The organism is Rhodoferax sp. P2_H8_2 (assembly GCF_056403235.1).
Genome location: NZ_JBFUFW010000001.1, coordinates 167,378 through 393,217, shown reverse-complemented (window position 1 = coordinate 393,217; position 225,840 = coordinate 167,378). Strand labels below are relative to the sequence as shown.

Annotated in this window: 209 protein-coding genes, 5 tRNA genes, 1 other RNA gene and 1 pseudogene (1 of these 216 running past the window's edge); 130 read left to right on the top strand and 86 right to left on the bottom strand. The window is 59.9% G+C overall.

Annotation, left to right across the window (positions count from 1 at the left end):
• The 10 genes from AC1DV6_RS01915 to AC1DV6_RS01870 all read left to right on the top strand — a co-directional run.
• On the top strand, nucleotides 1-223 hold the 3' portion of the coding sequence (locus tag AC1DV6_RS01915) for an acyl-CoA dehydrogenase C-terminal domain-containing protein (protein ID WP_477974590.1). It extends 1,574 nt beyond the left edge of the window; only the last 223 of its 1,797 coding nucleotides appear in the window; the start codon falls outside the window, past its left edge; the stop codon is at nucleotides 221-223.
• Nucleotides 224-255: 32 nt separating this feature from the next.
• Complete coding sequence (locus tag AC1DV6_RS01910; protein ID WP_477974589.1) at nucleotides 256-696, top strand: DUF2147 domain-containing protein; 441 nt, start codon at nucleotides 256-258, stop codon at nucleotides 694-696.
• Nucleotides 697-711: 15 nt separating this feature from the next.
• Nucleotides 712-3,111 carry a 3-hydroxyacyl-CoA dehydrogenase/enoyl-CoA hydratase family protein gene (locus AC1DV6_RS01905; RefSeq protein ID WP_477974587.1) on the top strand — a complete coding sequence of 800 codons (2,400 nt, stop codon included), beginning with the start codon at nucleotides 712-714 and terminating at the stop codon, nucleotides 3,109-3,111.
• A 1-nt stretch (nucleotide 3,112) separates the two neighbouring features.
• Nucleotides 3,113-3,652 carry a DUF4442 domain-containing protein gene (locus tag AC1DV6_RS01900; RefSeq protein WP_477974585.1) on the top strand — a complete coding sequence of 180 codons (540 nt, stop codon included), beginning with the start codon at nucleotides 3,113-3,115 and terminating at the stop codon, nucleotides 3,650-3,652.
• 4 nt (nucleotides 3,653-3,656) lie between these two features.
• Nucleotides 3,657-4,850: an acetyl-CoA C-acyltransferase gene (locus AC1DV6_RS01895; RefSeq protein WP_477974583.1), complete on the top strand. Its 1,194-nt coding sequence runs from the start codon at nucleotides 3,657-3,659 to the stop codon at nucleotides 4,848-4,850.
• A 69-nt stretch (nucleotides 4,851-4,919) separates the two neighbouring features.
• Nucleotides 4,920-5,801, top strand: coding sequence for an alpha/beta hydrolase family protein (locus AC1DV6_RS01890; RefSeq protein ID WP_477974581.1), 882 nt, complete (start codon nucleotides 4,920-4,922; stop codon nucleotides 5,799-5,801).
• Entirely contained in the window at nucleotides 5,798-6,604 is an 807-nt protein-coding gene (locus AC1DV6_RS01885) for an acyl-CoA thioesterase (RefSeq protein WP_477974579.1), read from the top strand. The genes AC1DV6_RS01890 and AC1DV6_RS01885 overlap by 4 nt, the downstream gene beginning before the upstream one ends.
• A gap of 9 nt (nucleotides 6,605-6,613) precedes the next feature.
• Nucleotides 6,614-7,378 (top strand): enoyl-CoA hydratase, encoded by a 765-nt coding sequence (locus AC1DV6_RS01880; protein ID WP_477974577.1) that lies wholly within the window; start codon nucleotides 6,614-6,616, stop codon nucleotides 7,376-7,378.
• A 90-nt stretch (nucleotides 7,379-7,468) separates the two neighbouring features.
• A complete protein-coding gene (locus AC1DV6_RS01875; RefSeq protein ID WP_477974575.1) occupies nucleotides 7,469-8,296 on the top strand; it encodes an SDR family oxidoreductase in 828 nt (275 codons plus the stop codon).
• 70 nt (nucleotides 8,297-8,366) lie between these two features.
• A complete protein-coding gene (locus AC1DV6_RS01870) occupies nucleotides 8,367-9,419 on the top strand; it encodes an MBL fold metallo-hydrolase (protein WP_477974573.1) in 1,053 nt (350 codons plus the stop codon).
• Between the two features lie 79 nt (nucleotides 9,420-9,498).
• Here the strand turns inward: AC1DV6_RS01870 and AC1DV6_RS01865 are convergent, their stop codons facing one another.
• Together AC1DV6_RS01865 and AC1DV6_RS01860 are read right to left on the bottom strand one after the other, a co-directional pair.
• Nucleotides 9,499-11,733, bottom strand: a complete 2,235-nt coding sequence (locus AC1DV6_RS01865; RefSeq protein WP_477974571.1) for a KAP family P-loop NTPase fold protein — start codon at nucleotides 11,731-11,733, stop codon at nucleotides 9,499-9,501.
• Between the two features lie 72 nt (nucleotides 11,734-11,805).
• The gene (locus AC1DV6_RS01860) at nucleotides 11,806-12,834 is read right to left on the bottom strand and encodes a LysR family transcriptional regulator (RefSeq protein ID WP_477974569.1); all 1,029 of its coding nucleotides are present in this window, start codon (nucleotides 12,832-12,834) and stop codon (nucleotides 11,806-11,808) included.
• A gap of 126 nt (nucleotides 12,835-12,960) precedes the next feature.
• Between AC1DV6_RS01860 and AC1DV6_RS01855 the strand changes: the two genes are divergently transcribed.
• From AC1DV6_RS01855 to AC1DV6_RS01815, 9 genes are all read left to right on the top strand, one after another.
• A complete protein-coding gene (locus AC1DV6_RS01855; RefSeq protein WP_477974567.1) occupies nucleotides 12,961-13,908 on the top strand; it encodes an alpha/beta hydrolase in 948 nt (315 codons plus the stop codon).
• A gap of 21 nt (nucleotides 13,909-13,929) precedes the next feature.
• Nucleotides 13,930-15,153, top strand: a complete 1,224-nt coding sequence (locus AC1DV6_RS01850) for an efflux RND transporter periplasmic adaptor subunit (protein ID WP_477974565.1) — start codon at nucleotides 13,930-13,932, stop codon at nucleotides 15,151-15,153.
• 15 nt (nucleotides 15,154-15,168) lie between these two features.
• Entirely contained in the window at nucleotides 15,169-18,411 is a 3,243-nt protein-coding gene (locus tag AC1DV6_RS01845; RefSeq protein ID WP_477974563.1) for an efflux RND transporter permease subunit, read from the top strand.
• 28 nt (nucleotides 18,412-18,439) lie between these two features.
• A complete protein-coding gene (locus AC1DV6_RS01840) occupies nucleotides 18,440-19,840 on the top strand; it encodes an efflux transporter outer membrane subunit (protein WP_477974561.1) in 1,401 nt (466 codons plus the stop codon).
• A gap of 73 nt (nucleotides 19,841-19,913) precedes the next feature.
• On the top strand, nucleotides 19,914-20,567 hold the full coding sequence (locus AC1DV6_RS01835) for a TetR/AcrR family transcriptional regulator (RefSeq protein WP_477974559.1): 654 nt from the start codon (nucleotides 19,914-19,916) through the stop codon (nucleotides 20,565-20,567).
• 2 nt (nucleotides 20,568-20,569) lie between these two features.
• Nucleotides 20,570-21,454: an SDR family oxidoreductase gene (locus AC1DV6_RS01830; RefSeq protein WP_477974557.1), complete on the top strand. Its 885-nt coding sequence runs from the start codon at nucleotides 20,570-20,572 to the stop codon at nucleotides 21,452-21,454.
• A 42-nt stretch (nucleotides 21,455-21,496) separates the two neighbouring features.
• Nucleotides 21,497-22,669 carry an acyl-CoA dehydrogenase family protein gene (locus tag AC1DV6_RS01825; protein ID WP_477974555.1) on the top strand — a complete coding sequence of 391 codons (1,173 nt, stop codon included), beginning with the start codon at nucleotides 21,497-21,499 and terminating at the stop codon, nucleotides 22,667-22,669.
• A gap of 2 nt (nucleotides 22,670-22,671) precedes the next feature.
• Nucleotides 22,672-23,838 (top strand): acyl-CoA dehydrogenase family protein, encoded by a 1,167-nt coding sequence (locus AC1DV6_RS01820; protein ID WP_477974553.1) that lies wholly within the window; start codon nucleotides 22,672-22,674, stop codon nucleotides 23,836-23,838.
• A gap of 9 nt (nucleotides 23,839-23,847) precedes the next feature.
• A complete protein-coding gene (locus AC1DV6_RS01815) occupies nucleotides 23,848-24,345 on the top strand; it encodes a thioesterase family protein (protein ID WP_477974551.1) in 498 nt (165 codons plus the stop codon).
• Here the strand turns inward: AC1DV6_RS01815 and AC1DV6_RS01810 are convergent.
• Nucleotides 24,330-24,752, bottom strand: coding sequence for a PaaI family thioesterase (locus AC1DV6_RS01810; protein ID WP_477974549.1), 423 nt, complete (start codon nucleotides 24,750-24,752; stop codon nucleotides 24,330-24,332). The genes AC1DV6_RS01815 and AC1DV6_RS01810 overlap by 16 nt on opposite strands.
• 143 nt (nucleotides 24,753-24,895) lie before the next feature.
• Here AC1DV6_RS01810 and bla point away from each other — a divergent pair, with 143 nt between their 5' ends.
• On the top strand, nucleotides 24,896-25,816 hold the full coding sequence (gene bla, locus AC1DV6_RS01805; protein ID WP_477974547.1) for a class A beta-lactamase: 921 nt from the start codon (nucleotides 24,896-24,898) through the stop codon (nucleotides 25,814-25,816).
• A 121-nt stretch (nucleotides 25,817-25,937) separates the two neighbouring features.
• Nucleotides 25,938-26,462 (top strand): DUF1566 domain-containing protein, encoded by a 525-nt coding sequence (locus AC1DV6_RS01800; protein WP_477974545.1) that lies wholly within the window; start codon nucleotides 25,938-25,940, stop codon nucleotides 26,460-26,462.
• Nucleotide 26,463: 1 nt separating this feature from the next.
• Here AC1DV6_RS01800 and AC1DV6_RS01795 read toward each other — a convergent pair whose 3' ends face one another.
• Nucleotides 26,464-26,898 carry a hypothetical protein gene (locus AC1DV6_RS01795; RefSeq protein ID WP_477974543.1) on the bottom strand — a complete coding sequence of 145 codons (435 nt, stop codon included), beginning with the start codon at nucleotides 26,896-26,898 and terminating at the stop codon, nucleotides 26,464-26,466.
• 2 nt (nucleotides 26,899-26,900) lie between these two features.
• Nucleotides 26,901-27,500 (bottom strand): DUF4337 domain-containing protein, encoded by a 600-nt coding sequence (locus AC1DV6_RS01790; RefSeq protein WP_477974541.1) that lies wholly within the window; start codon nucleotides 27,498-27,500, stop codon nucleotides 26,901-26,903.
• Nucleotides 27,501-27,639: 139 nt separating this feature from the next.
• Here AC1DV6_RS01790 and pepF (AC1DV6_RS01785) point away from each other — a divergent pair, with 139 nt between their 5' ends.
• Entirely contained in the window at nucleotides 27,640-29,535 is a 1,896-nt protein-coding gene (pepF, locus tag AC1DV6_RS01785) for an oligoendopeptidase F (RefSeq protein ID WP_477974539.1), read from the top strand.
• Here pepF (AC1DV6_RS01785) and AC1DV6_RS01780 read toward each other — a convergent pair.
• The 7 genes from AC1DV6_RS01780 to AC1DV6_RS01750 all read right to left on the bottom strand — a co-directional run bounded on the left by AC1DV6_RS01780 (nucleotide 29,528) and on the right by AC1DV6_RS01750 (nucleotide 37,442).
• Nucleotides 29,528-30,664 carry an acyltransferase family protein gene (locus AC1DV6_RS01780; protein WP_477974537.1) on the bottom strand — a complete coding sequence of 379 codons (1,137 nt, stop codon included), beginning with the start codon at nucleotides 30,662-30,664 and terminating at the stop codon, nucleotides 29,528-29,530. The genes pepF (AC1DV6_RS01785) and AC1DV6_RS01780 overlap by 8 nt on opposite strands.
• Before the next feature lie 114 nt (nucleotides 30,665-30,778).
• Nucleotides 30,779-31,975 carry an ABC transporter substrate-binding protein gene (locus AC1DV6_RS01775; protein WP_477974535.1) on the bottom strand — a complete coding sequence of 399 codons (1,197 nt, stop codon included), beginning with the start codon at nucleotides 31,973-31,975 and terminating at the stop codon, nucleotides 30,779-30,781.
• A 27-nt stretch (nucleotides 31,976-32,002) separates the two neighbouring features.
• On the bottom strand, nucleotides 32,003-33,859 hold the full coding sequence (locus AC1DV6_RS01770; protein ID WP_477974533.1) for an AMP-dependent synthetase/ligase: 1,857 nt from the start codon (nucleotides 33,857-33,859) through the stop codon (nucleotides 32,003-32,005).
• Between the two features lie 5 nt (nucleotides 33,860-33,864).
• Complete coding sequence (locus AC1DV6_RS01765) at nucleotides 33,865-34,662, bottom strand: ABC transporter ATP-binding protein (RefSeq protein WP_477974532.1); 798 nt, start codon at nucleotides 34,660-34,662, stop codon at nucleotides 33,865-33,867.
• Nucleotides 34,659-35,471, bottom strand: a complete 813-nt coding sequence (locus AC1DV6_RS01760; protein WP_477974530.1) for an ABC transporter ATP-binding protein — start codon at nucleotides 35,469-35,471, stop codon at nucleotides 34,659-34,661. Before AC1DV6_RS01760 ends, AC1DV6_RS01765 begins: the two co-directional genes overlap by 4 nt.
• Nucleotides 35,468-36,544 carry a branched-chain amino acid ABC transporter permease gene (locus tag AC1DV6_RS01755; protein WP_477974528.1) on the bottom strand — a complete coding sequence of 359 codons (1,077 nt, stop codon included), beginning with the start codon at nucleotides 36,542-36,544 and terminating at the stop codon, nucleotides 35,468-35,470. Before AC1DV6_RS01755 ends, AC1DV6_RS01760 begins: the two co-directional genes overlap by 4 nt.
• Before the next feature lies 1 nt (nucleotide 36,545).
• Nucleotides 36,546-37,442, bottom strand: a complete 897-nt coding sequence (locus AC1DV6_RS01750; protein WP_477974526.1) for a branched-chain amino acid ABC transporter permease — start codon at nucleotides 37,440-37,442, stop codon at nucleotides 36,546-36,548.
• Nucleotides 37,443-37,548: 106 nt separating this feature from the next.
• Between AC1DV6_RS01750 and AC1DV6_RS01745 the strand changes: the two genes are divergently transcribed.
• From AC1DV6_RS01745 to AC1DV6_RS01735, 3 genes are all read left to right on the top strand, one after another.
• Nucleotides 37,549-38,364 carry a crotonase/enoyl-CoA hydratase family protein gene (locus AC1DV6_RS01745; protein ID WP_477974524.1) on the top strand — a complete coding sequence of 272 codons (816 nt, stop codon included), beginning with the start codon at nucleotides 37,549-37,551 and terminating at the stop codon, nucleotides 38,362-38,364.
• Nucleotides 38,365-38,477: 113 nt separating this feature from the next.
• The gene (locus tag AC1DV6_RS01740; protein WP_477974522.1) at nucleotides 38,478-39,320 is read left to right on the top strand and encodes an MOSC domain-containing protein; all 843 of its coding nucleotides are present in this window, start codon (nucleotides 38,478-38,480) and stop codon (nucleotides 39,318-39,320) included.
• A gap of 68 nt (nucleotides 39,321-39,388) precedes the next feature.
• On the top strand, nucleotides 39,389-40,177 hold the full coding sequence (locus AC1DV6_RS01735) for a substrate-binding periplasmic protein (RefSeq protein WP_477974520.1): 789 nt from the start codon (nucleotides 39,389-39,391) through the stop codon (nucleotides 40,175-40,177).
• A 12-nt stretch (nucleotides 40,178-40,189) separates the two neighbouring features.
• On the opposite strand, the gene AC1DV6_RS01730 is transcribed toward AC1DV6_RS01735, so the two are convergent.
• From AC1DV6_RS01730 to AC1DV6_RS01720, 3 genes are all read right to left on the bottom strand, one after another.
• Nucleotides 40,190-40,660, bottom strand: a complete 471-nt coding sequence (locus AC1DV6_RS01730) for an SRPBCC family protein (protein WP_477974519.1) — start codon at nucleotides 40,658-40,660, stop codon at nucleotides 40,190-40,192.
• Between the two features lie 27 nt (nucleotides 40,661-40,687).
• A complete protein-coding gene (locus tag AC1DV6_RS01725) occupies nucleotides 40,688-41,041 on the bottom strand; it encodes a DUF1428 domain-containing protein (RefSeq protein WP_477974517.1) in 354 nt (117 codons plus the stop codon).
• 146 nt (nucleotides 41,042-41,187) lie between these two features.
• A complete protein-coding gene (locus tag AC1DV6_RS01720) occupies nucleotides 41,188-41,604 on the bottom strand; it encodes an acyl-CoA thioesterase (RefSeq protein ID WP_477974515.1) in 417 nt (138 codons plus the stop codon).
• 37 nt (nucleotides 41,605-41,641) lie between these two features.
• On the opposite strand from AC1DV6_RS01720, the gene AC1DV6_RS01715 reads away from it, so the two are divergent.
• The 4 genes from AC1DV6_RS01715 to AC1DV6_RS01700 all read left to right on the top strand — a co-directional run bounded on the left by AC1DV6_RS01715 (nucleotide 41,642) and on the right by AC1DV6_RS01700 (nucleotide 45,568).
• Complete coding sequence (locus tag AC1DV6_RS01715; RefSeq protein ID WP_477974937.1) at nucleotides 41,642-43,465, top strand: ABCB family ABC transporter ATP-binding protein/permease; 1,824 nt, start codon at nucleotides 41,642-41,644, stop codon at nucleotides 43,463-43,465.
• Between the two features lie 114 nt (nucleotides 43,466-43,579).
• Nucleotides 43,580-44,686, top strand: coding sequence for a patatin-like phospholipase family protein (locus tag AC1DV6_RS01710; protein WP_477974513.1), 1,107 nt, complete (start codon nucleotides 43,580-43,582; stop codon nucleotides 44,684-44,686).
• 77 nt (nucleotides 44,687-44,763) lie between these two features.
• Nucleotides 44,764-45,216 carry a D-Ala-D-Ala carboxypeptidase family metallohydrolase gene (locus tag AC1DV6_RS01705; RefSeq protein WP_477974511.1) on the top strand — a complete coding sequence of 151 codons (453 nt, stop codon included), beginning with the start codon at nucleotides 44,764-44,766 and terminating at the stop codon, nucleotides 45,214-45,216.
• Between the two features lie 49 nt (nucleotides 45,217-45,265).
• Nucleotides 45,266-45,568: a helix-turn-helix domain-containing protein gene (locus tag AC1DV6_RS01700; protein ID WP_477974509.1), complete on the top strand. Its 303-nt coding sequence runs from the start codon at nucleotides 45,266-45,268 to the stop codon at nucleotides 45,566-45,568.
• 2 nt (nucleotides 45,569-45,570) lie between these two features.
• Here the strand turns inward: AC1DV6_RS01700 and AC1DV6_RS01695 are convergent, their stop codons facing one another.
• Both AC1DV6_RS01695 and AC1DV6_RS01690 read right to left on the bottom strand, forming a co-directional pair.
• A complete protein-coding gene (locus AC1DV6_RS01695) occupies nucleotides 45,571-46,263 on the bottom strand; it encodes a crotonase/enoyl-CoA hydratase family protein (RefSeq protein ID WP_477974507.1) in 693 nt (230 codons plus the stop codon).
• Between the two features lie 23 nt (nucleotides 46,264-46,286).
• Nucleotides 46,287-48,488: a TonB-dependent receptor plug domain-containing protein gene (locus AC1DV6_RS01690; protein WP_477974505.1), complete on the bottom strand. Its 2,202-nt coding sequence runs from the start codon at nucleotides 48,486-48,488 to the stop codon at nucleotides 46,287-46,289.
• A gap of 137 nt (nucleotides 48,489-48,625) precedes the next feature.
• Between AC1DV6_RS01690 and AC1DV6_RS01685 the strand changes: the two genes are divergently transcribed.
• The 8 genes from AC1DV6_RS01685 to htpX all read left to right on the top strand — a co-directional run bounded on the left by AC1DV6_RS01685 (nucleotide 48,626) and on the right by htpX (nucleotide 55,378).
• Nucleotides 48,626-49,513, top strand: a complete 888-nt coding sequence (locus tag AC1DV6_RS01685) for a hypothetical protein (protein WP_477974503.1) — start codon at nucleotides 48,626-48,628, stop codon at nucleotides 49,511-49,513.
• A gap of 25 nt (nucleotides 49,514-49,538) precedes the next feature.
• On the top strand, nucleotides 49,539-50,153 hold the full coding sequence (locus AC1DV6_RS01680; protein ID WP_477974501.1) for a thioredoxin family protein: 615 nt from the start codon (nucleotides 49,539-49,541) through the stop codon (nucleotides 50,151-50,153).
• 3 nt (nucleotides 50,154-50,156) lie between these two features.
• Entirely contained in the window at nucleotides 50,157-50,774 is a 618-nt protein-coding gene (locus tag AC1DV6_RS01675) for a hypothetical protein (RefSeq protein WP_477974499.1), read from the top strand.
• 35 nt (nucleotides 50,775-50,809) lie between these two features.
• Nucleotides 50,810-51,796 (top strand): LysR substrate-binding domain-containing protein, encoded by a 987-nt coding sequence (locus tag AC1DV6_RS01670; protein ID WP_477974497.1) that lies wholly within the window; start codon nucleotides 50,810-50,812, stop codon nucleotides 51,794-51,796.
• Nucleotides 51,797-51,816: 20 nt separating this feature from the next.
• Nucleotides 51,817-52,620: an SPFH domain-containing protein gene (locus tag AC1DV6_RS01665; RefSeq protein ID WP_477974495.1), complete on the top strand. Its 804-nt coding sequence runs from the start codon at nucleotides 51,817-51,819 to the stop codon at nucleotides 52,618-52,620.
• Nucleotides 52,617-53,648, top strand: a complete 1,032-nt coding sequence (gene pyrC / locus AC1DV6_RS01660) for a dihydroorotase (protein WP_477974493.1) — start codon at nucleotides 52,617-52,619, stop codon at nucleotides 53,646-53,648. The genes AC1DV6_RS01665 and pyrC overlap by 4 nt, the downstream gene beginning before the upstream one ends.
• On the top strand, nucleotides 53,633-54,385 hold the full coding sequence (locus AC1DV6_RS01655) for a DUF3025 domain-containing protein (protein WP_477974491.1): 753 nt from the start codon (nucleotides 53,633-53,635) through the stop codon (nucleotides 54,383-54,385). The genes pyrC and AC1DV6_RS01655 overlap by 16 nt, the downstream gene beginning before the upstream one ends.
• A 117-nt stretch (nucleotides 54,386-54,502) precedes the next feature.
• Complete coding sequence (gene htpX / locus AC1DV6_RS01650) at nucleotides 54,503-55,378, top strand: protease HtpX (protein WP_477974489.1); 876 nt, start codon at nucleotides 54,503-54,505, stop codon at nucleotides 55,376-55,378.
• A 108-nt stretch (nucleotides 55,379-55,486) separates the two neighbouring features.
• Here the strand turns inward: htpX and AC1DV6_RS01645 are convergent, their stop codons facing one another.
• Nucleotides 55,487-56,224, bottom strand: a complete 738-nt coding sequence (locus AC1DV6_RS01645; RefSeq protein WP_477974487.1) for a substrate-binding periplasmic protein — start codon at nucleotides 56,222-56,224, stop codon at nucleotides 55,487-55,489.
• 114 nt (nucleotides 56,225-56,338) lie between these two features.
• On the opposite strand from AC1DV6_RS01645, the gene AC1DV6_RS01640 reads away from it, so the two are divergent.
• Nucleotides 56,339-57,247 (top strand): DMT family transporter, encoded by a 909-nt coding sequence (locus AC1DV6_RS01640; RefSeq protein ID WP_477974485.1) that lies wholly within the window; start codon nucleotides 56,339-56,341, stop codon nucleotides 57,245-57,247.
• Here the strand turns inward: AC1DV6_RS01640 and AC1DV6_RS01635 are convergent.
• Nucleotides 57,244-59,037 (bottom strand): NAD(P)/FAD-dependent oxidoreductase, encoded by a 1,794-nt coding sequence (locus tag AC1DV6_RS01635; RefSeq protein WP_477974483.1) that lies wholly within the window; start codon nucleotides 59,035-59,037, stop codon nucleotides 57,244-57,246. The genes AC1DV6_RS01640 and AC1DV6_RS01635 overlap by 4 nt on opposite strands.
• 77 nt (nucleotides 59,038-59,114) lie before the next feature.
• Here AC1DV6_RS01635 and AC1DV6_RS01630 point away from each other — a divergent pair, with 77 nt between their 5' ends.
• Nucleotides 59,115-59,414, top strand: coding sequence for a flagellar basal body protein (locus tag AC1DV6_RS01630; protein WP_477974481.1), 300 nt, complete (start codon nucleotides 59,115-59,117; stop codon nucleotides 59,412-59,414).
• A gap of 72 nt (nucleotides 59,415-59,486) precedes the next feature.
• Here AC1DV6_RS01630 and AC1DV6_RS01625 read toward each other — a convergent pair whose 3' ends face one another.
• Complete coding sequence (locus AC1DV6_RS01625; protein WP_477974479.1) at nucleotides 59,487-60,467, bottom strand: potassium channel beta subunit family protein; 981 nt, start codon at nucleotides 60,465-60,467, stop codon at nucleotides 59,487-59,489.
• Nucleotides 60,468-60,643: 176 nt separating this feature from the next.
• On the opposite strand from AC1DV6_RS01625, the gene rnpB reads away from it, so the two are divergent.
• The 3 genes from rnpB (at nucleotide 60,644) to AC1DV6_RS01610 (ending at nucleotide 62,723) form a co-directional block, all read left to right on the top strand.
• Nucleotides 60,644-60,990: RNase P RNA component class A (gene rnpB, locus AC1DV6_RS01620), an RNA gene on the top strand.
• Nucleotides 60,991-61,047: 57 nt separating this feature from the next.
• Complete coding sequence (locus tag AC1DV6_RS01615; protein WP_477974477.1) at nucleotides 61,048-61,476, top strand: CBS domain-containing protein; 429 nt, start codon at nucleotides 61,048-61,050, stop codon at nucleotides 61,474-61,476.
• The gene (locus AC1DV6_RS01610; RefSeq protein ID WP_477974475.1) at nucleotides 61,473-62,723 is read left to right on the top strand and encodes an NADH:flavin oxidoreductase/NADH oxidase family protein; all 1,251 of its coding nucleotides are present in this window, start codon (nucleotides 61,473-61,475) and stop codon (nucleotides 62,721-62,723) included. The genes AC1DV6_RS01615 and AC1DV6_RS01610 overlap by 4 nt, the downstream gene beginning before the upstream one ends.
• On the opposite strand, the gene AC1DV6_RS01605 is transcribed toward AC1DV6_RS01610, so the two are convergent.
• Nucleotides 62,708-63,508, bottom strand: coding sequence for an RNA pseudouridine synthase (locus tag AC1DV6_RS01605; protein WP_477974473.1), 801 nt, complete (start codon nucleotides 63,506-63,508; stop codon nucleotides 62,708-62,710). The genes AC1DV6_RS01610 and AC1DV6_RS01605 overlap by 16 nt on opposite strands.
• A gap of 120 nt (nucleotides 63,509-63,628) precedes the next feature.
• A complete protein-coding gene (locus AC1DV6_RS01600; protein WP_477974471.1) occupies nucleotides 63,629-64,450 on the bottom strand; it encodes a M90 family metallopeptidase in 822 nt (273 codons plus the stop codon).
• A gap of 365 nt (nucleotides 64,451-64,815) precedes the next feature.
• On the opposite strand from AC1DV6_RS01600, the gene AC1DV6_RS01595 reads away from it, so the two are divergent.
• A complete protein-coding gene (locus AC1DV6_RS01595) occupies nucleotides 64,816-65,841 on the top strand; it encodes a porin (RefSeq protein WP_477974469.1) in 1,026 nt (341 codons plus the stop codon).
• 98 nt (nucleotides 65,842-65,939) lie between these two features.
• Here AC1DV6_RS01595 and AC1DV6_RS01590 read toward each other — a convergent pair.
• Nucleotides 65,940-66,824: pseudogene (locus AC1DV6_RS01590) on the bottom strand (MBL fold metallo-hydrolase); the annotation flags it as partial.
• Between the two features lie 65 nt (nucleotides 66,825-66,889).
• Between AC1DV6_RS01590 and dapF the strand changes: the two are divergent.
• The 3 genes from dapF to AC1DV6_RS01575 are packed head-to-tail and all read left to right on the top strand — an operon-like array spanning nucleotide 66,890 to nucleotide 69,423.
• The gene (gene dapF / locus AC1DV6_RS01585) at nucleotides 66,890-67,765 is read left to right on the top strand and encodes a diaminopimelate epimerase (RefSeq protein WP_477974467.1); all 876 of its coding nucleotides are present in this window, start codon (nucleotides 66,890-66,892) and stop codon (nucleotides 67,763-67,765) included.
• Between the two features lie 34 nt (nucleotides 67,766-67,799).
• Nucleotides 67,800-68,486 (top strand): DUF484 family protein, encoded by a 687-nt coding sequence (locus tag AC1DV6_RS01580; protein ID WP_477974465.1) that lies wholly within the window; start codon nucleotides 67,800-67,802, stop codon nucleotides 68,484-68,486.
• A 13-nt stretch (nucleotides 68,487-68,499) separates the two neighbouring features.
• Nucleotides 68,500-69,423 carry a tyrosine recombinase XerC gene (locus AC1DV6_RS01575; RefSeq protein WP_477974463.1) on the top strand — a complete coding sequence of 308 codons (924 nt, stop codon included), beginning with the start codon at nucleotides 68,500-68,502 and terminating at the stop codon, nucleotides 69,421-69,423.
• Nucleotides 69,424-69,431: 8 nt separating this feature from the next.
• Here AC1DV6_RS01575 and AC1DV6_RS01570 read toward each other — a convergent pair whose 3' ends face one another.
• The gene (locus AC1DV6_RS01570) at nucleotides 69,432-70,991 is read right to left on the bottom strand and encodes a methyl-accepting chemotaxis protein (RefSeq protein WP_477974461.1); all 1,560 of its coding nucleotides are present in this window, start codon (nucleotides 70,989-70,991) and stop codon (nucleotides 69,432-69,434) included.
• 100 nt (nucleotides 70,992-71,091) lie between these two features.
• Here AC1DV6_RS01570 and AC1DV6_RS01565 point away from each other — a divergent pair, with 100 nt between their 5' ends.
• Both AC1DV6_RS01565 and AC1DV6_RS01560 read left to right on the top strand, forming a co-directional pair.
• A complete protein-coding gene (locus tag AC1DV6_RS01565; protein ID WP_477974459.1) occupies nucleotides 71,092-72,273 on the top strand; it encodes a class I SAM-dependent rRNA methyltransferase in 1,182 nt (393 codons plus the stop codon).
• 142 nt (nucleotides 72,274-72,415) lie between these two features.
• Complete coding sequence (locus AC1DV6_RS01560) at nucleotides 72,416-73,486, top strand: CobW family GTP-binding protein (protein WP_477974457.1); 1,071 nt, start codon at nucleotides 72,416-72,418, stop codon at nucleotides 73,484-73,486.
• Between the two features lie 13 nt (nucleotides 73,487-73,499).
• On the opposite strand, the gene AC1DV6_RS01555 is transcribed toward AC1DV6_RS01560, so the two are convergent.
• Nucleotides 73,500-74,054, bottom strand: a complete 555-nt coding sequence (locus AC1DV6_RS01555) for a hypothetical protein (RefSeq protein ID WP_477974455.1) — start codon at nucleotides 74,052-74,054, stop codon at nucleotides 73,500-73,502.
• Between AC1DV6_RS01555 and dksA the strand changes: the two genes are divergently transcribed.
• The 17 genes from dksA (at nucleotide 74,011) to ftsZ (ending at nucleotide 94,453) form a co-directional block, all read left to right on the top strand.
• Nucleotides 74,011-74,781: an RNA polymerase-binding protein DksA gene (gene dksA, locus AC1DV6_RS01550; RefSeq protein WP_477974453.1), complete on the top strand. Its 771-nt coding sequence runs from the start codon at nucleotides 74,011-74,013 to the stop codon at nucleotides 74,779-74,781. The two genes, AC1DV6_RS01555 and dksA, sit on opposite strands and share 44 nt — an antisense overlap.
• A 44-nt stretch (nucleotides 74,782-74,825) precedes the next feature.
• A complete protein-coding gene (locus tag AC1DV6_RS01545; RefSeq protein WP_477974451.1) occupies nucleotides 74,826-76,583 on the top strand; it encodes an STAS domain-containing protein in 1,758 nt (585 codons plus the stop codon).
• A gap of 335 nt (nucleotides 76,584-76,918) precedes the next feature.
• On the top strand, nucleotides 76,919-77,347 hold the full coding sequence (gene mraZ / locus AC1DV6_RS01540; protein ID WP_477974450.1) for a division/cell wall cluster transcriptional repressor MraZ: 429 nt from the start codon (nucleotides 76,919-76,921) through the stop codon (nucleotides 77,345-77,347).
• A gap of 9 nt (nucleotides 77,348-77,356) precedes the next feature.
• Nucleotides 77,357-78,292, top strand: coding sequence for a 16S rRNA (cytosine(1402)-N(4))-methyltransferase RsmH (gene rsmH / locus AC1DV6_RS01535; RefSeq protein ID WP_477974448.1), 936 nt, complete (start codon nucleotides 77,357-77,359; stop codon nucleotides 78,290-78,292).
• A complete protein-coding gene (ftsL, locus tag AC1DV6_RS01530; protein WP_477974446.1) occupies nucleotides 78,289-78,615 on the top strand; it encodes a cell division protein FtsL in 327 nt (108 codons plus the stop codon). The genes rsmH and ftsL overlap by 4 nt, the downstream gene beginning before the upstream one ends.
• Nucleotides 78,612-80,354, top strand: coding sequence for a peptidoglycan D,D-transpeptidase FtsI family protein (locus tag AC1DV6_RS01525; RefSeq protein ID WP_477974444.1), 1,743 nt, complete (start codon nucleotides 78,612-78,614; stop codon nucleotides 80,352-80,354). The genes ftsL and AC1DV6_RS01525 overlap by 4 nt, the downstream gene beginning before the upstream one ends.
• Nucleotides 80,354-81,850, top strand: a complete 1,497-nt coding sequence (locus tag AC1DV6_RS01520) for a UDP-N-acetylmuramoyl-L-alanyl-D-glutamate--2,6-diaminopimelate ligase (RefSeq protein ID WP_477974442.1) — start codon at nucleotides 80,354-80,356, stop codon at nucleotides 81,848-81,850. The genes AC1DV6_RS01525 and AC1DV6_RS01520 overlap by 1 nt, the downstream gene beginning before the upstream one ends.
• Before the next feature lie 2 nt (nucleotides 81,851-81,852).
• Nucleotides 81,853-83,235: a UDP-N-acetylmuramoyl-tripeptide--D-alanyl-D-alanine ligase gene (locus AC1DV6_RS01515; protein ID WP_477974935.1), complete on the top strand. Its 1,383-nt coding sequence runs from the start codon at nucleotides 81,853-81,855 to the stop codon at nucleotides 83,233-83,235.
• Nucleotides 83,226-84,404, top strand: a complete 1,179-nt coding sequence (gene mraY / locus AC1DV6_RS01510; protein ID WP_477974440.1) for a phospho-N-acetylmuramoyl-pentapeptide-transferase — start codon at nucleotides 83,226-83,228, stop codon at nucleotides 84,402-84,404. The genes AC1DV6_RS01515 and mraY overlap by 10 nt, the downstream gene beginning before the upstream one ends.
• Nucleotides 84,401-86,323 (top strand): UDP-N-acetylmuramoyl-L-alanine--D-glutamate ligase, encoded by a 1,923-nt coding sequence (gene murD, locus AC1DV6_RS01505; RefSeq protein ID WP_477974437.1) that lies wholly within the window; start codon nucleotides 84,401-84,403, stop codon nucleotides 86,321-86,323. Before mraY ends, murD begins: the two co-directional genes overlap by 4 nt.
• A complete protein-coding gene (gene ftsW / locus AC1DV6_RS01500; RefSeq protein ID WP_477974435.1) occupies nucleotides 86,320-87,576 on the top strand; it encodes a putative lipid II flippase FtsW in 1,257 nt (418 codons plus the stop codon). The genes murD and ftsW overlap by 4 nt, the downstream gene beginning before the upstream one ends.
• Complete coding sequence (murG, locus tag AC1DV6_RS01495; RefSeq protein ID WP_477974434.1) at nucleotides 87,573-88,637, top strand: undecaprenyldiphospho-muramoylpentapeptide beta-N-acetylglucosaminyltransferase; 1,065 nt, start codon at nucleotides 87,573-87,575, stop codon at nucleotides 88,635-88,637. The genes ftsW and murG overlap by 4 nt, the downstream gene beginning before the upstream one ends.
• Complete coding sequence (murC, locus tag AC1DV6_RS01490) at nucleotides 88,634-90,067, top strand: UDP-N-acetylmuramate--L-alanine ligase (RefSeq protein WP_477974433.1); 1,434 nt, start codon at nucleotides 88,634-88,636, stop codon at nucleotides 90,065-90,067. Before murG ends, murC begins: the two co-directional genes overlap by 4 nt.
• Nucleotides 90,064-91,029: a D-alanine--D-alanine ligase gene (locus AC1DV6_RS01485; protein WP_477974432.1), complete on the top strand. Its 966-nt coding sequence runs from the start codon at nucleotides 90,064-90,066 to the stop codon at nucleotides 91,027-91,029. Before murC ends, AC1DV6_RS01485 begins: the two co-directional genes overlap by 4 nt.
• Complete coding sequence (locus AC1DV6_RS01480; RefSeq protein ID WP_477974431.1) at nucleotides 91,026-91,823, top strand: cell division protein FtsQ/DivIB; 798 nt, start codon at nucleotides 91,026-91,028, stop codon at nucleotides 91,821-91,823. Before AC1DV6_RS01485 ends, AC1DV6_RS01480 begins: the two co-directional genes overlap by 4 nt.
• Nucleotides 91,824-91,842: 19 nt before the next feature.
• Complete coding sequence (gene ftsA, locus AC1DV6_RS01475) at nucleotides 91,843-93,072, top strand: cell division protein FtsA (protein WP_477974429.1); 1,230 nt, start codon at nucleotides 91,843-91,845, stop codon at nucleotides 93,070-93,072.
• 145 nt (nucleotides 93,073-93,217) lie between these two features.
• Nucleotides 93,218-94,453 carry a cell division protein FtsZ gene (gene ftsZ / locus AC1DV6_RS01470; protein ID WP_477974428.1) on the top strand — a complete coding sequence of 412 codons (1,236 nt, stop codon included), beginning with the start codon at nucleotides 93,218-93,220 and terminating at the stop codon, nucleotides 94,451-94,453.
• Between the two features lie 448 nt (nucleotides 94,454-94,901).
• On the opposite strand, the gene AC1DV6_RS01465 is transcribed toward ftsZ, so the two are convergent.
• Complete coding sequence (locus AC1DV6_RS01465) at nucleotides 94,902-95,807, bottom strand: bile acid:sodium symporter family protein (protein ID WP_477974427.1); 906 nt, start codon at nucleotides 95,805-95,807, stop codon at nucleotides 94,902-94,904.
• Nucleotides 95,808-95,926: 119 nt separating this feature from the next.
• Here AC1DV6_RS01465 and lpxC point away from each other — a divergent pair, with 119 nt between their 5' ends.
• Together lpxC and AC1DV6_RS01455 are read left to right on the top strand one after the other, a co-directional pair.
• Nucleotides 95,927-96,850, top strand: a complete 924-nt coding sequence (lpxC, locus tag AC1DV6_RS01460; protein WP_477974426.1) for a UDP-3-O-acyl-N-acetylglucosamine deacetylase — start codon at nucleotides 95,927-95,929, stop codon at nucleotides 96,848-96,850.
• A gap of 87 nt (nucleotides 96,851-96,937) precedes the next feature.
• Nucleotides 96,938-97,114 (top strand): hypothetical protein, encoded by a 177-nt coding sequence (locus tag AC1DV6_RS01455; RefSeq protein WP_477974425.1) that lies wholly within the window; start codon nucleotides 96,938-96,940, stop codon nucleotides 97,112-97,114.
• Nucleotides 97,115-97,206: 92 nt separating this feature from the next.
• On the opposite strand, the gene pepF (AC1DV6_RS01450) is transcribed toward AC1DV6_RS01455, so the two are convergent.
• The gene (gene pepF / locus AC1DV6_RS01450) at nucleotides 97,207-99,069 is read right to left on the bottom strand and encodes an oligoendopeptidase F (protein ID WP_477974424.1); all 1,863 of its coding nucleotides are present in this window, start codon (nucleotides 99,067-99,069) and stop codon (nucleotides 97,207-97,209) included.
• 125 nt (nucleotides 99,070-99,194) lie between these two features.
• Here pepF (AC1DV6_RS01450) and AC1DV6_RS01445 point away from each other — a divergent pair, with 125 nt between their 5' ends.
• The gene (locus tag AC1DV6_RS01445; RefSeq protein ID WP_477974422.1) at nucleotides 99,195-99,791 is read left to right on the top strand and encodes a hypothetical protein; all 597 of its coding nucleotides are present in this window, start codon (nucleotides 99,195-99,197) and stop codon (nucleotides 99,789-99,791) included.
• 7 nt (nucleotides 99,792-99,798) lie between these two features.
• Here AC1DV6_RS01445 and AC1DV6_RS01440 read toward each other — a convergent pair whose 3' ends face one another.
• Nucleotides 99,799-100,704, bottom strand: coding sequence for a DUF2785 domain-containing protein (locus tag AC1DV6_RS01440; RefSeq protein ID WP_477974420.1), 906 nt, complete (start codon nucleotides 100,702-100,704; stop codon nucleotides 99,799-99,801).
• Nucleotides 100,705-100,793: 89 nt separating this feature from the next.
• Between AC1DV6_RS01440 and AC1DV6_RS01435 the strand changes: the two genes are divergently transcribed.
• Both AC1DV6_RS01435 and AC1DV6_RS01430 read left to right on the top strand, forming a co-directional pair.
• Entirely contained in the window at nucleotides 100,794-101,735 is a 942-nt protein-coding gene (locus AC1DV6_RS01435; RefSeq protein WP_477974418.1) for a peptidylprolyl isomerase, read from the top strand.
• 27 nt (nucleotides 101,736-101,762) lie between these two features.
• Entirely contained in the window at nucleotides 101,763-102,374 is a 612-nt protein-coding gene (locus tag AC1DV6_RS01430) for a hypothetical protein (RefSeq protein WP_477974416.1), read from the top strand.
• A 24-nt stretch (nucleotides 102,375-102,398) separates the two neighbouring features.
• Here the strand turns inward: AC1DV6_RS01430 and AC1DV6_RS01425 are convergent, their stop codons facing one another.
• From AC1DV6_RS01425 to AC1DV6_RS01380, 10 genes are all read right to left on the bottom strand, one after another.
• Nucleotides 102,399-102,902: a cupin domain-containing protein gene (locus AC1DV6_RS01425; RefSeq protein ID WP_477974414.1), complete on the bottom strand. Its 504-nt coding sequence runs from the start codon at nucleotides 102,900-102,902 to the stop codon at nucleotides 102,399-102,401.
• A 10-nt stretch (nucleotides 102,903-102,912) separates the two neighbouring features.
• Nucleotides 102,913-103,575 (bottom strand): CatA-like O-acetyltransferase, encoded by a 663-nt coding sequence (locus AC1DV6_RS01420; protein WP_477974412.1) that lies wholly within the window; start codon nucleotides 103,573-103,575, stop codon nucleotides 102,913-102,915.
• 11 nt (nucleotides 103,576-103,586) lie between these two features.
• Nucleotides 103,587-104,144 carry a crossover junction endodeoxyribonuclease RuvC gene (ruvC, locus tag AC1DV6_RS01415; protein ID WP_477974410.1) on the bottom strand — a complete coding sequence of 186 codons (558 nt, stop codon included), beginning with the start codon at nucleotides 104,142-104,144 and terminating at the stop codon, nucleotides 103,587-103,589.
• A 52-nt stretch (nucleotides 104,145-104,196) separates the two neighbouring features.
• Nucleotides 104,197-105,186, bottom strand: a complete 990-nt coding sequence (locus AC1DV6_RS01410) for a phosphatidate cytidylyltransferase (protein WP_477974409.1) — start codon at nucleotides 105,184-105,186, stop codon at nucleotides 104,197-104,199.
• An 11-nt stretch (nucleotides 105,187-105,197) separates the two neighbouring features.
• A complete protein-coding gene (locus tag AC1DV6_RS01405; RefSeq protein ID WP_477974408.1) occupies nucleotides 105,198-105,809 on the bottom strand; it encodes a lysophospholipid acyltransferase family protein in 612 nt (203 codons plus the stop codon).
• 39 nt (nucleotides 105,810-105,848) lie between these two features.
• Nucleotides 105,849-106,172 carry a hypothetical protein gene (locus tag AC1DV6_RS01400; protein ID WP_477974407.1) on the bottom strand — a complete coding sequence of 108 codons (324 nt, stop codon included), beginning with the start codon at nucleotides 106,170-106,172 and terminating at the stop codon, nucleotides 105,849-105,851.
• 67 nt (nucleotides 106,173-106,239) lie between these two features.
• Nucleotides 106,240-106,956, bottom strand: a complete 717-nt coding sequence (mtgA, locus tag AC1DV6_RS01395) for a monofunctional biosynthetic peptidoglycan transglycosylase (RefSeq protein WP_477974406.1) — start codon at nucleotides 106,954-106,956, stop codon at nucleotides 106,240-106,242.
• A complete protein-coding gene (locus tag AC1DV6_RS01390) occupies nucleotides 106,953-107,807 on the bottom strand; it encodes a TonB family protein (protein WP_477974933.1) in 855 nt (284 codons plus the stop codon). Before AC1DV6_RS01390 ends, mtgA begins: the two co-directional genes overlap by 4 nt.
• Before the next feature lie 2 nt (nucleotides 107,808-107,809).
• Nucleotides 107,810-109,879 carry a ribonuclease catalytic domain-containing protein gene (locus AC1DV6_RS01385; RefSeq protein ID WP_477974405.1) on the bottom strand — a complete coding sequence of 690 codons (2,070 nt, stop codon included), beginning with the start codon at nucleotides 109,877-109,879 and terminating at the stop codon, nucleotides 107,810-107,812.
• 44 nt (nucleotides 109,880-109,923) lie between these two features.
• Nucleotides 109,924-110,499 (bottom strand): YqiA/YcfP family alpha/beta fold hydrolase, encoded by a 576-nt coding sequence (locus AC1DV6_RS01380; protein WP_477974404.1) that lies wholly within the window; start codon nucleotides 110,497-110,499, stop codon nucleotides 109,924-109,926.
• Nucleotides 110,500-110,997: 498 nt separating this feature from the next.
• On the opposite strand from AC1DV6_RS01380, the gene AC1DV6_RS01375 reads away from it, so the two are divergent.
• From AC1DV6_RS01375 to AC1DV6_RS01355, 5 genes are all read left to right on the top strand, one after another.
• Complete coding sequence (locus AC1DV6_RS01375; protein WP_477974403.1) at nucleotides 110,998-111,678, top strand: response regulator; 681 nt, start codon at nucleotides 110,998-111,000, stop codon at nucleotides 111,676-111,678.
• A 38-nt stretch (nucleotides 111,679-111,716) separates the two neighbouring features.
• On the top strand, nucleotides 111,717-113,528 hold the full coding sequence (locus tag AC1DV6_RS01370) for a sensor histidine kinase (protein WP_477974402.1): 1,812 nt from the start codon (nucleotides 111,717-111,719) through the stop codon (nucleotides 113,526-113,528).
• Nucleotides 113,529-113,577: 49 nt separating this feature from the next.
• Complete coding sequence (gene rodA / locus AC1DV6_RS01365) at nucleotides 113,578-114,732, top strand: rod shape-determining protein RodA (protein ID WP_477974401.1); 1,155 nt, start codon at nucleotides 113,578-113,580, stop codon at nucleotides 114,730-114,732.
• A gap of 302 nt (nucleotides 114,733-115,034) precedes the next feature.
• Nucleotides 115,035-116,495, top strand: coding sequence for a metalloprotease TldD (gene tldD, locus AC1DV6_RS01360; protein WP_477974400.1), 1,461 nt, complete (start codon nucleotides 115,035-115,037; stop codon nucleotides 116,493-116,495).
• A gap of 201 nt (nucleotides 116,496-116,696) precedes the next feature.
• Nucleotides 116,697-117,830 (top strand): 3-deoxy-7-phosphoheptulonate synthase, encoded by a 1,134-nt coding sequence (locus AC1DV6_RS01355; protein ID WP_477974399.1) that lies wholly within the window; start codon nucleotides 116,697-116,699, stop codon nucleotides 117,828-117,830.
• A 37-nt stretch (nucleotides 117,831-117,867) separates the two neighbouring features.
• On the opposite strand, the gene mpl is transcribed toward AC1DV6_RS01355, so the two are convergent.
• Nucleotides 117,868-119,265: a UDP-N-acetylmuramate:L-alanyl-gamma-D-glutamyl-meso-diaminopimelate ligase gene (mpl, locus tag AC1DV6_RS01350; protein ID WP_477974398.1), complete on the bottom strand. Its 1,398-nt coding sequence runs from the start codon at nucleotides 119,263-119,265 to the stop codon at nucleotides 117,868-117,870.
• Between the two features lie 38 nt (nucleotides 119,266-119,303).
• On the opposite strand from mpl, the gene AC1DV6_RS01345 reads away from it, so the two are divergent.
• The 6 genes from AC1DV6_RS01345 (at nucleotide 119,304) to AC1DV6_RS01320 (ending at nucleotide 124,408) form a co-directional block, all read left to right on the top strand.
• Nucleotides 119,304-119,897, top strand: a complete 594-nt coding sequence (locus AC1DV6_RS01345; protein ID WP_477974397.1) for a hypothetical protein — start codon at nucleotides 119,304-119,306, stop codon at nucleotides 119,895-119,897.
• On the top strand, nucleotides 119,894-120,487 hold the full coding sequence (locus tag AC1DV6_RS01340; RefSeq protein WP_477974396.1) for a TlpA family protein disulfide reductase: 594 nt from the start codon (nucleotides 119,894-119,896) through the stop codon (nucleotides 120,485-120,487). The genes AC1DV6_RS01345 and AC1DV6_RS01340 overlap by 4 nt, the downstream gene beginning before the upstream one ends.
• A 170-nt stretch (nucleotides 120,488-120,657) precedes the next feature.
• Nucleotides 120,658-121,116, top strand: a complete 459-nt coding sequence (gene accB, locus AC1DV6_RS01335; protein WP_477974395.1) for an acetyl-CoA carboxylase biotin carboxyl carrier protein — start codon at nucleotides 120,658-120,660, stop codon at nucleotides 121,114-121,116.
• An 18-nt stretch (nucleotides 121,117-121,134) separates the two neighbouring features.
• Entirely contained in the window at nucleotides 121,135-122,484 is a 1,350-nt protein-coding gene (gene accC / locus AC1DV6_RS01330) for an acetyl-CoA carboxylase biotin carboxylase subunit (RefSeq protein ID WP_477974394.1), read from the top strand.
• A gap of 8 nt (nucleotides 122,485-122,492) precedes the next feature.
• Nucleotides 122,493-123,371, top strand: coding sequence for a 50S ribosomal protein L11 methyltransferase (prmA, locus tag AC1DV6_RS01325; protein WP_477974393.1), 879 nt, complete (start codon nucleotides 122,493-122,495; stop codon nucleotides 123,369-123,371).
• Between the two features lie 32 nt (nucleotides 123,372-123,403).
• Nucleotides 123,404-124,408, top strand: coding sequence for a zinc-ribbon and DUF3426 domain-containing protein (locus tag AC1DV6_RS01320; RefSeq protein ID WP_477974392.1), 1,005 nt, complete (start codon nucleotides 123,404-123,406; stop codon nucleotides 124,406-124,408).
• A gap of 54 nt (nucleotides 124,409-124,462) precedes the next feature.
• Here the strand turns inward: AC1DV6_RS01320 and AC1DV6_RS01315 are convergent, their stop codons facing one another.
• The 8 genes from AC1DV6_RS01315 to AC1DV6_RS01280 all read right to left on the bottom strand — a co-directional run bounded on the left by AC1DV6_RS01315 (nucleotide 124,463) and on the right by AC1DV6_RS01280 (nucleotide 134,538).
• Nucleotides 124,463-124,957: a histone H1-like DNA-binding protein gene (locus AC1DV6_RS01315; protein ID WP_477974391.1), complete on the bottom strand. Its 495-nt coding sequence runs from the start codon at nucleotides 124,955-124,957 to the stop codon at nucleotides 124,463-124,465.
• Between the two features lie 170 nt (nucleotides 124,958-125,127).
• Nucleotides 125,128-126,267, bottom strand: coding sequence for a ribonucleotide-diphosphate reductase subunit beta (locus AC1DV6_RS01310; RefSeq protein WP_477974390.1), 1,140 nt, complete (start codon nucleotides 126,265-126,267; stop codon nucleotides 125,128-125,130).
• Between the two features lie 119 nt (nucleotides 126,268-126,386).
• Entirely contained in the window at nucleotides 126,387-129,308 is a 2,922-nt protein-coding gene (locus AC1DV6_RS01305; protein WP_477974389.1) for a ribonucleoside-diphosphate reductase subunit alpha, read from the bottom strand.
• 365 nt (nucleotides 129,309-129,673) lie between these two features.
• The gene (ampD, locus tag AC1DV6_RS01300) at nucleotides 129,674-130,321 is read right to left on the bottom strand and encodes a 1,6-anhydro-N-acetylmuramyl-L-alanine amidase AmpD (protein ID WP_477974388.1); all 648 of its coding nucleotides are present in this window, start codon (nucleotides 130,319-130,321) and stop codon (nucleotides 129,674-129,676) included.
• Entirely contained in the window at nucleotides 130,314-131,789 is a 1,476-nt protein-coding gene (locus tag AC1DV6_RS01295) for a sigma-54-dependent transcriptional regulator (protein ID WP_477974387.1), read from the bottom strand. The genes ampD and AC1DV6_RS01295 overlap by 8 nt, the downstream gene beginning before the upstream one ends.
• On the bottom strand, nucleotides 131,765-133,504 hold the full coding sequence (locus AC1DV6_RS01290; RefSeq protein ID WP_477974386.1) for an ATP-binding protein: 1,740 nt from the start codon (nucleotides 133,502-133,504) through the stop codon (nucleotides 131,765-131,767). Before AC1DV6_RS01290 ends, AC1DV6_RS01295 begins: the two co-directional genes overlap by 25 nt.
• Nucleotides 133,505-133,732: a PP0621 family protein gene (locus AC1DV6_RS01285; RefSeq protein WP_477974385.1), complete on the bottom strand. Its 228-nt coding sequence runs from the start codon at nucleotides 133,730-133,732 to the stop codon at nucleotides 133,505-133,507.
• On the bottom strand, nucleotides 133,729-134,538 hold the full coding sequence (locus tag AC1DV6_RS01280) for a cytochrome C assembly family protein (protein ID WP_477974384.1): 810 nt from the start codon (nucleotides 134,536-134,538) through the stop codon (nucleotides 133,729-133,731). The genes AC1DV6_RS01285 and AC1DV6_RS01280 overlap by 4 nt, the downstream gene beginning before the upstream one ends.
• Nucleotides 134,539-134,568: 30 nt before the next feature.
• Here AC1DV6_RS01280 and ffh point away from each other — a divergent pair, with 30 nt between their 5' ends.
• On the top strand, nucleotides 134,569-135,933 hold the full coding sequence (gene ffh / locus AC1DV6_RS01275) for a signal recognition particle protein (RefSeq protein ID WP_477974383.1): 1,365 nt from the start codon (nucleotides 134,569-134,571) through the stop codon (nucleotides 135,931-135,933).
• A 75-nt stretch (nucleotides 135,934-136,008) separates the two neighbouring features.
• On the opposite strand, the gene miaB is transcribed toward ffh, so the two are convergent.
• Nucleotides 136,009-137,349 carry a tRNA (N6-isopentenyl adenosine(37)-C2)-methylthiotransferase MiaB gene (gene miaB / locus AC1DV6_RS01270; protein ID WP_477974382.1) on the bottom strand — a complete coding sequence of 447 codons (1,341 nt, stop codon included), beginning with the start codon at nucleotides 137,347-137,349 and terminating at the stop codon, nucleotides 136,009-136,011.
• A 153-nt stretch (nucleotides 137,350-137,502) separates the two neighbouring features.
• On the opposite strand from miaB, the gene AC1DV6_RS01265 reads away from it, so the two are divergent.
• Entirely contained in the window at nucleotides 137,503-138,606 is a 1,104-nt protein-coding gene (locus AC1DV6_RS01265) for a nucleotidyltransferase family protein (RefSeq protein ID WP_477974381.1), read from the top strand.
• A gap of 43 nt (nucleotides 138,607-138,649) precedes the next feature.
• Nucleotides 138,650-139,315 (top strand): ProQ/FINO family protein, encoded by a 666-nt coding sequence (locus AC1DV6_RS01260; protein ID WP_477974380.1) that lies wholly within the window; start codon nucleotides 138,650-138,652, stop codon nucleotides 139,313-139,315.
• A gap of 87 nt (nucleotides 139,316-139,402) precedes the next feature.
• On the opposite strand, the gene AC1DV6_RS01255 is transcribed toward AC1DV6_RS01260, so the two are convergent.
• Together AC1DV6_RS01255 and AC1DV6_RS01250 are read right to left on the bottom strand one after the other, a co-directional pair.
• A tRNA-Met gene (locus AC1DV6_RS01255) sits at nucleotides 139,403-139,479 on the bottom strand.
• A gap of 125 nt (nucleotides 139,480-139,604) precedes the next feature.
• Nucleotides 139,605-140,384 carry an enoyl-CoA hydratase gene (locus AC1DV6_RS01250; RefSeq protein WP_477974379.1) on the bottom strand — a complete coding sequence of 260 codons (780 nt, stop codon included), beginning with the start codon at nucleotides 140,382-140,384 and terminating at the stop codon, nucleotides 139,605-139,607.
• 57 nt (nucleotides 140,385-140,441) lie between these two features.
• On the opposite strand from AC1DV6_RS01250, the gene AC1DV6_RS01245 reads away from it, so the two are divergent.
• On the top strand, nucleotides 140,442-141,236 hold the full coding sequence (locus tag AC1DV6_RS01245) for an enoyl-CoA hydratase-related protein (protein ID WP_477974378.1): 795 nt from the start codon (nucleotides 140,442-140,444) through the stop codon (nucleotides 141,234-141,236).
• On the opposite strand, the gene AC1DV6_RS01240 is transcribed toward AC1DV6_RS01245, so the two are convergent.
• The 4 genes from AC1DV6_RS01240 to AC1DV6_RS01225 are packed head-to-tail and all read right to left on the bottom strand — an operon-like array spanning nucleotide 141,233 to nucleotide 146,734.
• Nucleotides 141,233-143,038 carry a M61 family metallopeptidase gene (locus AC1DV6_RS01240; protein ID WP_477974377.1) on the bottom strand — a complete coding sequence of 602 codons (1,806 nt, stop codon included), beginning with the start codon at nucleotides 143,036-143,038 and terminating at the stop codon, nucleotides 141,233-141,235. The two genes, AC1DV6_RS01245 and AC1DV6_RS01240, sit on opposite strands and share 4 nt — an antisense overlap.
• A gap of 57 nt (nucleotides 143,039-143,095) precedes the next feature.
• On the bottom strand, nucleotides 143,096-143,815 hold the full coding sequence (locus AC1DV6_RS01235; RefSeq protein ID WP_477974376.1) for a DsbC family protein: 720 nt from the start codon (nucleotides 143,813-143,815) through the stop codon (nucleotides 143,096-143,098).
• A gap of 4 nt (nucleotides 143,816-143,819) precedes the next feature.
• Nucleotides 143,820-144,974: an FAD-dependent monooxygenase gene (locus AC1DV6_RS01230; RefSeq protein WP_477974375.1), complete on the bottom strand. Its 1,155-nt coding sequence runs from the start codon at nucleotides 144,972-144,974 to the stop codon at nucleotides 143,820-143,822.
• A gap of 26 nt (nucleotides 144,975-145,000) precedes the next feature.
• A complete protein-coding gene (locus AC1DV6_RS01225) occupies nucleotides 145,001-146,734 on the bottom strand; it encodes a sensor domain-containing diguanylate cyclase (protein WP_477974374.1) in 1,734 nt (577 codons plus the stop codon).
• 267 nt (nucleotides 146,735-147,001) lie between these two features.
• On the opposite strand from AC1DV6_RS01225, the gene ychF reads away from it, so the two are divergent.
• The 3 genes from ychF to AC1DV6_RS01210 are packed head-to-tail and all read left to right on the top strand — an operon-like array spanning nucleotide 147,002 to nucleotide 150,097.
• Entirely contained in the window at nucleotides 147,002-148,093 is a 1,092-nt protein-coding gene (ychF, locus tag AC1DV6_RS01220) for a redox-regulated ATPase YchF (protein ID WP_477974373.1), read from the top strand.
• A gap of 16 nt (nucleotides 148,094-148,109) precedes the next feature.
• The gene (locus AC1DV6_RS01215) at nucleotides 148,110-149,009 is read left to right on the top strand and encodes a DMT family transporter (protein WP_477974931.1); all 900 of its coding nucleotides are present in this window, start codon (nucleotides 148,110-148,112) and stop codon (nucleotides 149,007-149,009) included.
• 41 nt (nucleotides 149,010-149,050) lie between these two features.
• The gene (locus AC1DV6_RS01210; protein ID WP_477974372.1) at nucleotides 149,051-150,097 is read left to right on the top strand and encodes a Gfo/Idh/MocA family protein; all 1,047 of its coding nucleotides are present in this window, start codon (nucleotides 149,051-149,053) and stop codon (nucleotides 150,095-150,097) included.
• Nucleotides 150,098-150,102: 5 nt separating this feature from the next.
• Here the strand turns inward: AC1DV6_RS01210 and AC1DV6_RS01205 are convergent, their stop codons facing one another.
• Complete coding sequence (locus AC1DV6_RS01205; RefSeq protein ID WP_477974371.1) at nucleotides 150,103-150,573, bottom strand: YqaA family protein; 471 nt, start codon at nucleotides 150,571-150,573, stop codon at nucleotides 150,103-150,105.
• 182 nt (nucleotides 150,574-150,755) lie between these two features.
• On the opposite strand from AC1DV6_RS01205, the gene dusB reads away from it, so the two are divergent.
• From dusB to AC1DV6_RS01180, 5 genes are all read left to right on the top strand, one after another.
• The gene (dusB, locus tag AC1DV6_RS01200; RefSeq protein WP_477974370.1) at nucleotides 150,756-151,805 is read left to right on the top strand and encodes a tRNA dihydrouridine synthase DusB; all 1,050 of its coding nucleotides are present in this window, start codon (nucleotides 150,756-150,758) and stop codon (nucleotides 151,803-151,805) included.
• Entirely contained in the window at nucleotides 151,802-152,035 is a 234-nt protein-coding gene (locus AC1DV6_RS01195) for a Fis family transcriptional regulator (RefSeq protein WP_477974369.1), read from the top strand. The genes dusB and AC1DV6_RS01195 overlap by 4 nt, the downstream gene beginning before the upstream one ends.
• Before the next feature lie 47 nt (nucleotides 152,036-152,082).
• The gene (gene purH / locus AC1DV6_RS01190; RefSeq protein ID WP_477974368.1) at nucleotides 152,083-153,693 is read left to right on the top strand and encodes a bifunctional phosphoribosylaminoimidazolecarboxamide formyltransferase/IMP cyclohydrolase; all 1,611 of its coding nucleotides are present in this window, start codon (nucleotides 152,083-152,085) and stop codon (nucleotides 153,691-153,693) included.
• A gap of 167 nt (nucleotides 153,694-153,860) precedes the next feature.
• The gene (locus AC1DV6_RS01185; RefSeq protein ID WP_477974367.1) at nucleotides 153,861-154,301 is read left to right on the top strand and encodes a hypothetical protein; all 441 of its coding nucleotides are present in this window, start codon (nucleotides 153,861-153,863) and stop codon (nucleotides 154,299-154,301) included.
• 43 nt (nucleotides 154,302-154,344) lie between these two features.
• Complete coding sequence (locus tag AC1DV6_RS01180) at nucleotides 154,345-154,935, top strand: SIS domain-containing protein (protein WP_477974366.1); 591 nt, start codon at nucleotides 154,345-154,347, stop codon at nucleotides 154,933-154,935.
• 8 nt (nucleotides 154,936-154,943) lie between these two features.
• Here AC1DV6_RS01180 and AC1DV6_RS01175 read toward each other — a convergent pair whose 3' ends face one another.
• From AC1DV6_RS01175 to thiD, 3 genes are read right to left on the bottom strand one after another with little or no spacing between them, the layout of a single operon-like run.
• Nucleotides 154,944-155,522 carry a hypothetical protein gene (locus tag AC1DV6_RS01175; protein ID WP_477974365.1) on the bottom strand — a complete coding sequence of 193 codons (579 nt, stop codon included), beginning with the start codon at nucleotides 155,520-155,522 and terminating at the stop codon, nucleotides 154,944-154,946.
• Between the two features lie 6 nt (nucleotides 155,523-155,528).
• Nucleotides 155,529-156,824 (bottom strand): glutamate-1-semialdehyde 2,1-aminomutase, encoded by a 1,296-nt coding sequence (gene hemL / locus AC1DV6_RS01170; RefSeq protein WP_477974364.1) that lies wholly within the window; start codon nucleotides 156,822-156,824, stop codon nucleotides 155,529-155,531.
• A gap of 42 nt (nucleotides 156,825-156,866) precedes the next feature.
• Nucleotides 156,867-157,790 (bottom strand): bifunctional hydroxymethylpyrimidine kinase/phosphomethylpyrimidine kinase, encoded by a 924-nt coding sequence (gene thiD, locus AC1DV6_RS01165; protein ID WP_477974363.1) that lies wholly within the window; start codon nucleotides 157,788-157,790, stop codon nucleotides 156,867-156,869.
• Between the two features lie 142 nt (nucleotides 157,791-157,932).
• Here thiD and AC1DV6_RS01160 point away from each other — a divergent pair, with 142 nt between their 5' ends.
• The 6 genes from AC1DV6_RS01160 to AC1DV6_RS01135 all read left to right on the top strand — a co-directional run bounded on the left by AC1DV6_RS01160 (nucleotide 157,933) and on the right by AC1DV6_RS01135 (nucleotide 167,695).
• On the top strand, nucleotides 157,933-158,085 hold the full coding sequence (locus AC1DV6_RS01160) for a rubredoxin (protein ID WP_477974929.1): 153 nt from the start codon (nucleotides 157,933-157,935) through the stop codon (nucleotides 158,083-158,085).
• A 64-nt stretch (nucleotides 158,086-158,149) separates the two neighbouring features.
• The gene (locus AC1DV6_RS01155; protein ID WP_477974362.1) at nucleotides 158,150-158,548 is read left to right on the top strand and encodes a response regulator; all 399 of its coding nucleotides are present in this window, start codon (nucleotides 158,150-158,152) and stop codon (nucleotides 158,546-158,548) included.
• Nucleotides 158,548-158,913, top strand: coding sequence for a response regulator (locus AC1DV6_RS01150; protein WP_477974361.1), 366 nt, complete (start codon nucleotides 158,548-158,550; stop codon nucleotides 158,911-158,913). The genes AC1DV6_RS01155 and AC1DV6_RS01150 overlap by 1 nt, the downstream gene beginning before the upstream one ends.
• 12 nt (nucleotides 158,914-158,925) lie before the next feature.
• Nucleotides 158,926-159,456 carry a chemotaxis protein CheW gene (locus tag AC1DV6_RS01145; RefSeq protein ID WP_477974360.1) on the top strand — a complete coding sequence of 177 codons (531 nt, stop codon included), beginning with the start codon at nucleotides 158,926-158,928 and terminating at the stop codon, nucleotides 159,454-159,456.
• A gap of 19 nt (nucleotides 159,457-159,475) precedes the next feature.
• Entirely contained in the window at nucleotides 159,476-161,722 is a 2,247-nt protein-coding gene (locus tag AC1DV6_RS01140) for a methyl-accepting chemotaxis protein (protein ID WP_477974359.1), read from the top strand.
• A gap of 39 nt (nucleotides 161,723-161,761) precedes the next feature.
• Nucleotides 161,762-167,695: a hybrid sensor histidine kinase/response regulator gene (locus tag AC1DV6_RS01135; protein ID WP_477974358.1), complete on the top strand. Its 5,934-nt coding sequence runs from the start codon at nucleotides 161,762-161,764 to the stop codon at nucleotides 167,693-167,695.
• Here AC1DV6_RS01135 and AC1DV6_RS01130 read toward each other — a convergent pair.
• Nucleotides 167,692-169,161: a cryptochrome/photolyase family protein gene (locus tag AC1DV6_RS01130; protein ID WP_477974357.1), complete on the bottom strand. Its 1,470-nt coding sequence runs from the start codon at nucleotides 169,159-169,161 to the stop codon at nucleotides 167,692-167,694. The genes AC1DV6_RS01135 and AC1DV6_RS01130 overlap by 4 nt on opposite strands.
• Before the next feature lie 21 nt (nucleotides 169,162-169,182).
• Between AC1DV6_RS01130 and AC1DV6_RS01125 the strand changes: the two genes are divergently transcribed.
• The 6 genes from AC1DV6_RS01125 to AC1DV6_RS01100 are packed head-to-tail and all read left to right on the top strand — an operon-like array spanning nucleotide 169,183 to nucleotide 173,717.
• Nucleotides 169,183-169,782: a YqgE/AlgH family protein gene (locus AC1DV6_RS01125; protein ID WP_477974356.1), complete on the top strand. Its 600-nt coding sequence runs from the start codon at nucleotides 169,183-169,185 to the stop codon at nucleotides 169,780-169,782.
• Nucleotides 169,779-170,192: a Holliday junction resolvase RuvX gene (gene ruvX, locus AC1DV6_RS01120; RefSeq protein WP_477974355.1), complete on the top strand. Its 414-nt coding sequence runs from the start codon at nucleotides 169,779-169,781 to the stop codon at nucleotides 170,190-170,192. The genes AC1DV6_RS01125 and ruvX overlap by 4 nt, the downstream gene beginning before the upstream one ends.
• Nucleotides 170,189-170,686 (top strand): bifunctional pyr operon transcriptional regulator/uracil phosphoribosyltransferase PyrR, encoded by a 498-nt coding sequence (gene pyrR / locus AC1DV6_RS01115; protein WP_477974354.1) that lies wholly within the window; start codon nucleotides 170,189-170,191, stop codon nucleotides 170,684-170,686. Before ruvX ends, pyrR begins: the two co-directional genes overlap by 4 nt.
• Before the next feature lie 2 nt (nucleotides 170,687-170,688).
• Nucleotides 170,689-171,651, top strand: a complete 963-nt coding sequence (locus tag AC1DV6_RS01110) for an aspartate carbamoyltransferase catalytic subunit (protein ID WP_477974353.1) — start codon at nucleotides 170,689-170,691, stop codon at nucleotides 171,649-171,651.
• Entirely contained in the window at nucleotides 171,648-172,943 is a 1,296-nt protein-coding gene (locus AC1DV6_RS01105) for a dihydroorotase (protein WP_477974352.1), read from the top strand. The genes AC1DV6_RS01110 and AC1DV6_RS01105 overlap by 4 nt, the downstream gene beginning before the upstream one ends.
• 15 nt (nucleotides 172,944-172,958) lie before the next feature.
• The gene (locus tag AC1DV6_RS01100) at nucleotides 172,959-173,717 is read left to right on the top strand and encodes a lysophospholipid acyltransferase family protein (protein ID WP_477974351.1); all 759 of its coding nucleotides are present in this window, start codon (nucleotides 172,959-172,961) and stop codon (nucleotides 173,715-173,717) included.
• Here AC1DV6_RS01100 and AC1DV6_RS01095 read toward each other — a convergent pair.
• A complete protein-coding gene (locus AC1DV6_RS01095) occupies nucleotides 173,689-174,600 on the bottom strand; it encodes a YihY/virulence factor BrkB family protein (protein WP_477974350.1) in 912 nt (303 codons plus the stop codon). The two genes, AC1DV6_RS01100 and AC1DV6_RS01095, sit on opposite strands and share 29 nt — an antisense overlap.
• Before the next feature lie 178 nt (nucleotides 174,601-174,778).
• Nucleotides 174,779-175,090, bottom strand: a complete 312-nt coding sequence (locus AC1DV6_RS01090; protein WP_477974349.1) for a hypothetical protein — start codon at nucleotides 175,088-175,090, stop codon at nucleotides 174,779-174,781.
• 547 nt (nucleotides 175,091-175,637) lie between these two features.
• Between AC1DV6_RS01090 and AC1DV6_RS01085 the strand changes: the two genes are divergently transcribed.
• Together AC1DV6_RS01085 and AC1DV6_RS01080 are read left to right on the top strand one after the other, a co-directional pair.
• Nucleotides 175,638-176,027 carry a hypothetical protein gene (locus AC1DV6_RS01085; RefSeq protein WP_477974348.1) on the top strand — a complete coding sequence of 130 codons (390 nt, stop codon included), beginning with the start codon at nucleotides 175,638-175,640 and terminating at the stop codon, nucleotides 176,025-176,027.
• A gap of 30 nt (nucleotides 176,028-176,057) precedes the next feature.
• Nucleotides 176,058-176,636 carry a GNAT family N-acetyltransferase gene (locus AC1DV6_RS01080; RefSeq protein ID WP_477974347.1) on the top strand — a complete coding sequence of 193 codons (579 nt, stop codon included), beginning with the start codon at nucleotides 176,058-176,060 and terminating at the stop codon, nucleotides 176,634-176,636.
• Nucleotides 176,637-176,695: 59 nt separating this feature from the next.
• On the opposite strand, the gene AC1DV6_RS01075 is transcribed toward AC1DV6_RS01080, so the two are convergent.
• The 5 genes from AC1DV6_RS01075 to AC1DV6_RS01055 form a co-directional block, all read right to left on the bottom strand.
• Nucleotides 176,696-176,771: transfer RNA gene (locus AC1DV6_RS01075), tRNA-Thr, on the bottom strand.
• A gap of 51 nt (nucleotides 176,772-176,822) precedes the next feature.
• Nucleotides 176,823-177,833, bottom strand: a complete 1,011-nt coding sequence (locus AC1DV6_RS01070) for a class 1 fructose-bisphosphatase (protein ID WP_477974346.1) — start codon at nucleotides 177,831-177,833, stop codon at nucleotides 176,823-176,825.
• Nucleotides 177,834-177,841: 8 nt separating this feature from the next.
• Nucleotides 177,842-180,547 carry an aminopeptidase N gene (gene pepN, locus AC1DV6_RS01065; RefSeq protein ID WP_477974345.1) on the bottom strand — a complete coding sequence of 902 codons (2,706 nt, stop codon included), beginning with the start codon at nucleotides 180,545-180,547 and terminating at the stop codon, nucleotides 177,842-177,844.
• Nucleotides 180,548-180,565: 18 nt separating this feature from the next.
• Nucleotides 180,566-181,670 (bottom strand): peptide chain release factor 2 gene (gene prfB, locus AC1DV6_RS01060; RefSeq protein ID WP_477974344.1). Its coding sequence is split into 2 segments (ribosomal slippage): nucleotides 180,566-181,588 and nucleotides 181,590-181,670, totalling 1,104 coding nucleotides; the frame shifts between segments, so codons are not numbered across the junction.
• 351 nt (nucleotides 181,671-182,021) lie between these two features.
• The gene (locus AC1DV6_RS01055; RefSeq protein ID WP_477974343.1) at nucleotides 182,022-182,924 is read right to left on the bottom strand and encodes an alpha/beta fold hydrolase; all 903 of its coding nucleotides are present in this window, start codon (nucleotides 182,922-182,924) and stop codon (nucleotides 182,022-182,024) included.
• 25 nt (nucleotides 182,925-182,949) lie between these two features.
• On the opposite strand from AC1DV6_RS01055, the gene AC1DV6_RS01050 reads away from it, so the two are divergent.
• The gene (locus tag AC1DV6_RS01050; protein WP_477974342.1) at nucleotides 182,950-184,725 is read left to right on the top strand and encodes an acetate--CoA ligase; all 1,776 of its coding nucleotides are present in this window, start codon (nucleotides 182,950-182,952) and stop codon (nucleotides 184,723-184,725) included.
• Here the strand turns inward: AC1DV6_RS01050 and AC1DV6_RS01045 are convergent.
• Nucleotides 184,710-185,387: a cyclic nucleotide-binding domain-containing protein gene (locus AC1DV6_RS01045; RefSeq protein ID WP_477974341.1), complete on the bottom strand. Its 678-nt coding sequence runs from the start codon at nucleotides 185,385-185,387 to the stop codon at nucleotides 184,710-184,712. The two genes, AC1DV6_RS01050 and AC1DV6_RS01045, sit on opposite strands and share 16 nt — an antisense overlap.
• 52 nt (nucleotides 185,388-185,439) lie before the next feature.
• On the opposite strand from AC1DV6_RS01045, the gene AC1DV6_RS01040 reads away from it, so the two are divergent.
• Nucleotides 185,440-186,516 carry an aldo/keto reductase gene (locus tag AC1DV6_RS01040; RefSeq protein ID WP_477974340.1) on the top strand — a complete coding sequence of 359 codons (1,077 nt, stop codon included), beginning with the start codon at nucleotides 185,440-185,442 and terminating at the stop codon, nucleotides 186,514-186,516.
• Nucleotides 186,517-186,520: 4 nt separating this feature from the next.
• On the opposite strand, the gene AC1DV6_RS01035 is transcribed toward AC1DV6_RS01040, so the two are convergent.
• Entirely contained in the window at nucleotides 186,521-187,348 is an 828-nt protein-coding gene (locus tag AC1DV6_RS01035) for a hypothetical protein (RefSeq protein ID WP_477974339.1), read from the bottom strand.
• Nucleotides 187,349-187,496: 148 nt separating this feature from the next.
• Here AC1DV6_RS01035 and AC1DV6_RS01030 point away from each other — a divergent pair, with 148 nt between their 5' ends.
• Nucleotides 187,497-187,988, top strand: a complete 492-nt coding sequence (locus tag AC1DV6_RS01030) for an aminoacyl-tRNA deacylase (RefSeq protein ID WP_477974338.1) — start codon at nucleotides 187,497-187,499, stop codon at nucleotides 187,986-187,988.
• 27 nt (nucleotides 187,989-188,015) lie between these two features.
• Nucleotides 188,016-188,654 (top strand): glycerol-3-phosphate 1-O-acyltransferase PlsY, encoded by a 639-nt coding sequence (plsY, locus tag AC1DV6_RS01025; protein WP_477974337.1) that lies wholly within the window; start codon nucleotides 188,016-188,018, stop codon nucleotides 188,652-188,654.
• Nucleotides 188,655-188,764: 110 nt separating this feature from the next.
• Here the strand turns inward: plsY and AC1DV6_RS01020 are convergent, their stop codons facing one another.
• The 3 genes from AC1DV6_RS01020 to AC1DV6_RS01010 are packed head-to-tail and all read right to left on the bottom strand — an operon-like array spanning nucleotide 188,765 to nucleotide 190,874.
• The gene (locus tag AC1DV6_RS01020; protein WP_477974336.1) at nucleotides 188,765-189,724 is read right to left on the bottom strand and encodes an HD-GYP domain-containing protein; all 960 of its coding nucleotides are present in this window, start codon (nucleotides 189,722-189,724) and stop codon (nucleotides 188,765-188,767) included.
• Between the two features lie 17 nt (nucleotides 189,725-189,741).
• Nucleotides 189,742-190,389, bottom strand: coding sequence for a retropepsin-like aspartic protease family protein (locus AC1DV6_RS01015; RefSeq protein ID WP_477974335.1), 648 nt, complete (start codon nucleotides 190,387-190,389; stop codon nucleotides 189,742-189,744).
• Nucleotides 190,389-190,874: a YajQ family cyclic di-GMP-binding protein gene (locus AC1DV6_RS01010; RefSeq protein WP_477974334.1), complete on the bottom strand. Its 486-nt coding sequence runs from the start codon at nucleotides 190,872-190,874 to the stop codon at nucleotides 190,389-190,391. The genes AC1DV6_RS01015 and AC1DV6_RS01010 overlap by 1 nt, the downstream gene beginning before the upstream one ends.
• Before the next feature lie 46 nt (nucleotides 190,875-190,920).
• On the opposite strand from AC1DV6_RS01010, the gene murB reads away from it, so the two are divergent.
• From murB to AC1DV6_RS00990, 4 genes are all read left to right on the top strand, one after another.
• The gene (gene murB / locus AC1DV6_RS01005; RefSeq protein ID WP_477974333.1) at nucleotides 190,921-191,991 is read left to right on the top strand and encodes a UDP-N-acetylmuramate dehydrogenase; all 1,071 of its coding nucleotides are present in this window, start codon (nucleotides 190,921-190,923) and stop codon (nucleotides 191,989-191,991) included.
• A gap of 15 nt (nucleotides 191,992-192,006) precedes the next feature.
• A complete protein-coding gene (locus AC1DV6_RS01000) occupies nucleotides 192,007-192,816 on the top strand; it encodes a glycine-rich domain-containing protein (protein ID WP_477974332.1) in 810 nt (269 codons plus the stop codon).
• Nucleotides 192,809-193,378, top strand: coding sequence for an SEL1-like repeat protein (locus AC1DV6_RS00995; RefSeq protein ID WP_477974331.1), 570 nt, complete (start codon nucleotides 192,809-192,811; stop codon nucleotides 193,376-193,378). Before AC1DV6_RS01000 ends, AC1DV6_RS00995 begins: the two co-directional genes overlap by 8 nt.
• 121 nt (nucleotides 193,379-193,499) lie before the next feature.
• A complete protein-coding gene (locus tag AC1DV6_RS00990; protein ID WP_477974330.1) occupies nucleotides 193,500-194,306 on the top strand; it encodes an alpha/beta fold hydrolase in 807 nt (268 codons plus the stop codon).
• A 6-nt stretch (nucleotides 194,307-194,312) separates the two neighbouring features.
• Here the strand turns inward: AC1DV6_RS00990 and argG are convergent, their stop codons facing one another.
• The 5 genes from argG to AC1DV6_RS00965 form a co-directional block, all read right to left on the bottom strand.
• Nucleotides 194,313-195,644 (bottom strand): argininosuccinate synthase, encoded by a 1,332-nt coding sequence (gene argG / locus AC1DV6_RS00985; protein ID WP_477974329.1) that lies wholly within the window; start codon nucleotides 195,642-195,644, stop codon nucleotides 194,313-194,315.
• Nucleotides 195,645-195,734: 90 nt separating this feature from the next.
• Nucleotides 195,735-196,061 carry a pyrimidine/purine nucleoside phosphorylase gene (gene ppnP, locus AC1DV6_RS00980; protein WP_477974328.1) on the bottom strand — a complete coding sequence of 109 codons (327 nt, stop codon included), beginning with the start codon at nucleotides 196,059-196,061 and terminating at the stop codon, nucleotides 195,735-195,737.
• A gap of 90 nt (nucleotides 196,062-196,151) precedes the next feature.
• On the bottom strand, nucleotides 196,152-196,499 hold the full coding sequence (locus AC1DV6_RS00975; RefSeq protein ID WP_477974327.1) for an ArsC family reductase: 348 nt from the start codon (nucleotides 196,497-196,499) through the stop codon (nucleotides 196,152-196,154).
• Between the two features lie 90 nt (nucleotides 196,500-196,589).
• Nucleotides 196,590-198,635 carry an alpha/beta hydrolase domain-containing protein gene (locus AC1DV6_RS00970; RefSeq protein ID WP_477974326.1) on the bottom strand — a complete coding sequence of 682 codons (2,046 nt, stop codon included), beginning with the start codon at nucleotides 198,633-198,635 and terminating at the stop codon, nucleotides 196,590-196,592.
• 105 nt (nucleotides 198,636-198,740) lie between these two features.
• Complete coding sequence (locus AC1DV6_RS00965; protein WP_477974325.1) at nucleotides 198,741-199,892, bottom strand: PAS domain S-box protein; 1,152 nt, start codon at nucleotides 199,890-199,892, stop codon at nucleotides 198,741-198,743.
• 105 nt (nucleotides 199,893-199,997) lie between these two features.
• Here AC1DV6_RS00965 and AC1DV6_RS00960 point away from each other — a divergent pair, with 105 nt between their 5' ends.
• The 12 genes from AC1DV6_RS00960 (at nucleotide 199,998) to AC1DV6_RS00905 (ending at nucleotide 210,136) form a co-directional block, all read left to right on the top strand.
• The gene (locus AC1DV6_RS00960) at nucleotides 199,998-200,735 is read left to right on the top strand and encodes a transporter substrate-binding domain-containing protein (protein ID WP_477974324.1); all 738 of its coding nucleotides are present in this window, start codon (nucleotides 199,998-200,000) and stop codon (nucleotides 200,733-200,735) included.
• A gap of 208 nt (nucleotides 200,736-200,943) precedes the next feature.
• Nucleotides 200,944-202,155: a Yip1 family protein gene (locus AC1DV6_RS00955; protein ID WP_477974323.1), complete on the top strand. Its 1,212-nt coding sequence runs from the start codon at nucleotides 200,944-200,946 to the stop codon at nucleotides 202,153-202,155.
• 45 nt (nucleotides 202,156-202,200) lie between these two features.
• The gene (gene folC, locus AC1DV6_RS00950) at nucleotides 202,201-203,535 is read left to right on the top strand and encodes a bifunctional tetrahydrofolate synthase/dihydrofolate synthase (protein WP_477974322.1); all 1,335 of its coding nucleotides are present in this window, start codon (nucleotides 202,201-202,203) and stop codon (nucleotides 203,533-203,535) included.
• A gap of 24 nt (nucleotides 203,536-203,559) precedes the next feature.
• Complete coding sequence (locus tag AC1DV6_RS00945) at nucleotides 203,560-204,345, top strand: SPOR domain-containing protein (protein WP_477974321.1); 786 nt, start codon at nucleotides 203,560-203,562, stop codon at nucleotides 204,343-204,345.
• A 14-nt stretch (nucleotides 204,346-204,359) separates the two neighbouring features.
• Nucleotides 204,360-204,854: a CvpA family protein gene (locus tag AC1DV6_RS00940; protein WP_477974320.1), complete on the top strand. Its 495-nt coding sequence runs from the start codon at nucleotides 204,360-204,362 to the stop codon at nucleotides 204,852-204,854.
• Nucleotides 204,855-204,864: 10 nt separating this feature from the next.
• Complete coding sequence (gene purF, locus AC1DV6_RS00935) at nucleotides 204,865-206,364, top strand: amidophosphoribosyltransferase (protein ID WP_477974319.1); 1,500 nt, start codon at nucleotides 204,865-204,867, stop codon at nucleotides 206,362-206,364.
• Nucleotides 206,365-206,370: 6 nt separating this feature from the next.
• Entirely contained in the window at nucleotides 206,371-207,585 is a 1,215-nt protein-coding gene (locus tag AC1DV6_RS00930) for an O-succinylhomoserine sulfhydrylase (protein ID WP_477974318.1), read from the top strand.
• On the top strand, nucleotides 207,582-208,988 hold the full coding sequence (gltX, locus tag AC1DV6_RS00925) for a glutamate--tRNA ligase (RefSeq protein ID WP_477974317.1): 1,407 nt from the start codon (nucleotides 207,582-207,584) through the stop codon (nucleotides 208,986-208,988). The genes AC1DV6_RS00930 and gltX overlap by 4 nt, the downstream gene beginning before the upstream one ends.
• Nucleotides 208,989-209,048: 60 nt before the next feature.
• Nucleotides 209,049-209,124: transfer RNA gene (locus tag AC1DV6_RS00920), tRNA-Ala, on the top strand.
• Between the two features lie 34 nt (nucleotides 209,125-209,158).
• Nucleotides 209,159-209,234 (top strand) — tRNA-Glu (locus tag AC1DV6_RS00915).
• A 107-nt stretch (nucleotides 209,235-209,341) separates the two neighbouring features.
• Nucleotides 209,342-209,418 (top strand) — tRNA-Asp (locus tag AC1DV6_RS00910).
• A gap of 61 nt (nucleotides 209,419-209,479) precedes the next feature.
• Entirely contained in the window at nucleotides 209,480-210,136 is a 657-nt protein-coding gene (locus AC1DV6_RS00905; RefSeq protein WP_477974316.1) for a DUF1345 domain-containing protein, read from the top strand.
• A gap of 4 nt (nucleotides 210,137-210,140) precedes the next feature.
• Here the strand turns inward: AC1DV6_RS00905 and AC1DV6_RS00900 are convergent, their stop codons facing one another.
• Genes AC1DV6_RS00900 through AC1DV6_RS00890 form a run of 3 tightly spaced genes read right to left on the bottom strand, consistent with a single transcriptional unit; the run spans nucleotide 210,141 to nucleotide 213,094 of the window.
• Complete coding sequence (locus AC1DV6_RS00900; protein ID WP_477974927.1) at nucleotides 210,141-210,995, bottom strand: DMT family transporter; 855 nt, start codon at nucleotides 210,993-210,995, stop codon at nucleotides 210,141-210,143.
• Nucleotides 210,996-211,042: 47 nt separating this feature from the next.
• Nucleotides 211,043-211,543 carry a methylated-DNA--[protein]-cysteine S-methyltransferase gene (locus AC1DV6_RS00895; RefSeq protein WP_477974315.1) on the bottom strand — a complete coding sequence of 167 codons (501 nt, stop codon included), beginning with the start codon at nucleotides 211,541-211,543 and terminating at the stop codon, nucleotides 211,043-211,045.
• A gap of 42 nt (nucleotides 211,544-211,585) precedes the next feature.
• Nucleotides 211,586-213,094 (bottom strand): AlkA N-terminal domain-containing protein, encoded by a 1,509-nt coding sequence (locus AC1DV6_RS00890; RefSeq protein WP_477974314.1) that lies wholly within the window; start codon nucleotides 213,092-213,094, stop codon nucleotides 211,586-211,588.
• A gap of 353 nt (nucleotides 213,095-213,447) precedes the next feature.
• On the opposite strand from AC1DV6_RS00890, the gene AC1DV6_RS00885 reads away from it, so the two are divergent.
• The 3 genes from AC1DV6_RS00885 to AC1DV6_RS00875 are packed head-to-tail and all read left to right on the top strand — an operon-like array spanning nucleotide 213,448 to nucleotide 217,185.
• Nucleotides 213,448-214,830: a phosphomannomutase/phosphoglucomutase gene (locus tag AC1DV6_RS00885; protein WP_477974313.1), complete on the top strand. Its 1,383-nt coding sequence runs from the start codon at nucleotides 213,448-213,450 to the stop codon at nucleotides 214,828-214,830.
• Complete coding sequence (waaC, locus tag AC1DV6_RS00880; RefSeq protein WP_477974312.1) at nucleotides 214,787-215,875, top strand: lipopolysaccharide heptosyltransferase I; 1,089 nt, start codon at nucleotides 214,787-214,789, stop codon at nucleotides 215,873-215,875. The genes AC1DV6_RS00885 and waaC overlap by 44 nt, the downstream gene beginning before the upstream one ends.
• Complete coding sequence (locus AC1DV6_RS00875; RefSeq protein ID WP_477974311.1) at nucleotides 215,830-217,185, top strand: 3-deoxy-D-manno-octulosonic acid transferase; 1,356 nt, start codon at nucleotides 215,830-215,832, stop codon at nucleotides 217,183-217,185. Before waaC ends, AC1DV6_RS00875 begins: the two co-directional genes overlap by 46 nt.
• 20 nt (nucleotides 217,186-217,205) lie before the next feature.
• Here the strand turns inward: AC1DV6_RS00875 and AC1DV6_RS00870 are convergent, their stop codons facing one another.
• The 7 genes from AC1DV6_RS00870 to AC1DV6_RS00840 are packed head-to-tail and all read right to left on the bottom strand — an operon-like array spanning nucleotide 217,206 to nucleotide 225,684.
• Complete coding sequence (locus tag AC1DV6_RS00870) at nucleotides 217,206-218,222, bottom strand: cupin-like domain-containing protein (RefSeq protein ID WP_477974310.1); 1,017 nt, start codon at nucleotides 218,220-218,222, stop codon at nucleotides 217,206-217,208.
• A 12-nt stretch (nucleotides 218,223-218,234) separates the two neighbouring features.
• Nucleotides 218,235-219,566, bottom strand: a complete 1,332-nt coding sequence (locus AC1DV6_RS00865) for a TolC family outer membrane protein (RefSeq protein ID WP_477974309.1) — start codon at nucleotides 219,564-219,566, stop codon at nucleotides 218,235-218,237.
• Between the two features lie 52 nt (nucleotides 219,567-219,618).
• The gene (locus AC1DV6_RS00860; RefSeq protein ID WP_477974308.1) at nucleotides 219,619-219,960 is read right to left on the bottom strand and encodes a rhodanese-like domain-containing protein; all 342 of its coding nucleotides are present in this window, start codon (nucleotides 219,958-219,960) and stop codon (nucleotides 219,619-219,621) included.
• 14 nt (nucleotides 219,961-219,974) lie between these two features.
• Entirely contained in the window at nucleotides 219,975-220,652 is a 678-nt protein-coding gene (locus AC1DV6_RS00855; protein WP_477974307.1) for a protein-L-isoaspartate O-methyltransferase family protein, read from the bottom strand.
• Between the two features lie 19 nt (nucleotides 220,653-220,671).
• A complete protein-coding gene (locus AC1DV6_RS00850; RefSeq protein ID WP_477974306.1) occupies nucleotides 220,672-223,866 on the bottom strand; it encodes an efflux RND transporter permease subunit in 3,195 nt (1,064 codons plus the stop codon).
• Between the two features lie 4 nt (nucleotides 223,867-223,870).
• A complete protein-coding gene (locus AC1DV6_RS00845) occupies nucleotides 223,871-225,013 on the bottom strand; it encodes an efflux RND transporter periplasmic adaptor subunit (protein ID WP_477974305.1) in 1,143 nt (380 codons plus the stop codon).
• Between the two features lie 8 nt (nucleotides 225,014-225,021).
• Nucleotides 225,022-225,684: a TetR/AcrR family transcriptional regulator gene (locus tag AC1DV6_RS00840; protein WP_477974304.1), complete on the bottom strand. Its 663-nt coding sequence runs from the start codon at nucleotides 225,682-225,684 to the stop codon at nucleotides 225,022-225,024.
• Between the last annotated feature and the right edge of the window lie 156 nt (nucleotides 225,685-225,840).

The window sequence follows — 225,840 nt, the reverse complement described above, 5'->3', positions numbered from 1 at the left end:
CCTGCGCGTTGCCGGTCACCTGGTGTTCGGCTATTTCTTCGCCCGTATGGCACAAGTCGCGCTGCGCGAAATCGCTGCCGGCAACACCGACCAGTTCTACCTGGCCAAGCTGCAAACCGCGCGTTTCTACTTCGCCAAGCTGTTCCCTGAAACCGCTACATTGATGCGTACCGCGCGCGCCGGCAGCAAGGTGCTGATGGATACCGACGCGGTATTTGCTTAATTACTTCGATCACAAAATAAGAGGAGACACTCATGATTCGCACAGCTATCGCAACCGCTTTGACCCTGTTTGCCGCATCGGCTTTTGCCCAGATGACCCCCGTGGGTCTGTGGCAAACCATTAGCGATAAGGATGGCAAGGTCACATCCGAAGTTCGTATCTTCGAAAACGGTGGTGTGGTCAGCGGCAAGATTGAGCGTGTGCTGGACCCCAAGGCCCGGCCCGACGAGAAGTGCGACAAGTGCGAAGACGACCGCAAGAATCAACCCATCGTGGGCCTGGAGTTGCTGCGTGGCCTGAAAAAGGCTGACGGCAAGGACGTGTGGGAAGGCGGTACCGTCGTCGATCCCAACAACGGAACCATCTACAAGGCCAAGGTCACGCCCATCGATGGCGGCAAAAAACTGGAGATGCGCGGCTACGTCGGCGCACCTCTGTTCGGACGAACCCAGACTTGGATTCGCGTCCAGTAATTTTCAGGAAAACTTATGTCCCGTTTCAATGTTCGCAAAGTCGCCGTGCTCGGCGCAGGGGTCATGGGTGCGCAAATCGCCGCCCACCTCGTCAACGTCAAAGTGCCGGTCGTTTTGTTTGACCTCCCTGCCAAGGAAGGCCCGAAGAATGGCATCGTCACCAAGGCGGTCGAGGGCCTGAAGAAACTCAAGCCCGCGCCACTGGGCGTGGCAGACGATGCGGCATTGATCGGTCAAGCCAACTACGAAGAGCATCTGGAGCAGTTGCGTGACTGCGACCTGATCATCGAAGCCATCGCTGAGCGCATGGACTGGAAGCTCGATCTGTACAAGAAGATCGCGCCTTTCGTGGCTCCGCACACCATACTGGCTTCCAACACCTCGGGTCTGTCGATCACCAAGCTCTCCGAAGTGCTGCCCGAAGAGTTGCGTCACCGCTTCTGCGGTATTCACTTCTTCAACCCACCGCGCTACATGGCTCTGGTCGAGTTGATCAATACCCCCGCCACCGAACCGCAAGTTCTGGACGACCTGGAAGCCTTTGTGACCAGCAACCTGGGCAAGGGTGTGGTCCGCGCGAAAGACTCCCCGAACTTCATCGCCAACCGCGTCGGCATTGCCGGCATGTTGACCACGATGAAAGAAGTGGAAAACTTTGGCCTGACGTTTGACGTCGTCGATGACCTGACCGGTAAGAAGCTGGGTCGTGCATCGTCCGGTACCTTCCGCACTGCCGACGTCGTGGGCCTGGACACCATGGCCCACGTGATCAAGACATTGCAAGACACGCTGAGCATCGAAACAGATCCGTTCTACGAGAGCTTTGCCACCCCCGAAGTGCTGAAGACGCTGCTGGAGATGGGCAACCTGGGTCAGAAGACCAAGGCCGGTTTCTTCAAGAAGGTTGGCCGCGACGTGCTGCGTTTTGAACTCGACAGCAAGGATTACGTGCCCGCCGGTCAGAAGGCCGATGAGGTCTATGGCCGCATGCTCAAGAAGCCTGCCGCCGAGCGCCTCAAATTGCTGCGCAACGCCGAAGGCAAGGAAGGCCAGTTCCTGTGGGCCATTCTGCGTAACAGCTTCCATTACGCGGCCGTGCATCTGGCATCGATTGCCGACAACGCCCGCGATGTGGACTTCTGCATGCGCTGGGGCTTTGGCATGCAGCAAGGCCCGTTCGAGCTGTGGCAAGAAGCGGGTTGGTTGGAAGTCGCCAACATGATCAAGGAAGACATCGACTCCGGCAAAGCGCTGTGCAAAGCGCCGCTGCCGGATTGGGTGTTCAAAGGCCCGGTGGCCGACGCTGGTGGTGTGCACACGCCTGCTGGTTCGTGGAATCCGACCACTGGTACGTTTGCGCCTGTGCGCAAGCTGCCCGTGTACGAGCGCCAGCATTTCCCCGAGAGCGTGCTGGGCGCCAACGCACCTGCCGCAGCAACTGCAGGCAAGACGATCTCCGAAGACGAGTCGATCCGCCTGTGGACGCTGGACGACGACGTACTGATCGCCAGCATCAAGACCAAGATGCACGCCATTGGTGGCGGTGTGATCGAAGGCCTGCTGCAGGCGCAAGAGCTGGCCGAGAAAGATTACAAGGGCCTGGTGATCTGGTCGCCCGACGAGATGTTCTCTGTGGGTGCTGATCTGCAAGGCATGATGCCCGCCTTCATCATGGGCGGTGTCAAGGCAGTTGAAGGCGCGGAAGCCGAGCTGCAAAACGCGATGCTCAAACTGCGCTATTCCAACGTGCCGGTGATCTCCGCGGTGCGCGGCCTGGCGCTGGGTGGCGGTTGCGAGCTGGCCGTCTATTCCAGCAAGCGTGTTGTCGCAATGGAAAGCTACATCGGCCTGGTGGAAGTCGGCGTGGGCCTGGTGCCTGGCGCTGGCGGCCTGACCTATATCGCGCGCCGTGCTGCAGAGAATATGGCGCTGTCCACGTCCAAGGACGTGCTGCCCTTCCTGACCGAAGGCTTCACTGCCGCGGCCATGGCCAAGGTCGGCACCAGCGCGCTGGAATCGCGCAAGCTGGGCTACTTGTTGGACAGCGACATCGTTGTTGCACACAAGGACGAACTGCTGTTCGTTGCAATCAACGAAGCCCGTGCCATGTACACCGGCGGCTACCGCGCGCCGCACAAGCGCAGCTTCCCGGTGGCGGGCCGCAGCGGTATCGCCACGATCCGCGCGCAACTGGTCAACATGCGTGACGGCGGCTTCATCAGTGCGCACGATTTCCACATCGGCCTGCTGATTGCCGAAGTGGTCTGCGGTGGTCAGGTGGATGCGGGCACCTTGGTGACCGAGGAATACCTGCTGGCGATGGAGCGCAAGGCGTTCACCTCACTGCTGACGCACCCCAAGACGCAAGAACGCATCATGGGCATGATGTCCACCGGCAAGCCGGTGCGCAACTGACATGACTACCGTTGCTGCTTCTGCGGTGCAAGTCGAGTCTGCAGTTCGGCCGAATCGCCTAGCGCGCACGCTGGCCAAGCTCGAACGCGTCCCCGCGTTCCTGCGGCCTTGGGTGCGTAACAAGGTGATGGGTCGTGCGGTGCCGTTCACCGGCACCGCCGGGCTCAACTATGTGCAGATGACGCCCCAGCGTGTGGAGATTGCTGTGGCCAATGTGCGCCGCGTGCAAAACCATATCCAAGGCGTGCATGCTGCCGCGATGGCACTCTTGGCAGAAACGGCTACCGGCATGGTCGTCGGCATGAACGTGCGCGACGACTGCCTGCCGCTGGCCAAGACCCTGCACATCGATTTCAAACGCCGTGCCCAGGGCGGCCTGCGAGCGGTGGCTACCTTGTCCGATGCCCAGCGTGCGCTGATGCAGCAGAGCGACAAAGGCGAAGTCAACGTGACCGTGCAGGTCAGCGACGAATCGGGCGAGCAGCCCATCCAATGTGAATTCATCTGGGCGTGGATACCCACCCCAAAACCCAAGGATTGATCCCATGAAACAAGTGCAAGACGCCTACATCGTTGCCGCCACCCGCACGCCCATCGGGCGCTCCGGTCGCGGTTACTTCCGCAACACCCGCCCCGACGAGCTGCTGGTTGCCGCGCTGAAGAGCGCGATGCTGCAAGTGCCTACGTTGGACCCCAAGGCGATTGAAGACGCCATCATTGGTTGCTCCTTCCCCGAAGGCGAGCAGGGCATGAACATGGCGCGCATCGCGGTCGGCCTGGCGTTCGACCATCCCGTCGGCGGTATCACCGTCAACCGTTTCTGCGCCTCCGGTATCTCTGCGATCCAGATGGCTGCCGACCGTATTCGTGTGGGCGAAGCCGACGTGCTGATCGCCGGCGGTGCCGAGTCCATGAGCATGGTGCCCATGGGCGGCAATAAGCCGTCGTTCAACCCCGCGATCTTTGAGCGCGACGAAAACATCGGCATCGCCTACGGCATGGGCCTGACCGCAGAGAAGGTGGCCCAGCAGTGGAAGGTGACCCGCGAGATGCAGGACGCCTTTGCGCTGGAGTCGCACCTGCGCGCCGTCAAGGCCCAGCAGGCTGGCGAATTCACCAACGAAATCACGCCCATCGACGTGATCGAGCGCACGCCCAACCTCGCCACTGGCGAAGTCACCACCAAGACCCGCACCGTGAGCCTGGATGAAGGTCCGCGCCCCGACACCACGCTGGAAGCGCTGGGCAAGTTGAAGCCCGTGTTCGCTGCCCGTGGCAGCGTCACCGCCGGCAACAGCTCGCAAACCAGCGACGGCGCAGGCGCTCTGATTCTGGCCAGCGAAAAAGCAGTCAAGCAATTCGGCCTGACCCCTCTGGCGCGCTTTGTGTCATTCGCCGCGCGCGGTGTGCCGCCCGAGATCATGGGCATCGGTCCTATCGAAGCGATTCCTGCTGCGCTGCGCTATGCCAACCTCAAGCATGAAGACATCGGCTGGTTTGAACTGAACGAAGCCTTCGCGGCCCAGTCGCTGGCCGTCATCAACACGCTAGGCCTGGATGCGTCCAAGGTCAATCCCATGGGCGGCGCCATTGCGTTGGGCCACCCACTGGGCGCTACCGGTGCCATCCGCGCAGCTACCGTTATCCACGCGCTGCGTCGCCACAACCTCAAGTACGGCATGGTCACGATGTGCGTGGGCACCGGCCAAGGCGCCGCCGGCATCTTCGAACGCGTCTAAACCGCAAAGAAACGCCAAGGCCACCACACACTGACGAGGTTGTGGTGGCCTTTTACTTTTGGAGTTGATATGCAAACAGCAACACTCACGACATCCGATGGCGCGCAACTCGCAGTGCGTGTCTATGAAGACGCAGCCAACCCCGCGCAGCACAGCCTGGTCATCGGTGGCGCAATGGGCGTGCGCCAGGACTACTACGCGGCCTTCGCGCAATGGCTGGCCTCGCAAGGCTGGCGCGTCACCACATTTGACTATCGCGGCTCGGGAGAATCGTTGCCCAACACGGCACATGGTGGTTTGCGCGGATTCAAGGCCGATCTGTATGACTGGACGCGCGATTACGAGACGGTGATTGCGCAGGCGCATGCAGCTTTGCCGCAAGCACCTTTGTATTTGATGGGCCACAGTCTGGGCGCACAGTTGCCGGGTTTGATGAAGGACACCAGCAAGATCAGTGGTCTGCTCAGCGTGGCCGCTGGCAGTGGCTACTGGCGTGAGAACGCGCCGCAGCTCAAGCGCATCGTGCCGTACTTCTGGTTCTTCCTGGTGCCGCTGGCCACCAAGCTGTGCGGCTACTTTCCGGGCAAGCGCCTGAAGAAGGTCGGCGACTTGCCCAAGGGCGTGATTCTGCAGTGGCGCAGTTGGTGCCTGAACCCGCGATACAGCGTGGGTGTGGAGGGCGAGTCCGCACGGCAAAGTTATGCGAACGTCCAGTTCCCGGTGCTGGCGCTGTCCATCACCGATGACGAGCTGATGACACTGCGCGGCACCCACAGTCTGATCAACCTGTACACCAATGCGCCGCGCGAGATTCTCAGCGTTGCGCCCGCCGATGTGGCCGCTCGCCGCCTGGGCCACTTCGGTCCGTTCCGCCCCGCGATGGAGGCCAATCTGTGGCCCCGCATGGCAAGCTGGCTGACCGGCCTGACCCACACTCCCCAATCCACATGACCACACATACTTTCGACGAATCGATAGCGCTGACGCGCCAGGCCGACGGCAGCTTTGCCGGCAACACGCATCCGGCCTACGCCAACATGGTCGGCCCTTTTGGCGGCACGACTGCCGCGCAGGTGCTGAACGCCGTGCTGCAACACCCGGAGCTGTTGGGCGAGCCGTTGTCGCTGACCGTGAACTTCTGCGCTGGTGTTGCCGATGGTGCGTTTGTGGTCGTCGCAAAACCTGCGCGTACCAATCGCTCCACCCAGCACTGGACCATGGAAATGCTGCAAAACGGCGAGGTGGTGACGACTGCCACTGCGGTGACGGCGGTTCGGCGTGAGACCTGGGCCGATGACGAGATCGCCATGCCCGTTGCGCCCGCGCCCGGCGATGTCGCGATTCCCACCAGCAATGCGCCCATGGAATTCATCAAGCGCTACGACATGCGCCCCATTCTCGGCGGCATGCCTTCCGACTGGGACGGCAGTTTGCACAGCAGCCTGACCCAACTGTGGGTGCGCGACCAGCCACCGCGTCCGCTGGACTATGCGTCGCTGGCCGCCATGGCCGATGTTTTTTACCCGCGCGTCTTCGTACGCCGACGCTCGTTGACGCCCGCTGGCACTGTGTCCATCACCACCTACTTCCATGCCAACGCGGCGCTACTGGCGCAGACGGGTACCGGGTATTTGCTGGGCCAGGCGCGTGCGAGTGGCTTTCGCAATGGCTTCTTTGACCAGAGCGCGCAGATATGGAGCGAGGCCGGCGTACTCTTGGCCAGCAGCCACCAGATCGTTTATTTCAAGCAATAAGGAGACTCCATGTCCGACATCCTCATCCACACCGCCGACGGCGTCACCACCATCACGCTGAACCGCGTCGAGAAAAAGAACTCGTTCACCCAAGCCATGTATGCCGCATGCGCTGATGCATTGCAGGCCGCCAAAGACGATGCCGCCGTGCGCGTCGTCGTTTTCCAGGGCGACGTCGCCATCTTCAGCGCGGGCAATGACATTGGCGACTTCCTGAACAACCCGCCCGGCAAGACCGACGCACCGGTGTTCCGCTTTCTGCGTGGCATCGCCGCCTTTCCCAAGCCCATCCTTGCGGCCGTCTGCGGCCCGGCGGTGGGCATCGGCACCACGATGCTGTTCCATTGCGATCTGGTCTACGCTGGTGACAACGCCGCGTTCTCCATGCCCTTCGTCAACCTGGGCCTGTGCCCCGAGGCATCGTCCAGCCTGCTGGTGCCGCAGATGATGGGCTACCACCGCGCGGCAGAGGCGTTGCTGATGGGCGAACCCTTCATGGCCGAGGCCGCGCTGGAAGTGGGCCTGGTCAACCGTATCGTGCCACCCACGGAAGCCAACGGCATCGCCCAAACGCAAGCCCGCAAGCTGGCCGCCAAGCCGCTGGCCTCGCTGGTCGAAACCAAGCGCCTGATGAAGAAGGGCCAGATGGAACAAGTGCTGGAGCGCATCGACGAAGAAGCTGTTAGCTTTGGCCGCATGCTGAGCGAGCCGGCAGCCAAAGAAGCGTTTACTGCGTTCATGGAGAAACGCAAGCCTGACTTCAGCAAAGTCTGAATTTAGGAAGGAAAAGTGCCTGCAAGGCGCATAAAACGTGCGTGAGCAGCTACTAAAAACAGAGCATTCTAAAAACTCCAGGAGACAAACATGACACTCAAAGGCAAGACCCTTTTCATCACCGGCGCCTCGCGCGGCATTGGCCTGGCCATCGCCAAGCGCGCTGCGCAAGACGGCGCCAACATCGTCATCATCGCCAAGACGTCCGACCCGAACCCCAAGCTGCCCGGCACGATCTACAGCGCGGCCAAGGAAGTCGAAGCTGCCGGTGGCAATGCGCTGCCGCTGGCGGTGGACATCCGCGACGACGACGCAGTGTTGGCCGCTGTCGCCAAAGCGGTCGAGACTTTTGGCGGCATCGACATTCTGGTCAACAACGCCAGCGCGATCAGCCTGACGAACACCGAAGCCACGCCGATGAAGCGGTACGACCTGATGAACGGCATCAACGCGCGCGGCACCTACCTGTGCACCGCCAGCTGCCTGCCCGAGCTGAAGAAGTCCGCCGCCGCTGGCCGCAATCCGCATGTGTTGACCATGTCGCCGCCTTTGAGCATGAAGACGCACTGGTTTGCAGCCCACACCGCGTACAGCATGGCCAAGTACGGCATGAGTATGTGCACGTTGGGCCACGCGGGGGAGTTCAAAAAGTTCGGCATCGGCGTCAACAGCCTGTGGCCGCGTACCGCGATTGCCACAGCCGCGATGCAGATGATTCCCGGCGTCGATATCGCGCTGTGCCGCAAGCCCGAGATCCTGTCCGACGCTGCGTACCTGATCCTCACTGGCCCCAGCAGCGTGACCGGCAACTTCTTTATCGACGACAGCCTGCTGGCCGAACACGGCATCACCGATCTGGAGCAGTACTCGGTGACACCCGGCACCAAGAACTTTGTCCCCGACTTCTTCGTGGATTGAGCTTTCAGGTTTAAATAGGGTCATGACCGCCGTATTGAGAGCGCAAGCAGCTCTTCTTTTGATAGCAATCATGACCAACGCCACTGCCGCCGACAACCCGTACTACGACCCCTCCAAGCCGCACCACACGCCTGAGGGGTTTCGCAACAACTACATAGCCAAAGTCGAAAAGCCCATGGGCCACGTGTTGCGCTGGCAGTGGGAAGCCTACCGCGACGGCCTGCCCAAGCCCGCGCAAACGCCGACGCCCACAGTCGCTCCCGATCTGGCGCTGATCAAGGGCTACAAAGCCAACGCACAACCGTTAGTGACCTGGATAGGCCACGCCACGCTGCTGGTGCAGGCCGGTGGCTTGAACGTGTTGACCGACCCGGTATTCAGCGAGCGCGCATCGCCGCTGCAAATCATGGGGCCCAAACGCGCGCAACCGCCGGGCGTGGCGATGGACGATCTGCCACCTATCGACGTCGTCGTCGTGTCACACAACCACTACGACCATCTGGACCGCAGCAGCGTGTTGTTGTTGGCCGAACGCGGTGGCGGCAAGACGCTGTTCCTCGTGCCGTTGGGTTTGAAGCCGTGGATGGAGAAGCAGGGCATCACCAACGTCGTCGAGCTGGACTGGTGGCAACACCATGATGTGAATGGTGTCGAGTTCCACCTGACGCCGGTGCAACACTGGTCCGCCCGCGGCCTGGGTGACCGCAGCGAAACGCTCTGGGGCGGCTGGGCCGTGCTGAGCACCGACCTGCATTGGTACTTTGGCGGCGACACGGCTTACAGCAAAGACTTCATCGACACCCGCGCCCACTTCGCGCCGCGCCAGACGGCAGCGCTGGGCGGTGGCTTCGATCTAGCGTTGCTACCCATTGGCGCCTACGCGCCGCGCTGGTTCATGAAAGAGCAACACGCCAACCCGGAAGAGGCTGTGCAGATCCACCTAGACCTTGGCGCCAAACGCAGCATAGGCATGCACTGGGGCACGTTCAGCCTGACCGACGAGCCGCTGGACCAGCCGCCGATGGATTTGATCGAGGCGCGGGCCAAGCACCAGATGGACGAGGCGACGTTCTCGGTATTGAAGATCGGGGAAACGCGGCGGGTAGAGGTGCGGAGACCCTGAGTGAGAAGTGTCAAACTTGGGGCTCGATCAAACCCCTTAGCCGCCCATCAACTTCTTCTTGCGTTGTCTCAGTAAGCTGCTAGTGAACCACTTGGGCCTTGAGCCAGTCTGGCTGTTGGAGACTAGCTTCAGGGACTTCTATTTCAATAAGTAATGCCCTCTGGGCACGCATGTCTTGGAGCATCCTAAACTGACTCGGCTCTGAAACACTAAGGTTCCACAGGAGAGCCATCAGTTCGGGATATTTCTTGATGAAAGCCTTCCGATCATCTGCGGTACAAAACTCTTGATCTCCATGTGCGAGAGCGCGCAAGAGCAGACTCAAATAGTCGCCAGCGTCCTTGACCACCTCTTGAGTGTTCCTTCGCGCTTCCCAGGCTTCCATTAAGTCTGATATGTGGTCGCTGAACATCGAACTATCCGGCGATGTAAGTAGATACCTTGCGGCACGACGCTCGTCTCGGGAACGCAGTCTTTGCATTTCTCCGGGTAACTTCACATAGGACAGTGCTATGTCGCGTGCCTTTGGCTCGAAGACCGAACGTAGTGCATCGCTCATTTCATTTTTCAGTCTTGCGGTACGCTCTTCGAAGATCACGTCATGCAAGTGGCCGGGACGTAGCATTTCGTAGATCAGTATTGGATCACCCACAGCATCGCCAAGGTCCATCAATGTCTGCACCTCCTTTTTCCGCAGTTCAGGTTCGCCTTCATTTGCGGTGAAATGGCGCCACTGCAAAGCTAGGTCATGCAAACGACTCCACAGCGCCGATAGCTGATCTGGGGTCAGCGCACACAAAGGTGGATTGCCGCTCACACACTGCAAAAGCAGACTAAGGGCGTCGGCCGCGTGGTTTAGCTGAGTCTGGTGCTCTAGCTTAGAGTGAACGTGCGACGCGTCTTCCAAAATCGTCGCGTAATGAGAAAGGATAGTCGTGGCGAGCTCATGTTGAACTGTCTCGGGCCTCGCCTGTGATTCGTCAATTCGCTCATTGATGAAGTCTTCTGCAACCTTAGTCCTTTTATCTGACTGCCACTCTGTAAAGAACGTCCGAAACTCCGACCAAGTAATGCAATGTGGGGCAAGAGCAAAGCTGGCTTGATACCGGATACGTTCTCCTGGGTATCGAGGCATTTCTGCTCTCCACGCCCCGATAAGCTCTTTGATCCGTGGCGCACGTGGAACGAGCTCGGGAAACTCTTGCATCAACTTGTTAAATTCTTCTGTTCTTTTCGCCTCTCTATGCTCAGGTCCTTCAAACCCCTCAGCAAAGGCGTCTTCGAGGCTTCCGATAGTCCTCTCAAGTAGCCAGCTGGCCAACCCTTCACTCTCGGCTCTTACTAGCGCTAGTAGCAAGATTACTCCCCAGTCCAGCTCGGCATCTTCATGGCGTTCGACCTCCTGCTTCATGCTGGCAACCGCTCGTGTAAGCAACTTGAGCTTACGTGGATTCGAGGGCAAGAGTTTTACGATCGCTTCAACAGAATCACGCGGAACAAAGGGGCACAGTGCCCCAAACTGAAATAACCCTAAGCGTCGAACTTGGTCAGCAGTAGGCTTGGGTAGATCTACGCGGAAATCAATGACCTTGTCGAGAAAGCTGTCGCCGGACTTTCCCCAGCTCTGATTGCTCTTCTCCAGCGCCGTCGCAACGATCTTCCGGTCGAATGCCAGCACGAATGCGAATTGCTCGAAGTCTAAAAGCTCGCGGAGAACCAAGAGAAGCTTCGGAACAACTGATGCTTCGGTGCGGTCAAGATCGTCAATGAAGACTACTACGCGGCGCGTACCCAACTTTTCCATCAGTCGCTGTATGTCTTCGCTAGAGAACGCAAGTTTTTTCGTTATCAACATCGAGGCAATGTTGGACCCGGCTGAGGCGCCCGGAAGATGTCCGGATGCTTCGGCCATCTTGCCCGCAGTGGTGACAGCAGACTTGACTTTATCGGGACCAAAAGCTTTGATCCAATGCCATGCTTGCGCCCACCAATCCAACTTGACGCCATTTCGTTTTAGGCCAGCAATCAGCACTTTCCCAAAATCTCTCCACACCTCTTCAGGGGTAGACGCGCCCCACGGGGCATATCGGATGACGATATTCCCGGCTTCCAGTTGTTGTTGCTCAACAAAATTCAGTACAGATGTCTTGCCGTCGCCCCAGGGCGCGAAGAGCCCAATACGGGTGGACCATTTGGAGGGAGCGGTGGCAATGATTTCGGAAATGCTCTTGGCGACCGGCCAACGATCGTAAAAATCCTCTTCACGACCTGTTATTGGTGCGTCGTAACCGCTTTTTGAAATGACTTGCTTCACATTTGCCCCCTAGTAATTCTTTCTGACGTCGATCATCGTCACTTCAGGAACGAGCGCTTAAGCCTCGAAGCGTTAAGCGTCTGCAGTAGCCTCAAAGTCTTCGGCCACGGCTGCCTTCTCAACATCACCAACTACCCCCGGCACCGCCGACTCCGCCCAACCCTTGCACATCGCTTCCGGCAAAGTGCTCTTGCGTTGAATCAAATCGTGCTTGGCGAACAGCTCCGCAATCCAGTCCACAAACACGCGCACCTTGTTGCTCAGGTGGCGGTTGGGCGGGTAGACCACATACATGGGCTTGGCTTCTGTGCACCAGCCGGTGAACAGCGGCTCCAGCGTGCCGTTGCTGATGTGATCCTGGATCAGGAACGTCGCGGTGTACAGCACGCCCAAGCCCGCGAGCGCCGCCGTCACGCCGGCGTTGGAGTCGTTGACCGAGAGCTGGTGTTTGCCGTTGATCTCCACCGAACCGCCTTCGCTATGCAACGTAAATGCATACAGCTTGCCGTCGCGCGGCGAGGCGTAGCGGATCATCATGTGCTGCGTCTCCAGCTCGCTGGGGTGCTGCGGCGTACCGGCGCGCTTCAGGTAGGCCGGTGATGCGCAGGTCATCATGTAGAACTCGCCGATGCGGCGCGCCACCAGCGACTGGTCGGTGATCTCGCCGCCGCGCACCACGCAGTCCACGTTCTCGGCAATGATGTCTATGGGCCGGTCACTGACGCCCAGGTCGAGCTGGATGTCGGGGTAGCGCGCATAAAAGTCTGGCAGCGCGGGAATGATGATGGCCAGGCCCAATGACGAGGGAACGTCCACCTTCAGCTTGCCGCGCGGGCTGGCTTTGGCGCGCGACATGCTCGACTCCAGCTCCTGCACTTCGCCCAGCAACCGGCTGGCCTGCTCGTAATAGGCGGCGCCGTCCACGGTCACGGTGACCATTCGGGTCGTGCGGTTCAGCAGCTTGGTGTCCAGCTCCTTTTCCAGCTCTTGAATCAGCCGGGTGACCGCCGGTTTGGGCACGCCCATGGAGTCCGCAGCCTTGGTAAAGGTGCCAGCCTCAACGACCCGTACAAAGGCCTGCATTGCGGAAAACTTGTCCATAAGAACCCCGTTGATTGTTTCACTGGTGAAATAAAGTTTAACTAAAAACGCTATTTATTGCTTGGGCGATAAGTCCTACATTCTGCTGCATCGCAACAAATTGGGGCTGCTAAGCGGCTCGACAAGATGCACAGCCTTCCAAAACCCGCCGCCGCAACTGCCCCCGCAGGCCCGGCCTGGGTAGCCCAACAGATCCAAATCGGCAAGAAATCGCCCGCCAGCCCGCCGCTGAATGTGCGCTTTTACGGCCAGCATGACGTCGCAGCGGCCGGCGCCGTGCCGCTGGTCCTGCACTTCCACGCAGGGGCCTTTGTCGCCGGATCGCTGGAAGAGGGCGGTTGCGTGCCCCGTTTGCTGGCGGCTTCGGGCGCGGTCGTGATGTCGCTGGACTACCCGCTGGCGCCGGCCAATCCGTTTCCCCAAGCCATCGAAGCGGGTTATGCCGCGCTGGTCTGGGCTTTCAAGGCCCGGCAACGGTTGGCCGGCAAGGATGCGCCGGTGTTTGTGGCTGGCGAAGAGGCGGGCGGCAACCTAGCTGCGGCCGTGGCGCTGATGGCGCGCGACCGGCATGGCCCCGAGCTGGCCGGGCAGATTCTGCTGTCGCCGATGCTGGACCCGTGCATGGCGACCGCGTCATTGCGCAGTGCCGATGCCGGCCCGGTCGGCTGCATCTGGACGGATGGCTGGAACCAATACCTCTCGCGCGTGGACAACGCCGCCCACCCGTACGCCGCGCCTGGCAATGCGCTGCGCCTGACCAGCTTGCCCCCCACCTTGCTGCTGACGGCCCATGACGATCCGTTGCGGGATGAAGCACTGGCCTATGCCGATCGCCTGCGCGTGTTTGGCCGCCTGGTGCATGCGGCCGTGTTGCCTGGCCCCACCGGTTGGCCGGTGAGCTATCTGGAATCTGCCGATGCGGCCCAACAAAAAGCCGCGTGGTCGGCGGGCGTGCAACAGCAGTTCAGCGATTTCTTCCGCGAATTCAACAGCAACAACCAGACAACCGCACACGACATGCCCATGCGCCCGCCACCGCTCATTTCATCCCCCAACTCCATTTCATCTCTTTAACTTTTCAAGGACCAGACCATCATGACTTCCATTCGCCTTCACACACCCAACCGCCGCCTGCTCGCCATCGCTATTGCTGTACTCGCGCTGACCGGTGGCGCGGCCGCCATCTTTGGTGCGACCAGTTCGCGCGCACAACCCGCAGCGGCGGAAGCAGTCGGCACGCCTGTCTCTGTAGCCACAGTCGTGCAAAGCGACGTTGCCGCCTGGGAGGAGTTCTCTGGCCGGCTGGAAGCTGTCGAGCGCGTTGATATTCGCCCCCGTGTGGCTGGTACGTTGCAGGCCGTGCATTTCCGCGAAGGTGCCCTCGTCAAGAAGGGCGATCTGCTGATAACGATTGACCCGGCCCCTTACGCCGCCGACATGCAGCGCGCCGAAGCACAAGTGGCCGCCGCGCAAGCCAAAGCAGCGCAAGCCAAGGGCGAGCAAGATCGTGCACAGCGCCTGTGGGGCGAGCAGGCCATTTCCAAACGCGATTTTGAAGAACGCGGCAACGGCCAGCGCGAGGCCGATGCCAACCTTCGCGCCGCGCAAGCCGCACTGCAAACCGCACAGCTCAGCATGGACTACACGCAAGTGCGCGCGCCGGTGTCCGGCCGCGTCGGCAAGCTGGAGCTGACCGTGGGCAATCTGGTTGCTGCCGGCCCGGGCGCGCCGGTGTTGACCACGCTGGTTTCTGTCAGCCCGATCTACGCCAGCTTTGATGCGGATGAACAGGTCGTGGCCAAGGCGTTGCGCGACGTCAGCGCCGGTGGTGACCGCAAGCTGGAGCGCATCCCGGTGCAAATGGGTACCTCCGCCAGCAGCGATACGCCGTTTGCCGGCAAGCTTCAATTGGTGGACAACCAGGTCGATGCGAAGAGCGGCACCGTGCGCGCGCGCGCCGTGTTTGACAACAAGGACGGCCAGCTGATGCCCGGGCAGTTTGCGCGCATCCGCATGGGCCAGGCCACGAAGGCCACTGCGCTGCTGATCAACGAGCGGGCTGTGGGCACCGACCAAAACAAGAAATTTGTGATGGTCGTTGGCGCCGACAACAAAGTGGCCTACCGCGAAGTGACGTTGGGCGCATCGGTCAACGGTCTGCGCGTCATCAAGAGCGGGCTGGTTGCGAACGAACGCATCGTCGTCAACGGCCTGCAGCGCATCCGCCCCGGCGCGCTGATCGCGCCGCAAGTGGTCGAGATGACGGCCAAGGCCGAACTCAGCAACGGTGACAAGGCCGTCCTGCTGGCACAAAAGTAAATAAGAAGAACTTCCATGAATCTTTCCAAATTTTTTATTGACCGGCCGATCTTTGCCGGCGTGCTATCGCTACTGATGCTGATCGCCGGCCTCGTCGCGCTGCGCGGGCTACCGATTTCCGAATACCCGGAAGTCGCGCCGCCCACCATCGTTGTGCGCGCCCAGTACCCCGGTGCCAACCCCAAGGTGATTGCCGAAACGGTGGCTACGCCGCTGGAGGAATCCATCAACGGTGTCGAAGGCATGCTCTACATGAACAGCCAGGCCACCACCGATGGCGTGATGACATTGGCCGTGACCTTCAAGCTGGGCACCGACCCCGACAAGGCGCAGCAGATGGTGCAAAACCGCGTCTCGCAGGCCGAGCCGCGTTTGCCGGAAGAAGTGCGCCGGTTAGGTGTCAACACCGTCAAGAGCTCGCCCAACATCACGATGGTGGTGCACTTGGTCTCGCCCAATGACCGTTACGACATCAACTACCTGCGCAACTACGCGGTGTTGAACGTCAAAGACCGTCTGGCCCGCATTCAAGGCGTAGGCCAGGTCCAAATCTTTGGTGGCGGTGACTATTCGATGCGCGTTTGGCTGGATCCGCAAAAGGTCGCGCAGCGTGGCCTGTCGGCCAGCGATGTGGTGGCTGCGATCCGCGGGCAAAACGTGCAGGCTGCGGCCGGTGTGGTCGGCGCTTCGCCGGGCATGGCTGGTGTGGACATGCAGTTGTCCATCAACGCCCAAGGCCGCTTGCAAAACGAAGAAGAGTTTGGCGACATCATCGTCAAGACCGGTGCTGACGGCGCCATCACCCGGCTGCGCGACATTGCGCGGCTGGAGTTGGGTGCCGCTGATTACGCATTGCGCTCGCTGCTGAACAACAAGCAGGCGGTCGGCATGGGCGTGTTCCAGGCGCCGGGTTCCAACTCGCTGGAAATCTCCGACGCCGTGCGCAAGACGATGGACGAACTGTCGAAGAACATGCCCGAAGGCGTGGAGTACCGCATTGCCTATGACCCAACGCAATTCGTGCGCGCCTCCATCAGCTCGGTGATTCATACCTTGCTCGAAGCGATTGCATTGGTGGTGTTGGTTGTGATTCTGTTTTTGCAAACCTGGCGCGCTTCCATCATTCCGCTGTTGGCCGTGCCTGTCTCGGTGGTCGGTACGTTTGCGGTGTTGCACCTGCTTGGCTTCTCCATCAACGCGCTGAGCCTGTTTGGCTTGGTGCTGGCGATCGGTATCGTCGTTGATGACGCCATCGTCGTCGTCGAAAACGTAGAGCGCAATATCAGCGATGGCCTGAGCCCGCGTGAGGCGACCTACCGCGCGATGCGCGAAGTGTCTGGCCCCATCATCGCGATTGCGCTGGTGCTGGTCGCGGTGTTTGTGCCGCTGGCCTTTATCAGTGGCTTGACCGGCCAGTTCTACCGCCAGTTCGCGGTGACGATTGCGATCTCGACCGTGATCTCGGCGATCAACTCGCTGACGCTGTCGCCCGCATTGGCCGCGTTGCTGCTCAAGGGTCACGATGCGCCGAAAGATGCGCTGACACGTGGCATGGACAAGGTATTTGGTCGCTTCTTCGCCGCTTTTAACCGCATGTTCAGCCGCGGTGCCAATGGCTACAGCAATGGTGTCAAAACCGCCATCTCGCGCAAGACCGCGATGCTGGTCGTTTACCTGGTGTTGGCGGCTGCCACAGTCGGCGTGTTCAAACTCGTGCCCGGCGGCTTTGTGCCCTCGCAGGACAAGCAGTACCTGATTGGCTTTGCGCAGTTGCCTGACGGCGCTACGCTGGACCGCACCGAAGACGTGATCCAGCGGATGGGCGACATCATGAAGAAGAACCCGAACGTGGAAGATGCGATTGCCTTCCCCGGCCTGTCGATCAACGGCTTCACCAACAGCTCCAACTCCGGCATCGTGTTTGCCACGTTGAAGCCGTTTGCCGAACGCACACACAAAGACCAAAGCGGTGGTGCCGTCGCTGGCCAATTGAACCAGGCCTTCGGTGGTATCCAGGACGCCTTTATCGTGATGTTCCCGCCGCCACCGGTGGAAGGCTTGGGCACGACGGGCGGCTTCAAACTGCAATTGGAAGACCGCGCATCGCTGGGCTATGACGCCATGGACGGTGCTGTGAAAGCCTTCATGGGCAAGGTCTATCAGTCACCCGAACTGGCCGGTGCCTTCACCAGCTGGCAGGTCAATGTGCCGCAGCTGTATGCCGACATCGACCGCGCCAAGGCACGCCAGCTCAATGTACCGGTGACAGATATTTTCGACACCATGCAGATTTATCTCGGCAGCCTGTACGCCAACGACTTCAACAAGTTTGGACGTACCTACAGCGTGAAGGTGCAGGCTGATGCGGCCTACCGTGCGCGCGCCGAAGATGTGGGTCTGCTGAAGGTGCGCTCGACCACCGGCGAGATGGTTCCGTTGTCTGCGCTGATGAAGGTGCAGTCCAGCTTCGGCCCCGAACGTGCGATGCGCTACAACGGGTATCTGTCGGCAGACGTCAGCGGTGGCCCGGCTCCCGGCTATTCGTCGGGCCAGGCACAGGCTGCGATTGAACGCATCGCCGCAGAGACTTTACCCAAGGGCATCAGCTATGAATGGACCGAGCTGACCTACCAGGAAATCCTGGCGGGCAACTCTGCCGTGCTGGTGTTCCCGCTGGCGATCCTGCTGGTCTTCCTGGTGTTGGCCGCGCAGTACGAAAGCCTGACGCTGCCCATTGCGATCATTCTGATCGTGCCCATGGGCTTGCTCGCTGCGATGACCGGTGTGTGGATATCGGGTGGTGAGAACAACGTCTTCACGCAGATCGGGTTGATGGTGTTGGTCGGGCTGTCGGCGAAGAACGCGATTCTGATCGTCGAGTTTGCCCGCGAGCTGGAGTTCGCTGGTCGCACGCCGTTGCAAGCCGCGATTGAGGCCAGCCGCTTGCGTCTGCGCCCCATCCTGATGACATCGCTGGCGTTTGTGATGGGTGTGCTGCCACTGGTGCTGTCCACGGGCGCCGGTGCGGAGATGCGCTCGGCCATGGGCGTGGCGGTGTTCTCGGGAATGATTGGTGTGACGGCCTTTGGTTTGTTCTTGACGCCGGTGTTCTACGTTGCATTGCGCGCGATGGCGGGTAACCGCCCGCTCAAGCTGCACGGCGAAGTGCCGCATATTGCAGAAGCCATCGGATCAGGCTCTGGCGCGGGCGGTGCCTGGCACGCACAACCGGCCGCACCGCGCAAGCTGCATGAATAAACAAACTAAAAGATTCAAGGAGTTCACGATGAACCACAGTTATCCCAAACTGCGCACCACGCTTGCGCCCCTCGTCATGGCCCTGGTGCTGGCCGGTTGCGCCAGCACCGCCGTGATCGACACAACGCAAGTGCCCGCTGCGCCCCAGGCCTTCAAGGAAGGCGCCACTGCAGCGACGGCTACAACGAAGGCCCCACAACAGCAGGGCGCTTGGTGGACCGTCTTTGCCGACCCGGTGCTCGACGGTCTGATCGCCAAGGCCGATGCCAATAACAACAGCATCCAGGTCGCCGCCGCGCGTCTGGCGCAAGCGCGTGCGCTCGCGGGTCAGGTCGATGCCGACCGCTATCCGCAACTGGGCATTGGCCTCGGCGCCACGCGCCAAAGCAACCTGACGACTGGCAACGTCGCACAAACCGTGGTGACTGCGGGTGCCAACCTGTCGTATGAAGTGGACCTGTTCGGCAAGCTCTCTGGCAGCGCGAATGCCGCGACGCTGGACGCTGCTTCGCGTGAGGCTTTGTTGCGCAGCACGCAACTGCTGGTGCAGGCCGACGTGGCGCAGACTTACCTGAAGCTGCGCGCACTGGACACGGAGCGCGAACTGGTCCGCAGCACGCTGCAGGCTTACCAGAACACCTTGCGTTTGACGGAAGTGCGCTTCCGCGAAGGCGATGTGGCCGAGCTCGACGTGGCCCGCGTCCGCAGCGAAGCGGCGGCCACAGAATCCGACGCACTGGCGCTGGACCAGCGCCGTGCGGTGCTCGAACATGCGTTGGCCGTGATGGTGGGCGAGGTCGCCAGCCAATTCGCCATTGCGCCTGCCAACTGGTCCACGGCTTTGCCGGTCATCCCGGCCAGTGTGCCCAGCACGGTGCTGACGCGCCGGCCCGACATCGCTGCCGCGCAAAACACGATGCAGGCCGCGCAAGCCCGTGTCGGCGTGGCCAAGGTCGCCTGGTTTCCGACGTTCTCACTAACAAGCAACGGCGGTTATGCAGCGCCCGAAATCCAGGATTTGTTCAAGCTCTCCACGCAAGCCTGGGGTGTCAGCGCACTGCTGTCACTGCCTGTCTTCGACGGCGGCCGCCGCACTGCCGCTGTGCAGGGCGCGAATGCAGACCTGAGCCTGGCATTGAGCAACTACCGCGAGCAGGTGCTGGTCGCCTTCCGCGATGTAGAAGACCAGCTCGCCACTTTGCGCTTGCTGGCCGACCAATCCGAAGCGCAATCGCGCTCCGTCGCATCCAGCAGCCGTGCTACGGTGTTGTCCGGTTCGCGCTATCGCAACGGCTTGGTCAGTCAGTTGGAATTGCTGGACGCGCAGCGCAGCGAGCTGCGCAACCGCAGGCAGGCCTTGCAGGTCAAGGAAGCGCAATACCTGGCAACGGTCGGGCTGATACGCGCTTTGGGTGGAGGATGGGTTTAAGCCGAAAATCCGTGGCTTATTTTTACCAAGCATCCGCTTGCTAAAAATATAGAGCTTTGGTAAGGTCGGGGGCATGACTGTTGCCTCCGACCCTTCCACCGAACCCAAGCGCGCCCGGGGCCGCCCGCGCAAGACTGTTGACGAGCGTGACGATGGCAACCGTCGGCCGGAGTTGCTCAAGGCAGCTGCACAACTGTTTCGCCGCCAGGGCTTTTCGGCCACCACCACGCGCGACATCGCGGCCGCAGCAGGCATGCAAAGCGGCTCGCCGTTCTACCATTTCAAAAGCAAAGACGCACTGCTGTATGCCGTGATGGAAGAGGGCATGCACTCGGCCTTGGCGCGCCAGGCCTCGGCTGTCGAAGCCAGCGGAAAAGCCACGAAAGAGAATACGCCACAGGCGCAGTTTCGCCGCCTGATACGCGCGCACTTTGAAACCTTGCTCGGCCCTGGCAATGACTTTGTGCCGGTGATGCTGTACGAACACCGCTCCCTCAGCGCACGCCAGCGCACCACGCTGGCCCAACTGCAAGCCAATTACGAAGCCGCATGGACGCCGGTGCTGGAAGCCCTGCACCGCAGCGGCCATTTGCGTGCGCCGGTCAAGCTCGCGCGGCTGCTGATTCTGGGCGCGTTGAATTGGTCGGTGCAATGGTTTGATGTCAAAAAAAGCGCATCGCTGGATGACATGACCGCCGCCGCATACACCCTGTTTTTAAAGGAATGACGATGTCTTACGGTTCTGTATTCGCCCCGAATCTGTTCGCGGGCAAGGTGGTGGTAGTGACGGGCGGCGGCTCGGGCATTGGCCGATGCACTGCGCATGAGCTGGCCGCGCTCGGTGCCCATGTGGTGATCGTCGGACGCAAGCTGGAGAAGTTGCAAAAGGTGCTAGACGAGATTGCAGAAGACGGCGGTAGCGCTAGCCACCAGGTCTGTGACATTCGCCAGGAAGAGGCCGTGAAGCAGATGGTCGCGGCCATCGTCGCGCAGCATGGCAAGGTCGATGGTCTGGTCAACAACGCGGGCGGCCAGTACATTACGCCGCTGGAATCCATTGGCCAGAAAGGTTGGGAGGCTGTCATCAACACCAACCTGACCGGTGGCTTTTTGGTGGCGCGCGAATGCTTTGTGCAAAGCATGGCCAAGCGTGGCGGGTCCATCGTCAACATCGTTGCCGACATGTGGGGCTCGATGCCCGGCATGGGCCATAGCGGTGCGGCACGCGCGGGCATGGTCAGCTTCACCGAAACGGCTGCTGTCGAGTGGGCCAGCAAGGGAGTGCGTGTGAACGCAGTCGCGCCGGGCTACATCGCCTCCAGTGGCATGGACCACTACCCGCCCGAGATGGGCCCGATGTTCCGCGAGATGGCCAAGACCATTCCGCTAGGGCGCTTTGGCACCGAGGCCGAGACGTCTGCGGGCATCGTGTTCTTGCTGAGTCCGGCTGCGAACTTCATCAGCGGCAGCACGCTGCGCATTGACGGTGCGCGCCCGCAGGTGCGCATGGGCTGGCCAATGGGCTTGCCGGACAGCAAGGGTGGCCCGCGCGATGCGATTGCGCCGTTCGAAGGCTTCCATCGCGCCATAGTGCCCAAGGTATTCCAGGTCTAAGTACAAAAAAAGCACAGACAAAAAACACGAAGAGACAACGCCATGCAATTCACCCACGAACACAACGAAATCCAGAAGACGCTGAAACGCTTTATCGATTCGGAGATCAACCCGCATGTCGAGGAGTGGGAAGAGGCAGAGATGTTTCCGGCTCACGAAGTCTTCAAGAAGATGGGGAACCTGGGCCTCTTGGGTCTGACCAAACCCGAGGCCTATGGCGGCGCGGGGCTGGACTATTCCTACGGCATGGCGATGGCCGAATCGCTCGGTCATATCGACTGCGGCGGCGTGCCGATGGCGATTGGTGTGCAGACCGACATGTGCACACCAGCGCTGGCGCGCTTTGGCAGCGAAGAGTTGAAGAAGGAGTTTCTGGTTCCGGCGATCGCGGGCGATACCGTCGGTTGCATCGGCGTCAGCGAGCCCGCAGCGGGCAGCGATGTGTCGGCGATCAAATCCGTTGCGCGCAAGGACGGCGACGACTATGTGATCACCGGACAGAAGATGTGGATCACCAACAGCTTGCAAGCCGACTGGATGTGCATGCTGGTCAACACCGGCGACGGGCCTGCGCACAAGAACAAGAGCCTGGTGATGGTGCCGCTGCGCGAGAACGGCAAACTACGCAAAGGCATCGAAGTAGCGCGCAAGATCAAAAAAATCGGCATGCACAGCAGCGACACCGGTTTGCTGTACTTTGACGAAGTGCGCGTGCCGCAGCGCAATCTCATTGGGCAGGAGGGCGCGGGCTTTGTCTACCAGATGCAGCAGTTTCAGGAAGAGCGCTTGTGGTGCGCGGCCAGCAGCTTGCAGGCGCTGAACAACTGTATTGACTGGACCGTGGAGTGGGCGCAGGAGCGCAAGATGTTTGGCGCCACGCTGGCCGACCAGCAGTGGGTGCAGTTCCGCTTGGCGGAGATGAAGACCGAAGTGGAGAGCCTGCGCGCGCTCACTTACCGCGCCTGTGAGTTGTATGTCAGCGGAAAGGACGTGCTGGAACTGGCGTCCATGGCCAAGCTCAAGGCCGGGCGTCTGGGCCGACTGGTGCCCGATGGCTGCCTGCAGTTTTGGGGCGGTATGGGCTACACGTGGGAAAACAAGGTGGCGCGCATGTTCCGCGACAGCCGTTTGGGCTCTATCGGCGGTGGTGCTGACGAAGTGATGATGGGCATCATCGCCAAGACCATGGGCGTGGCCAAACGGCCGGCGCGTTGATCATGGAATTCACTACCGAAGATTTGCAGCAGGTCGAAGACGCTGCCCGCAGATTCATTCAAGCCGAAGTCGCTCCCCATCTGAACGACTGGGAGGAGGCGGGCGAATTTCCGCGCGCTCTCTATGGCCGCGCGGCCGAGTTGGGCTGGCTGGGCATGGGCTACCCGGAAGAACTGGGCGGCACGCCTGTTCCCTGGAGCGTGCGCCTGACACAAGCGATTGCATTGGCCCGCTACGGCGGCAGCGGCGGCCTGATGGCCAGCCTGTTCAGCCACAACATCGGTCTGCCGCCGGTGGTGCGCCACGGCTCGCCCGCCTTGCAGCAGGAAGTCATTCCTGATGTGTTGGCTGGCAAGAAGATTTCTTCGCTGTGCATCACCGAGCCCGGTGGTGGCACCGATGTGTCGGCGCTGAAGACGACCGCGCAACGCGACGGCGATGATTACGTCATTAATGGCGAAAAAATCTTCATCACATCGGGCACGCGGGCCGACTGGCTGACGGTGGCGGTACGCACCGACCTGAAAAACAAGGGGCCGATGGGCATCTCGATGGTGATGGTGCCGGGCGATGCGCCGGGCATCACGCGCACTGCTTTGAAGAAGATGGGTTGGCACTGTTCCGATACGGCGCAGATCCACTTTGACAATGTGCGCGTGCCTGCGCGTTACCTGGTGGGCGAAGAGGGCGCGGGCTTCAAGATGATCCTGACCAACTTCAACGGCGAGCGCCTGTCCATGGCTGCGATGGCGCTGGGCTTCTCCGAATGCTGTTACGACGAAGCGCTCTCATGGGCGCAGCAGCGCAAGACCTTCGGCATGGCGCTGGTGGACCACCAGGTGATTCGCCACAAGCTGATGGACATGAAGATGCGCATTGAGTCCACACGCGCATGGTTGAATGCCGTGTCGGCCCGCGCTGATGCAGGCGACCGCGGCGACAAGTCAGCCAAGGGTGCTGAGTGGGTGGCGCAGGTTTGCCTGTTGAAGAACCACGCCACGCAGACCATGCAGTTCTGCGCCGATCAGGGCGTGCAGATTCTGGGTGGCATGGGATTCATGCGCGGCACGGCCTGTGAGCGCATTTACCGCGAGGTCAAGGTGATGACGATTGGCGGCGGCACCGAAGAGATCATGAAAGAGTTGGCTTCGCGTCAGCTCGGTATCTGAGAATGCAGCATGCCCCATAAGTCCACTACCGAGCCCGTTGCCCAGCCCATAGTTTTCGAGCCGGAGTTTCTCGCGGGCTTGAAGAAAATCTTCGAAGAGTCCATCGCCTTCAATCAAGTGCTGGGGCTAAAGATTGCCAGCATTACGCCCGAGCGCGTGGTTGCGCATATCGCGATGAAACCCGAGCTGGTGGGCCACTACAGCTTCAACCGCATCCACGGCGGTGTCATCAGCGCGGGGCTGGACGCGATGGGTGGCCTGGCGGTGATGGCCGCGATCGGCGCGCGCCATATGGACGAGGCGCCGCTGCAGCGTTTGCACCGTTTCAGCAAGCTGGGCACTATCGATTTGCGTATTGACTACCTGCGCCCTGGCATTGGCGAGCGCTTTGAGTTGCGCGCCGAGGTGATGCGCCTGGGCTCGCGCGTAGCGTCCACGCGCATGGAGTTTCTGGGGGCCGATGGCAAGCTGCTGTCGACTGGCGCTGGCGCCTATATCGTCTCCTGAACCACGCTGAGCAGTGTCTCGCCGGTCGCGACCAGCTTCTCTGTCGTACCCGTCAGCGCATACAGCTCGCACGAGGTAAACACCTGGGATTTGCCGGGCTTGACCACTCTGGCCCGCGCAATGAATCGCTCGCCCACTGCGGGTCGCAGACAGTTGACTGAGAAGTGTGCTGCGAGCACCTTCCCTGAAAGTGTGGCCGCTGCAAAGCCGCAGGCTGTGTCTATCAGCGCGCCGACCACGCCCGCATGCATAAAGCCGGAGTACTGCCCCGCCTCGGGCCGCCATGGCATGCTGATCTCTACCTTGCCAGGCTCGGCACTGTCGACCGTGATGCCAAAGAACTGGTTGAAGGCAGCGGCTTTGCTGAAGGCCTGGATTTGCGTCAGTAGGTTGCTTGTGTCCGTCATGGTTGCTTCTCCTTCATGGATGTATCCACTGTAGGCAGCACGCCCGTTACATTCAGTCTCAGCAGAGACAGACTGTGCCGCGCGCGACTCCTGCTGAAACTGGCGAGAATGCGGTACTACAGTCTCTGGCGCATCCCCATTTCATGCACACAATCACTCCCCACATCAATCGTCGCCACGCCATCGGTCTGGGCGCCGCCTGTTTTCTGCCAACCAGTGTCTGGGCCGCTGGCGCAAGCCCCTTGGCAGATCATCCCGGCTTGGCCGCGTTGGAGAAAAGGGTTGGCGGACGACTCGGTGTCGCCATGCTCCACACTGGCACCGGCGCCATCGCGGGCCACCGCCTGCATGAGCGCTTCGGCATGTGCTCCACATTCAAGCTGCCGCTGGCCGGAGTTGTTCTTCGCAAGGTAGACGAAGGAAGTTTGCGGCTGGACCAATGGGTTCCCTATTCGCAAGCGGACATGGTGTCGCATGCGCCTGTGACGGGGCAGCACCTTGCCGAAGGCGGCATGACCGTTGGTGCGCTGGCGCGTGCCACGCAAACCACCAGTGACAACCCGGCCGCCAATCTGCTGATGCGCTTGCTGGGTGGACCGGCAGGGGTCACCGCCACGCTGCGCGCGTTGGGTGATACGGAGACGCGTCTGGACCGGCTGGAGCCGCAGATGAACCTGGTGCCGCAAGGCGAGGTGCGCGACACCACGACGCCGCTGGCGATGGCGCAGACCATGTCGCTGATGCTCACCAAGGGCTGGCTGTCACCTGCCTCGACAAAGTTGTTGATCGAATGGATGCAAGCGACGGACACCGGAAGCAAGCGGCTGCGCGCTGGCTTCCCTTCAGGATGGCGCTCGGGTGACAAGACCGGCACGGCGATGGCCGATGGCATGGTGGATAAGTACAACGACACAGCCATCGCGTGGGCTCCCGAAAAGGCGCCGTTGATCGTGACGGCGTATTACGACGCTGCCAAGGCGTACGGCAAGGGCATTCGCGATGAAGACCAGGCAGTGCTGGCCGAGGTGGGGCGAATCGCCGCGAATTGGTACATCACAGCCTAGCCCGGCTGCTATTGAATTAGTAGCTGCTTACGCAATATTTACGGGCATCGCAACCATGTTTAACGCTGCATCCTCGCTTGCTGATTTGGCCCATCGCTGTAGGCGGTGGTGCATCGCGGGAGTGCTGGCCGCTTTGGGCATTGCCGCGCAAGCGGCTGCGCCAGAGCCAACTTGGCAAGCATCGCCGGACGGTGCTGGCGTGGTGAGCCCGCGGGACAAACTGGTCTGGGATCGTTGTGTACATGGGCAACGATGGAATGGCAACGTCTGTGAAGGCGATGTGATGCTGCTCAGCCATAGTGAGGGCATGGCGCTGGCGGGCGAACGCAACCGCAGCGGCGGGAAAAGCTGCCGCCTTCCCGCTATGGTGGAACTGAAAGCCTTGGCTGCGCAGATTGCAGTCGCTGGCAAAAAGGCCGCGCTGTTTCCGCCCGTCTCCACCGGTTGGCGCTGGTCCGGCACCCGCATTGTGGACACTGCCTCGGTCAACCAATACAACTACGGCAATGCAATGAAGGGCCGCAATAACGAGAACGCTGTGCGCATCGATGTCTTGCACGCCTGGGCTGTGGATGTGGCGACGGGCGAAGCGCGCAAGGATGTCACCAAACGCAGCCGCTTGCCGGTGCAACTGGTTTGCTATTGAATTAGTAGCTGCTTACGCACGTTCTGCGGGCGTTACAAGCCATTTTGACCATCAATCTCGCCCCAGCGGCAGCGAGCAGGGAGCCGGCAATCACCTCAAACCAGATCGTCAAATTGGTGGCCAAGGTGTGCTCGGAGCACAGCGCCAGCGTGTAGTGCAGCAGCCCGTCCAGACCCATCGCACCATACGCCGTGAGCAGCAACGCACCGATGGCGGGCCAGCCCAGGCGAAACATGATTAACCCCGCCACACCCAGGCTGCAGACCGCCAGCCACGACAGATACACTATCTCCCGCGTGATCCACGCGGGCATGTTCGGGTAGAACGCAATGAACTCGGCGTTGTGCGCAAAGTGGGCCAGGCTGGCAACGAAGTAGACGGCCAGCAACGCCAAGAGGTGCCGAGGCAGAAGCGCGGACGTCAATGGTAGCTTCATGTTCAGCTCAGCAGCTTGATCAACGTGTCCGGGTGAATGCCCCATCCCGCTAAACCCGCCGCGCCCATCAGGAAGCCATACCCCGATGGCAGTAGCGCCAGCAGGTACAGCCATGGCAGGCCGGTCAGCGACGCGACCGCCAGCAGCGAGATCGCGATTGCAATCGCCGCGTCGGACAAATCAAACTGGTCGTCGCGGAAGTTCAGCGCGTCGTAAGCGGCCTGGTCGTGCTCGGCTTGCGCCTTGAGTTCATTTTTCTTCTGGTTCTGGTCGACGGCCAGCGATTCGTAGGCCTTGATCTGTTCAGCCAGCGCAGCTTTCTGCGCCGGGTTCGCGCCTAGCGCCTGGATGCGCAATTGCACCAGCGTGGACTTGGCAATCTCTTCGCGGATATTGCGCGCCTGGTAAAACTGCCAGTGGTCCAGCTTGTCGGCTTGCGCCTGTTGCATGGCCTGCACGATGTTGTCGTCCTTGACCTTGCAAATGCCCATGAAGGTGGCCAGCAGCGCGACCGTGATCGCAACGGCCGGGTTCAGCCAGCGGTGTTTGGTCGGCGCCTCCGGTTTGGCAGTCTCTACCACTTCGAGTGGGTCAATGTCCATGGGGTTCCTTTTTTATCCACGACTTTCCGCGTTTCGTCGCATTTCTTCTGACGCGGGATTGTGCACCAGCGCGGTCGCACGTATGCTGCACGCTCGGCCGATTTGCCGGCTCTTTACAGACTGTTCCTAAGGACCCTCCATGAAGCAATCCCTACTGGTATCGGCCATCGCCGCCGCCATCACGCTGGCCGCTGTCGGCAGTGCCCACGCGGCCAAGCCGCAAACCCGCAACCGCGCCGAAATCCCCGCCGAATACCGCTGGGACTTCACGCCCATTTACCCCAACTGGGAAGCCTTTGAAGACGGCATCAAAGACCTGGACGGCAAGATCGCCGCCTATGCCCAGCTGAAGGGCTCGCTGAAAAACGGCCCCGCCGCCGTGCTGAAGGCCTACCAGGACCAGGATGCGATGGGCAAGGTGGCCTACAAGCTGTATGGCTACACGCATTTGCAGCGCGACGTAGATACGCGCAACCAGGACATCTCCGGCAAGTCGCAACGCGTCTCCGCGTTGTTCGCCAAGCAGGGCACGGCAACGGCATGGTTTACGCCTGAGTTGCTGACGATCCCACAAGCGACTATGGAGCAGTGGATTGACGCAACCCCGGCGCTGGCGCCATACAAGTTCGGCATTCTGGACACTTACCGCCAGCAAAAGCACGTTCTGGACGAAAAGGGCGAAAAGCTGCTGTCGCTCTCTTCGCAGTTCCGCGGCACGCCGCGCAATGCCTACCAGGAGCTGTCGACCTCAGATATCAAGTTCCCCAAGGTCACGCTGTCTGATGGCAAGGAAATTACGCTGTCGCCCGGTGTCTACCAGGGCGTGCTGGCGACCAACCCCAACCAGGCCGACCGCGCCAAGGCGTTCGAGGCCTACCTGAAGACCTACGCCGCAACCACCAACACCTACGCGGCAATTTACAACGGCATCTTGCAGCGCAACTGGTTCACTGCCCAGGCGCGCAACTTCCCGACCACGCTGGATGCCGCACTGGACGGCAATGCCGTGCCACCCGCTGTGGTCACCACACTGGTCGACACCGTGCGCAACGGCACCGCGCCGCTGCAGCGCTACATGAAGCTGCGCAAGAAGCTGCTCGGGCTGGAGACCTACCACCTGTACGACGGCTCACAGCCGATCTACAAGACGGACAAGACGTATCCGTATGAGGAATCACGCGATCAGGTCTTGGCCTCCGTTGCACCTCTGGGTGCTGACTATGTTGCGAAGTACAAGAAGTTCATGTCCGGCAAGCAGGTCGACGTCTATGAGAACGACGGCAAGCGCAGCGGCGCCTACGTCAGCGGCATCTATGGCGTCGGCCCCTATATGCTGTTGAACCACAACGACACGCAGGACGCGCTGTTCACACTGGCGCACGAAGGCGGCCACGCGATGCACACCGTGCTGTCGCATGAGACCCAACCCTTCGCCACCGCGAGCTACACGATCTTCGTCGCCGAAGTAGCGTCCACCACCAACGAACGCTTCCTGCTGAACCGCCTGCTGGAAACCACGACCGATCCGAAAGAGCGCTTCTTGCTGCTGCAACACGCTGTCGACTCCATCGTCGGCACGTTCTACACGCAAGTGCTGTTTGCCGACTACGAGCTGCAGGCGCACAAGCTGGTCGAGCAGGGCCAGCCCATCACATCGGAAGTGTTGAACGGCATCTACCTGAAGCTGTTGAAGGATTACTACGGTGATGCGGTGGCAACCGACGAACTCTACAAATACACCTGGTCACGCATCCCGCACTTCTTCAACTCGCCGTACTACGTCTACCAGTACGCCACCTGTTTTGCGTCCAGCGCCAAGCTGTTCAAGGACATGACCAGCGGCACCGACGCATCACGCAAGGCTGCGACCGATCGTTACCTGACGCTGCTCAAGAGCGGCGGCAATGACCATCCGATGAAGCAGTTGCAAAAGGCTGGCGTAGACCTGTCACAGCGCGCCACGGTGCAAGCTGTTGTCGACCAGATGAATGAGCTGGTCGCGCAAATGGAAGTGGAAGCGGCGAAGATCAAGTAGACCTAGTGACCGCAATACCGGAGTTCTCGTTTTTTTGGATAATGCGACGGCCAAGTCTGATTCCGGGAACTTCGATGGCGCGATAACTTATTTCCGCCACACACAGCAACACCGCTGTAAGAGCCGCTGCGCAAACGAAGTATGCATAGTTGCCCAGCGTAGGTTGCAGCGTCTCGTTGAGCTGGATCAGATAGCGGCTGAAGACTGTGATCACCAGCGGGTGCAGCAAATAGACGCTGAAACTACGTTCTCCCAGGTACTCAAAGAATCGATTGGCGCTCCATCTGCCCGGATTTACACTCTGCCAAATGCACAGTGCGCCAAAGCCGCAGGCCCACAGTATCAAATCCAGTCTGCCACCGCCGGTAAGCGCTTCTGCCGCGCCGACGAACAGCAGGGCGAGAATCAGTATCGCCGCGGCAGGGAACAGCAGCGGAAGTGCTGCGCCGGTCTGCTTGTAATGTTGGACCATTTTGTAGGCCCATATACCGACTGCAAAGAAATACAGATTCGACAGAAAGTTGAAGTACGACCCATCCCAACGGGGCGGCGGAACGGTCTGCAAGTATTGCGCATGCAATACAGTTCTCGCGCCATACCCAATGGCGGTTGCTGCGATCAGGAGTATCGCTGCATCCCGCTTGCTCTTGACGGTTATCAGCAGTAACGGAAACATCGCGTAAAAAATCATTTCCACACCTATGGTCCATCCCGCCCACACCAGGCAGACGGCAGGGTCCAGCACGAAGCCGAACAGGAAGAAGAAGTTCAGAAAAATTGTCAGAAAGTCTGGAAATGTGCCACGCCAAAAATGACCCACCAGCATGCACAGAAGCACCAGATAAAACAAAGGAGCTATTCTGAAAAATCGCTTGATCAAGTACGCGTTAACCCAACCGCGGCGCTGCATGGTGTGCGAGGTCGAGTGCATCAATGAAAAAGCACTCAGTACAAAAAACAGATGCGCACCGTAGCCGAAATCGCGAGCGATGAACTGGAATATCGGTGGAACCGCAATGCCAGTCAGATGGCACAGATGAAATAAGACTACCGCAAGGGCGGCGATACCACGTAGGCCCAGAATCCCGCTGAGCAAGTTTGCGTCTGGAATGGTTTCAAAATGGCGCATGGTCATCTTCTGAGCGGGTGATGCCGGGGGATCTTACGGTAGCCGCTGCTGTGACTCGGCGAGCAATGAAAATAAAAAAGCCACCCGCAGGTGGCTTCATGTTGTCTGCCCTACTTATTTTTTAGCAGGCGCAGCCTTGGCCACGGCCGGGTCGCCCACATACTCGCCCACGACTTTCCACTTGCCATCTGTGATCTGCGATAGGCGCGATGCGCTGGAGCCCAGGCGTTTGGTCGCAGTGAACGACTGTGGTGCGCTGCCGAAGATGTCGGATGGAATGGTCAGCGAGTCCATGACCTTGATGAAGCTCTCGGTGGTCAGGTTCTTGCCAGCCTTGGTGGCAGCGGTGGCGAAGGTGTTGATCACGCTGTAGCCGTAGACCGAGAACACGGTTGGATCTTCGTTGAACTTGGTCTTGTACTTGTTGGCCCAGAAGCGGATCGCAGGGGACTGCTCATCCGTGTAGGGGTTTTGTACGGTGTGTGTCGCGTACAGGCCGTCCATGGGTTTGCCGCCGAGCTTGTGGATCAGGTCGGTGTAGGCCGCGCTGGAGCCGATGAAGGTGGGGCTGTAGCCCATCTTGCGTGCGGTTCCGATCGCGCCGATGGTTTCGCGGATGATGGTACCCAGCACAACGAAATCACAACCGCTGGATTGCATTTTCGAGATTTGCGAAGAGAAGTCAGTTGCGCCGCGCTTGTACGATGTCTTCTCGGCGAATTCCATGCCGATGGTCTTCAGACCGTCTTCGCCACCCTTCATGACTTCGCTGCCGAAGTCATCGTCCTGGTACATCGTGCAAACCTTCTTCGCACCCTTTTCCTTCACCAGCTTGGGCACCGCCAGACGCATCTGGTCGTAGTAGGGCGCGGCGTAGGAGTACTTCAGCTTGTGGAAGGGCTCGTACATTTCGCGTGCGGCAGTGATGGGGAAGAAGTTGATGACGTTCTTCTCAAACTGCACGGGCATCGCGGCCAGATTTTGCGCGGTACCGATGTGGCCCACCATCATGAAAATCTTGTCCTGGTTGACCAGCTTTTGCGCAGCCAGCACGGCCTTCTTGGGGTCATAGGCCGAGTCTTCAACCAGCAGGCGAATCTTGCGGCCGTTGATGCCGCCCTGTTCGTTGATTTCGTCAACGGCCAGCATCATGCCCAGCCGGTCCTGCTTGCCGAAACCGGCAATCGGGCCGCTCAAATCCTGGATGGAGCCGAGGACGATTTCGTCTTTGGTGACGCCCTGTTGCTGGGCCTGGGCCAATGTGGCCGTCATGGCCACCATTGCCAATAGTGCGGAAGTCTTCAGTTTCATGTTTGTCTCCTGTAAAAATTATGGGAACTAGCGGTACATGGCTTCAATCTGCGGTGCGTACTTCTTCTCCACCAGCTTGCGTTTGAGCTTCATGGTGGGGGTCAGCTCTTCATCTTCTGCTGTCAGCTGGGTCTCCAGCAGGAAGAATTTCTTGATTTGCTCCACGCGGGCAAACTTCTTGTTGACGCGATCCAGCTCGGCCTGGATCAGCGTCTGGATTTCGGGCGCGCGCGTCAGCGAGGCGTAGTTGCTGAACGGCACATCAGCGTCCTGCGCGTATTTCTCGACGTTCTCCTGGTCAATCATGATGATCACCGTCAGGTAGGCGCGCTTGTCGCCGATCACCACCGCATCGGTGATGTACGGCGAGAACTTCAAATCGTTTTCCAGCTCACTGGGCGTGATGTTCTTGCCGCCGGCGGTGATGATGATGTCCTTGAGGCGGTCGGTGATGGTGTAGTAGCCCTCACTGTCAACCGTGCCCACGTCGCCGGTGTGCAGCCAGCCTTCGGCATCAATCGTTTCCGCCGTTTTCTCCGGCAGGTTCAAATAGCCCGCAAACACATTGGGACCGCGCACCAGGATCTCGTTCGTGCCTTCGGCAAGGCGCATTTCGTTATACGGTGTAGCGGGGCCAATCGTGCCGGGCTTCACACGGTTGGGCTGCGCGCCGCTGGAGCCGCCGCAGGTTTCGGTCATGCCCCAGACCTCAACCATGGGCACGCCCAAAGCGAGATACCAGCGAACGAGATCGGCCGAGATCGGCGCCGCGCCAGTGAACAGCACGCGCGAACGGTGGATGCCGATCAGCTTGCGCACATTGTTCAGCACCAGCACGCTGGCGATGTGGAACTGCAACTTCAGCCAAGCGTTGACCGGCTTTTGCGCCAATACCAGATCGGCAATCTGCATGCCCACGCCGATGGCCCAGGCATAGGTGGCCTGCTGCACAGTGCCCGCTTCTTTCAACCCAATCATCACGCCGGAATAAAACTTTTCCCAGACGCGCGGCACGGCGACAAACACCGTGGGCGCAATCTCGCGTACGTTTTCGGGAATGGTCTCTGGGTTCTCGACGAAGTTGAGCTTGGCGCCGGTGTAGAGGCCGTAGTATTCGCCGCCCATGCGCTCCGCAATGTGGCACAGCGGCAGAAAGCACATGCGCTCGTCTTGATCGGTCTGCTGGATCAGCGTGTTGTAGCCGCGCATGGTGTAGACCAGCCCGCGGTGCAAATGCATGGCGCCTTTGGACTTGCCGGTGGTGCCGGAGGTGTAGACCAGAATCGCCAGATCGTCTGCTTTCGTGGCGCGTGTGCGTTCTTCGATGACGTTGGGGTGTTGTGCCAAATACTCGCGGCCCAGCGCGCGCAGGCCATCCAGGCTGATGACGCCGGGGTCTTGCAACTTTTGCAGCCCCTCCATATCGACCACGATGATTTTGCGCAACAGCGGCAACTGGCCGCGCACTTCCAGGGCCTTGTCGAGCTGCTCGTCGTCTTCAACAAACAGGAAACGCGTTTGCGAGTCTTCGCACAGGTATTGCACCTGGTTGGGCGCATCCGTCGGGTAGATGCCGTTGGATATACCGCTGCACGACAAAATGCCCAGATCCATCCAGACCCAGTCCACCGTGGTGTTGGACAGGATGGATGCGCATTCGCCTTTCTCGAAGCCCAGGCTGATTAGCCCTGCGGCGATCTCGCGCACGGCTTCTGCCGTCTGATTCCAAGTCCAGCTGCGCCAGATTCCCAGATGCTTTTGCCGCATCCACACATTCGGGCCGCGTGTCTTGACCGCGTTCCAGAAAATTTCGGGAATGGTCTCACCCGGAACCACGATGGTGTGGTCGGCTTGAACTTCTTTAACGTCCCAGAGTCCGGTCATTTTTCTTATCTCCAGGTCTTTTTCTTTTTCCAGCGCCGCTCGCCGCGCACGCCGTCTTCCTTCAGGCCCAGATAGAACTCCTTGATGTCGTCCTTCTCGCGCAAATGCGCGCAGGTGTCTTCCATCACGATGCGGCCGTTCTCCAGCACGTAGCCGTAGTCCGAGGCGTTCAGCGCCATGTTGGCGTTTTGCTCGACCAGCAGGATCGTGGTGCCGCGTTCGCGGTTGATGCGTACGACGATCTCGAAGATCTCTTTGGTCAGTTTCGGGCTTAAGCCCAGGCTGGGCTCGTCCAGCAGCATCAGGTCCGGATTGGCCATCAGCGCACGCGAAATCGCCAGCATTTGCTGCTGCCCGCCCGAGAGCAGGCCCGCATCTTGCGCAGCGCGTTCGCGCAGGATAGGGAAGTAGCCGAACACCGCTTCCATGTCTTTGGCAACGCCGTCGCGGTCCGAGCGCGTGTAGGCGCCCATCAGCAGGTTGTCGCGCACGCTGAGCAACGGGAATACTTCGCGCCCTTCGGGCACGTGGCTCAAGCCCTGTTGCACGATGTGCGCCGGGTCGTTGGCCGTGATGTCTTCGCCTTTGAACTCGATGCTGCCCTTGCGCGGATCGATGATGCCGGAGATGGTTTTCAGGATGGTGGACTTGCCGGCGCCGTTGGAGCCCAGCACGGTGGCAATTTCGCTGCGGCGCACTTGCAGGCTGACGCCACGGATCGCCTTGATCGGCCCGTAAGCGCTCTCGACATTGAGCAGCTTCAATACAGGTTGGTCGCTGATGGGAGGCGGCTGCGTACTCATGCTGCTTTCCTCCGTAGTGAAGACACATCGTCGATCGAGCCCAGATAGGCTTCGATCACGCCAGGATCGTTCTGCACCTCACGCGGTGTGCCCATGGCGAGCACTTCGCCCTGGTTCATCGCCAGCACGCGGTCTGATACTTTGGACACCAGGCTCATATCGTGCTCGACCATCAGCACCGTGATGCCCAGGTCGTTTTTGATGTCCTGAATCCAGAACGCCATGTCATCCGTCTCTTCGACGTTCAGGCCGCTCGATGGTTCATCCAGCAGCAACAGCTTGGGCTCGGTGCACAGCGCGCGCGCCAGTTCCACCACTTTGCGCACGCCGTATGGCAGGCCAGCAACAAAGGTATCGCGGTAGTGCTGCAGGCCCAGAAAATCGATCACTTCCTCGGCCTTCTCGCGCGCCAGTAGTTCGGCATCACGGGCCTTGCGGGTGAAGAACATGTCTTGCCACACACCGGTCTGGCGGTGTGTGTGGCGGCCGATCAGCAGGTTGTGCAACACGGAGGCGTGTTCGAACAGTTCGATGTTCTGGAAGGTGCGCGCAATGCCCAGCGAGGCCACGTTTTGTGGCGGCTGCGTGGTCAGCTTGAGCATGCCGTCAGGGCCGAGGTAGTCAATCTCGCCGGTGGTCGGTGTGTAGATGCGGCTGATCAGGTTGAACACGGTGGTCTTGCCCGCGCCATTGGGGCCGATCAGTGTGAAGACCTCGCCTTGTTTGACGTCGAACGACACGTTGTTGACCGCCAGCACGCCGCCAAAGCGCACGCTTAAGTTCTTGGCAGATAGAAGTAAATCTGTCATTTCAATCTATCCGATTTCTGGAAGGTCTTCTGCCGCTTGAACATGCCCTTGCGGTAGAACGGGAAGGTCTGCAAATAGGTGCGCACCTTGAGCCAGCGACCGTAGAGGCCCATGGGCTCAAACAACACGAAGGCAATCAGCACGAGGCCGTACACCAGACCCTTGAGCCCCGGTGCCTGGCCCACGACAGCGGGCAGGTAGTCCTTGGTCATACCGATCAGCTCGGGCAGTGTGATCAGGAATATGGCCCCCAGAAATACGCCATGCACCGAACCTACGCCACCGACCACAATCATCAGCAGCAGATCGATGGACTGCAGGATGTTGAACTGGTCTGGCGAAATGAATTGCAGGTAGTGGCCATAGAGCGCACCGGCAATACCGGCCAGCGCAGCCGACAGCGCAAACGACAGCGTCTTGTAATACGCCAGATGGATGCCCATGCTTTGCGCGGAAATTTCAGAGTCGCGGATCGCGACGAAGGCACGCCCGGTCGGCGAACGCAGCAGATTCAGAATGCCCAGCGTCGCGGCCACGGTGATTACCAGGCACAGCCAATAGAACTCGGCGCCCGATTGCAGCACCCAACCAAAAATATCGGGCTTCTTGATATGAATGCCCGTGTTGCCGCCGGTGACCGATTCCCAGCGCGCCAGCACTTCTTCTACGATGAAGCCGAACGACAGCGTCGCCATGCCCAGGTAAATGCCTTTGACGCGCAACGCAGGCAGACCGACCACCAAGCCGACGGCGCCGGACAGGCCCGCAGCACATATCAGCGCCAGCGGAAACGGCATGCCGTGGTTGGTCAGCACCGCATGCGTGTAGGCGCCTACGCCCAGAAAGGCTGCGTGGCCCAACGAAAACAGCCCGGTGTACCCGGCCAGCAGCATGATGCCCAAGCCTGCGACCGAATAAATCAGCACCAGCGTCAGTTGCGACAGCCAGTACTCGGCGAACAGCCACGGTGCGGTCAGCAACAGCAACATCAGCAGGCCGTACCAGAAGACGTGGCCGCTGTGTTTGGCAAGCTTGATGTCTTGCGCATAGTCGGTTTTAAAGATGAATCTCATGTCAAACCTTTTTGCGCAGCTTTTCGCCGAACAGACCGTTGGGCTTGACCATCAACATGACGAGCACCACGACGTAGGCCGCCGTGTCCTTGAATCCATCGGGCAAGTAGAAGCCAGCGAACGACTCCACCAAGCCAATCACCAGCCCGCCCACAATCGCGCCCGGTAGACTGCCAAAGCCGCCAACCACTGCCGCGGGAAAGGCCTTCAGTCCAATGAATCCCATGTTGGCGTGGACAAAGGTAATAGGCGCCAACAGCAGACCTGCGATGGCGGCAACCGCCGCAGCCAGGCCCCAGGCAATGCCGTTGAGCCGCTGCACCGGGATGCCCATGTAATACGCGGCCAACTGGTTTTGCGACGCGGCCTGCATCGCTATGCCCAGCTTGCTGTAGCGAAACAGCGCAAACAGCAGCACGCACAGCACACCGGTCACGCCGATGATGACCAAGTGCTCCACATTGAGCACAAGTGCGCCAATGCCCATCTCGTTGCCGCCGAACTTCAGGATTTCGTCCTTGTACGGAACCGGCAGCGCGTTGGTGTCGCTGCCTATTCCTGGAATCATCGTGATCAGGCCGCGTGCCACGTAGCCAATACCTATGGTCAACATCACGATGGAAAACGCGGGTTGGCCGAGGATGGGGCGAATGACGAGGCGCTCCAGCAGCACACCAAAGGCCGCCATCGCCGCAATCGTGCACAGCACCGCCAGCCAATACGGGAAGCCCAGCATGGTCATGGCTACCAGGCCGCCAAATGCGCCCAGCATCATCAGCTCACCCTGCGCAAAACTGACCGTTTCTGTGGCCTTGTAGATGAGCACAAAGCCCAGCGCGATCAAGCCGTAGATGCACCCCTGTGCGACCCCGCTGATCACGAGTTGAAGAAACTGCACGCTGTCTCCTGTTGTTCTTGGCTTTGGTTATAGCGGGTGCTTTACGAATCTCCGATAGGGTTGTCACTGATTTCCCTGCCATTCACAGGACTATTTAATGCAATGCATGAACAACACAGTGCATGTGCACCAAGATGGCCCAGTCACCGTGGTGACTCTTCAGCGTCCCGAGGTGCGCAATGCAGTCGATGCCGCAACTGCGCGTGCGTTGCACGCGGCCTTCCTCGCGTTTGAGGCAGATCCGCAAGCGCGGGTTGCGATATTCCATGGCGATAACGGCCACTTCTGCGCGGGCTGGGATTTGCAGGCCGGTGCGCGTCTTGCGCAACAGCAAGCCGCCGATGCCAATCCCTTTGCCGATCTGGAATTCGATGCGTCGCAAGTGGCCACCGGTGGCGGCCCACTCGGCCCCATGGGCCCATCGCGCCTGATGCTGAGCAAGCCGGTGATTGCCGCCATCAGCGGCGCCGCGGTCGCCGGCGGCATGGAGCTGGCGCTGTGGTGCGACATGCGCGTGATGGAAGCCGATGCCTACTTCGGCGTTTACTGCCGCCGCTTTGGTGTGCCTCTGATAGATGGCGGCACGGTGCGCCTGCCGCGTCTGATCGGTATGGGCCACGCGATGGATTTGATATTGACCGGTCGCAAGGTCGAGGCGATGGAGGCTTTGCAGATGGGCTTGTGCAACCGCGTCGTACCAGCTGGTCAGGCGCTGTCCGCTGCGCTGACATTGGCACAGCAGCTCGCCGCCTTTCCGCAACAGACCATGCTGGCCGACCGCGCCAGCGCCTATGCGCAGTGGGATTTGGCGATGCCACAGGCTTTGCATCAGGAATGGGAGCGTGGCAAGGAGTGCATCGCAGAAGGCCTGCAAGGCGCTGGCCGCTTTGCCTCAGGCGCGGGGCGACACGGAAAATTTTGAATCAAATCGGGCTGCAGCGCGCTTATTGATTGCGTAAGCAGCTATTATTTCCGTAGCAGTTTCCTGGCTGATCAGGCTGGGTTTCATTCTTGGTATTCGATGGTCCGTCAGCGATGCGTATGGAAAATTTCGTTAACCTAACTGCCAGCGAGCTCTATCTCTATCCCGTCAAATCGTGCGCGCCGGTCCGCGTTGACTCGCTAGTCTTCGACCAGGAGGGGCTGGTGGTTGGGGATAGAGAGTGGGTCATCGTTGATGCGCAATCCGGCATGGTTTGGCAGGGATCACATCCCAAACTGGCTTTGGTGCGCCCTCAGTTGCACGACGGAATCCTGACGCTGCACAGCCCGGACGGTGAGCAAGCCGACGTTGAAATGCATCCGGGTTCCGCCTCGCAGCAAATACGCACCTGGAATGACGTCGCGAAGAAAGATGAGTTTCATAGCGGCGTTGACGGCGGCGACAGCGTGGCGGCATTTCTGCAGCGTACTGTCGGTGCACAACTGCGCCTGGTTCGTCTCAGCAAGGAGGCGCTGCGCCGAGAAGGCACAAACACCGTGCATGTAGTGTCGCGAAGCTCTTACCAGGAGTTCCTGGACGCCCTCGCACCGGCAGAGAAGAGCGTGGCCAGTGTGATGCGCTTTCGCCCCAACATAGTGGTCACGGGATCCGACGAATCGCTCATGCCCTTTCTGGAGGAGCAATTCACCGAGTTGGAGTGGGGTTCTGGTGCGTCGAGCGCACGGCTCACCGTCGGTGCGCTTTGTGTGCGATGCATCGTGCCCAACGTCGATCCCGCAACGGGGCTGGTGGATGAGTCGGTATTGGGTGTTGTCAGCACCTTGAGCGCCCAGCGCCATCCGGGGCACCCGACTTACTTCGGCATTTACGCTCGCTCAACGGGGCCTGGCACGCTGGTTCAAGGCACGGAACTGGCCGCAAAACTTGCGTTCTGATGCAAGTCAGATTGCGGCACGGCAAGTTCTAACTATCATCTGCAGAGTTGGATCTACGGAATAAAACAATGAGATCACTGAGTGCCGGATCGGTGCAGCGACTGTGCCAGTGGGTATGGGTTGCAGCATGCATGTTGACCGGCGCCCAAGCCCAAGCGACCGAATTCACCATCTACACCTCCAGTTTTGCCCGGCTGGTGGAACCGCAGGGTGATGGTGCAATGGGCCTCTATGTGGACTTGCTGGCGCAGGTGGAGCGCAAAACCGGACACCACTTCGTCTGGAAATTTCAGCCCTGGGCCCGCGCACAGCTTTCTGCGCGTGCCGATCCGAATGGCCTGATCGTCAACTTCACTCGCACGCCGGAGCGCGAGTCGCAATACAGCTGGGTGGGTGCCGTGGGGTGGGGGCGTTATGGCCTGTTCGTGCCGCGCAAGCTTTTTGACAGAACGCTGACTTCCATGAAGGGCGTCAAGGTCGGGCACCTCAATGGCAGCGAAGTCGTTGGCGTGCTGCAGGACATGGGGTTTACCAACCTGGAGGCGGCCACCAACAGCGAGTCCAATGCCCGCAAGCTGCAACTGGGGCGCATTGACGCGTGGGCCATCAATATGTGGACCGGGCCGACCGTCTTCAAGAATGAAGGGTTCTCGCTGGACGAATTGCGCGTTCTGCCGCTGAATGAACCGTGGGATCAGTGGTTGGCCGCTTCGCCCCAATTCCCGCCTGAAGCCGCAGCGCAAATCGGCGAGGCCTTGAAAAAGCTTCAGCAGGATGGGACGGCCAAGGCACTGGAGGCCAAATACTGGCAGGCACTGCCAGGCTTGTCCAATCCGGCGGTGGCCAAGGGCAAATAAAGCGCGCCGCGCTCAGAGCGTGGCGGCGAGCGCTGCGAGCTGGTCGGTTGCGATGCCCCAGCCCACGTGAAAACCCATGTCTTCATGCGCCTTCGCATCCTCTGCGGTCCAGTGCCGTGCGCGGGCCGTGTAGCGCGTCTTGCCACCTTCGTCTTCAAACGTCAGCACGCCGGTGAAGAAGGGCTTGGCCGATGGCACCCAGGCCGAGGTGTATGCGTCAGTAAATACTATGCGTTCGTTTTTCACGACTTCCAGATAGACGCCAGGGTTGGGCATTTCGGTGCCGTCTGGTCCCTGCATCACGATCAGGCTTGCGCCGCCCGCGCGCACATCCATCTCGGCGCGAATCGTCTTCCAGGGCGGTGGCGTGAACCACTGCACGATCAGTGCGGGTTCGGTCCAGCAGCGAAAGAGCTTCTCGCGGGGCACATCGATCAGTCGCGTGAGCACCAACTCGCGGGGGTCTGCAGAGGGTGTGGTCATCCTTGAATCCTGTCGTTTCGGGGAAGTTCAGGCTTCCAGAATCATCTGGAAGCCACCAAAGATCATGCGCTTGCCATCAAACGGCATGGGCGTGGCGCCGGGCTGCATCGCCGGATCCTCCATCAGCGCCTTCCAGGCGGTATCGCGCGCATCTTTCGAAGGCCAAGTGATCCACGAGAACACGATGCTCTCAGAAGGTTCGCGCTTCACCGCCATCGTGAACGAAGTGAGCTTGCCCTCGGGCACATCGTCGCCCCAGGTCTCCACCACTTTCAGCGCACCGTGTTTCTTGAAAACCTCGGCGAACTTTGTCGCATAGGCGAGGTATTCCTCGCGTCGGGCCGTGGGTACGGCGGCTACAAATCCATCAACGTAGTGCATGAGGAATCTCCTTGGAAAGTCCCCCATTTAAGCGGCAATCCGGGGCGCTGTCGAGAGGCGTATATTTTGCTTGCAATTTAGGCATCAAATCGGCTCGCAACGCCCGCAGAATGTGCGTAAGCAGCTATGAAAAACGTAGCGTTTTCTCAGGCTGGAGTCTTGGGGATTTCGCGCGGCTGGCCGTTGTCGTCAATCGCAACGTAGGTGAGCGAGGCCTCGGTCACTTTCAGGTATTGGCCCTGCGCCCGAATGCGCTCGGCGTAGACCTCGACCTTCACCGTGATGGAGGTGCGGCCAATGCGGCTGACTTTGGAGAAAAAGCTCAGAATGTCGCCCACGCGCACGGGTTGCTTGAATACAAACTCGTTGACCGCCACCGTGGCCATGCGCCCCTGTACATAGCGTGCGGGCAAGACGGAGCCGGCCAAATCGACCTGCGCCATTACCCAGCCGCCAAAGATATCGCCGTTGGCATTGCAGTCGGCGGGCATGGGGATGACCTTGAGGACCAGCTCCTCTTCGGTGGGCAATTGGGCCAGGGTCGGGCTTGAATTGGTAGACATGGGCACAATCCTAACTTCTTTCGGCACACACCCCTACATGCAAGCCTCCGGTTCCTCCACTCTTACTGCCACTTCTGCCGCCACTCCAGCACCGGCGCGATCCGACTGGGGCACGCTGACGCGCCTGTTCCCCTATCTGTGGACTTACAAGTGGCGCGTGATGGCAGCGCTGGCGTTCATGATCGGTGCCAAGCTGGCCAATGTGGGTGTGCCGGTACTGCTCAAGACGCTGGTGGATGCGATGTCGTTCAAGCCGGGCGACCCGAGCGCCATCATCGTTGTGCCGGTGGCCTTGTTGGTGGGCTACGGCGCGCTGCGTCTGTGTACCTCGCTGTTTGCCGAGCTGCGCGAGCTGGTGTTTGCCAAGGCCACCGAGGGCGCGGCGCGCTCCATCAGCCTGGAGGTGTTTCGCCATCTGCACGCGATGAGCCTGCGCTTCCATCTGGAGCGCCAGACCGGCGGCATGACACGCGACATCGAGCGCGGCACGCGCGGCGTGCACTCGCTGATCAGCTATTCGCTGTACAGCATCATCCCGACCATCATCGAAGTCGCGCTGGTGCTCACCTTGCTGGCGGTCAAGTTTGATATCTGGTTTGCCTGGATCACCATCATCGCGCTGGTGGTCTACATCACGTTCACGATCACGGTGACCGAATGGCGCACGCAGTTTCGCAAGAAGATGAACGAGATGGATTCCACGGCCCATGGCCGGGCGATCGACTCGCTGCTGAACTACGAAACCGTTAAGTACTTCAACAACGAAGACTTCGAAGCGAAGCGCTACGACGAAAATCTGGAGAAGTACCGCCGTGCGGCTGTGAAGAGCCAGACCACGCTCTCGCTGCTCAATACCGGTCAGCAACTGATCATCGTCACCTGCCTGGTGGCGATGCTCTGGCGCGCCACCAACGGCGTTGCCGATGGCCGCATGACGCTGGGCGATCTGGTGATGGTCAACGCCTTCATGTTGCAACTCTACATCCCGCTGAACTTCCTGGGTGTGATCTACCGCGAAATCAAACAGAGCCTGACCGATCTGGAGAAGATGTTCACGCTGATGGAGCGCGAACGCGAGATTGCGGATGACCCCGGTGCACAGCCGCTGCAACTGGCAGCAAATGGCGCGGATGCGGCGGTGCGCTTTGAAGGCGTGACCTTTGCCTACGACCCGGCCCGCGTGATACTGCACCACATCAGCTTTGAGATCCCAGCGGGCAAGACCGTCGCGGTGGTTGGGCCGAGCGGCTCGGGCAAGTCCACGCTGGCGCGGCTGATGTACCGCTTCTACGATGTACAACAAGGCCGCATCACCATTGCCGGGCAGGACATCAAACAAGTGACCCAAGCCAGCGTGCGCCAGGCCATAGGCATCGTGCCGCAAGACACGGTGCTGTTCAACGACACCGTGGAATACAACATCGCTTACGGCCGCCCCGGCGCCGGACGCGAAGAAGTGGAGACTGCCGCCCGCGCGGCGCATATCCACGGCTTTATCGATGCCGCGCCCAAGGGTTACGACACCATGGTCGGCGAACGTGGTCTGAAGCTGTCGGGTGGCGAGAAGCAGCGTGTGGCGATTGCGCGCACCTTGCTGAAGAACCCACCTGTGTTGATCTTCGACGAAGCCACCAGCGCGCTGGACTCGGCCAACGAACGCGCGATCCAGGCCGAGCTGCAGGGCGTATCGCAAAACAAGACCACGCTGGTGATCGCACACCGGCTCTCCACCGTGGTGGACGCGCATGAAATCCTGGTGATGGACGCCGGCCACATCATCGAGCGCGGCTCGCACAACGCCTTGCTGGCGGCCAATGGGCGCTATGCGTCGATGTGGGCGTTGCAGCAAAGCACCGAATAATTCCAATGAAATAGGCCTGCAAAGCGCATGGAATGTGCGTGAGCAGCTCCTGAAAATATAGCGACCGGTGCAGGCTGCCGCACGTCAAAGCCCAGTGTTTGCTACCCTTGGCCCATGAGTACACCTTCCCACTTCGCGCCAGAGTCCGTTCTTTCCGGGTCCGGACCCCGGATCAATCTGGCATTGCAGGGCGGTGGTTCACACGGCGCCTTTACCTGGGGCGTGCTGGACGCGCTGCTGGAGGATGGCCGCATTGCGCTGGAAGGCATCAGTGGCACCAGCGCCGGCGCGATGAACGCGGTGGCCATGGCCCATGGGTTTGCGCAGGCGGCGGGCAAGGCGCCCGAGGAGATGCGCGAATCGGCCCGCGCTTCGCTGAAGAGCTTCTGGGAGGGCGTGGTGGAGCTGGGTGCGTTGACCTCTTCCATCTCGCAGGCGCAGAAATTTCCATTTGACATGCTGTTCGGCGGAATGGCGGGGATGATGACGGACGCGATGACCGGGTTCTGGACCAGTTCCATGTCGCCGTACCAAAGCAATCCCATGGACATCAACCCGTTGAAGGATTTTCTGGAAAAGAAAATTGACTTTGATCGCCTGGCGGAATTCAAGTCTCTAAAGGTTTTTGTAGTGGCCACTTCGGTGACTACTGGCAAGGCGGAAGTGTTTTCGGGGAAACGCCTCACGGCCAAGGCGGTGATGGCTTCGGCCTGTTTGCCCACCGTCTTTCATGCGGTGGAGATTGACGGTGAACACTATTGGGATGGGGGCTATTCAGGCAACCCGGCTTTCCATCCACTGATTTACCAATGCCAGAGCCGCGATATCGTGCTGGTGCAGATCAACCCGATCAAGCGCGACAAGCTACCCACCACGGCCGCAGAAATCATGGACCGTGTCAACGAGATCACGTTCAATGCCGCGCTGATGGCCGAAATGCGCGCGATTGACTTTGTCAAACGATTGCTGATCGAGGGCAAGCTCGATCCCAGCCGTTACAAGAACGTGTTGATGCACCGTATCGATGGCGGTGCCATCCTGGAAGGTTTCGCTGCCTCGACCAAGTCGGCGACCGACGCCAAACTGATTCACACCTTGCGGGATTTAGGCGTGGATTGCGCCAAACAATGGCTGACGAAACGCTTTGCCGCGTTAGGCAAATCGTCCACCGTCAATATTGCCCACGACTACCTCGATGACCTGAGGGTGCCCTCGCGCTGACAGCCGCAACAACAGATTCGCGCGATGTGCGAATCTGTGTGTGTACGTCGCCAATATCGGACCGTACATTGCGGGCGATGGACACTTTCCCGATTGCCGCAATGGGCTATAGCAAATTAGCCTCTCGACTTGGCATTGACAACACACCCGAGCCTGCCGCTTTGGAAAATCTGGAAAAAACAGTCGCTGCGTTGGACGCAATACGCGCGCTGCTGGGCTACCCACTGCATTTGATCAGTGGCTACCGCTGCGAAGAGCTGGAAAGAATGCACAGTGAAGCGGACTACCAACAGTGGTGCCATCGGCAGGCCAAGGCGGTGGATAGCGCCTCATGGCAGCTGTATTTCTCTGACAAGGGCCACCCCAAAGGTCTTGCGGCAGACTTCACCTGTACGGCCTTTGGTTCCCCAGAGGCCGTTGTGGAGGCGATTGCAGCATCGCCTATTGCGTTTGACCAGTGCATTGCCGAGGGAATCTGGGTGCATATCAGCGTCGATCCACGCATGCGGCGCGAGGTATTGTTCCGCTAAGTGACCTGGCGCACGGACGCGCTTACATGTGCCCTCTACACATGGTTTCATGACCCGCAAGCCTGCTGAACCCAAATGTACGAATGAATGTGTTCCCATTCCTGGACGTTGGTCAGACACTTGGCAAGTGAAGAAACTTGGAATCAACTATAAAAAAATAGTTGGAAAACGCATCAAAGAACTCCGGTTGGGATTGGCACTGTCCCAGGAAGTGCTGTCGGAGCGATGCGGAATTTTTCGCACCTACCTGAGCCGCATTGAGTCGGGCTCTGCCAACCCCACACTGATTGTGCTGGTGGCCCTGGCGCATTCGCTGGGCGTCAAGCCCCATGAACTGCTGATGCCGGACTGATTTCAGCCCAAGCCAGCCACTTTATCCAGTTCAATTCCCGCGTCCAGCGCATCCAGCAAAGGCTTGCGCGCTTTCAGCTTGGTATTTTTGTGCGCCGTCATGTTGAGCTTCTTGAAATGCTGGGCCATTGCCAGCGCCGTGGGCATCAGCTCTTCTGCAGACACCACCGCATCCAGAAAGCCCGCATCCTTCGCCGCCTGCGGGTTCAGCATTTCGGCATTGATCGCGCAGCGGTTGAACGCTGACTTGCGCAAGCGGTCACGCGCCAGCGCAATGCCCACATGGTGCAGCGTGATGCCGATCTGCACTTCGTTCAGGCCAATGCTGAACGGCCCTTCCACACCGATCCGGTAGTCGGCCGACAGCAGAAGAAACGCACCCTTGGCCACCGCATGGCCGCTGCAGGCCACGATGATGGGGTAGGGGTGCGCCAGCATGCGCCGCGCCAGGGTGCTGCCCTGCGTGACCAAACCAATCGCAGCCTCGGGTGAAGCGGTCATGACCTTGAGGTCGTACCCGCCCGACAGAATGCCGGGCTGCCCGGTCAGGATCACGATGGCCTTGTCTTCTTCCGCGCGGTCCAAAGCAGCGTTCAGCGCCGCGATCAGATCGGGCGACACCGCATTGACCTTGCCGTTGCTAAGGGTCAGTGTGGCAACGCCATCGGCCAGTTGGTAGGAAACGAGATCAGACATGGTGCGACGCTTTCTTCAGAGCTCTAGAACTTGATTTCCACACCGGCTTGGTAGTTGGTGCGGGAACGGTTCACGTTACTCGTGTAGTAGCCGTCTGTCGAGAACGTTTGCGACTGTGTGTCCAGCGGCATCAGGTTGTTGGCCGAAATGCGTGCCGACAGTGTGCGGCTGAAGGCCCATTGGGCAAACACGTCAACACTGCGTGTGCGCGATTGGTACTGCGATTGGCTTTGCGACTGCTGCGTTGTGTAGCCTGGTGTGTAGCCCAATGTGCCGCCCACGGTAACGGGCAGGGGGCCGACGTTGAAGCGGTAGTCAAAGCCCATGTTGCCGGACCAGGGCTGCTGGCCATCCAGGCGATTGTTCGGGCCGGGCAGGGCCTCCACTTCCGAGTGGTAGTAGTTCAGCGAGGTGCGCAGATTCAAGGGCAGCTTGGCATCGAACAGCGACGGGAACAACTCACCGGCGCGGCCCTTGACTTCCAGCTCCATGCCGCTGGTCGAGGCCTTGGAGAAGTTTTTGGGCTGCGATACCCAGCGCTGCACGGGGGAATAGTCCACCGTCTGCAGCGTGCTGACGTTGCGGATCAGGTTGTTGATGTTGCGGTAGAACACGCCCAGACTGACCATGCCGCCACCGGCCAGGTATTTTTCGTAGGCCACGTCCAGTCCGGTCGCCAGTTCCGGCAGCAGGCCGGAGTTGCCCAAGCGGTCAGGTGACAGCTCGGTGTTGGTCTTGTTGGTGTCGGGGAACAGGTTGGACAACGCAGGGCGCGCCACGATCTGGCCCAGGTTGGGCGCCTTATAGCTGCGCGTGATGCTGGCGCGGACCATGTCCTTGCCTTCGGGTGTCAGCTTGTAATTCAGATGCCACATGGGCGTGACCACGCTGCTGGTGTTGTTGATGTCAGTGCCCACACCCTGGCTTTTGGTCTCAATGCGTTCGCCACGCACGCCCAGGTAGGTCGACCATTGCTTGTCGATTTCCCATTCGTCCTGCACAAACAGTGCCTGGCGTGTGATGCGGGCCGAGAAGGGCTGGCCTTCGTACTCGGTGGTTTGTGGCACACCCTTCAACGTCACATCGCGCTTTTCATCTCGCTGGCGCCATTCCAGGTCCCAGCCGGCGGTCATGCTGTGCGCGTCGTTCAACAGACGGGTGTAGTTACCGGCCTGGGTCGCACCGGATTCCCCGTTGTCACCGAACGCACGCAATTGCGTGACCCCGGCGCGGTTGCTCTGGTAATCAAAGGTGCCCTTGGAGGCTTGCAGCCCGGCCTTCAGCTCGATGCGTTCAGTGCCGCTGAAATTGTTGACGTACTGCAGGTTGCTGCGCACGTTTTGCCAGGTGCCCGTGATGTCGTTGTTGTCATCCAGGCTGGGGTTGCCGCTGATGACCTGGCTGTCGTAGCGGGACAGGTTGTTCCAGACGCCACGCTGCAGGAAGGATTGCCAGGTCAGGTTTTCATCGTCGCTGATCTTCCAGTTCAGGCGTGGCCCCAGGTTGAAGCCATGGCCGAAAAAGGAAGTTTCAGAGGATTGGGTGGACAGTGCAGGTGCGCCGTCCAGCCCGGGCTGGTAGCGTTCTGTGGTGCTGGCGTTCAGGCCGCGCCACTGGAATACCGAGATCGGCAGCGACAGCGACTTGTTGTCCCACTTCTCGCCAATGGTGAAGCTGCCTTGCACGGTGGGCTTGTCGACGTTGTAGCCCACACCAATGCGCAAATCGCGCTGCGAGACCTTGGGCGCTTCTTTCAGGATGATGTTGATCGAACCGGCCACGGCCTGCGCGCTCTGGTCCGCGGTCGGTGCCTTGGCGACTTCGATGCGCTCGACCTGTGAGGGATCCAACTGGTCCAGTGCGAAGCCAGGAGGTGCCGGGTCGCCGTTGATCAGAACCAGCGTGTAACCCGAACCCAGGCCGCGCATGCGTGGCGCGTTGCCCTGCATCGTCACGCCGGGCAGGCGCTTGAGCACGTCGGCCACATTGGTGTCGCCGTACTTGTCCATTTCTTCGCGGCCATAGATCTGTTTGGCGACCTTGGCGCGGCGGCGCAGGTCGGTGTCGTTGGGTTGCCTGGCGATGACGTCTACGCGGTCCAGGCGCGAGCCCGGTGTGCGGGTCGGCCCCTCACCCGGGCCGCCGACGGGGGCTTCTTGGGCGAAGGCGGTGGACAAAAGCGAGGCACATGCCAGTGCAATGGCGGTGATTTTTGTATTTTTCAAAAGAAACTCCGGGGGAAGGGATTTGCCGCGTATTTTCGCCGGGCTTTGCGGCACGGCAATGACTTATGGACGAACTGCCCAAATTTGTGGATGGACTGCGCAAAGAGGGCTACGATCTGCAGAAACGTTGGAATGAAATGACAAAACATCTGCGAATCAAAGTCTTTGGGCTTGCGCTGCTGGTCTTGTTATTCAGCTTGGGCGCCCGGGCCGAGACGGTGGTTATTTACCCGCGGGCGGTATCCGAGAAAGACCGGGTCGATGCGTATCCGATCCAGCTTTTGGCCCTGGCGCTGTCCAAATCAGGTCAGAAATACCAGATGCGTGCCCATACGGACTTCATGCCGCAGGTACGGGCGATTGCCGAGTTGCGGGCCAACCGCAATCTGGACGTGATCTGGACCACAACCTCCGCCGAGCGCGAGGAGCAATTGCTGCCAGTGCGCATTCCCATTGACCGTGGCCTGCTGGGGTGGCGTCTGCTGCTGATACGTGAGAGCGATGCCCCGCAGTTTGCCGGTATCCAAGCTACCGACCTGCAGAAAATGGTCGCAGGGCAAGGCCACGACTGGCCGGATACCGCCATTTTGCAAAATGCCGGCTTCCGGGTGGACGTTGCGAGCAGCAACCGCGATCTGTTCCTGATGCTGGGCAACAAGACCGTCCAGTACTTCCCGCGTTCCATTCACGAGATATGGGGCGAGCTGGAGATGAACCGCGACAAGCACTTCATCGTTGAGCCCACGCTGGCGCTGCACTACCGTGCAGCCATGTATTTTTTTGTCAGTCGCCAAAACGGAGCGTTGGCTGAATCCATACGCCGTGGTCTGGAGCTGGCCATCACCGATGGCTCGTTTGACCGTTTGTTCATGGAGCACTTTTCTGCTGTGATCAACCGCTCCAACCTCGAGGGCAGGCAAATTATCGAATTGCCCAATCCCTTGCTGCCAGCCCTGACACCGATCAAGGACAAGCGATACTGGTTGCAGGTCAAACCCAAAACCGCAGTGACCACGCTGCGGTAGCGCCCACTTTTACAGGAGCAGTGCCATGCGCCCCATTTTTTCCTCCCTCATTCTCGGCATCGCCGGATTGGCGCTGGCGTTCAGCGCGCAGGCCGTGCCCGGCGTTGGACAGCCCGCGCCCGATTTCAGCCTGACCGATACGGCGGGAAAAACCGTGCGCCTCAGCGATTTCAAGGGCAAGCATGTGGTGCTGGAGTGGACCAATCCGGGCTGCCCGTTTGTGCGCAAGCACTATGGCTCCGGCAATATGCAGACGCTGCAAAAAGAAGCAGCAGCCCAGGGTGTGGTCTGGTTGAGCATCAACTCCACGGAAACCGATCACGTGGACTACCTGAAGCCCGATCAACTGGGCCGCTGGATGGCAGAACAAAAGGCCTCACCTGCATCGACTTTGATGGACGCGAGCGGCTCCACGGGCAAGGCCTATGGTGCCCGTACCACGCCGCATATGTACATCGTGAGCCCGCAAGGCCAGTTGCTGTACGCAGGCGGCATCGACAGCATTCCCTCCTCGCGCACGGAAGACATCAAGACTGCGGTGAACTATGTGCGCCAGGGCCTGCAGGAGACGCTGTCGGGCAAGGCCGTCAGTGTGCCTGTCAGCAAGCCGTATGGCTGCTCCGTGAAATACAAGTCCTGAGCGATGGAGTTACTGATTCCTTTTGCGTTTGCGGTCGGTTTTTTTGTACTGAAGAGCCAGGAGCAGCGTCAGCGCATCGCGTTGCTCGGGGAGGTGCTCTCCCGGTTTGAGCTTGAAAAACTGATGCAGACCCTGATGGACGGCTATATGCGCGCCCTGGGTGAGGACAAGCCAGAGCGCCAGACACAGGTTTGGGGGTATTTGGCGTTGCAGGAAGACCGGTTGAACACGCAGTTCCGGCAATTTGCCGATGCGTTTTCCAAAGTTTGGGCCGATGACGCGCTGATCAGCACCTTGCCGGTTGCGTTTCCGCGGGCCCACAAGATTTTTCCCGCAGCAACCATCGATGCGCGCAAGCTGATGCAGTTGCATGCAGACGCGTTGGCCGCAGCCATTGCCGTTCCCATGGAGTCTGCCCCCAAGGACCGAGCCTTCACCATCACCGCGGAGCTGATGTTGATGCAGCACACCTGCCACTGGTTTTGCCGATCCAAGGCGGTGGCTTCAAGTCGGCTGTTGGCGCAGCATAAAACCAGCTATGAGCAGGTTATTGCTGCGGTGGCGCCTCAAACCCGTGCGGCCTATCTGGCGATAGTCTCGCCCAGCCAACCCGCGCACTAAGCCCTAGTTATGCGCCCTGCGCATAATGCTGACCCATGGAAACCAAATGGCTTGAAGACTTTGTCTCGCTCGCTGAAACCCGCAGTTTCAGCCGCTCGGCGCAATTGCGGCATGTGACGCAACCGGCGTTTTCGCGGCGCATCCAGTCGCTGGAGGCTTGGGCAGGCACCGATCTGGTGGACCGCAGCTCCTACCCCACGCGTCTCACGCCCGCAGGTGAGACGCTGTACGACCAGTCTATGGAGTTGCTGCAAACCCTGCAAAGCACGCGCGCGATGTTGCGCGGTCAAAGTGCAGCGGGGCAGGACTTCATCGAATTCGCCGTGCCGCACACGCTGGCCTTCACTTTTTTTCCGGCCTGGGTCTCTGGCCTGCGTGAAAAGTTCGGACCGATCAAAAGCCGGCTGATTGCGCTGAACGTGCATGACGCGGTGATGCGCCTGGTGGAAGGCAGTTGCGATGTGTTGATTGGCTACCACCACGCGTCGCAGCCCTACCAGCTGGATACTGACCGCTACGAGATGGTGAGCCTGGGCGAAGAGGTAGTGGCGCCCTATGTGAAACCCGATGCGCAGGGCGCGCCTATGTACCTTTTGCCCGGTTCTGCAGGGCAGCCCTTGCCTTACCTGGGCTATGCCCCCGGCGCCTATCTGGGCCAGATGGTGGAGCTGATTTTGAAGCAGGCGCCCAGCGCCATCCATTTCGACCGCGTGTACGAAACCGATATGGCCGAAGGCCTGAAGGCGATGGCGCTGGAAGGCCACGGCGTGGCCTTCTTGCCGTACAGCGCGGTCAAGAAAGACCTGCGTTCAAAGAAGCTGGTCAGCGCGTTGCCGCCCGGCACCAAAGATTTGCAGATCACGATGGAGGTGCGCGCCTACCGCGAGCGTCCGTCGGGCAAGGAGGCTGGGCGCACCCTCACTGCCGCACAGCGGGCGCAGAGCCGTGGCGCGCAAAGCGCCACACAGAGCCTGTGGGAATACCTGGTGTCGCAATCTCCTGCTACAAACGCGCAGCAATAAGCCTTTAAGGGAACTTGAATATGAAACAACGGAATGTAATTTGGGTCGCCATCGCGTCCCTTTCTATACTGGGTGGCTGCACCCGCATCGAAACCGGTGAGGTAGGCCTGCGCGTCAATTTCGACAAGACTACTGACCCGACCGAACGCCTGCCCGGTTCGTTCAACCAGACCGTTGTCGGCGACATCCTGACCTTCAAGATCCAGGACGTTGCGGTTGCCGTGGACAACCTGACACCGCTGGCGTCGGACAACTCCACCGTCAAGGACTTTGACATGACCGTGGTTTACAACGTCAACCCGTCTGCGGTATCGGAGTTGTGGACCACCAAGAACAAAACCTTCCACGGCAACACCGGCGAGAAGAACGGCGACATTTTGCTGATGCAAAACTATGTTGCGCTGACAGCGCGCAACGCGGTTTACAAGGTGGCGCGCGGTTACGAGTCGCTGAAGATGGCGGACAACCGCCCGGTAATCGAACAGCAAATCCGCGAGAGCATCATCAAGACGCTGACGGAAGAAAAGCTGGCCGACAAGATCACGGTGTCGCAAGTGCAGGTTCGCTCCATCATGCCGGCCGACGTGATCGTCAACAGCGCCAACGAGCTGGTGCGCGCGCAAAACGAGTTGAAGACCAAGGAGGTCGAAGTACAGACCGCCAAGAAGGAAGCCGAGCGCATTGCCGCGCTGAACGCCAATGCTGGCGCCATCGGCTACATGAATGCAATGGCCAATCTGAAGATTGCCGAGGGCGTAGCCGCCGGCAAAGTGCAAACCATCGTGGTTCCCTACGATTTCAAAGGCATCGTGAACGCCAAATGACAGACGCTATTACCATCACCCGCCCCGACGATTGGCACCTGCATGTGCGCGACGGAGAGGCACTCCACACCGTTGTGCCGCATACCGCCGCTCAATTTGGCCGCGCGATCATCATGCCCAACCTGAAGCCGCCGGTGACCACTGCCACGCAGGCGCTGGCCTACAAAGCGCGTATTCAGGCGGCGGTGCCTGCAGGCATTCAGTTCGAGCCGCTGATGACGCTGTACCTGACCGACAACCTGCCCGCTGATGAGATTGCACGGGCCAAAGATGCGGGCGTCGTCGCGGCCAAGCTGTACCCGGCGGGCGCTACGACGAATAGCGATGCCGGTGTGACCGATATGCGCAAGACCTACAAGACCTTGGAGGCGATGCAAAAGGCGGGCATGCTGTTGTTGGTGCATGGCGAGGTGACGTCCAGTGATATCGATTTGTTCGACCGCGAAGCCGTGTTCATCGACACCCAACTGATCCCGTTGCGCAAAGATTTCCCCGAGCTGAAGATCGTGTTTGAGCACATCACGACCCAGGATGCCGCGCAGTATGTGGCGCAGGCGGATCGATTCACTAGCGCCACCATCACCGCTCACCACTTGCTCTACAACCGCAATGCGATTTTTACCGGCGGTATCCGCCCGCACTACTACTGCCTGCCGGTGCTGAAGCGTGAAACGCACCGCCTGGCCTTGGTGAAGGCGGCGACTAGCGGATCTGCCAAATTCTTCCTCGGTACCGACAGCGCGCCGCATCCGGCGCATCTGAAGGAGCACGCCAGTGGCTGCGCGGGCTGCTACACCGCGCATGCGGCGATGGAGCTGTATGCACAGGCGTTCGATGCGACGGGTGCGTTGGACAAGCTGGAAGGCTTCGCCAGCTTCCATGGCGCAGACTTTTATGGTTTGCCACGCAACAAGGGCACCATCACGCTGAAGCGCGAGAGCTGGACGCCGCCGGAGAGCTACGCGTTTGGCGATGCCAGTCTCAAACCGCTGGCCGCCGGAGAAGCCTTGCAGTGGCGCATGGTCTAGACGCAGTGGACTGGTCGGCGCCATGGTTGACACCGTACCGGGGGCTTGGGGAGAAGCTGGGTAGCGAAGTCATGGCGGGGCGCAGTTGCGCTGATGCGTTGAACTGCGATGCCGCCAGCCCAGTGCGCTTTGTGCCGCAATCTGCATTGCCCATGGGCATGGCCTACGAACAGTTCATCTTCGAGACGCAGCAGGTTCCTACGCGTGACGGTTTGCATGACTTTTTCAACGGTCTCAGCTGGCTGCATTTCCCCGTTACCAAAACACGACTGAACCAGCTGCAAGCGACGCAGATTGCGCAAACCGGTATCCAGCCCGTGCGCGGCCCGGCGCGCGATGCGCTGACCGTATTCGATGAGAACGCGGCATTCTTTGTTGGCCCGGATCCAGTCTGGGATGCCTTGGTGCGCAAAGACTGGCAGTACCTTTTCGTTGTCGAGCGTGCAGCTTGGAAAGACGTGCAACTGGTGTTGTTTGGCCACGCCCTGCTGGAAAAGCTGGTTTACCCAAGAAAACCGGCCACAGCGCACGTCTACCGTGCGCAAGCAGCTATCAATTCAATAGCAAGCCTGGATGCCCTGGATCATGCGGTGGCCTCGCACTTGTGTGCCGAAAAGCTGGCAGCCAAGCCGTTCGCGCATTTGCCGGTGTTGGGTGTGCCAGGCTGGTGGCCAGCCAATGCAGATCCGCAGTTCTACGCGGATGCCGATGTATTTCGCCCACCCCGGCTCGTATAGGGCCCGGCGTCAAAGCCCGTAAACTCCGTACGCACTTCGGGCGTGGAACTTGAATTTGGCGGTCTCGCCCCTACCATTCGCGCATAGCCCCACCGTGGGCTGGAACAGAAAGAAACCATGAAACGCATTATTTTGTTTGTATTGACCAACGTATTGGTGGTCGCGGTGCTGGGCATTGTGGCCAGCCTGCTGGGCGTCAACCGCTACCTCACACCCAATGGTCTGAACCTCGGCTCGCTGCTCGGCTTTGCGCTGGTGATGGGCTTTGGCGGCGCGATCATCTCGCTGTTGATCAGCAAGCCCATGGCCAAGTGGACCTCTGGCGTGCGCGTCATCGAGTCACCCGCCAACGCGGACGAAGCCTGGATTGTCGAGACCGTACGCAAGCTCTCCGAGCGTGCCGGTATCGGTATGCCCGAAGTCGGCATTTTTGAAGGCGCCCCCAACGCGTTTGCGACGGGTGCGTTCAAGAACTCGGCATTGGTAGCCGTGTCGACCGGCCTGCTGCAAGGCATGACCCGCGAAGAAGTCGAAGCAGTGATCGGCCACGAAGTGGCCCACGTAGCCAATGGCGACATGGTCACGATGACGCTGATCCAGGGCGTGATGAATACATTCGTGGTGTTCCTCAGCCGCGTGATTGGTTACGCTGTTGACAGCTTCCTGCGCAAGGGCGATGACCGCAACAGCGGCCCTGGCATTGGCTACTACATCAGCACCATCGTGCTGGATATCGTGCTCGGTTTTGCCGCGGCCATCGTCGTCGCCTGGTTCTCGCGCCAGCGCGAATTCCGCGCCGATATGGGTTCTGCGCAGTTGCTGGGCCGCAAGCAGCCGATGGTAAATGCGCTGGCACGTCTGGGTGGCATGGTGCCGGGCGAGTTACCCAAGAGCATGGCGGCGATGGGTATTGCCGGCGGCATTGGCCAACTGTTTTCGTCGCACCCGCCGATTGAAGAGCGCATTGCCGCGCTGCAAAACGCGCAAATCTGAACCTCGCGCAGTGGGGCCGCAACAATTTTCCGCCGGGCCGCCCCAAGGAAAATTAGCCCCCTCGGGGGGCAGCGACCCGAGCAGCGGCGGAGCGTGGGGGCCACATTTTTATCGGTAGTTGCGCAGGATCTCGTCGATCCGGCCGCTCTTCTTCAGCTCGTCCAGCGCGCCCAAAATGCGGGCCGCCGGCACCCGGCCTTTCTTCGGTACGCCACACTGGAAATCATTGCGTGACAGCACCAGTCGCCACGGGGCCAAGTGCGGGTCCGGCGTGGTGCGTATGTACCACTGCAACGCCAACGCATCGCTGACGCCGTAGGGCGTGCGGCCCGCAGTCAGCTTGAACAGGACCTTCTCCAGGTCCACGGCGTCATCGCGCTTCAGATCGCCACGGGCAATGATGGGGGCGAGTGCCGGGTACTCGTAGCCAAGCACCGTGCTGATGACAGCGCCTTTCGCAAGGCTTGGCAGGTTGCCGGGTTCCGGGACGCCCGCCGCGCCGAATATCACTTCGGTAATGTCAAACAGGGGCTTGCTCCAGACGTGCTGGTCCGGAATCGCAGTCCATTGCGGGTTGATGTAGCAGCGCAGATCGACTTCGCCAGCGAGCACTGCGGCGTCTATGCGTTTGCGCGGAAGAACGACCGTGGTGATGGGCATGTCCAGAGACTTGCCCAATGCCTGCGCCAAGTCGTAAACAATACCGCCGGCCAGACGGTCGCCGTCAAACTTTCCGTAGGGCATAGCCCAGGAACTGCTGGTCGCAAGGCGCAATGGCTCTGCGGCCCAACCAACGGGGCTCCACAGCAAGGCCGCTATGAATGTGGCCGCAATCTTTGCGTGCATCGTGCGTTTCCAAATGGGCTCTTGCGTGGCCCTTGATCAATCCCGTGGACAATGTAGCACGCAGCGCGCCAGTTGCAGTCCCTTCGCACCCTCCCTGCATTTTGAATTCCCTTGATGTCTGACCGTTTTTTGTTCTGGGCACCGACCCTCATCTGGGCCACCACCTGGCACGCCATCCTGTACCAACTGGGCGAGGTCTCGGTGCTGCACTCCATCGGTATTCGCTTCGGCCTGGCCAGCCTGATGCTGTTTACCATTGCCGCCTGGCGCGGCGATGCGATCCGGCAGCCGCTGGCCTTGCACGGCTGGCTGATCCTGACCGGTGTCATTCAGTACGGCGTCAACTACCTTGGCACTTACCAGGCCGAGAAACATCTGGCCTCGGGTTTGCTGGCGGTATTGTTTTCCTTGATGATATTTACCAATGCGATTGGCGGTGCGCTGTGTTTCGGGCAGCCGACGACGCGAAGATTCTGGCTGTTCGGTAGCCTTGGCATCGTCGGTGTTGCGCTGATTTTCTGGCCCGACATTGCCGCGACACAGGCCGATGCCACGGTGCTGGGCGCTTTGGCGCTGGGCATGATGGCGGTGACGTTTGCGTCCATCGGCAATATGTTGACGTTGCGCATGACGCGAGGCGGCATGCCGCTGATTCCGCTATTGGCCTGGACTATGGGCTACGGCGCAGCGGGATTGCTGTTGTCGGCGACGGTGATGGGCATTCCTTTCGTGCTGGAAACGCGGCCGAGCTACTGGCTCTCGTTGCTGTACCTCAGCGCGATGGGTTCAGTCGTCGCCTTCTTGCTGTATTTCAAACTTGCGCAACGCCAAGGGCCGGGTCGCGCGGCGCTGATGGGCATGGTGATTCCGGTAATTGCACTGGCGGTGTCAGCACTCTTTGAAGGTTGGCGGCCTACGCTGCTGTCTTCCGCAGGCATTGTCTTGTGCCTGGTGGGCTTGTGGGGCGCGACACGGCCTGAAGCCGTGTCCGAATCAGGTACGGTAGTGCCCAGCGAAGGCTAGGCCAGCATCGCGCGCGCAAGCGCCTCGGCGACCTTGATGCCATCCACACCGGCAGACAAAATACCTCCCGCAAAGCTGGCGCCTTCGCCGGCCGGGTACAGGCCGCGCACATTGGTGCACTGCAAATCTTCGCCACGCGGAATCTTGATTGGGCTGGAGGTGCGCGTTTCCACACCGGTGAGCACAGCGTCGGCCATGTCAAAGCCCTTGATCTTGCGGCCGAACACCGGCAGCGCTTCGCGCACTGCCTCGATGGCATACGCGGGCAGGCTGGGAGATAGATCGCCCAGCTTGACGCCGGGTTTGTACGACGGGGTCACGTTGCCAAATTCTGTGGATGGTTTCGCAGCAATGAAATCACCTACCAGTTGGCCAGGCGCTTCATAGCTGCTTCCACCCAAGGTGTAAGCGCCAGATTCCAGTTGTCGTTGCAATGCAATGCCAGACATCGGATGCACGATCTTGCGTGCAGCGAAGGCGATCGCTTCCTGCGCGTAACGTTTGCCACGTTCTTCGCCAAAGGCGTGCACGAAGGCCGCTTCATCTTGCGGGTAGTCCACCGGCTCAATGCCCACCACGATTCCCGCATTGGCATTGCGCTCGTTGCGCGAATATTGGCTCATGCCGTTGGTGACGACGCGGCCCGGTTCACTCGTGGCAGCGACCACGGTGCCGCCGGGGCACATGCAGAAGCTGTAAACGGCACGTCCGTTGGCAGCGTGGTGCACCAGCTTGTAGTCGGCGGCCCCCAACAACGGATGGCCTGCATGCCGCCCCCAGCGCGCTTTGTCGATCACGCCTTGCGGATGTTCGATGCGGAAACCAATGGAGAAAGGTTTGGACTGCATCGCCACACCGCGTTCGTACAGCATCGCAAACGTGTCGCGCGCGCTGTGGCCCAGTGCGATCACCGCATGGTGTGCCGGTAGCGTGTAGCGCTCGCCGTTATGCATGTTTTCGACCTCTAGAGCCCGCAGTGATTGCGTGGACAGCTCCTGATTTAATAGCACATCGACGACGCGTTGTTCGAAGCGCACTTCACCGCCCAGCGCAATGATCTGCGCGCGAATGCTCTCCACTACTTTCACCAGTTTGAAAGTTCCGATGTGCGGATGGGCTTCAAACAGGATGTCGGAAGGCGCTCCGGCGGCGACAAACTCCTGCATCACCTTGCGGCCCAGAAAGCGCGGGTCCTTGATCTGGCTGTAGAGCTTGCCGTCAGAAAACGTACCGGCACCGCCTTCACCAAACTGCACATTGCTCTCGGGGTTCAGGTTCTTCTTGCGCCACAGGCCCCAGGTGTCCTTGGTTCGCTCCCGCACGGGTTTGCCGCGCTCCAGCACGATGGGCTTGAACCCCATTTGCGCCAGCACCAACGCTGCAAACATGCCGCAAGGCCCGAAGCCGACCACGACCGGGCGTTCCGTTAAGTCCGCGGGTGCCTGCGCGACCGGGTGGTAGGCCATGTCCGGCGTGGGCCCAATGTGGGGGTGTTTTTCAAACTGGGCCAGAAGCTTCGCTTCCAGTGCCGTGTCTGTCAGCGTGATGTCGACGATGTAAACCGCCAGCAAATCGGCTTTGCGCGCGTCGAAGCTGCGCTTGAATACCTGCAAGTTGGCAATCGCTTCGGGGACAACGGCGAGGGTCTGCGCACACAGGCACTGGAGCGCCTGGACAGGGTGTGCAACCGGGCCACGGTCGGCTTCGGTTTCTGTGGGTGCATCCGCAGCTCGGCGGGACTCCACGGGCAGTGCGGAGAGGGGGAGTTTGAGTTCGGTCAGTCGGATCATGGGGCGGGCTCGTGTTTATCAAGCAGGCCTGGATTTTAAGGCTTGCCCTCCAAGGAACCTGGATTTATAGTGAGTCCATGACTACGCTGTCCAACATTGCACTGTCCGGCATGCGCGCCGCGCAAACCTCGCTGGACACGTCTGCGCACAACATCGCCAATCTGGGCACAGAAGGATTTCACCGCCAACAGGTGGTGCAGCAAGAAGCGCCAGGCGGCGGCGTCAACACGCAAATCAAGCGGGCGGAAACCGCTGGCGAGTCACTGGAAGAGGATGTCGTGGCGCAGCTGCAGGCCAAGAACGCATTCCTGGCCAACCTGAAAGTATTCAAGACCGCCAGCAAGATGGCCGGCACCTTGCTGGACGAAAAAGGCTGAGCCGCTCAGGCGCGGACTTTTCGCTAAAAAGGCTGAGCCTTTCGGCGCAGCCTTTTCACTGAAAGACGTAACTTATTCTGCCAATGGCAGGCAGATCGCGTCGATACGCGCCAAGACTTCAGGAGTCAGCTTGGCGATCACATCGAGTGCGCCCATGTTGTCCTTCAGCTGCGAAATCTTCGAAGCACCAGTGATCACCGTGCTGACACGCGGGTTGCGTGCCACCCAGGCAATCGCCAGCTGACCCAGGCTGCAACCCAGCTCTTTCGCTATTCCCTCCAGTTGGCCGACCGCGGCGTTTTTCGCCGCATCCGTCAGTCCGTCCAGCAGAAATGCCATGCCTTTGACCGAACCACGGCTGTCTGCGGGCACGCCATTGCGGTACTTGCCGGTCAGCAGGCCGCTGGCCAGCGGGCTCCAGGTCGTCAGGCCCAAGCCGATGTCTTCGTACAGGCGCGCATATTCCTGTTCGACGCGCTTGCGGTGGAACAGGTGGTACTGCGGTTGCTCCATCACTGGCTTGTGCAAGTTGTGCTTGTCTGCGATCAGCCAAGCTGCGCGGATTTCGTCTGCCGACCATTCGCTGGTGCCCCAGTACAGTGCCTTGCCCTGCGTAATCATGTCGCTCATCGCCCATACGGTTTCTTCGATCGGCGTGTGCGGGTCAGGGCGGTGGCAATACACCAGATCGATGAAATCCAGGCCCATGCGCTGTAGCGAACCGTCGATGGCCTGCATCAGGTATTTGCGGTTCAGCGTGTTCTTGCGGTTGATCGCCACTTCATCGCGCGACAAGCCCCAGTAAAACTTGGTGGACACGACGTAGTTCAGGCGTGGCCAGCCCAGCTCGCGCATCGCCTGGCCCATCAGGGTTTCGCTCTTGCCCAGCGCGTAGCCTTCGGCGTTGTCATAGAAGTTGACGCCAGCGTCCATCGCGGCGGCGAGCATTTCCTTGGCAGACGCTACGTCCACCTGGTTGTGGTACGTGACCCAGGAGCCCAGAGACAGGAGACTGACTTGCAGGCCGCTACGGCCCAGACGACGGTATTGCATGGATTGACTTTCGACAGTTGATTTGCGGCTCGTATGGTAGTTGAAAGCGCTGTCATGTTGCTGCAGTAATGGCAACCCGCCGCCGGGCCGCCCCAAGGCGAGTTAGCCCCCCTTGGGGGCAGCGACCCGCGCAGCGGCGGAGCGTGGAGGCATGGCATACCCGATAATCGGGGGGTGAAGCCCACTAGACCACCGCTGGTGCAATTCTGGAAACAGAGCACTGGAGGAACGTCCGGACTGCATAGGGCAGCGTAGCAGTTAACAACTGTCCATCGACAAGCCGGTCACGCAAGTGGCAGGCCCTAAGGTGAGGATTAGAGCAACAGAGACGAGCCGATTCAGTTCGGGTGAAACGGGCAATCTCTACGCGCAGCAATACCAAGTAGGCCAACGTTGACGGGGCCCCCGGAGTTGGCGGGTAGGTAGCATCGAGCCGTTTGGGTGACCAGCGGCCCAGAGTAATGGTGGTCACGTGCGGGGAAACCCGTGCGCACAGAATCCGGCTTATCGGTGGGCTTCACACTTTTTTCACCGTTTTTGCGGTATGGTTACTTCCTGTTCCCCAATGTCCGGAGGCACCATGCGACCCATACTGGAGTTGTTGAAAAAGCGAGGGGCTGAGAACTACAGCCTCAGTCCCCACGACAGCGTGTTTTCGGCCTTGCAACAGCTGGCAGACCGTAATGTCGGCGCGATGATGGTGATGGAGCAGGGCAAGCTGGTAGGCGTGTTTTCCGAGCGCGATTACACCCGCAAGATTGCGCTGGCAGGCAAGTCCTCCAAAGACACGCTGGTGCAGGACATCATGACGGCCAGTGTGCTGACGGTGACGCCCAAAACCTCCACCGATGATTGCATGGCGTTGATGAGCCAGAAGAAGATCCGCCATCTTCCGGTGGTTGATGGCAACAATGTACTGGGCATGATTTCGATCCGTGACTTGATGGATGACATCATCAAGGACCACGAACTCACCATCACACAATTGCAGACGTACATCTCCAGTTGACGTCTGCATTGTTCTTGCCGTTGGTGTTGCCCAACGGAACCAGCCTCCCAAATCGCCTGGCCAAAGCGGCCATGGAAGAAAACATGTCCGACCCGAGGCAAGTCCCGGGTGAGCGGCTGCATTGTCTCTACGCCGCGTGGGCGCAAGGTGGAGTCGGGCTGATCATCACCGGCAATGTGATGGTGGACGCGCGTGCGCTGACAGGGCCCGGCGGTGTCGTGCTGCAAAAGGGTTCCCCGTTGGAGCCATTCAAACGATGGGCACAGGTCGCGCGCAGTGGTGGTGCACAGGTCTGGATGCAGATCAACCACCCTGGTCGCCAGGTGATGGCAGCGATGGGCCAACCCGGCTGGGGTCCGTCGGATGTGCGCGTCGACCTCGGCAAGCATTCACGCCTGATTGCGAAACCCCGCGAAATGACGGAAGACGAGATACGGGAAACCATTGCCCGATTTGTTGACACGGCCGTGTTGGCGTACCAGGCGGGCTTCAGCGGGGTCGAGGTGCATGCGGCGCATGGTTATCTGCTCAGCCAGTTCCTGTCGCCGCTGGTGAATCAGCGCACGGATGATTGGGGCGGTAGCCTTGAGAACCGCACGCGCTTGCTGCTGGAGATCGTGCGCGGTATCCGGGCTGCAGTGCCTTCCGATTTCAGCGTCGCGGTGAAACTCAATTCGGCAGATTTCCAGCGCGGCGGTTTTGACACACAGGATGCGGCATCTGTGATCCAGATGCTCAATGGCTGTGGCGTCGATTTGATCGAGCTGTCGGGTGGCAGCTACGAAGCTCCGGCGATGCAGGGCCAATCGCGTGATGGTCGCACGCTGGCGCGCGAGGCCTACTTTCTGGAGTTTGCGGGCGAGATGGTGCAGCAGGCCGCGATGCCGCTGATGGTCACTGGTGGCATACGCCGCCAGGAAGTCGCAGAGGCGGTGTTGGCGCAAGGTGTTGCGATGGTGGGCATGGCGACTGCGATGGCGTACAACCCAACGCTGCCGCAAGACTGGAAACAAGGCCGGGCTGTGGATGGCGGGCGTCCCACCGTGGATTTGAAGGACAAGACGCTCGCTGCATTGGCGACCATGGCAATGGTCAAGCGGCAGTTGCAACGCATGGGGGCGGGCAAGATGCCGCAGTTGCGGATGAACGCCTTATGGAGCCTGGTGCGTGATCAACTGCGCACCAAGGTGCTGACACGTCGCTACCGCTACTGGCTGCAAAACCAGACGCTTCAAAAGCGCTCGTGAGCGCCCAGGTAGCGCCACTGGCCCGGCGGTAAATCACCCAGCGCGACGCGCCCCAGCCGGACACGGCGCAAGGCCAGCAATTCCAGCTGCGCCAGTTCGCACAAATGTGCTGCCAAACCCGGATGCGCACCCTTCACGGCGAGACGTAACTTACTGCGCTCGGGTGTGGTGCTATTCACACTCATTTTGGCCGGCGGTAGCGCCTGGCGGTCGCTGCTCAGCGCGCGCTGTATCGGCTGCAAGGCTTCCGGATCGATTTCACCTGCGACTTCGACCATCAGTTCATGTTCCATGAAAGCCATGTCTTCCACCAGCTTGCGCGTGGTGCGCCAGTCTTGGCTGAAGACCATCAGACCGCTGGCGCCGGTTTCCAGCAGCACATGGGATTCCAGCTTCAGCAAATGGCGTTTCAGCGGGCGGGTGTCGGAGGTGTCGCCCGCAAAGTGTTTGTCCAGTGTGAGCAAAGTGTGTGCGTTGGCGGCGGTCACGCCTGGTGGCTTGTTCAGCAGTATGGTGACGGCGGTCAGGTTAAGCAGACTGGCGTCGGGCGCGATCTCCACGGTCTGTGTGCTGACGCGGGCTTGCGGCTCTTCGACCACCGTGCCATTGACGCTGACCCAACCCCCTGCAATGTATTGCTCCGCCTCGGTGCGCGAGCAGCCTTTGAGTTGCATCACGCGTTTGGACAGGCGTTCACCTTCTGGGGCCTTGGGCGGCGTTTTTCGCGGTGCCGAACGCGGTGGGGGGGCGGACCGTGTGAGCGTCCTGGAGGCGGGTTTGACCATGTGTGGATGGTACTCTGCCGTCCGCTGTCCTTTAATCAGTTGGGGTCAGAGCACATCGCTTCGCGAGTGGTCTGACCCCAAAGTCCGGCCCCAGAATTCGCAAGTGGTTTGCCCCGCAAGCTATTGCCAATGTTGCGGATCGACCCGGTAATACTGCGACAGCTCGCCGTACAGCGCAGGGTGTTGGTACGCCATGTGCTGAGGGCGCTCAAAGAACACTTCGGAGGCGACCGCAAAGAACTCTGCAGGGTTGGTGGCGCCGTAGGGGTTCAGCAGCGTCTCTTCAAAGTGCTCTGTACGCCACTGCAGGGTTTCGAATTCGGCCTGCATCACGGCTGACCAATGGGCATAGCGTTGCGCATTGCCCAGTGCGGGCGCGCCATTGGCACCACCGTTTTCCTGGTCCAGTTGATGGGCAAATTCGTGAATCACGACGTTGTGTCCATCGGTGGGGTCGGCCGCGCCTTCCAGCGTGTCTTGCCAGGACAGCACGACCTGGCCCTGTGACCAGGACTCGCCGCTCAGCACGGTATGGCCGTGGTGGGCGATGCCCATGCCATCCGTATGCCCACGGGGAACGACGAAGCTGCCGGGGTAAACCAGAATTTGGCGTAAAGCCGGGTAGTAGTGGTTGGGGCGGTTTAACAGCAGCAGGCAGGCCTGAGCCGCAATCGTGACCCGGACTTCGTCGGTAATGGTTTGCCCGGCACAGCCCAGAAATGCCTTTTCTGCAATGAAAACTTGAATGTGTTTTTTGAGCTGAAGTTGCAAATTGGCCGGCAATTGACGCCAGATGGGAACACGGCGCTGCAAAATGCCGCGCCAATGGGCCGGGAATGGTTGGGACCGAATCCGTGCCCGACGGCGCGCGCGTAACCAGGGATCTGCCAGCAGCGCAGCTATCAAAAGCAGTGCTAACAGGGTGATAAAGAGGAGAGCCATGGCGGAGGCCTTGTTGAGTCGCTATGCACTGCACTTGGGCGCTGGGCCACCCCATTCAAGCCCATCGGCGCTGAAATACTGGTCCCGGTGCCTCCATATCACCACTTTGTTGCATAAAAGTGTCATATAGAGCAATGTCCTTTGGTTATTCGTTGACTGCACCTATTAGGGTTACTACTATCCCTTTTAGTGATTTTTCGTTGGGTGGATACCGAAAAAATTCGGGTTTCCACCGAGGATGCACCGCAGTGGTGCGCAAATGTGGCTCAAACCTTGCATTTGCCTGATCTGTCGGAGCACCTGCTGGCCTCACAGCCAACGTTCTAGGCACTATCCAATCCCTAACCTCTAAGGAAATGATGATGATGAAAAAGCTGATCCCCGCAGCCGTTTTGATGACTCTGGTTGGTGCTGCACAAGCCCAAGTGACTCTGTACGGCCTGATTGACATGAGCTACGGCAAGAACGAAATTGCATTCCCAGGTCAGAAGGAAGACTTCTTCTCCGGCGGCGACAACGGCGGCGCTGGCGGCAATCAAGGCAATTCCACATCCAAGTTCGGCCTGAAGGGCTCTACCGATGTCGGTTCCGGCATCAAGGCTAATTTCCAACTGGAAACTTCCGGTATCCGTAGCGATGGCGGCATTGGCGCCAAGGACAACAGCACACCGTTCTTCGGTCGCGCTGCATGGGCTGGTTTCTCCGGTTCGTTCGGTGAAGTTCGCCTGGGTCGTCAAGACGACGTGATTTTCCAAACCGTGATCGGCTATGACGCCAACGGCGCGGCAAATGCAGCCAGCGCATGGGGCAATGCCGGTACCGGCATCCTGGGCGTCGGCCGTCAAGAGCGTTCGCTGCAGTACATCTCCCCTGTCGTCGGTGGTTTCAAGCTGCACGCCAGCCTGCAACCAGCTGGTAACGGCCCCGCTGGCGCCAAGGACACAGTCGGTGCTGCGTTGACATACGCTGCTGGCCCTCTGTCGGTGTCGGTTGCTGGTCAAAGCAAGACTACCGACAATGGCGAAGACCGTGCTTTGGTCATCGGTAGCTACGACCTGGGCGTTGCCAAGATTGCTCTGGGCTATTCCTACGCTGGCTATGTCAATCCTAGCCTGACCGCTCCTAACGGTGGTAAGCCCAATGCTGGCTATGCCTATGGCCCAAGCTTCGGCATTAGCGCTCCCGTGGCTGGTTTCAATGTGGGTCTGCAATTGTCCCAGAACAATGCTAACAATGGCTCCATGGCTACTGAGTTCTTCGTGAACAAGGAAATCTTCAAGGGCACTTACGCCTACCTGGACATCGGCAGCGCTGACAAGCTCGCCAAGACCTCCGGTACTGGTACTGAAACACGTAACGCTTACGCTGCTGGCGTGATCTTCACGTTCTAATCGACTTTTCTCCAAGGCTGCTTGCGGCCTTGAATTGAGTCAGAAAAAAGGCCGCTGTGTGCGAACACAGCGGCCTTTTGCATTGGGGGAAGCCCCGACTACAGTGATTGCAGGCGCTCCACATGGGCCAACAGCGAGCGTTTGGCAACCGGCCAGATGCCGCTGGGCACATCGTCATAGGCCAATGGCAGCCAATCGTCCAGCGTTCCTTGTGGATGGGCTTGCATGACTGCGCGGATCTTGGCTTCACGTTTCAGCCGGTGCGCCTTCAGCGCTGCGATGGCTTGCAGTGGCTGTGGGATCGGATGGCCGTGGGCCGGCAGGATGTAGCGCGCACTGTGGGCTTCGCAAGCGGTTGCCAACGCGTCCAGCGAATCCAGGTAGTGCGTCATGTTGCCGTCGGGTGGGTCTATCACCGTCGTGCTGCCGTTCAGAATATGGTCTCCAGAGAACAGCAGGCCCTCCCGCAGCAACAGAAGACAGACATGGTTGGCTGCATGGCCCGGGGTGTGGATGGCCATCAAATGGACCTCCAGAGCGCTTGCATTGTGCGTAAGCAGCTCATAATTTGATAGCAATTCATTTGGCGTGAAGCTACTTGCAGGCCGCGCGGTAGACGCGGAGGGCAAGCCCAGAATCGGCGGGCGCTGTGTGCACAGGGCTTGCAATGGCGCTGCACCGGGCGAGTGGTCGGGGTGCGAATGGGTGCAGATGATGCGCAGCACATTGCCGCCGCTGCCATCGGGAAACGCCGCGGTTTGCCACAGGCGCTGGATGTGTGCGGAGTCATTCGGTCCGGGGTCAATGACGGTGAACCCGCTGTCTGGTGTGCCGATCAAATAGCTGTTGGTGCCCGGCCCGGTCATCACGCCAGGGTTGGGTGCGGTCAACCGTAGTACGTCGTCCAGCAATCGTACGGCCGTGTCGGATTGCCACTCGGGCAGCGGTTGATCAATGGGGTAGTCAGGGTGCAGGAAAGGCAACGTGCTTGGCATGGCGGCATTGTGACGTCATTCGCAAAGCCTGACACTGCGCAGATAATCAGAGCATGCGTATCGAGTTCACCAAAATGCAGGGCGCTGGTAACGACTTTGTCGTGCTGGACGAAACCCGTGGCCGCCTGGGCCTGAGTCCGGCGCAATACCGCTATCTGGGCGACAGGCACTTCGGTGTGGGTGCCGACCAGATTCTGACGGTGCGGCCGTCCCCCGCTGCAGGCATAGATTTCGAATACGTGATCCACAACGCGGATGGCGCCGAAGTGGAGCAGTGCGGCAACGGCGCGCGCTGCTTTGCACGTTTCGTGCGCGACCGCGGATTGACCGACAAAGACGTCATCCGCGTGCAGACCATGAAGGGCGTGATCGAGCCGCGCCTGCGCCCGGATGGCCGTGTGACGGTGGACATGGGTGCACCGGTATTTGCGTTGCAAGACATTCCGTTTGTGCCCGGCAATGCGCAAAGCGTGCCGCAGGGTGCATGGTCGAATTGGCCTCTGGAGCGCATAGACAGTGCGCAAGCAGCTCCTTTTTTGGTAGCAACGCTGTCGATGGGCAACCCGCATGCGGTGCTGCAAGTTGCCGATGTGCAAACCGCGCCGGTCCATACGCTGGCCCCGCAGATCCAGCAAAGCAGTTATTTCCCACAGGGCGTTAACGTTGGTTTCCTGCAGGTCATTGACCGCACTCATGTGGCGCTGCGGGTTTACGAACGCGGCGTCGGTGAAACGCTGGCCTGCGGCACGGGTGCCTGTGCGGCAGTGGTTGCCGGTATTCGCTTGGGGCTGCTGGATGCCAGCGTCGATGTGCAAATGCCCGGTGGCTTGCTGACCATTAGCTGGGCGGGCGAGGGCGCGTCGGTCATGATGACAGGCCCAGCGGCTACCGTATTCCGTGCTGAAATCGAGATACCTGACAACCTGTGACCGCAACTTTGTGACCAACTTTGAGAGACCGCCCTTGAACCAAGCCCTGACCAATCCGATCACCGAAGACGACATTGCCCACTACCTGAGCAATACGCCAGACTTCTTTCAGCGCCACGCCGAGTTACTGGCTGCCGTTCAGTTCACCAGCCCGCACAGCCACCGCGCGGTGAGCTTGCAGGAGCGCCAGGCCGAGATGCTGCGCGAGAAGATCAAGCTGCTGGAGCAGCGCATCATGGAAATGATCCGCAACGGCAATGAAAATGTCATCCTCTCCGACAAGATATTGCGCTGGGCACAGGCGCTGTTTCTGGCAACCGACATGCCCAGTTTGCCGGCCCAGGTGGTGAACGAAATACAGACCCAGTTTGCGGTGCCTCAGGTGGGCTTGCGTCTGTGGGACGTGTCTGCGGCACACGCCGACTCGCCCTATGCACAAGGTGTCAGTGAAGACGCTCGCGTGCTGGCCTCGTCGCTGATGGAGCCGTTCTGTGGTCTGAACACCGGCTTTGAAGCCGTGAGCTGGCTACCTGAACCCCAGGGTGTGACGTCGCTGGCGTTGATCGCGCTGCGCAACAGCAAGGATGGCGCCGCGTCTCCCGCGTTTGGTTTGCTGGTGCTGGCATCTGGCGATGCGCAGCGTTTCACCAGTGGCATGGGGACCGAGTTTCTGGCGCGCATTGGCGATATCGCGGGTGCTGCGCTTTCGCGACTTCGCTAGCCCCTGAAGTCTTATGGACACGCTCATCGAGAAATACCTCGAGTATGTGCGTGTCGAAAAGCGTCTGGCTGCGCGTACGGTTGAGCTCTACGCGCTGGACTTGCAAAAGCTCAGTAGCAACGCGCAGCAAGCGGGCGTGGTCCTCATAGCCGTCAAAAGCCCCCATGTACGTCGCTGGGTCGCGCAGATGCACAGCGGTGGACGCAGCGGGCGTGGCATTGCGCTGATTCTTTCCGGCTGGCGCGGTTTCTATACCTGGCTGGGTCGCGAGGGCCTGGTGGCCAGCAACCCGGTCGTCGATGTGCGCTCGCCCAAGGCGCCCAAGCCATTGCCCAAGGCGCTGGGCGTGGACGACGCGGTGCAGTTTGCCGACCATACGACCCAGGACGATCCATGGCTGGAAGCGCGCGACCGGGCGATGGTGGAGCTGCTGTATGGCAGCGGCTTGCGCGTGGGTGAATTGGTGGGGCTGGATGTGCAGGCGAGTGCCGCAGCGAGGGGCTGGATTGACATGGCGGACGCGCAAGCCCATGTACTGGGCAAAGGCTCCAAGCGCCGCGCAGTACCAGTGGGCTCTGTGGCCTTGCAGGCGCTGGCAGAGTGGCTGTCGCTGCGCGGAACACAGACCTCGCCGACAACGGCGCTGTTTACGGGCCGTCACGGCACACGACTGACTGCGCAATCGGTCTGGCAGCGCCTGAAGCGCCGCAGTCTGCTGGCCGGCATGGCCACGCCGGTGCATCCGCATATGCTGCGCCATTCGTTTGCCAGTCATGTGCTGCAAAGCAGCGGCGATTTGCGGGCTGTGCAGGAGCTACTGGGCCACGCCAACATCACTACGACCCAGGTCTATACGCGGCTGGACTTCCAGCATCTGGCGAAGGCCTACGACGCGGCCCATCCGCGGGCGCGCGCAAAAGGCAAGGCCAAGCCTTAGAACGCGGCTCAGTACCGGGCCAACTGCCCCGAAGGCAGATGGAACACCGAGACGGCTTGCACCTGCTCGCTTGCCAGACTCTTGAGGCTGCTGGCTGCGGCGGCCATTTCTTCCACCAAGGCGGCATTTTGTTGTGTGGCCTGGTCCATTTGCATGACGGCCTCGCCCACCTGTTGCACACCCATCGCCTGCTCGTTACTGGCAGCTGTGATTTCCGCCATGATGTCCGTCACACGGCGAATGCTGCTGACCACCTCGGTCATCGTGACACCTGCCTGGTCCACCAACGTTGTGCCTTGGGCCACGCGCTCCACGCTGGCGCCGATCAGGCTCTTGATCTCCTTGGCCGCTTCGGCGGAGCGCCCGGCCAGTGAACGCACCTCCGACGCCACCACGGCAAAGCCCCGGCCTTGCTCGCCCGCTCGTGCCGCTTCCACCGCGGCGTTCAGCGCCAGGATATTGGTCTGGAAGGCGATGCCATCGATCACGCTGATGATGTCGGAAATACGGCGGGAGGATTCGTTGATGCCCTTCATGGTCTCGACCACCTGGCCCACGACGTTGCCACCTTGCACGGCGACTGTCGATGCCTTCACCGCCAGCTGATTGGCTTGGTTGGCAGAGTCCGCATTTTGTTTGACCGTCGCGCTCAGCTCTTCCATGCTCGCAGCGGTCTCTTCCAGTGCGCTGGCCTGCTGCTCGGTGCGGGCTGACAAGTCGTTGTTGCCCTGTGCAATCTCGGCACTGGCGGTCTCCACGCCTTCGGAGCCAGAGCGCACGATAGACACCACTTTCACCAGGCCGTCCTGCATCTCATTGAGTGCATTTAGCAAAACGGCGGTTTCGTTGCGTCCGTCACCACGAATGTGCTGTGTCAAATCACCACCCGCCACATTGCGCGCGACTTTCACAGCCTGGTTCAGGGGTTGCGTGATGGCGTTGATCAATACCCAGGAAATTGCGATGCCCAGCACGATGGCCACCAACACCACTATGCTGAATAAAACGATGGTGGCGTCATACGCTATCGCTGCGCGATCATGCTCAACCTTGGCCTCATCCAGCTGAATGTCCACCAGCTTGCTGATGGCATCGGACAGGGGATCAACTGACTCATACACGGGTTTGATTTGGGCTGCAATTTTTTCCCGGTCACCGCTTTCCATCGCTGCGCGCAGTGACGCTACGGTTGGCGCCGCCTTAGCCATCAGGCCGGAGGCTTTGTCAGCCAGGCTCTTCTCACTGGCGGTGAGATCGGTCGCCAAATAGGCCTTCCACTGCGTGGCAATCGTATTTTCGGCCTCCTTGACGTTGGCCAGTGCAAGCTTGGGCTCAAGCATGCCGGCGGAAACCTTGTTGGTGTTGTCAACGATGCTCACGGCATACATGTCGGACACCACCTTGAGCTGCTTGAGCGGCACGATGCGGTCATCGTAAAGAGAGTTGATGGACAGATTGGCAGCTTTCACCTTCATCAGGCCAAACCCGGCTATGAACACCACCATGAGGACCAAGGCGGCAAAACCCGCAGCCAGCAGAGTAGATATATTGATGTTGTTGAGTTTCATGCTTGCTGCGCTCCTAAAAAGTGAGTTGCTCCAACGTAGCTGGATTCTTGTCCCAATTTTTGGCAATTGCAACGGGGGTTAACTACAGCACAATCGGTGCATGAAAACATTGCGATTGCGCGAAGGCAAAGAGCGCTCACTGAAGCGTCACCATCCCTGGATCTTCGAATCGGCCATTGCCAAAGGCGGGGGCGACAGTGGAGAGACTGTTCGCGTGGAGTCTTCCGAGGGCCAGTTTCTGGGTTGGGCCGCGTACAGTCCGACTTCCAAAATCCGCGCACGGGTCTGGAGCTTTGATGAGAAGCAGCGCATAGATGCTTCTTTTTTTATAGCTGCTTGCGCACATTCCGTGCGGGCCAGAGCCCGATTTTCTATCAAAAGCGATGGTGTCCGGCTGGTGCATGGCGAGTCGGATGGCCTGCCAGGCCTGATCGTTGATCGCTACGGCGACACCTTGGTGGCGCAGTTCACGTCTGCGGGTGTGGAGCGATGGAAAGATGTGATCGTCGATGCTTTGCTCTCGGCCACTGGACTGACAAAGCTCTACGAACGATCCGATGCGAGCAGCCGTAGCCTGGAGGGGCTGGCTGAAGCAACTGGCTGGCTACGTGGTGACGGCCCCACAGAACTGGTGTTGCAGGAGCATGACTGGCAACTGGGCCTCAACATCGCTGATGGGCACAAGACCGGCTTCTATCTGGACCAGCGCGACAGCCGCTGGAAATTTGCTGAATACGCGCAGCGCCTGCAATTCAAGCGCGTACTCAACTGCTTTTGCTACACCGGTGGTTTCACCGTGGCCGCATTGGCCGGTGGCGCGGCGCACGTGACGTCGATCGATTCCTCGGGCCCTGCCCTGGAGAAAGCCCGTGCCAACGTTGCGCGCAATGGATTCGCGCCCGAACGTGCGGATTTCATGGATGCGGATGTGAACGCCTCGCTGCGGCAATTTGCGTCTGAGGGCCGTACCTTTGACGCGATCATTCTCGACCCACCCAAGTTTGCGCCTACCGTGGCCCATGCCGAGCGCGCTGCCCGTGCCTACAAGGACCTCAACCGCGTAGCCTTCAAGTTGCTCGAGCCGAGTGGCGTGTTGTTCACCTATTCCTGCTCTGGCGGCATCAGCGCCGATTTATTCCACAAGATCGTCGCGTCCGCCGGTAGCGACGCTGGAGTCGACGGATTCATTACCGAACGCATGGGCGGCGCACCGGACCACCCAATGACGATTGCCTTTCCTGAGGGGGAGTACCTCAAAGGGTTGGTGGTGATGCGCAGATAGCCAGCAACCTTACTTGACGGTTTTTAGCTGTTCGGTTGCTCGCGAACCAAGCACCCACACCATCCCAAAGAAGGCGCCTGAATAAAAGGGCCCACTTGAAATGGCCGCTACACTCCCCAGCTGCTGATTTTTGGATTCCAAAATGAGTTTGATACCTGCCACTATCCTGACCGGCTTCCTCGGTTCAGGCAAAACCACGTTGCTCAAGCGCGTGCTGGCTGAGGCGCACGGCCAGAAGATTGCTGTGATCGAGAACGAGTTCGGTGAAGAGAACATCGACAGCGATATCCTGGTGAGCGACACCAATGAGCAGATCATCCAGATGAGCAATGGCTGTATCTGCTGCACGATTCGCGAAGACCTGCGCGCCACGCTGCGCGACCTGGCCGAGAAAAAACGCAAGGGCGAACTGGACTTTGAGCGCGTGGTGATTGAAACCACCGGCGTGGCGGACCCCGGCCCAGTCGCCCAGACATTCTTTATGGACGACGAGATCGCCGAGAGCTACCTGCTGGACTCCATCCTGACGCTGGTAGATGCCAAGCACGCCGCACAGCAGCTCAATGACCGCCAGGAAGCACGTCGCCAAGTGGGCTTTGCTGACCAGATATTTATCAGCAAGTCGGACCTGGTGTCCAAAGAAGAGTTGGATGCACTGATGCACCGGTTGAAGCACATGAACCCGCGTGCGCCTCAAAAGGCCGTGCATTTTGGCGATGTGGCGCTGAATGAAGTGTTTGATCTGCGTGGCTTCAACCTGAACGCCAAGCTGGATATCGATCCGGACTTCCTGAAAGAAGACGATCACCACGACCATGGGCACGACCACCATGACCATGAACACGGCGAACACTGCGACCATCCATCACACCAGCATGACCATGGAGGCGACCACGGCCACCACCATCACCATGACGACGATGTGAAGAGCTTTGTCTTCAAGTCCGAGCGGCCGTTCGACGCTGCCAAGCTGGAGGACTTTCTGGGTGCCATCGTCAATATCTACGGCCCGCGCATGCTGCGCTACAAGGGCGTGCTGTACATGAAAGGCACGGATCGCAAGGTTATCTTTCAGGGCGTGCACCAATTGATGGGCAGCGACCTGGGCCCGGCGTGGGCGGATGGCGAAGTTCGCTGCAGCAAGATGGTATTCATTGGCATTGATCTGCCCAAGGACATCCTTCTGCAAGGCATGGAGCAGTCACTGGTGTAACGCATGCAGCGAGTTACCGATAGCAAACAACAATGGCGGGGAGCTGAATGATTGTCTCGATTTTGCAACTGATGGGTTTTACCAAGGCGAAACCTGTACACTCGCGCGCCGGAGAAACAAGCACCGAGCATGCACAGGCCAGTTCTGGCAGGAGACAAGACGTGAAAGCGAAATCCGGTAAAGATGCGAAGGCCAAGGCCAAAAAACCAAGCCCGAAACCAGCTGCAAAAGCAGCTGTTAAACCGGTTGTGAAAAAGCCTGTGGGTAAAACCACCGCAAAACCTGTGGCCAAACCCGTGCCTAAAGCCAAAGCAAAATCCGCTCCCAAACCCGTAGCAAAGAGTGCAGCCAAGAAAGTAGCCAAGCCCGTGGCGAAGAGTGCGGCGAAACCCGTGCCCAAAGCGAAGGCAAAGCCAGCACCCAAAGCCCCGGTCAAAGTGCTGGTCAAGGCGAAAGCCAAACCACCAGCCAAGCCTGTAGCCAAAGCTGCCAAACCGGTAGCGAAGCCCGCAAGCAAGACGGTCTTGAAAAAGCCAGCTCCCCAGCCCGCTTCCAAAGCGAAAGTCATCCCCAAAGCACAGGCCAAGCCTGCGCCTGTTAGCGTTAAACCCAAGGAAAAAATTCTTTTGTCAGCATCTTCCACACTGGCCAAGCCAGTTGCCGCACCTGTAGTCGCGGCCCCAGTGACCCCTCCCGCCAAGGCGGGCCGTCCTTCTTCCCGTCTGGCCCAGCTCACGGTCCCCTCGATGGCGCAAAGCGTTGCGTCCACCGCCGCCAAGGCCAGCTACACACAAAGCGTGCCTTTGCACGTGATCGTTCCTGCGCTGCCTTCTTCCGTCAAGAAAGACCCCAAGCTGGCCAACAACTGGAAAACCAAACCGGTTGCTGAGTTGAGTGATGCGGAACTGATGGCGATGCCCGATTCGGAATACATGAACGAAGTGCAATTGGCTGCCTTTCGCCTCAAGCTGGCCGAGCTCAAGCGCGGCATCCTGAGCAATGCGGGTGAAACCACCGAGCATTTGCGCGAAGACACCTCGGTCGTGCCTGATCCGGCGGACCGCGCCACGATTGAAGAAGAGCACGCGCTGGAGCTGCGTACCCGCGATCGCGAACGCAAGTTGCTCAAGAAGATTGAGCAGTCCATTGCCCGCATTGACGCCGGTGACTATGGCTACTGCGACGAGACTGGCGAGCCGATTGGTGTTGGCCGCCTGCTGGCCCGTCCTACTGCAACGCTGTCGCTGGAAGCGCAACAACGGCGCGAGCTGAAACAGAAGATGTTTGGCGATTAATATTGCGCATTTGAGATGCCTTGATCGATCAATGACGCAACCTTATGGCCACTAACGAAGATCGCCCCAGCCTGCTGAGCAAGGTGGCGATGTTTGTTCGCAATCCGACCAAGGACTGGTCGGAGCTGGATCAGGTTGATCTGCCAGACGACAGCGGCTACGACAAGCAGGCCTTGAAGGCCATGATTGAGCGCAAACGGCAAAACGACTTTGTCCGCAAGCGCGAGTTCGATCAGTTGCGCAAGTTGCGCAATCGCGATCCCGGTGCCGTTGCCGCAGCAGCACGGCCTTCGTTTTTCCAGACCAGTATTCCCACCGACCCGGATGGTCGCGCCGTCACGCTCAAGAAGATTGACGAGATTGAAGCGCAGATGTCCAAGCAGTGGTGGAAGGGAAAGCAGGAAGCCGCTGCGATGGGCACGGAGGCGACACCCCAAGTGGGGGAGAGCGTAGCAAGCTCCACGGAGGCATCTACCCTGGCTCCGGGCGTGGCTGCCGATCACTTTGATGGTGCGTCCTCCTCTGATACCGGTGGCCCAACCAAATCCTTTGAACCCAGTGACTTTGCGCCCACTGAAATGGGTTCCGGCATGGCGCCCGTGGGTGGGCCTGGGAATGCAGGCCGCGGCGGCCCCTTCAACCCTGCACCCGTGGTGGCAGGTAGTGCCGCTGCTCTTGGCTTCGACCAGGGATTTTCCGCCTCCAAGCTGTTTGCCATTGACTCTGAGGAGATGGCTACAGATCCAGAGCTCGAAGAAGCTGCTATTCGCTTCGCCAATGGCGATGACGCAGGAGCGGAAAGTGGCTTGCTGGAGGCCTTGCGTTCAGAACATGTAGCCCCTGATGTAGCGATTTCCTGGGCAGCTGCCTTGTTTGATTTGTATCGCGCAACCGGTAATCGCGCAGGTTTTGACCGCGCCATGGAAGCTGTTTCGGGACGCTTCGACAATCTGCAGCCCGTCTGGTTCTCTCTTGCAGAAGCTGCAGCGCATGCTGTAGCGGCGTCGTCAACCCCCGCGTCGCTGGCAGAGGCCGGGCTTGCGGCGGGTAAGGCGATGTGGTCCAGCCCCGCGGGGCTGACACTGGCGTCCATGGAGCTTCTGCGTGAAGTCTTGGGCTCTCAACCCATGCCATGGCATCTTGATTGGACGACGCTGGACCATGTGGAGCCGGACGCCATGCCACTGCTGGGCGGGCTGTTCAGCAGCTTGTGCAATGAGCCGGTTTCGCTGCGCTTCACCGGGGCCGAGCATTTGGTGCAGACCTTGCGCTCCATGACGCCCTCCGGCAATCGCAACATTGAGATGTCTACCTGGCAGATCCGAATGGACGTGCTACGCACGATGCGTATGCAGGACGAGTTTGAATTGGCGGCGTTGGACTATTGCGTAACCTATGAGGTTTCGCCCCCGGCCTGGATGGATGCACGTTGCCAGTTTGAGGACGTCACGGCGACGGTCAACTCGCAGTTTGGCGATAAGGGCATTGTGATGACGGCGCCCATGGGCCTGGACGACGGCAGCGCCGCCACGGTCGATCTGCGCGGTGAAATTCTGGGCGACGCAACACAGGCTTTGGCCGCGCTGGACGGTTCCGGCTCACGCAGCGAAAACATTGTGATTTCGTGCGCTGCATTGGTGCGGGTGGACTTCTCCGCAGCGGGCAGCATCCTCAATTGGGTGGCAACCCGGCAGGCGTCAGGCTGCCACGTTCAGTTCCGCGATGTGCATCGCCTGGTGGCTGCGTTTTTCACGGTCATCGGCATCAATGAACACGCCCGGGTCGTGCCCCGGTTGATGTAACCCTGCGCAGACGGCGATTCCTGCTGTCGCACCACCGTTGCCCCCGCGGTACACCCTGTTGTTCGTTGCGAAATCAGGGTTTCCCACAGGGAGCCTCAAATTCCTTCAAGCATCACTTTCAGTACCTTCTCTAAGTCCTTCATTTAGAACGATTTTTACGCAATAAATGCGTTCAAATCCGCGCCTAAGTCCTTGATTTCATTGGAAAATTTTGTAACAGGCCTTGTTGTGCGCATGGCTTTTGCTGATACAGTGCAAAAAAGTGCAATTAAGTGGTAAATCGTGCCGCTTGATTGCCGTATGGCTGCAACTGCACAACAAAAGGGTCGGTACACGTGTTTCAAGGGGCTTCGTCACTCAGTCTGGATGCCAAGGGGCGGCTTAGCGTGCCGACTCGGCACCGTGACGTCCTGAGCGCGACTGCCGCTGGCCAGCTCACGATCACCAAACACCCCCACGGTTGCCTGATGGTGTTTCCCCGCCCCGAGTGGGAAAAATTCCGTGAACGTATTGCGGCATTGCCGATGGCCGCCCAATGGTGGAAGCGCATCTTCTTGGGCAATGCGATGGATGTGGAACTGGATGGCACTGGCCGTGTTCTGGTCTCGCCCGAATTGCGCGCCGCTGCAGGCATCAGCAAGGACGCTGTCTTGCTGGGCATGGGCAACCACTTCGAGCTTTGGGACAAAGCGACTTACGACGCGCAGGAAGCAGAAGCCATGCAGGGCGACATGCCCGATGTGTTCAAGGACTTTTCGTTCTAGGTCGGCCCGGTGGACGCTCCATGGACCCATGCCACCGTATTGTTGAACGAAGCCGTAGACGCCTTGTTCAGCAGTGGCAAAGAATCGTTCCCCAATGCAGCCGATGGCACCTATGTGGATGCCACGTTCGGACGTGGTGGCCACTCGCGCCTGCTGCTCTCCAGGCTGTCGCCCCAAGGGCGCCTGATCGCCTTCGATCGCGACCTGGAAGCGGTTGCCGGTGCCGCGCAAATCGAGGACGCGCGGTTCTCGATCCGGCATGCCGCCTTTTCTCAAATCAACACACTGCCCCCCGCCAGCGTCAACGGACTGCTGATGGACATCGGGGTCAGCTCACCGCAGATCGACAACCCGCAGCGGGGCTTCAGCTTCCGCAACGATGGGCCGCTCGATATGCGCATGGATACCACGCGGGGCCAGAGTGTGGCGCAGTGGCTGGAAACAGCCGAAGTCAATCAACTCACGGAGGTGATACGTGAATATGGTGAAGAACGGTTTGCTGGCCCAATTGCAAAGGCGATTGTTGCTCGCCGACAGGAACGGGGCCCAATTTCAACCACCTCCGAGTTGGCCCAACTCGTGGCTGAGCAGGTCAAAACCCGCGAGCCGGGCAAGGACCCTGCAACGCGCACATTTCAGGCTTTTCGGATTTTCATCAACGCCGAGCTTGAAGAGCTGCAACAGGCGTTAGAAGCGAGTCTTGACGTGCTGGCTCCTGGCGGTCGTTTGGTCGTGATCAGCTTCCATTCGCTGGAAGACCGGATCGTGAAGCAATTCATCGCGAAGCATTCGCGCGATGAGTTCGACCGTCGCGCGCCGTTTGCTGCGCCCAAAGTGATGCAACTCAAATCGCTGGGCCGTGTCAAACCTTCCGATGCCGAGATCAGCGGCAATGCGCGCTCGCGCAGCGCCATGATGCGTGTTGCGCAGAGGATGCCAGCATGATTCGCATCAACCTCATGCTGATGCTCGCGGTGATGGCCAGCGCGGTGTATCTCGTGGCTGTGCAGTACGAGTCGCGCCGCCAGTTCACCGAACTGGACCGCGCGCGCGCTGAAGCGCGCCGACTGGAAACTGAGCACGAACGCCTTGAAGTGGAAAAGCGCGCACAAGCCACGCCAGCGCGCGTGGAAAAATTGGCGCGTGAAAAACTGGCGATGCGCCAGGCAACTCCTGCCATCACGACCTACGTGACCTATTCCACGCTGGCCCAAGACGCACCGCAGCCTGCCATTGGCAAAGCTCCAGCCAAGGGAGGGCAGCCATGAGCCGAAGCGTGCTCTACACCTCCAGCCCATTGCTGGCCAGCCGCACGCCGGTATGGCGCAGCAAGTTCGTTGTGGGTGCGATTGCACTGGCCTTCACTGCATTGGCGGCGCGCGCGGCCTATATCCAGGTAGTCGCGAATGATTTCTTCCAGCGCCAGGGTGAAGTACGCTTCGCCCGCACGCTGGATTTGCCCGCCAACCGCGGCCGCATTCTGGACCGTAACGGACAAATCCTGGCAAGCAGCGTACCGGCGCCCAGCATCTGGGCGATTCCGGAAGACGTGACGCTGGAAAAGGGCCAGTTGCAGCAATTGGCCAAACTGCTGGAAATGCCCGCAGCCGATCTGGCGAAGAAGCTGGACGACGAGGACAAGACCTTTGTCTGGCTCAAGCGCCAGGTGGACGCGAGCGTCGCCAAACAAATTGCAGCCCTGGATATCAAGGGCATTTACCAGCGCAGGGAATTCAAGCGCCAGTACCCCGAGGGCGCGTCGGCCGCGCATGTGGTGGGCTTCACCAACGTGGAAGACAACGGCCAGGAAGGTGTTGAGCTGATGTTCAACAAGGCCTTGCTGGGCAAGCCCGGCATGCGCCATGTGATCAAGGACCGCTTGGGTCGCGCCGTTGAGAATGTGGGCGAGGTGGTAGAGCCGGTAGATGGACGCGACCTGCAACTCAGCATTGACAGCAAGATCCAGTTCTTTGCCTACCAGAAGCTGCGCGATGCCGTGATTGCCAACAAGGCGCAGGCGGGCAGTGTGGTGGTGCTGGATGCGATTACCGGTGAAGTGCTGGCGTTGGTCAACTACCCCAGCTATATCCCTGACAAGCGTCAGAACCTGACCGGCGCGCAACTGCGCAACCGTGCGCTGACGGATACCTTCGAGCCTGGCTCGGTGATGAAGCCATTCACCATCGGCCTGGCATTGGAGACCGGACGCGTCAAGCCCAGCACCGTCATCGACACTGCGCCAGGTTCCATCGTTATCAGCGGCGCGAAGATCAGCGACTCGCATGCGCATGGCGCATTGACGGTAGAGCAGGTCATTCAGACATCCAGCAACGTTGGCACCACCAAGATCGCGATGCAGATGCCATCCAGCGAAATGTGGAACACCTTCACGCAGGCGGGCTTCGGGCAAAAGCCACAAGTCGAGTTTCCAGGTGTTGTGTCTGGCCGCCTGCGTCCGGCCAAGAGCTGGCGTCCGATTGAGCAGGCTACGATTTCCTATGGCTACGGCCTGTCGGCATCGTTGTTCCAGATGGCACGGTCGTACACCGTGTTTTCGCACGACGGACAAATCATTCCAGCGACCCTGCTAAAGAGCAGCGAGCCCGCAGTGGGCGTCAGTGTGTTCTCGGCCAACACCGCCGCCGAGATACGCCACATGCTGCAAATGGCAGCAGGCCCTGGTGGTACCGGCCCCAAGGCGCAAACGCTGGGCTACTCGGTGGGTGGAAAGTCCGGTACCGCCTACAAACAGGTGGGCAAGGGCTACGGTACCGACGGGAATCGCAAATACCGCAGCTGGTTTGTGGGCATGGCGCCGATCGAACAACCGCGCGTGATCGTTGCCGTGATGATCGACGAACCTACCGCTGGCAAATACTTTGGCGGTGATGTCGCCGCACCGGTATTCAGCGAAACGGTGCAACAGACCCTGCGCATGCTGGGTGTGCAGCCCGACATGGCAGTGCGCCCGCAAATCGTTGCGAATGCGGTGGAGGAAAGTTTCTGATGCTGGAACTCCACACGCCCGAGCAAGCTGCGCAATGGCTGCGCAGCAAAGTGCGTGGCGCGCTACAGACCGACAACCGTCAACTGCAACCCGGTGATGCCTTGCTGGCTTGGCCACGTGGCAAGGTCGATGCGCGCAGTTTTGTTGCCCCAACGCTGGGGCGAGGCATGGTCTGCCTGGTGGAGCACGAAGGCGCACAGGGGTTTGATCTCCATGGTGACAACGTGGCCAGTTATCGCGGGCTCAAGGCGGATGCAGGACGCATTGCGGCCGATTTTTATGGCCAACCCAGCGCGGGCATGGATGTACTGGCGGTCACCGGAACCAATGGCAAGACGTCGACTGCGTGGTGGCTGGCGCACGCCCTGTCTGCTTTGCCGCGGAACGGCCACGCGCCATGTGCGGTGGTCGGTACCTTGGGCGTAGGCCTGCCGCCGGTAGTTCAGTCCACGGGTTTGACCACACCAGAAGCGGTCTTTCTTCAGCACACGCTGCACGGTTTTGCGCAGCAAGGCGTCAAGGCCGTGGCGATGGAAGCCTCGTCGATTGGGATAGATGAACACCGTCTTGATGGCACGCAAATCCACGTCGCTATCTTCACCAATTTGACGCAAGACCATCTGGATTACCACGGCAGCATGGAAGCTTATTGGCAGTCCAAGCGCCGTTTGTTCGCATGGCCCGGTTTGCGCGCAGCAGTCATCAATGTCGACGATGCCCATGGCGCTGAACTTGCCGCCGAATTGCAGAGTGGTGCGCTGGATGTCTGGACGGTGTCGTACCAGCGCGAGGCGCGGGTACGCGCCAGCAACATCCGTTATGGCGCCCAAGGCGTCGCGTTTGATGTGGTCGAAGGTGGCCAGTCATGGCTTTTGTCCACACACATGATTGGCACTTACAACGTCTCCAACATGCTGGGTGTTCTGGCAGCAATGCGCGCGCTGGGTGTGCCCATGCAGGACGCCGTGCGCGCATGCAGCGATTTGCGCCCTGTGCCCGGACGCATGGAATGTCTCGGTGGCCTGGACGCGCCGCTGGTGGCGGTGGACTATGCACACACGCCGGATGCACTGGACCAGGCGCTGATGGCACTGCGTCCGTTGACAGACGCACGTGGCGGCAAGCTGTGGTGTGTGTTTGGTTGTGGCGGAGACCGCGATGCGACCAAGCGCCCGTTAATGGGTGCGATTGCTGCGCGCCAGGCAGACCAGGTGGTCGTTACCAGCGACAACCCGCGCAGTGAAAAACCCGAGGCCATCATCGCGCAGATATTGCACGGTGCTGCAGGCAACCAGGAGGTTCAGGTGCAAGCCGACCGTGCTCAGGCCATTGCATTGAGCATTGCCAATGCCAAAGCGCAGGACGTGATCCTGCTGGCCGGCAAGGGCCACGAAGCAGTGCAGGAAATCGCAGGCACCAAGTTCGAATTCTCCGATGCTGCGCACGCGACCGCAGCGCTGCTGGCCCGCGCTGCGGGTGTGGAGGCCCACACATGAGCATGATGACGGCCGCTCAAGTGAATGGCTTTCTGCCGGGCTCGGTACTAGTCGGCGATGGTGCGGTGTCGGTGCAACGCGTGCACACCGATTCGCGCACCTTGAATGCAGGCGATCTCTTCGTTGCATTGAAGGGCGAAAAATTTGATGCCAATGCCTTCCTGCCGGATGCAGTGGCAAAGGGCGCAGCGGTATTGCTGTGCCATCCGCAAACTACGCCCGATGCCGCAGTGGCTGGCGTGCCGCGCATTGAAGTGGCGGATACCACGCTGGCGCTGGGCGCATTGGCAACCCAATGGCGCAAGCAATTTGATTTGCCGCTGATTGCCGTGACCGGCAGCAACGGCAAGACCACGGTGACGCAGATGCTGGCATCTATTCTGCGAGCTGCGCACCCGGACGGTAGTTCATTGGCCACACAAGGCAATCTGAATAACGAGATCGGCGTGCCGATGACGCTTTTGCGTCTGCGCGCCGAGCATCAGAGGGCAGTAGTCGAGCTGGGCATGAACCACCCCGGTGAAATTGCTACGTTGGCCGCAATGGCGCAACCCACGGTTGCACTGGTCAACAACGCGCAGCGTGAGCATCTGGAATTCATGCACACGATCGAAGCCGTAGCCCGTGAAAACGGTTCGGTCATCAATTCGTTGGGGGCAGACGGCGTTGCGGTTTTCCCGCATGACGATGCCTACGCGCCGCTGTGGCGTTCGATGGCAGGTGCGCGCCGCGCTGTGACGTTTGCGATGACAGGTACTGGCGGCGCAAACCATCTGGTGTGCCGCGACGCGCAATGGAGCGGATCGCATTGGGATGTGCAGGCCCAGGGCCTGGGCGTCGAGTTGCAGTTCGCATTGCACGTCGCCGGCAAGCACAACGTGCAAAACGCATTGGCTGCTGCGGCCTGTGCCTTGAGTGCAGGTGTACCCGCTGCCGCTGTTCAGGCGGGTCTCGCACAGTTTGCGCCAGTCAAAGGCCGGTCACGCGCTTTTGTCTTGAAGGTGGGCGGCAAAGACATCACGGTGGTGGACGACACCTACAACGCGAACCCCGACTCGGTACGCGCTGCGATTGATGTGTTGGCTGAATTGCCCGGACCACGCTTGCTGGTATTGGGCGACATGGGTGAAGTGGGCGAGCAGGGGCCGCAGTTCCACACCGAAGCCGGTGCATATGCCAAGACCCGTGGTATCGAACATTTCATGGCGTTAGGTGTGTTGTCGCAATCGGCGGTCGACGCCTTCCCCGGTTCACAACACTTTGATGCGATGGACGCGCTGAAACACGCCACGACCGCAGCGCTGCCGCAGATGCGCAGCGTGCTGGTCAAGGGATCCCGCTTTATGCGGATGGAACAAGTTGTTGAGGAAATTTCATGCTCCTGAGTCTGGCCCAATGGCTGCAAACCCTGTCACCGGATTTCGGTTTTTTTCGGGTGTTCCAGTACCTCACGTTCCGTGCGGTGATGGCCGCCATGACGTCTTTGTTGATCGGCCTAGCGGCCGGGCCGTTTGTGATTCGCCGTCTGCGCGAGCTGAAGATTGGCCAGCCGGTGCGTGGTTACGGCATGGAAACCCATCTCTCCAAGAGTGGCACGCCGACCATGGGCGGCGTACTGATCCTGCTGTCGATTGCGATCTCCACGCTGTTGTGGTTTGACTTGTCGAACCGCTTCGTCTGGATCGTGCTGCTGGTCACGCTGGGCTTTGGTGCGATTGGCTGGGTCGATGACTGGCGCAAGGTCGTCAACAAAGACCCCGAAGGCATGCGCTCGCGCGAAAAGTATTTCTGGCAGTCCGTGATCGGTCTGCTGGCTGCGCTGTACCTGGTGTTCAGCATTTCCGAAAGCTCCAACCTGAAAGTGCTGGAGCTGTTCCTGAACTGGGTGGGTTCTGGTTTTGACGTCAACCTGCCACCCAAGGCGGGCCTGATGCTCCCGTTCTTCAAGGAAGTCAGCTATCCATTGGGCGTGTTGGGCTTTGTCGTTTTGACCTATCTGGTGATCGTTGGCTCCAGCAATGCCGTCAACCTGACCGATGGCCTCGATGGCTTGGCCATCATGCCGGTGGTGATGGTGGGTTCGGCGCTGGGCGTATTCGCCTATGTGACCGGCAGCTCGGTGTATTCCAAGTACCTGTTCTTTCCGCATATCCCTGGCTCTGGCGAGCTGCTGATCTTCTGCTCGGCGATGGCCGGTGCGGGCCTGGCCTTCCTGTGGTTCAACACACACCCTGCACAAGTGTTCATGGGCGATGTGGGAGCGCTGGCGCTGGGCGCTGCGCTGGGCACGATCGCCGTGATCGTGCGCCAGGAAATTGTGCTGGCCATCATGGGCGGCATCTTTGTTGTTGAAGCCCTGTCGGTGATGCTGCAGGTCAGCTACTTCAAGTACACCAAAAAGAAATTCGGTGAAGGCCGTCGCCTGTTCAAGATGGCACCGCTGCACCACCACTTTGAGAAGACCGGCTGGAAAGAAACGCAAGTGGTTGTGCGTTTCTGGATCATCACGATGCTCCTGTGCCTGGTGGGCCTGTCCACGCTGAAACTGCGATGAACGAGAACGACATTCACGACGACGACCCAACGCTACCCCCTGAGGTAGCGCTGCCTTTGCAGGTGCCGCAGGAGCACGTGCAGGATGCGCCGTTGCCGGAAGCTCTGGCTGACGAAGTGATTGCGTCGGATGTTGTTGCGCCCGAGGAATCGGTTGCCTCTGAGGAGCCGGTTGTAACGGAGGCATCTGTTGTGGCGATAACGCCAGTCACTGCACCTGCCGCGCGTGCATTGCCCACCACACTGACCGCCGCGCGTGATGCCGCCGCTTTCGTGGCGCAGATCTTTGCCGATGACAAGCCTGCGACGCCGCCGGTGGCTCCCGTGGAAGCTTCTGACGATGTTTTACCCGCAGCTGTCGATACCCCCGTGGTGGACGAAGCGCAGCCCAAAGAGATGCCACCCTTGCTGTTGGATCAAAACGTGTTGATCCTGGGCTTGGGTGCATCCGGTCTCGCGATGGCGCGCTGGTGCGCGCGTCAGGGTGCAGCCAGCATCACCGTGGCCGACACACGTGAGGCACCGCCGCAACTGGCCGCGTTGCAGCAGGAGTTGCCACGGGTACGTTTTGTGCCCGGGGCTTTTAACGCCGCCCTGGTCGAAGGCCAGAACCTGCATGCGGTATACCGTTCTCCAGGTTTGAGTCCAGAGACAATTGCTCCTGTTTTAGGAGCTTCTCACGCACATTCCATAAGCATCAGCGGCGAATTGGGCTTGTACTCACAAGCGCTGGCGGCATTGCAGGCTGCGCAAGATTACATGCCTGCGGTGCTGGCCATCACCGGTACCAACGGCAAAACGACGGTGACCTCGTTGACCGGCCAGCTGATCGCCCATGCTGGCAAGTCGGTCGCCGTCGCGGGCAATATTGGCCCCACGCTGCTGGACACGCTCACTGCGCACATGGAAGCCAAGACGCTGCCCGACGCCTGGGTATTGGAGTTGTCCAGCTTTCAGCTCGACAGTGCAACTGGTTTCGAGCCGACTGCGGCCGTGGTGCTGAATGTGACGCAGGACCATTTGGACTGGCATGGCAACATGCAGGCCTACGCCTCAGCCAAGGCCCGCATCTTCGGCCAAAAGGCCTTGATGGTGTTGAACCGCGATGACGCGCTGGTGATGGCCATGCTGCCCGAGCCGATTCGCGCCAAGCTGCAAAAGCCGCAATGGCGTGCTTACGCCACCTTTGGCACCGACATGCCGCAGCGTCCGGGTGACTTTGGTCTGGAAGACGTCAATGGCATGGTCTGGTTGGTGCGCGCGCTGGAGGCGGATGAGACGATCAAAAAACGCAAAGACAGCGAAGAAGAGTTGCACTTCCAGCGGCTGATGCCAGCCGATGCGCTGCGCATCCGCGGTAGCCACAACGCATCCAATGCCTTGGCCGCGCTGGCGCTGTGTGCGTCCGCCGGTTGTGCGCTGGCACCGATTCTGTTTGGCCTGCGCGAATATCGCGGCGAGCCACACCGCGTGGAGCCCGTGGGCATCATCAATGGCGTCGAGTTTCTGGACGACAGCAAGGGCACGAACGTAGGCGCTACCGCTGCGGCGCTCAAAGGACTGGGCGAAGACCGCAAGGTGGTAGTGATTTTGGGCGGTGAAGGCAAAGGCCAAGACTTTGCGCCGCTGGCCGAGCCGGTTGCGCGCTATGTGCGCGCTGTCGTGCTGATTGGCCGCGATGCGCCACTGATTCGTGCTGCACTGGAAGACACCGGCGTGACTTTGCTGGACGCTACCAGCATGGAAGAGGCCGTGACATTGGCGAACACCAAAGCGCATGCCGGTGATGCGGTGCTGATGTCACCGGCCTGTGCCAGCTTTGACATGTTTGACAATTACGAGCACCGTGCGCGTGTGTTCGTAGCCGCGGTGCGCGATCTGGCGTTGTCCGTCGGCGTGGACTTGGAGACTGCTGCATGACCGCCTGGGCACAGTCTCTGTCCGGTTGGTTCGCGTCGCGCGCGGATGCGGCAGCGGCCGTGTTGCCGGTCCGCTTGAGCGGCCGCGGCTCGTTCGCCGCGGATTCGACGCCGGCCAAGGTCAAAGGCTTTGACCAACCGCTGGTCTGGGTCGTGATGGTGCTGTTGATGTGGGGGCTGGTGATGGTGTATTCCGCATCGATTGCGATGCCGGACAACCCACGCTTTGCAAACTATTCGCACACGCACTTTCTGGTGCGTCACACGATTTCCATTGGTGTGGCCTTTGTCGGCGCGTTGATTGCGTTTCAGATACCGGTGCAAACCTGGGAGAAGGTCGCGCCCTGGTTGTTTGTGCTGTCGCTGGTGTTGCTGATGGCGGTGCTGGTGCCTTTCATTGGCAAGGGCGTGAACGGTGCGCGGCGCTGGATTTCCATGGGCATCATGAACTTCCAGCCCTCTGAGCTCGCCAAGCTGGCGGTGCTTCTGTATGCGGCTGACTACATGGTGCGCAAGATGGAGGTGAAGGAACACTTCTTCCGCGCCGTAATGCCCATGGGTGCCGCGGTGGCCATCGTGGGCCTGCTGCTGCTGGCCGAGCCCGACATGGGCGCGTTTATGGTGATCGCCGTGATTGCGATGGGCATTCTGTTCCTGGGCGGCGTGAACGCCCGCATGTTCTTTCTGATCGCAACCGTTTTGGTGGTGGCGTTCAGCTTGATGATTGCGCTGTCCGAATGGCGGCGCGAGCGCATCTTTGCGTACCTGAATCCGTGGGACGAAAAGCTGACGCTGGGCAAGGGCTACCAGCTGTCGCATTCGCTGATTGCGATTGGCCGCGGCGAAATCTTTGGCGTGGGTCTGGGTGGCAGTGTCGAGAAGCTCCATTGGCTGCCCGAAGCGCATACCGACTTTTTGCTGGCCGTGATCGGCGAAGAGTTTGGTCTGGTCGGTGTGGTGATTCTGATCGGCCTGTTCCTGTGGCTGACGCGCCGCATCATGCACATCGGCCGCCAGGCGATAGCGCTGGATCGCGTGTTTGCCGGCCTGGTTGCGCAGGGCGTCGGTATCTGGATGGGCTTTCAGGCCTTCATCAACATGGGTGTGAACCTGGGCGCATTGCCGACCAAGGGTCTGACGCTGCCGTTGATGAGCTATGGCGGGTCGGCGATTCTGATCAACCTGGTTGCGATCGCCATCGTTCTTCGTATCGATTACGAGAACCGCCAACTCATGCAGGGAGGCCGGGTATGACGCAGAAATGTGCGCTCATCATGGCCGGCGGTACGGGCGGCCATATCTTCCCGGGCCTCGCTGTTGCACAGGCTTTGCGTGACAAAGGCTGGCGCGTGCACTGGTTGGGCGCGCCTGACAGCATGGAGAGCCGCATCGTGCCGCAACGTGGCTTCGCGCTGGAGCTGGTGCAGTTTGGCGGCGTGCGCGGCAAAGGTCTCAAGACACTGGCACTGCTGCCGTTCAAGCTGCTGCGCGCGTTCTGGCAAAGCCTGCAAGTGGTGCGCCGCGTGCGCCCGCAGTTGCTGGTGGGGCTGGGTGGCTACATCACCTTCCCCGGCGGCATGATGGGCACGCTGCTGGGCAAACCCCTCGTGTTGCATGAGCAGAACTCGGTGGCGGGCATGAGCAACAAGGTACTGGCCCGCATCGCCGACCGCGTGTTCACCGCGTTTCCGAACGTGATGCCCAAGGCGCAATGGGTGGGCAATCCGCTGCGCTCCGAATTTCTGCAACAGCCTGGGCCAACAGAACGATTCGCGGGGCGTACCGGCCCGCTCAATGTATTGGTCGTCGGTGGCAGTCTGGGTGCGCGTGCACTCAATACCGTGGTGCCGCAAGCGCTGGCGTTGATTCCCGAAAACATGCGCCCTGTGGTGACGCACCAGAGCGGCGAAAAGCAACTGGCCGAGCTGCAAGCCAACTACGCACAAGCGGGTGTGCAAGCGACGCTGACTCCCTTCATCACCAACACTGCGCAAGCGTTTGCAGAAGCGGACCTCGTGATCTGCCGCGCCGGTGCTAGCACCGTGACTGAAATCGCGGCGATTGGTGCAGCGGCGGTGTTCGTGCCGTTCCCGTCGGCGGTGGACGACCACCAGACCCACAACGCGCGCTTCCTGGTCGATCAGGGTGGTGGCTGGCTGATGCCGCAGGCCGAACTGACGCCCCAGGTGCTGGCCGACATGCTGCAAAAATTGGAGCGGCCCACGCTGCTAGAACGGGCGCTGGCGGCCAAAATGATGCAGAAGCTGCAGGCGACCGAAATCGTCGTGCAGGCGTGTGAGGAGTTGGCCGCATGAAGCACGCCATCTCGCACATCCACTTTGTCGGCATCGGTGGCGCGGGCATGTCCGGCATCGCAGAAGTGTTGTTGAACATGGGCTACACGGTGTCGGGCTCGGACTTGAGCGACAGCGCCACTTTGCAGCGGCTGGCGACTCTGGGCATCCAGACCTTCGTCGGCCACGCAGCCAGCAATGTCGCAGGCGCCGAAGCGGTAGTGACATCCAGTGCGGTACACGCCGACAACCCCGAAGTGGTCCAAGCCAGAAGTATGGCGATCCCCGTCGTGCCACGCGCGCAGATGCTGGCCGAGCTGATGCGCATGAAGCAGGGCATTGCGATTGCGGGTACGCATGGCAAGACTACGACGACCAGTCTGGTTGCCAGCGTGCTGGCGCAAGGCGGGCTGGATCCGACCTTTGTGATCGGTGGCCGACTGAACAGTGCGGGCGTCAATGCCCGTCTGGGGACCGGCGAGTACATCGTGGTCGAGGCCGATGAGTCGGACGCATCCTTCCTGAATCTATTGCCGGTGATGGCCGTGGTGACGAATATCGACGCCGACCATATGGAAACCTATGGCCATGACCTCGGCCGCCTGCATACCGCGTTTGTCGACTTCCTGCACCGCATGCCGTTCTACGGCACAGCGGTGGTGTGTACTGACGACGCAGGTGTGCGTGACATTGTGGGCCGCATCGATTGCCGTGTACGCAGCTATGGCGTGAATGAATCTGCGCATTTCCGTGCCATGAACATCCGCGCTGTCGGCGCGCAGATGCATTTCACGGTGCAACGCAAATTCCCAGCGGGTGCGCCCGACTTGAATGTGGTGTTGAACCTGGCGGGTCACCACAACGTGCTCAACGCTTTGTCGGCGATTGCCATTGCAGCGGAGCTTCAAATTGAAGACGCCGCGCTGCTGAAGGCCTTGGCCGATTTCAGTGGCGTCGGCCGACGCTTTCAGCGTTACGGCGATGCGCAGTTACCCGTGGGTGGCGTAGTGACGGTGATTGATGACTATGGCCACCATCCGGTCGAGATGGCCGTCACGCTGGCGGCAGCGCGCGGTGCATTCCCCGGCCGCCGTCTGGTGTTGGCCTTCCAGCCGCACCGCTACACCCGTACGCGTGATTGCTTTGAGGCCTTCGTGCAAGTCATGGGCAAGGCCGACGTGGTGGTGTTGACTGACGTGTATGCCGCAGGCGAAGCGCCAATAGCGGGCGCAGATAGCACTGCACTGGCAGGTGCGATGCGCGCTGCCGGGTTACCAGTCCCCGTGCTGGTCGGAGCGGTGACCGAAATGCCCAAGGCGTTGCAAGACACCTGCCGCAACGGCGACGTGCTGCTATGCATGGGCGCCGGATCGATTGGCACGGTTCCAGCGAAGTTGCTGGAATTGCTATCAAAAAATGAGCGTGTCACGCACGCAGGACAGGCGCTATGAGCGATTTGAAACAGGAATTCGGGAAAGTAGCGGTGCTGATGGGTGGGGCCTCGGCGGAGCGCGAGGTGTCGCTGATGTCGGGCGAGGGCGTGTTGAAAGCCTTGCTTTCACAAGGCGTGGATGCGTATGCGTTCGATCCGCGCGACCGCGACCTGGGGGATCTGAAACGCGAAGGCTTTGCGCGCTGCTTTATCGCGCTGCATGGACGCTTCGGTGAAGACGGAACGGTGCAGGGCGCGTTGGAGCTGATGGGCATTCCCTATACCGGTTCGGGTGTGATGGCCTCCGCCATTGCGATTGACAAGGTCACGACCAAGCGCATCTGGCTGTCCGAAGACATCCCCACGCCGCGTTACCAGCTCTTGCGCCGCGGCGCGTTTGACCGCAAGCAGGTCATTGAGGTGCCGGACACACTCGGCCTACCGGTGATCGTCAAGCCTGCGCGCGAAGGTTCGTCGATTGGCGTTACCAAGGTGTTGGGCTACTCCGGCATGGCAGACGCAGTGGATGCTGCAGGCAAGCTGGACGCCGACATCCTATGCGAGCAATGCATCGAAGGCGATGAAGTGACCTGCCCGGTATTGGGATCGGGCGACAGCGCACGCGCGTTGCCGGTGATTCGCATCGTCGCGCCAGAAGGCAATTACGACTACCAAAATAAATACTTTACCGATGACACCAAATACCTTGTGCCCTGCGGCTTACCGACTGGTGAGGAGGAAGCGATTCAGGCGCTGGTGCTGAAGGCTTATCGCGTGCTGGGTTGCCGCGGCTGGGGTCGCATCGACGTAATGATCGACCGCGCCACGCGCAAGCCCTACCTGCTCGAGATCAACACGTCGCCGGGCATGACCGGGCATTCGCTGGTGCCGATGTCGGCGCGCGCCGCTGGTATCAGTTACGAAGAACTGTGCGTGCATCTGCTGCGCGGCGCAACCACTGACACGGGGGATCTTGCATGAATGCACCCGTAGCATCGCCGCTGGATGTCCGTCTGATGAACATGACGGCGGTGGTGCTATTTCTGGCGTTTTTGGCGCTGGCTTCAGGCAGTGTGGCCCGCTGGCTGGCGCGCTCGGCGGTGTTTGATATTGCAGGCATCTCGGTGTTGGGCGATACCGGCCACAACAACGCGGTGACATTGCGTGCCAATGTGGCACCGCGCCTGCAGGGAACCTTCTTTACAGTGGATCTTGCGCGGGTGCGCGCTGCTTTTGAGTCCGTGCCTTGGGTGCGTCAGGCCATCGTGCGTCGCGAATTTCCGAACCGGCTGAAGGTTGTATTGCAAGAGCACTCTGCCGTGGCTTATTGGGGGCCAGACAGCGAGTTGCGACTGATCAACAGCCACGGCGAAGTGTTCGACGCGAACGTTGGTGAAGTGGAGCAGGACGTACTGCCGCGCCTCAATGGCCCGGACGGGCAGAGCGCTGAGGTATTGGCGATGTACGAGGCACTGGAGCCGATGTTCGCGCACATGGATTTGTCCATGAACACGCTGGAGCTGTCGGGTCGTGGCAACTGGAGCGCCAAGCTGGAGACCGACGCCCGCATCGAATTGGGGCGCGGCACGGTGGACGAGGTGAGCGCCCGTGCGCAGCGCTTCCTGAAAACACTCACGCAGATCACGACACGCTATGGCCGCCCGGTGAGCGCCATCGAGTCGGCCGACTTGCGCCACGAAAACGGTTATGCCATTCGCATGCGCGGCGTCAGCACACAGGCAGCGGCGACCCTGGCAAATGGGCCCAAAAAATAGGAACAGCACAGGACTTCATATGGCAAAAGAATACAAAGACCTGGTCGTAGGACTGGACATCGGAACCGCCAAGGTGATGGCAGTGGTGGCCGAAATCATGCCCAACGGCGAGCTGAAACTGGCCGGGTTGGGTATTGCGCCCAGCAACGGCCTGAAGCGCGGCGTCGTGGTAAACATTGACGCGACGGTGCAGAGCATTCAGCAGGCATTGAAAGAGGCCGAGCTGATGGCGGACTGCAAAATCACCCGTGTCTACACCGGAATCACGGGCAGCCATATCCGCGGCCTGAACTCCAGCGGCATGGTCGCGGTAAAAGACCGCGAAGTGACACAGGCCGATATCACTCGCGTGGTGGAAACTGCCAAGGCGATCAACATCTCTACCGACCAGCGCCTGTTGCTGGTGGAGCCACAGGAATTCATCATTGACGGCCAGGACGTGCGCGATCCGATCGGCATGAGTGGCATTCGTCTTGAAGCCAAGGTGCATATCGTCACCGGTGCGCAGAGCGCGGCCGAGAACATCATCAAGTGCGTGCGCCGCTGTGGCCTGGAAGTGGAGCAGCTGATGCTGAATCCGCTGGCCAGCAGCTTGTCGGTATTGACCACTGACGAGCGCGAACTGGGTGTCTGCCTGGTGGACATTGGCGCAGGCACCACCGACGTGGCGATCTTTACCAATGGCGCGATCCGCCACACGGCTGTGATCCCGATTGCCGGTGACCTGATCACCAGCGACATCGCGATGGCGCTGCGCACACCCACCAAGGACGCAGAAGACATCAAGGTTGAGAGTGGTCACGCCAAGCAGCTGCTGGTGGACCCGGAGATTCAGGTGGAAGTGCCCGGTCTGGGCGACCGCGGCCCGCGCATGCTGAGCCGCCAGGCACTGGCCGGTGTGATCGAGCCGCGCATCGAAGAAATCTTTTCGCTGGTCAACCAGGTGATGCGCGAGTCGGGTTACGAAGAAGTGCTGTCTTCTGGCATCGTGCTGACCGGTGGTAGCTGCATCATGCCCGGCATGGTGGAGCTGGGCGAGGACATCTTCCTGAAGCCCGTACGCCGCGGTATTCCCAAATATTCCAGCGCGCTGTCTGACATGGTGGCGCAGCCCCGTGCCGCTACCGTGATGGGCCTGCTCGAAGAAGCGCGGCTCGCGCGCATGCGCGGCTACAAGGTGGCGCAAAAAGCCGGCTCGATGAAGACGGCGCTGGGCGGCATCAAAGACTGGTTTGTAGGGAACTTCTGATCATGCAAAACAAGATCTGGTTAGCGAGAGGCTCTCCGCATTGGCGATGGCGAAGTCTGGACCCGCCCTCATAGGCGGGACAGACAACAAGGCAACTGCGAATTCAGAAACCAACAATTTTTATATCGAACTTAGGAGTAATCAAATGGCCATCGAAATGATTGAAGAAGAGATGTTCAACCAGGGCACGCAAATCAAGGTGATCGGCGTGGGCGGCGGTGGCGGCAACGCCGTCGAGCACATGATCCAGACCGCAGTCGGTGGTGTGGAATTCATCTGCGCCAACACCGATGCGCAAGCGCTGTCCCGCAGTGCGGCGCACAAGACCATCCAGCTTGGTGCCACCGGTCTGGGCGCTGGCAGCAAGCCTGACAAGGGTCGCGAAGCCGCAGCTGGCTCGGAAGAAGAAATCCGTGCGGCCATTGAAGGCGCGCACATGCTGTTCATCACCGCTGGCATGGGCGGCGGTACCGGGACTGGCGCTGCCCCTGTGATTGCACGCATCGCCAAAGAAATGGGCATCCTGACCGTGGGCGTAGTGACCAAGCCGTTCGACTTCGAAGGCGGTCGTCGCATGACCAATGCAGACGCGGGTCTGACTGAGCTGGAAGCCAATGTCGACTCGCTGATCGTTGTGCTGAATGAGAAGCTGCTGGAAGTGTTGGGTGACGACGTGAGCCAGGACCAAGCGTTCGCCCATGCCAACGACGTGTTGAAAAACGCGGTCGGTGGCATTGCCGAAATCATCAATGTGCCAGGCCACGTCAACGTCGACTTTGAAGACGTGCGCACCGTGATGGGCGAGCCCGGTAAGGCGATGATGGGTACTGCCGTGGCCGCTGGTCCGGATCGTGCACGCATCGCCGCCGAGCAAGCTGTGGCATGTCCGCTGCTGGAAGGTATCGACCTGTCTGGTGCCAAGGGCGTTCTGGTGCTGATCACCGCGGCCAAGGGCAGCCTGAAGCTGTCCGAATCCAAGCTGGCAATGAACACCATCCGTGCTTACGCTTCTCCTGACGCGCATGTGATCTACGGCACAGCCTACGACGACGCCCTGATGGACGAAATCCGCGTGACCGTGGTGGCAACCGGGTTGAGCCGCCAAGGCGTACGCCGCACGGCGCCTCCGCTGCAAGTGCTGCGCACCGGTACCGACAACGTACCGTTCCAGGTGCCTACGCTGAACACGCCGGTGACACTGGGTGGAGCGACTGCCTCCTCTTCCAATGGCGGTGTGACGCAGCCTGATTACGGCAGCATGGCGACGCCCAGCGTGTGGCGTACGAATCGTACGCAGGCGGCGGCTAAGGTGGATGCGCTGTCTTCGGGTGGGATGGATGACTATGAGATTCCTGCATTTTTGCGTAAGCAGGCTGACTAAATCTCTTTAGTTTGGGTTTGGTGAGGTGCCCTGCGGGGCACTTCGCTTTTTTAACACCCACTCCCCCAACCCCTCGCCCCGTCGGCGAGGGGAGTCTTTAACAGCCGATTTTGTTTTCTTGCTCCGACTACGGGGCTACTGGCGATAGGTTGCCACTGTTATCGCACTCCACGGCCAGCGCCTGCGATTGGGGCTGCCTGGGAGATTGCCGTTCGGCACTGCTGGCGGCTGCGCCCGCCAGTCGCGCCGCGCCAACACATCCGCGCTGACTCCAACCGTCGGTTCATGCCGTAGAGCGCAATAACGGTGGCAACGCCACGCCCGTAATTCCGTATTCGGCGCGAAGCCACCAAATCGGCTGTTAAGGCTCCCCTCGCTGACGGGGCGAGGGGCTGGGGGAGTGGGTGTTAAAAAAGCGCGGTGCCCCGCAGGGCAAAACCTAAAGAGATCAGTGCATAGCCGCAGCAGAAGCGGCTTCCTCTTCCGCAGTAAGAGGCGGCGCATACCGACGCACCACGAGCACAAACACTATCCCCGTAAAGTACATCAACACCGAATACACAGCCGCCGGCAACATCATCGTGTCATTCATCAAAATACTCGATGCAATCACGATGGCCAGCGTGCCGTTCTGCACAGACGATTCAATGGCCACGGTCGCGGCCTGACGCAACGGCACGCGCGCCAGATTGGACAGTCCAAAGCCCAGCAGCAGCATGGTCACATTGATGCACAAAACCAGCGGCGCCAGTGTGATGGCATTGGCCTTGAAGATGGCCCAGTTCTTGGCGACAGCGGCCACCACGATGATCACAAAGAGCACGGTTGCCAGCAGACTCATTTTGGAATGCCATTGCTTCGTGAACATAGGCGCCTGGCGGCGCAGCAGCAGGCCAAGGGCCACGGGCACACCCAGGATCATGAAGATCTGGCCCATCACCATGCCATATGGAAACGCGAACTGCTGGGCTTCGCCCATGAAGTGTGCGAGCGACCAACTCAGAATCATCGGTACCGTGAAGATGGCGACCACGCCGGCAACTGCCGTGAACGACAGGGCCAGCGCGACGTCGGCACGCGCGTGGTAGGTCAGGATGTTGGAGGTGGTGCCGGTCGGACAGGCGGCAATGATCATGAAGCCCACGGCCATCGCCCCAGTGATGCCAAAGGCCTGAACAATGCCATAGGCCACCAAGGGGAGCAGGATGAAATGGCACAACACGCCGACGGCAAACGCTTTGGGGTGCAGGAATACCCGTTTGAAGTCCGAGGGCGTCAATCCGGCGCCCAGCGTGAACATGATGAACGCCAAGCCCAGGGGCAAAACAATGGTGGAAAGGATGTCGCCTTGCATGAGAATTCCGAAGTGATGGGACTGCCTGCAGTGTGCCGCGCTTCTGCTGGTTTCCCTAGGGGGTTTATCAGTAGCCCTTGCTTCTGCACAAACGGGCGCGGCCAAGTAAAATCACGCCTGTGCTGAAACAAAGAACCCTCAAATCCTTGACCCATGCCGTTGGCGTGGGTCTGCACAGTGGCCAGCGTGTCGAGATCACCTTGCGCCCTGCAGCGCCGGATACCGGCATCGTGTTCCGGCGCGTTGACTTGCCCCAGCCGGTCGACATCGTGATGAGCGCCACGGCGGTGACCGATACCCGCATGGCATCCACGATTTCCAGTGGCTCCGCCAAGGTCTCGACGGTCGAGCATCTGATGTCGGCGTGTGCCGGCCTCGGCATCGATAACCTGTACGTGGACATCACGGCCGAAGAAGTGCCCATCCTGGACGGCTCTGCCGCATCCTTCGTCTTTCTGCTGCAGAGCGCTGGAATTGAGTTGCAAAACGTGCCGCGCCGGTTTATCCGGGTGTTGCGGCGGGTGGAAGTGCGCGAAGGCACGGGCGCCAATGAGAAGTGGGCCCGGCTGGACCCGTTCCACGGTTACAAGCTGCGCTTCGAAATTGATTTCAACCACCCAGCCGTGGATTCTTCGGGCCAGAGCGTGGAGTTCGACATGAGCCGGGATTCTTACTCCCGCGACATTGCACGTGCGCGCACGTTCGGCTTCACCAAAGACGTGGAGATGATGCGCGCCAATGGCCTGGCGCTGGGCGGCGGGCTGGACAACGCCATCGTGATGGACGACTACAAGGTGCTTAATGCAGACGGCCTGCGCTATGACGATGAGTTCGTCAAGCACAAGATTCTGGATGCGATGGGCGATCTCTATGTGATTGGCAAGCCGCTGCTGGCGAGCTTCAGCGCATTTCGCTCCGGCCATGCGCTGAATAACAAGTTGCTGCGCGAACTGCTTGCGAACCAGGATGCGTGGGAGTTGGTGACGTTTGAAGATGTGCGGGAAGCCCCCGTCGGATTTGCGCAACCCGCCCGCGCCTGGTGATATGACCCCCACGCTCCACCGTTCCACGGGTCGCTGCCCCCCAAGAGGGCTAACTCGCCTTGGGGCGGCCCGGCGGCGAGTTGTCTCATGCTGATCTTCCGCTTTCTGGTCTTATTCTGCCTGCTGACATCAGTCGTGCTGTTTGCATTGCATGTGGGCACAGGCCAGCAGCGCTACAAGCTTTGGGGCTGGAAGGTTCTGAAGTGGACCTTGCTGGCTGCCTTCTGCTTTTTTGCCGTATTGATTGCTGAGCGCGTGGGCTGAGGCGTTCCGCAACAGAATAAAAATTGGGGTCAGGGCACTTGCGTGCCCTGACCCCAAAGTCTTTGTGAGGGTGGTGTTGTCCACCCGCTATCTCAGTTCTTTTTCTTCGCCTGAATGGCTTCGATTTGGTCCATGATTTTGTTCATGTTCGCAATCAGCGCCTGGTAGGGCGCAGGCGTTGCCAGATCCACACCGGCTGCCTTGACCAGTTCGTACGGGTACTGCGAGCCACCGGCCTTCAGGATGTTCAGGTACTTGTCTTTCGCACCTGGCGTGCCCTTCAGGATTTCCGCGGCAAACATGTTGCCTGCCGAGATCGACGTGGCGTACTGGAACACATAAAAGCGGTTGTAGAAGTGGGGGATATAGGCCCACTCGATGGCGTAGGTGTCATCGATCTTCACAATGCCTTGCTCGTGGCCGTGGTAGCGCTTAAGGATGTCGCCATAGATCTTGGACGTTGCTTCGCCGGTCAGTGATTCTCCAGCATCCACCTTGGCGTGGACCTGCTGTTCAAAGTCGGCAAACATGGCTTGGCGGAAGAACGTACCGCGCAGGTTTTCAAGCGCTGAGCCCAGGTACAGCACGCGTTCGTCGTCGGTCTTGGCGACCTTGAGCATGTGGTCCAGCAGGAACACTTCATTGGTCGTCGAGGCGATCTCGGCGGTGAAGGTCGGATAGTCCGCCGTCACGAAAGGCTGGCTGCGGTTGGCCAGGTAGGAATGCATTGCATGGCCCCACTCGTGCGCCAAGGTCGACAGTGATTCGTAGTCATCATTGTGGTTCAGCAGCAGGTAGGGGTGCACGTCATAGACCGCGCCGTTCATGTAAGCGCCAGACCGTTTGCGCGCGCGCGGGTAAACGTCCATCCAGCGACTGCCCATGCCTTTTTCCATGGCCTTGACGTAGTCTTCACCCAGCGGCTTGACCGACGTCAGCGTGTAGGCGATGCTGGGTTCGATCGGGTACTTCAGGTCGCTGGATACCAAGGGCGGGTAGATGTCGTAGTAAGCCATGTTGGTCACGCCCAGCGTCTTGGCGCGCAGCTTGAAGTAGCGGTGTAGCGTCGGCAGGTTGGCGTTGGCCGCAGCGATCAGTGCGTCATAGACACCCTTGGGCAGCTTGTTGGCGTCCAATGCCTGGGTCAGTGAGTCGCCACCGTAGTTGCGGACTTTGGCGTAGGCATTGTCTTTCTTCAACATCTCGTAGAAGGTCACGCCATAGGTGCGCTCAAACTCTTTCCACTTGCCCCAGAAGGCGTCAAACACCAGCTTGCGGTCGGCCCGATTGGCCACTGCGCGGTACTTGGTATAGGCCGCCTGGTCCAGCAGCACTTCGGTGCCGTCGGACAACTTGATCTTCGGCCAGGGCATGTCGGAGTTCGACAGTGTGGAATACACCGCGCTGGCTGTGTCGGTCACATTGCTGAAGTTGGCGACCAGTTCTTCGCCTTTCTTATCCAGCGTGTGGGCGGCGTTGCGCCACAGTTCGTCCATCGCGTGTTGGTAGATGGCCAGGCTCTTGTCCTTTTTCATCAGGCCTTCGACCTTGACACGCCCGGCTTTCAGCAGCTCCGGGTTCAGGAAGGACACGGTTTCCTGCAGCCGATTGCCCAGCACGTCGGCGCGCTGCTTCAGGTCCAGGCCGGCAGTGTCGCCGGTGTCCTGGTCGTTCGATTGGGCGGCATAGCTTGCCAGGCGATAGATGCGCTTATTGATATCTGCATTGAGGTCCAGGCAGGACTTCAGTCGCGCGACACTTTGGGTCAATTGGCCGCTGCAGCTGGCCAAGGGCTTGAACTGCGCCTCCAGCGCTTTGGCATCCTTGTCCCAGTCGGCCTGGGTGGCGTACATGTCGTCCAGTTTCCAGCGCCACTGTGAAGTGTCGGCTGCATAGCTGAGCTGGGCGGCTGCGGCGGCAGCCAGCAGCAATAGCGAACGGGTGTGTTGGATCATGGTGGGTGACCAGAGTGAGGAAAGCGGAGATTCTCGTGCATGCCGTAGTGCCGCACCACAAAAATGGGCACCAAACGCCGGTTTAGGGGGATGAACTGCGGCGCTGATTGCGCTAGAGTGCAGCCATGCAACGCATCCTCCTTCTGGCTACGGCGGCAGCCATTGTGTGTACTGGCTTTTCCGTATTGATGTACCACTACATCGGGCTGGTGGGACTGGTCACTTCCGCGCCGCTGTGGGGCATTCTGTTCTCGCGCCTGATCATCGACTTCGGCGATGAAATGCGCATTGCCGCCAAGCAGGCGATGCTGCATTCGATCAATGGCAGCTATTACAGTTTTCAGGGCACTACCGTTCATGTGGTGGAAGACGATGATTACTGCCAGTGGGTTCCGGCGGAAGAGGTGCGCAAAATTGTGGGTACCGGCGCGTCCGACCGTATGTTGGCGCTCGCTTACCCGGACGGCTGGTGCGAAATGGGCAAACCACCCAAAGGCCATTTGCGTGACGATGCGCTCTTGATGTACCTGGCCAAAGAGCAGTCATTGCGTGGCGTCAAGTTCAGGGTGTGGGTGGAGCGCAATATTGCGCACCAGGCCAAAAAGCAGCGCGAACGCTTTGGTGTCCGGATCACAGACCCTCGCGCACCGGATTTGCTGCCCAACCATTTACGCGATACGGTGGTGCCGCGCGACATGCAGTCCACCTTGCCGCAGGTCTGAACAGGCTTTAAGGCAGCTTCAGCAGCGCGTCGCGCACCGGCGGTAGCAAGGTAATTTGCAGTGCTTCGCTCTTGCTTTCTTGTAGGTTGATATACAGCGCCAGCAAAAACGCTTTGGTGTTGTGCAGTCTGCTCAAACCGGCAGTCGACGCGAACGCCGTATCCCAGGAAGCAAACGGGGCGGGTGCTGCCACCGCCTGCACCCAGGCCTGCCACCAGGCGGCATCCAGCAGACCGCGGCGTGCAGCAAATAAAACGGGGCGCGCCAGACGTTCACTCTCACCAAAGATGTACGAGTGTCCATTGGCGGGTGCAACCTGGATTTGCACCGCGGTGGCAATGCGTTCCAGTTGGCCCTTGTCCACGGCAGGGTTGAGCGCGAGTTGCATCAGCAGATCGGCGCCGTGGGCGACCCCGTGGCGCCATCCCTCACCTTCTGTAAAACCGCGGTAGTCTTTCACGCTCGGCAAATACAGCACGGCTGCATCCACTAGGCTGGCACGATCCTCTGTGGATAGAAACGGTGTGATGCGGTCCGCCCTTGCGAGCTCGGACAAGGCCAACGCCGCAAACGGTTTGGCGAAGCCTGCGGTATCCGCCGCGTCCGCTTGCAATTGCGCGAGCAGGCGACGGAACAAGCTTTGCTGCAGGGCCGCAGACAGCTGCTTGCCGCGCAGCCAGATGCTCAGCGCTTCAAAGGCCATACCATCGCGCAGTTCGGGATTGGGGTTCGCCAGACACGGCATCAATGCAATAGCCAAAGCCTCGCGCTTTGCGGTGTCTTCCAGCTTCCACTGCGCGGTCTTTAGCGCGCGCAGTGCGGCAATGTCGGTCTGCGCCGGTGGGCAGGTTTGCGCATGCACCACACACACCATAAGCAGCAATGGAGTACTCAAAAGATGTGCGAGTTTCATGGTGTCACCAATCTACACCAGTTTCACTGCCACTCTGCTTCGGCGCATGTACAGTACGCGCACCCATGGCTTTATCGATGGAGGACCTCTTGCCCCACTTTTTGCGCAATACCCTTTCTGCCGGCCTCGCGTTAGCGCTTCTGTGCAGCAACTCGGCCCTGCAGGCCAAAACCACCGCAGTCAAGCTCCAACCCAAGCCCAAGACGGAGGCTGAAATCATCAAGGAATCCAAGCCGCAAGACTGGCGCGCCCTGGACCCGCAAAACACGCTGGTACTGACTGTCAACGGCACGCAGGTGCTGATCGAACTGGCGCCGCGTTTTGCGCCCAAACATGCGGAGAACATCCGAGCGCTCACGCGCAATGGCTTTTACTCCAGGACGTCCATCGTGCGCGTGCAGGACAACTATGTGACGCAATGGGCCGACCCCAACGACGAAGACAAGGACAAGGCGCTGTCATTGGGGGATGCGAAGACTACGCTGCCCGCAGAGTTTGCGATTCCATTCAAGGGCCTGCCCATCACCCGTCTGAAAGACAGCGACGGTTGGGCGCCTGTAACGGGCTGGGTCGATGGCATGCCGGTTGCTGCCAATCCAGCCAAGAACAAGGCCTGGATGACGCATTGCTACGGCGTGGTCGGCTCCGCGCGCGGCAACCCGGCGGACAGCAGCAACGCGGGCAGCCTGTACGTGATCATTGGTCAGGCGCCACGTCGGCTGGACCTGAACATCACGGTGGTCGGGCGTGTACTCAAAGGCATGGAGGCCCTGTCGTCCTTGCCGCGCGGCCCGGCACCCATGGGCTTTTACGACAAGCCCGAGATGAATATCCCGCTGGGCCCAGTGCGCCTGCTGGCTGACATTCCGGCGGCAGAACGTCCGGCGCTGGAAGTGATGCGCACCGATACCGCTGCATGGACTGCATTTGTTGAGGCCACGCGCAACCCTTCTGCGGAATGGTTTGCGTACAAGCCAGGGCATACCAATGTGTGCAACCGCAGTGTGCCGACGCGCGCCGTGTCACAATAAATAGTTGTTTAACAGGGAGGAAAGAAGATGAAGAAGTTAATCGTTTGCGTCGCAATGGCAGGCGCCAGTCTGGCAGCCCATGCGCAGGAATCCAACTGGCGTTTCTTTGGGGGGCTGGGTGCGGCCAGTGGGGGTGAAGAGATCACCAGCGGCACCATCACCGTGATTGGCACGACGCAGACTATTCCGTTTAGCGTGGGGCCCGGTGACGGCATCCAGAAGCGCATCGGATTTGACTATCGCGTTGCGGACCGATTCACGCTGCAAGCCTCGATTGGCCACATGTCCAGTGAGCCACAGGGTATCAATGGCAGCTACGACTTCACGGTAGTGCCGGTTGAATTTATGGGCTTCGTGGATATTGCCTATGGCTTGCGCTTCGGCGCCGGCATACGCAAATCTTCAGCAGAACTGCGTGGCAAGGGCGTGGTCGCCAATTCACCCGTCAACGGCACTTTCAAGAGCGATGGCGGTACGGTCGTGGAATTGCAATACTTGTTCTCCAATGGCGAACGCAAGACCGGCAAGTCCGTACCCCAGTTCGGCATCAGCCTGCGTTCTGTTTCCGAAAAATTCAACCACGCACTGGGTGAGTTGAACGGCAATCACAAGGAAATTGGCCTAGCGATCTACTACTGATCTGCTACTGGGACTGCGTGAGCCTCAGGGCTCACCGTCCCAATAGTCCAGGTTCTGGTCATTGCGCTGTAGCGCATCGAAGCTGGTGCCGTCGGCCTTGCGTGCCATCGCCAAATGCTTGTCTGAATCTGGATACTCCACAATTTCCGGCGACTCGCGCGTGCTGATCGACAGGTACTTCAGCGGCAGCTCGGACGTGTTGATCAGTTGGTGCGGATACTCCGGGCCAGGCGGAATAAACACGACATCACCTGCGCGCAGCGGCAGCATCTCGCCCGCCACGCGCAGCGTGCCCGTGCCTTCGAGCACGATGAACATTTCTTCCTGCGCGTAGTGAAAGTGGTAAGGGCACGAGCGCTTGCCTGGCGCCACGGTGTCGATGGAAGCGCCCAAATTCTTTGCTGCAGTGCCAGTCCCCAAGCACGCCGCGAGGCTGTCGTACAGCGGAGCGCGCACCTGATGCTCCAGCGGCGCGTCGTTGAAATTGCGGATCAGGCGTGCAGCCAGGGCGGTTTGTTCGGGGGTCATCGGAATCCCTTTACTCTTGAGTCAACCACGTCATCGGGTCTTTTAGCGCGGCTTCGAAGCCTTGGATGTACCGGCCCACATGCAGGCCATCCATCAGCGCGTGGTGTACCTCTACCGACAGCGGCATCCACAGTTTGTCGCCGTCAGCATCGATGCGGCCAAAAGCGATTTTTGGAATCGAGTCGTGCGCACCCCAGATTCGGGCGTTGGAATTGCTGGTGAAGTGCACCCACGGCACGGCGCTCATGTGCAGCGTGGCCGTCTCGTGTTGGGTCGGCTCAAACGGCGCATCGGCCCGACGCATTGCGGCCAGCGTAGCTGCGCCTTGCTTGGCAAATTTTGTAAAGCTGCGCTGGTGTTCCAGCGTGGCGAAGCCAATGCTCTCGTCTTCGCGCAGCACCGTAGTGCCGCCGTGCACCACGTCATGCACGCGCACGCGGTCGCCCTCCAGGCGGTAACGAAACGGTTCGATGTCATTGCCCAGGCGGATCGCGATGAAGTGATAGGCCAGCGACATCGTGCCAATGCCCAACTCCTTGACGGCTTTCTTCAGCAGTGCCACGTCGACCCGGGTGCAGAGGTTGAAGCACGGAATGTCATAGCGGCGAAACAGCTCAAACGCAGAGCGGCGCGGCCAAGTCTCCAGATCCAGATAGACAGGTGTGTTGTTCATAGGGTGTGAATTTAGCGCGTACGACCGGCGCGGTACGAGGCGGTGGTGCTGATGCTTTTGCCGCCCAAGCCTTCCGCAGCCGCCATGCGTGCCATGGCCTTTCCCGCATGGGCGTGGGTGATCGCCAGACCCAGCGCATCGGCGGCATCGGGGCCGGGCAGGCCGGGCAGTGACAACAGGCGTTTGACCATTTCCTGAACCTGGTCCTTTTGCGCACGGCCATGGCCGGCGACGGCCTGCTTCATTTGCAGCGCCGTGTATTCGGCCACCGTCAGATTGGCATTGACCAGCGCCGTGATCAGCGCACCACGTGCTTGGCCCAGCAACAGCGTGGATTGCGGGTTCACATTGACGAACACAATTTCCATCGCTGCGCAGGTCGGCTGGTAGCGCTGCACGACTTCGCCAATGCCGTCGAACAGCACTTTCAGGCGGGCTGGCAATGCGTGCGTATCGAGGTGCTGCGTGCTGATGGTGCCACTGGCAACATAGGCCAACTCTGCGCCCTGCACATCCACCACGCCAAAGCCTGTGGTGCGCAAGCCAGGGTCAATTCCAAGGATTCGCATGCTACTCTTTTAATAGCTGCTTACGCACGTTTTACGGGCGCTGCAGGCTGATTTATAGGTCAAAGTACCACCGTGCAGAGTGGAAGAACACCGGTGCCGCGAAGCACAACGCGTCAACGCGGTCCAGCAATCCGCCGGCGCCCGTGACCGAGTCACCTTGCGAGCCCCAGCTTGGAATGCCACGGTCGCGCTTCAGTGCCTTCATCACAAAGTGGCCCATGGAGCCGGCCACACAGGCGATGAAGGAAAACGCAAACGCCGTGCCCGGCACCCAGGGCGTGATGCCAGCTAACAATGCGCCGACCAGACTGGCGACAAAAATGCCGATCCAGAAACTTGCCCAGTTGAAACTCTGGCTGATCGCCGGTGCCACCGGCGCGCGCTTGAGCGTACGCGACGCCAGATGTTGCGTGACCATGCAGGTCTGCACCACCAGCACCAGGAAGAACACCATGAAGGCATTCTTGTTGTCGTAGTCTGGAAAGCGCAGCATCAGTAGCGCCGGCACATGGCTCATACCATAGATGCAGACCATGATGCCCCACTGCAGCTTGGCGTTGCGCTCCAGAAAACGGATCGGGTCATTCGCCAGCGCGCTGGTCAGTGGCAGCGCCAGAAATACGTAGACCGGAATGAACACTGCGAACATATCGAAGTGCTCCGCGCCTACCAGCCAATACTGAATGGGCAGCACCGCAAAGAACGCCAGCACCAGACTGCGGTGGTCACCCAAGCGCGTGGGGGACAGCGTCAAAAACTCACGCAGTGCAAAGAAAGACACCAAGCCAAACAGCACAAGCGCGACCCAGGCACCGGTAACCCAGCCCAGCCAGAACACGAACACCATCATCCAGCTGGTGCGGATGATGCCGTCAATGCTGCGAAGTTCGTGGCGGAACTGGTTGCCCTGCTCGTCGTCACCGTGTTCGCGCAATGACACCAGAAACGCCGTCACACTGGCTAGTAGCAATAGGCCGAACACGATCACAAACAGCGCGCCCACCTGCTGGGTGGGGGTCATGTTCTTGATATAGAAATACATGGGCAAAGGCCTCAGACGTCGCGCAACGCGATCACGGCGTCACGAGCTCGGGTCAGAAAGGCCTTGTGGTCTTCGCCTTCTTCGATATGGATAGGCGCGCCAAAGGTCACCGAGCACAGTACAGGTACCGGTACCACCTCGCCTTTGGGCAACACATGCTGCACATTGTTGATCCAGGCTGGCACCAACACCGCCGACGGAAATCGCTGCGCCAGGTTGTAAAGACCAGCCTTGAACGGTTGTGGATCGCCAGTGAAGCCGCGCGTGCCTTCGGGGAACAGGATGATGGAGTCGCCATTGGCCAGGGCTTCCAGAAGTGGCTCCAGCGGGTCTTCGTCAGCGCTGCGGTCGCGCGACACATAAATCACGTTGAACACGGCGGTGGTCAGCCATTGCTTGAACGGCGTCTTGGTCCAATAGTCTTTTGCCGCAATCGCGCGCGTCACGCTGCGCAACTCCTTGGGCAGCGCCGCCCAGATCATCACGAGGTCAGCGTGGCTCTGGTGGTTGGCGAAATAAATACGCTGCTCGGCCTTGGGCGGGCAACCGTGCCAGCGCGCCTGGGAGCCGGTCAACACCCGGATCAATCCCAGCAAAAAGTAACTCATCAACTTGGCAAGCATGGCGGGATGATACAGAGCGAAAGGCCCCGCCGGCCGACTTCATTTTGGCGCGAACTTGCAGATATTCGTTCCAATGACGTCGGCCATTTCCTTGCCATCTTTCACCCAATTGAAGGTGTCTTGTAGCTTTTTGCCCCCGGCATCAAAAATGAAAACCTGACCCGCACCACTCTTGCAGTTGGAAACCTTTACAAGATAGAGCTCGGTTGCCCCCATGCGCACGAGCGACACCATCAGATTCTTTTCCGCCTTGACCTCCATCCCGATCTGCAGCTTGCCACTGCGCCCCAGGTCGAACTGAAGAAACTCAGCGTGACATGCAAACGCACAAAAGAACAGCGACAGAGAGAGAAATTTCTTCATTTCCAAATTCAAGTTGAAGATGCAAGTATGCGACTCTTGTCCCCCGTAAGAGGCAGCTTTACCTCGGTCAAGGCAACTGCGCGTCACCCATGCGACCCGCAATGACCCCGGCCCGTGACGAAAGGTATCCAGAGTTCGGCAACTTCTCAAAGTATTTGGGCCGCGGCAACATCACAGCCAAGCGCGCCGCTTCGTATGCGCTGAGTTTTGCGGCGGGTTTACGGAAGTAGTGCTGCGCTGCCGCTTCTGCACCGAACACGCCTTCACCCCATTCCACGCTGTTGAGGTAAATCTCCAGGATGCGTTCTTTGCGCAGCAGGTGCTCCAACAGCATGGTCAGCACAAACTCCTGGCCTTTACGCAGCAGCGTACGCTCGCCGGACAGAAGCAGGTTCTTTGCCAACTGCTGCGTGATCGTGGAGCCGCCTACGACTTTGGGCGGTTTCGCATTGGGTCGTTGTGCCACCCGCTGTTCTGCCTTGCTGTTCTTGTTCCAGGCTTTTTCCAGGGCCTCCCAATCGACGCCGTCGTGGTTCGAGAAGCCGTCGTCTTCCGAGGCAATCACGGCGCGCTTGATGTTGTCACCCAACTGGGAGTACCCCACCCACTGCTGGCTCCATGGCAGTTTGCCTTTCTCGGCTGCAATGCGGTAAGCCTCGGAGCGCTGGAACGCGGTGGACTGCGGTGCGACGACGGCCATTGCGGCAATACGGACCACAAAATAGAGTTGCAACGCGAACAGCGCCAAAGCGCACAGCACCAGCCAACGAAAAATGGCTTTCATGGGCTGGCCGAGACTTTGGCTTCCAGCGTTTCGTCCCGGGTGAACTTGAAGCGCGATACCACCAGAATCTGGTCGGCCTGGCGGCGCATGGCTTTGGGGAAGGTGCCGAATGGCCCGGCGGTGCGCGCAATCGCCGCAGCGCGGCGGTCCAGCGTGGGGTTGCCCGAACTCTCTACCACTTCGGTTTCCAACACGCGGCCGTCGTGGTTCACGGTGACGATCATCGTCAGCTCGCCGTACAGCTTCTTGCCACCGGAGGTGGGGAAGTTGTCGGTGCCGCGGTCTTCAATGGAGCGGCGCAGCGCGTCGTAATAGACGGCGTAAACCTCTTCGCGCGCGGCCGGGCTGATATAGCGCTTCTTGGGTCGCGCGTTTTCCATGTTGATGCGCTTCTCGATCTCCGCCAACAGTTTCACCAGGCGCTTACGCTTTTCCTCGCGTTCGACCTGTTCGGTGTTGCTGGTGGTCTTGTTCGGATCGGGCGGTGGCAGTGCGGAGAGCTGGTCTTTGACTTGCGCCAACAGCAGGTTTTGTTGTTCCTGCAGGTTTTGCAGTTTGCGCGCGCTGGATTGTTCCTGCGAATCACCCGCCTCTGCCCAATCCGACGAGGGCAGGGGACTGGTCGCGCGGCCCTTCTCGGCTTCGCCACCGCCTGCCAGCGATGCCTGTGCGATGGCCTTGGCTTTGTCAGGCTTCTCATTGGTCTTGGCGTTGACCAGAATCACTTCCAGCGGCGTGTCCTCAAACACGCGGTTAAAGCCTTCAGGGTCGACGAAGCGAACCGTCAGCAGCACGGCGTGTACCGCCACCGAGATGCCCAGTGCCCATTGGAGAGTGCTGATAGACCGCAGATTCACAGTGCAGGATTATCACTGGCCGGGGCAGGCGCTTCGTCCGCGTCGGCCCCTTCACCCATATCCACCGCGATCGCCAGCGGACCGGCGACTTCGTCTTCGTCGTCTTCCGCGGCATCGACTTCGTCGGTAGGCGCTGGCGCATCCAGCCGCTCCACCACCGTGCCGTTCACATCCAGCGTGATGAAGTCCATCTCGCCTAACTTCACGCGCACCTTGGCGCCGCGCGCCAGGCCCTGCGCGCCCATGACAGGTAGTACGAGCGGAATGTCATCAGCACGCACCATGTTCTCCTTGAACACGGAGGCGACCAGTTCGGTAAGGCCCTGCTGCTCCACATAACGCATGGTCCAGAAGCGCTCCATGCCACCCTGGAAGCCGTTGTACGCGCTGTAGGTTGCGTCGAACGCGGAGATGATGGAAAACAACTCGGCGTCTTTCGGCTTGAACGGCGCGACCAGCGCAGCCGTCTTGCCGTTGCGCGCGCAGGCAATGATTTGCCACTGGTTCACCAGATCGGTGTAGCGGCGTAGCGGCGAGGTAGACCACGCATAGCTCTTCACGCCGATACCCGCATGTGGCAAGGCCTTGGTGCCCATGCGCACCTTGACGCCGGGCGCGAGAGAAGCCTGGCTGCGGTAAATCGCCGGAACGCCCAGCTCCGCCATCCAGTTGCCCCAAGTGCTGTTCGCCAGAATCATCGCTTCGGCGACGATCAGGTCCAACGGCGCGCCGCGCTGGCGGATGCTGATGGAAACCGTTTCATCGCCCTGCGGCTCTGAGCCGTCATTGCCTTGCAGCCGGAAGTTGTAGTCCGGGCGGTTGAAGGTCTCAGGTTTGCCACGCACCACCTCGCGTTTGGCCTTCAGGTCTTTGGCGAGTTGGTATAAAAATGATAGCTGCTTACGCAATCCCTGCAAGGCTTGTGGCTCGTTTTGATGTTCAAACGCAGGGTCTTGCAGCCATGGTTCCGTGACCACGGCATCGAGCTGGTCGTGGCGCAGGTTATGCGCAATCGGCACGCGCTCCAGTTTGGTTTCCGAGCCCTTGATTTCCAGTGTGGCTTCGTCAAACGTCACATACAACGACACGGCCGGGCAGTCGCGCCCTTCCATCAACGTATAGGTCTGCACCACATCGTCCGGCAGCATCGTGATCTTGTAGCCGGGCATGTAGACGGTAGACAGGCGCGCGCGGCCCAACTGGTCCACCGGGCTGCCGGGCAATACGGCCAGGCCAGGCGCGGCGATGTGGATGCCGACGGTCACAGTGCCGCTGCCCAGCCCTTGCACGGACAGTGCGTCGTCGATTTCGGTGGTTTGCGAGTCATCAATCGAGAAGGCTTGCACTGCTGCGACAGGCAGCTCGTCGGCAATGGCGGGTGCAGTGATAGTAGGGAAGCCCGTGCCCTTGGGGAAATTTTCCAGCAGGAAGCGCTTCCAATGGAACTGATACGGCGAGGCAATCGCACCGGCCTTTTGCAGCAGGTCCAGCGGTGCCAGATGGGCGGCGCGCGATGCTTCGACAACGGCCTTGTATTCGGGCGCGTTCTTGTCGGGCTTGAACAGGATCTTGTAGAGCTGGAAACGAATCGCTTCCGGGCATTGTCCTGCAACCAGTTCGTCGGCCCATTGCGTGATTTGCGCGACGATTTGTTTTTTCTTTTCTATGGCGAGCAATGCCTGCGCAATGATGTCAGCCGGTGCCTTTTTGAAGCGCCCTTTGCCAGCGCGGCGGAAGTAGTGGGGTGACTCGAACAGTTTGAACAGCATGCCAGCCTGTTCGGTCAGCGTAGCCTGTGCCGAGAAATAATCGCGTGCGAGGTCGGCAAAACCGAACTCTTCGCCCGGCGCAAACTCGTACGCCATCTCCAGCTCAATCGACTGCGCTTGTGCCTGCGCCGCCGCAATCAGCTCGGCTGGCGCGGGCTTTTCAAACCGCAAAAGGATATTGGCGCCCTTGACCTTGACGCGCTTGCCGGATTCCAACTCCACTTGTGCCGAGGCTTCTGCCTCGGACAGTACCCGCCCGGCCATGAATTTGCCGGCTTCTTCAAACAATACATGCATGGGCAGGATTGTCCCAGCAAATGCAGGGTGCTCCGGCAGGCGGGTCAGTTCAGACCCAAAAACTCCAGTACGGCGGGCAAATGGGCCGGAAAGTCAGAAATGGCATGGTCGCCCCCTTCCACCAGGCGCATGGTGCAAGCGGCATACCGGGCGTGCATTTCCCGCCAGTCCAGTACCTCGTCGCCTTTGGTGATGACCGCTAGGTAGTTGTCGGGGCGTCGAAGAGGCCCCTGTGCCAGCGCCTTCAATTCGTCCACAAATTCTGGTTGAAAGAAAAACCGCTCGTTCGGGTCATGCCAACTGGTTTGCTCGCCAATGTATTTCGCCAAATCCCGTGCCGGGTCTACGGCAGGGTTCAGCACCACGGCCTTGCAGCCAAACGTCTCAGCGACCCAGGTGGCATAAAAACCACCCAGCGAGGAGCCGACGACAGCCATGGTGTCATGTGGCCAGTCTTCTATGCCCTGCCGCACCATCTGCATCGCCGCTTTGGGTGAAGGCGGCAGTTGCGGGCACCACCAATGCACGTCGGGGTGTTTTTGCACCGCCGCGCGCATCAGGCGGGCTTTGGCGGACTGGGGAGAGGAGCGAAAGCCGTGCAGGTAGAGCAGGTGCGTCATGTGGCGATGATATGTGCCAAGCCAATGCGGAACTTCTTGCAAGAAGCTGGCATTGCCTCCATCGCCCAGCGTATCAGTAGCCCAAATCAGCACACTTGGAATATTGGAATGAAGTCTCATCTCCAACGGTTCCATAGGAATACTTTGTACAGAATTTTGCGTCCACGTTTGAGCATTGTTTTCTGGCTCCTGTAGAGGGTGTGTATGTACAAGCTCTGGCAGTACCTGATACAGCAAGACCATTGTTCGGGTCAGTTTCCGTTTCTCCACCACCGCATGCGGCAAGCAGAACGGAAATACAGGCGACTGACAGGAAGCGAGAAATTGAAGTCATATGTTTCCGAAGAGTGGGTTTACAAATGGCCTCAGTGGATCGACTGGGGCTTAGGGCGAATGTCATGGAGTTGCGGGTATTTGCAAATCCCATATCCATGGGATAGCCCGACGCGATTCACGTGCCGCATACCGGTATGCTTGTGTGAACATCAGAAAACTGAAATGCAAGCATGGCGCGTACTTGTCGTTGAAGACAACCAGGAAATGCAGGAGTTCTTTGCCGGATGCATCACGCGTTCGTCGGAGCTGCAGTTGGCGGGACGCTTGGGCACGGTCGCGGAGGCAAAGCGCTGGATGGACAACAACGCCAGCGCACTGAACGTCTTGTTGATTGATTTGGGTTTGCCGGACGGCAGTGGCCTGGATGTGATCCGCTATGCGATGCAGCGAAACCCCGCGTGTGAGGTACTGGTGATCTCGATGTTTGGTGACGAAGACAATGTGTTGGCAAGCATTGAGGCAGGCGCACTGGGCTACATCCACAAAGACGCCACGCCGGACGATATTGCCGATGCGATATTGGCGATGCGGCGCGGCGAGTCTCCCATTTCTCCGATGATCGCTCGCCGGGTGTTGTCCAAATACCGACTGGGAAGTCCAGCAGCTCCGCAGGAGGCTGTTGACGCAGTCCACACCACGGATTTGCTGTCGCCCAAAGAGCTGGAAGTGTTGTCGCTGATAGCGCGCGGTTTCTCGTACGGAGAAATTGCGCGCATTCAGGCGCTGAGTGTTCACACGGTGCAGTCGCATATCAAAAAGATCTATTCCAAGCTGGCGGTGCACTCCAAAAATGAGGCTGTTTTTGAGGCAACCCGTATGGGTTTGCTGAGCGGAAAGAAGTAGCGGTGTTGCAGGGCAAAGGACTTTGGGGGATGGGGCGCATGCATGGTTGGCTGCTTGCCTTTTGCCTGCTGCTTCTATGGGCTCCGTATGCTCACGCGTCCTTGCGGTTGACGCAGGCCAAGCTATCTCTGCCCAACATGCCCGGCACGCAGGCGGCGACCGTTGATTTGCCCTACTTATGGGACAGGACGCAACCTGGGCAGTCTGGCGTCGCCGAGTTCGTATTCGACTTCGAGATGGGCAGTTTGGCGCCTGAGCCCTACGGGCTGTATGCCGCAAAAATTGCCAACGGCTACGAGGTATGGCTGAACGGCAAGCGCATTGAATGGTTTGGTGATTTGCAGAGGCCTGCCCGAGAGGATTCCAAACTGCCTCGCATCATCGCGCTGGGTTACGCGCTGCAGGCCGGACACAACGAGTTGCGTATCCGTATTCGCGGCGATGCTGGGCGTCAAGGCGGGCTGTCGCCCTTGCTGCTCGGTACGATGGCTGAGGTGCAGGCGGCGCATATGGAGGTTTGGTTTTGGCGCGTTCCGGCCCGCTTGGGGGTGGTGATTTTCAGTGCTTTGGTGGGAACCATGGGCCTGGCACTGTGGCTCACCCAACTGAACCCGGTGGCGGGCCATGGGCGGCGCGACGTTTTGTACCTCTACATGGGACTGGCGGAGATGTGTTGGGTGTTCCGGGTGGCTGACTCCATCATTGAAAGCCCGCCTCTGCCGGTGGCATGGTGGTCGGTGCTTTCCTCGCTGGCATTGGGCGCTTGGGCGTGTTTGACCACGCTGTTTTGCATGGAGCTGGTCCAGTGGAACCGCGCCCGGTGGGCTGGAGCCATGCGCGGCTGGCTGGCTGCGCTGTGCATTGGCGGATTTTTTGCGGCGACGGCTGGGTGGGTCTTTGTTTGGCCCATTGCCTTGACTGCCTGGTATGGCCTGCTGGGGCTGACATTTCTATTGTTCTGCGCCGCGTTTTCGTGGAGGAGCGTGGTCCAGTTGAAGGACCTCGGTAGCAGTCTGTTTGGACTGTCGATGGCGGTCAATGTGGCCGTAGGGCTGATTGATCTCTATTTATTGCGGATCCGTCCTTCCGTCACGGGTAGCAGCACCTTGTATTTTTCGTCGCTGTTGTTCGGGGTGGCCGCGAGTGTGGTGGTGTTGATGCGGTTCAAGGCCGCCACCTCCCAAGCCGCCCATCTGCAAGCGAATCTTGCCCTGCAAGTTTCCCAAAAAGAGCAGGAGCTCAAGCTGACCTACTCCCGGATGGCAGACATGGCACATAGTGAGGCCCGCAGTGCCGAGCGCACGCGCATTCTGCGCGACATGCACGACGGCGTTGGCATGCACCTGAGCGTGGCGCTGCGCCAGTTGCAAAGCGGCAATGCGGATACGGTTGAAGTGGCCGGCATGCTGCAGGAGGGGCTGGATCAGCTGAAGCTGTCCATCGATGCCTTGCACTTGCCGCCCGGCGACGTGACGGCGTTGTTGGCCAACTTGCGCTACCGGCTGGAGCCGCGCCTGAAGGCATCAGGAATTGACTTGCAATGGCAGGTTGAAGTGCTGGACACAGTCGCTCGGCTGGATGACAAGACCATGCGCCACGTGCTGTTCATGGTGTACGAGGCGGTTTCCAACGTGCTCCAGCATGCACAAGCGACCGAACTGCGTATCGAGGCCGTGCAGACCACGGCCGGGATTCGCATCAGCCTGACGGACAACGGCGTGGGGTTTGATGTGACAACACCCTTACGCAAGGGCCTGTTGTCGATGAAAGAGCGAGCCCAGGCCATCGGTGCGGAACTGAGCTTTCAAAGTGCGCCTGGACAGACGGTCGTTGCAATATTGATCCCCTGACTGGGGCATTTACAAATTTGGGGTGGCGGGCGCGGGATAATTCACCCCCATGGCAACCAAATTCGGCTCAGTCTCCCTGCGTAACCGTATCACCCCCTGGTTTTCGGGGTTTGACGGACCGCTGGCGTTTGCGGTGTTCATGCTGTGCTGCGCGGGCCTGTTGACCATGTATTCGTCGGGTTACGACCATGGCACCCGCTTTGAGGACCATGGCCGCAACATGCTGATTGCGGCAACCATCATGTTTGTCGTTGCGCAAATTCCGCCGCAGCGACTGATGTCGCTGGCCGTGCCCCTGTATGTCTTTGGTGTGGCGCTGTTGATCGCGGTGGCGCTGTTTGGCATCACCAAGAAGGGCGCGCGGCGCTGGTTGTATGTGGGCGTGACGATTCAGCCCAGTGAGATTTTGAAGATTGCGATGCCGCTTATGCTGGCCTGGTGGTTCCAGAAGCGCGAAGGCCAGTTGCGCCCGCTGGACTTTGGCGTGGCGGCCATTTTGTTGGTGATACCTGTGGGCCTGATCATGCGCCAGCCCGATCTGGGCACGTCATTACTGGTGCTGGTGGCCGGCGTATCGGTCATCTTCTTTGCTGGCATGAGCTGGCGCCTGGTGATTCCGCCTGTTGTCATCGGCCTGATTGGCGTCATCCTGCTCATCGTGTTTGAGCCCAGTCTCTGCGCAGATGGTGTCCGATGGCCGGTGCTGCACGACTACCAGCAGCAACGTATTTGCACCTTGCTGGATCCGTCGCGCGACCCGCTAGGCAAAGGGTTTCACATCATTCAAGGCATGATCGCGATTGGCTCCGGCGGCGTATTGGGCATGGGTTTCATGCAGGGCACGCAAACGCACCTGGAGTTCATCCCCGAGCGCACCACCGACTTCATCTTCGCTGCCTACTCCGAGGAATTCGGCCTCTTGGGCAATCTGTTCCTGATCGGCTCGTTCATCTTTCTGGTGTTGCGCGGTCTGGCGATAACGCTGGACGCGCCCACGGTGTTCTCGCGGTTGCTGGCCGGAGCGGTGACGATGATTTTCTTCACCTACGCCTTTGTGAATATGGGCATGGTGAGTGGCATCGTGCCGGTCGTGGGCGTGCCTTTGCCATTCATCAGCTATGGCGGTACCGCGATGGTGACGCTGGGGTTGGCGTTGGGGATTTTGATGTCTATCTCGAACGCCAAGCGGTTGGTGCAGTCGTGACCTCGTCTTAGAACGGCTGGGAGCCAAGCACTTCAAACGCACTCGGTTGGCCATGTCCTGGAAGGCGATTTGCTGGACCCGCAGGGGACGGATGAGCCCTCCGGGACATGGCCAATCGGGTGAGCGCATAACCAGGCAATGGTGACTTGGTCTTCTCTCGCCGGTCGGTGCATCCCAAGCCCCGATGGCCTCATCAGTCCCCTTCGGGTCCAGCAAATCGGCTATCGGGGTTTGGGGCGCACGGACCAGGGTTGTTTGCGCGCTACCACTCCCATTTCCCCTCTGCAGCCTAAAATGGCTCCATGATCTCTCGCGAACCCACTATCGAACGCCTGGCAATTGCCAAATCCCTCCTGCTGACCCCTTTCGGGCTAGACGAGAGCCACCTGACAAAGGCCCTCGACGAGATCAAGGCGCACCAGGTTGATGAGGCTGACCTGTATTTTCAGTACACCCGCTCCGAAGGCTGGAGCCTGGAAGAAGGCATTGTCAAAACCGGATCGTTCTCCATCGACCAGGGCGTGGGCGTGCGGGCCGTCAGCGGCGAGAAAACGGCGTTTGCCTATTCCGACGATATTTCCGAGGCCTCACTGCTCGACGCCGCTCGTACCGTACGAACCATTTCGGCTGCAGCCCATAGTAGACGTGCGCAAGCAGCTACTAAAAACGTAGCAAAGAGCCGCTCACTGTATGCGGGTGTGGACCCGATTTCGACGCTGGACAGCACCACCAAGGTGGAACTGCTGGGCAAGGTCGAGCGCCTGGCGCGTGCCAAGGACCCGCGCGTGGCGCAGGTCATGGCGGGGCTGGCCAGTGAATACGACGTGGTGCTGGTCGCGCGTGCCGATGGCACGCTGGCTGCCGATGTGCGCCCGCTGGTGCGCCTGTCGGTCACCGTGATCGCCGAGCAGAAGGGGCGCCGCGAGGTGGGCTCCAGCGGTGGTGGCGGGCGTTTTGGCCTGGCCTATTTCAGTGATGAGCAGATTTCCCAGTACGTGGATGAAGCGGTCCACGCAGCGGTCACCAATTTGGACGCGCGCCCCGCGCCAGCCGGTGAAATGACCGTGGTGCTTGGCCCCGGCTGGCCCGGCATCCTGTTGCACGAAGCGATTGGCCACGGACTGGAAGGCGACTTCAATCGCAAGGGCTCCAGCGCGTTCAGCGGCCGAGTCGGTGAGCGTGTGGCAGCCAAGGGCGTGACCGTGCTGGACGACGGCACAATCGCCGACCGTCGCGGTTCGCTGAACGTGGACGACGAAGGCAACACCAGTCAGAAGACGGTGCTGATTGAGGACGGCATCCTGAAGGGCTATATCCAGGACAGCATGAACGCACGTCTGACGGGCGTGGCGCCCACCGGCAATGGCCGACGCGAAAGTTACGCCCATGTGCCCATGCCGCGCATGACCAACACCTACATGCTGGGTGGCGACAAGGAACCGGAAGAAATCGTCAAGAGCATCAAGAAGGGCCTGTACGCGACCAACTTTGGTGGTGGGCAAGTGGACATCACGTCCGGCAAGTTCGTGTTCTCGGCCAGCGAAGCCTACTGGGTCGAGAACGGCAAGATTCTGTATCCGGTCAAGGGCGCGACGATTGTCGGTAATGGCCCCGATGCGCTGACGCGCGTGACCATGATCGGCAATGACATGAAGCTTGACAGCGGCGTCGGCACTTGCGGCAAGGAAGGACAGAGCGTGCCGGTCGGTGTGGGGCAGCCTACGCTGCGTATCGACGGCCTGACGGTCGGTGGCACGGCCTGACCGCCGGAGTCATTTTTTGACTGTGCTACATTTCAAAGCATGAATTTCGGCCGTTTCTTTTTTAGCTACTTTTGGTTCTCCTGCGCTTCGGCGGTAGAGAGTTCTGTACGTACCTGAAACAAACGTCCTGAATCCTCCCAAACCGCCGGTCCCCCGGCGGTTTTTTTTTGTGCGAACTTTTAGTGATTTTGGAGCAATGACATGACGACTAAATCCTCTGCATCCACGCAGTCTTGGTACGGACACACCGGACAACCCGACGACCGCACCGGCCAGACCGACGACGAACGCATCAAGGACATCACTGTGTTACCGCCTCCAGAGCATCTTGTCCGCTTCTTTCCGATCCGCGGCACCGCGGTCGAGACGCTGATCTCCGACACCCGCAAAAGCATCCACAACATCATGGCGGGCAAGGACGATCGCCTCTTGGTCATCATCGGCCCTTGCTCCATTCACGACCCGTCTGCCGCGCTGGACTACGCCCGCCGCCTGAAGGAGCAGCGCGAGAAATACAAGGACACGCTGGAAATCGTGATGCGTGTCTATTTCGAAAAGCCGCGCACGACCGTGGGCTGGAAGGGCCTGATCAACGACCCCTATCTGGACGAGAGCTTCCGCATCGACGAAGGCCTGCGCATTGCGCGCCAGTTGCTGATCGAGATCAACCGCTTGGGCCTGCCGGCGGGCAGCGAGTTCCTCGACGTGATTTCTCCGCAATACCTGGGCGACCTGATCGCCTGGGGCGCGATTGGCGCGCGCACGACCGAGAGCCAGGTGCACCGCGAACTGGCCTCCGGCCTGTCCGCACCGATCGGTTTCAAGAATGGCACCGACGGCAACATCAAGATCGCGACCGATGCGATCCAGGCCGCCGCTGGTGGCCACCACTTCCTTTCGGTACACAAGAACGGCCAGGTCGCAATCGTGCAAACCAATGGCAACCCGGACTGCCATGTGATCCTGCGCGGTGGCAAGGCGCCGAACTACGACGCCGTCAATGTGGCTGCCGCCTGCAAGGAGCTGGAGAAGGCCAAGCTGCCTGCGACGCTGATGGTGGATTGCAGCCACGCCAACAGCAGCAAGCAGCATGAGAAGCAATTGGAAGTCGCGCGCGATATAGGCGATCAAATCAAGGGTGGCTCGCGCAGTATTTTTGGTGTGATGGTGGAAAGCCATCTGCAAGCGGGCGCTCAGAAATTCACGCCTGGCAAGGATCAGCCTGGTGCACTGGAGTACGGCAAGAGCATTACGGACGCTTGCCTGGGTTGGGACGATTCGCTGGAAACACTGGATGTACTGTCCAGTGCTGTCCGCGCTCGCCGCTCCAAATAAAAAGTGTCTCTGGCGCGCACAGCGTGTGCGTGGGCAGCTATTGTTTTTGTAGCGCGTCTGCCAATTTTTGGTGGATGCCGCCGAAGCCACCGTTGCTCATGCACAGGATGTGGTCGCCCGGGCGAACGTGCGCCAGCACCTGTGCCATCACACCATCAATGGTGTCGGCAACAAAGGCGCGCGAACCCATGGGCGCCATGGCTTCATGGGCATCCCAGCCGAGTCCGCCGCTGTGGCAAAACGCCAGATCGGTTTCTTCCAGGCTCCATGGCAGTTGCGCTTTCATCGCGCCCAGCTTCATCGTGTTGCTGCGGGGTTCAAACACCGCCAGGATGCGTGCTGTGCCAACCGGACGGCGCAAGCCGTTGACGGTGGTGCGGATGGCAGTGGGGTGGTGGGCGAAGTCGTCGTAAATTGTGACGGGCGCGCTGGCAGCGCCATGCGTGACCATCGCAACACGTGCGCGTACTTCCAGGCGGCGTTTGACGTTCTGAAAACTGGCCAGTGCCGCAGCGGCCTGGGCTGGCGGCACGCCCACATGGTCCGCCGCCGCAATCGCGGCCAATGCATTGAGCTGGTTGTGCACGCCAGACAGTTCCCACTGCACGCGGCCCAGTGGCTTGCCCTGCAATAGCACGTCAAAGTCATGCGGTTCGCCTACAGCGGTGAAGTCGTTGTTGGCCGCGCCAAAGCTGCGCACCTCGCTCCAGCAACCCGCATGCAGTACACGCGCCAGGCTTTCCTCCAGACCATTGACCACGACGCGACCGCTGGCGGGCACGGTACGCACGAGGTGGTGGAACTGCCGCTCGATTGCTGCCAGGTTGTCGAAGATGTCAGCGTGGTCAAACTCCAGGTTGTTCAGGATCGCGGTGCGAGGGCGGTAATGGACAAATTTGCTGCGCTTGTCAAAGAACGCGGTGTCGTATTCATCGGCCTCAATGACAAAGTAACGCCCCTTCCCTAGACGGGCAGAGACGCCGAAGTTCAAGGGTACGCCGCCAATCAGAAACCCGGGTTGCAACCCGGCCTGCTCCAGTATCCAGGTCAGCATGCCCGTCGTCGTGGTCTTGCCATGGGTACCCGCCACTGCCAATACGTGGCGACCTTGCAATACATGCTCGGCGAGCCACTGCGGGCCGCTGGTATAGGGCGTACCCGACTCCAAAATGGCTTCCATCAACGGGTAGCGTGGATTTCCATCTGCCACTCGGGCACGGCTGACCACATTGCCGATCACAAACATATCGGGTTGGAGCGCCATCTGGTCGGCGCTGTAGCCTTCGATCAATTCGATCCCCAAGGCACGCAGCTGGTCGCTCATTGGCGGGTAGACGCCCAAGTCGCAACCTGTAACGCGATGTCCCGCTTCGCGGGCCAACGCCGCCAGCCCGCCCATGAAAGTGCCGCAAATACCGAGGATATGAATATGCATGGGCATTGATTCTAGAGAGGCGGGGCACAATTGCGCACATGGACAGTCTCAAGGAAGAAATTGCCGCGACCGCTGCACGCCTGGTGGTTGAGGAAGGGCAGGAGTACGGCGCCGCCAAACGCAGCGCGATCAAGCTATTGGGCTTGCCTGCTCGCACGCCACTACCGGATAACCAGGTGCTTGAACAAGCCGTGCGGGAGCACATCGAGCTGTTTTGCGCCGATACGCAGCCGGGAGAGTTGCTGAGCCTGCGCTGCCTGGCGCTGGAGTGGATGCAACGGCTGGAGCGCTTTCGCCCCTATGTCAGCGGCGCGGTTTGGCATGGCACCGCTACACGCCATTCCGATATTTACCTGCAATTGTTTTGCGATGACCCCAAGTCCGCCGAGATCAACCTGATAGACATGGGTGTCCGCTACCAGCCGGGTCGGGTCATGGGTTTGCAGGGCGAGCTGGTGGATGCACTGAGTGTGCAGGTGCGCAGCAAGGATCTGGGTGGCTATGTCGGTGTGCACCTGCTGATCTACGATCTGGACGATCAGCGTGGCGCGATGCTGGCCCAGCCCGACGGCCGCAAGCCGCGTGGGGATACCAAGGCGCTGGCTGTTTTGCTGCATGATGGGGGCTTATGACATCCGAAGTGCCTGAAATGATTGCCAAAGCCGAGACGGCTGACACCGCGCCTAACAACCAAAGGCGCGGTTGGTTGGTAGGTGCTGCCGCCTTGGCCGCCGCCGCGGGTGCGGGGCTGTCCTGGTGGCACGACCACGCGCCAGTTGGGGCTGTGCCGGACCCTGTCGCCGAGCCAGCTCCAGGCTTCTGGGGCAAGCAGTGGGAGACGCCCGCTGGACCCTTGTTGGCAACCCAATCCCTGAAAGGCAGACCGTTGTTGCTCAATTTCTGGGCCACTTGGTGCCCGCCATGTGTGGAGGAACTGCCGCTGCTCAACCGGTTTTTCAACGCACACAAGGCCGCAGGTTGGCAAGTCGTAGGCTTGGCCATCGATAAAAAATCGGCCGTGGATCCCTTTTTGCTCAAAAATCCGCTGGATTTTCCGGTGGCCTTGGCGGGGCTTTCTGGGGCAGACTTGGGGCGAACGTTAGGTAATTTGACCGGATCCCTGCCTTTTACGGTGATTATCGGTAGCGATGGGAATGTGTTGCACCGCAAAATGGGACGGATAAGCCCTGAAGATTTGAGTGCCTGGGCTGCGCTAAAATAGAGCCCTGACTCTAGCCTGCGACCGGATCTATGGCATCCGGAATTCGCATCCTTTCTCGGGAAACTTCCAAGCGAATTTATTATTTTGACGATAAATATTGATATTTGTCGTAAGTTAATGTTTTTTGCTGTAAATTCGCCGCTTACAAAATTTTCGTTGTTGGGGACTTCATGGACTTACGCAAACTCAAGACATTGATCGATCTGGTCTCGGATTCCAATGTCTCGGAACTTGAAATCACCGAAGCCGAAGGCAAAGTACGGATCGTCAAGGGCGGTCCGGCGATGGTGCAGGGCTACGCCCCCGCTCCCATGCCAATGGTCGCCGCCGCTCCAGTGGCAACGGCGCCTGCCGCAGCAACTGTTCCTGTTCCATCGGCCGAAGAACCCAGCGCAGGCCATACCGTCAAATCCCCGATGGTTGGAACGTTCTACCGTTCTTCTTCGCCCGGCGCCAAAGCCTTTGTCGAAGTGGGCGATGCCATCAAGGCGGGCGACACCATCTGCATTATTGAGGCGATGAAGATCCTCAATGAGATTGAAGCTGACAAGACCGGTACCGTGACCAAAATCATGTGTGACAACGGCCAGGCGGTCGAATACGGCCAACCGCTGTTCATCATCGAATAAGTCGGCACGCAAAAGACTATGTTCAAGAAAATCCTGGTCGCCAACCGTGGCGAGATCGCTTTGCGCATTCAGCGGGCTTGCCGTGAACTGGGCGTCAAAGCGGTAATGGTGTATTCCGAAGCCGATCGTGAAGCTAAATACGTGAAGCTGGCCGAAGAAGCCGTATGTATTGGCCCGGCCCCTTCTGGTTTGAGCTACCTCAATATGCCGGCCATCATTTCGGCCGCCGAAGTGACCGATGCCGAAGCCATCCACCCCGGCTACGGTTTCCTCAGCGAAAACGCAGACTTTGCCGAGCGCGTCGAAAAAAGCGGTTTCCAGTTTATTGGGCCGACGCCCGAGTCGATCCGCATCATGGGTGACAAGGTCTCGGCCAAGCAGGCCATGATCAAGGCGGGGGTGCCCTGTGTGCCTGGCTCTGAAGGTGAACTGCCTGACGACCCGGCAGCAATCCGCCGCATCGCCAAGTCGATCGGCTACCCGGTCATCATCAAGGCCGCCGGCGGCGGCGGTGGTCGTGGCATGCGTGTCGTTCATACCGAGGCGGCACTGGTCAACGCGGTGGCGATGACCAAGGCCGAGGCCGGCGCGGCCTTCAACAATCCGGCGGTTTATATGGAGAAGTTTCTCCAGAACCCACGCCACATCGAAATCCAGGTCCTGGCAGACAAGCACAAGAACGCGGTCTACCTGGGTGAACGTGATTGCTCGATGCAGCGGCGTCACCAGAAGATTCTTGAGGAAGCACCAGCGCCCGGCATTAACCGCAAGTTGATTGAAAAGGTCGGTGAACGGTGCGTTGCTGCCTGCAAGAAGATCGGCTACCGTGGTGCGGGAACCTTCGAATTCCTTTACGAAGACGGCGAGTTCTATTTCATTGAGATGAATACGCGCGTGCAGGTGGAGCATCCCGTGACCGAAATGGTGACCGGTGTAGATATCGTCAGGACACAGATCATGGTCGCTGCCGGTGAGAGACTGCCTTTTACCCAGCGCGACATTGTGATTCGGGGCCACGCGATGGAGTGCCGTGTAAATGCCGAAGATCCGTACAAATTTGTACCGTCTCCCGGACGGGTCACCATGTGGCATGCGCCAGGTGGTCCGGGTGTGCGGGTGGATTCACACGTGTACACCAACTACTTTGTGCCGCCGAATTACGACTCCATGGTTGGCAAGATCATCGTGCACGGTGACACGCGTGAGCAGGCCATGGCCCGCATGCGCACCGCGCTGGCGGAGACCGTGGTGGAAGGTATCAATACCAACATCCCTCTGCATCGCGAATTGATGGTGGACGCCAAGTTCATGGACGGCGGAACGAACATCCACTACCTTGAGCAATGGCTGGATCACCACAAGCGCTGATCGTCCCCATGTTTGAACTCAGCTTGATGTGCCCGGAGGACCGGGTCGAGTCCATGAGCGACGCGCTGGATGCGCTGGACGCTTTGAGCGTGAGCGTGGAAGACGCCGACGCCCAGACCGATGCTGAGCAGGCGCTGTTCGGCGAGCCTGGCATGCCGCCACCCAAAGACGGCTGGCAACGTTCCCGCATCGTGGCCTTGTTTGCACAGCAGACGCAGGCGCAAGAAGCGTCGACCTTGCTGCAAGCCCAGGATTTCTTTGACGGCTGCAAAATTCTTGCGGTGACAGAAGTGCTCGAGCAGGATTGGGTGCGGCTCACGCAGTCCCAGTTTACGCCGGTGGAAGTGACACCCGAGTTCTGGATCGTCCCGACCTGGCACGAACCCCCTGCGCAAGCGACCCACATCATTCGCCTCGACCCCGGTTTGGCTTTTGGTACGGGAACGCATCCGACTACACGCATGTGCTTGCGCTGGATTGCGCAGCACCCGCAAGCCGGACGCGTGTTGGACTACGGTTGTGGCTCCGGCATTCTGGCTATCGGTGCCGCCAAATATGGCGCAGAGGATGTGGTGGCAGTCGACATTGACGAGGCGGCCGTGCAATCGACTGAACTCAATGCGCAAGCCAATGGGGTCACGCTTGCAGCGGGCTTGCCCGACTTGGCGGCAGGTACCTATGACCTGGTGCTGGCCAATATTTTGGCCACACCGTTGAAAGTATTGGCGCCCTTGCTATGTGCGCATGTGCAAGCTGGCGGCCACTTGGTGCTGGCGGGGATTCTGGCGCGCCAGTCGGAAGAACTCACGGCTGCCTATGCCCCGTATTGCCAACTCTCTGTCAGCGACAGCGAGGATGGCTGGGTATTGATGACCGCCGCGTTTTAGGTACCGGCGCGCGCCCCTACAATGGCACGCAGATGAGTCTGATTACCCAATGCCCGGCATGCTCCACCCTGTTCAAGGTGGTGCCTGACCAGCTCCGCATTTCTGATGGCTGGGTGCGTTGTGGTCAGTGTGACGAGGTCTTCGACGCGAATGCCAATATCCGCTCCGATGTTGCGGTGACAGATGCGCCACAGCATGCACAGGCTTCGCACAACACGCCAACTTTGGCGGCGCCAGCCGCTGATGCTGTTGATATTTCCGTGGATATCGAGGAAGTAGCGCCTGCTACGTTCACGGAGTCGGAACCGCAAGACGATGCGCCGCTTGCTGACGTTTCTGAACATGTGGATCCTTTCCTGAGCAAGAGCCCCAAGGAGTTATCGGATTTCTCTGCAGCGGTTTCAGCAGCCAGTCTGAAGGATGAACTGCGCACGGATGCGCAAGCAAGTGACGGTACGCCCGAGCGGCGCTACATGCAGATGTTTGCGCCAGAGGCGGAAGCGCAGGCGGATCCCAAGCTGTCTTTCATGAAGCCCGTGCGCGCGCCCTCGGTCTGGACGCGCCGTGGCGTGCGGTCAATGCTGGCCTTGTGCAGTATCTTGTTCACCATCGCAGTTGTGCTGCAGGTGGTGGTGCACGAGCGCAACCGCCTGGCGGTGCAATACCCAGAGCTCCGCTCGGAGTTGACTGCTTTGTGTGCGGCAGTGGGGCTGGAGATTGAACCTCTGCGGCAGATTGAGTCCGTCGTGATCGACAGCTCTGCATTCTCCAAAGTGCGTAACGAGGTCTACAAACTGAGCTTCACGCTGCGCAATACGTCGGCAACGGCTCTGGCGACCCCGGCAATGGAGCTGACACTGACCGATATGCAAGACCAGGTGTTAATGCGTAAAGTGTTGAATCCAGCAGACTTTGCGACGATTCCCACCGTGATGAATGCGGGCGTGGAAGTGGGCGCTACATTGCCAGTGTCGGTACGCACGCCGGTGCCGGTCGAGCGCGTGTCGGGTTACCGTTTGTTGGCGTTCTATCCCTGAATGAAAAAAGCCTGACACCTTTCGGTGCCAGGCTTTGAAGCCCATCAATAAAGATTAAGGCTTGCTGGACGTCGGAAACGGCCAAGCCGCTTGCGGGTTCAGCGTGGTCTGCGCAGCTGGAGCAGCAGGCGCTGCTTTGGCAGCGGGTGCTTTCGCGGCTTTCTTCGCAGCGGGCTTTTTCGCTGCTTTCTTGGCGGCAGGCTTCTTGGCGGCAGGCTTCTTGGCAGCAGCCTTTTTCGCAGCTGGTTTCTTCGCAGCGGCCTTCTTGGCAGCAGGCTTCTTGGCCGCTACTTTTTTGGCTGCTGGTTTCTTAGCTGCTACTTTTTTGGCTGCTGGTTTCTTAGCTGCCACTTTTTTCGCAGCTGGTTTCTTAGCTGCTACTTTTTTCGCCGCTGGCTTCTTGGCCGCGACCTTCTTGGCTGCTACTTTCTTAGCAGGCGCCTTCTTTGCAGCTGGCTTCTTAGCCGCTACTTTTTTCGCTGCCGGCTTTTTAGCTGGAGCTTTCTTAGGTGCAGCCTTCTTAGCGGCTGATTTTTTTGCAGTTGCCATCATTTTCTCCTTGATCAATTTACAAAGAGCACTTCTTGCGAGTTGGAGTGCAAAAAGTGATTCATGGGGTTGGGAAATATCCCAGCCGCATGAACTCGGTGACACCCACCCACATTACCCTCTTCGGGGTTGCAATGGTCAGGTGAAATTTCAGAAAACATGTAAAGCCATTAGTCCCAGGACAATGCGCCGCCGGACTGGTACTCGATGACGCGTGTTTCGAAGAAGTTGCGTTCCTTCTTCAAATCGATCATCTCGCTCATCCAGGGGAAGGGGTTTTCTTCATTGGGGAACAGCGGCTCCAGCCCGATCTGTTGGGCGCGGCGATTGGCGATGTAGCGCAGATAGCCCTTGAACATCGATGCGTTCATGCCCAGCACGCCGCGCGGCATGGTGTCTTCCGCATATTTGTATTCGAGTTCTACGGCTTTTTCGAACAGCCCCTTGATCTCTGCTTTGAACTCAGGCGTCCACAGGTTGGGATTTTCGAGCTTGAGCTGGTTGATCAGGTCGATGCCGAAATTGCAGTGCATGGACTCGTCGCGCAAGATGTACTGGTACTGCTCGGCAGCGCCCGTCATCTTGTTCTGGCGACCCAGCGCCAGAATTTGCGTGAAGCCGACGTAGAAGAACAGACCTTCCATCAGGCAGGCAAAAACGATCAACGACTTCAACAGAGTCTGGTCGGTCTCGTGGGTGCCGGTCTTGAAGTGGGGGTCGCTAATCGCCTCAATGAACGGGATCAGGAACTGGTCCTTCTCACGGATCGACGCTACTTCGTTGTATGCGTTGAAGATCTCGGACTCGTCCAGACCCAATGATTCGACGATGTATTGGTACGCGTGCGTGTGGATCGCTTCTTCAAATGCCTGGCGCAGCAGGAACTGGCGGCACTCGGGTGCGGTGATGTGGCGGTAAGTGCCCAGCACAATGTTGTTGGCTGCCAGAGAATCCGCAGTGACAAAGAAGCCGAGGTTGCGCTTGATGATGCGGCGCTCGTCTTCAGTCAGACCGTTTGGATTTTTCCAGAGCGCGATGTCGCGCGTCATGTTGACTTCCTGCGGCATCCAGTGGTTGGCGCAGGTGGCGAGGTATTTTTCCCAAGCCCATTTGTATTTGAAAGGCACCAGCTGATTGACATCAGTCTGGCCGTTGATGATGCGCTTGTCATCAGCGCGCACACGGCGAGCAACGGGGAGCGCGGCGGGAGCAGGAGTCACAGGCGCCTGCGCAACCGATGAAGTATCAGTGGGGTTGCGTACAAAATTTGTCTGCGATGAGGGCTTGACTTCTTCGTCCCAGGTCAACATAGATGTTTCCAATCAGCGAATTATGAGAGCAGCGAAATGAAATGAAAAGCAATCATGCATTTCGCTGCCGATATGTGTTGTTCAATTGCATCGCAATGACGGTGCACGACATCACGCAATTACTGGCACGACTCGCATGTGGGATCGTCTACACCGCAGAATTTGATGTCAGTTGCCGCATTGGTCGCCAATTCCATTTGCGCTTGTGCCGCCGCAGCAGCAGCTTCCAATGCGCTGGAAGCGCGTGTCGATCCCGGCGCATCGTTGCCCGATGACACGGCGTTCATGCGACCCGCAGTCACGGTAGATTTCTCTGCGTGCGTGGCGGACATTGTGCGAAGGTAGTAAGTGGTTTTCAGACCACGCAACCAGGCGAGCTTGTAGGTCTCATCCAGCTTCTTGCCAGAGGCACCGGCCATGTAAATGTTCAACGACTGTGCTTGGTCAATCCATTTCTGTCGACGCGCAGCAGCTTCCACCAGCCACTGTGTTTCGACTTCAAATGCGGTGGCGTACAGCTGTTTGATTTCCTGTGGAACACGGTCGATCGGGCTCAGCGAGCCGTCGAAATGTTTCAGGTCCATCACCATCACGTCGTCCCACAGGCCCAGGCGTTTCAGATCACGCACCAGGTAGCTGTTGATGACCGTGAACTCGCCCGACAGATTGGACTTGACGGACAGATTGCCGAAGCAAGGCTCGATCGATGCGTCCACACCAATGATGTTGGAAATGGTGGCTGTTGGGGCAATCGCCACGCAATTGGAATTGCGCATGCCGTCAGCGGCAATCTTCTTGCGCAGTGCATCCCAGTCCAGCGTCGCAGAACGGTCGACTTCCACATAGCCGCCGCGTGCGTTGGCGAGCATGTCCAACGTGTCAAGGGGCAGGATGCCCTTGTCCCACAGCGAACCGCGGAAAGATGAGTATTTGCCGCGCTCGCGTGCCAGTTCGGTGGATGCCCAGTAGGCGTAGTAGCTGATGGCTTCCATCGAGGTGTCGGCAAACTGCACGGCGGCATCGGATGCGTAAGGAATGCGCAATTCGTACAGACTGTCCTGGAAGGCCATCACACCCAGGCCGACCGGGCGGTGGCGCAGATTGGAATCACGGGCTTTCTTGACGGCGTAGTAATTGATGTCGATCACGTTGTCCAGCATGCGCATGGCCGTGGTGATGGTGCGCTTGAGTTTGTCGTGGTCAAGTGCGCCGTCTTTCAAGTGCTGCAGCAGATTGACCGAGCCCAAATTGCAGACGGCGGTTTCGGTGTCGGACGTGTTCAGTGTAATTTCCGTGCACAGGTTGCTGGAGTGCACCACGCCGGCATGTTGTTGGGGCGAGCGAACATTGCAGGCATCCTTGAATGTGATCCATGGATGACCGGTTTCGAACAGCATCGTGAGCATCTTGCGCCACAGGTCGGCGGCTTGCAGTGTGCGCGATGGTTTGATCTCACCGCGTGCGGCTTTGGCTTCGTAGGCCACGTAGGCTTTTTCAAAGTCAGCGCCAAACAGATCGTGCAGGTCTGGCACGTTGGATGGGGAGAACAAAGTCCAGGTGCCTTTTTCCATCACGCGGCGCATGAACAGATCGGGGATCCAGTTGGCGGTGTTCATGTCGTGCGTGCGGCGGCGGTCATCGCCGGTGTTCTTGCGGAGTTCCAGGAACTCTTCGATATCCAGGTGCCAGGATTCCAGATAGGTGCAAACGGCGCCCTTGCGCTTACCGCCCTGGTTCACGGCGACGGCAGTATCGTTAACTACCTTCAGGAAAGGGACAACGCCTTGCGATTCGCCGTTGGTGCCCTTGATGTGGGAGCCTAGAGCGCGCACGCGGGTCCAGTCGTTGCCCAGGCCGCCAGCAAACTTCGACAGCAGAGCGTTTTCCTTGATCGACTCGTAAATGCCATCCAGATCGTCGGGCACGGTGGTCAGGTAGCAGGAAGACAGCTGTGAGCGCAAGGTGCCACTATTAAATAGAGTGGGCGTGCTGGACATGAAGTCAAACGAAGATAGGACTTCATAGAACTCAATCGCACGCGCTTCGCGGTCGATCTCGCCAAGCGACAGGCCCATAGCGACGCGCATGAAGAAGGCTTGTGGCAGCTCGATGCGGGTCGCACCTTCATGCAGGAAGTAGCGGTCATACAGGGTTTGCAGACCCAGGTAATCAAACTTCAGATCGCGGTCGGCCTTCAATGCCGCGCCCAGACGTTGCAAGTCAAACTGCTGCAGCTTCTCGTCCAGCAGCTCGGCATCGACGCCGCGCTTGATGAAGCCGGGGAAGTAATCTGCATAGGCTTGCTGCATGTCGGCCTGCGCCACATCGCGGCCCAGCACTTCACGCGAAATCGTATGGAACAGCAGACGCGCTGTGGCGTAGGTGTAATCAGGATCTTTTTCGATCAAAGTGCGGGCCGCCAGGATGGACGCCTTGTAGACCTCGTCCATAGGCACGCCGTCATACAGATTGCGCATGGTCTCGGCCAGGATGGGCGCGGCGCTGACATCGGCACCCAGTCCGGCGCAGGCCGTTTCAATCTTTGTCTTGAGCGCAAGCAGGTCGAGCGGAACACGTTGGCCGCCATCGATCACGTGCAGCGCGGGCGCTGCCGGCGTTTCCTGTGCCACTTGCTTGGCGCGCTCTTGCGTGCGGCGTTCGCGATAGAGCACATAGGCCCGGGCGATTTCGTGGTGGCCGCCGCGCATCAGACCCAGTTCTACCTGGTCTTGTACGTCTTCAATATGGAAGGTGCCGCCACCGGGGCGTGAGCGCACCAGCGCGCGGATCACCTGCTGCGTCAGCTCGTCCACCATCTCGCGCACGCTGGCAGATGCGGCGCCCTGGGTGCCATGCACGGCCAGAAACGCCTTCATCATCGCGACCGCGATTTTGTTGGGTTCGAATGGAACCACGGCGCCGTTGCGGCGAATGATCTGGTAGTGGTTCAGGGGATTGATGGAGGCACCTTGTACAGGCGCACTCTGGCTGGAAAGGATGCCGGTCGTGACAGTGCTGGATGTGCTGGAAATGGTTTGCATGAATTCCTCTTCGAATCAATATTTTTTATGGGCTTGGCTGCTATCTACGGTGGGTGCAAATCCATCACCTGAGGGAATCGCGCCGAAATCAAATGACACTATATCTGGTGTGCAAGGTGTCAGCAAGCCACTACCCATAGTGTACTGTTGCCAAAAGTGTGCACTGGGCAGAATGCTGAAAAATGTGCGGGGTTGCAGAGCATGGCCCGCACTGGTGCGTCCATATCTTCAGTATCCGCGGCAAGCCATTGCGGCGCGCCTGATGGCGGAAAAACATCAATGCTGGTGCTGGTTTTCGGCGGATTTGGGCCGCTGGGCCGCATGGATAGTGCGCATGCCGATTCGGCCGATTTGGTGCGACCGGTTCAATCCAATTCGGTGCGTTGGACAGATGTCGCGTGAGAAATATTTTTACTCAAAATACCATCGGGAAAATACTGAGAAAAAAGCCCGCTGGACTGTTGCAAGCGTGCCCAATCCATGCCGGCACCAGGGTCTCCCTTACGCCCTGGCGCTATATGCTCATGCCCCGCGATGTGGGCGATGGGGTAGCCCGCTAGCAGAGCCGGTAACAGCGACTGCAAGGTCTCATACTGCGCATCGGTAAACAGCCCGCCCTCCAATCCTTCCAGCTCTATGCCTATGGAGTCGTCATTGCAATTGCTGCGTCCTCGGTAGCTGGACACACCGGCGTGCCAGGCGCGGTCATCGCAGCTGACGAACTGCCATAACTCGCCACCGCGCTGGATGTAGAAGTGCGACGACACCTCCAGGCCTTCGATGCTTTTAAAGAAAGGGTGGGCGTCCCAGTCCAGCGTGTTGGTGAATAGCTGCTCCACTTCGGGTCCGCCATAGGTGCCGGGCGGCAAACTGATGGAGTGCACCACCACCAGGTCAATGTTGGCTTGCGCAGGCCTGGCGCCAAAATTGGGTGACCGAACATGCCGCGCAAAGCGGTACCAGCCCTGCTGCCAGGGCCTCTGCGTCGTGTTTGGTTTGTCCGTATCAGGCATCGGGGCCTTCGTTATCGCTGGGGACGTCGATTTTGAGCCGGGCGATACGGTAGCGGATCTGGCGCAGCGTCAGCCCCAGGCGGTTGGCCGCAAGCGTGCGATTGAAATGGGTGTCCTTTAGTGTTCGGACCAGAATGTCCCGTTCTTGCTGGTCTAGATGGCCTTGCAGGTCCGCAGGCAAGGGCGCTTCGGATTCCACAGTAGCAGAGGGGTCCAATTCCGCCGCAGGTGTTGCAGCAAGCGCCCCGGGTGCAGTGACGGGTACTTCGTCCAGTACCAGGTCAACGCTGTCGCAAAGGGCCATCGCACGGTGCAGCAGATTTTCAAGTTCGCGCACATTGCCGGGCAAGGGGAGCAGCGCGAGTTGTTCCAAGGCTTCTGGGGCCATGCGCGGCGCGCTGACACCGGAGTCCTGTGCAATACGGGTCAACAGGGCATCGCACAGGGCGGGCAAATCTTCCCGGCGTTCGCGCAGTGGGGGTATCGACAAATCGATGACGTTCAGGCGGTAATACAGATCCTGGCGGAAACGCCCGGCGGCGGTTTCTTGCTGCAGGTCCTTGTGGGTAGCGCTGACGATGCGCACGTCCACCGTCTCTTCCTGGTCTGCACCCACCGGTCGGATGCTGCGCTCCTGGATGGCGCGTAGCAGCTTGGACTGCATCGCCAGCGGCAAGTCGCCAATCTCGTCCAGAAACAGGGTGCCGCCATGGGCTGCTTTGAAAAAACCTTCCCGGTCTGCGTGGGCGCCGGTGTAAGAACCTTTCCTGGCACCAAAGAATTCAGCTTCCATCAGATTTTCCGGAATGGCACTGCAATTGACCGCAACCCACGGCTTGTCAGCACGGTGGCTGTTGGCATGCAAAGCGCGCGCCGCCAGCTCCTTGCCAGTACCGGATTCGCCATGAATCAACACCGGCGCCATGCTGCGTGCAACCCGTGCGATGCGTTCCTTGACCGAGCGAATGGCGGCAGACTCCCCTGCCAGCCGGGCCAGCGCTTGTTCTCCATCCAGCGTGGGGCGGGTTGCCTGTGGAGTTTTTGAAGCGGGCGCCGCACGCCCATGGCCCTCGCGTCTGGCCGAATCCTGCAGCGCAGAGGCGATGACGTTGCGGAATTGTTTCAGATCGACGGGTTTCGTCAGATAGTCAAATGCACCGGCCTTCAGGGATTCGACGGCGTTCTCGGCCGAACCATAGGCGGTGATCACAATGCAGCGCTCTGGACGCTGCTGGGCCTTCAAGCCACTGAGTATTTCGGTGCCCATGCCATCGGGCAGACGCATGTCGGTGATGACTGCATCAAAGCGCTGCTTCTGCAATGCCTGCCAGGCTTCCTGTACGCCAGCGGCGGTTTCCACCATATAACCCTCCCGCAACAGCGTGAGCTCATAGAGGGTGCGCAAATCGGGTTCGTCATCAATGACCAGAACCCGTGGGGTGCTCAATACAGCGTGGGTTGTTGCCATGGGCTTGTCGGTGGTTCTGCAAACTCTTCATTGGGTGCGGGGGCGAAGCTCACGACGAATTCATTGCCCTCTGCATCCCGTTCCCGTGCATGGCGCAGATTGCGCTGGTACAGGATGGACGCGCCATGGCTCTCGCACAGTTCACGGCAAATATACAGGCCCAGCCCGCTGGAGCGGCTTTCGGATGAAAAGAAAGGTTCAAACAAATGGCGCTCTATCGATTGGTCCATCGGTGCTGCATCGCTCCACACGCTCAAAGTGCAGATGCCTGTGGAACTATGTAGCGTGCTGACCTGAATTGCCTCGCGGTCGTCCTGCGCATGGCGGCGTGCATTGTCCAGCAGGTTGACCAGTACGCGGCGCAGGTGGTCGGTGTCAAAGCGAACCCGCACATCCGGTGCGTTCAACAGCAAGCTCAATTGGCGCTGGCAACTGTTTTGCGCCGACCAATCCTGGCACATGCGATGCACCGCTTCGTCCAGCTCCAGTGTGGCGCTGTCGTGGTCCATTTGGGGTTGCACGCGCGAGACATTCAGGATGTCGTCCACGATGCGGTCCAGTCGCTTGGCGTTTTGCGACACCATGGTGGTCAGCCGCTTCAGCCTTGGATCGGAAATGTCTTCTTCCAGCAGCGCGTTGGCCTGGGTGATGGCGGCCAGTGGGTTGCGAATTTCGTGTGCTACCGCGGTTGACATGCGGCCCATGCTGGCCAGCTTCTCGGTGCGCATGCGTGCTTCGAGCTCACGCAAGTCCTGCAGAAACATCACGCACAGGCTTTCTCCCGACGCGTCTTGGGCCGAGGCCAGGCGCGTACGTGCTCGCACACGCCGCGGGCCTGTGCCGGCATGCCGGATCGTCACATCGTCCTCCTGGCTGTCTCCGGTGCCCACGCTCATGCGGGTCAGATCCAGCAGGGGTAACCAGCCCGGTTCATCGCGCAAATCAAAAACATGTGCATGCATGGCGCGCGGTGATCCCAATAACTTGCGCGCAGCGGGATTGGCTGCGCGTACGCTGCCGCGGTGGTCCACGATCAATACCCCATCCGGCAGCGATTCGATCACCAGTTCGTTCACCTGCTGCTGCATGCGAGCCGCCTGTTGGCTCAAGCGGGCGCGCTGGCCCTCGGTGACCAGTCGGCGTGACAACTGGTTGGCCAGCAAGGCAATGGCGAAATAGCCCACGCCACTCAGTGCCGCCTGCACCAGATGGGGCGTCGGGTCAGCCATGATGTCCAGTGAGGCCCACAGTGTGCTGGCCAGCAGCAAGACCGTGATGCCGGCCGCCGTGCCCAGCGCCAGACGCAAGGATCCCAGCACAGAAGCCAGCAGGATGGGCAGCGCAAACAGCGGCGTGTAGTTGATATTGCTACCCTGCAAAAACTGCAACACCGAAAACGCAACGATATCCAAACCCACCATCGTGAGCCAGGTGCGATTGAACGATTTGCCAAGTCGGCCGGGCTTGGTCAACAAACGGCTGGCCAACGTGCCAACGAGATAGGCGGCACTGATCAATAGCAATGGCTTGCTGTGGGAGGTGCCTGTGACCATCAAGGTGGCCTGCAGCGCCACCAACACCGCACCCAGCATCAGCCGCGCGGTCATGAAGGTTTGCCACAACCGGGCTATTTCATCGGAATCGTCCAGCGACTGCGGCAGGCCCGCTTGCACTGTGGGGCCAAACCACGAGTGTGCGGGCGCGTCATGTGTCATTCAGTGCTCCGCGGCCGTGCGATGCTGCGCACCGCAATACAGGCCTGCTTTGCCTTGTACGGCGTCCTGGGCCGGCAGGTGCACGCCGCAGTGGGCGCAGGCGACCATATCCACCGGGTCTTGCGAGGAGTCACGGCGTACGGGCTTGGTTTTGATGTCCTTCACGCGGCCATTGCGCCACTGCCAGGCCACCAGAAACACCAGCACCAGAATGAGCAGGTACTTCACGCGTTGCGCCCCAAAATCACTTCCAGCACGAAGCGGGAGCCTACGTAGGCTAACAGCAGAAACACCGAGCCCATGTACAGCACACGAACGGCCCGCTTGCCACGCCAGCCAAACCGGGCGCGGCCGATCAGCAAAGTGGCAAAGGTCAGCCATGACAACACCGAGAAAACAGTCTTGTGGTCCCAGCGCAGCGCGCGCCCATAAACGGTTTCGCTGAATACAATGCCCATTACCAAAGTCGCGCTGAGCAATACGAAGCCCGCGCCGACAAAGCGGTAGGTGAGTCGTTCCAGCGTCAGTAGTGGAAGCCCGCTGTGCGGGTCTTCGGCCAGGCGGATGCGACTCTCTGCAACCGACATGATCCATGCATGCACAACAGCTGTGCCAAACAGGCCGTAACTCGCCACACCCAACGCCAGATGCAAAGGCATCCAGGCGGAAGACGACGGCGACAGCGCAGGACCCGGAAACAGATACGCAAGCAACACAGCCGCGGCACCCACGGCACACAATGTCCAGCGGGTTTGCAACTGCGGAAAAATCTGGCTCTCAACGCCATACACCGCAGCGACCAGCCAGGCGGTCATGGACAGTGCGGTTGCGAATCCAAAGCGTGGCTGGTCACCGGCCACGCTCCAGAACAAGGCCAGTGCGTGAAAAACCCAGGCTGCGATCACCCACCAATGCACAGCACTCGCGCGCATGCTTTTGCCACGCAACGCGGGCCATGCGTAAGCCAGCGCAGCCAAAAGGGTCAGTATCAGACTGGCAGGAGATGTGCTGACTGGGGCGCTCGCTAGAATCATGGGTACAGTTTAGCGTTTACTTGGATACCCATGGCCTCTGCTCTCTCCGACAAACTTTCCCGTGTAGTCAAGGAACTCCGGGGGCAGGCGCGCATTACCGAGGCTAACGTTTCCGATATGTTGCGCGAGGTGCGCATGGCCTTGCTGGAGGCCGATGTGGCGCTTCCTGTGGTCAAAGACTTCATTGCGCGCGTCAAGGAAAAGGCTTTGGGCGCCGAGGTGCTGGGTTCGTTGCAGCCGGGCCAGGTGCTGGTCAGCATTGTCAGCAAGGAACTCGCGGCCACGATGGGCGAGGGCGTCAGCGACATCAACCTGGCTGCACAACCCCCTGCCGTCATCCTGATGGCCGGTCTGCAGGGTGCCGGCAAAACGACGACCACTGCCAAGCTGGCCAAACACCTGATTGAAAAGCGCAAGAAGAAGGTACTGACCGTCTCTGGCGACGTCTACCGCCCCGCTGCGATCGAGCAATTGAAAACCGTCACCGCGCAGGCGGGTGCCGAGTGGTTCCCGTCAACGCCAGACCAGAAACCGGTGGATATCGGTCTGGCCGCTCTGGACTACGCAAAGAAACACTTTTTTGATGTGTTGCTGGTGGACACTGCAGGTCGCCTGGCAATTGACGAAGCACTGATGCGCGAAATCAAGGAACTGCATGCGGCCCTGAACCCGGTTGAAACGCTGTTCGTTGTCGATGCGATGCAAGGCCAGGACGCAGTCAACACTGCCAAGGCGTTCAAGGAAGCCTTGCCGCTGACCGGCATCATCCTGACCAAGTCGGACGGCGATTCACGCGGCGGTGCTGCGCTCTCCGTGCGCCAGATCACCGGTGCGCCGATCAAGTTTGCCGGTACCAGCGAAAAACTCGACGGCCTGGAAGTCTTCGATGCCGAACGCCACGCAGGGCGCATTCTGGGCATGGGCGATATTGTTGCGCTGGTGGAGCAAGTCACTGCAGGCGTCGACATCGCTGCCGCGCAAAAGCTGGCCGCCAAGGTCAAGAGCGGTGCCGGGTTTGATCTGAACGATTTCCTGGCTCAGATTCAACAGATGAAGAGTATGGGGGGCTTGGCCAGCATCATGGACAAGCTGCCGACAGCGATGGCAGCCAAAGCCGGCAATGTGGACATGGACAAGGCCGAGAAAGACATCAAGCGCAAGGAAGGCATCATCCACAGCATGACGCCGCTGGAGCGCCGCAAGCCCGACCTGATCAAGGCCACGCGCAAGCGCCGCATCGCGGCCGGCGCCGGTGTGCAGGTTCAGGAAGTCAACCGCATGCTCAAGGAGTTTGAGCAAATGCAGGACATGATGAAGAAGTTCTCCGGCGGCGGCATGATGAAGATGATGAAACGCATGGGGGGCATGAAAGGCATGCCCAAGATGCCGTTTTAATCACGGAAAAATGGCAGCCAAATAGGGCTGTAACGCCCGCAAAACGTGCGTAAGCAGCTACTATTTCAATAGCAACTAGCTGGCCGTCGCCTCAGTCGTCACCACCTCGCCGCGCAGCGTGTAGGTTCGCGTTTCGCTGATCCGCACATCCACTAGGTTGCCGACCAGCCGCGCTGGGCCGGCAAAGTTCACCACGCGGTTGCATTCGGTGCGGCCCATCAGCTCGCCGCCATCGCGTTTGGAGACGCCTTCCACCAGAATGCTTTGCACCGTGCCTACGCGGCTGTCGCTGATGCGGGCCATGCTGGCGTTGATCGTCGCTTGCAGGTGTTGCAGGCGGCGCAGCTTCACGTCGTGCGGCGTGTCGTCGTGCAGATTCGCCGCTGGCGTACCGGGGCGAGGGCTGAAGATAAAGCTGAAGCTGTTGTCAAAACCGATGTCGTCGATCAGCTTCATCATCTTCTTGAAGTCGTCTTCGGTCTCGCCGGGGAAGCCGACGATGAAGTCCGAGCTCATCGCCATGTCGGGGCGGATCGCGCGCAGCTTGCGCACCGTGCTCTTGTATTCCATAGCCGTGTAGCCGCGCTTCATCGCCATCAGGATCTTGTCGCTTCCGTGCTGCACCGGCAGGTGCAAATGGCTCACCAGCTTGGGCAACTTGTCGTAGGCGGCGATCAGCGCGGGCGTGAACTCGTTGGGGTGGCTGGTCGTGTAGCGAATGCGCTCAATGCCGGGAATGTCGGAGACGTATTCCAGCAGCGTTGCAAAGTCAGCCACTTCACTGGTCTCGCCCATCGGGTTGCGCCAGGCGTTGACGTTCTGGCCCAACAGCGTGATTTCCTTGACACCCTGGTCAGCCAGACCGGCCACTTCGACCAACACGTCTTCAAATGGGCGGTTGATCTCGGTGCCACGTGTGTAGGGCACGACGCAGTAGCTGCAGTACTTGTTGCAGCCTTCCATGATGGACACAAAGGCCGATGCGCCTTCGACTTTGGCGGGCGGCAAATGGTCGAACTTCTCAATCTCGGGGAAGCTGATGTCAACCTGCGGCTTGTTTTGAAGTGCGCGCTGGTTCAGCATCTCGGGCAGGCGGTGCAGGGTCTGCGGGCCGAACACCACGTCCACATAGGGCGCGCGCTTGATGATCTCGGCGCCTTCCTGGCTGGCAACGCAGCCGCCCACGCCAATCTGCACGCCCTTTTTCTTCAGGTGCTTGATGCGACCCAGATCCGAAAAAACCTTTTCCTGCGCCTTTTCGCGCACCGAGCAGGTGTTGAACAGGATCAGGTCGGCTTCGTCGACGTTTTCCGTGGGTTCATAGCCTTGCGCGGCATGGAGCACATCGGCCATCTTGTCCGAGTCGTACTCGTTCATCTGGCAGCCGAAGGTTTTGATAAAGACTTTTTTGCTCATGGGTATGCCCATGATGGAGTGCAGCGGTTCATGGTGTGTATCCAGAGGCTGGTTGAAGAACGAACTATTTTACCTTCTGAGCGTTGCACACCACACAGAGTGCAAACGCGACGCGTGATACAACCTGCCTGTCTGAAATATGGAGTGACGCAAATGGCAAAGGGCATGATTCTGGCGGCGGGGCAGGGTACGCGGGTGCGCCCGTTGACGCGCGATGTGCCCAAGCCCATGGTGCCGGTATTGGGCAAGCCGCTGATGGAGTATTTGATCGAGCATCTGGCGCGCCACGGCATCACCGAAATCATGGTCAATGTGGCCTATCACCACCACAGCATCGAGCGTTACTTTGGCGATGGCCGCCGCTGGGGTGTGGAGCTGGGCTATTCCTATGAAGGCGCGCTGGACCATGGCGACATTGTCCCGCGGCCGTGTGGATCAGCCGGTGGCATGCGGCGCATCCAGGACATCGGCGGATTTTTTGACGAGACCACACTGGTGCTGTGCGGCGATGCATTGATCGATTTGGACATCACAGCTGCATTGGGGGAGCATCAATCCAAATGCGCACTGGCCAGTGTCGTGACACTGGATGTTCCGCGCAACGAAGTGCAGAACTACGGCATTGTGGTGGCAGATGCGGACGGACAGATCCAATCCTTCCAGGAAAAGCCCAGTCCGGAGCAAGCGCTTTCCACGATGGCCAGCACCGGTATTTATATTTTTGAGCCCGCTGTGCTGGACCTGATTCCGTCGAACACGACCTACGACATCGGTTCGCAACTGTTCCCGCAACTGGTGGAGCAACACCGGCCCTTCTTTGCGCAAAAGCGCCAGTTCAACTGGATCGACATTGGCCGGGTCAGCGACTATTGGTCTGTTTTGCAGAGGGTGCTGCGCGGCGAGGTGGCCCAAATGGCGATGCCCGGCAAGCAGGTGCGCCCCGGCGTCTGGGTTGGACTCAATACGTCTGTGGATTGGGATCAGGTCACTATCGAGGGCCCGGTCTATATCGGGTCGAATGCGCGCATTGAGGCGGGCGTCACCATCATTGGTCCGGCTTGGATAGGCCACGGCTGCCATGTGCGCGCAGGTGCCCAATTGGTCCACAGCATCCTGTTCGAATACACCCGCATCCCCGAAAACATGCGGATGATCGATGTGATTGTTTCGCCCCAGTATTGCGTGAACCGCCACGGCCACACGCTGTACCGCGGAGACGAAACCAGTGACATGCGGTGGGGTGATGCGAGGGCCTGAGTCCATGCGCGACAATCGCGTTCCCGTGAATTGATCGTATTGCATGACTGACATCGAAAAAGAAACCAGCGTTACGCCTGAAACGTCGCACACAGCGGCGCCTAAAAAAACCAGCAATGCCGAGCGCCAGCGCGCTGCGTTGCCGGTGCTGGAGCAGCTCTTTGAGACCTGCCCCCATTTGTTTGGCGCTGAATTTCTACCGCTGAAGTTGGGTATTTTTCAGGAAATCCTGGAAACCCATCCGGATAAATTCAAAAAAGATACGCTGCGCGCCGCCTTGGGCGTGCACACCCGCTCGACCCGCTATCTGCACGCAGTCGCGGCGGGCAAATGGCGCCATGATTTGACGGGCACGGCGGTGGAGCCTGTCGCGCCAGAGCATGTATTTGCTTCCATCCTGGAGTTGTACCGCCGTCGCCAGGCACGCCAGAAAGTCGATTTGCGGCCGCAGGTGGTGCAGCAAATCCTCGCGGCGTTCACCGCCTCTGGCCTGAGCCCCCAGGACTACGAAGTGCTGGTGCACAGTACGGACGAGCTGACCAACGCTTTGCTGAAAGAGGCGCTGGATATTGAAATACAAGCCCGTGCGCGCCAGGTGGCCACGGCCCGTGCCTTTACCGCCAGCGGCAAGACCCCTGAGGAGTTTGCTGACATGTACGGCATGGACCTGTCCGAGGTCCAGCGCGCAATCGCGGTCAGCGCCCCGTAGCACGCTGTCAACTGGCTCTGCTTTGCGCAGGCTGGTGTGCAAATGCAAAAAGCCGTTGACCCTTAGAGTCAACGGCTTTTAAAAACCTGGTGGTCGTGGGTGGATTTGAACCACCGACATCAGCATTATGAATGCTGCGCTCTAACCAACTGAGCTACACGACCGAAGGGCAGAATTATAGCAAAAGATATTTTGCCCCCAACGATCGGCCACTTTGCGGGTCACGGCCCCCTTGGGGGCTTACCTACCTAGGGGAGGCCCGGCGGTGGGTTGGCCCGGATCTGTCAGGTCATTGGTGGGTGAAATTGGCGGGTCGCTTGGCGACAAAGGCGTCCATACCTTCCTTCTGATCGGCCGTGGCAAACAGCGCGTGGAACAGGCGGCGCTCGAACATGATGCCATCCGCCAGCGTGCCTTCAAATGCCCGGTTGACCGATTCCTTGGCCGCCATCGTCGCGACCTGCGAGAAGCTGCAAATCATCAGCGCGGCGCCCAGGGTTTCTTCCATCAGCTTGTCCAGTGGCACGACGCGGCTGACCAGCCCGGCGCGCTCGGCTTCGGTGGCGTCCATCATGCGGCCGGTTAGCGCCAGGTCCATCGCCTTGGATTTGCCCACAGCACGGGGCAGGCGCTGCGTGCCGCCGGCGCCGGGGATGATGCCCAGCTTGATTTCGGGCTGGCCAAATTTGGCGTTGTCGGCGGCGATGATGAAGTCGCACATCATCGCCAACTCGCAGCCACCACCCAGCGCAAAGCCGCTGACGGCGGCGATCACGGGTTTACGCACAGAGCGGATGGTTTCCCAGTTGCGCGTGATGAAGTCGCCCTTGTAGGCGTCGGCAAAGCTGAACTTGGCCATCGCTGTAATGTCCGCGCCTGCGGCAAAAGCCTTTTCGCTGCCGGTGATGACCATGCAGCCAATGGCAGGGTCGGCGTCAAATGTTTTGAGGGCGTGGCCCAGCTCGTCCATCAGCTGGTCGTTGAGCGCATTGAGCGCCTTGGGACGGTTCAGCGTAATGATGGCGACCTTGTCGCCTTCGGTACGGGTGGTGATGCATTCGTAGTTCATGATGGATATTTCGGGCGTTGTTGCGCAAGCGCCCACTATAGCCAAAGGGGATCAACGATGACTGACAGCACGGTGTTGTACGAAGAGCAAGGTGCGGTGGCTCTGCTGACGCTGAACCGCCCGGCGGCGTTGAATGCGTTTACCCGTGAGATGCACCACGACCTGTGGAACGCTCTGGACAGGGCGGAAGCCAACCCTGCGATTCGTGCGGTGGTGCTCACTGGTGCCGGGCGTGGCTTTTGCGCCGGAGCGGATCTGAATACCGGCGAACTAGGCCCGCAAGACAACCCGACGGGGCGACCCGATCCGGGGGGCAGCATTGAGCAGGCTTTCAACCCCACGGCGCGCCGCTTGCAAAACCTGCGCATGCCCACCGTGGTCGCCGTCAATGGCGTGGCTGCTGGGGCGGGCATGTCGTTTGTGCTGGCCTGCGACATCGCCATTGCGGCGCCCGGTGCCAGTTTTATCCAGGCCTTCAGCAAGATTGGTTTGGTGCCCGACGCGGGTAGCACCTGGTTTTTACCGCAGCGGCTGGGCATGCCGCGCGCGTTGGCGCTGGCGATGACGGGTGACAAGCTAATGGCGCCGCAAGCGAAAGAGTGGGGTTTGATTTGGGAAGTGGCTGAGGATTGTGTGGCTGCCAGTCTGGCTATGGCCCAACGCCTGGCTGCGATGCCCACGCAGGCATTGGTTGCGACACGGCACTTGTTGCGCGACGCCTGCAGCCGTCCGTTGAATGCGCAACTCGATGCCGAGCGCGATGCGCAGTCGGCCATGGGCAAAACGCACGACTACGTGGAAGGGGTGCTAGCGTTTCGGGAGAAGCGCCAACCCAACTTCACGGGAGACTAGTTCCCCTTAGCGTCCAGCCAGGGGGTCACACGGCTCAGGTCACCCGCATTCAGGCGCCAGGCCTTGCTGGTGGCAGGCAGTGTCAGCGACAACTGCATCAGCCGTTTGTCGCGTGCGATCCAGGCGGTGAGTTTCTTCGACTTGCTGGTGTAGAGCTGCAAATCATCCAGCGTTTGCAGACGCCATGGGCCTGATACATCTTTGGTGTCGCTGACAGCAACCCATTCATCACCGCTGGAAAAACCAGCTGCTTCCGCCGCGCCACCGCGCAGTACGTTGGTGATGAAGATACCGCCACTTTCTTTTACGCGGATGCCCAGTTGTTGCGCAATCTGGTCGGGTTCATGCTGCACCAGCACCCCCAACCTTTCCAGCAGGGCTTCCAGCGGCAATTCACGGGTGCTGTGCACCCACTGTGCGATCTCTTTAGCGTAGGAGCGACCACCGAGCCCCTGCAGCACGGCCAGCAGATCGGCCTCGGTCATCGGTCCGCCATCGCAACGCGCCCACAGCCCGCGCATCACTGCGTCCAGCGTGGTCTTGCCTTCAGCGCGCAGCGTCAGGTCAAGGCAGAGCGCAACCAGCGAACCTTTGGAGTAGTAGCTGACCGTTGCGTTGGGCGTGTTCTCGTCCTGACGGTAGAACTTGACCCAGGCATCAAAGCTGGCTTGCGCCACCGTTTGCACCAAGCGCCCTGGCGTTTGCTGCACCTGGTTGACGGTCTTGGTCAGCAGTTTGAAATAGGTTGCGTTGTCGATCAGGCCGGCGCGGCGTAGCAGCAGGTCATCGTAGTAGCTGGTGAAGCCCTCGAAGAACCACAGCAACTCGGTGTAGTTCTCGCCGGTGTAGTCGTATTGCGCCAGCTCCGAAGGGCGCAGACGTTTGACGTTCCAGGTGTGGAAATACTCGTGGCTGATCAGCCCCAACAGCGTGGTGTAGCCCTCGGGTTGCTTGTGCGCGCCGGTAGACAGTGCGCCCTGTGGCAGGCGTGGCAAATCCTTGCGGGTGCTGATCAGTGCGGTGGAGTTGCGATGCTCCAGGCCGCCGTAGCCGTCGCCCACCGCATTCAGCATGAAGACGTAGTTCTTGAATGGAATCGCTTTCTTCTGGCTGCCATGCCAAAAACGGATTTCTTCTTCGCAGATGGCCTTGGTATCGGCCAATAATTTCTCGCCGTCAAAACTGGGCGCAGCACCGGCCACGACAAAGCGGTGCGGGATACCTGCGGCGGTGAAGGTGCCGCTCCAGAACGCACCCATTTCTACCGGGCAATCCACCAAAGTGTCGTAGTTGTCGGCAACATAGGTGCCAAAACCTTGCTTGCTCACGCGTTGCGGCACCAGACCTGTTGCCACGCTCCAGCCTTCCATCCCTTTGCCTTGCACCACTTCCAGTGTGTGCGGTGCGGCTTCCTGTCCGCGCACGCGCAAGCACAGGCTGGTACCGTTGAAAAAGCCGCGACTGGCGTCCAACCAGGCCGTGCGCACCGAGTTGTCCAGTGCGTAAACGGCGTAGCTGACTTGCAGCGGTTCGCCCGCTACGCAGTCCGCCTGCCACGCGGCCTTGTCATGCTGCGTCAATGCAACTTTGCGCTTGCCCTGAATGGCGCTCAGTTGCTGTAAATGTTTAGAAAACTCGCGCACCAGATAGCTGCCAGGAATCCAGACCGGAAGGTCCAGCACCTGTTGCGCGGCGGGGTTGGCAATCGTCAGCGTGACCTGAAACAGATGGTTATGCAGGTTGTCTACGCTGACGCAGTAGTGCACGGCACTTGTGGCGGCTTTGGCTTTGGATTTAGGCATCAAACGGGGCTCCGGCGCCCGCAGAATGTGCGTAAGGCGCTATAAAAAAAGTAGTAACTATTCTTTGGCTTCGGCCAGCAGCTTCTCGATCTGCTTGTTGTCGATAGCGCCTGGAACACGGGTGCCATTGGTAAAGAACAGCGTGGGTGTGCCGGTAATCTTGTGCGCGCGGCCGAGCTCTACATTGCGGTCCAGCGCGGAGGCATCGCAGGTGCCACCCTGTGGCAGCGCCTGCTCGCGCACCATCCAGTCCTGCCAGGTCTTGGCCCTATCCTTGGCGCACCAGATGGTCTTGGATTTTTCGGTCGAGTCCGGGCCCAGGATGGGGTACAGGAACATGTAAACGGTGACGTTGTCGACCTTCTGCAAATCACGTTCGAAGCGCTTGCAGTAGCCGCAGTTCGGGTCTTCAAACACGGCAATCTTGCGTTCGCCTTTGCCACGCACGATAACGAATGCGTCCTTGAATGGCAGGCTGTCGAACTTGACGGCAGTCAGTTTGTCGATGCGTTCTTCAGTCAGGTTGCGGCGCTGTTTGGTATCGATCAGGCTGCCCTGGATCAGGTAGTTGCCCTGCGCGTCGGTGTAATAAATGTCGGTGCCGCTGACCCGCAGCTCGTAGATGCCTGGAATGCCGGTCTTGTTGACTTCATCAATGGGTTTGAGCTGGGGCACGCGCTCGCCCAGGTTCTTGCGGATGACCGCTTCCTGCGCAATAGCGCCCAGACTGCATAGCGCTAACAGCGCCAAGGAAATGATTTTTGTACGGGTGAACATCGGTTTAATTCCTGGTGGGGTCTGTCGTGTGGGCCGAAGGGCTGTCGCCCATGGCACGGCTGGTGACCCAGTGTTTGAGAGGGCCGCTGCGGTCAAATTGCAGCATGCCCCAGTTGCGGATATTTTGCAGCAAAGCGTCGGGGCGGTCGAAAAGGCGTTGCAAGGCGTCCGTGGATCCACCGACCATGGACAACTCCGCCTTGCGCGCGCGCTCGTACTGGCGCAACAGGCGCACATCATCGACACCGCGCCAGTAAGGCCGGGTGTCCAGCAAGGTGACCAGTTCCATCACATCGCCCAGTCCCAGATTCAGGCCTTGTCCGGCCAATGGGTGCACGGTGTGCGCCGCGTCACCGGCCAATACCCAGGAGCCACCGCTGTTCTGACCGCACCAGCGTTGTGCCTGGGCTTGCTGCAGCGGCCAGACCACGCGGTCGCTGCACAGCGTAAGCCCGCCCAAAGCGCCATGGCTAGCTTGCTGCAGTTGCACAGCAAAGGCGGTTGCGTCGTATTGCTGCAATTCGGCGGCCCGCTCCGGTGTGACTGACCAAACAATGGCGCAGCGCTTGCCCTCGGCACCATCCAGCGGCAAAAAGGCCAGCACCTCACCTTTGGAAAACCATTGCCGCGCGACCTGGCCGTGTGGCTTTTCAAACTGCACGCGCGTGGCCAAGGCTGTTTGTCCGTAGGCGGCCACATCGAACTCCACGCCCAGTTCATCGCGCGTCTGGCTGGCTTTGCCTTCGCAGACCACGGTGAGTGCCGCGTCTACGGGCGCTTCAACGACGGTGATCAAGGGCTGAAACCGCACGGCATCGCTCAGCAGGGTTTCCAGCGCAGGCACATCGACAATCCAGTTGAGCGCCTCTGCACCCTGTTCCTGCGCGGCAAAGCGCACCTGGCCATCGCGGTCGCCATGCACTTCCATGGACAGCACCGGCGTGGCAGACGTTTCATTGGGCCAGCAACGCACCGACTCCAGCAGCGCACGGGACCGCGCATTGAGCGCATAGGCGCGTACATCATGGTGGCCACTGGCGGCGGGTGCTGCGGGGGGCTGCACCATCGCTACACGCAGGCGTTTGGCAGCCAGCAAGAGCGCAAGCGAGCGCCCGACTATGCCCGCACCACGGACACATACGTCGAATTTTTTGACCATGGCCCGATTGTAGGAGGCGCAGCCTTTCAGGCCAGGACATCCAGCGGTGCAGCCATCGTGGCTTCAGGCTCCAAGAAACGGATCGGGCGGCGGGTGCGCGGCGACATGCTGCCCAGCACTTCGTCCAGCTTGGTCATCGCCTCGGCCATGGGCAGCGGACGCTCATGCAGCAAGACGGCGGAAATGTGGAATTGCAAAGTCACTTCCGGGTGCAGGTTTTTGAGGGGAATCAACCCCGAGGCGATCAGTTTGACCATGCGCTCAGTCACTTCCTGGCGCGTCCGCACACCTTCGAGCAACAGCGCAAAGCGCGCCGATCCCACGCGTCCGGCCTGGTCCACATCGCGCAGCACCCGGTGCAGCTTGACCACGGCGCGTAGCAGGCATTGTTCTGCCGTCTGGTCGCCCATGGTTTCGCGGATGTGCTCGTGGTTGATGACGTCTACCAGCAGCAGCGCAATCGGATCCTGTTCTTCAATCACGCGGGTGCGCGCTTCCTGCATGGCTTTCTCGAAAGCCTCCGGTGTCAGGATACCGGTCAGCGCATCCTGCGTGGGCAGCGCTTGATGGCGTGCACGCAGTTCCTTGCGGTCATGGGTGGCAACGCTCAGTGCATGCACGATCAGCGGCACCGTCAGCGCCACCATCGCAGACATCACGTAGCGCAACTCCCAGATGGTGGGGGCGAAGCCAACGGATTCGGCCATCATCCACATCAGCATCACAAACTGCGGCGCAAATGCCAGCATCAGCCAGCGCGCAACGGTTGAGCCGCCGCGCCAGTTCAGGAGCGTGGCGAGCAGGCAGCATGTGGTGGAGAGAAAGATAAAGGCCGAGCCAATCATGTCCGCCAACGGACGGTCCAGCACGGTGAAGCCCAGCACGGACGCCAGTGTGGCCCAGCCCACCACTTCCAGAAATCGGTCGTAGCGCCGGAAGCGCACCGACAAGCCGTATAGATGGCGCACAAACAGCACCGTGGTGCCCATCGCCAGCATGCGTACGCAACTGGAGGCCATGTCGCCGAAATCGGGTGATGCGCCCCACCACAGCGCGTTGGCGATGCCATTGATCTGCGCGATCGTCATGGCGATCAGCAAGCCGTAACCGCTGGCCCAAGCGTCCGCCTTGTTGCGGTGTTCCAGATACCGGATCAATGACAGCAGCGCCAGCGCCAGCGTCATCCCCAGGATCGCTCCCAGGTAAACATATTCGCGCAAGCGGTCGACATCGCGCTCGGCAGTCGATGCCAGCAAGATAGGCAGGCTCACATGCTTGAAATTGCGCACCCGGATAAACACGTCCTGCGCCGCCCCTGCAGGAAGGGTCAGATCAAAGTCTGCGTGCAGGGCCTTTTTGGTCCATTCGGACTGCGCCCGGGTGTCGCCAGCAATCTGCTGCGTCCAGCCGCCCCTGCCATCGGGCTGGTAGAGCTTGATGCAGTCCAGCGTAGGCAGTGGAATGCTCAGGGTCCAGCGCGTGGAGTTGCCGTGCGGTATTTGCAGCCGCAGCTTGATCCACAGCGTGTCACCTTGATGCAGGTTGTAACGGTACTGCGCTTCCTGCGATTCGAATTGCGTGGTTCTGGCAGCAACGGCTTCTATCTTCGAAGTGTTCTGCATCTCCACCCAGCTGAGTACTGGGCCAGTGATCTGGAATTTGGGGGTGTTGTCCGTCAGCGTTATGGTTTCTGCCGCATGGACGGAGCCGACTCCAACTCCAAACAGCACAAGCGCGGCACACGCGCGCGACAACCACATTGGTAACAATTCGGCTCCCTGACTATAGAGGTTCTGGACGGAAACAAACGTCGCATTGTAGGGGGACGGCTTCGCTGATTTCCCCAGCCGTGACCGATTAGTACAATTGGCGCTATTCCCCAGGACGCAGCAAAGGCAACCAAGTTGCGTTCTGGTCAGTTTTTTGCAAACCCCCGTCCGCCTTTGGCTTTGTGCGCCATTCGGCACTTCCACGATGCCCCTACAGGGTGCGATGGTTCAAAGGGGGTTGACCCTTAAGGAAATCCCATGAGTTTGAAATGCGGCATCGTCGGCCTGCCCAATGTCGGTAAATCCACCCTGTTCAATGCGCTGACCAAGGCGGGCATTGCGGCGGAGAACTATCCGTTCTGCACCATTGAGCCCAACGTCGGCATCGTCGAAGTGCCGGACTCGCGCATGGACCAGCTCGCCACCATCGTCAAGCCGGAGCGCATCGTGCCTGCGGTGGTTGAGTTTGTGGACATTGCCGGTTTGGTGGCGGGCGCTTCCACTGGCGAAGGTCTGGGCAACAAATTCCTGTCGCACATCCGCGAGACCGACGCGACCATCAATGTGGTGCGCTGCTTTGAAGACGACAACGTGATTCACGTCGCCGGCAAGGTCGATCCGATTGCAGACATTGAAGTTATTCAAACCGAGCTGTGCCTGGCCGACCTGGGTGCGGTGGAAAAAGGCTTGCACCGTGTCACCAAGCTGGCGCGATCGGGAGACAAGGAAGCCATCAAGCTGGTCGCAATCCTGGAGAAATGCCAGGCCGCGCTGAACGAAGCCAAGCCGGTGCGCACACTGGACTTCAGCAAGGAAGAGCAGCCGCTGCTGCAGCAATTCTTTTTGATCACCGCCAAGCCGGCGATGTTTGTGGCCAACGTGTCTGAAACCGGTTTTGAGAACAACCCGCTGTTGGACCGTCTGAAGGAATTCGCCGCCAAGCAAAACGCGCCCGTCGTCGCAATCTGCGCCAAGCTCGAAGCCGAAATGTCGGAGATGAGCGACGAAGACCGCCAGATGTTCCTCGAAGAACTGGGCCAGACCGAGCCCGGCCTGAACCGCCTGATCCGTTCTGCCTACAAACTGCTGGGCCTGCAAACCTACTTCACCGCCGGTGTGAAGGAAGTGCGCGCATGGACCATCCACGTCGGCGACACCGGTCCTCAAGCGGCCGGCGTGATCCACACCGATTTTGAGAAGGGCTACATCCGCGCCCAGACCATTGCGTTTGACGACTACATCGCGTTCAAGGGCGAGCAGGGCGCCAAGGACGCGGGCAAGATGCGCGCGGAAGGCAAGGAATACGTCGTCAAGGATGGCGACGTGATGAACTTCCTGTTCAGCTCCTGATCTTTTCTTGACCCCGGTGCTGCCGTTCTCTTACGACTGGCTGGCCTTGGGGGCTGCGGCATGCTGGGCCCTGACCAGCGTCATTTCTGCACCACAAGCGCGCCACCTTGGCGCCTTTGCGTTCACGCGCTGGCGCATGTCAGTGGTGTTTCTGATGCTGTTACCGGTGGTGCTGTGGACCGGTAGCTGGCAGCGCATCGACCTGGCGCAAGCGGGCGCGCTGGCCATCAGTGGCCTGATTGGCATCTTTGTCGGTGATACGGCCCTGTTTGCGGCAATGAACCGTTTGGGGCCGCGGCGTACTGGTGTTCTCTTCGCGACCCATGCCGTGTTCAGCGCGTTGCTGGGTTTTCTTCTGTTGGATGAGCGCATGGGCTGGCAAGCCATGCTGGGCGGTGGGCTGGTGGTGGGTGGTGTGATGACTGCAGTCGCCTGGGGTAGCCACAAGGACGAATCCCACGCCTGGGAAACCTTGCATGGTCACTGGGGCTTGGGCGTAGCGCTGGCGTTGCTGGCAGCGCTGTGCCAGGCACTGGGCTCGTTGATTGCCAAGCCTGTGATGGCCAGTGGTGTCGACCCGGTGGCGGCGACGGCCCTGCGCGTGGCAGCTACCTGCGTCGCGCATCTGGCGCTGCTATGGGGCGGCTTTGCTGCGGCGCGTTCAGTACAGCCGCCCACGCTACGGGTGCTGTCGCGCGTGGGTTTGAGCGGCATGATTGGCATGGGGTTGGGCATGAGCCTGATCCTGCTGGCACTGCAACACGGCGATGTGGGCATGGTCGGCATCCTGTCATCGGTGTCGCCAGTGCTGGTCTTGCCACTGTTGTGGTGGCGCCTGGGCCGTGCGCCTGCGCGGGGTGCCTGGCTGGGCGCGTCGCTGACCGTATTCGGAACTGTATTGGTTTTAGTCCGCTAGAGCGCATGGAATGTGCGTGAGTAGCTTCTGAAAGAATAGCAATGACATCGAAGACCTCACCTGCTGGAAACGCTACTTCAACATTTGCATGGGCCATCGTTGGCCCCGGCCGCATCGCCAACCGGTTTGCGGAGGCTGTGCAAGGTTTGCCGGATGCCGAACTCGTGTGGGTTGTCGGGCGCGATCTGGAGCGTGCGCAAGCCTTTGCGCGCAAGTGGAGTACGGCGGATGCCGTGGTTCAAGCCGGTACAGCGCTGGAAGCGGCGCTTGCCGATCCGCGTGTCGATGGTGTCTACATTGCCACTCCGCATGCACAGCACGCGTCCGCAGTCGCGCAATGCCTGGCTGCTGGCAAGCCGGTCTTGTGCGAGAAGCCGTTGGTTCCCAGTGTTGCGATTGCCCAGCCGTTGATAGCCCAGTCGCGTGCCTCCGGTGTCTTCCTGATGGAGGCCCTGTGGTCGCGTTTTTTGCCTGGGTTTGACCAGGTCGGCCAATGGCTGCGTGCCGGCGCCATTGGCAAGGTGAGGGCGATCCACTCCACGTTTTGCTTTCCAGCCGCTTTCGACCCGAACAGCCGCGTGTTCGCCCCCGAACTGGCCGGCGGCGCCTTGCTGGATATTGGCATTTACAACATCAGCATGTCGCGCTGGGTATTGCAGACCAGTTTGGGCGCGTGTCCGCCCATCGTGCATTCCGATGTGCACGGCGTGCTGGCGCCCACCGGTGTGGACCAGCGCGTCAACGCATCGTTTACTTTTGACGATGGTGTGGCGATTCAGTGGGTCTGCGCGGTGGACACCAGTTCCAGCAACAGCATGCAGATCCTGGGCGAGAAGGGCCATATCCAGTTGCCACGCGACTTCCACCATGCCGAAGAGGTGGTGCTGGTTCGCCATGGCGAGGCAGAGCAACGTGTGCAAACGCCGTTTGGCATCAATGGGTTTGAATACGAAATCGCCGAGGCCATGCATTGCATACGTGCGGGCCTGCATGAAAGCCCACGCATGCCGCACAGCGAGACGCTGGCTACGCTGGAATGGATGGACGCGATACGCTCCAGATTGGGCGTGCGCTATCCGTTTGAGTAAGTCGCCTAAGGCGCAAAGACGCCAGTCAGTGCCAGTGTCCACACCACATAGCGCGCGAATTTGCCAATTGCCATGTAAAACAGGCAGGGCCAAAACGGCAGCTTGAGCCAACCGGCCACCGCACACAACGGGTCGCCGACCAGCGGCAGCCAGGCCAGCAGGCATGCTTTGGGACCCATTTTTTCCAGCCAGTCCAATGCGCGAACATGGTGTGACGAGTGCCGGTACTTGTCTGCCACCTTGTGGGCGCCATAGCCCATCCACCAATCCAGCGCGCCACCCAATGTGTTGCCCACGGTGGCGACTGCAATCACCTGCCACAGCAGTTCGGGGTTCAGCGACACCAGCCCGTAGACGACGGGCTCGGAGCCCAGCGGTAACAACGTGGCGGAAATGAAAGAGACAACAAACACCGTACCCAGGCTGTATTGCGGAAGGGCCAGCAATGCCAGCAGTTGGGAGATCCAGGAGTCCATACGGGGCAGTGTAGCCATCGGGGAAATCCCACTTGGTTCGCCGCTGCACCGACAACGAATTACAACTAGGGTTTTCCTGATGCCTGGTTGTCGCCCCCGTTTCAATTGCTGAAATAATAGGCAGCTAGAATCAGCCCTCGCTCGGCACCCGTCTTCCGTTTCACCACCTTTCAGCCCCACCCATGCAAATCGGCCAGTTCGCTTTGGCGAATCATCTGTTTGTCGCCCCTATGGCGGGGGTGACAGACCGCCCGTTTCGGCAGTTGTGCAAGCGGCTGGGCGCGGGCTATGCGGTCAGCGAGATGGTGACTTCGCGCAAGGACTTGTGGAACACGCTGAAGACCTCGCGCCGCGCCAACCACGACGGCGAGCCAGGGCCCATTGCCGTACAGATTGCCGGTACTGAAGCCCCAATGATGGCCGAGGCCGCGCTGTACAACATCGACCGCGGCGCGCAGATCATCGATATCAACATGGGCTGCCCGGCAAAAAAAGTGTGTAACAAATGGGCAGGCTCGGCGCTGATGCAGGACGAGAAGCTGGCGATGGAGATCGTGCAGGCCGTCGTAGACGCCTGCGCGCCGCGCAATGTGCCAGTGACTTTGAAGATGCGCACCGGCTGGAGCCCGGAGCACAAAAACGTCGTAACACTGGCCCTCGCAGCCGAGAGCGCTGGCGTGCAGATGGTCACGGTACATGGCCGCACCCGCGAACAGGGCTACAAGGGTGCTGCCGAATACGACACGATTGCTGCAGTCAAGGCCGCATTGAAGATCCCAGTGGTGGCCAACGGTGACATCACCTCACCAGAAAAAGCGCGCGAAGTTTTGCTGGCAACCGGTGCTGACGCGATCATGGTCGGCCGCGCCGCGCAAGGTCGCCCCTGGATATTCCGCGAGATCGACCATTTTCTGGAAACCGGCACGCACCTTGCTCCGCCACTGGTGAGCGAAGTCAAGCGGTTGCTGATCGAACACTTGCATGACCACTACAGCCTGTATGGCGAGTTCATCGGTGTGCGTTCGGCGCGCAAACACATTGGCTGGTACGTACGCGATCTGCCGGGCGGCGAAGACTTTCGCGCAGCGATGAACCTGCTGGAAGAACCGGCGGCGCAGGTCGATGCCGTCAACGCCTTTTTCGAGACGATTAATCACAACATGGACCGCATCCCTGAACAGGCGATCGCGGCCAACACCAAGGGTATGGACATGATGGAACTGGCAGCATGAGCAAGAAGCACATTGAAGAGTGCGTGCGCGCAAGCCTGGAGGGCTATTTCAAGGACCTGCGCGGTACGGAGCCCGACGGCATGTACGACATGCTGGTCAGTGCGGTGGAAAAACCACTGCTGGAAGTGGTGATGGCGCAGGCCGACCAGAACCAGTCCCGTGCCGCCCAATGGCTGGGCCTGAACCGCAACACGCTGCGCAAAAAACTGCTCGAACACAAACTTTTGTGAAACTTTGCGGGACAGATCTTTAGCTCCGTCCCCAACGAATGAAATCTATGACCGCCACCCAAACCGCTCTTCTCTCCGTCTCTGACAAAACCGGTATCGTCGAACTCGCGCAAGCCTTGCACGCACAAGGCATCAAGTTGCTGTCCACCGGCGGTACCGCCAAACTGCTGGCTGAAAAAGGTCTGCCCGTGACCGAGGTGGCCGAGATGACCGGCTTTCCCGAAATGCTGGATGGTCGGGTGAAGACACTGCACCCGCGTGTGCATGGCGGTCTGTTGGCCCGCCGCGATTTTCCGGCGCATATGGCCGCGCTCGCTGAACACAAGATTGACACCATCGACGTATTGGTCGTGAACCTATATCCGTTTGAATCCACCGTTGCCAAACCAGGTTGCACGCTGGAAGACGCGATTGAGAACATCGATATCGGCGGCCCTGCGATGGTGCGCAGCGCCGCCAAGAACTGGAAAGATGTGGCGGTGCTGACCGACGCATCGCAATACGCCACGGTGATGGCCGAGCTGAAGGCTGCGGGCAAGGTCTCCGACAAGACAAAGTTCGCGCTGTCGGTTGCCGCGTTCAACCGTATCAGCCAGTACGACGGCGCAATCAGCGATTACCTGAGTTCAGTGCAACTGGGTGATGATGTCCCAGCTGGCGATGCTGCGCCGACCCTGAGTCGCTTCCCTGCCCAGTTCAACGCCCAATACATCAAGGTGCAGGACATGCGCTACGGCGAGAACCCGCACCAAAAAGCCTCGTTCTATCGCAATGGCCGTCCTTATTTGGGCAGCCTGTCTACGGGCGTGCAGTTGCAAGGCAAGGAACTGTCGTACAACAACATCGCCGACGCCGATGCGGCGTGGGAGTGCGTCAAGAGCTTCGAGGCCAACGCCTGCGTCATCGTCAAGCACGCCAATCCGTGCGGTGTAGCGGTCGGCGTGGATGCGCTGGAGTCTTACAGCAAGGCTTTCAAGACCGACCCGACATCCGCCTTCGGCGGCATCATTGCCTTCAATTGCCCGGTGGATGGTGCGGCCGCCCAGGCTATTGCCAAGCAATTCGTTGAGGTGCTGATGGCCCCCTCCTTCACACAAGAGGCGCTGGATGTGTTCAAGGCCAAGGTCAATGTGCGCTTGCTGCAAATCGCTTTGCCCGAAGACCGTGCCCAGATCCTGTTTGCGGGTCGCAACAGCCTGGAATTCAAGCGCGTGAGTGGCGGCCTGTTGGTGCAGGAAGCCGACAACCACATCCTCAAACTGGCGGACCTCAAAGTGGTGACCACCCAGCAACCCACTGCAGAGCAACTGCAGGACTTGTTGTTTGCCTGGACGGTCGCGAAATACGTGAAGTCCAACGCCATCGTCTTCTGCAAGGGCGGCATGACCATGGGCGTAGGTGCCGGCCAAATGAGCCGTCTGGACTCCGCCCGCATCGCCAGCATCAAGGCGGGTCACGCCAACCTGTCACTGGCAGGCACAGCGGTCGCCAGCGACGCTTTCTTCCCGTTCCGTGATGGACTGGACGTCGTGGTCGACGCCGGCGCGACCTGCGTGATCCAACCCGGTGGCTCTATGCGCGACGACGAAGTCGTTGCGGCTGCCAACGAGCGTGGTGTGGCGATGGTGTTCTCTGGCGTGCGGCATTTCAGGCACTAGCCTGCTGCCGGAATCAAAAAGACCAAGCCACTTTCGGGTGGCTTTTTCATTGCCAAATCTGGCTGCGGAGCGCATGAAATGTGCGTGAGCAGCTATGAAATTAGTAGTAGTTTGAATGCGATTGTGCGGATAGCATAGGCATTGTCGAAGACCCTGCGGGAGAAACCATGCGTCGATTTCTTGTGAACAGTTGCCTCATGCTGCTATTGGCATCAGATTGCGCTTTTGCAGAGCAAGCGCTGTTTACGGGAACCTGGACCATAGATTTGCGTTCCACGCGCGAACGCAAACAGAAAGAAGAATGTGGTTCTGCGACCTTTGACCTGAAGCAGAAAGGCGACAGCATTGTTGGCGCTCACCAGATGGCAACCGTGGGTTGCGGGCGCATGAACGCAGGTGGGGAGGGTACGGTCAAAGGCATCGTGATCGGCCGCACTGCTGTGCTGGTTGTTACCAGTGGCCGCAACGGCGCCGTAGTGCTAGGGCGTGCGACGCTGAAGGGCAGTGCATTGGTGTGGGAAACACTGGAGGACATCACACCTGGTGATCCACCCACGGATTCACCGCTGATCCTGAGCAGCGGCACATTGCAGCGCGTCGGCAAATAGCCCCTGGTTCCCGGACTAACCAGCTCCAAGGGATAATTGCGCCATGAAACAGCACATTGAATCCAGTCTGCAAGAAGCCCACGTTGCACTCACCGCCTTGCTCGCCAATCCGGCCGGCCTCGCGTCTGTTGAGCAAGCCGCGCAACTTTTGATTTCCACGTTTGAAGCCAAGGGCCGCGTTTATTCCTGTGGCAATGGCGGCTCCATGTGTGACGCGATGCACTTCGCCGAAGAACTGACCGGGCGCTACCGCAAAGATCGCGCTGCGCTGGGCGCCACGGCCATCAGCGACGCGGGCCACCTGACCTGCGTGGGCAACGACCACGGCTACGACAACGTGTTCTCCCGCTACATTGAAGGCCACGGCCGCGCTGGCGATTGCCTGGTTGCTCTAAGCACCAGCGGCACCAGCAAGAACATCATCCGCGCTGCCGAGGCTGCCAAAGCCCAGGGCATGAAGGTCATCATCCTGAGTGGCAAACGCAGCGAGAAGCTGGAGCCATTGAGCGATGTCTATATCTGCACGCCCGGTGGTACCTATGCCGACCGCGTACAGGAGCTGCACATCAAGGTGTTGCACATCCTGATCGAGCTGATCGAGCGCCACTTCTTCCCGGAAAACTACCTCGACTAGAAGCGGCCTTAGAAGCGGCGCCGAAAGCCCAGTGCGAAGAAGTCTTCGCCATTGGCGCCATAGTTGTTCAGCAAATCGTAGACGGCGCACCGGTGGTGCAGCCGCACGAAAAATTCGTCAGACTTTTGCTGCGGGCGCGACAGCGCTACTTCGATGAACAGCCAGTTCAGCGTGCGGCTGCCCTGGCCGTCTTTGCCCAACTCCAGCGGGCTCACAGCTGATGTGTAGGAGATGCCAAGAGGCGCCAGTCGCAGGTCAGTTCGCAGGGTTTCGCGCCACGGAAATCCGCTAAAGCGCAATGCAGGCGCCACGGCCACTTCCCACAGCGGGGCGATGCCATTCTGGTAACCCACCATGCCATCGATTTCCAGCGAGACAGGCCACACCTCGGAGCGCCACACGGTCTTGCTGGCGGTGGCCGCAACGAGGTACTGGTCCAGAAAACTGGCGCGTCCCTGCGTGAAGCCTGCGGGCTCGGTGTCGTAGTACTTGCCGCCATAGGCGCCTACGCTCCAGTCAGGTTCGGCAGCACGCGCCTGCGGAGCAAGCGTCGCGGCAATAGCGAGAACCAGAACAGGCAGGAACATGGCGCTTTATAGCGCCTTGAAAATTTCCCTTGCTGCCGCTACGGTTTCTGCGATGTCGGCATCGGTATGTGCCGCGCTCATGAACCCGGCTTCGTACAAGGCCGGTGCAATGTAAACACCGCGGTCCAGCAGGCCGTGGAAGAAGGCGTTGAACACCTTGCTGTCGGTGGTCATGACCTTTGCGTAATTTTGCGGCAGCGCATCAAAGAAAAAGAAGCCAAACATGCCGCCTTCGGAGTCACCGCAAAACGGCAGTCCGGCAGCATGGGCGGCATCCGTCAGGCCGCTGACCAGTGCTTGTGTCTTGCGGCTCAGGTCTTCATAAAAACCGGGTTTGCCGACTTCCTTCAGTGTCGCCAATCCGCAGGCGGTTGCGACAGGGTTGCCCGATAGCGTGCCCGCTTGGTAGACGGTGCCAATCGGCGCCAGATGCTCCATCACGGCGCGCTTGCCTCCGAAAGCCGCCAGCGGCATGCCGCCGCCAATGACCTTCCCCATGACCGTCATGTCGGGCGCGAAGCCTGGGATGTCGCGGGCATAGACCTCTTGGGCGCTGCCGGGAGCGACACGGAATCCGGTCATCACCTCATCGAACACAAACAACGCGCCGTACTGCGTGCACAGCTCGCTGCAGCGCTTGACGAAGGGCACGGAGGCGCGCACGAAATTCATGTTGCCAGCTATCGGCTCAATCATCACGCAGGCGAGCTCCTTGCCGTGCAGTGCAAATGCTTCTTCCAGTTGCTGCAGGTTGTTGTACTCCAGCACCAGCGTGTGCTGCACCACCTCGGGCGGCACACCCGCGCTGGTGGGGTTGCCAAAAGTGGCGAGGCCAGAGCCAGCCTTTACCAAGAGCGCGTCGGCATGGCCGTGGTAACAACCCTCAAACTTCAAAATCTTGCTGCGGCCGGTGGCGCCGCGCGCCAGGCGGATAGCGCTCATGCCTGCTTCGGTGCCACTGCTGACCAAGCGCACCATGTCCATGCTCGGGATCAGCGCCAGGATGGCTTCGGCCAGTTCCACTTCGCGCTCGGTTGGCGCACCGAATGAGAAACCTTCCAAAATCGCTTTTTGCACGGCTTCCACCACCGCGGGGTGGCCGTGGCCCAGGATCATCGGGCCCCACGATCCGATGTAGTCGATGTAGCGTTTGTCGTTGGCGTCCCAGAAGTAAGCGCCCTGCGCGCGCTGCACAAAGCGGGGCGTGCCGCCCACGGATTTGAAGGCGCGTACCGGGGAGTTCACACCGCCGGGGATTACGCGCGCTGCGCGGTCAAAAAGTTGCTGGTTGCGGTCGGTCATGTCGGAATCGGAAAGAAATCAGTGGCGCGATCAATGGCGCCATCAGTGGCGGGTGTCGTTGGGCGAGATTTCAAAAGACGATGCATTCGCTGGATCGTCTTCGCCCTCTTCATCGTCTTCCTCCGGTTGGGCCCAGAACAGGCGGTCAGGCACCACTTGGCCCATGCCGGGTCTGAAACCACTTTCCAGGCAGCGGTCCAGATAGCTCAGCGCTTCTGTGACGGCTTCGGAGAGTTCTGTGCCGCTGGCAATCAACGCAGCCAACGCGGCCGACAGTGTGTCGCCCGCGCCCGCAAAGGTGGCCTCGAAACGTTCGTACTTGGCGCTGCAGATCACGCTGGTCGGCGAACACAGCACGTTGTCGATGAACTGTTCTGGCAAGGGGATGCCGGTAACCAGCGTGTAGGGCACGCCAAACTCATTGGCGGCTTTGGCGATGTCACGCGCTGTGGGGCTGCGATCGGAGCTCCAGTCGGGCAACAGCCAGCGCGACAAGGTGCTGTGGTTTCCAACCAACACCGTTGTTTGCGGCAACAGCAGTTCATTGCAGGCATCGAGGTACTGATCGATCAGCACCTCTTGCCACCAGGACAGGTCGGGCATATAGGCCACCAGTGGCACATCGGAGTAGTCGGAGGCAATCTCGGCAACGGCAGTCAGGTTCTCCGGGGAGCCCACAAACCCGACCTTGAAAACCTGCACCGGAACGTCTTCCAGAATGGTTCGCGCTTGTTCGCCAACGGCCTCGTCGTCCATTGGGAAATGGTCGTATATCTCGGTGGTGTCGCGCGTGTAGGCGCCAGTGACGACAGGCAGTCCGTGCGCACCTACCGAGGCCACTGCCATCAGGTCAGCCGTCAGACCACCAGCACCGCTGGGATCATTGGCGTTGAACACCATGACGCACGCAGAGGGGCCGTCGTCTGTATCTTCTATATCGGGGGGGGGAGTGGTGTGGGTCTGCATGGAAGGGCCTGGGTTCGGGTTTTTCCTCAGGCAGAATGAGGCTTCTTTCACGGCGCAGCGGGAAAACCGGTCGCGGCGCCTCTATACAATCGTTGCATTCTATTCGAAGGCCCTTTAAGCTGTGAGTGATAAAAAAACTTGGATGTGCCTGATTTGCGGCTGGATTTACGACGAAGCGCAGGGCGCTCCGGATCACGGCATCGCCGCAGGTACCTTGTGGGCTGATGTGCCCATGAATTGGACGTGCCCCGAGTGCGGGGCTCGCAAAGAAGATTTTGAGATGGTTCAGATTTGAAGGTGGATCGTTGGGATGGCGCGGCTATCTTGGATCGCAAACGCCTCTTTAGGAGTAAGGCCCTGTGAGTAACAACGGATCAACTTTCAAAGTACTGGTCATTGACGACAGCAACACCATCCGCCGCAGCGCAGAAATTTTTCTGAAGCAGGGTGGCCATGAGGTCCTGCTGGCGGAAGATGGTTTTGATGCCTTGGCCAAGGTCAATGACTACCAGCCGCATCTGATTTTTTGCGACATCCTGATGCCCAGGCTGGATGGTTACCAGACCTGCGCCATCATCAAACGCAATGCCAAATTTTCCGGCGTGCCCATCGTCATGCTGTCATCCAAGGATGGCGTTTTTGACAAGGCGCGCGGGCGCATGGTGGGGGCCCAGGACTACCTGACCAAACCGTTTACAAAAGAACAATTGCTGCAGGCTGTGCAGCAATTCGGCACTGTTTTGCAAGGAGCTGATTGATGGCGATAACAAAAGTACTGATCGTTGACGATTCAAAAACGGAACTGATGTTCCTGACAGATCTGTTGCAGAAAAATGGCTTTACCGTGCGTACCGCTGAAAACGCGGATGATGCTTTCAAGCGTCTGGCCGAAGAAACGCCCGACCTGATCCTGATGGACGTGGTGATGCCTGGCCAGAATGGTTTTCAGCTGACCCGCGCGATCAACCGTACACCGGAATACACCGATGTGCCGATCATCATCTGCACCAGCAAGAGCCTGGAGACCGACCGCGTGTGGGGCATGCGCCAAGGAGCGCGTGACTACATCACCAAACCGGTGGATGCCACCGATCTGTTCGCCAAAATCAAGGCACTGGGCTGATTCGCCGAACCCATGGCCAATCGCGAAGCACTCAGAGAACTCCAGACCCGACTCGCCAGTCGTCTGCAGGCAGCGCGCTCCGAAGGCGTGTCTGTTGCATGGCTCGCCGTGCGCGCGGGCGGCTACAACTATTTGTTCCCATTGGGACAGTCGGGTGAAATTTTTCCGGTCACCAGCATCCAGTCCGTTCCGTACGCACAGAGCTGGTTCCGTGGTGTGCACAACATCCGCGGCGGCCTGTATGGCGTGGTGGATCTTGCGGCATTCATTTTCAATGCCGGTGGTGCGCAACGACTGGAACCCGCGGCGGTGGACCCCAGTGTGGTGACACTCAACGCGGCGCTCGAAGTGAATTGCGCCTTGCAGGTGGATGCACTGGCCGGTCTGCGTGGCGCGGATGCGTTTACCGCATCGACGCCCGCGCCAGAAGGCGCGCCTTCCTTTTTCGGTAATCGGTTCACGGATGCTTCCGGCCAAGCCTGGCAGGAAGTCAACTTGCGGTCATTGTCCCTCTCCCCCCAGTTTTTGAGCATCAGCGCTTAGTTCACGTTAAGGCCACACCATGTCAGTCGTCGACCAAATCAAAAATCTGTTTTCCAAAAAATCTGCGGAGTCCGATATGGACTCCCGTTTGAGTCTGGCAACGCCGGACGGAAATTCGGAAGACCCGAGTAATGAAACGCTGATGGTTCCGCGATCCACGATGATGGCGGACGAACCGGAAGATGCGGCAACGGAAGAAATTGGCGCGCCACGAAAAGCGGGAGACCTGATCAGCATTCCGGTCCTGGGTTCGCGTACGGTGGTCGAACACCAGCGCACGCTGTCCATCATGCTGGGCGTGTCGCTGTTGCTGCTGGCCGGTGTGACCTTCTTCGCACTGAGCCAGGCGGACAAGGTGGCCCAGCAATTGGGTGCCACAGGTCAGGGTCTGATGCAGTCGCAGCGTTTGGCGAAGTCAGTGTCGCAGGCGTTGGTGGGTAGCGTTGCTGCCTTCCCCGACGTGTCGGAGAGCGCGGACGTTTTGGCCAAGACGACCCGTGGATTGGCAGGATCGCTGGATGACAGCTTCAAGCCGGAAATGGACAAAGTCACACCGCTGGTGGACCGCGCTGAAAAGAATGCCAAGGCGGTGATGGACCAGCAAAAGGTGCTGACACAGATCGGATCCGCGCTGCGCCTGATCAACCGCCAGTCGTCTGATTTGCTGGAAATCGCCGAAACGATTTCTTCTTTGAAGCTGCAGCAAAACGCACCGGCGATGGAAATTTCCGCGGTAGGCCAGTTGGTGATGTTGACGCAACGTATCGGCAAGTCGTCCAACGAGTTCTTGACCGCGGAAGGTGTGAGCCCGGAAGCCGTGTTCTTGCTGGGTAAGGACTTGAATACCTTCAAGGAAATTTCCGAAGGTTTGAAGTCCGGTAGTGCCGAGCTGCGCCTCTCTGCAGCCAAAGATTCTGCGACCAAGGAGCAGATCGATGCGCTGATCAAGATGTACGAAGACACCCGTGTTCAAGCAGGTGCGATTTTGGGCAACTTGCAGGGCTTGGTTGCCGCGCGTGAAGCGCAGGGCGCCATCATTGGTGACAGCGAACCGCTGCGCCGCAACCTGGAAGAGTTGCAGGCCAAACTGTCCGGCAAGACGGGTATCAGCGGTCTATCGCTGGCCATTCTGGTGATCGCTGCGGCGTTCGCGCTGGCTTGCGCGGGCGGTTTGTCCTATGTGCAGCTGCAGGACAGCCGTAAACGCCAAGTGGTTGCCGAAGACCAGCAGCTTGAAGCGCAACGTCAAGAACAGGAAGCCAAGCGCGTCAACGACGCCAACCAGGCCGCCATTTTGCGTTTGATGAATGAGTTGCAAACAGTGGCGGAAGGTGACTTGACGCAAGAAGCGACGGTGACCGAAGACATTACTGGCGCCATCGCCGACTCGGTGAACTACACGGTGGAAGAACTGCGCTCGCTGGTAGCCAACGTGCAGAACACGGCGGCCCGCGTCGCACAAACGACCGCCGATGTGGACGCCACGTCGACCGAACTGCTGGCAGCTTCCAACGAACAGCTGCATGAAATTCGCGAAACCGGCAAATCCGTTGTGGATATGGCGGGTCGTATTAACGAGGTGTCTACCCAGGCCCAGGAATCGGCCCGCGTAGCGCGCCAGTCCTTGCAGGCGTCAGAGTCCGGCCTGAAAGCGGTGCAGAACGCGATCGGCGGTATGAACTCCATCCGAGACCAGATCCAGGAAACGTCCAAGCGCATCAAGCGACTCGGTGAATCGTCCCAGGAGATTGGTGAAATTACCGAGCTGATCTCGGACATTACCGAACAGACCAACGTTCTGGCTTTGAACGCTGCCATTCAGGCGGCGTCTGCCGGTGAAGCCGGTCGCGGCTTCTCGGTGGTTGCGGAAGAAGTTCAGCGCCTTGCGGAACGCTCCGCAGATGCGACGCGTCAGATTTCGGCGCTGGTGAAGGCGATTCAGACCGATACGCAGGATGCGATCGGCGCTATGGAGCGCTCCACACAGGGTGTGGTCGAAGGGGCCAAGTTGTCCGACACCGCGGGTACCGCGCTGACAGAAATTGACCGCGTGTCACGCCGCGTGGCCGACCTGATTGAGCAGATCTCCAGCTCCGCGTCCCGCGAAGCCGGTCTGGCCAACGTGGTGGCCGACAACATCCAGCACATTTTTGCGGTGACCGAGCAAACCGGTGAAGGTACGCGGGTCACGGCCAATCAGGTGCGTGAGCTCTCGCGCATGGCCGAAGAGCTGCGCCAGTCCGTATCCCGATTCAAGATCGCCTGACTATCCGCCGAGCAAAGCGCTTAGGAAAGACCCGTATCCATGGCATCCACCCCCGTCGTCGACAACGAAATTGCGGCCAGTGACCTGGGGCCTTTGGCCTGGGTGCTGGACGAGCTGCGCAAGTCACTGGACGGTGCCGCCAAGGCATTGCGCCGCTTTGTACGTGACGCCGAGTTGGCTCGTGGCTCCGATCTGACGGAGCTGGATGCCAGCCATTTGCGCATCGCACGCCAGCAGTTGCACCAGGCGGTGGGTGCCTTGGAAATGGTGGGCCTGCCCGCGCCTGCCAAGGTCTTGCGTGCGATGGAAGCATTGGCACAGAAGTATGTGCAGCGTCCTGAGTTGTGCAGCGACGATGCTGCTTCCAAGATGGAGCGCGCCAGTTTTGCGCTGACGGAATATCTGGAAGGTGTGCTTAAAGGCAAGACCGCATCATCCGTTGCGTTGTTCCCCCAATACCGGGCCGTGCTGGAGCTGGCAGGTGCCGACCGAGTGCACCCGGCGGATTTGTGGCCGCCCGAATGGCGCTGGCTGGAGATTCGGCCGGGCAAAGCGGCCAAACCGATCGGGTACGAGACCGAAGTGCGGACCAAATTGGACCAATCGGTTCTGAAGGTGGTCAAGAGCGGTGATACCGCGGCGGCACGGCGCCTCTCCGGGATTTGTGCTGGGTTGGCGGCTACCCAAACGTCGATGGAAACGCGTACGTTCTGGTCGATTGCCGCGGGGTTCTTCGAGGCATTGTCCCAAGAGCTGTGCCCGCTGGACGGCTACACCAAGCGCGCGGCCTCCCGCGTATTGCAACAGTACGCGACGCTGGCCAAGGGTGACACCAATGTGTCCGAGCGGCTGGCGCAGGACCTGCTTTTCTTCTGCGCGCAATCGGTTCCCAAAGAGGGTGTTGCTGCAGCGTATCTGAGCGCAGTTCGCAAGACGTACAACCTCACCAACCTGCGGGCGGCCGACTATGAAACGGAACAGTTTGGTCGCTTTGATCCGGCGTTGCTGGTCCTGGCACGCAAACGTATTGCGTCGGCTGCAGAGACCTGGTCGGCGCTTGCAGGAGGTGATACCAATCGGCTGAAGGTCGCCTCCGAGCAATTTGCTGCGGTGGCAGATTCTGTCGTGAAGCTCCATCCGGAATGCGGTGACCTGGCGCAGGCGCTGATTCATGCGCTGGATGTCACCGTGAAAAGCGGGGCTGCTCCTGTGCCTGCTGTGGCCATGGAAGTTGCGACATCCGTCTTGTATTTGGAAGCCGCTTACGAAGACATTGATCCGACCGAAAGCCAGATGGCAGATCGCAGCGCACGCCTGGCAGTGCGCTTGCGGCACGTCAGCGGTGGCGGCGAGCCCGAGCCCATGGAAGGCTGGATGGAGGAGCTATACCGTCGGGTGAGCGACCGCCAGACCATGGGCAGCGTGGTCGATGAGCTGCGTAGCGCATTGACAGAAGTCGAAAAGTCGCTCGATGCGTTCTTCCGCAATCCGCAAGACAAAGCGCCATTGCGCGACGTACCCACACAGCTCGCGCAAATGCGCGGCGTGTTCTCGGTGCTGGGGCTGGACCAGCCTTCGCTTGCGGCCCTGCGTATGCGCTCCAGCGTAGAGCAGTTCATGGTGGACACCATCGACGAGGCGACTGCACGCACCGGAATATTCGAAAAACTGGGCAACAGTCTCGGAGCTATGGGCTTCCTGATTGACATGCTGAGTTACCAGCGCGCCTTGGCCAAGAAACTGTTCGTGTATGACGAAGAGTTGGGCGAATTCAAGCCACTGATGGGCCGTGAACGTGTGGTTGTGCAGGAGGCTGAGCAGCCCGCGCCGGCAGCGCCGGACATGCCGCTGGAGCCTACTCAAGTGCTGGACCTGCCGCCCAACATGCAGGCGACGGTCTCTATGGTGGCTATGCCTGCATCGACACCAGTCTCGGTGGCTCCAGTGCCGCCAGCGCCTGTTGCAGCACCTGCAGTCACTGTTGACGACGGTGAAGACGATGAATTGATAGACATCTTCCTGGAAGAAGCACGCGAAGTGGTCCGTAACGGGCTGACCGCCGTCAAAGCGCTGGCCGGTGACCCCTCCAATCTGGCCGAGCAAACCACGTTGCGCCGGGCCTTCCACACGCTCAAGGGCAGCTCGCGCATGGTGGGCCTGACCGATTTCGGCGAAGCAGCCTGGTCTTTTGAGCAATTGCTCAACACCTGGCTGGCTGAACAACGCCCTGCCAGCGACGACTTGATTGCGGTCGCGAGCAGTGGCATGCATGCATTTGGCCGTTGGGTAGAAGACATTGCCAATCACGCCGATGTCCCGTGGAATGTCGCGGACTTCCGCAAGACGGCGGATGGTTTGCGCGTGGATGGTCAGCTCATTGCACTGCACACCCCCGGTGCCTCCGAGGCCGTGGAAGTCGTGGAAATGGAAATGCCTGTCGAGGACTTTGCCTCCAGCGTTGAGCCGGACCTGCAACCTACGACCGTGGTTGTGATTGAAGAGGCGACGCCACCTGATGTGGTTGAGTTTGCCTCTACGTCATTGGTAAGCAGCCTGCCGCAGCCCCAACCAGAGAGCGAAGCTCCGGTTGAGTTCTCAAGTACCCAGTTGGTAGACAGCCTTGACTTTGGTGCTTCATCCGAGCAGGTGGAGTTTGCGTCCACTTCGTTGGCGGACAGCTTGCGCTTTGAAGCGCCTGAACCCAAAGCCGATTTTGCGAACACCCAATTGGTCAGCAGCCTCAATGTGATGCCCGAGCCGGATGAGGCACGCGGATCCCGCCCTGATTTCCAGTCGACTCGCAGTTTCGAGCTGGATCTGCCTCCTCAACCGGCCGTTGACGATGCTGGCGCCAGTCTGGATCTGGGAGATATTGATTTTGGCGAGGTTGCTGCCGTTTCCGAGCCTGTCGCACAGGAAATAGCGCTGGATTTGCCGGAAGCAGAGCCTGTAGCCGAAGAGCTTTCCGCGCCAGAAGAGCAAGTTAAGGTCATTGGCCCGCTGCGTTTGAGCATTCCGCTTTACAACGTCTACCTCAATGAGGCCGATGAGTGGTCGCGGCGTTTGCAGACCGAACTCAATGAATGGGCGTTGGAGCTGCACGAGCCGGTATCGGACTCTGTCGTTGCATTGGCGCATTCGCTGTTGGGCAGCTCAGCCACTGTAGGTTTTGTAGCCTTGTCGGAAATGGCCCGTGCGCTGGAGCATGCGCTGCAACACGTGCAACTGCACCGCCAGGGCTCGCCCGAGTTGGCGCAGGTGTTCAACAATGCTGCAGAAGACATTCGCCGCTTGTTGCATCAGTTTGCAGCTGGCTTCCTGAAAGACGCCGACGAAGCTACCTTGGCTGCTTTGCAGACCATTATTGAAACTGAATTTCCGGCGCCAACGATGGAGTCAGTTTCTGCGGACTCGGTTGACTCTGCGTATACAGAGGTTGTTGTCGAAGAACACGTAGACGCGGTTCTGGAAGCGGAATTGGCCGCCAGCGTGGAAGAGCCGGATGTGGTGGCCGAAGAAGAAGTGCCGACGCAGGCACCTGAGCCTGAACCAGTCGTGTCGCCTGCCGCCGTAGCGGCAGCCGCACCCGCGGCTGTGGCAGCACCGCTGCGTGTGGTGCGCGCGCTGGACGATGATCTCGATGCAGTGGATCAGCTCGATGAAGATTTATTCCCCTTCTTTGAGGAAGAGGCTATCGAGTTGATGCCCCAGTTGGGTACCGCACTGCGCCAGTGGGTGTCTCGTCCTGACAATTTGGGTGCACGCAATGAAATATTGCGGGTGCTGCATACGCTCAAGGGCAGTGCGCGCCTCGCGGGTGCCATGCGCTTGGGCGAAATGTCGCACCGGATGGAGTCCGGCATCGAAGAGCTGGGTACTGAAGCCTTGCAAGCCGTGCAACTGGAGCCATTGCTCGCTGCGTTTGACGCATTGCAAAACAACTTTGATCGGCTGGGCAAACCCGTCGAAGAAGAAGCGCCTGCTGCTGCTCCCGCTCCCTCTAACGCTCCCGCCGTGTCGGTCGCAAACGTTGAGGCAAAGACAGCGGATACCCCCGTTAGCAAAGCAGTGGTCGCCGCGCCCGTGGTTGCCCATGTGCCATTGCGCCAAAGTGCAAACCAGTCGGTGCGTGTGCGCTCCCAGCTGTTGGACCGTCTGGTCAATCAGGCAGGTGAGGTCATGATCACGCGTTCTCGTATGGACGCGCGCCTGTCACAGTTGCGTACATCGCTGGACGAATTGACAGGCAATCTGGACCGTTTGCGCCAGCAATTGCGTGATGTCGAATTGCAGGCTGAATCGCAAATGCAGTCGCGCCTGGCGCAAACCAAGGAATCGGCACAGTCGTTCGATCCACTGGAATTTGACCGCTTTACCCGCGTGCAGGAACTGACCCGCATGATGGCGGAGTCGGTGAATGACGTGGCCACGGTGCAGCGCAATTTGCAACGATCCATTGAAGGCGCAGAAGACGATCTGATCGCGCAAGGCCGCCAGGCCCGTGAACTACAACGCGATTTGCTGCGCACGCGCATGGTGGAATTTGAAGGCATCTCTGATCGTTTGTACGGCGTGGTACGCCAGGCTGCGAAAGATGCGGGCAAACAGGTCAAGCTGGAAATCATCGGCGGCTCCATCGAAATGGACCGTGGCGTTCTGGACCGCATGGCGCCTGCGTTCGAACACATGCTGCGTAACTCTGTGGCCCACGGCATTGAAGATGGTGCGACGCGTGTCGCTGCAGGCAAGTCGGCCATTGGTTCCATTACCATTCTTGTGAACCAGGAAAGCAATGACGTGTCGGTGTCCTTCAGCGACGATGGCGGCGGCTTGCATCTGGACAAAATCCGCGCCAAGGCGATTGCCAATGGCGTGATTCAGGCGAGTGACGCGCTCAGTGATGGCGATGCTGCCAATCTGATTTTCATGCCCGGTTTCTCGACGGCGGAGCAGGTGACAGAACTGGCCGGACGCGGTATCGGCATGGACGTGGTCCGCTCTGAAGTAAATTCGCTGGGTGGTCGTATAGAGACCACGACCCAGGCAGGCCAAGGCAGTACCTTCAAGGTGATCTTGCCACTGACTACTGCTGTGACGCAGGTGGTGATGATGCGCATGGGCGAGTTCACCATTGGCGTGCCATCCAACCTGATGCAAACCGTGCTGCGGGTACCAGGTAATCTGGTGGAACAGTCGTACCAGCGTGACGGCTTTGACTTTGGCGGAGAAATCATCCCCTTCTTCTGGGCCGGTGCGCTACTGCAGGTCTCGTCGCATAGCCACGAGTTGCACACCAAGACCTTGCCGGTAGCAGTGTTCCGAAGCGCCGGCCAGCGCATGGCATTGCACGTAGACGAAGTGTTGGGTAACCGAGAAGTGGTGGTGAAGAACCTCGGGCCACAGCTGGCACGCTTGCCAGGTCTGGCGGGTATGTCCGTGCTGGCTTCCGGTGCTGTGGTTCTGATCTACAACCCGGTTGCTCTGGCGGCCGTGTATGGCGATCAGGCGCGTCAGTTGCGCATGGCGCCTGAAACGCCGGTGGCGGGCGACGCCAAATCGGCGACCATCATGGCTGGAAGCGTAGAGTTACCGTTGGTATTGGTGGTGGACGATTCCATCACGGTGCGCCGCGTGACACAACGTCTTCTCAAGCGTGAAGGCTACCGTGTGACACTGGCTGCCGACGGCTTGCAGGCGCTCGAAAGGCTGGCCGAAGAGCGGCCTGCCGTGGTGTTGTCAGATATCGAAATGCCGCGCATGGATGGCTTTGATCTGGCCCGCAACATCCGGGGTGATGACAAACTGAAAGATCTGCCCATCATCATGATCACCTCGCGTATTGCGGAGAAACACCGCGAACACGCACGTGAACTGGGTGTCGACCACTATCTGGGCAAGCCTTACTCTGAAGACGAACTGCTGGGTCTGGTGCGCGGCTACTGCACCGTCCCTTCTGAAAGCTCGGATATCTAGGGCAGTTTGCGCACAGCCCCGTAGCGCAACAGAGTGCGCGAACGGGCATGTGCGTGGTCGACCACCGGGCCTGGGTAGTTCCCGCCCAGCACCACTCCCGCTCTAGCCATTTCGTCGGCCTTGCCTACCCAGGGTGCGTGCAGCGCCTTGCCTTGCAGCTTGCTCAACTGCGGCAGATAGCGCTTGATGAACTTGCCCTCTGCATCGAACTTCTCGCTCTGACTCACCGGATTGAAGATTCTGAAATAGGGTTGCGCATCGCATCCGCTGGAACTCACCCATTGCCAGCCACCATTGTTGGCAGAGAGGTCAAAATCGTTCAGCAACTCGGCAAAGTAGCGCTCACCCCAGCGCCAATCGATTCCCAGGTGTTTGACCAGAAAGCTGCCTGCCACCATGCGCAACCGGTTGTGCATGTAGCCGGTCTGATTGAGTTGCGCCATTGCCGCATCCACCAACGGGTAGCCGGTTTGGCCTTGCTTCCATGCCTCAAATAGTTTTTCAGCACGCTCGCCATCTTCCCAATGGATCTGTTCGTACTCGGGCTTGAAACTGCTGTGGGCCGCATGTGGGAAGTTGGCTAGTATCTGAAAGTAGAAATCGCGCCAGATCAGCTCGCCCAGCCAGGTTGATGCACCACCGTTGCCCGCCAGATGAAATGGCAGCGCCAGGTTGACCAATTGGCGGATCGACACTGTGCCAAAGCGCAGATGCACGCCAAGATAGCTTGGGCCTTTGATGGAAGGGAAATCTCGGGTGGCGTCATAGCTGTCCATCCGGTCCCGAAAGTCGGTCAACAGCTTTTGTGCTCCCGACATGCCGGTGGGAATGCGCAATTGACTCAGGTTGGAGGGCTCGAACCCCAAATTCGCCAATGTCGGTACGGGCTGGGCGAATGGCTCCGGGCGTGGGGCCAATCCGGATGCGTGCGTTTGGCATTCATACGCTGGTAGCGGACGATCTCCGACAAGCGCCAGCCAGGCCCTTTTGTAGGGCGTAAACACGGTGTAGGGCTTGCTGGCCTGGGTCAGCACCTCGCGCTGCTCAAAGATGACATGGTCTTTGGCGATCAAGAAGGCGATGCGCTGGGCAGCGAGAGCTGTTTCAACGTGGTTATCACGTGCTTGGGCCGCAGGCTCGTAATCGCGCGCCGCGAAAACCGCCTGCACTCTCAGTTGCTGTGCCAGTTGCGGAATCGCGTCAAGTGCCTTGCCGTGCACGCAAATCAGTCCCGCCAGGGCATTGCCGCTGAGTTGCCGCAAGCTGGCATCGAGTTCCACCAGCGACTCCCGGATGAACTCGACGCGGCGGTCTTGTCGGGGCAGCGGATCCAGGATGTCTTGGTCAAACAGGAATACGCAAAAGACCTGTTGGCAGGACCGCAGAGCGAGGCTGAGCGCAGCGTTGTCCTCGCTGCGAAGGTCGCGGCGGAACCACACCAGGCCAGTTTCAAATTGTGTTTGCATCGCAGCCGCTAAAATACTTGTATGTCTGGCGATTCTGCACCCATCAATCTGACGAATCACTTCCTGATTGCAATGCCCGGACTCGAAGACGCCATATTCTCCAAAAGCGTCGTCTATGTGTGCGAACACAGCCCGCGCGGTGCGCTGGGGCTTGTGATCAACAAGCCCGCCGACATCTCTCTGACCGCGTTGTTTAACAAGGTGGATCTGCCTCTGCTGCGCACCGATTTGAAAGACGGCCCGGTATTTCAGGGTGGTCCGGTACAGGTGGAGCGCGGTTTTGTGTTGCATGAACCGATTTTTTCGCAGGCCGACAAACCCGACGAGTCTTTGTACGCCTCAACGTTGACAATTCCCGGCGGGCTGGAAATGACTACCTCCAAGGATGTACTGGAAGCTTTGTCCACCGGTGCCGGCCCGCGCAAAGTGCTGATCTCCTTGGGTTACTCGGCCTGGGGCGAAGGCCAGTTGGAAACAGAATTGGGCGAAAACAGCTGGCTCACAGTAGATGCAGATCAAACAGTTATTTTTGATACCCCGGTCGAACAACGCTATGCGAAGGCGCTGGCCTTGCTGGGTCTGGAGTCGTGGATGATCTCGTCGCAGGCGGGGCACGCATGAGCCTTGGGTCCACGACTGTGCCCGCGACGCTCACGACTTTTATTGCATTTGATTTTGGCCTGAAGCGTACCGGTGTCGCCGTGGGCAACCGCATCCTGGGCACTGCGCAACCACAAGGCTCCATCCATGCTGAAGGCGGTGCACGTTTTACACACATTGCGCAGCGTCTGAAAGAGTGGCAGCCCGATGCGATCGTGATTGGTGTGCCCTATCACCCAGATGGCGCAGCCCACGAAAACACGGCGCGTGCGAAGAAATTCGGTCGCCAATTGCATGGCCGCTTCGGCTTGCCGGTGTATGAGGTGGACGAACGCTACAGCACCACCGAGGCCATTGCCTCCGGTGCCAAGGACGCAGATGCCGCATCGGCCTGCATTATTCTGGAACAGTTCTTGAGGAGTTTGGCGTGAGTAACTTAGTCCTGGACGCGGAGGCGATCTACCGCGAATTGCTGCGAGGGGTGGGGCAGATTTGCCGCATGGACACCAAGCTGGTAGGCATTACCTCTGGTGGCGCCTGGATGGCGGAGCGTCTGCAAAAAGACATGGGCTTCCCGGGCAAACCCGGCATCATTTCATCGGCCATGCACCGGGATGATTTTGCGCAGCGCGGTTTGTCTGCCGGCGGGCAAACCTTGCTACCTTTTGATGTGAACGGCGCGCACATCCTGATTCTGGATGATGTGCTTTACACCGGTCGTACGCTGCGCGCGGTGATCAATGAACTGTTTGACTATGGCCGCCCGGCCAGTGTGCAGCTTGCCGTGATGGTGGACCGCGGTGGACGCGAGCTTCCGGTGCAAGCCGACTTTGCGGCGGCGCGGGTTGCGCTGGCGGCAAACCAGTCACTCACGCTGGCGCGCAACGATGCCGGTGTGTTTAGTTTTAACGTCGAGGAAGTGTGACCGTGTTTTACAAACGCAACCCCCAACTCAACAAGAACGGTGAACTGATTCATCTGCTGTCGGTGGAGGGCTTACCTAAAAGCATACTCACCCACATTCTGGACACCGCCACCAACTTCGTCTCAGTCAATGACCGCGAAGTGAAGAAGGTGCCGCTGTTGCGCGGCAAGAGCGTGTTCAACCTGTTTTTCGAGAACAGCACCCGCACCCGAACCACGTTCGAGATTGCCGCCACGCGCCTGTCGGCCGATGTGATCAACCTGGACATTGCGCGCTCCAGCGCCTCCAAGGGCGAATCGCTGTTGGACACCATTGCCAATCTGAGCGCGATGGCCGCCGACATGTTTGTTGTTCGCCATAGCGAGTCTGGGGCACCGTACCTGATTGCCCAGCACGTGGCGCCGCATGTGCACGTGATCAATGCGGGCGATGGCCGCCACGCGCACCCGACGCAGGGCCTGCTGGACATGTTCACGATCCGGCACTTCAAGAAAGATTTTTCCAACCTGACCGTTGCCATCGTCGGCGATGTGTTGCATTCACGGGTCGCGCGCTCGGATATCCATGCGCTGACCACATTGGGCTGCGCTGAGGTCCGTGTTGTCGGTCCCAAGACGCTGGTGCCAAGCGACATGGCACAAATGGGCGTGCGCGTGTGCCATACGCTGGAAGAAGGCATCAAGGGCGCCGATGTCATCATCATGCTGCGCCTGCAGAACGAACGCATGAGTGGCGCGCTGTTGCCCTCCACCCATGAGTTCTTCAAGAGCTACGGGCTGACGCCCGAGAAGCTGCAACTGGCCAAAAGCGATGCCATCGTGATGCACCCGGGACCGATTAATCGTGGCGTAGAGATTGACTCAACCGTGGTGGACGGCAATCAGAGTGTGATCCTGCCGCAGGTCACCTTCGGCATCGCCGTGCGCATGGCGGTGATGAGCATTGTTGCGGGGAACGAAGCATGAGCAAGATACTGATCAAGGGTGGACGGGTCATCAACCCGGCCAGCGGTTTGGATGAAAGGGCCGATGTAGCGATCGCAGATGGTGCGGTAGCAGCTATTAAAAATATAGCGCCTGACTTCAAACCGGATGCCGTGATTGACGCGACCGGCTGCATCGTGGTGCCAGGTCTGGTGGATTTGTCGGTGCGCTTGCGCGAGCCGGGCCATGAGCACGAGGGCACGCTGGCATCGGAGCTGGCGGCTGCGGTGGCAGGTGGTGTGACGAGCGTGGTGTGTCCGCCTGATACCGAGCCGGTGCTGGATGAAGCCGGTTTGGTGGAAATGCTGCGCTACCGCGCGCAAACGCTGAACCTGTCGCGGGTGTTTCCGCTAGGGGCGTTGACGCGCAATCTGGGCGGTGAAGAGCTGACGGAAATGCTGCAACTCACGCATGCGGGTTGCGTAGGTTTCAGCCAAGCCGAAGTGCCCATCGCTAACACCCAAGTGCTGCAGCGCGCCTTGCAATACGCCAGCACGTTTGGCTACACCGTATGGTTGCGTCCACAAGAGTTGTACCTCGGCAAGGGCGTAGCGGCCAGCGGCCCGCTGGCCACGCGCATGGGCTTGTCCGGCATTCCGGTAGCGGCGGAGACGATTGCCTTGCACACGATCTTCGAGCTGGTGCGCGCCACCGGTGCGCGCGTGCACCTGTGCCGCCTGAGTAGCGGGGCGGGTGTCGCGCTGGTGCGCCAGGCCAAGGCAGAGGGATTGCCGGTCACCTGCGACGTGAGCATCAACTCACTGCACCTGACCGATATTGACATCGGCTATTTTGACAGCCGCATGCGCCTGAATCCGCCGCTGCGCCAACAGCGCGACCGCGATGCGTTGCGCGTTGGTTTGGCTGACGGAACGATTGACGCACTGGTGTCGGACCACACGCCGGTCAGCGAAGACGAAAAGGCCTTGCCGTTTGCCGAGGCTGAGCCTGGCGCAACCGGGCTGGAGCTGCTGCTGAGCCTGGCGTTGAAATGGTCTCAGGATGCCGACGTTCCGCTACCACGTGCGCTTGCTACCGTGACCAGCGGTGCGGCGGGTGTGCTGGGCGCAGCCTTGGGCGCGACGGCATCCAGCGGCGGTCAACTGGTGGTGGGTGGCGCGGCGGACATCTGTGTGTTCGATCCGCAGAGCGCCTGGGTGGTGGAGCCAGCCGCATTGCGCAGCCAAAGCCGGCACACGCCGTTTGGTGGACTGGAGTTGCCTGGGCGCGTGCGCGCGACACTGGTCGGTGGCCATATTGCCTACCAGGCCTGACGGGCAGCCGCGGCTATGAAACAACTGCGGGCGTGCTGGCGGCTGTGCGGTGTTCTGGCGCACGTGATGGCAGGCGCGTGGACGATCCGCTTCAATTTCCCCAAGTTGTCGGAGCCTGAAAAAAACGCAGCTGTTCAGGCCTGGGCGCGCGAAATGCTTGCGCGGCTAGCTATTAAATTGATAGTGACTGGCCAGCCACCCGAGACTGGCCCGGTGCTGCTGGCGGCCAACCATATCTCCTGGCTGGACATCGTCGTGATGCATGCTGCGCGCCACTGCCGCTTCATCTCCAAAGCAGCGATACAGCATTGGCCGGTGGTAGGAATGTTGGCAACGGGAGCGGGCACGCTCTACATCGAGCGCGAGTCGCGGCGCGATGCGATGCGTGTGGTGCACCACATGGCTGAGCGATTGCAGGCGGGCGATATTCTGGCGGTCTTCCCTGAGGGCACGACCGGCGACGGCGCGGACCTGTTGCCATTTCATGCAAATTTGTTGCAGGCCGCAATCTCTGCGCCTGCACCCATACAGCCCGTGGCACTGACGTTCGTCGATGAAGCCAGTGGTGCACCGAGTTCTGCGCCTTGCTATATCGGCGATGACACGCTCTTGGGTTCGCTGTGGCGAATCCTATGTACACAAGGGCTGGTGGCGACCGTCCGTTTTGGCGAACCCCAATCCGTACAGGGCCGCGATCGCAGAAGCGTAGCGGCTGATTTGCGTGCGACGATTCAGGATCTGCGCACTACGCAGCCTGATCAACGTCCTGCATAAGATTGCGTTGCTCCACAGGGAGATCGGACTGCGTGCATCTGGAGCCAAACATGTTGGCGTAGACCCAAGTGAACTGTGCGCCCACCAGAAAAATCTGCGCCGAGTAATACACCCATAGCAGCACCACGACCAAAGATCCTGCGGCACCAAAGCCCGACACCACACCGCTGTGTCCGATGTACAAGCCGATCAGGGACTTGCCCACCGTGAACAGCAGCGATGTGAACAGCGCCCCTATCCATACGTCTCTCCATTGCACCTGCACGCGCGGCATGATTTTGTAGATCAGTGCAAACATCGTGGCGATCAGCAGAAAACTGCCAATGGCATTGGCCACGGATGCCACCACCAGCCAGTCGCCGACGTATTGCCCCCACCATCGTCCCAAAGTCACCAGCACGGTGCTGATGACCAGAGACACCATCAGCAGAAAGCCAATCGCCAGCACCATGCCAAACGATAGAAGGCGCGCACGGACCAGTGCAACCCATCCCGCATTGCGGTTACGCGCGGGCGCTCTCCAGATGCGATCGAGCGCATTCTGAAGCTCGCCAAAAACCGTAGTCGCACCTACGAGCAACAGTACGATGCCCAGCACGGTGGCGAACGCGCCTTCGGCCGGTTTGTGGACACTCTGCAGCAAGCCCTGCACGGCGGCTGCGCCCCCATCGCCCATCAGCGAGCGCAGCTGAACTGCTATTTCTCCCCTTGCCGCTTCTTCCCCAAACCAGAACCCGGCCAGCGATACCACGATAAATAGCAGCGGTGCCAGTGAGAACAGGGTGTAGTACGCCAGTGCTGCGCCCATGCTGTGTACGTAGTCGTCCACCCAGGAGGTGCCAATGCGCTTTAGCAGCGCCCAGGTATCGTTACGTGTTGGCAAGGTCAGACAAGGTTGGTTGTTCGCCCAGGCCTGTAGGTTCGGCGACCATCACAAGCGCCGTGGACGCAGGTGTGCGCAGCCTTCTGCTGTGCGTGGAATCCCTGCATTCCGCAACGGTTTGCTTTTCCGGTTTCATCTGTGTTGTCCAGGATTGCACTAGGTTGTGCGCGCCAGTTTGCTAGCCGCGCACGACAAAAACTTCGGCAGATGCGGCATCCACAACGGTCGCGGGGTGGGATGCCAATTCCTGCGCAGGGCTCCGCCCATCCAGCCAGGGATTAATGCGCGAAAACCATTCGGCAACCTCGTCGTTGTTGTAGATGCCATTGAGTTCGGCGAGAACACAAGACAACGCCGAGTGCGGCTGCATGCGCACCAGATCGAACTGAAATAGCGGCAACCATGTCTGCGCCTGCCATTCAAAATGCACCAGCTGGCGCTGACCAATGGCTTCGGACAGATATGTGTCCGATCCGGTAGAGCGCAGCATAAACATGGCTTCCAGATCGCCTACCCAAACCAGTCCGCCGGTGGTCCGGTACGAGTGCACCAGCGTCAGGAACTTTTCGTCTGAGGGGAGTGTTGGCGACGCGTGCGGTTTATGCGACCGATTGCGTAAACTTGATTGGCGGTTGATCCAGAGGGGGTGAGGCGCTGCGGATGCGGGGATGAATTGAGGGGGAGGAAGTTCTGCCATGGGCTGAAATTACCTCCATGCGGGAGCGCAATCTGTGCGGATACACACACAACTTCAGTCGTTGAATCCATCCGAAGGCGACAAAACCTCGGAAGCATTGGCGCAATTTGAGGTGGCGCCAAACATTCCTGAAATATTGCAAGCATTTACAAATATCCCCCGAATGGGGGATATTCAAGGTATGCGCAGTCAGCCAATAATCCGTGTTATGTAGGCTAAGTTGCGGCACAGGAATTGGGTACACGAGCCATTGTAAAAATGCCGTGAACCGCATTTAATAGCTGTGAGTCCTGATTCCATAGCTGTGCCCGTTATCGTTTGTATCTCGACGCCAATAGTTATGCAACGCAAGTCAGTCTTCCGCTCTCTGACATTCATCCTTATAACGCTCGTTTTTGCGATGCGGGTGCTTGCTGCCCCCACTTATATTGAATCTGCAATCGAAGTCGCCGAGCTATATAGCGGCGTTTGCCTGTCCATAGACACGAAGTGCTCTGTCGATTCGAAAAACAGCATCAATCTGGGTGAAAACCCGTCCAGTCAAATTAATTTGGGACACCACCTGCTGGGCAACATAGAGTCTGTCCAGCACGAACAACTTGCTAACGCGCTGTCTACAGAATCTATTTCCGTATTCGGAAAAGAACTGCCGTTGTGGATTTTTAGCGCTTCTATTTTCCATCCCCCGAAGTTCCAGTTTCGCCCTCTTCAAGCCATGGGCTTCTCCTGACGAGGAGCAGTGTTTTTATTGGGGAAAATTGTGGACATTATTTTGCGTAGTTTCAATTTCGCTCGAGGAAATATTCCTGCGGAATCGATAGATGCCATTCAAAGTATTTTTAATTCCGCCGGGGACTTTACAAGGTCGGTGTTTGACCATGCTTCCACTGGAGGTGAAGCGATGACGCTCCTTAGGACTCTCTTCAGGCCCATAACGGCTGAAGTAACAGTTTATGAAGTCATTTGTGAGCATAAAGTGTCGAGGTCAGTCGGTCTCATTGCAATTCAATACGCGCCAGAGATCCGTCAATCCATATTCGCACTCATCGTCCTTGACCGTCGGTATCGTGGCATGGGTATTGGTAACAAAGCCTTGGCGATGGCGGAAACCAAACTGAATCCGGGCAGCCAGTATGTTTCTGCCATCGTGTCGCTGTCTGACCATAAAGCGCTGAACTTCTGGAAGAAGTGTGGATACCTGCCAGAGGCAGAGTTCCCGACATCTATCAATACAACGTTTTTTAACCAAGACATGCGTTACATGCGACTCGTTAAGGAGACGGAAGATCACTCGCATTTGAGTGACGATTCGATGCAGGCATTTGGAGCTAAGTGTTAGCCACACGCTAACAAAAAAAATCCGCTATGGACGAGATAGCGGATTTTCCTTAGATACATTGGTGCCGGAAAGATGAATCGAACACCCGACCTTCTCATTACGAATGAGCTGCTCTACCGACTGAGCTACACCGGCTTTTTGTAAGCCCGCGATTATAGCGAGCCAACGGTAGAAATCAGGCCCGGGTCAGACAGCCTCCGAGTGGTAGCGCGTGATGCGTTCCACCTCATTTTTGCTGCCCAACACCACGCTGACACGCTCGTGTAGCTTGGTCGGCTGGATGTCCAGGATGCGCTGTTGGCCATTGGTGATCGCGCCACCGGCCTGCTCGACGATCCATCCCATCGGGTTGGCTTCGTACATCAGACGCAGCTTGCCAAGCTTGTCCGGCTCGCGCTTGTCCCACGGGTAAAGAAAGACGCCGCCCCGGGTCAGGATACGATGCACATCGGCCACCATGCTGGCGATCCAGCGCATGTTGAAGTCCTTGCCGCGCGGGCCTTCCTTGCCGGCCAGACACTCGTCCACATAGCGCTTCACGGGCGGTGCCCAGTGGCGCATGTTGCTCATGTTGATCGCGAACTCTTTGGTGTCGGCCGGAATCTGTACGTCTTCCTGCGTCAGCACGAATGAGCCCTGCTCGCGGTCCAGCGTGAACATCGCCACGCCATTGCCGACGGTAAGCACCAGCGTGGTCTGCGGGCCATAGATGCAATAGCCTGCGGCGACCTGCTTGGAGCCTGCCTGCAAAAAGTCTTGCTCCGAAACACCTGCGCCTTCGGGCTTCAGTAATACGCTGAAGATCGTGCCAATGCTGACGTTGACGTCGATGTTGCTGGAGCCGTCGAGCGGATCAAACAGCAACAGGTATTCGCCTTGCGGGTAGCGATTCGGCACCACGTAGATGCCTTCCATTTCCTCGCTGGCCATGGCCGCCAGATGGCCGCCCCATTCGTTGGCTTCGATCAACACTTCGTTGGCGATGATGTCCAGTTTCTTCTGGATCTCGCCCTGGATGTTTTCGCTCTCAGCTGTGCCTAGTACGCCGCCCAAGGCGCCCTTGTTGACAGCGTGGCTGATGCTTTTGCAAGCACGCGCCACCACTTCTAGCAGCAGACGCAACTGCGCGGGGATGTGGCCGTTGACACGCTCCTGTTCAACCAGGTAGCGAGTGAGGGAGACTTTGGATGCAGCCATCAGTCCGCTCAATCGGCAAGAGCGCGGTCAATCACCTCGCGCACGTCGTTGCTCAAATCGGTCTTGGCAGACACGCGGGTCAGCGCTTCACGCGCCGCGCTGCGGTAGGGGTCGGCCAGTTTCTTCCAGCGGTCCAGCGCGCGCGCCAGGCGGGAAGCGACTTGCGGGTTGATGCTGTCGAGTTCGATCACGCGCTCGGCCCAGAACACATAGCCTGCCGCGTCCTGGCGGTGGAAGCCGCCCGGGTTGGCATTGCAGTAGGCGAAGATCAGGCTGCGTGCGCGGTTCGGGTTGCGCAGGCTGAAGTCGGGGTGCGTCATCAACTGGCGCACCAGCGGCAGCACATTGCCGCCACGGTCGGAACTGCCGCCTTGCAGCGCAAACCATTTGTCCAGCACCAGCGCTTCATCCTTGAACAGCGCGTGGAAAGCAGCCAATGCTTGCGCGGCCAGCGGGTGACCGCTGCTATTGAGAGCGGACAGCGCATTGAAGCGATCGGTCATGTTGCTGGCAGACTTGAAACGCGCCAGCGTTTTCCCGGGCCAGACCGGGTCACCAGACTGTACAGATGCGAGGCACAGCGCATGCAGCGCCATACCGACCAATGCGCGGCGGCCGCTCGACGTTGCGTCGGGCACATAGGCACCGGGCGTCTGGAATTCGGCAAACACCCATTCCCATTCGGCTTGCAGTTGGGTTGCCAGTTGCAGGCGCATGGCTTCGCGTACGGCGTGCACACGCTGTGGGTCGACCACGTCGAGCTGCTCGGCGATATAGGTCTCGGCGGGCAGTGTCAGTACCAGTTCCTTGAACGCAGCGTCCAGTGCCGGGTTGCGCAGCACATTGCGCATCGCCTGGATATAGGAATCATTTAGGGGTGCAGCGCCCGTGGAATGTGCGTGACAAGCTATGGAATTGATAGCGCTTCGCATTGCCAGGCGTTGGCCTGCTTCCCAGCGGTTGAAAGGATCGGGGTCATTCGCCAACAGCGTCAGCAATTGCGCGTCGGTGTATTCCATCTCCAGCACCACCGGCGCGGAGAAGCCGCGCAGGATGGAGGGCACGGGCTCCTCGGTCACGTTGTCGAACGTGATGGAGTCGCTGGCTTGCGACAGCACAAACAGGTGGTCACCTGACTTCGCCGCGCTACCGCGCACTTGCAGGGGCAGTGCCGCACCACTGGATGCGCCTACCAGACCAAGGCTGATTGGAATCACAAACGGTTCTTTGGTCGCCTGGCCCGGTGTGGGCGCGCAGGACTGCGTGAAGTGCAGTGTGTAGGTCTGCGCCGCAGCGTCGTATTCGCCGCGCGCTTGCACGCGCGGTGTACCCGCCTGGCTGTACCAGCGCTTGAACTGGGTCAGTTGCTTGGCGAGTTCGGAATCGGGATTGGCGTCTGCAATGGCTTGCGCAAAGTCATCACACGTAACGGCCTGGCCATCAAAGCGCGAGAAGTACAGCGTCATGCCTTTGGCGAAACCTTCGCGGCTCGTCAATGTCTGCATCATGCGCACGACTTCCGAACCCTTTTCGTAAATCGTCAGGGTGTAGAAGTTATTGATCTCGATGTAGCTGTCCGGGCGCACGGGGTGGGCCATCGGGCCTGCGTCTTCGGCAAACTGGGCGGTGCGTAGAACGCGCACATCTTCAATGCGTTTGACGGCGCGGGCCGACACGTCGCTGCACATGTCCTGGCTGAACTCTTGGTCGCGGAACACGGTCAGGCCTTCCTTCAGCGACAGCTGGAACCAGTCGCGGCAGGTGATGCGGTTGCCGGTCCAGTTGTGGAAGTACTCATGGCCGACCACGCTTTCGATACCCGCGTAGTCCATGTCCGTGGCAGTGGCCTGGTTCGCCAACACGTACTTCGTGTTGAAGATGTTCAGGCCCTTGTTCTCCATCGCGCCCATATTGAAGTCGCTGGTGGCGACGATCATGAAGCGTTCCAGATCCAGCGGCAGGCCGAAGCGGGCTTCGTCCCATGCAACAGATGCCATCAGCGAATTCATCGCGTGTTCGGTCTTGTCAAGATCACCGGGGCGCACAAACACTTGCAGCAAATGCTCTTGCCCAGCGCGGCTGGTGATGCGCTGTTCGCGCGCAACCAGGGCGCCCGCTACTAGCGCAAACAAATAGCTGGGCTTCTTGTGCGGATCGACCCACTTGGCGAAGTGGCGTCCGTCTTCCAGCGTGCCCTGATCGACCAGATTGCCGTTGGACAGTAGCACCGGGTACTTGGCCTTGTCGGCGCGCAGCGTCACGGTGTAGCTGGCCATCACATCGGGGCGGTCCAGGAAGTAGGTGATGCGGCGAAAGCCTTCGGCTTCGCATTGCGTGAAGAACGAGTCGTTGCTGACGTACAGGCCAGACAGCTTGGTGTTTTTGCTCGGGTTGCAGGTGGTGAAGATTTCCAGTTGGAAGGGCTCTGTACCTTCCGGCAGGTTTTCCAATACGAGCTGGTCGCCGTCCATCTTGAACGACGTGCCCTGGCCGTTGACCAGCACGCGCGCCAGGTTCAGCTCTTCGCCGTCCAGGCGCAGCGCCTGCGCGGGTACTTGCGGGTTGCGGCGCACGGTCATCTTGTTCAGTACGCGGGTCTTGGCCGGGTCCAGATCAAAACTCAGATCGACGGTGTCGATCCAGTACGCGGGCGCTTTGTATTCGCTACGCAGGATGGTCTTGGGTGCGGCCTGTCCGTCAAGGGATTGCAACATGGGAAATCTCCAGAAAAATTACACGCCCTGTTTGAGCGAAGCTTGAATGAAGGGATCGAGGTCCCCGTCGAGCACCTTTTGGGTGGCCGACGTTTCGTAATTGGTGCGAAGGTCTTTGATACGGCTGTTGTCCAGCACGTAAGAGCGGATCTGGTGGCCCCAGCCCACATCGGTCTTGGTGTCTTCCAGTTTCTGCTGCGCTTCTTGCTGCTTGCGCAACTCAAAGTCATACAGGCGCGAACGCAAGCGCTTCCATGCGACGTCGCGGTTGCTATGCTGGCTGCGGCCGTCCTGGCACTGCACGACAATGCCGGTCGGGATGTGCGTCAGACGCACGGCCGAGTCGGTCTTGTTGATATGCTGACCACCCGCGCCAGACGCGCGGAAGGTGTCAACACGAACATCGCTGGGGTTGATATCGATCTCGATCGAGTCATCAATCTCGGGGTAGACAAAGATGGAGGCAAAGCTGGTGTGGCGACCGCCAGACGAATCGAACGGCGACTTGCGCACCAGACGGTGCACGCCGGTTTCGGTACGCAAGTGTCCAAAGGCGTACTCGCCTTCCACCTTGAACGACGCGCTCTTGATGCCAGCGGTATCGCCTGCGGTTTCGTCTTCAATCTGGGTCTTGAAGCCTTTGCGCTCGCAGTAGCGCAGGTATTGGCGCAGCAGCATGCTGGCCCAGTCGCAGGCTTCGGTGCCGCCCGCGCCGGCTTGCACGTCGACAAAACAGTTCAGCGGATCGGCCGGGTTGTTGAACATCCGGCGGAATTCCAGGCCTTCAATGACCTCGGTCAACTTCGCGGTTTCAGCTTCGATGGTGATCAGGCCCGCTTCGTCGCCGTCCTCTTTGCTCATCTCGAACAACTCGGTGTTGTCGGAGAGCTCGCGCGCCATGTCGGTCAGCGTGACGACGATGCCGTCCAGCGCCTTCTTCTCCTTGCCGAGTTCCTGGGCCTTCTTGGGGTCGTTCCAGACGGTGGGATCTTCTAGCGAAGCGTTGACAGTGCGCAGGCGTTCAGACTTGGCATCGTAGTCAAAGATACCCCCGGAGCGCCACGGCGCGGGCGCTAAGGTCAGCCAGCGTGGTGCCAATGAGGTTGATGCGTTCTGCTTCCATGATTTCGGTCCTAATTGGGGATTCTTTGAATAACCCGCTATTTTAGTTCGGGCGCCGTTTTTGCCTCTGCATGGGGCTGTTGGTCCTCGCACGGGCGTATTCGGCCTACGGGCCTTGGCCTCATGATTTGCTGAAGGCAAATGAAATCGGCCATAACCCATAGGCCGAATACGCCCTGGGTGTGTACGACAGAGTTGCCTTCAAGCCGTCGTGCACCCAGTTCCCCAGGCATGTGGGTGCGGGGGCAGGTGACAGGTCGAAGCCGATTTTATGAGCGCAGCGAATCATGATGCCTCGGCCTGTTACCGCACCCGCGCCCTCATGCCGGGCGCCTGCGGGGACGCAAAGAAATCAGGCGATAAACCGCTCAATTAAGGAAGCCAAAACCTCTGGCTGGTCGTGGTGCATCATGTGCCCCGCATCCTCAATCCGCACAATCTCGACGTTGGGCACTATCTTGAGCCGCTCGTGGTACTGCGCCAGCGTGAACTTGCCGCGCCACCACAGGTCCAGGCTGTTGTCGCTGGCCTCTACCGCCAGCACCGGCATGCTGAGGCACTTGTAGATTTCCAGCACTTCTTCGACGCGATACAGCTGAGCGTTGGAAATCTTGTGCGCCGGCGCGCCGAGGATGTCCCACTTGCCGTCCGGATTTTCGGCGGCCCAGTGGCGGGCCAGCCAGTCTGCTTTGTCCTGGCCCAGGCGCGGGTTGGTTTTCATCAGACGGCGGGCGACGCCGTCGACGGTGTCGTAGGCGCGCAGGTCCATCTCGCCTTTGTGTAGCTTCTTGAGTTCGTCCATCCACTTGGCGTAGCGCCCGGGCGCCATGTCGGGCGTGGTGGCGGGCATGCCAAAGCCTTCGAGGTTGACCAGGCGGCGGATGCGTTCGGGCCGCACGCCGCCGTACAGCATGACGATGTTGCCGCCCATGCTGTGGCCGACGAGGTTTACCTGTTGGTCGGGCGCGTAGTGGTCCAGCAGGAACTCCAGGTCCGCAAGATAGTCGGGGAACCAGTAGTTGTCTGCATCGTCGCAACGGGTTTGCCCGTAACCGCGCCAGTCTGGTGCGATCACGTAGTGGTCGCCCTTCAAAGCGTCAACGACGAACTGGTAGCTGGCCGCGACATCCATCCAGCCGTGCACCATCACCAACGGAATCTTGCCGGGGGCGGGTTCGCCCCAGATTTGCACGTGGTACGACAGGTTGCGGATGGGAACAAATTCGCTGCGGGGAATACGTTTGACTTGGTACATTTGTCCAATCATAAGGAGACACGCCATGCGCGAGCGTCAACGCGGAGACAAGCGAGCTACCAACTGGAAGCTGCCAGCGGGCTACCAACGCCTGCATGGGCAGTTTGGTTGGGACGTTCCCAAGCACTTCAACATGGCCCAAGTCTGCTGCGCGCGCTGGGCCAGCCAGTCGGACGCTACAAAAAGAGTAGCTGTTCACGCATGGTCTGCGGGCGCTAGCGGCACTTTTTATACCTATTCTCAATTGCAGGAGCAGGCCAATCGCCTGTCCAATGCGCTCACCCGGCTGGGCGTTTTAAAGGGTGATCGCGTCGGCATCGTGATGCCGCAGTGCTTTGAAACAGCCGTGGCCTACATCGCGGTGCTGCAAATGGGTGCCGTGGCGATGCCGCTGTCGATGCTGTTCGGGCCCGAGGCGCTGGAGTTCCGTTTGCAGGACAGCGAAGCGGGGGTCGCCATCTGTGACGCCAATGCGCTGACCAGCGTACAGGCCGCGCGCGGTCAGTGCCAGCAACTGCGCCATGTGATCGGCGTCGGCGCACAAGTGTCATGTGACAGCCACTATGCCGCGGTGCTGGCCAAAGAGAGCGCCCACTTCGCGCCAGTCGCCACGCTGGCGGAAGACCCCGCCGTGTTGATCTACACCAGCGGTACCACTGGCAACCCCAAGGGTGCACTGCTTCCGCATCGCGCGCTGATCGGCAACTTGACCGGCTTTGTTGCTAGCCAGAACTGGTTTGGCTTTGATGGCAAACGCAACCAAGCGTCCAAGGCCGTGTTCTGGTCCCCGGCCGACTGGGCGTGGACGGGCGGCCTGATGGACGCCTTGTTGCCCTCGCTGTACTTTGGCCGCCCCATCGTCGCGTTCAACGGCCGCTTCGGTCCGCAGACCGCGCTGGAGTTGATGGGCCAATGCGGCGTGACACACACCTTCCTATTCCCCACGGCGCTGAAGGCGATGATGAAGGCCTACCCAGGCAGCGCTGCCAAGACCGTGCGCAAGCAGTTTGGCCTGAAGCTCGACGCGATCATGAGCGCGGGAGAGGCGGTGGGTGACGCCGTGTTTGCCTATTGCCAGAAGCAGCTGGGCGTAGTGCCCAATGAAATGTTCGGCCAGACCGAGATCAACTACATCGTCGGCAACTCCAGCCGCCATTGGCCCGCCAAGCCCGGCAGCATGGGCATGGGCTATCCGGGCCATCGCGTTGCGGTGATCGACGAAGACGGCAATGAATGCCCGCCGGGAGTGCCGGGCGATGTGGCGCTGAACCGCTTTGACGTCCATGGCCACCCCGACCCAATCTTCTTTTTGGGCTACTGGAAAAACGAAGCCGCTACAAAAGCCAAGTTCACCGGAGATTGGTGTCGCACGGGCGATCTGGCGGTGCGCGATGCCGACGGCTACCTCTGGTACCAGGGCCGTTCAGACGACGTATTCAAGGCGGCGGGGTATCGAATTGGCCCGGGCGAGATCGAGAACTGCCTGGTCAAGCACCGGGCCGTGTTGAACGCCGCCGTCGTGCCCAAGCCCGACCCCGAGCGCGGTTCGCTGGTCAAGGCCTACGTGGTGATTGCTCCTGATTTCATAGCTGCTCACGCCTCTACTGCGGACGCTACAGCCCAATTGCATGCCAAACTGACAGTGGAGTTGCAAGCCCATGTCAAAGGGCTGCTTGCGCCGTATGAGTATCCGAAGGAGATCGAGTTTGTGGACGCGCTGCCAATGACGACCACCGGCAAGGTGCAGAGGCGTGTGTTGCGGCTACAGGAAGAGGAGAGGGCGCGTCAGAAACGACTTTGATCAAACGAAGTCAGCTTGAACCCCAGGTCGCGGCCAATCGATTCGTGCAGCGCCTGCTTCACCGCGTCGCGTTCGCCCATCAGCTTGCGCAGCTCGGTGCGGCCCAGCGACAGGATGCTCAGGTCGGTCTGAGCGACCACGGAGGCGGTGGCGACGTCATCGCGGAAGAAGCTCACCTCACCAACCAGGCTGCCGTCGCGCAGCGTGGCGACCACCATGCCGTTGAAGACCACGTGGGCCGCGCCCTGGATGATCACGTGCAGTTGCTCCAGATGTTCACCTTGGGTGGCAAGGAAGGTCCCGGCCGGGGCGACGTTGCGGTTGCCGACTTTCAGCAAGTGGTGAAAATCCATTTCGCCCATGCTGGGGAACAGCCAGGCGCGCAAAGCTTTCTCTTGTGCGGTCAGGCGTGCGCCGGTCTGGCGGTGGCGCATGCGGGCTATTTGCGCGGCGTTGACAGCGATAAACACCAATGAGATCACAACGCCTGCCCATTGCGGCGCGTCGCCCAACAGGAAATAGAGCGCGAACAGACCGAACGCGGCGATGGCCAGAATGCGGCCCGCCATGATGTGTGCCACGGCGAAAGACAGCACGAGCGTAGCCAGACCCACGAAGATCAGCCAGTCTTGCCAGTGTGCGCCCAGGGTGTCGAAATGCATGGTGGTTTCCTATGGTGTAGGCTCAGATGATTATCAGTCAACCCGTACTCCAATGATCGCATTTACTCCCGTTTCGCTGGGCCAGAGTGGTCTCCAAGTCACACCCATCTGCCTGGGCACGATGACCTTTGGCGAGAAGTTGCCAGAAACTACAGCCCATGCCATCCTGGACCGTGCGCTGGAGAAGGGCATCAATTTTCTGGACACGGCCGAGATGTATGCGGCGCCGCCGCGCGCCGAAACCTATAACGCCACCGAGAAAATCATCGGCAACTGGCTGGAAAAGCGCCCCGGTGTGCGCCAAAAACTGGTCATTGCCACCAAGGTCGCTGGCCCGTCGCGCGGCATGGCATGGATACGGGACGGCAGTGCCGACCTCACTGCCGCCAACATTCAGAGCGCATGTGACGACAGCTTGAAGCGCCTAAAAACCGATGTGATTGATCTGTACCAATTGCATTGGCCGAATCGCCATGTGCCGATGTTTGGCGGCCAGTACTTTGATCCGGCCAAGGAAAACGTCGGCTGCACCAGCATGCATGAATTGCTGGAAGCCCTAGGCAAGCTGGTCAAGGCGGGCAAAGTGCGTGCGATTGGCCTGTCCAACGAGACGCCGTATGGCGTGCACGAGTTTGTGCGCCTCGCGGAGCAGCATGGCCTGCCGCGTGTTGCGACGGTACAAAACGCCTACAACCTGGTGAATCGCTCGGTGGAAAACGCGCTGGACGAAACCATGCACCGCCTGGACGTTTCGCTATTGGCCTATTCGCCGTTGGCGGTTGGTTTGCTGACGGGTAAATACGATGCCAGCGGCACGACTGGCCCCGATGCGCCAGCAAACGCACGCATCACCAAGTTCGAATCCAGCCGCAAGCAGCGCTGGGGTCGCCCCGAGGCATTGGCCGCCGCGCGGCGCTACAACGCGCTGGCCCGGGAGCACGGCCTCACGCCGACACAAATGGCACTGGCCTTCTGCTACACCAAATGGCAAGTCACCAGCACCATCATCGGCGTGACGTCGCTCGCGCAACTGGATGAAGACCTGCAGGCCTGGGGTACGGCCTTGTCGCCCGAGCTGCTGAAGCAGATCGACACGATTCGCTGGGAGATGCGCGACCCGGCAATGTAGCCACTTATTTGGGGCGCATGCTGGCCTGGATCAGGCGTGCGGGCAGTTTGAGCCTGAACTGCTCGTAAACGGCCCCTGATTTCTCGACGCTTTTCAAGCCTGCTTCGAGGGCCGCCCGGTCCGCATCGGTGACGGAGCGGCGTGAGATGTAGAGGCCGGCGTCGTTCCATGTCAGTTCCTCCAGCGCTTCGATGCGCAACTTGTTCATCATCGATTCGAAGCGCTCATGGCCCAGCAGTGTGGCGGCCATGGTGCTGGGTGCCATGATGGCCACATCGGCCAGCCCCTCGTGAAGCAGGCGTGCCACGTTGGCGGGTGTTGTTTCCTGGAGCAGGCGGCCCTGCTTTTCCAAGCTGTCTTTTGCAGCGAGGTAGGCGGGCCCGTAATCAAAGCCCCGCACTACGGCTACGCGCAGCCCCGTGTTTTCCAGCAACTGCGTGAAATTGGCGATGGGCGTGTGCTTGGTGTCGAGGGAAATCAGCATGGCGCGGGTCTGGACCAATGCAACGAAGTGGCCAACTTTGTCGCGCTCAATGCTGTGTACCGCTGGCATGAGGATGTCGGACTCCCCCACATCGAACAGCAACTCCTGGCGCGCACGGGGTACGGCGCTGAAACTGAATTGGCAACCAATCTTTGCGCCCACCTGGCGCAACATGTCTGGATAGATGCCGGAAACGGCGGTGCCCTGGATCGTCACGCTGATGCCGGCTGGAGAGATAGGCACCTGAAGAACCCGAGAACAAGCGGCAAAGGATGAGCCTGCTGCCCAAGTGGCCAGCAGGGCCACCCAGAACTTGCCCAAGGGGGCAACGAAAAATCGCATCGACATGGGTGCTAGGCTGCTCTTTTGGAAAATGACAACATGGGGGGGACCCCTTGTTCGGAACGGTTGTGGATTGTCTACGACAAGCTTGAACCGGTGGCCCAGTCCCCGCATGCAATTCGCGGGCCAGGAGCCGAACGTGGAAAATACGGGCATGGCCAAAAAAGACCACGTCTCTGAAACCCCCGCAACGCAACTGCTCAAGGCGAACAAGATCGCCTTTACCGAGCACCCTTACGAATACCTGGAGCACGGCGGTGCGCAGCACAGCGCGCAGGTGCTGGGCTGGGACCCATTCCATGTCGTCAAGACATTGGTCATGCAGGACCAGGACGCCAAGCCGCTGCTGGTGTTGATGCACGGCAACCGCAAGGTCTCGACCAAGAACCTCGCGCGGCAGATCGGCGCCAAATCGGTGGAGCCCTGCGCGCCTGAGGTGGCGAATCGGCACAGCGGCTATCTGGTCGGCGGCACGTCCCCGTTTGGCACGCGCAAGACCATGCCGGTGTTCATCGAAGAAACGATTCTTGCGCTGCCAAAAATCCTGATCAACGGCGGGCGACGTGGCTATCTGGTCGGGATAGTCCCTAGCGTTTGCGTCGATTTATTGGGTGCAAAACCGGTACAGTGCGCCCTAGCTGATTAACACCGACACAGGTTTGGAGACATAGGTTTGGACGCACTTGCAAAGTTTTACCCCCTGCTGGCAGTTATTGCCGGGTACCTGATCGGCTCGCTGTCGTTTGCCGTGATCGTCAGCCGCGCGATGGGCTTGAATGACCCGCGCACCTATGGCAGCAAGAACCCCGGCGCCACCAACGTGCTGCGCTCGGGCTCCAAGGCGGCGGCGATTGTCACGCTGTTGCTGGACGCGCTCAAAGGCTGGCTGCCGGTCTTTCTGGTCTACAAATTTGGCAAGCCCTATGGGCTGGAGGACGGCACTGCCGCGCTGGTCGGGCTGGCTGCGTTCCTGGGCCATCTTTATCCAGTGTTCTTCCGTTTCGTCGGCGGCAAGGGCGTGGCCACCGCCGTGGGCGTGATCTTCGCTACCAGCTGGATTCTGGGTATTGCAACGCTTGCGACCTGGTTGATCGTTGCATTCTTTTTCCGCTATTCGTCGCTGGCCTCACTGGTGGGCGCCGTGTTCGCGCCGGTGTATTACATCTTTGGCGACGGAATGGCCTGGTACCTGGACAAATATGTGCTGATAGCCATCGTTGTCATGTCTGGCTTTCTGGTCTGGCGCCACGGCGAGAACATCTCGCGCCTGATCAAGGGCACGGAGTCGCGCCTGGGTAGCAAGAAAAAATAGGGCGTTCGCACGGGCGCAAACAGGCTAAAGGCCTTTGCCTCATGATTCGCTGCGCTCATAAAATCGGCCAAGCCCTTTGGCCTGTCTACCCCCTCGATTCCGTGCGAGCCCTATTGGGTTTGTTTTGCCGCGTAGGCGCTGAGCTGCAGGATATGAAAGTGGTTCAGCCGCGCACGCATCGCGTTGGCCGGTAGCGCAGCGCGAATGCGTGGTTGCCCGTGCGCCGTAGCGTGCAGGCGCGGTGCGGGCCACAGCTCGCCGTTGGCCTTGCCCACAATCGCCACATAGGGGTGATTGGCTTGCGAGCTGCGCCGCAGCACCACAGCCAGCTCTTCGTTGTCCAGCTTCACATAAGTACCCGGGGGGCACAGGCCCACTGCGCGCACCATCGCGTGCGCAATCGCATCCGTTTTGGCGCTTTGCGCCATCACCGCGCGGGCCGAGTCGGTCGCGCTGCGGCCGGCACGGGACAGCCGCGGGCTGATCATGGCCGCATAGCGGTCCACCATTTTGAGAATGCGCGTCAGCCGCGTCGCGGGTGTCAGCAGCTTCAGGTCGGCCTTGTCGATAGAGTCATCGTGGTGGTTGGACACGATGTCCAGCCACGTCTCATCGACCACACCCAGATTGGCCAGCATCATCGCGCCCTTGATGGTGTGGGTACGGATGATGGCCTGTTGTTCCGGGTCTGGCTTTTCCGCTTGGTTGGCCAGAATGTCCTGGGTGGCAGTCATCGCGATGTTCATCGTCAGCGCGGCGCGTACCAGGCTGTCGCGCTCCTTCTGCGGCATCACCGCCTCTTGCGCAATCAGATGGCACAACACTGAGCACACCAGCGAGTGCGAAGCGCTGTAGCCGACGGGCGAATTGCTGGCCAGCTGAAACAACAGGTACAGGCCCACATCCGGGTCACGCTGCAGCAGGCCCTGCATCCAGCGGTCGTACTGCACCACGCGGTGGGCAAACTCCTGGGTGTTGGACGGGTTGCTCAGAATCATGCCCAAGCCGGATTCGAGGTCAGACCACTGGCTCAGCAGGTCCTCGTACTCGTTTTCATCTTGCACGGTCATGGGGCTGGCTCGCAGGGTCAAAAGCGCTTGTCAAGAACCATCTGGTCGTTGGTGCGGTTCATCTGAAAGTGTGACAGAAAACTGTTGCCAAGCAAAACAAAGGGCATGGAGGCGGGCGAGATCAGCGCGTCCACCTGGTAGACCACCACATCGCCAATGCGCACCGATTGCAGCTTCACCCGCCATGCCGGCGCCGTGCCGTTTGCGGTACCGACGGTTCCCCGTTGGCCAGACTGGTAATTGATGCCTATGCGATTGGCGTCGGCAATGCTCATTGCCACCATCGTGGCGCCGGTGTCCACCATGAACTGCACCGTGCTGCCATTGATTTGGCCGGTGGCCATGAAGTGCCCGCCGCTGCTGGCCGTCAAAACAATGCGCTTGCCGCCTTCTGCGTCCCCGCTGCCTCCGCCCACACTGGAAGGCGAGTCGCCGACCTTCAAGGTGTGCCGTTTACCAGCGATCTCCAGAACCGCCTGGTCGCCGTCGGTGGAAACCACCCGGATGTCTCTGAAGCTGTCACCCGGCGCCACCAGCTTGGGCGGATTGCCGTCGACGATCAGCAATGCCTTGCTGCCCATCATGCCGCTCAGCGTGACCGACTGGGCCGACACCAGGGGCGCAATAGCCATCCCGGCTATCGCCAACAGCAGGCGCTTGGGCATCAGTCGCGGAAGTTGTCGAAGGAGAGCGGAATGTCGGTCACGTCTTTGCGGATCAGGGCCATGGCGGCTTGCAAGTCGTCGCGCTTGGCGCCGGTGATACGCACTTTTTCTTCCTGGATGGCGGCCTGCACCTTGAGTTTGCTGTCCTTCATCAGGCGCTGGATTTTCTTGGCCAGTTCGCTCTCAATGCCATTGCGCACCTTGATGACCACCTTGACCTTGTCGCCGCCAATTTTTTGCACATCGCCGCGGTCCAGGAAACGCACGTCCACTTCCTGCTTGGTCAGCTTGTTGCGCAGCACATCCTCGATCTGGTCGAGCTGGAACTCGGCATCGCCGGTCAGCGTGATCTCCTTGTCCTTGATTTCAATCTTGGCAGAGGTGCCCTTGAAATCAAAGCGGGTGGTGATTTCCTTGACAGTGTTTTCCACACCGTTTTTAACCTTCACGAGGTTGGCTTCGCAGACAGTATCAAAAGATGGCATTGGGGTACCCCATTAGGCGGTAAAAAAGCGGTGAGACAATCCCCAGATGTTAGTCGAGAAAAACGTCCCGCTACAGGCGATGAACACCTTCCATATCGTGGCCAAGGCCCATGCGCTGGTGCGCATTGCCAGCGAGGAAGACGTGCAGCAGGTTTTGGCCGATTCCCAGTGGGCCCAAACCCCAAAATTCGTGCTCGGCGGCGGCAGCAATATCGTGCTGACCGGCGATGTGAAGCCCTTGGTGCTCAAGGTCGAGTGCATGGGCCGCAAACTGGTCGGCGAGACCGCGCGGGATTACATCGTCGAAGCGGGAGGCGGCGAGGTCTGGCATGACTTTGTCGCCTGGACGCTGGAGCAGGGCTACCCGGGCCTGGAAAACATGGCGCTGATCCCTGGCACCGTGGGCGCCGCGCCAGTGCAAAACGTCGGTGCCTATGGCGTCGAGCTGCAAGACCGGTTTGAGTCGCTGGACGCGATTGACCTGCAAACCGGCCAGCTTTTCACGCTGAACGCCGCGCAATGCGCCTTTGGCTACCGCGATTCCATCTTCAAGCACGGCGGCACCATCCCTGCCGCAGGCCAGCAGGCTTTGGGCCTGAAAGACCGGGCGCTGATCCTGCGGGTGCGCTTTGCGCTGCCCAAGGTCTGGAAACCGGTGCTGGGCTATGCCGACATCGAGCGCAAGATGGTCGAGAACCAATGCACCGCGCCCACCGCGCAGCAGTTATTCGACTGGGTCTGCGAAGTGCGCAGAGCCAAGCTGCCCGACCCCGCAGTCATCGGCAACGCTGGCAGTTTCTTCAAGAACCCCACCGTTAGCAAGGAGCAGTGCGCTGACATCATCGCCCGCGAGCCGCGCGTGGTGCACTACAACCTGGCCGACGGCTCGGTCAAGCTGGCGGCCGGCTGGCTGATTGACGCCTGCGGCTGGAAAGGCAAGTCGGTCGGCCAGGCAGGTGTTTATGAAAAGCAGGCCCTGGTGCTGGTCAACCGCGGCGCGGGTGTCAATGGCTTGGGCGCTACCGGCGGCGAAGTAGTGACGCTGGCCAAGGCGATACAGACCAGCGTGTACGAGCGCTTTGGCATCCGGCTGGAGCCGGAACCTGTCGTTGTGTAGCGAGGAGACGAGCCGATGAAGTGGACCGTGTTGGCGCTGCGCCATGCCAAAAACCTCAAATGGCTCATGCTGGCGTTTTGGCTTGTGGTGTTGGCGGGCGTCTGGTTTGGCTGGTGGCGTGTCAGTGCGCGGCTTGCCCCGTTGGTCGTGCTCACGCTGGTGATCTGGGCGGCGGTGCAGGGCTGGGCCATCTGGCAGCGCGAGCGCTGGATCCGCGAAGCGCCGATGCCGCAATTCCTGAAGCGCAAGTTGCGCCAGATGTATCCACACCTGAGCGGCAAAGATGCCGATTTGGTGGAGCGCGGCCTGCGCCAGTTCTTTCTGGCCTGCCACCGCAGCAAGCGCAAGTTCGTCGCCATGCCATCCAAGGTGGTCGATGTGCTGTGGCACGAATTCATCCTGCACACGCAGGCCTACCAAAATTGGTGCGACATCGCCCTGGGCCACTTTTTGCACCACACGCCTGCCGAGGTGTTGGGTGTGCGGTCGGACCGCAACGACGGCCTGCGCCGTGCCTGGTTCTGGGCCTGCAAAGACGAATCCATCAACCCGCGCAACCCAACGCGTCTGCCGCTGCTGTTTGCGCTGGATGCCAAATGCGGCATTGAGGGCGGCTTCCAATACGTGCCCGATTGCAAGGACATAGACCGCAAGAGCGACGCCAATGGCGATGGCGCTTTCAGCTATTGCGCTACCGATTTCTCCGACGGCTCCAGCAGCGGCGACGGTGCGAGTTTTGGCGGCATGGATTCGTCCGCGGACGGTGGTGATGGTGGGAGCGACGGCGGCGGTGACGGCGGCGGGTGCGGAGGTGGTGGTGATTAAGCGCACCGTCGCCTGTTGCGCATGGTTTGTGGCTTGCAGTCAGGCATGGGCGTTGGACGCCGACATCCAATTTCATATCCAGTCCCGGCAGGCACAGGTCGCGCCGCTGTGCGCGGCTTTGCTGGCGCGCACCAACGGTATGCCGCCGGAGGCTGCGTATCAGAAGGCCTTGTGTCAGCTGTACGGCCTGCAAACGCCCGTCAATTCGGATGCGGCCACACAGACGTTGCGCAAGCTGGCAGAGGGCGGCATGACCGAGGCGCAACTGGCATTGGCCGATACCTTGCAACAGGGCGATACGGCCGCGCAGCAGGACGCCGTGCAGTGGTACGCCCGCGCCGCCGCAGCGGGCGATGTACGCGCCGCATCGCGCCAGTCTCGCCTGGCAGGGCGCCTGCAAGCCGCTGCCGATGCCGCCCGAGCTGCGGCCAGTACACCGGCTCCGTCAGACCCCGACGACCCCTACGCGGACGTTCTCAACAACGCCGCCGCCCAACAGCCCGGCTACCACTGCCACATGTACGGCCTGGGCAAAAAGGTCTGCCACGGCGGCATGGACTAGCGTGAACACGCTATCGTTTGCATAGCTGCTTACGCACATTCCATGCGCTCTGCAGGCCAAAATCATAGGTAAATCAGAGCGACAACGGCCAAAAGGTTTGAAGCCGCAACAAAGGGCAAAGATGGAAAAAATCAACGTACAAGGCACGGAAGTGCTGATCGAAGGCCATGGTCAAGGCGAAGAGACCGTTGTCTGCATCCACGGCTGGCCCGACAGCTATCGCCTGTGGGACCGCACGGTAGAGGCCCTGAAAGACCAACACCGCTGCGTCCGTTTCACACTGCCCGGCTTTGAAGGCCCGCCGCAAAGCAGCGCGCTATCGATGGCAGAGCTGACAGCGCGGCTGCTGGCCATCGTCGATGCGGTCAGCCCTGGCCAGCCGGTCACGCTGTTGCTGCATGACTGGGGCTGCGTGTTCGGCTACGAGCTGGCCGCGCGCCATCCTGAGCGCATCGCCCGCATCGTCGCCGTAGACATTGGCGATGCGCGTTCGCCGGAGTTTTTAAAGTCGCTACCTCTGAAGCACAAGCTGACGATTGTTTTCTACCAGGTCTGGCTCGCCAAATGCTGGGTCTTGGGCCGCTTCGTCAATGCCCGCTTTGCCAACTACTGGACGCGAATGATGGCGCGCAAGATGCGCTGCCCCGCACCGCCAGAGAGCATCCAGTGGTACATGGGCTACCCCTATGCGATGACCTGGTTCGGCCTGGGCGGCGGCCTGCGTGGCTTGGCAGATTTCAAACCGCATTGCCCGATGCTGTACCTCTACGGCGCGCGCAAATTCTTCATGTTTCACTCACAGAAGTGGCTGGACACCCTCAACGCCCGCGCGGGCAGCCAGGCAGTATCTTTGCCCACCGGGCATTGGGTCATGCTGGACCAGCCGCAGGAGTTTGAAAAGCGGGTGCGGGATTGGTTGGCTGCGTAGAGGCGCTTACTTACCGAGCTTCAAAAAGTCATCGCCCTTACCCAACTCCAGCATGCCGGCGTTGGAGTAAATGCCCAGCTTGGCGCGCGTATCGGTGATATCCAGATTGCGCATCGTCAGTTGCCCAATCCGATCCAGTGGCGAGAACGGCGCGTCTTCTACTTTTTCCATGCTCAGGCGCTCAGGCGCGTAGGTCAGGTTGGGGCTTTCGGTGTTCAGCAGGCTGTAGTCGTTGCCGCGGCGCAGTTCTAGCGTCACGGTGCCGGTGATGGCGCTGGCGATCCAGCGTTGGGCGGTTTCGCGCAGCATGATGGCTTGGCTGTCGAACCAGCGGCCTTGGTACAGCAGGCGGCCGAGCTTGCGGCCATTGTCGCGGTATTGCTCGATGGTGTCTTCGTTGTGGATGCCGGTGACCAGGCGCTCGTAGGCGATGAACAGCAGCGCGAGGCCGGGGGCTTCGTAGATGCCGCGGCTCTTGGCTTCGATGATGCGGTTTTCGATCTGGTCGCTCATGCCCAGGCCGTGGCGGCCGCCGATTTCGTTGGCCTTGAGGATCAGGCTCACCAGGTCGGGGTACTGCACGCCGTTGAGCGCGACAGGGCGGCCTTCTTCAAAGGTGACGCTCACTTCTTCGGCCTTGACGACGCAGTCGTCTTTCCAGAAGGGCACGCCCATGATGGGGTTGACGATCTTGATGCCGCTGTTGAGGTTTTCCAGGTCTTTGGCTTCGTGCGTGGCGCCCAGCATGTTGCTGTCGGTGCTGTAGGCCTTCTCGGCGCTCATCTTGTAGCCAAAGCCGTTGGCGGTCATGAACGCGCTCATCTCGGAGCGGCCGCCCAGTTCGTCGATGAACTGCTGGTCCAGCCAGGGTTTGTAGATCTTCAGCGCGGGGTTGGTCAGCAGGCCGTAGCGGTAGAAACGCTCGATGTCGTTGCCCTTGAACGTGGAGCCATCGCCCCAGATGTTGACGTCGTCCTGCTTCATGGCAGACACCAGCATCGTGCCGGTGACGGCGCGACCCAGCGGCGTGGTGTTGAAGTAGGTGACGCCGGCGGTGGTGATGTGGAACGCGCCGGCCTGCAACGCGGCAATGCCTTCAGCAGCCAGCTGCGGGCGGCAGTCGACCAACCTGGCCTTGATGGCGCCGTATTCCATGGCCTTGCGCGGGATCTCGTCGTAGTCGGCTTCGTCGGGCTGGCCCAGGTTGGCGGTGTAGGCGTAGGGCAGGGCGCCCTTCTGCTTCATCCACAACAGCGCGGCGCTGGTGTCCAGGCCGCCGGAGAACGCGATGCCGACCTTTTGGTTGGCGGGGATGTTTTGCAGAATGGTGTTGGACATTTTTAGGAGGTAAATATGGCTGCGAGCCGCGCAGAATGTGCGTAAGCAGCTATGAAAAAAGGAGCGTTCTGTTGCTGGCTTGGTAGCGATTTAGCCAAAGTGGCAGATGTAGTGGTACGCCTCGAAGCCCGCGGTCACGCGGATGTCGAACTTGGCGTTGCCCGGCACGCTGAACTTCTCGCCTTCGCCGGACGTGACCCACGCTTCGGAGCCTGCCAACTTGTAATCGCAGCTGCCGCCGACGCATTCCATGATTTCTGGTGCGCCAGTGTTGAAGGTCAATGTGGATGGCAGGATCACGCCGACCGACTTCTTAGTGCCATCGGGGTAGGTGATGCCGTGGCTCACGCACTTGCCGTCAAAGTAGACGTTGGCTTTGGGGTTGACGGTAACGTTGGCGGTGGAGGTGATGGACATGCTGCGCTCGGTAATGAATCAGGCGGGTGAATCGGTAGGCCCGTGAACAGGCTAGCCCGCAATTTTAGGGTAGGGCGGTGATCAGGCCGGTTACAAGCGAGATTCGAAGTTCTCGGGCTTGAAACCCACAGTCACTTTGCCATCTGCCCACTCCACCACCGGGCGCTTGATCACGCTGGGCTGCAAGAGCGCCACGGCCTTGGCGGTGGCGGAGTCCACAACGCCGGCCTTGGTTGCATCGTCGAGCAAACGCCAGCTCGTGCCCTTGCGGTTGATCAGCGTTTCCCAGCCTACGGTCTTGAGCCAGGCATCAAGCTGTGGCGTGGGCACGCCCTGTTTCTTGAAATCATGGAACTGGTAATCCACGCCGTGGCTGGTCAGCCAGTCGCGGGCCTTTTTGACGGTGTCGCAGTTGGGGATGCCGTAGAGGGTAATCATGGGAAGAATTGTAAGTAAATCAGGCTGCAGCCCAATGAGGGAATGCGTAAGCAGCTATCAATTTGCTAGTATTTTTCTAGTGGGACTGAATCAGTTTGCCTTCTGGCGTAGGCCCAGATACCAATCGAGCTTGGCAACCTCGTCCCAGTACCGGGCCATTTTTGCGATGGTGCCGTCCCGCTGCATGGGCAAAAGGAAACGGTTAGCTATCGCATTGTCGATCGACGCCGTGGCTGCGCGCATGAAGCCTTCGCGGTCGCCATAGCGCTCTTCGATAGAGAGCCGGGGGTCTTGTGCGGCCAAGCGCTCAGCTTGGGTACGGGCAAAGGGAATGAATGCGCCATGCAAGCCCGAGATATAGCCGAAGGAGGCGGTTTCAGGCGACTTCCAGTTCCAGGCGGTGTAGGTTCCCAGCGGCACAGAAGACATGGCACCGCGCCACCCGCCGAGTTCATTGCCGTCGCTATCCACATCGGGCACCAGCAGCGGATACCGTCGCCCAATCCCCACGGGTTCGCTCAAAATGCCTTTTCTTTTGTAATCGCGCCCCAGATGGATTTGCCAAACTGGTGGCGGCTCCGATGGCACGCGAATCCCGGGAATCGCGGGAAATTTGATGTCCTTTGCCGCAACCAGCGTGCTGCCAAGTGTCGGCACAACACTCTGTGGCGGCAGGATGTTTTCTGTTGCCCACAGGCGCAGATGCTCCAGTAGCGGGCTCATGCCGTCATCCAGATCGCTGTTGGCGTTGTAGGGGTAGGCCGCCTCCCTTCCGGCGACGGTAAATGTGTCAGCGCGGCGCGGCGCGTGCGGTGCGCCAGAGAAAAAATAGAGCCTGCTGTCGGCGCCCAGCGCCACCGCTTGTTTGCCGTCGGCAGTCGTTTGCGCCAGGGACGCTACGCGCGCCCAGTACTCGGTACTGCTGTTGATGTAGAAGATCTTTGGTACGGTCTTGTCCTTCTTTGCCCGATCGAGCAGACCCTCGTGGCCCTTGCCATCGATGTCGGGGATTGGAACGTCTGCAAAAGGGTAAATGTCCACCGCGCGCAGATTGCTCATCACGGAATTACCCGCCCGATCCGACAGCGCGTAGCGGTGGTTGAAGCCGCCGCGACCGGCGCCTGCGGTGGTAACCAGCATTCCATCCAACACCCGCGCGCCGTCTGGGCTGGTGTTGAAGCCGCGATATACAAAATCGCGCAGGAACCGCCCGCCTTGTGAGTAGCCGTATGCAAGAACGGCCTTCGCATCCTCCGGTCTGCTATTGATCGCAGATGCCAGCTTGCGGTTCTTCAGGTGCCAGGCAAAGTCACGAAACGCCGCCTGCCCCAAACCAGCCACGGCTGGGTTCTCGCCCTCGTAGATCAGGTTGAATTGCGCGTAGCCGGCGGGAGCCTGATCCAGTTCAATGCGGCAATTGGCATCGCTGCCTTTGTCGGCGCTGGCTGCGGCAAAACGCCAGGTGCTGCGAGGTATCACGACACCCGGATCGTCGAAACTTGTTTGCGTCTTAAGTACGGCTTTGGGTTGGCGCGCGTCGCGTGCGCAGTAGTAGCCGTTGCCAGCTAAGTCGAAAGCCTGGCGGTTGGGAGTCATGTCATTCGTGCTGAAGGTGGTCCGCACCCGCCCATGCACTTTGGCAACCGGAACCTGCAGGCCAAATTCATTGGGCTTCAGCCGCGCCTGCCAACCCACCCATGCCACCGAGTAACCCAGCTGGAAAATCTTTGAATCGGTCAGCGTCACCGGTGCGGATGACATCAGGTTGAACGGGTCCTTGGTGTTGAAGAAAATCCCGTTCATCTGGGTCATGCCCCGGTTTGCGACTTCCACCAGCGTCGTGTGATTGCCGCGGGTTGCGTCAACCGGGCGAACGATCACGAACGGGCCGGAGTATTCGACCAGGCCCCGAGTGTTGACGGGTGCATGGCGAATGTCGGTAACGTTTTGCGCTGCGGCACTGCGTGGGTTGATCGCGTAATGCACGGTGCCGCGCAGCACTTCATACGCACCCACTTCGCCAAAGGCCTGGCCGTTGGCCCAGGGCTGTCGATCCGTGACCTCCACAGAAATCACCTCTGCGTGCGCCCATGCGGATGTCGCAAGGCACGCGAGCAACGCAATGCGTCTCAGCATGATCATCCCGTTAGTTGAACAGAGTGTCCGCAGATCTGTCCCACAGAGTCTCAGCCGCGCACGCCAATGAGTGTAGTGGGTGGCCGTGGCGCAGGGCAGAGCCGGCTAGTGCACCGAAGGCACGCCCGAGCGGCTATCGGCCCAGATCGACATGCGGTCGTCGGGCTCGCGGTCGGTGACGTCGACCAGCGTCGCAATGGTGCCGAGCTGGGCGCCGCTGCGGTTGAAAAAAGGTGCCCTGAAGTACAGCATGTAGCGGGTCTCGCCGCCGACGTAGAAGCGGTGAACCTCTTGCATCGTGCCCTTGAGGCTGCCCGCTTCGTCAGCGGCAGTGATGTCAACGATGTTGTCGTCCAGACCATTGAAGTCGCTCGGCATGGGTTTGCCGACCACCGCCTCTGCGGCGATGCCGAACATGCGTTCCCACGCAGGGTTGACGACTAGGCAGATGTCACGCACGCTGCGCACAAAAACGGGCAGCGGAAAAGAGTCCACCAATTGGCGAGTGAAGTGAAGCTGGTCAGCTTGCTCCGATTCGGAGGTCTGCAGCGAGGTGATCAACTGTTCAATTTGGTTGGCCATCGCATTGAAGGTCTTGGCAACGGTCTGTACCTCCAGCGTGCCCTTGACCTCCATGCGCGTGTCCAGGTAGCCGCTCTGGAACGCTACCGTGGCATCGGAGAGCCGACTCAGCAGGCGGGCATTGGCCCGCAACAGCAGCGTAAGGGCCACGAGGATGGTGATGATGTTCAGCGCAGAGATACCGATTTGCGAAGACACAACTTTCCAGATATCCGCCAGCGAAGCGTCCGGCCAGACCGCCACTTTGAAGATCGCCTGTTGACCATCGGCCAAGGTCGTGCTGAATTGCTTTTCAATGCGCTCGGTATGCGCCAGGGATGCAAACCACTGCGGCACCGCGGGTGCAGGCAGTCCGGGGCTTGTGGCAGCGATCGTGAACGCGCCAGATTGCCACACCATGCTGGCCAGCCCGGGCGTGAACTGGATCTCGTCATTCAGCTTTCTTTGAATGGCCTGCGCGTCGCCATGTGCCCGGCTCAGTTCAGGCAGCAAGAAGTGCCCCATGCGATTGACCTCGGTCACCCAGCGATCACGTGCTTCTTCCACCTCCGACGCAATCAGGAAGTGGTAGCGCGTCAGGACGGCCAACAGAATCAGCAACACGATAGGCAAATACAGCCGAGGGTAGGTGCCCTTGGACAGCCATGTGGTGAGGTTGATTTTGGTGGAGCTCATGATTTCGGTGCGACGAGCGCATTCTCTGCCCAAACTGGTACTTACGCTATAGCGAAATCCCATGCCTGGGGTAGTATCGAAAGCCGACCCACTTCAGGAACAGAAATGTTCAGGTTTCTTGTTGCTTGGCTGGTGTTCATCGCCTTCGTACCCTCGGCGATGGCGACAGAGCACGGCGTGGTGGTTTTGTACCGCGACAAGCCCCCGTATTTCTACACGCAGGACGGTCGCCCAGCGGGGTTTCTGCTGGAGCGGACGATGGAGATGTTCAAGCGTGCCGGTCTACAGGCGAGCTTTGAAGAGGCGCCCCTCAAACGCATCACCAAGGTCATCCAGACCAGCCCTACGCCCGTGTGTTCCCCCGGTTGGTACAAGTTGCCAGAGCGGGAAGAATATGCGCGGTTCTCGTTGGCAATCCACGAAGACAAGCCCCACCTCGTGTTGGCCGGCGCCCATGTGGCCGACCAGATGCGCGCGACCAAGTCCCTGCGCGAAGTGTTCGCCAATCCCAACCTGAAAGTCGGCAAGGTATCCGGCATCTCCTACGGCGCAACGCTTGACTCCTTGTTTGCTGGCGCTGCACAGGAAGCGATGGACTCCACGGTAACGCCCCTGGGGCTGGCCAAGATGATCAAGGCCAAGCGGGCCGACTACATGCTGATCGATGAGGAAGATTACAAATACCTCAATGCGCGCGGCGATGTGGATGCCGAGGGCTTGGTGCCGGTGCGCTTCAGCGATATGCCTCCTGGCCTGAAGCGTTACATCATGTGCAGCAAGAGCGTCAGCCCTAAAACCATGGCCAAACTGGACCGCGCCATTGCACAGGTCATGCGCCCCTAGCTGGCATGACGGTTTAAGCGACTTTTCGCAACACTCGCTATCGTTTTGCGAAGCTATTGACGCTTTGTGGCTTGTAACACTATCGCGCTGCGACGTGTCCCGATATATAGTGCTTGCCTCATGGCGCTTGCCCCCGCTATGGCGATGGGGCTTATGCGGGTAGGCGTGTGTAGGGCCTACCCTAACTTCCACTTTTTTGGGAATCCTTATGAACCTCGTCGAACGCGTGCAGGCTATTTTGCTCAAGCCCAAGGACACATGGCCCGTCATTGCCCAAGAGGGGGGAGACGTCGCCAGCATTTACAAAAACTACGTGGTCATCCTCGCCGCCATTCCCGCGGTTGCCACCTTCATTGGCATGAGTGTGATTGGTGCGGGCGCTTTTGGCGTGAGCTTTCGGGTGCCCATCCTCACGGGCTTGGCCAACCTGGTGGTGGGCTATGTGCTGTCTTTGGTGATGGTGTATGTGCTGGCCCTGATTGCGAACGCGTTGGCCCCTACTTTTGCGGGTGAGAAGAACGCCCTGAATGCTTTCAAGCTGATCGCCTACGCATCGACTGCGGGCATGGTGGGCGGTATTTTCAGTCTCTTGCCGGGTCTGTCGGTACTGGGCCTGTTGGCGGCGCTGTACTCCATTTACCTGATTTACACCGGCATCCCGCCCTTGATGAAATCGTCGCCGGACAAGGCCATTGGCTACACCGCAGTCATTGTCGTGTGCGGCATCGTGGCAGGCGTGGTCATGGGTCTGGCCAGCAGCATGTTCACCCGCGGCGGCATGATGATGGGCGGCATGGGTGGGACTTCGGAGCACGCGACCTTCAAGGTGCCGGGCACGGAGGTCACCCTGGACACGGCCAAGATGGAAGAAGCCAGCCGCAGGATGGAAGAGGCCCAAAACAAGGGCGACCAGGCAGCCGCTGGCAAAGCCATGGGCGATCTGATGGGCGCGGCACTCGGCGGCCAGGGCGGTAAGCCGATTGCGCCAGAAGCACTCAAGGCCTTTGTTCCCGAGACGTTGAGCGGGCTTGCCCGTTCCTCCATCGAGGCACGCTCCGATGGGGCCATGGGCATGACCTTTTCCAGCGTTGCTGCCGGCTACACCAAAGATGCCCAGAGCATGGATGTCAAGGTGCAGGATCTGGGAGGCGTGCCTGCCTTGGCTCTGGCCATGGCGGCTTGGTCCAACAGTACGATGGAGCGGGAAACCCAGACAAAGGTTGAGCGCGTTTATCGCAAAGACGGCGTTTCAATGAAAGAAGAATATGCCAAGGACGGCAGCCAGGCTGAGATGGCCATGTTGCTCGGCAATGGCGTCATGGTGGAAGTACGAGGCAACGGGCTGGGTATTGACGCCGTGCGTGCGGCCTTTGGGTCCATGGACGTCAAGGGCTTGGGGGCGCTGGCCCGGCCCAAATAAGGGCAGATGCGGGAGCGGCTTTGGTGGGAGACAATTGCGCCCACCATGCAAAGCACTGCTCCTTCCAGCCTCTCTACCCTTAACGACTGGCTCGCCCACTGCGAGCGCCTCCATCCCCTCGGCCAGCGGGGCATAGAGCTCGGCCTGGAGCGCGTGGGCGATGTGGCCAAGCGCATGGGCATTCGCTTCAATTGCCCGGTGATCACCGTCGCTGGTACCAACGGCAAAGGCTCCACTTGCGCAATGCTGGAGTCCATCCTGGGCCAGGCGGGTTACAAAACCGGCGTCTACACCTCGCCCCATCTGGTGCACTTCGAAGAGCGCTTGCGGCTTAATGGCGAAGCGGTGGATGCTACGAAATTAGTAGCTGCTTTCGCACGTGTAGAGAGCGCTAGAGGCCAAAAAGGCTCTGAAGTTTCGCTCACCTATTTCGAGTTTTCGACGCTGGCGATACTGGACATCATGGCCCGCTCCGCGCTGGATGTAGTGATCCTGGAGGTAGGGCTGGGCGGCCGGCTGGATGCGGTCAACATCATTGATCCGGACTGCGCGGTGATCACCAGCATCGACCTGGACCACATGGAATTTCTGGGCCCGGACCGTGAATCGATTGGCCGCGAGAAGGCAGGCATCATGCGCACCGGCGTCCCGGTGGTGGTTAGCGACCCGATGCCACCGCAAAGCGTGCTCGACCATGCAATGGAAGTGGGCGCTGACCTGTGGCGTGTGGGGCAGGATTTCAATGTGTCCGGCGACAAGCAGCAATGGGGCTGGGCCGGGCGCGGGCGGCGCTACAGTGGGCTGGCCTATCCGGCGCTGCGCGGTGCGAACCAGTTGGTCAATGCCTCCGGCGTGTTGGCTGCACTGACCGCGCTGCGCGAGAAGCTGCCGATCACGGCACAGGCCGTGCGCAACGGGCTGGCGTTTGTCGAGCTGCCGGGCCGTTTCCAGATCATCCCCGGCCAGCCCACGCTGGTGCTGGACGTGGCGCACAACCCGCACTCGGTCGCGGCACTGGCGGCCAATCTGGATGCGATGGGTTTCTTCCCGACCACGCACGCGGTATTTGGCGCGATGGCCGACAAGGATCTGGCGCCGATGTTCGCCAAAGTTGCGCCAATGATCGACCGCTGGTATTTCACCGATTTGCCGTTGGCCCGGGCCGCGAAAGGCACCGATTTGCAGGCGCGCTGGACGGCGCAAAACACCCGCAAAGATGCGGCTGCTGAGGCCTACTCCGACCCCATGGGGGCATTGCAGGCAGCCATCGCTGCCGCAGACCCCGCTGATAGAATCGTCGTCTTTGGATCGTTCCATACCGTGGGTGGCGTTCTGCACGAGGGCGTACCCCGCATGCAAGCCAAACACTTGAACACCTAAGTCACCACGGACAGCACTCCACACATGGCATTTTTCAAGTTCCGCAAAGGTGGCGACGAGCAAACTGCTCCCAGCCCGGCCCCCGAAAGCGTAGAAGCCCTGCGCCGCCGCGCTCGCCACCGCCTGATTGGCTCTGCGGTGCTGGTACTGATCGGGGTGATCGGCTTCCCGCTGGTGTTTGATAACCAGCCGCGGCCTGTTGCGGTGGATATTCCGATTGAGATTCCGGACCGCGCCAAGGTTGCGCCGCTGACCACGCTGCCAGCGCCCGCAAAAACTGCCGCTGTCAGCACGCCGACTGTGCCACCTGCTTCGGAGCCTGCTCCAGTGACCACCGCGCGCGCCTCCGGCGGCACGGTGTCGCCCGCACCAGTTGCATCTGCAGCGACCGTGGCGAAAGTTGCGCCCAAACCGGAAGCAAAACCAGAACCCAAGCCTGCAGAAGTCAAACCTGTAGAGAAACCCGTTGAAAAGGTCGCTGTCAAGCCGGTCGCCAAGCCCGACGAAGCCGCCAAGGCACAAGCCCTGCTGGAAGGCAAGGACGTGCCCAAGCCCGTGGCCGCAGCTTCTGCCGCCGCAGGTGCCCGCTTCATCGTCCAAGTTGGCGCCTATGCCGATGTGGTCAAGGCGCGCGAGGCGCGCCTGAAGCTGGAGAAGGCTGGTCTGAAGACCTATACCCAAGTGGTGAACCCGCCCGAAGGCAAGCGCATTCGCGTTCGCGTCGGGCCGTATGAATCCAAGGCAGAGGTCGACAAAGTGGCCGAGAAGATCCGCAAGCTGGATCTGTCTGCCCAGATTCTGGAACTGTAAGGGCCGCCTCGCGCATGGCGTTGTTGGATTGGGCCTTTATCGCCGTGCTGCTGTTCTCCATGTTGTTGGGGGCTTGGCGCGGGTTGGTGTACGAAGTGGTGTCGGTAGTGAGCTGGATTTCGGCATTCGTGCTGGCGCAGATGTTCGCGCCCGATGCAGCGCACTACTTGCCATTGCATGGCTCCAGTGAGGTCGTGCAGTACGCAGCCGGTTTTGCGGTCGTGTTTATCGCGTGCGCCTTCATCGGCGGATTGCTGGCGTTTCTGATTTCCAAATTGGTAGCGGCCATCGGGCTGGCGCCAGTGGACCGGTTGTTGGGTGCGGCGTTTGGCGCGGTGCGTGGAGTTGTGTTGGTGTTGGCGGCCACCGTGGTCGTTGGCATGACTCCGTTGCATACGCAGGCTTGGTGGCAAGAAGCGACAGGGCCGCACATTGCGAGTGCTGTGTTGAGGGGCCTGAAGCCGCTATTGCCGCAAGAGTTCGGAAAATATTTACCTTTAGAAGTGTGAGCGTTCAACCATGTGTGGAATCGTTGGTGTTGTCAGCAATGCCCCAGTCAACCAGCTGATCTATGACGCGCTGCTGCTCCTGCAACACCGCGGCCAGGACGCAGCCGGCATCGTCACGCAGCAGGAACGCAAGTTCTTCATGCACAAGGCCAAGGGCATGGTCAAGGACGTTTTCCGCACCCGCAATATGCGCTCGCTGCCGGGCAACTGTGGCCTGGGCCAGGTGCGCTACCCGACTGCGGGCAATGCCTTCAGCGAAGAAGAGGCACAGCCGTTCTACGTGAACGCACCGTTTGGCATCGTGCTCGTGCACAACGGCAACCTGACCAATGCGCCCGCCCTGAAGAGCGAACTCTTCAGCGTGGACCACCGCCACATCAACACCGAGAGCGACTCCGAAGTGTTGCTCAATGTGCTGGCGCACGAAATTGAAAAGACCACGCGCGGTTTGCCACTGCAAGCCGTTGACCTGTTTGCTGCGGTAGCCAATGTGCACAAGCGCGTGAAGGGTTCCTATGCAGTGATCGCGTTGATCGCCGGTCACGGCGTGCTCGCGTTCCGCGATCCGTTTGGCATTCGCCCGCTGTGCCTCGGTCGCAATGACGCGACCTGGATGCTGGCCAGCGAATCCGTCACGCTGGAAGGCACGGGCCACCAGTTCGAGCGCAACATCGAGCCCGGCGAAGCCGTGTTCATCGATCTGCAAGGCAAGGTCCATGCGCAGCAGTGCGCAGACAAGCCGGTGCTGTCGCCGTGTATTTTTGAATTCGTGTACCTCGCCCGTCCCGACTCGGTGATGGACGGTATCTCGGTTTACCAGGCGCGCTTGAACCTGGGCGAAACGCTCGCCAAGCGCGTGATCTCGACCGTGCCGCCGAATGAGATTGATGTGGTGATTCCGATCCCCGAATCCAGCCGCCCCAGCGCCGCGCAACTCGCGCAACTGCTGGGTTTGCCGTACCGCGAAGGTTTTGTGAAAAATCGCTATGTCGGCCGCACCTTCATCATGCCCGGCCAGGCCGTGCGCAAAAAATCCGTGCGCCAGAAACTCAACGTGATTGCCAGCGAATTCAAGGGCCGCAATGTGCTGCTGGTGGACGACTCCATCGTGCGCGGTACGACCAGCAAGGAAATCGTGCAGATGGCGCGCGATGCCGGTGCGAAGAAGGTGTACCTCGCCAGCGCAGCGCCGCCGGTGCGTTACCCCAACGTCTATGGCATTGACATGCCCACGCCCAATGAACTGGTGGCACACAATCGGACCGTCGAAGAGGTGCGCGAATACATTGGCTGTGACGAACTGATTTACCAGGATGTGGATGGCATGAAGAAGGCCATTGGCTCGCTGAACAAGCGCATAGCCGACTTTGACGCGTCCTGCTTTGACGGCATCTACGTGACCGGTGACATCACGGCCGACGACATCTTGCGCATCAACGAAAACCGCGTGGGCGGTGATGAGTCGCAGGAAGATACATCGCGTCTGGCGTTGCCCAACCATGTGGACTGATTGCCCATGACCGACAGCACCTTACCCCCGGGCCTGCATCCCGCCACGCTCGCGGTCCGCGAAGGCGCGGCCCGCAGCGCCTATGGCGAAAACTCCGAGGCCCTGTTCCTCACCAGCGGCTATGTCCAGCCTACGGCCGCCGCATCGGCAGCCCGTTTTGCCGGTGAAGAAGACGGCTACACCTATGGCCGTAGCGGCAACCCCACCGTCACCAGCTTCGAACGTCGCCTGGCCGCGATGGAAGGCGCCGAGGCCTGCATGGCGACGTCCACCGGCATGTCGGCCATCATGCTGATGTGTTTCAGCCTGCTCAAGTCTGGCGACCACGTGGTGTTCTCGCAGTCCATGTTTGGCTCCACGATCAAGCTGATTGGCAGCGAGTTCGCGCGTTTTGGCGTGGAGTCCACGATGGTGCCGCAGGCGGACCTGGCTGCGTGGAAGGCTGCAGTGCGCCCCAATACGCGCCTGCTATTTGCTGAGACGCCCACCAACCCGCTGACCGAACTGTGCGACATCGCCGCGCTGGCGGACATTGCCCACAATGCTGGCGCGCTCCTGGCCGTGGACAACTGCTTTGCCACGCCGGTGTTGCAGCAGCCGCTACGTCTGGGTGCCGACATCGTGATGCACTCGGGTACCAAGTACCTCGATGGCCAGGGCCGCGTGATGGCCGGCGCCTTGTGCGCCAGCGAAACCATGGTTCGCGAGAAATTCCTGCCAGTGCAGAAGAACTCCGGCATGGTGCTGGCCCCGTTCAATGCCTGGGTCGTGCTCAAAGGTCTTGAGACGCTGGAATTGCGCATGAAGGCGCAGAGCGCGCAGACTTTGCAACTGGCGCATTGGCTGGAGGCCCATCCCGGTGTGGCCCGTGTGTACTACCCTGGTTTGGTCAGCCATCCGCAGCACGCATTGGCCGTGCAGCAAATGAGTGGCCTGGGTGGCGCCGTGCTGTCCTTTGACGTGAAGGCATCCACGCCCGAGCAGGCACGAACGCGTGCCTTCCATGTGCTGGATTCCATGCAAGTGCTGTCGCTGTGCACCAATCTCGGTGACACCAAGACCCTCTGCACCCATCCCGCCAGTACCTCGCATGGCAAGCTGGCCGAAGCCCAGCGCCAGGCCGCCGGTATTGGCCAAGGCTTGATCCGCGTGGCCGTTGGCCTTGAATACATACATGACATCACCGCCGACTTGGCGCGTGGTCTGGATACCGTGAAATGACAACAACAAAGATTCGCACGCGCATCGCGCCTTCTCCCACCGGCTTTCTGCACCTGGGCACCGCCCGCACCGCGCTGTATTCGTGGGCCTACGCCCGCCATTTCGGCGGCGAGTTTGTCTTGCGCATTGAAGACACGGATGTGGCACGTTCCACGCAGGATTCGGTCGATCAAATTCTGGCCTCCATGAAGTGGCTCGGTCTGGAGTACAACGAAGGCCCGATCTACCAGATGCAGCGACTGGACCGCTACAAGGCAGTGGTCGATCAAATGATCGCCGAGGGCAAGGCCTACTACTGCTACAGCACGCCCGAAGAACTGGACGCCGTGCGCGAAGCCAAAAAGGCACGCGGCGAGAAGGCGTTGTACGACGGAACCTGGCGCCCCGCACCCGGCAAAACCTTGCCGCCTGTTCCCGAAGGTGTGAAGCCCGTGGTGCGCTTTTGCAATCCGCAGGATGCCGACGTCACCTGGATCGATCTGGTCAAAGGCCCGATCACGATCAGCAACCGCGAGATCGATGACCTGATCATCGTGCGCACCGATGGCATCCCGACCTACAACTTCGCCGTGGTGGTGGACGACTGGGACATGCAGATCAGCCACGTGTTCCGCGGCGACGAGCATATCAACAACACGCCATGGCAAATCAACATCTTCAATGCTCTGGGCGCAGCGTTGCCGCAGTTTGGCCATTGCCCGGTGATTCTGGGCGATGACGGGCAAAAGCTGTCCAAGCGCCGCGGCGCGGTCAGCGTCACAGCGTATGAAGACGGCGGCTATTTGCCCGAAGCAATGTTGAACTACCTGGCCCGTCTGGGCTGGAGCCATGGTGACGAAGAATTGTTCACCCGCGACCAACTAGTCAGCTGGTTTGACGGCACGCACCTGAACAAAAGCCCCGCGCAGTGGGACCCGGCCAAGCTGCTGTGGGTCAATGCGCAGTACATCAAGCAGGCCGACAACACGCGCCTGGCGAAGCTGGTGGCGGAACAATTGGTGAAGCAGGGCGTTACGCTGTCCTCTGACGTGATCGAATCCCGCTTGCCGCTGGTCTGCGCCTTGTTGAAAGACCGCTGTGATACGACGGTGGCTTTGGCGGGCTGGGCAGCGAAGTTCTATGCCGATGTCACCGTGGATGCTGCCGAGAAGGCGCAACACGTGACGGATGCGGTGAAGCCCGCTGTGCAAATGCTGGCCGAGAAGTTGGCGAATTGCGCGTGGGACAAGGCCAGCATTGGTGCCGTGATCAAGGAAGTGCTCGCTGCAACGGGCCTGAAAATGCCGCAATTGGCCATGCCGGTGCGGGTTTTGGTGGTGGGAACACCCCAGACGCCGTCGCTGGATGCGGTGCTGGAATTGGTCGGAAGAGAAAAAGTATTGGGTCGCCTTGCTGCAGCCTAATTTTTAAGGCTATAATTCGAGGCTCAGAAACTGAGAATACTTCTTTAGAAGATTTCTCCGGGGGGTATAGCTCAGTTGGTAGAGCGCTTGCATGGCATGCAAGAGGTCAGCGGTTCGACTCCGCTTACCTCCACCAAAGTTTCTGAAAAACGGATTAGTCCCCAGGTTTTGACCCCATCGTCTAGAGGCCTAGGACATCACCCTTTCACGGTGAGTACCGGGGTTCGAATCCCCGTGGGGTCGCCAAGATTCATCATCTGATGATCGAAGCGCAAGTTGGTAACAGCAAGCTCGAAAGAGTTTGCGACTTGGCTCGAAGTTCAAGGACTTAGAGCGAATGGTTACCGCTACCAGGAGTGGTAGTTCAGTTGGTTAGAATACCGGCCTGTCACGCCGGGGGTCGCGGGTTCGAGTCCCGTCCACTCCGCCAAATATGGAAGCCCCGTCACTATGTGTCGGGGCTTTTTCATTGGCGCGGCACAATGCCGTCCATGCACAAGCACTTTTCCGAGACCAACAGCCACCAAAGGTTGCTTTACGCAGGAGCCGTTGGCCTGCTCATTGCCTTTTTGCCGTTGCCCATTCCCTGGCAATCCAAGGCGCTGTTGGCGTGGTCTGGTGGGGCGGCGACCTATCTGGTGTTGGCTTGGTTGCTGGCAATTCACTTTGATGCGGCGCGCACGCGCGAGCGCGCGCAAGCGCAGGACCAGCCAGGCATCCTGCTGTTTCTGATTTTGTTTTTGTCCGTATTTGCCAGCAGTGCGGCGATTGCCGTCATGTTGCAGCATGTCAAGGACCTGGACACCGCGCCGCGCCTGGGGCACTTGGCGTTGTCGATGCTGTCGCTAGGTGCGTCCTGGCTGCTAATGCAAACCATCTTCGCTTTTCGCTACGCGCATGTTTTCTACCAGCAGGAATTGTTGGATAAAAAAGGCGGTGGCCTGGAGTTTCCAGGCAAGCTGCCGCCCGACTATTCCGACTTTCTGTACTACGCCCACGTCGTCGGCATGACCTCGCAGGTGTCGGACGTGGTGGTGACGTCGCGCACCATGCGCCACCTGACGTTATTGCACAGCGTCAGCGCCTTTGCCTTCAACATGGTGGTGCTGGCGCTCAGCATCAATGTGATGGCGGGGGCCATCCAATAGCCTGTTACTTTCTGCTGAACTTCACCAACCCGGTGGACAAGGCAGTGCCGACAATGATCACCGCACCACAGATCAGCATCCACGGCGTCACCGTTTCACCCAGCAGCACGACACCGTAGAGCACAGCGAATACCGGAATGGCGAAGGTCACTGACAGAGCCTTGGCCGGGCCGGCACGCTCGATAATGCGGAAATACAGGATGTAGGCCACGCCGGTGCAGATCACGCCGAGCGCCGCAATCGCGAGCCAGGCGTGGGTGGATACCGGATGGTCAGGCCAAGTCCACGCTGCCAATGGCACCAGCACCACCGCAGCACTCAACTGGCTGCCCGTGGCCGACACCAGTGATGGCACACCGGCCATGTAGCGCTTGGTGAAGCTGGCGGCGATGCCGTAGCAAATGGTGGCGAGCAGGCAAGCGAGCACAGCCCAGCCAGTAGACAGACCTGATGCATCCGGCTTGAAGCTGGCCTTGTCCCAGGCCAATAGCGCGACGCCCGCGAAACCGATCAGCAAACCCAGAATGCGTGAGCCATGCGGGCGGTCTTTCAACCAGGCCCAGGCGATCACCGCGCCGAACAGCGGCACGGTCGCATTCAGGATGGACGACAGGCCGGTGGTGATGGACAGCAGCGCGTAGGAGTAGCAGGCGAAAGGAATGGCGGAGTTCAATACGCCGACGACCAACGTCAATTTCCAGTGCTGCTTCAGCGACGCGCCCAAGCCTTTGTACAGCACGATGGGTAGCAAGAACAGCGCGGCAATCGCCACGCGCAGCCCTGCGGTGGGCAGCGCGCCAAACTCGACCGCGCCCATGCGGATGAACATGAATGATGCGCCCCAGATGGCGGCCAGCATCAGAAAGTCCGCGAACCAGGCGGGTCGTGCGGATGAAGAAGCAACGGTCACAGAAATCCTTCCAGAGTAAGTAAAGCGACCTTGCGGTCCAGGCCACCGGCATAACCGGTGAGCGAGCCATTGGCGCCGATCACGCGGTGGCAGGGCACGATGATGCTAAACGGGTTGCGCCCCACCGCTGCGCCCACGGCGCGCACTGCGCTGGGTTTGCCGATGCGCTGACCGACAGCGCCATAGCTGACGGTCTCACCGGGGGGAATAGTCAGCAAGCTGTGCCACACGCTTTGCTGGAATGCGGTGCCGGAGGTCAGGTCGAGCGGCACATCAAAGTGTTTGCGCTTGCCGGAAAAGTATTCCAGCAACTGTTTTGCTGCCGTGTCGATCACTGCATGGCTTTGAACCGGTGGCCATTTCTGCAGTTCCGAGGGCCAGTGCTGCTGGCCTTCAAACCAGATGCCAACCAGCGCGTCGTCGTGTGCGGCGAGGGTGATATTGCCCAGTGGGCTGTGGATTTCACTGCGAACCGGGAGATTTTTGAATTTAGGCATAAAAAGTGGCTCTAAAGCTCATGGAATGTGCGTAAGCAGCTATTAATTTGATAGTGTTGACCAGGCGCGAACGACGGCATAGCTGCGCCAGGGGCGCCAGACCTGTGACGCCAACTCGGCCGCCTGCGCGGGATTTTTCTGGGTTTGAACATCCAGTGCCTTGTGCAACGCCACATCGCCGTTGGGGAAGGCGTCGGTCCAGCGCAGTGCACGCATCGCGATGTAGCTGGCGGTCCACGGGCCAATGCCGGGCAGGGCTTGCAGCGCAGCCATCGTGTCCGCTACCGGCGCGCCGGGTTGCAATGGCAAGCCGTCATGGACGGCACGGGCCAGCGCCTGTATCGCGGCCTGGCGCTGGCGCACGATGCCCAGTTGACCCAGGGCTTCGGGTGATACGGTGGCCAAGGCATTGGCGGTGGGAAAGGTATGGCTCAGCGCGGGCCACGGCGTGGCGATGGGCGTGCCCAAGGTCTGCACCAATCGCGTGGTCAATGTGCGGGCCGCCTGCACAGTGATCTGCTGGCCCAGTATGGCGCGCACACCCAGTTCAAAGCCGTCCAGCGTGCCCGGTACCCGTAGACCTGCGCGCCCGGGGAAACTTTCACCCAGCACTGCTTCAATTGCCTGCGGGTCGGCATCCAGATCGAGCAGTGCGCGCAAGCGGGCCATCAATGCGGGCAATACCGGGGCCAGCGTTTCGCTGATCTCGAACACCACATGCATGCGCTCCGGCGCAAAGCGCAGGCTGACCCAGCCGCGCAATGTCTGGCCTTCGTGCGCCCACTCCAGTGTTCTGGCGTAGTGACCCGCGTCCACCTCTGCCAGTTCGACGCCGTCAACCGTGCGCTTCGCAAAGAACTGCAGCATCGCAGCAATGTCGTACGGCGGTCTGTAGGAGGCGCGCAACGACAGACTGGCGCGTGCTGCGGGTGTCTGTATGCCCTCGGTCTTGCGCAGGTCGCGCGGCTGCAGACGGTAGTGCTCCACAAACGCCGCATTGAAACGTCGCACGCTGGCAAAGCCGCTGAGAAACGCCACCTGGGTGACCGGCAGGCGCGTATCGGTCAACAACTGCTTGGCCGTCAACAGTCGGCGTGTTTGCAAATATTGGAGGGGCGACACGCCCCAGTGCGCTTCAAAAATGCGGCGCACATGGCGCTCGCTGACACCCAGCTTGTCGGCAAGCAGCGGCATCGAGACCGGGCCTTCGCTCCACTGGTGTGGCGCGTCGAGCAATTGCGCCGCCTGGCGCGCCAGGATGCCGGATGCGTCCTGGCTGGACCAGGCCGGTGCCAGCGTGAGGCTGGCGTTGGCGGGGGCCAGTTCGGGGCGGCAGCGCATGCACGGGCGAAAACCGGCGTTCTCGGCTTGGGCGGCCAGCACAAAGAATTTGCAGTTCTCGCGTTTGGGCGTGCGCACCCGGCAGACCGGGCGGCAGTAGACACCGGTAGACGTCACGCCCGTGAAGAAGTGGCCATCAAAGCGCGCGTCATGGGCCTTGAGCGCCAGGTAGCAGGCGTCGTCAGAAGGGGGCGTGATGGAGGAGACCATGGGGACGATGATACGGATACCGTGCAGACGGATGCGCCATTTTCGGACATGATGTGCAGATGCCGCGTTGCGCTCTGCATTGGTTCCTGCCGGGGTGGGGAATACCAGGAGGCCTCATGGTGTGCCTAAGGCCACACAAATCGGCTTCCCGACACTCCCCACACCGGCGAGAAGGGGCAGCGTGTAGCGGCAACTGATAACTACCATTCGAACGTGGAATGGGGACTGTGCGGGGCCGATATGTGCGCGTTTGGCACTCGGGAGGCCCCGCACAGTCCCCGTTTCACGGTGCGCTTACCAACGTAGTTCAAAGACTCCCGGCGCCTACAATGCCAGCCGGAACCGGAGACCCCATGCAAGTAGCCAGCAGTATTTTCAAAGCCTATGACATTCGCGGCATCGTGCCGCAAACCGTGACTGAAGACGTTGCACTGGCCTTGGGCCGTGCTTTCGGCACGGTGGCACGCCAGCAGGGTGAAACCACGGTGGCCGTCGGTCGCGATGGGCGTCTGAGTGGCCCCGGCCTGTCGGCAGCGCTGATGCGCGGTCTGCAGGACGCAGGCATCGCAGTGATTGATGTGGGCATGGTCACCACGCCCATGTTGTATTTCGCGGCCAATACCCTTTGCAAAAGCGGTATCCAGGTTACTGGAAGCCACAACCCCAAGGACTACAACGGTTTCAAAATGGTGTTGGGTGGCCGCGCAATTTATGGCGATGACATTCAGGCGCTGCGCAAGACCATGGAGTCGGAAAGCTGGGCGCTGCAAGCGGGCGGTTCGCGGCGTTCAGTGGATGTGCTGGCCGATTACACGGCGCGCATTGTCGGTGACATCAAACTCGCGCGGCCCATGAAAATCGTCGTTGACTGCGGCAACGGAGTGGCCGGTGCCTCGGCCCCCGCCATCCTGCGCGCTATTGGCTGTGAGGTGCAGGAGCTGTACAGCGAGGTGGATGGCAATTTTCCGAATCACCACCCGGACCCCAGCAAGCCGGAAAACCTGCAGGATGTGATCAACGCGTTGCGCGGTGGAGATGCAGAACTGGGTCTGGCCTTTGACGGCGATGGCGACCGTCTCGGCATCGTCACCAAAGACGGCACCAATATTTACCCCGACCGCCAGATGATGCTGTTTGCGCGCGATGTTCTTTCTCGCGTTCCGGGCGGCACCATTGTTTACGACGTCAAGTGTTCGCAGCGCCTGGCACCGGCCATTACTGCAGCGGGCGGAAAACCGCTGATGTACAAGACCGGCCATTCGCTGATCAAAGCCAAGATGCGCGAGATCGATTCGCCACTGGGCGGCGAGATGAGCGGCCATATCTTCTTCAAGGAACGTTGGTACGGTTTTGACGATGGCACCTATGCGGGTTGTCGTCTGCTGGAGATCGTCAGCCGCGTGGCCGATGCGAGTGCGTTGTTGAATGACTTGCCAACCAGCTTCTCGACCCCCGAGTTGAACGTAGTGTGCGCCGAAGGCGAGCCGCATGGACTGGTGGATCGGCTGGTTGCAAAAGCAGATTTCCCGGCGCCTGCGACGATCAACACCATTGACGGATTGCGTGTGGATTGGCCGGATGGCTTTGGCCTGGTGCGCGCATCCAATACGACACCTGTATTGGTGCTGCGTTTTGAGGGGCACACACAAGCGGCATTGGATCGCATCCAAAAGGCAATGCTGGAACTCCTGCATGCGGTCAAACCCGACGCGCACTTTGCGGCTGCAGCCCACTGAAAGCGTAGACGTTTTGCGCATACTGATAGTCAAGCTGTCGTCGCTGGGCGACGTGGTGCACGCGATGCCTGCGGTGCAGGACATTCTGGCGGCCCACCCGCAAGCCAGGATTGACTGGGTTGTTGAGAGCGGCTTTGTGCCGTTGGTACAGCGCTGCGTGGGCGTGAAGAACGTCATTGCCGCAGACCTGCGGCGCTGGCGAAAAAATCCGCTCGCTGCGCAAACGCGCGCGCAGTGGCGCGCCTTCAAGGCGCAACTGCAAGCGCAGGCGTATGACGCGGTGATTGACTTGCAGGGTCTGACCAAGTCGGCGCTGGTTGCAGGACTGGCACGCACCACTCCGACAGGAAAGAAATTTGCGTTGGCCCACCGCACCGATGGCTCCAGTTACGAAGCCCCGACACGCTGGGTGGCAGACGTGTGTATTGCCATGGAGCCGCATGTGCATGCGGTGCAGCGCTCGCGCTTCATGTGCGCCCAGGCTCTGGGTTATGCCGTCACAGGGCCTGACCGGTTTGGTCTGCGCGCAAGCCCCGAATCGCTGGCTGCAACGGCAGATAGCAGCGCGGGCAACTCGTTTGCGCCGCGCAAGCCGGTGGTCGCACTGGTGCATGGCACGTCGCGCGCCGACAAGCAGTGGCCGGTAACGGACTGGATTGAAGTGGGGCGGCGACTGAACCACCATGGTTTTACGGTGGCACTGGCCCATGGCAGTGCTTCGGAAAAAGCCACCAGCGAGGCCATCGCAGCGCAGTTGCCCGACGCCTTGGTTTGGCCGACGATGGGCCTGGATACGCTGATCGACACCATGGCGCGTTGCGCCGGGGTCATTGGCGTCGACAGCGGCTTGAGCCATATTGCCGTGGCGCTGGATTTGCCGCATGTACAGATCTACAACTTCGATACTGCCTGGCGCACCGGGCCAGAGGTCGACGCTGGACAAAAAGCTGCGCGGCAACTGAGCGTGTTCGCGAGTCCCTATCCCGATCTGGAGGCGGTATGGCAGGCCTGGGAATCCCTGGCCACACCGGCGCTGTGCCGATGACGCGATGGCTCTATTCCGTGCTGACGTGGTTGGCACAACCGCTGTTGCGCCGCAAGCTGATGCAACGCGCGTTGGCGGAGCCCGAGTACGGTGAACACATCGAAGAACGTTTTGGCTACTACGACGGGGCTACAGCGCAACTGGCGCAAGGTGGCGGCTTCATCTGGGTGCATGCGGTGTCGCTGGGCGAAACGCGTGCGGCCGAAGTTTTGATTCAGCAACTGCGGTTGCAATTGCCCGGCATGCGCCTGTTGCTGACGCATGGCACCGCTACCGGGCGTGTGCAGGGCCGCGGATTGTTGCTATCGGGCGATGTGCAAGTCTGGCAGCCCTGGGACAGTGTGGGTGCTGTGCGGCGGTTCATTGAACAGTTCAAGCCACGTATCGGGCTTCTGATCGAAACCGAAGTGTGGCCGACGCTGACTGCAGAGTGCCAGCGTGCGGGTGTTCCCTTGTGTCTGGTCAATGCGCGGTTGAACGAGACTTCACTGCGCAAGGCATTGCAGCTGCGTTGGCTCTCCAGTCCGACCTATGCGGCGCTGACAGCCGTGTGGGCGCAGTCGCAGAACGATGCCGATCGATTACGGCAAGTGGGAGCGCCCGTGCGTGGGGTGTTTGGCAATTTCAAATTCGATACGCAACCCGATGCGGCACAGCTGCAGCGCGGGCAGGCGATGCGCAAAATTTCAGCGCAGCCAGTGCTGATGTTTGCCAGTTCACGTGAAGGCGAAGAAGCCATTTTCCTCCAGATTCTCAAGGAAAAATGGCCGGGAAGCCGCACAGAACGTGCGCAAGCAGCTATTAAAAGTGAAGCAACCGCTGTGCAATGGTTGATTGTTCCACGCCATCCGCAGCGTTTTGAGGAGGTTGCCACGCTGTTTGAGGCAGCGGGTTTCTCGGTATCGCGACGCAGCCAATGGATCGGCGACACGCCGCAACCAGCGGATATCTGGATGGGTGATTCAGTGGGCGAGATGCCGATGTATTACGGCATGTCTGATGTCGCTCTGTTAGGCGGCAGCTTCGCGCCGTTGGGTGGGCAAAACCTGATTGAAGCGGCGGCCTGTGCCTGCCCCGTGGTCATGGGCCCGCACGTGTTCAACTTTGCGCAGGCTTCGGAAGCGGCGGCAGAAGCAGGAGCGGCATTCGCAGTGTCCGACATGCCATCTGCGGTGGACAAGGCGTTGGCACTGCTGTCAGACACCACCGCCCTGGCGCAGGCACGTCAGCAGTCACTGGGACTTTCGCGCGCGCATGCAGGCGCTGCGAAGCGTACTGCCGAAGCGGTGCGTGGTCTCTTGCTCGGCTAGCGGGTCGCCCGCATTCGGCGCTAAAACAGCGCCTTGAATTTGGCCTCGATCTGCTCGGGTGTCAACGCACCCTCCACGCCTTTGACCGGCGCAGGCAAATGCGCTCCAGCATCGCCATTGGCTCCGAAGGCAAAGTGCGAGAAGATGGCGCCCCATGCCTCCTTCTGCGCCGCGTCGAGCTCTTGCATGCTGAGCATGCAATGCAGCAGGGCTTTGACCGGGGACAAATGGGCAGGTGGTGACGCAACCAGCGGCTCGCGCCACCAGTAGTTCACCAGCAGATTCAGCGGGTCGAACGAACGCACATGGTGCCACCACACGGGCGGAATGTAGATTGCGTCGCCGGGTGCCAATTCTGCAAATGAGGCTGCGTCCAGGGCCTCCTGAAATTTGGGAAAGCGCTCGAAATCCGGATCTTCCAGTGACACCAGGCTGACGGGCGCGCCTGCCGGCGTGAACTCCAGAGGGCCTACATACAGGTTGGCAACCTGCTCCGGTGGAAAAAGGGTGAAGCGCCGTGTGCCGCTGACTACGCAGGCAAGGTTGTGGGGTTCATCAAAGTGAGCCGGTGTGATGAATGCGTTGCCAATCCATAGGCGCGGAGAAACCAGGCCACCCAGTATGGGCAGCAGGTTTTCCTTCTCGAACTCAGGCATGCATTCAGCAACGGGTGCACATTGCATGGCCACGGAAGGTGGCGTATCAAAATGCGAATACCGCACGATCTGACGGATGACATCCGTGAGCGACAGTTTGTTGCGGATGAAATTGAATCCATCAAGACTGCTGTTGTAGAACATGCGCCCCCGAAACTCGGGGGGCACAAGCACTACATCGCTGTGCTTTCCACTGTCTCTCGCAATCAGATACTCGCAAAGCGCTTCGGCACTTTGCGTGGCATGGCGCACTGCAGGCCAGTTCTGCACCAAGCCCCGAAGGATAGCCGGTTGTCGGGTCGGCAATATCTCTGTGCGAAACAGATGCTCATCGACATGCGCCCATTCCCGAATCGGGCGCACCGCTGCCTGACCGGACATCCGTGCTGCCGATTACTTGGCGAGCAGGCTGTTGATGGGCTGCAGGTCGTCGGCCATCAGCGTGCCAGCGACCTGGCGCAGCTTCAGTCCGCCCACCAGCACGTCATAACGCGCCTTGGCCAGCTTGGCCTTGGTGTCATACAACTGGCTTTGCGAGTTCAGCACGTCAATGTTGATGCGCACGCCGACCTGGTAACCCAGTTTGTTGGCGTCCAGCGCGCTTTGCGTGGAAATCTCGGCGGCTTCCAACGCCTTGACCTGTGCCGCACCGGCTTGCAGACCGAAGTAGGCAGTACGTGTGCCCTGTTCGACTGCGCGCTTGGTGGCTTCCAGATCCGTGCGGGCCTTGTCTTCCAATGCCACAGTTTCCTTCACGCGGTTGCGCACAGAGTTGCCTGCAAACAGGGGAAGATTCAGTGTCACGCCAATTGTGGTCTGGTTGATGCGCGCATCGCTGGTGTTGGTGTAGCTGCCGCCATTGACGGTGGTGTAGTTGGCACCCAGATCTACGGTCGGCTTGTGGCCGGCCTGGGCCTTCTCGGTTTCGAGTTGGGCGACTTCCAGCGCTATGCCGAGTTGTTGGACGTTGGGGTTGCGTGCAATCGCATCGCGCACCCATTGCTCGATGTCACCACCCTGAGGGGCCCCCAGGGCAACCGGGGTAGCCATTGGTTTGGGGATGGCGTTGGGCATCCCGACCAATTGCGTCAGCGCCAGCAATTTCACGCGCAGATCGTTGTCCGCGGCAATTTCCTGGGCAATCACCAGGTCGTAGCGGGCCTGGGCTTCGCGCGAGTCGGTGATGGTGGAGGTACCGACTTCGAAATTGCGCTTGGCCGAGGCGAGCTGTTCACCCACCGCAGTCTTCTGGCTCTTCACGAAGGTCAGGTTGTCGCTGGCAGCCAGCACGTCGAAATACGCCTGGCTGACGCGCACGATCAAATCCTGCTCGGCGGCTTCCATCTGCGACTTGGCCAATTCGGTCTGCTTCTTGCCTTGCTTGTAGCTGGCCAGATTGGCCGGGCGGTACAGCGGCTGGGAAGCGGCAAGCGTGTTGGTCTGCGTGTTGAAGCTTTTCTCCGACAGGGGCTGAGGCTCCTGCGTCGTGCGCGTCAGGCTGGACTGCAGGCCCACGGTCGGCAGCAGCAGTGCCTGCGCCTGGTCCGCGCGCGCCAATGTCGCGTCGTATTGCGAACGGGCGGACTGGAACGAGGCGTCATATCCGCGTGCTGCGTTGTACAGGTCCACCAGGCTTTGCGCTTGTGCGCTGGCGGTGAATCCAGCGCCAAGCAGCAGCATCAGAGGCAGCATGCGCAGGGAGAAGCGGGGTGTAGTGCGGTTCATGGAGGTCTTTCTCAGGGCAAAAATAGGGTGAGTGGAATGAAGTGCTGCGGGATCAATAGCGGGCAATGGACGGATCGAGTTCGACAGACCAGGCATCAATGCCACCAGCAATATTGGCGACCGATACAAATCCGTTTTGGCTCAAATACATCGCCACCTGCATGCTGCGGCCACCGTGGTGGCACAGGCAGGCGATGGGTTGTTCCGGATCCAGCTCCTGCAGCCGCGCGCCCAGCACGCTCATCGGAATGGTGAGCAGGTTAAGCCCGGCATTCGACACGTTGGCCACCTGCAGCTCATGGGGCTCGCGCACATCCAGCACCACAGGCTGCGTGTCTGCGGGTGCGGCAGCGATCCATTGCTGGAGCTGGCTGGGGCGGATTTGATCAATCATGGCTGTTTGGCGCTTCAGAACTGGAAGCGCGAATGCTCGGAAAAATTCTGCAGGCGCGGTGCAATCGTGTCCCAGGGGTAGGTGGTCTTGAAGTTGTTGGCGTTGGTGCGGGTGATGACCGTGGCGCGCATCACCGGTTCATCGCCGACGATGGCGACCAGTCGCCCACCCACTGCGAGCTGCGACATCAGGGCATGCGGTACTTCGGCCACCGAACCACTCAAAATGATGGCGTTGAACGGGCCTTCGGATTCCAGACCTTTGGAGCCATCGGCCACGCGCACTTCAGCGTTGTCAATACCGGCAATCTGCAGGTTGTTGCGCGCCATGTCGGCCAGTTCGGGCAGCAGCTCCAGGCTGATCACGCGTGCGGCGCGATGCGCCAGCAGGGCGGCCATGAAGCCGGAACCGGCGCCGACTTCCAGCACCTTGTCCGTCTTCTTCAGCGCCAGGTCCTGCAGCATGCGCGCCTCCAGGCGCGGGGCCAGCATGCATTGGCCGCCGGGCAGCGGAATCTCCAGATCGGCAAAGGCCAGCGCACGGTGTGCGGCAGGCACAAAGTCTTCGCGGCGAACGACCGATAGTAGTTCGAGGATGGCGGTGTCCAGCACATCCCAGGGACGGATCTGCTGCTCAATCATGTTGAAGCGTGCCTTGTCGACGCTGGTGCTGCTCAAATTCATCATATTCATACTCCAGAGGGTCTTCCTATCAGTGAACAATTCTACCGGGCGGGGTCTTTTTCCCAGCCCAAATGCGCTGCAACCACATAGCCAGATCGTCCATGTAGCAATACATCACCGGTACGACCACCAGCGTCAACAGCGACGAGGTAATCACGCCGCCAATCACGGCCTGGCCCATCGGTGCACGGGTCTCCGAGCCTTCGGTCAATGCAAAGGCCAACGGCACCATGCCAAAAATCATCGCCAGCGTGGTCATCAGAATGGGGCGCAGACGCACTTTGGCGGCCAGTAGCAGTGCCTCGCTGCGCGGTAATCCGGGCACGGTCTGGCCGGTGGCATCGACGGTGTCTTCGCGGGAGCGGATCGCAAAGTCGACCAACAAAATCGCATTTTTGGTCACCAGACCCATCAGCATCACCACGCCAATGATGGAGAACATCGACAGCGTGGAGTTGAACATCATCAGCGCAAGCACTACGCCAATCAGCGTCAGGGGTAGGGCGGTCATCAGCGCCAGCGGTTGCAAAAAGCTTTTGAACTGGCTGGCCAGAATCATGTAGATGAACAGGATTGCCATCACCAGCGCCGAGACGGCATAGGCAAAGGATTCCGCCATGTCCTTGGTCGAGCCACTGAACTTGTAGCTATAGCCGGGTGGCAGTTGCATCGCGTCCATCGCCTTGGTGATGTCGGCCGAAACTTCACCGGCCGAACGGCCCGACACGTTGGCGCTGATCGACACTTCGCGCGTCAGGTCGCGCCGGTTGATCTGGTTGGCGCCGGTGGATTCCGTCACGGTGGCCACTTGGTTCAGACGCACAACGCGGTTGCTGCCATCGGCATTGGTACCCATTGCAAAGGGCAGCATGTTCAGGTCTTGCGGGCTGCTGCGGGATTGGGGCGCCAGACGCACATTGACATCGTAGGTCTGGTCATCTGGTGCGCGCCAGTTGCTAACCGTCTGTCCGGCGACCAGTGTGCGCAGCGAAGTGCCGATTTGTGCGAGGCTGAGGCCCAGGTCAGACGCCGCATCGCGTTTGATCTGTACATCAAAGGTGGGCTTGTTGGGCTTCACGCTGGAATCCAGATCGACCAGACCCGGAATGCCGCGGATTTTCTCCAGCGCGATTGCCGTGAGCCGCTCCAGCTCGGTTGTGTCCGCGCCCTGGATCGAAAACAGAATCTGCTTTTGGCCGCCCACCGCATCCAGCAGGCCGGTGTGCGTCACGGTGATACCCGGCACCTGGCGTAGCCGCTCGCGCAGCACGACCGACATCTGGTCCACGCTGCGGCTGCGCGCCTTGCGATCCACCAGACGGATATAGACGCTCGCGTACATCTTGCCCTGCGCGTTACCGGTGTTGATCGTGGTCAGCGTGTAGCGCACCTCGGGGAATTCGCGCAGGATGCCTTCGACCTGTCTGGCCTTGGCCTCGGTGACCTCCACTGAAGATCCCACCGGCGTGTAGAAGTTCAGCGAGGTCTCCGAGAAATCGGACTTGGGCACGAACTCGGTGCCCAACAGCGGCACCATAAAAATGCTGGTCACAAAAATGGCCAGAGCCATCATGACGGTCTTGAGTTTGTGCACGAGCGCCCAGCGCAGAATGCTTTGGTAAGCATCGGCCAGTCCATCGGTCGCGCGATCAAACCAGCCTGTCACGCGGCCTATGGTTTTGTCGTAAATGGTGACCGGCGGGCCTGCGCGGCCATGCGACTCAATGCTAGGGTCATGCCAGATCGACGACATCATCGGGTCCAGCGTGAAGCTGACAAACATCGAGATCATCACCGCAGCAACGATGGTCAAGCCAAACTCATGGAAGAACTTGCCGATGATGCCGCCCATGAAGCCAATCGGCAAAAACACCGCGACGATGGACAGCGTCGTCGCCAGCACCGCGAGGCCAATCTCCTGCGTGCCGTCCAGCGAGGCCTGAAACGGTGTTTTGCCCATTTGCACATGGCGCACGATGTTTTCCCGCACCACGATGGCATCGTCAATCAGCAGGCCCACGCACAAGGACAGCGCCATCAACGTAATCATGTTGATCGTGAAACCCAGCATGTTCATGAACAAGAAGGTGCCGATCAGTGCAATGGGCAAGGTCAGCCCCGTGATCACCGTGGAGCGCCAGGAGTTCAGGAACAGGAACACGATCAGGATGGTCAGCGCCGCGCCTTCAATCAGTGTGCGGCGCACGTTCTCAACCGATACGCGGATCTGCCGTGAGCCATCCAGGATGGGCTCCAGTCGCACGCCAGGCGGCAACTGCTTTTGCATGTCCGCTAAGGTTTTGGTCAACCCGTCAACGACAGCGATGGTGTTTTCGTCTTGCGACTTCTGCACGGACAGCAGCAGCGTGCGCTGGCCGTTGTACAGCGCCAGGCTTTCCACTTCCTGCGCGCCATCGCTGATGCGGGCCACCTGGTCCACCCGAATCGGCGCGCCATTTTTGCGCGCGACGATGATGCGGCCAAAGTCTTCCGGGCGCTGCATGCGTGCCTCGATCTGCACCACGCGCTCCTGGTTTTTGTTCAGCAGCGTGCCTACCGGCAAATCCTGGTTCTCATTGCGCACCGCGTTGGCAACCTGGTCTGGTGTTACGCCAAAGGCTTCCAGCGCCTGCGGGTTCAGGTAAATATTGATTTCGCGCTTGGTGCCGCCGACGATGGTGGCGGAGCCCACGCCGCGCACGTTCTCCAGCCGCTTCTTGAAGACCTGATCGGCCCAGTTGGTCAGCTCCACCGCACTCAGAGGCTTCACAGCATTATTGCTGCTATCAGGAAGCACCGCGACCGACCAGATCGATCGGGCCGACGGATCAAACCGCAGTACACGCGGCTCTTTCACTTCATCGCGCAGCAGAGGCTTAATCGACGCGACTTTTTCGCGCACATCGTCGGCGGCTTTGCGCCCATCAATGTGCAGGCCGAACTCGATGATGACCACCGACTGGCTCTCATAACTGCGCGAGGTCAGCGCGTTGATACCGGCAATCGAGTTGACGCCTTCTTCAATCTTCTTCGAGACTTCGCTCTCCACAATCTCGGGGGATGCGCCGGGGTAGTCGGTGATGATCACCACGACCGGGAAGTCGATATTCGGGAACTGGTCCACTTGCAGCCGCTGCAGCGAAAACAGCCCGAGCACCACCAGCGCCGCCATCATCATCGTGGCGAAGACCGGGTTGTTCAGGCTGACGCGGGTGAACCACATGGTGCTATTGCGCAGCCGGAGTGGTCTGTTTCAGCGTAGCCGGTGTTCCGGCGCGAACGGTGCCTACCGAGCCTTGCAAGACCAAAGCGCCTGCAGCAATGCCTTGCACGGCCACCATGGTGTCTCCTTTGTAGTCGCCGCGGTTGCCGGGTTGCACCGTCATATGCACAACCTGCCCATCGGCGATCACTTGCACATATGGCTCAGGCTTGTCGGTGCGCACGCTTTGCAGTGGCACGGCAAGCGAGCGGGTGGTGGCGGTGGCCAACGTGCCTTGCGCAAACAGGCTTTGGCGCAGGCCGTCGTTTTTTTCCAGTGCCAGATACACCAGTACCGCACGGCTGCCCGCGACGGCGCTTGGGTTGATGCGCACGACTTTGGCAGTCAGCGGAGCGGTCGATCCCTCGACCGTCAGCGTTGCGCGTTGCCCGACTTTGACGCCCAGCGAATCCGCGGCGCTCAGGTTGGCTTCGAGTTCCAGGTGGCGCAGGTCAACGACTTCCACAATGCGGGCGTCGATGGATACGCGCTCGCCGGGTTGCGCCAGACGCTGGGCAATCTGTCCATCCATCGGCGAGCGCAGCACCGTGTCTTCCAGCGCCTTGTTGGCCACGTCGACACTTGCCTGTGCCGCGCGGTAGGTTGCCTCTGCCGCAGACAGGTTGGAGGTGGATGACTCCAATGCCGTCTTGGAGATAAAGCCTTGTGCAACCAGTGAGCTGTTGTTGTCAAAACTGCGCTTGGCAATGTCGACCTGGGCCTTGGCGGCCTCGGCCTGCTGCTGGGCCTGACGCGCACGCGCCTGCGATTCGATGGGGTCGACCCGGGCAATGATCTGGCCGGCTTTGACGAAATCACCCTCGCGCACCAGTAAGTTCTGCAATTCGCCCGCAACGCGCGCCTTAATGAAAGCCGAGTTGGTGGCCTTCAACGGGCCGGAGATGGGCAGGCCTTGGCTCAGGGGCAGCATCTGGGCTTTCCAGACATCAGTGGAGGCTAGCTCCATGGCAGCGGGCGCCTTCTGAGCAGCCTGCTGCGCTTCCAACGCGTCTTTTTGTGACTTGCGGCTGGAGATCGCGCGTGCGGCACCTGCTGCGATCACGACGACCACGAGCGCAAGCGCAGTCCATTTCAGCCAGGGTTTCATGGGGGCTTTCAAGAGGCGCTCAAGCCATGCAGGATGGTGTCGAGCTGCGAATCAATGTATTTTGCGGGGTCCAGCGTGACGCGCGCATCACCACAGGTGCCCAGCGAGTGCTTCCACATCGCGAGAAACAGCATCGGCGCCAGCACACTGTAAACGCCATAAGTGACATCCATGGGACGAAATTCTCCGCGGTCCACGCCGCGCTGCAGGATGCGTCGGATCAGGTCGTCACCGGGCTGTATCACTTCCGTTTGGTAAAAACGCGCCAATTCGGGGAAGTTGCCAGCCTCACTCATCATCAGTTTCGAAATGCCCGAGGCCTGGGTTGCGCCAACTCGCTCCCACCAGCTGTGCATGCAGTAGCGCACCAGTTCGGCGCTGCTGCCCTGGTACTGCTCCAGTTCCTGCGCCCATTCGGTAAAGCGGCCCGAGATGTTCTCGCGCACCACGGCCTTGAACAGCTCTTCCTTGCTGGAAAAGTACAGAAACAGCGTTCCCTTGGAAACGCCGGCGCGCTGGGCTACTTCTTCCACCCGGGTCGCGGCGTAACCTTTTTCTACAAAAAGGTCCAATGCAGCGGCCAGCAACTCGCCCGGACGGGCTTCCTTGCGGCGTTCACGCTTGGCACGCACCGTGGCGGCAATCTGACAAATATTGAGGGAAGGGACCATAAATTACTGACTGATTGGTTAGTAATATAACTTTTTTGCCCCCTTTTCGTCAATGAACAGACGACCAAACGCCTAAACACGGTCACCAATTGCAATATTGGGGGACGAGCCGGTAGACCCTTGCGCCAGCTTTCCAAAAACGAGGGGCTTAAGATG

Bases quoted from the DNA above. Each gene is read 5' to 3' on its own strand.
- AC1DV6_RS01910 (WP_477974589.1), top strand. From the start codon at position 256: ATGATTCGCACAGCTATCGCAACCGCTTTGACCCTGTTTGCCGCATCG.
- AC1DV6_RS01905 (WP_477974587.1), top strand. From the start codon at position 712: ATGTCCCGTTTCAATGTTCGCAAAGTCGCCGTGCTCGGCGCAGGGGTC.
- AC1DV6_RS01900 (WP_477974585.1), top strand. From the start codon at position 3,113: ATGACTACCGTTGCTGCTTCTGCGGTGCAAGTCGAGTCTGCAGTTCGG.
- AC1DV6_RS01895 (WP_477974583.1), top strand. From the start codon at position 3,657: ATGAAACAAGTGCAAGACGCCTACATCGTTGCCGCCACCCGCACGCCC.
- AC1DV6_RS01890 (WP_477974581.1), top strand. From the start codon at position 4,920: ATGCAAACAGCAACACTCACGACATCCGATGGCGCGCAACTCGCAGTG.
- AC1DV6_RS01885 (WP_477974579.1), top strand. From the start codon at position 5,798: ATGACCACACATACTTTCGACGAATCGATAGCGCTGACGCGCCAGGCC.
- AC1DV6_RS01880 (WP_477974577.1), top strand. From the start codon at position 6,614: ATGTCCGACATCCTCATCCACACCGCCGACGGCGTCACCACCATCACG.
- AC1DV6_RS01875 (WP_477974575.1), top strand. From the start codon at position 7,469: ATGACACTCAAAGGCAAGACCCTTTTCATCACCGGCGCCTCGCGCGGC.
- AC1DV6_RS01870 (WP_477974573.1), top strand. From the start codon at position 8,367: ATGACCAACGCCACTGCCGCCGACAACCCGTACTACGACCCCTCCAAG.
- AC1DV6_RS01860 (WP_477974569.1), bottom strand. From the start codon at position 12,834: ATGGACAAGTTTTCCGCAATGCAGGCCTTTGTACGGGTCGTTGAGGCT.
- AC1DV6_RS01855 (WP_477974567.1), top strand. From the start codon at position 12,961: ATGCACAGCCTTCCAAAACCCGCCGCCGCAACTGCCCCCGCAGGCCCG.
- AC1DV6_RS01850 (WP_477974565.1), top strand. From the start codon at position 13,930: ATGACTTCCATTCGCCTTCACACACCCAACCGCCGCCTGCTCGCCATC.
- AC1DV6_RS01845 (WP_477974563.1), top strand. From the start codon at position 15,169: ATGAATCTTTCCAAATTTTTTATTGACCGGCCGATCTTTGCCGGCGTG.
- AC1DV6_RS01840 (WP_477974561.1), top strand. From the start codon at position 18,440: ATGAACCACAGTTATCCCAAACTGCGCACCACGCTTGCGCCCCTCGTC.
- AC1DV6_RS01835 (WP_477974559.1), top strand. From the start codon at position 19,914: ATGACTGTTGCCTCCGACCCTTCCACCGAACCCAAGCGCGCCCGGGGC.
- AC1DV6_RS01830 (WP_477974557.1), top strand. From the start codon at position 20,570: ATGTCTTACGGTTCTGTATTCGCCCCGAATCTGTTCGCGGGCAAGGTG.
- AC1DV6_RS01825 (WP_477974555.1), top strand. From the start codon at position 21,497: ATGCAATTCACCCACGAACACAACGAAATCCAGAAGACGCTGAAACGC.
- AC1DV6_RS01820 (WP_477974553.1), top strand. From the start codon at position 22,672: ATGGAATTCACTACCGAAGATTTGCAGCAGGTCGAAGACGCTGCCCGC.
- AC1DV6_RS01815 (WP_477974551.1), top strand. From the start codon at position 23,848: ATGCCCCATAAGTCCACTACCGAGCCCGTTGCCCAGCCCATAGTTTTC.
- AC1DV6_RS01810 (WP_477974549.1), bottom strand. From the start codon at position 24,752: ATGACGGACACAAGCAACCTACTGACGCAAATCCAGGCCTTCAGCAAA.
- bla (WP_477974547.1), top strand. From the start codon at position 24,896: ATGCACACAATCACTCCCCACATCAATCGTCGCCACGCCATCGGTCTG.
- AC1DV6_RS01795 (WP_477974543.1), bottom strand. From the start codon at position 26,898: ATGAAGCTACCATTGACGTCCGCGCTTCTGCCTCGGCACCTCTTGGCG.
- AC1DV6_RS01790 (WP_477974541.1), bottom strand. From the start codon at position 27,500: ATGGACATTGACCCACTCGAAGTGGTAGAGACTGCCAAACCGGAGGCG.
- pepF (WP_477974539.1), top strand. From the start codon at position 27,640: ATGAAGCAATCCCTACTGGTATCGGCCATCGCCGCCGCCATCACGCTG.
- AC1DV6_RS01780 (WP_477974537.1), bottom strand. From the start codon at position 30,664: ATGCGCCATTTTGAAACCATTCCAGACGCAAACTTGCTCAGCGGGATT.
- AC1DV6_RS01775 (WP_477974535.1), bottom strand. From the start codon at position 31,975: ATGAAACTGAAGACTTCCGCACTATTGGCAATGGTGGCCATGACGGCC.
- AC1DV6_RS01770 (WP_477974533.1), bottom strand. From the start codon at position 33,859: ATGACCGGACTCTGGGACGTTAAAGAAGTTCAAGCCGACCACACCATC.
- AC1DV6_RS01765 (WP_477974532.1), bottom strand. From the start codon at position 34,662: ATGAGTACGCAGCCGCCTCCCATCAGCGACCAACCTGTATTGAAGCTG.
- AC1DV6_RS01760 (WP_477974530.1), bottom strand. From the start codon at position 35,471: ATGACAGATTTACTTCTATCTGCCAAGAACTTAAGCGTGCGCTTTGGC.
- AC1DV6_RS01755 (WP_477974528.1), bottom strand. From the start codon at position 36,544: ATGAGATTCATCTTTAAAACCGACTATGCGCAAGACATCAAGCTTGCC.
- AC1DV6_RS01745 (WP_477974524.1), top strand. From the start codon at position 37,549: ATGAACAACACAGTGCATGTGCACCAAGATGGCCCAGTCACCGTGGTG.
- AC1DV6_RS01740 (WP_477974522.1), top strand. From the start codon at position 38,478: ATGCGTATGGAAAATTTCGTTAACCTAACTGCCAGCGAGCTCTATCTC.
- AC1DV6_RS01735 (WP_477974520.1), top strand. From the start codon at position 39,389: ATGAGATCACTGAGTGCCGGATCGGTGCAGCGACTGTGCCAGTGGGTA.
- AC1DV6_RS01730 (WP_477974519.1), bottom strand. From the start codon at position 40,660: ATGACCACACCCTCTGCAGACCCCCGCGAGTTGGTGCTCACGCGACTG.
- AC1DV6_RS01725 (WP_477974517.1), bottom strand. From the start codon at position 41,041: ATGCACTACGTTGATGGATTTGTAGCCGCCGTACCCACGGCCCGACGC.
- AC1DV6_RS01720 (WP_477974515.1), bottom strand. From the start codon at position 41,604: ATGTCTACCAATTCAAGCCCGACCCTGGCCCAATTGCCCACCGAAGAG.
- AC1DV6_RS01715 (WP_477974937.1), top strand. From the start codon at position 41,642: ATGCAAGCCTCCGGTTCCTCCACTCTTACTGCCACTTCTGCCGCCACT.
- AC1DV6_RS01710 (WP_477974513.1), top strand. From the start codon at position 43,580: ATGAGTACACCTTCCCACTTCGCGCCAGAGTCCGTTCTTTCCGGGTCC.
- AC1DV6_RS01705 (WP_477974511.1), top strand. From the start codon at position 44,764: ATGGACACTTTCCCGATTGCCGCAATGGGCTATAGCAAATTAGCCTCT.
- AC1DV6_RS01700 (WP_477974509.1), top strand. From the start codon at position 45,266: ATGACCCGCAAGCCTGCTGAACCCAAATGTACGAATGAATGTGTTCCC.
- AC1DV6_RS01695 (WP_477974507.1), bottom strand. From the start codon at position 46,263: ATGTCTGATCTCGTTTCCTACCAACTGGCCGATGGCGTTGCCACACTG.
- AC1DV6_RS01685 (WP_477974503.1), top strand. From the start codon at position 48,626: ATGACAAAACATCTGCGAATCAAAGTCTTTGGGCTTGCGCTGCTGGTC.
- AC1DV6_RS01680 (WP_477974501.1), top strand. From the start codon at position 49,539: ATGCGCCCCATTTTTTCCTCCCTCATTCTCGGCATCGCCGGATTGGCG.
- AC1DV6_RS01675 (WP_477974499.1), top strand. From the start codon at position 50,157: ATGGAGTTACTGATTCCTTTTGCGTTTGCGGTCGGTTTTTTTGTACTG.
- AC1DV6_RS01670 (WP_477974497.1), top strand. From the start codon at position 50,810: ATGGAAACCAAATGGCTTGAAGACTTTGTCTCGCTCGCTGAAACCCGC.
- AC1DV6_RS01665 (WP_477974495.1), top strand. From the start codon at position 51,817: ATGAAACAACGGAATGTAATTTGGGTCGCCATCGCGTCCCTTTCTATA.
- pyrC (WP_477974493.1), top strand. From the start codon at position 52,617: ATGACAGACGCTATTACCATCACCCGCCCCGACGATTGGCACCTGCAT.
- htpX (WP_477974489.1), top strand. From the start codon at position 54,503: ATGAAACGCATTATTTTGTTTGTATTGACCAACGTATTGGTGGTCGCG.
- AC1DV6_RS01645 (WP_477974487.1), bottom strand. From the start codon at position 56,224: ATGCACGCAAAGATTGCGGCCACATTCATAGCGGCCTTGCTGTGGAGC.
- AC1DV6_RS01640 (WP_477974485.1), top strand. From the start codon at position 56,339: ATGTCTGACCGTTTTTTGTTCTGGGCACCGACCCTCATCTGGGCCACC.
- AC1DV6_RS01635 (WP_477974483.1), bottom strand. From the start codon at position 59,037: ATGATCCGACTGACCGAACTCAAACTCCCCCTCTCCGCACTGCCCGTG.
- AC1DV6_RS01630 (WP_477974481.1), top strand. From the start codon at position 59,115: ATGACTACGCTGTCCAACATTGCACTGTCCGGCATGCGCGCCGCGCAA.
- AC1DV6_RS01625 (WP_477974479.1), bottom strand. From the start codon at position 60,467: ATGCAATACCGTCGTCTGGGCCGTAGCGGCCTGCAAGTCAGTCTCCTG.
- AC1DV6_RS01615 (WP_477974477.1), top strand. From the start codon at position 61,048: ATGCGACCCATACTGGAGTTGTTGAAAAAGCGAGGGGCTGAGAACTAC.
- AC1DV6_RS01605 (WP_477974473.1), bottom strand. From the start codon at position 63,508: ATGGTCAAACCCGCCTCCAGGACGCTCACACGGTCCGCCCCCCCACCG.
- AC1DV6_RS01600 (WP_477974471.1), bottom strand. From the start codon at position 64,450: ATGGCTCTCCTCTTTATCACCCTGTTAGCACTGCTTTTGATAGCTGCG.
- AC1DV6_RS01595 (WP_477974469.1), top strand. From the start codon at position 64,816: ATGAAAAAGCTGATCCCCGCAGCCGTTTTGATGACTCTGGTTGGTGCT.
- dapF (WP_477974467.1), top strand. From the start codon at position 66,890: ATGCGTATCGAGTTCACCAAAATGCAGGGCGCTGGTAACGACTTTGTC.
- AC1DV6_RS01575 (WP_477974463.1), top strand. From the start codon at position 68,500: ATGGACACGCTCATCGAGAAATACCTCGAGTATGTGCGTGTCGAAAAG.
- AC1DV6_RS01570 (WP_477974461.1), bottom strand. From the start codon at position 70,991: ATGAAACTCAACAACATCAATATATCTACTCTGCTGGCTGCGGGTTTT.
- AC1DV6_RS01565 (WP_477974459.1), top strand. From the start codon at position 71,092: ATGAAAACATTGCGATTGCGCGAAGGCAAAGAGCGCTCACTGAAGCGT.
- AC1DV6_RS01560 (WP_477974457.1), top strand. From the start codon at position 72,416: ATGAGTTTGATACCTGCCACTATCCTGACCGGCTTCCTCGGTTCAGGC.
- AC1DV6_RS01555 (WP_477974455.1), bottom strand. From the start codon at position 74,054: ATGACTTTCGCTTTGGAAGCGGGCTGGGGAGCTGGCTTTTTCAAGACC.
- AC1DV6_RS01545 (WP_477974451.1), top strand. From the start codon at position 74,826: ATGGCCACTAACGAAGATCGCCCCAGCCTGCTGAGCAAGGTGGCGATG.
- ftsL (WP_477974446.1), top strand. From the start codon at position 78,289: ATGATTCGCATCAACCTCATGCTGATGCTCGCGGTGATGGCCAGCGCG.
- AC1DV6_RS01525 (WP_477974444.1), top strand. From the start codon at position 78,612: ATGAGCCGAAGCGTGCTCTACACCTCCAGCCCATTGCTGGCCAGCCGC.
- AC1DV6_RS01520 (WP_477974442.1), top strand. From the start codon at position 80,354: ATGCTGGAACTCCACACGCCCGAGCAAGCTGCGCAATGGCTGCGCAGC.
- AC1DV6_RS01515 (WP_477974935.1), top strand. From the start codon at position 81,853: ATGATGACGGCCGCTCAAGTGAATGGCTTTCTGCCGGGCTCGGTACTA.
- mraY (WP_477974440.1), top strand. From the start codon at position 83,226: ATGCTCCTGAGTCTGGCCCAATGGCTGCAAACCCTGTCACCGGATTTC.
- murD (WP_477974437.1), top strand. From the start codon at position 84,401: ATGAACGAGAACGACATTCACGACGACGACCCAACGCTACCCCCTGAG.
- ftsW (WP_477974435.1), top strand. From the start codon at position 86,320: ATGACCGCCTGGGCACAGTCTCTGTCCGGTTGGTTCGCGTCGCGCGCG.
- murG (WP_477974434.1), top strand. From the start codon at position 87,573: ATGACGCAGAAATGTGCGCTCATCATGGCCGGCGGTACGGGCGGCCAT.
- murC (WP_477974433.1), top strand. From the start codon at position 88,634: ATGAAGCACGCCATCTCGCACATCCACTTTGTCGGCATCGGTGGCGCG.
- AC1DV6_RS01485 (WP_477974432.1), top strand. From the start codon at position 90,064: ATGAGCGATTTGAAACAGGAATTCGGGAAAGTAGCGGTGCTGATGGGT.
- AC1DV6_RS01480 (WP_477974431.1), top strand. From the start codon at position 91,026: ATGAATGCACCCGTAGCATCGCCGCTGGATGTCCGTCTGATGAACATG.
- ftsA (WP_477974429.1), top strand. From the start codon at position 91,843: ATGGCAAAAGAATACAAAGACCTGGTCGTAGGACTGGACATCGGAACC.
- ftsZ (WP_477974428.1), top strand. From the start codon at position 93,218: ATGGCCATCGAAATGATTGAAGAAGAGATGTTCAACCAGGGCACGCAA.
- AC1DV6_RS01465 (WP_477974427.1), bottom strand. From the start codon at position 95,807: ATGCAAGGCGACATCCTTTCCACCATTGTTTTGCCCCTGGGCTTGGCG.
- AC1DV6_RS01455 (WP_477974425.1), top strand. From the start codon at position 96,938: ATGCTGATCTTCCGCTTTCTGGTCTTATTCTGCCTGCTGACATCAGTC.
- pepF (WP_477974424.1), bottom strand. From the start codon at position 99,069: ATGATCCAACACACCCGTTCGCTATTGCTGCTGGCTGCCGCCGCAGCC.
- AC1DV6_RS01445 (WP_477974422.1), top strand. From the start codon at position 99,195: ATGCAACGCATCCTCCTTCTGGCTACGGCGGCAGCCATTGTGTGTACT.
- AC1DV6_RS01440 (WP_477974420.1), bottom strand. From the start codon at position 100,704: ATGAAACTCGCACATCTTTTGAGTACTCCATTGCTGCTTATGGTGTGT.
- AC1DV6_RS01430 (WP_477974416.1), top strand. From the start codon at position 101,763: ATGAAGAAGTTAATCGTTTGCGTCGCAATGGCAGGCGCCAGTCTGGCA.
- AC1DV6_RS01425 (WP_477974414.1), bottom strand. From the start codon at position 102,902: ATGACCCCCGAACAAACCGCCCTGGCTGCACGCCTGATCCGCAATTTC.
- AC1DV6_RS01420 (WP_477974412.1), bottom strand. From the start codon at position 103,575: ATGAACAACACACCTGTCTATCTGGATCTGGAGACTTGGCCGCGCCGC.
- ruvC (WP_477974410.1), bottom strand. From the start codon at position 104,144: ATGCGAATCCTTGGAATTGACCCTGGCTTGCGCACCACAGGCTTTGGC.
- AC1DV6_RS01410 (WP_477974409.1), bottom strand. From the start codon at position 105,186: ATGTATTTCTATATCAAGAACATGACCCCCACCCAGCAGGTGGGCGCG.
- AC1DV6_RS01405 (WP_477974408.1), bottom strand. From the start codon at position 105,809: ATGCTTGCCAAGTTGATGAGTTACTTTTTGCTGGGATTGATCCGGGTG.
- AC1DV6_RS01400 (WP_477974407.1), bottom strand. From the start codon at position 106,172: ATGAAGAAATTTCTCTCTCTGTCGCTGTTCTTTTGTGCGTTTGCATGT.
- mtgA (WP_477974406.1), bottom strand. From the start codon at position 106,956: ATGAAAGCCATTTTTCGTTGGCTGGTGCTGTGCGCTTTGGCGCTGTTC.
- AC1DV6_RS01385 (WP_477974405.1), bottom strand. From the start codon at position 109,879: ATGCATGTATTGTTTGAAGAAGCCGGCAAATTCATGGCCGGGCGGGTA.
- AC1DV6_RS01380 (WP_477974404.1), bottom strand. From the start codon at position 110,499: ATGACGCACCTGCTCTACCTGCACGGCTTTCGCTCCTCTCCCCAGTCC.
- AC1DV6_RS01375 (WP_477974403.1), top strand. From the start codon at position 110,998: ATGCAAGCATGGCGCGTACTTGTCGTTGAAGACAACCAGGAAATGCAG.
- AC1DV6_RS01370 (WP_477974402.1), top strand. From the start codon at position 111,717: ATGCATGGTTGGCTGCTTGCCTTTTGCCTGCTGCTTCTATGGGCTCCG.
- rodA (WP_477974401.1), top strand. From the start codon at position 113,578: ATGGCAACCAAATTCGGCTCAGTCTCCCTGCGTAACCGTATCACCCCC.
- tldD (WP_477974400.1), top strand. From the start codon at position 115,035: ATGATCTCTCGCGAACCCACTATCGAACGCCTGGCAATTGCCAAATCC.
- AC1DV6_RS01355 (WP_477974399.1), top strand. From the start codon at position 116,697: ATGACGACTAAATCCTCTGCATCCACGCAGTCTTGGTACGGACACACC.
- mpl (WP_477974398.1), bottom strand. From the start codon at position 119,265: ATGCATATTCATATCCTCGGTATTTGCGGCACTTTCATGGGCGGGCTG.
- AC1DV6_RS01345 (WP_477974397.1), top strand. From the start codon at position 119,304: ATGGACAGTCTCAAGGAAGAAATTGCCGCGACCGCTGCACGCCTGGTG.
- AC1DV6_RS01340 (WP_477974396.1), top strand. From the start codon at position 119,894: ATGACATCCGAAGTGCCTGAAATGATTGCCAAAGCCGAGACGGCTGAC.
- accB (WP_477974395.1), top strand. From the start codon at position 120,658: ATGGACTTACGCAAACTCAAGACATTGATCGATCTGGTCTCGGATTCC.
- accC (WP_477974394.1), top strand. From the start codon at position 121,135: ATGTTCAAGAAAATCCTGGTCGCCAACCGTGGCGAGATCGCTTTGCGC.
- prmA (WP_477974393.1), top strand. From the start codon at position 122,493: ATGTTTGAACTCAGCTTGATGTGCCCGGAGGACCGGGTCGAGTCCATG.
- AC1DV6_RS01320 (WP_477974392.1), top strand. From the start codon at position 123,404: ATGAGTCTGATTACCCAATGCCCGGCATGCTCCACCCTGTTCAAGGTG.
- AC1DV6_RS01315 (WP_477974391.1), bottom strand. From the start codon at position 124,957: ATGGCAACTGCAAAAAAATCAGCCGCTAAGAAGGCTGCACCTAAGAAA.
- AC1DV6_RS01310 (WP_477974390.1), bottom strand. From the start codon at position 126,267: ATGTTGACCTGGGACGAAGAAGTCAAGCCCTCATCGCAGACAAATTTT.
- AC1DV6_RS01305 (WP_477974389.1), bottom strand. From the start codon at position 129,308: ATGCAAACCATTTCCAGCACATCCAGCACTGTCACGACCGGCATCCTT.
- ampD (WP_477974388.1), bottom strand. From the start codon at position 130,321: ATGCCTGATACGGACAAACCAAACACGACGCAGAGGCCCTGGCAGCAG.
- AC1DV6_RS01295 (WP_477974387.1), bottom strand. From the start codon at position 131,789: ATGGCAACAACCCACGCTGTATTGAGCACCCCACGGGTTCTGGTCATT.
- AC1DV6_RS01290 (WP_477974386.1), bottom strand. From the start codon at position 133,504: ATGACACATGACGCGCCCGCACACTCGTGGTTTGGCCCCACAGTGCAA.
- AC1DV6_RS01280 (WP_477974384.1), bottom strand. From the start codon at position 134,538: ATGATTCTAGCGAGCGCCCCAGTCAGCACATCTCCTGCCAGTCTGATA.
- ffh (WP_477974383.1), top strand. From the start codon at position 134,569: ATGGCCTCTGCTCTCTCCGACAAACTTTCCCGTGTAGTCAAGGAACTC.
- miaB (WP_477974382.1), bottom strand. From the start codon at position 137,349: ATGAGCAAAAAAGTCTTTATCAAAACCTTCGGCTGCCAGATGAACGAG.
- AC1DV6_RS01265 (WP_477974381.1), top strand. From the start codon at position 137,503: ATGGCAAAGGGCATGATTCTGGCGGCGGGGCAGGGTACGCGGGTGCGC.
- AC1DV6_RS01260 (WP_477974380.1), top strand. From the start codon at position 138,650: ATGACTGACATCGAAAAAGAAACCAGCGTTACGCCTGAAACGTCGCAC.
- AC1DV6_RS01250 (WP_477974379.1), bottom strand. From the start codon at position 140,384: ATGAACTACGAATGCATCACCACCCGTACCGAAGGCGACAAGGTCGCC.
- AC1DV6_RS01245 (WP_477974378.1), top strand. From the start codon at position 140,442: ATGACTGACAGCACGGTGTTGTACGAAGAGCAAGGTGCGGTGGCTCTG.
- AC1DV6_RS01240 (WP_477974377.1), bottom strand. From the start codon at position 143,038: ATGCCTAAATCCAAAGCCAAAGCCGCCACAAGTGCCGTGCACTACTGC.
- AC1DV6_RS01235 (WP_477974376.1), bottom strand. From the start codon at position 143,815: ATGTTCACCCGTACAAAAATCATTTCCTTGGCGCTGTTAGCGCTATGC.
- AC1DV6_RS01230 (WP_477974375.1), bottom strand. From the start codon at position 144,974: ATGGTCAAAAAATTCGACGTATGTGTCCGTGGTGCGGGCATAGTCGGG.
- AC1DV6_RS01225 (WP_477974374.1), bottom strand. From the start codon at position 146,734: ATGTGGTTGTCGCGCGCGTGTGCCGCGCTTGTGCTGTTTGGAGTTGGA.
- ychF (WP_477974373.1), top strand. From the start codon at position 147,002: ATGAGTTTGAAATGCGGCATCGTCGGCCTGCCCAATGTCGGTAAATCC.
- AC1DV6_RS01210 (WP_477974372.1), top strand. From the start codon at position 149,051: ATGACATCGAAGACCTCACCTGCTGGAAACGCTACTTCAACATTTGCA.
- AC1DV6_RS01205 (WP_477974371.1), bottom strand. From the start codon at position 150,573: ATGGACTCCTGGATCTCCCAACTGCTGGCATTGCTGGCCCTTCCGCAA.
- dusB (WP_477974370.1), top strand. From the start codon at position 150,756: ATGCAAATCGGCCAGTTCGCTTTGGCGAATCATCTGTTTGTCGCCCCT.
- AC1DV6_RS01195 (WP_477974369.1), top strand. From the start codon at position 151,802: ATGAGCAAGAAGCACATTGAAGAGTGCGTGCGCGCAAGCCTGGAGGGC.
- purH (WP_477974368.1), top strand. From the start codon at position 152,083: ATGACCGCCACCCAAACCGCTCTTCTCTCCGTCTCTGACAAAACCGGT.
- AC1DV6_RS01185 (WP_477974367.1), top strand. From the start codon at position 153,861: ATGCGTCGATTTCTTGTGAACAGTTGCCTCATGCTGCTATTGGCATCA.
- AC1DV6_RS01180 (WP_477974366.1), top strand. From the start codon at position 154,345: ATGAAACAGCACATTGAATCCAGTCTGCAAGAAGCCCACGTTGCACTC.
- AC1DV6_RS01175 (WP_477974365.1), bottom strand. From the start codon at position 155,522: ATGTTCCTGCCTGTTCTGGTTCTCGCTATTGCCGCGACGCTTGCTCCG.
- hemL (WP_477974364.1), bottom strand. From the start codon at position 156,824: ATGACCGACCGCAACCAGCAACTTTTTGACCGCGCAGCGCGCGTAATC.
- thiD (WP_477974363.1), bottom strand. From the start codon at position 157,790: ATGCAGACCCACACCACTCCCCCCCCCGATATAGAAGATACAGACGAC.
- AC1DV6_RS01160 (WP_477974929.1), top strand. From the start codon at position 157,933: ATGTGCCTGATTTGCGGCTGGATTTACGACGAAGCGCAGGGCGCTCCG.
- AC1DV6_RS01150 (WP_477974361.1), top strand. From the start codon at position 158,548: ATGGCGATAACAAAAGTACTGATCGTTGACGATTCAAAAACGGAACTG.
- AC1DV6_RS01145 (WP_477974360.1), top strand. From the start codon at position 158,926: ATGGCCAATCGCGAAGCACTCAGAGAACTCCAGACCCGACTCGCCAGT.
- AC1DV6_RS01140 (WP_477974359.1), top strand. From the start codon at position 159,476: ATGTCAGTCGTCGACCAAATCAAAAATCTGTTTTCCAAAAAATCTGCG.
- AC1DV6_RS01135 (WP_477974358.1), top strand. From the start codon at position 161,762: ATGGCATCCACCCCCGTCGTCGACAACGAAATTGCGGCCAGTGACCTG.
- AC1DV6_RS01130 (WP_477974357.1), bottom strand. From the start codon at position 169,161: ATGCAAACACAATTTGAAACTGGCCTGGTGTGGTTCCGCCGCGACCTT.
- AC1DV6_RS01125 (WP_477974356.1), top strand. From the start codon at position 169,183: ATGTCTGGCGATTCTGCACCCATCAATCTGACGAATCACTTCCTGATT.
- ruvX (WP_477974355.1), top strand. From the start codon at position 169,779: ATGAGCCTTGGGTCCACGACTGTGCCCGCGACGCTCACGACTTTTATT.
- AC1DV6_RS01105 (WP_477974352.1), top strand. From the start codon at position 171,648: ATGAGCAAGATACTGATCAAGGGTGGACGGGTCATCAACCCGGCCAGC.
- AC1DV6_RS01100 (WP_477974351.1), top strand. From the start codon at position 172,959: ATGAAACAACTGCGGGCGTGCTGGCGGCTGTGCGGTGTTCTGGCGCAC.
- AC1DV6_RS01090 (WP_477974349.1), bottom strand. From the start codon at position 175,090: ATGCTGCGCTCTACCGGATCGGACACATATCTGTCCGAAGCCATTGGT.
- AC1DV6_RS01085 (WP_477974348.1), top strand. From the start codon at position 175,638: ATGCAACGCAAGTCAGTCTTCCGCTCTCTGACATTCATCCTTATAACG.
- AC1DV6_RS01070 (WP_477974346.1), bottom strand. From the start codon at position 177,833: ATGGCTGCATCCAAAGTCTCCCTCACTCGCTACCTGGTTGAACAGGAG.
- pepN (WP_477974345.1), bottom strand. From the start codon at position 180,547: ATGTTGCAATCCCTTGACGGACAGGCCGCACCCAAGACCATCCTGCGT.
- AC1DV6_RS01055 (WP_477974343.1), bottom strand. From the start codon at position 182,924: ATGTACCAAGTCAAACGTATTCCCCGCAGCGAATTTGTTCCCATCCGC.
- AC1DV6_RS01050 (WP_477974342.1), top strand. From the start codon at position 182,950: ATGCGCGAGCGTCAACGCGGAGACAAGCGAGCTACCAACTGGAAGCTG.
- AC1DV6_RS01045 (WP_477974341.1), bottom strand. From the start codon at position 185,387: ATGCATTTCGACACCCTGGGCGCACACTGGCAAGACTGGCTGATCTTC.
- AC1DV6_RS01040 (WP_477974340.1), top strand. From the start codon at position 185,440: ATGATCGCATTTACTCCCGTTTCGCTGGGCCAGAGTGGTCTCCAAGTC.
- AC1DV6_RS01035 (WP_477974339.1), bottom strand. From the start codon at position 187,348: ATGTCGATGCGATTTTTCGTTGCCCCCTTGGGCAAGTTCTGGGTGGCC.
- AC1DV6_RS01030 (WP_477974338.1), top strand. From the start codon at position 187,497: ATGGCCAAAAAAGACCACGTCTCTGAAACCCCCGCAACGCAACTGCTC.
- AC1DV6_RS01020 (WP_477974336.1), bottom strand. From the start codon at position 189,724: ATGACCGTGCAAGATGAAAACGAGTACGAGGACCTGCTGAGCCAGTGG.
- AC1DV6_RS01015 (WP_477974335.1), bottom strand. From the start codon at position 190,389: ATGCCCAAGCGCCTGCTGTTGGCGATAGCCGGGATGGCTATTGCGCCC.
- AC1DV6_RS01010 (WP_477974334.1), bottom strand. From the start codon at position 190,874: ATGCCATCTTTTGATACTGTCTGCGAAGCCAACCTCGTGAAGGTTAAA.
- murB (WP_477974333.1), top strand. From the start codon at position 190,921: ATGTTAGTCGAGAAAAACGTCCCGCTACAGGCGATGAACACCTTCCAT.
- AC1DV6_RS01000 (WP_477974332.1), top strand. From the start codon at position 192,007: ATGAAGTGGACCGTGTTGGCGCTGCGCCATGCCAAAAACCTCAAATGG.
- AC1DV6_RS00990 (WP_477974330.1), top strand. From the start codon at position 193,500: ATGGAAAAAATCAACGTACAAGGCACGGAAGTGCTGATCGAAGGCCAT.
- argG (WP_477974329.1), bottom strand. From the start codon at position 195,644: ATGTCCAACACCATTCTGCAAAACATCCCCGCCAACCAAAAGGTCGGC.
- ppnP (WP_477974328.1), bottom strand. From the start codon at position 196,061: ATGTCCATCACCTCCACCGCCAACGTTACCGTCAACCCCAAAGCCAAC.
- AC1DV6_RS00975 (WP_477974327.1), bottom strand. From the start codon at position 196,499: ATGATTACCCTCTACGGCATCCCCAACTGCGACACCGTCAAAAAGGCC.
- AC1DV6_RS00970 (WP_477974326.1), bottom strand. From the start codon at position 198,635: ATGCTGAGACGCATTGCGTTGCTCGCGTGCCTTGCGACATCCGCATGG.
- AC1DV6_RS00965 (WP_477974325.1), bottom strand. From the start codon at position 199,892: ATGAGCTCCACCAAAATCAACCTCACCACATGGCTGTCCAAGGGCACC.
- AC1DV6_RS00960 (WP_477974324.1), top strand. From the start codon at position 199,998: ATGTTCAGGTTTCTTGTTGCTTGGCTGGTGTTCATCGCCTTCGTACCC.
- AC1DV6_RS00955 (WP_477974323.1), top strand. From the start codon at position 200,944: ATGAACCTCGTCGAACGCGTGCAGGCTATTTTGCTCAAGCCCAAGGAC.
- folC (WP_477974322.1), top strand. From the start codon at position 202,201: ATGCAAAGCACTGCTCCTTCCAGCCTCTCTACCCTTAACGACTGGCTC.
- AC1DV6_RS00945 (WP_477974321.1), top strand. From the start codon at position 203,560: ATGGCATTTTTCAAGTTCCGCAAAGGTGGCGACGAGCAAACTGCTCCC.
- AC1DV6_RS00940 (WP_477974320.1), top strand. From the start codon at position 204,360: ATGGCGTTGTTGGATTGGGCCTTTATCGCCGTGCTGCTGTTCTCCATG.
- purF (WP_477974319.1), top strand. From the start codon at position 204,865: ATGTGTGGAATCGTTGGTGTTGTCAGCAATGCCCCAGTCAACCAGCTG.
- AC1DV6_RS00930 (WP_477974318.1), top strand. From the start codon at position 206,371: ATGACCGACAGCACCTTACCCCCGGGCCTGCATCCCGCCACGCTCGCG.
- gltX (WP_477974317.1), top strand. From the start codon at position 207,582: ATGACAACAACAAAGATTCGCACGCGCATCGCGCCTTCTCCCACCGGC.
- AC1DV6_RS00905 (WP_477974316.1), top strand. From the start codon at position 209,480: ATGCACAAGCACTTTTCCGAGACCAACAGCCACCAAAGGTTGCTTTAC.
- AC1DV6_RS00900 (WP_477974927.1), bottom strand. From the start codon at position 210,995: ATGCTGGCCGCCATCTGGGGCGCATCATTCATGTTCATCCGCATGGGC.
- AC1DV6_RS00895 (WP_477974315.1), bottom strand. From the start codon at position 211,543: ATGCCTAAATTCAAAAATCTCCCGGTTCGCAGTGAAATCCACAGCCCA.
- AC1DV6_RS00890 (WP_477974314.1), bottom strand. From the start codon at position 213,094: ATGGTCTCCTCCATCACGCCCCCTTCTGACGACGCCTGCTACCTGGCG.
- AC1DV6_RS00885 (WP_477974313.1), top strand. From the start codon at position 213,448: ATGCAAGTAGCCAGCAGTATTTTCAAAGCCTATGACATTCGCGGCATC.
- waaC (WP_477974312.1), top strand. From the start codon at position 214,787: ATGCGGTCAAACCCGACGCGCACTTTGCGGCTGCAGCCCACTGAAAGC.
- AC1DV6_RS00875 (WP_477974311.1), top strand. From the start codon at position 215,830: ATGGCAGGCCTGGGAATCCCTGGCCACACCGGCGCTGTGCCGATGACG.
- AC1DV6_RS00870 (WP_477974310.1), bottom strand. From the start codon at position 218,222: ATGTCCGGTCAGGCAGCGGTGCGCCCGATTCGGGAATGGGCGCATGTC.
- AC1DV6_RS00865 (WP_477974309.1), bottom strand. From the start codon at position 219,566: ATGAACCGCACTACACCCCGCTTCTCCCTGCGCATGCTGCCTCTGATG.
- AC1DV6_RS00860 (WP_477974308.1), bottom strand. From the start codon at position 219,960: ATGATTGATCAAATCCGCCCCAGCCAGCTCCAGCAATGGATCGCTGCC.
- AC1DV6_RS00855 (WP_477974307.1), bottom strand. From the start codon at position 220,652: ATGAATATGATGAATTTGAGCAGCACCAGCGTCGACAAGGCACGCTTC.
- AC1DV6_RS00850 (WP_477974306.1), bottom strand. From the start codon at position 223,866: ATGTGGTTCACCCGCGTCAGCCTGAACAACCCGGTCTTCGCCACGATG.
- AC1DV6_RS00845 (WP_477974305.1), bottom strand. From the start codon at position 225,013: ATGAAACCCTGGCTGAAATGGACTGCGCTTGCGCTCGTGGTCGTCGTG.
- AC1DV6_RS00840 (WP_477974304.1), bottom strand. From the start codon at position 225,684: ATGGTCCCTTCCCTCAATATTTGTCAGATTGCCGCCACGGTGCGTGCC.